Below are 184,911 nucleotides of genomic sequence, written 5' to 3'. Positions count from 1 at the left end.
GTCGCTTTTGGGTCCCTTACCCGCTCCCGACGCCTGCCCCGCGGGTTGGGCACTGGGCCGGCTGTAGGCGCGGGGGCGGCTCCCTCGCCCCCCACTACCGGTCTTATCGGATGGGTTTGAACTGAGATTGGTTAAGGTTCGAACCCATTTCTGCATCAAGTGACAATAAAGGTCAGCAACAATGAACATGAAAAAACACTGGCAGCGTAACGCATTGGCGCTAGCGGTGATGGCTGCGGCCGCACCAATGACATCGGCGCAAGTGGCAAACGATGCCCAGGAAATTAAAATTGCCAGCCCCCTTGAAGAAGTCGCCGTAGTTGCACGCCAACGCAGTAGCGCTGAGGACGTGATCGCAGAACGCCTGGAATACGATGTTGTTACCGACATCATCAGCAACGAGCAAATAGTGCGCGTGGGTGATCCAAACGTAGCCTCGGCCCTGCGCCGTGTGCCCGGTCTTACCTTGGTGGACGACAAGTTTATTTACGTGCGCGGCCTGGGTGAACGCTATTCCTCTGCACAGCTTAACGGTGCTCTGGTGCCATCGCCGGATCTCCAGCGCAACGTGATTCCGTTAGATATTTTCCCAGCCGAAGTAATTGAATCGCTGGCCGTTCAGAAGGTCTATTCGGCTGACATGCCAGCAAACTTTGGCGGCGGTAATGTCGACATTCGCACGCGAGCGTTGCCAGACGACCTGTTAGTTAATATTACTGTGGGCACGGGTTGGAGCTCTGAAAGCACTGGCAAAGACGGCCTTAGCTACAATGGCGGTGGCGATGACGCCTACGGTGTTGACGATGGCACCCGCGCGATACCTGCGGAAATTGGCCAGGCAATTCAGGATTACCGTGGCGATATCTCCGTGGCCAATATTTTTAAAACCCTGAACTACGACGGCGGTTTTCACACGATTAACGAAGCTCAGGCCGTAAATCGGCAAATTGCGGCCTCGCTGAATCGCGACATCGACACTCACTCGAAAGATAACGGCCCCGATAAAAAAATCAAGGCCGGTGTCGGCTACCGATGGGATCTGGCCGACGATTGGGATGTGGGCTTTTTGGCCATGGGTTCCTACGACAATAAAGTGCGCAATAAAGACCGGACCAATCGCAGTGCTAGCGACCCGGATCGCATTTATTCCGACACCCAGCGCACTGTTGACGAAGTGGCGATCAACGGCTATGCGAGTGTGGGCATAACCTACGGGTTTGACCACCAGGTGGATTTAAATCATCTGTTTATTCGCAATACGGAAGACGAAGCGAGCATTACCCGAGGCTTCAATGCCAACAATGCCGAAGTAGACAGCGGCAATCGCTATGTCACTTACGATTTGCGCTATGAAGAGCGGGAGCTAAAAACCAATCAGGCCAAGGGCGAGCACAAACTGGTATCCACCTTTAACGAGTTGATTTACGAGTTGCCATTCCGCTGGGCTGATGACCTGTCCTTTAATTGGTATTACAGCGACTCGCAAGCAACCACCGATAAGCCCAATGAAGTGTCGGTAGAGGGATTAGATACCATCGACCTGAACACAGGCGAATTGGTATCGACACGGGTAGAAGATCTGTCGACAGCGGCGGTGTTTCGCTTTACTAACCTGGAAGACAATGTCGAAAGTTATGGCTGGGATCTACTCCTGCCAATCTCGGGTAGCAATTACGATCTGGCACTCAGCGGCGGTTACGACGGTTCGCGCAAAGACCGCAGCTACCTGGGTACGACGGTCAATATCGATACCTCCAACGCCCGTTCCGAGGCGCTCAGAGGCACGCCGGGTGAAGTGTTTGGCGGCGATGCTCTGACCGACAGGGATAATGGCTTTATCGCTTCACTGGGCTCTGCGGAAGCCGAGTCGTACCTCGCGGCGCAAACACTGGATGCCTGGTACGGAAAAGCAGACGTGACGTTGAATCAAACCTGGCGTATCTCCGGCGGCTTGCGTCGCGAGGACTTTAAACAGGTTGCGCTGCCAATCGACACCTTGGATTTCAATAACCAAATGCGCGTCGATAACGATGAGCTGGAAGACATTGTGGTCAACGAAACAAAGAACTACCCGTCTTTGTCGATGACTTACATGCTGCAGGATTTCTGGGCCGAGCAGTTCCAGTTTCGCTTGGGTTACGGCGGTACAACGGTGCGACCGGATTTGCGGGAAGTGGCCGTGGTTCAGTACATCGACCCAGTGACCGACTACCGCGTGGTGGGTAATCCCTATCTGGAAACGTCGGACTTGCAAAACTACGACGCCCGGGCCGAGTGGTTTTTTGATAGCGGCAACAGTTTTACCCTGTCGGCCTTTTACAAGGATATCGATCAGCCCATTGAAACCGTGCGCGCGCCAGGTTCAGACGATAACGTGGTATTGACCTTTGTAAACGCCGAAAAAGCGTCGCTTATCGGTATGGAAATGGAGTGGTTGTGGGGGCTGGACGAAGCGCTTGACGGTTTGTTCCTGTCGGGCAATCTGACGCTCAGCGACTCGGAAATTACCATTACCAACCAAGATATTGGCCTGACCCACAACGAGCGGCGCATGACTGGCCACTCGAAGGAGGTGGCTAATATTCAACTGGGCTTCGACTCGCCCGACGGCATGCACAGCGCCACGCTTGCGTACAACTACTTCGGTTCGCGCATTGCCTTTGCCGCGCGCGACGGCGCCGATGATGCCTATGAAGATCCGTTTCATTCACTGGATTTGAATTACGCGTTTTATCCGCTGGAAAACTTGAGCGTGCGGCTGCGTCTGACCAACCTACTCAACGAAGAGCGCACACTCACCCAGGGTGGTTCCACCATTCTGGAAGAGGTGGCCGATCGGACGCTGAGTTTGGGTGTTAAGTGGGATCTGTAAGTAAGGCCAAGGCGCAGTGAGCAACTGCTGCTCACTGCGACCGCATTGTTTCGATGGAATCGCAGTATAGCGAGCTTGACAGGAGCAGTACGCCAGGAAGGCGCCGTTGATCAGCCTTGGGTGCTCCGTCGGTGTTATAGGCCACCGGCGGGGATACGCTCGCCCGGGGCAGTCGATCACACATTGTCCTTTTGCACACCTTTAGCGGGCCTCGGCCCGCTTTTTTCGCTGGCGCCGGCGCGACGCAGATAGATTGTTAGCGGCCTGTTAGAATGGCGGTCTTTGCGCTGAGATTCCCTGTGCTCATCGAATGTTTTCAACAGCTGGATAGGCTCCTTTGGCAACACCGCCACTGGTGGCAATTCAGACCCTTTCATCGGGCCGACTACCCCTGGGAGGACGCCAAGCTTCGCCAGTGGCTGAATGACCTCGACGATCAAGCGCTTTGGGCGCTCGACGGCGACGCTGAGGCCTTGGCTGCAGCACTTGCGCCCTGGTTGCCTGCGGGCCTGCAACTGCAGGCGTTGCTTAAAACTTTTGAGTCTCAATCGCACGCAGCCTGCGCGCCAAACCCGCGGCTGGGACAGGGCGTGCCCGGTCGCAAATGGTCGCAAATTACGCACTTTGTCGGTCAGCTGCTGGCCCGGTCGCAAATAGCGCGGGGCTCGGTACTGGAGTGGTGTGCGGGCAAAGGGCACTTGGGCCGGTTGCTGGCCAGCCAGGGGTTTGGCCCTGTGCACAGTTGTGAGTGGCAGGCGGCCTTATGCTCCCAAGGACGACAGCAGGCCAGACAATGGGGATTTGATCAGCAGTTTATGGAAGTGGATGTCATGGCCATGGCGCCCTCGGCATTTCCTCAATGCGACACCAGCGTGGCGCTGCACGCCTGCGGCGATTTACATCGCCAGTTGTTGCAGCTCTGGGCCGAGCGGGGCGGGCGGCAATTGGCGCTGGCCCCCTGTTGTTATCATTTGCAGCCTGGCAGCGACTATCGGCCCATGAGCGCTCTTGCTCAGGGATCGGCATTGACTCTTGATCGAGCCGATCTCAGCTTCGCGCTGCAGGCAACGGTGACCGGCGGCATGCGGGCAGTGCGGCTGCGCGATACCGAACTGCATTGGCGTATGGCCTTTGACGAGTGGCAGCGCGCCGCGCGCCAGTGCACTGATTACTTACCCTTGCCCACATTGCCAAAGTCGCTGCTAACGGGTGCCTTCGAGCAGTTCATGGCCTGGGCAGCGGCGCAAAAACAACTGCCACTAAAACCCAGTCTGGATTCTACTGCGTGGTTGCAGCGCGGGCGTCTGCGCGCTCAGCGAGTAAGGCGCATGGAATTGGTGGCCAAAGTTTTTCGCCGGCCGTTGGAGTTGTGGTTGGTGTTGGATCGCGCGCTATTTTTACAAGAGCGGGGGAAGGCAGTACAGATACTACCCTTTTGTGATTACGCCACGACACCGCGCAATTATTTAATTTTGGCACAGCGTAAGGAGTGACTATGCCGCCGGATAATTCACCCGCCGGTTTGGGCCATAGCGCTGCCAGGCTCACCGTATGCCTGGCAAATAGGCCGCCCGCGCCGCACTATCAGGCGTTGACGCAAATACAGCCGTTGGCCACCGGCGAGCTGGATCATATCGTTCGCAATAGCGGCAACCACTGGCGCAAAGTGTTTAATGTGTATGCCAAATTGGTGTGGTCCTTACATCAGCGCCAACCCCATTGGGTGCGCGGGCACTACCACCGTTGGCAAGAATTTCGCGACGCCGAATTACTGCAGGCGCACAGCCATCAATGCCTGCTATTTACACCGCCAATGTTGCGCAGCGGCTTGACAGTTATCGCCGGCAAAACCTGGGCGCTGCAGTTGGACATAAATTCACAATGGCAATGGCTGGACGCGCACTTTGCGGTGCACGCGCACAACCCCTGGGTGGTGAGCCCCTACTTCGATTACCGACAATTAACCAATGCGCGCATCGAGCAATTAGCGACGCTGTTGTTGCAACGCGCCTCAGCACCATTGCTATGAGCGACGAATACACCGTGCCGGCGCAGGCTGCGGAAGTGACCTTGGCCATCAAAAAAAGCCAATTTATTACTCGCGTTTTGCCCGTTGCCGACAAAGAGGCTGTCGTCGCGGCGCTGGATCAAGCCAGGCGAGATTACCCCGATGCGCGCCACCACTGCTGGGCCTATGTCATTGGCAACCCCTTTTCGCCAACGAGCGTGGCCTGTTCAGACGACGGCGAGCCAAGCGGAACCGCAGGCAAGCCCATGCTCAATGTGTTGCAGCACAAACAATTGGGCGACATCATGCTGATAACCATTCGCTATTTTGGCGGCGTGAAGTTGGGTGCGGGTGGTTTGGTGCGCGCTTACAGTCAGTCGGCGCAACTGGCTATTGAACAGTGCCCATGTCGCGCGGTTATCCCGCTGTTGCAAGGGGTGGTGGCGGCTGATTTTTCTGCGGAGCAACCTCTGCGCCATTGGCTGGCACTGCGTCAAGGGCAAATGCAGGCCGTGAAGTATGGCGATTTATGTCGATATACCATCGCCTTGCCGCAATCCCAGGCTGCCGATGCACGCGCGTTTTTTCGCGCGCAGGGTTGGCAGTTTACGGCCGCCGCGCCAGTTGCCTGAGCTGTGTGCTCTCAGGCACTTTCGTGGCGTCGTAGTTCACCGAGTCATTGCCGCCAGAGACCGATAAATGCCCGCGCACAGATCGCGCAGGTGGATAATGGGGCTGTACAGGGGCCAATGCGCTACACTCTGGCCCACACAACCCAGTGCTTCGCGAGGAGGTATCGTGATTACCTACACCTATTGGTTTTTGTTCTTTGCCGCAGCCGTGGGCGTGCTCTACCTATTTGGCGGACGCGGCATGTGGAAAGCGGCGGTCTTGGTGGCTGGCAGTATTTTGCTGGTGGGTTGGGGCGCCTATTATTTTCATTTTGAACAGGTCTTTGTGAAGCGTTTCGGCGGCGTTATGACGATTACCATTCCCAAGGGGCAGCGGCACATCGCCACCACCTGGAAGGACGACAATTTGTGGGTGGAAAACTATGATCCAGCCACAAATACTTGTTATTTCTACGAGTACGCCAAGGGTAATTTACTGGAGGGGAAGGTGGTGATTAAACAGTGCAATCCCCTCATGCCTCAAGCGGCGCATTAATCCTGCTGCGCCGATTAGTCTTAATGGTGGCCGCAGCAACGGTGGTGGTTGCGGCACTGTCGCACGTGCTATTTCCGCGCGCAACTCCACCGCCCTGCCAATGGCAGGGTGCACCTTTACCCTTGGCCGATGCCGGGTGCTTGACGATAGTGCGAGGGCGGGTGTTGGTGATCCGCGCCTGGGATGGCCGCATGGCGCTGCCCGGTGGCACTGCCATTGCCCGCGAAACTGCCCAGTGTACGGCCCATCGCGAAACCTGGGAGGAAACCGGTTATCCCGTTGCGGTGCAGGCGTTGTATCAGCGCTTCGACAACGGTTTTCATCTATTTCATTGCGCGCTGGTCGACAGTGCGCCGGCGGGGCAAAACGCTGGCGCTGAATGGCCTTTGGCTCCACGGCCGTTTTCCATAGAGGTGCGCTCTGTGCATTGGCTTAAGGCGGCACAGTTAAAGGATTACCCCTGGCGCTTTCCCGCCCAAATGACGCTGCTAGAAGCGGCACTGAATACCACCGAGTAACAGCTCACCCGCCGGTGCTGGGTTCGCAGGCTGCGCATTTTTTTCAGCCGTAGACCGACGTACCACTTGAACCCGAGCGCGCGTGCACAGCTTGCGCGCTCGGCCCGCAATCGATTGACTTGCGAAGGCTGTCGCACTTTTAAGCGCATTTAAAATGCGCAGCAAATTCAGCGAGTTATCGCCTCCTAATCCGGTTTTTCACAGTGAATACGTATGCATACCTATTGCCTGACGTATAACTGTCACATTAACTCGGCTGCGGTTACACACTGTTCTAACCCCAATAAGGAGAATAATAATGAAGTGCAATGAGTTCGTTCGCGCAGCCAAGCGGTGCGCCCAATCCGGTGCAGTGGTGGCTTTGTGCCTGCTGCCCATATTCGCCCAAGCCGACGTTATCCTGCATGCGTTTAACTGGTCGTATTCCGATGTAAAAAACAAAGCCACGGAAATCGCCAATATTGGCTATAAAGCGGTGTTAGTGGCGCCGCCGCTAAAGTCCTCGGGCTGCGCCTGGTACCAGCGCTATCAGCCTCAGGACTGGCGGGTTATAGATCACTGCCTGGGCAATAAGCAAACCTTCAAGGCCATGATCGACGCCCTGAATGCCAAAGGTGTAGTGGTGTATGCGGATATCGTACTCAATCACATGGCCAACGAGCGCAACGGCGCCACGGATTTTCCGGGCGATGCCGCGTTAAGCGACTACGCCAGCCGGCGCAGCTATTGGAACAATCAAAAGCTTTTTGGCAATTTGGATAATGGCCTGCTGAGTCCCTGGGATTTCCACGAGGCCAAATGTATAAACGACTACAACAACGTGTGGCAGGTACAGAATTGGCGCCTGTGCGGGCCCTCGCCGGATCGCGGCTTACCGGATTTAAACCCCAGCAGCTATGTGATCGATCAACAGCGCAGCTATTTACAGGCGTTGAAAAATTTAGGTGTGAAGGGGTTTCGCGTGGACGCTGCGAAACACATGACCAACTGGCACATCAATCAGATTTTCACCAGCAGTATTAAAAACGGCATGCACGTGTTTGGCGAAGTGATTACCGGGGGCGGAGCCAATACCAGCGAGTACCAGAACTTTTTGGGACCTTACCTCAACGGCACCGATCACGATGCCTATGATTTTCCTTTGTTAAACGCCATGCGCGATGCGCTGAGCCCCAGCGGTTGGATGTCGTCGCTGGAGAATCCCGAGGCCAGCGGCAATGCCCTGCCTGGATACCGCGCGGTGACCATGCCCATTACGCACGACATACCTACCAACGGCGGCTTTCGCTACCTGATTATGAACCCCACCGACGAGCACCTGGCCTATGCCTATGTGCTGGGTCGCAGAGACGGCGCACCTATGGTGTTCAGTGACAAGACTGGCACCGATAACAACCGCTGGGTAGATGACTACAAGCAATCGGATATAAAGTCGATGGTGTTTTTCCACAACCGGGTGCGGGGACAGGGCCAGGAAACCGTCTGGGCAGACCAATGCGTGCTGGCCTTTCAGCGCGGCAAGGAAGGCGTCGTGGGTATCAATAAATGTGGCGAGGAGCGCTGGATAAAACTCAACACCCACGGCAAATTTTATTGGTATCGCACTTACCGCGACACCTTTAGCGGCGAAACCTTTTCCATCGACAGCGGTGTGAAATGGGTTCGCATTCCCGCTAGGGCCGCACGCATGTGGTACGCCAACTAATCCGGAGGTAAATATGCCGCTGGCCGGGCAGGTTGCGCCACAGCCAGCGGCACCGCGCGCTAGCTGTGAGTGAGGCACAAGCTCACTGCGTGGTCACTATGCAGGCGTGCCTGCTAAGCGGCACGGCGTAACTGTTGCCGGCGCAACCTAGCCACCATCAACAGCGCGTGGGCCCCGCGAGGGCTGTGCCAGGGTGCTTGTGACTTTGGCGCCCTGGCTATTTCCGGTACACTGGCGCTCCCTTGTCAATCCCTTGCGCCCATGACTGCTTTGCCCATTCACGCGGTGTTACCCGAGCTACTGGCCCCCCTGGCCGACACGGATTGTTGTGTTCTTGAAGCGCCTCCAGGCGCCGGCAAAACTACTTGCGTCCCATTGGCATTACTATCTGAGCCCTGGCTTGCGGGACAAAAAATTCTACTGCTCGAACCCCGCCGCCTGGCGGCGCGGGCCGCCTGCGCCCGCATGGCCGATCTGTTGGGGGAGTCGCCCGGCGAGCAGGTTGGCTATCGGGTTCGGCTGGCGTCGAAAATCAGCGCGCGCACTCGGATAGAGGTGGTCACAGAGGGCATCCTGACCCGTATGCTGCAAGAGGACCCGGCGCTGACGGATTACGGGCTGGTTATTTTCGATGAATTCCACGAGCGCAGCCTGGATGGCGACTTGGGTCTGGCACTGGCGTTGCAGGGGCGCGAACTCTATGGCGATCTGCGCGAGCGACCGCTGAAATTGCTGGTGATGTCCGCCACCCTGGATGGACAGGCCATTGCGCAGTTGATGCACAATGCCCCCATCGTACAAAGCCAGGGCCGCAGTCACCCGGTGACGGTGCATTACGGCGAGCCCTGGCGCGCCGACCAAGATTTGTTGGCGCGAGTGCAGCAGTGTTTGCAACAGGTGTTGGCGGAACAGGCGGGCAGCCTGCTGGTGTTTTTACCCGGCGCCGGCGAAATTCGGCGCTTGGCCGAGCGGCTCGCGGGTGCCTTACCGGCGGATGTGATACTGGCGCCTTTGTATGGCGACCTGAGCTTGGAGCAGCAGCGCGCCGCCATCGACGCGCCGCCTGCCGGGCGCCGCAAGGTGGTATTGGCCACCAACATTGCGGAAACCAGTTTGACCCTGGAAGGCATTGCGGCGGTGGTCGACGCCGGCCTCTGCCGGGTGCCGAAATTCGATCCCACCTCGGGCATGACGCGCTTGCACACCCAGCGAATTTCGCGAGCTTCCAGCGAACAGCGCGCCGGTCGTGCCGGGCGATTGGGGCCAGGCAGTTGCTACCGTCTGTGGAGTGAGAGCCAGCAGCAGGGGCTGTCTGCCTACAGTCCGGCGGAGATTGAGCAGGCCGACTTGGCGCCTTTGGCGCTGCAGCTCCTGCAGTGGGGTATTGATGACCCCGGCGAATTGGCGTGGCTAACTCCGCCGCCACCGGGGGCTTGGGCACAGGCGCTCACATTGTTGCAGTTGCTGAAAGCGGCCGAATGCAAAGGTGGCCAGTGGTTGTTGACGTCCCACGGGGAGGCCATGGCGCAGTTGCCTATGCATCCGCGCCTGGCGCACATGCTAGTGCATGCCTGTGCCTGGCAGCGAGTAGCTGCCGCCGCCCAAGTGGCGGCGCTGTTAAGCGAGCGCGATCCCCTACAGCAGGCGCCGAGCGCCGATGTGGGCCTGCGCTTAGTGTCTCAGCGGCGCGACCGACGTGCGCAGTTGGCGCAGCAGTTTGCGCGCGCCTGCCAGCGTCTGACCATCGATGCCAAGGCCATCAGTCTGAGTAGCGACGATGAAACGGGACTTTTTTTGGCGCTCGCCTATCCCGACAGAATTGCGCAGCAGCGCAGCGCTAACGGCCTGCACTACCGGCTAGCCAATGGCCGCACGGCAGTGCTGCGCGATACCGACAACTTGCGTAAACACTCGTGGTTAGCTGTAGCCAGTGTGGGCGGCCTGCAACAGGGGCAAGATACTATCTATTTAGCTGCGCCGCTGAACGCCGAATTGTTGAGTTCTGAGTTGGCGCAATACACGCGCGAGGAAACCTGCGTCGGCTGGGACGATGCGCGCAACCGATGGCTGGCCGAGCGCCGACACTATCTGGGGAGCCTGGTGTTGAAAAGTGTCGCGCTGCCAATGCCCCAGGGCGATGAAAAAAAGCAGGCGCTGCTGGGATTGGTGCGCAGTCGGGGTTTGTCGCTCCTAGACTGGGCCCCCGCCGAGGCGTTGCGCCAGCGCCTACAGCTTGTGCGGCAATACCAAAGCGGCTGGCCTGATGTGTCGGATGCCGCGCTGTTGGCGAGTTTGGATACTTGGCTTGGCCCCTATTTACACGACATTCACAGTCTGCAGGATTTTAAACAACTGCCCACGCGCACGCTGATCGAGAATCTGCTGAGCTGGGAGCAGCAGACTGCCTTGGCTCAGCTGTTGCCGACTCACTTGGCAGTGCCCTCCGGTCAATCCATAGCCCTAGACTACAGCGCCAACCCGCCGGTTTTGGCTGTGAAGCTGCAAGAAATGTTTGGCTGCACGGACACGCCTCGCTTGCTTAACGGCCAATTGCCGGTAATGATTCATTTACTGTCGCCGGCGCGCCGGCCGCTGCAAATCACGCAGGATTTGGCCGGCTTCTGGGGCGGTGCCTACCAGGATGTAAAAAAAGAAATGAAAGGTCGCTACCCCAGGCACCCCTGGCCCGACGACCCGCTAGCCGCGCTGCCCACTGCGAAAACCAAGCGGGCGCTGGCTCAAAAATCCCAATGATTAGTCGTTAACAGATCTGGCGAGCGGGTGTAGTGAGTCACATAAGTAAATGGCTGCACCGCAAAAATAAGAAGCACGACATAAAGAGAGCAGAGCGATGAAAAAGCTGACGTTTGGTCCAGGTCTACTGGTGGCCGCGGCATTTATCGGGCCTGGCACGCTGGCCACAGCCAGTCAAGCGGGCGCAAATTTTGGTTTTGCGCTGCTGTGGGCGCTGCTATTTTCGGTGTTGGCCACGGCCGTATTGCAGGAAATGGCCGCGCGTATGGGCTTAGTGACCCGCGCTGGCCTGGCGGAAGCTCTGCGGCATCACCTGCGGCCACGCTGGCTTGTTTGGCCCTCGCTGGTGCTGGTGTTGGGTGCGATTGGGGTGGGCAACGCGGCCTATGAAGCGGGTAATATCACCGGCGCAGCCCTGGGATTGTCGGCCATGTTGGGCGGCAGCCAATTGGTTTGGTCACTGTTCATTGGCGGTCTGGCTGCCGCGCTGCTGGTAGTGAATCGCTATCGCCTATTGGAGAGGGTACTGGTGTGTTTGGTGCTTCTCATGAGCGGGGTTTTTTTGGCCACGCTGGTAATGGTGCAGCCAGATTGGCAGGCGATGCTTAGCAGCGTATTGAAACCCAGGCTCCCCGAGGGCAGTCTGCTAATTACACTGGCACTGATCGGCACAACTGTGGTGCCGTACAACTTATTCTTGCACGCGGCGAGCGTGAACCAAAAGTGGTCGGCTGATATCCCCCTCGCGCAGTCGTTGAGGCAGGCGCGCTGGGACACTGGATTATCGATCTCCCTGGGTGGTCTGATTACCCTGGCTATATTGGCAACCGCAGCGTCGGCGTTTTATCAGACCGGGGTCGCCTTTTCACCGGACAATATGGCGCAACAATTAACGCCGCTACTGGGTGATAGCGCGCGCTACTGTTATGGCGCCGGCCTGTTTGCAGCAGGCCTAACCAGCGCCATTGCCGCGCCAATGGCGGCGGGTTACGCGGTTACCGGTGCCTTTGCGCTGCCGCCTGAAGGGCGTCGCCTATGGCAAGTGCGCATCAGCTTGGCGGTGGTGCTGGTGGGCACATTCTTTTCGGCAGTGGGTACCAAGCCGCTGGCGGCGATATTATTTGCGCAGGCATTTAACGGCTTTTTACTGCCTATTGTGGCGATTTTTTTGTTGTATCTGATGAACCGGCGCTCGCTCTTGGGCGCACAGGTCAACGGTGTATTGGCCAATCTATTAGGCCTGGCGGTAGTGCTCTGTGTATCGGGCCTTGGCCTGTGGAAGTTGGTGAGTCTCGCGGGCTGATCATCGCTGCTACACTGAACACCTTAGAGGGTTTTCTATGCAAGGCACGGGCAAAGCAGAGAGTCGCACCAACGGTGAACAGGCGCTACAACAGTTGGAACAACACCGCAGAGTGCAATTGTTTCAGCTGCTGAGCTTTGTGGGCGTGGTTATGTTGTTAGGCTTTGGCTCCATCAGCATGATGCACGGTTTGTTGTGGTTGTCGGTGCTGCTGGTGGGGGTGGCGATGGTCGGCGTGCTGAACATGGTGTGGTTACATGTGCAGCAAAACTATCAGGCCAGTGCTGTGGTGTTGGCCGGCTGTGTGATTTTTTTAGATGCCATTCTGGTGGCTACCGGCGGTGTGGGCAATACCGGATTACTGTGGGTCTATCCCACCACTGCCATTATTATTTTTATCACGGGCTTTCGCGCCGGATTATTTCTCTCCATCCTATTACTGCTGGTGTGCAGTGTCATCTTTTGGGTACCCATTAGCGGTTTGCTGGCCACCGAATACAACAGCGATACCACTGTGCGGTTCATGGCCACTCTGGTTTGTTTGATGATTGCCTGTTTGGGCAGTGAATTGGTTCATGTGACTTCTCGCGGGCGGGTGCAGGCGCTTCATGCCAAGGTCCAAACGGCGGCTGTTACCGATGCCCTGACCGGTTTGCCAAATCGGCGCTTTATCAGTGAGCACTGCATTAAACGGGGTCAATTTGATGCAGCGTTTGAAGGGGGCTGCCTGGTACTTGCAGACATAGACCACTTTAAGCGCGTGAATGATGTGTATGGGCACGACACAGGTGATCAGGTGCTACAGGCCGTGACGCAGTACCTGGCGCAATCAACGCGCAATGAAGATGTCATTGTGCGCTGGGGCGGTGAAGAGTTTTTACTGCTGATGCCGGAGCTAAGCTTATCCCAGGGTATGCACCGTGTTGAAGACTTGCGCGAAGGCATGGTGCATTGGCCCATAGATGATTTGCATGAGCCATTGACGCTCAGTTTTGGGGTGGTGGAGATTGCACCGGGACAGAGTGCAGATCTGCTATTGTCGCTGGCGGATAAACACTTGTACGCGGCTAAGGCAGCCGGTCGAAACTGCGTGGTTTGTTAATTAAAACGCTATGCGAAAAATGGCAAAGCGTGCCGTTATGCGGTTCGTGCCGCCTGTTAATTGCGTTGGGGCGGAAGCTTAAGGCCGTTGGTAAAGCCTACTGAGATTCGGCCGAGCGCTTTAGGTACTGACCAAAGCGCTTGGTTACCGCTGCCATTTCGTCGTGCAGCGCTTGGTGCAGCTGTGTGCTGACGTGATTGTCTTTACAAGATTGCTCCAGCTTTTTTGCGCATTCATACAGCGAGCGGGCACTGATATTGCCCGCAACACCTTTAATTTCGTGGGCAATCTTGCCTACGCGATCAATGTCGTTTGCACTCACATACTGATCTATCTTTTCACAGCGAGCGGGCATATCCCGCAGAAAAAGTTCAACCAGTGTTCGCAGCCGGTCTTCGCGTTGACGAACGCGCTTTAATGCATCTTCAAAATCCCAGACGATAGATTCGTGGGCGACTGCGTTTTGAGGCTTGGCACCAACCTCGGCATCAGCGGGCGTGCTGGTTTCCCCATTAATCCATTGGCCAAGCACTTTTTCAACCAAGTCAAAATCGAGTGGTTTGGTCAGGTAATCATTCATGCCAGCCAACAAGCATTTTTCTTTGTCACCGCTCATGGCATTTGCGGTCATTGCAATTATGGGCAGGTTGCGATTACTTTTTCCGGCTTTCCCGGCCCGAATGAGCTTTGTGGCTGTGTAGCCATCCATCTCCGGCATTTGGCAGTCCATGAGTATCAGTTGATAGGCATCTTGTTTTGGCGTGTCGATCAGTTGATCGAGAGCCTCTGCACCGTTGCCGGCAATACCCACGTGGTAGCCCATGTCACTGAGTAATGATCGCGCCAATTCTTGATTGATATGATTATCTTCCACCAGCAATAAGCGGCCTATGGTTTGTGTTTTTTTAATGGGTACTGGATGTTGCGTACGCTCCCTGCCGCCATGCAGTTGCGCCAATAAGTGTAGATTGGCAGGTGTGATAGGGCTGGGCAGATGCATACAATTGATCCAGTGACCCTTCTTCATCAGGTTTGTTCGCTCTGAGTGAGTGCACAAGACCAATCGTTGGCAACTTTGTAACTGATCATGATCTGCTACAAAGGCTTGAAGTTCAGCCAGCATTTCGGCGCAGGTAAGTATCCATTTGGGTTTGCTCTGCACTAACTGCGAGTAATCGTCAATCCATTGAGCGTTGGCCTGGCATTTTGCAAGGTATTTAAGCGTCAATTCGCGTCTAAAGGTGTTGCGATCCATAACAACGATGGCCGTAGGCGTGAGTTTCGGCCAGGGCGCACTGGTTTGGGGTGTTGATGCGAGGGCTACAGGCAGCGTGGCGGTAAAGGTGCTGCCTTCGCCTGGTTGGCTGGCGACCGTAAGCTCCCCGTCCAGCAGCTCGCAAAGCTGTTTGGTGATCGCCAATCCCAGGCCGGTGCCGCCATATTTTCGAGTAGTGGATGCGTCTGCTTGGGTGAAGGCGTCAAATAGGTGCGGTAGCGAGGTGGGTTCAATACCAATACCAGTATCTTCTACGCTGAGTCTGAGCCACACGGTTTTTTGTTCATCCTGCCAGCTGCTGAGGCTCAGGTGAACTCGCCCTTGTTCGGTAAACTTTATGGCATTGCCAGTCAGATTGTTTAAAATTTGCAGTAATCGGCTTGGATCGCTGTTTAGGTTTGTCAGCGCGACTTGGGTGGCGTCCAGATAGAGCTCCACGCCCTTCTCCTGTGCGCGCAGGGCATGGGTTTCGGAAAATTCTGATATTAATTTCAGAAGGTCAAAATCAATTTTTTCTATGCTTAGTTGGCCGGCTTCGATCTTAGAGAAATCTAAAATCTCATTGATAATATTGAGTAGGGATTCAGCACTGTGTAGCGCTAAATTGGTGTAGTGAGTCTGTTGGTCATTTTGCTCGGTACGCGACAGTAGGCCCAGCATGCCGACTACGCCATTGAGCGGTGTGCGGATTTCGTGACTCATGCTGGCTAAAAACTCCGATTTAATGCGCGCCGCTTCCAATGCCGCCTTGCGCGCCCGGTCTAAATCGATATTGTTATTTTCCAGTCGAGTTGCGTATACCGTCAGTTCCTCTTTGACGCGTTTCTCCGTTGTAATGTCCGCGATTATTACGATGTACCCTTGGTGCCCATGTTCCTCCTCGGTGGTGCGAATCCACTCCAATTCAATCCATAGCTGCTTGTGGGTGTCGTTGGTTACACTCAATTGCAGGTGAAAGTTGCGTTCCTGGGCAATGGCTTCTTCCAGTGCTTGCGCTTGGCTGGGCTCCCGGCAGCGCAGCAGTGATGTAAAAGGGCGACCCCATACATGTTGAGTTGTTTGCACCAGTAGGTTGTGCAGGGCGGGGTTGCTCCAGACGATACAGCGGTCATTGTTTAAAATGGCGACGCCGTTATTGGTGGTGCTAGCCACCAGCGACAGGCGCTGAATGTCGCGGGTACGCGCTTCAACGCGCTGCTCCAAAGTGTCTTTGGCTTCGCGCAGCTCGTTCAGGGTGGTGTCCAGGCGCTGCGACATTTGTGCAAATGCATCTAACAGCGACTGGTATTCACGGACAGGGCTGGCGTGATAGTCATTGAGCGTTTGTTGCGCGTGGGTCGAGCCAATGGCCTGACTGAGCTTTTGCAAATCTGACAAAGGCTTGGCAACGGTGCGACTGATTAAGTGCGCAATGGCGATGGCCAAAATCAATAGAATATTCAGCAGGATAAAGTCATTGCGTTTTTCTAGTTGCAGCTTATTTACCAAGGGGGCGGCAGGCTGTCCGACGGTGATGGTCCACTGGTCGAGCTGGTGTTGGTAGAGGTAGATACCGTTGTTCCAGCGCTGGAGTGCCGAACTTGGGCGCGTGTCGATCCACAGAGAAAACTGTTCCGTGACCTGGTTGCGCAACTCAAATTGATTCAATGGTGGCATAGGGCCGTGCGTTATTTCGGTGCCGTTGCGATTGTCCAGCGCGATGAAACTGCCTTTGCGCAGGGGCAGTTGCCGCAAATACGCCCTGACGGCGGAATCGCTACTCGGGGGCGCCAGCCGTGGCAACAAGTGATTTGCGTGCGCCTGCAGTGTCTGCGCCACGTCTGCTTCGAGCACCTCGGCCAGGCGTGTACTGCCGAGAATAATTGGCGTAGCGCCGGCAATCAGGGTAATGGCTAGAATCAGGTTAAACATCAGATTTTTGATGCTTAACGGCAGAAAATCTCGACCCGCGAGGCTCTTGGGCCAGGAAACTCGCAGCAGCAGAATGATCAGGTTTGCACACAATATATTGGAGACGGCATTCATGGTTTGTTTAATGCCGATAAACAGCGCCTGACTCAGGTCAATACCTAAAAATACAGTGTAGAAAAATACCACCAGCGGGATGCCCACGCAGAGCCAATAGGCAATATCGGCATATACCACATTGATCGAAGGGCGCAGGTGATAAAACACACTGACGCACAGTACCTCGGCGGTGAATATGACAATGGCATAGGGGTGGTTCCACAGTAACCAAGTGTAGCTTGAGCCCACCAGGGCCACTAGCACCGCCGCGCGGGGACCCACCAGGGCTAGGGCCAAAAAGCTGGCAATGGAGCCAAAGATAAAATCCACACCGAACAGCAGTGGCAGAGAAGTGTAATTCCCGCCCCAGCATAGAGCGGCAAAAAACAGCGTTAAGCCCCAAGGCTTGACCCAGGCGTGGCGTGATGGGGTGCGGGAAACGGGCATAGCGAGTGAACGCGCCTCAAAAGCAGTGTGGACACTGACAGTTTAGCCAAGCACTCTGATTCTGCTGCTTTTTCAGCAGTTTTCTTTATATTCTAAATAATTATTACAATTGCGTTTCTCTGTGGCTCCACGGGGATTATGGGGCGGACAAAAGTACCTTGAGTACTTGCGCCAGCGCAGGGTCATCGAGCTTACCGTGGTGGAACACTAAGTCTGTGCGGCCGTCGCGATTCAAGTCCGCTGCGCGTACCTGGCTGCCGTCCTCGGGAAGGGCAGTCTTCAGCCGGACAGGGCGCTGGCCAAAGCGCGAGGGATTGGCCTGCCCGGGGTAGATATGTAGGGCTTTACTGCCTTTGGACAGCACCAGGTCTTGCTGCCCGTCGCCGTCAATATCGGCGAGCAGGCTGACGGCACTGCCAGAGCGGCCCGAGCTCAGGCTGAACTTTAGTTGCACTTCTTCTTTGGTGTGGGGCTTGCCGCTAAATTGATCCGCCTCATCCAGCGCAAACACGTACACCTGTTGATCCACACTGCCCGATAGCAGCGCGCCGATTATTTGTGTCAGGCCAATGTTAAATCCCGACAGCATCACCTCGGCGCGCTGATCGTTTTCTAGGTCCACGATTTGAAAGTCGGTCAGGGTGCCCTCGGCGCGAATGGTGGTGTCGGGCTTGGTGGGGAATTGCGTGTCGCTGCCCGCGTTTGGGGCGACGCCGTAGTAAATTTCGTAGTCATTCACTCGCTCGAGTACCCCCTGGCTTTTGGTGTGGCGCACGACTAAATCGGGGTGTCCATCTGCGTTGATGTCGTGAATGCGTTCCAATTTGCGGTACACCAGATTACTTTGGTCTAGCCCCTCGCCGGTGCTATCGCGCCGATACCACCAGTCCGTGCCGTTGATGTCGAGTGCCAGGGCTATGGTTTTCGGCGGTGCAAATGGCGCGTGGGTGTTCTGGGTGACGCGATGGAAAACGGCCAGTTCACCGTCGCGCGGCCAGATCAAGTCGCGCTGCTGATCCAGATTGACATCGGCCAGGTAAACAGTGGCCGGCGTATAGCGCGCGCCTCGGTTGTCCATAATGACATTGGGCGCAATGGCCACTCGCTGCGTCTGCTGGTGCGCAGTGCCCGGATGCAATATGACCTGCATGTCGTTGAATCCGGCAATAAGCGCTGCCACTGCACCGGTGTCATCTAGTGCTTGGAGAAAGTGATCGCGATAAATAAAGGCCGGTTGAGTTTCCTGGATTAGCGTGCGCACTTGTGCCACGGGTGTCACCGACAAGCTGCTATCCGCCGAAATGTGCAGCGCCGCCAGTTCTGAGGCCGCTAAGAAGAAAAGTCGTTGCTGCTGGTCGTCGCGCGCTGCGGTGATATCGTAACTGAAGTAGTGTTGCGGCAGCGGCAAATCGTGCAACAGCGTGAATTGCGCCTGTTCCCACTGGTAAACGAGCAATCGTCGCTGCGCGTTGTGCTCGCCAAAAATCACAATTTCCTGACCGCCGCCCGGAATAATATCGGCCGTAATGGGCGGCTGAATCAGAGGGTAAGGCGACGTAATGACGGATTCGGTAAAGGCCATTGCCTGCGCCTGTGCGGCGTATAGGCAATACAAGCTGAGCAAAAACGGCAACACGCGCATAGTCATTCCCTTGTGATTACTGACTCGTTTAACCCGGCGCCCATTGTGCATAGTGGGGTCGGGATCGGCAATGTGGCTGAGTCGCGATCGGGCCGAAGCGATCCAATGCGTGGGTGGTTTGCGGCAGCGGCAAATAGACGGGCATAAAAAAGCCGGGCTAACCCGGCTTCTTTAATGCAACAGCTCTGTGAGCTGCGCCAAGCTGTGCGTATCGGCCTTACAGGGCAACGATGTTCTCAGCTTGTGGGCCTTTCTGGCCTTGTGTCACGGTAAACTCAACCTGCTGACCTTCGGTCAGGGTGCGGAAACCGGTGCTTGAAATGGCGCTGAAATGAGCGAAAACGTCTGGGCCGTTTTGCTGCTCAATGAAACCAAAACCTTTAGATTCGTTGAACCACTTAACGGTGCCTTTAACTTTGTTTGACATGGAATTGTCCTGATCAAAAATAAAAAATGTGCCTTGCGGCGTTTTTAGCGGGAAATGAGCTAGTGCTAAAACTTCAGGACGTGGATTACAAAGAAACGACGAAAAGAGGTTTGAAACTTGAGACTATTTCGAGCTGACCGCGAGTCTACAGGTATTTAATCCTGTGTCAATCACTTGTTGCGCAAACCCCAAAAGAGAGGGTTGTTGTGGTGCGAATATACCCTTTTGCGCAATTATTCACCAGAAAGACCCTGAAAATCGGTCCCTTTACCCGTAAATTGGGGTGGTAGCCTGGTGCGAGCTGAGTCTGCGCAGGGCCTATTGTTCAGACAGAACAGTCTGAAATCGGTATTATGGGGCGGGCTTTAACCGGCGCCGCTCGGCGGCTGGCGCAGGTGACAAGGACTCAATCATTAAGGAGCGATAGATGTCTGTAGAACTGTTTTCAATACTGTTTAACTTTTGGACTGGCCTGGCCATTTTGGTGGTGGTGGTACTCAAGTCCTCGATCAAGTTTGTGCCCCAGAACCATGCCTATGTGGTAGAGCGATTTGGGCGCTATCAGAAAACCATGGTGGCCGGCCTGAACATACTGGTGCCCTTTATCGACAAGGTGTCGTACAACCAGTCCCTCAAAGAACACGCCTACGACGTGCCCAGCCAGGCGGCGATTACCAAAGACAATATTTCACTGGTGGTCGATGGCGTCTTGTATCTGAAAGTGCTTGATCCCTATAAGGCCTCTTACGGCGTAGATAACTATGTTTACGCGGTGACACAACTGGCGCAGACCACTATGCGTTCCGAGATCGGTAAAATTGACTTGGATAAGACCTTTGAGGAGCGCGAAAGCCTGAACATCAATATCGTTAACGCCATAAACCACGCCTCAGAGCCCTGGGGTGTACAGGTGTTGCGCTACGAAATTAAAGACATTGAACCTCCGCGCACGATTCTGGATGCGATGGAGCGCCAGATGAAAGCAGAGCGCGAAAAGCGCGCCACTATTTTGGAATCGGAAGGTCATCGCCAGTCGGCCATCAACGTGGCCGAGGGCGATAAACAGGCGCAGGTTCTGGCGGCAGAAGCGGACAAGGCCGAGCAGATTTTGCGCGCCGAAGGTGAGGCGCAAGCCATCATTGCCGTCGCCGACGCCAAGGCCAAAGCTCTGGACACCGTCGGACGTGTGGCCGCCACTGCCGAAGGGCAAAAGGCCATTCAGCTGGATTTGGCCGACAAGGCAATCGAAGCCAAGCGTGTCATAGCCAAAGATTCCACCGTGGTTCTGTTACCCGACGGCAGCACCAATGCCGCCAATGTGGTGGCAGAGGCCATGACCATCATCGGCACACTGAATACGCAAAAAGGTGGCGCTTAAGCCGCTGGCCCTGTAACCGACATAGGTATTTTGCATGATTGAATATATCAACCTTCACCAGGCGGAATTCTGGCTGGTTGCCGGTTTTGTTTTACTGGTGCTGGAGGTGCTGTTAGGTTTTGCCGCCGGCGTATTTTTATTCGCCGGGCTGGGTGCGCTGTTGACAGGTGCACTCATGGCCGCTGGCGTGCTGCCGGAAACCTGGATAGCCGGAATCGCAAGCTTGGGCGTTTGTGCGGGTCTTACCACGGCTGTCCTGTGGCAGCCCTTTAAAAAATTGCAGGGTGAAAAACCCGCGGGCAAAGACAATAGCAGTGATTTGGTGGGCTATGAATTTGTTACTGAAACGGACCTGGCGCCCGGGCAGCCAGGCGCTTTGCAATTTTCCGGTATTCAATGGCGAGTGGAGCTGGCGGCCGGCGTTGAACCTGTCAGCCGAGGCAGTCGCGTGAAGGTGGTGTCAGTCGAGGTTGGCGTATTTCAGGTTTGCCCTGTGTAAGCGCGCTGGACACTTTCTCATTTCCGATTAGGCGAGTCTATGATTCGCCTTTTTTATGCCCGCCCTAGGGGTTTCTTCGCGGTAGGGTATTAGTGAGTTGGTATTGAAACCTGTTAAGTGGGACTGGGGTGCACGAAAAGTTGGGGGCGAATTTCTGCTTTCTCGGCGGCTAATCTTGCTGAACATTGCAAGTACCGATGGCGTGATCTGATGGTGGGCGCGCACTATTTTTATAACACCTAGGTTTGCCGTTTTTAATGCACTGCAATAAAAATGCGCGCGGCATAATAAATACTCTTCACGACCATGTCAAAGCGTTGTGATGTGCAGTGAGTGTAGTTTTTAAAACCTTGGCAGCTATCTAACCGGTATTGATTTATGGGGCGATAAATAATTATTCGCGGCAGAAAAATGTTTTTTGTGTTGCGTAGCTGGCTGCCATCCGCAGGACACTGGCTCGGGAGTCAAAAGGTTGATGTGCCAGCATCTGGTACAGAAGTTCTTGGTTTGCAGTGGGGCGACCTGCGGCCTTCGCATAGTGGCTGCGTTGTTGCAGGCGTCAATTGAGCGGCATTCTGCGCCAAATTAGGCGGTCATGAAGTATTAAAAAAACACCTGCTTGACTTGTGGTTGTGTTTGGCTGCCCAGCTCGAACTGTGTGGGTGAATTGACAGCGTTTGGTCATTTGCATAAGTTTTTTCGCTGGGTTCACTCTGGAGCCCTGTGAGTTTAACGAGTAAAAATAAGGAATAGTTATGAAAGCTCAAAAAGATTCAAAGGTATTTGCCTTTAAATTAGCGACTAAGGCTCAGTCAGAAAAGCCAAACAAGCAGTGGGTTGCTCGCGATGGCGTTGCCACGGCCGGTTGTTCTGGTCCATGGGCCCGTGCCAATGACTACCGTTGGGGTCGCGATGCAGGTATGTACTGCTAATAGCGGCTTGGTAAAAGCCTCGCGTTGACGTGAGGCTTTTATTTGCGAAAATATTTTTCACGAATAAGAAGAATAGATGCAGATCATACTTGTGGTTACCAATAGCGGTGACCTGCACGCGGACATAGTAATCAATATTCTGAAAAGTCGTGGGCGAAAGGTTTTTAGAATAAATTTAGACGAGTTTCCCCGTGACTATGGTCTGACGCTCAGCTATGACGGATGTTCAAACGTTGGGGAAATTGTACACCTTTCGACAGGCGATCGAGTATCGGTTGGGGATATCGGTTCGGTGTGGATGCGAAAGCCCGCGCCGTTTGCCTACCGAGATGAAGATTTACCTACCCAGGAAAAAGCTTTCGCGCGAATGGAAACTGATCACACGTTATTCAGTATGCTTTATGCGTTAGATTGCTATTGGTTTAGTCATCCCTTGGCAATGCGCTCGGCCATGTGGAAGGGCGAGCAGCTAGTGCGCGCCGTGAAATTTGGATTTTCGATTCCTAATTCAATTATATCGAATGATCCCGATAGTGTGTTAGAACTGGCGGCCGCGTCGCCCGGGGGACTGGTCTATAAGGCAATGTCATCCCCGCAATTGGGAGCAGAAAATGTTGAGGATGACGCGGTTGTGGTATCGGGCCTGGAAACGACTTTGGTTACCCAGGAGATGCTGGCCGATACCGACTCGATAGAGCTCATACCCTGCCATTTTCAGGAATACATTGATAAAAACTACGAGCTGCGTGTGACTGTGGTTGGCAATCAGGTGTTTGCCGCAAAGTTACACAGCCAGGACGATGACAGAACCCGGATAGATTCCAGGAATATGGCGGCAGATATCCACTATGAAAAATTTTGTCTCGATCATGAGCTTGCCGAAAAGTGTGTGAACTTCGTGAAAAGCTATGGTCTGGAATATGGTGCTATGGATCTATTGGTGGATAAAAGTGGGCAAGTGATATTTCTGGAGAATAATCCTAACGGGCAGTTTCTATACGTGCAGCAATTGGTGCCCGAACTCGATATTTGTGGCGCCGTAGCTGCAAGTCTCGAGGCGGGATTGGACGTAAAAATCACTAGTAAATCGGGTTTGTCAAGATGTTGTTAAAGGGCTTGTCCGCGCTCATTTCCGAACTGGAATCCGAGCGAGAGGGGCGTGTGATCGTCTTGTGCTCGTCGCACCTGGATATGCATGTCCTACCTGAACTGTATGAGATGTTGCAGGAGCTAGGTCCACTAGACGCACTTCACGTCGTGATTCAATGCCGAGGTGGCGAGGTGAATGCAGCAAGGCGCGTCGCCTTGTTATTGAGAGACTTTGCTGCACACGTTGAATTCATTGTGCCCTTTTGGTGTGCTTCCGCCGCTACATTGCTGGTGCTTTCAGGTAATCGGATTGCGTATCTGCCAACTGCGATTTTTACGCCCATAGATCCTCATTTACAGGGCGAGGGGGCCGAGGGAGAAGCAACCTCGATATCTGCTCTTGATATCAAAGACTTTCATAAAATGGCAAGTGAGTGGTTTTCCGAGGCAGGCGGAGTCAGTGCTGCACAAACACTGTCTAAGTTATGCGATTCGCTGTTTCCGCCAACATTAACGGGCTTTTACCGCTCTACTAAAGAAGTGGAATCCATTGCTCAAGAGCTATTGTCGCTAAGCCATCACGATAGGGATCGACACAGGAGCATTGTCGCGCAGCTGTTGTACGGACATGCCTCGCACGACTATGCCTTAACGGGGGGCGATTTGGCTTGCCTAGGGTTACCTGCGTCGCCATTGGAACATACTGGGCAGCTAGTCTGGGAAATATCGCGAATTCTCCAGGGCTTCGTAGGCGGCCACCTGCGCGCCACGCCGGATGACAGCTGGCGGGATGCATTGGTTGCTACTACCGGGAGTATTCGCGTGCGTCATCGGAGCGATCGGGCACTGTCGGGGTATTGGGACTGCCACCGCGAAGGTGCAGCGTGATGGATACCGTGATCTTTCAGGTAAATCAGTGGTGCCTGGCTGCTGTATTGTTGACTGCAGGCGTATCAAAGGCCCGATATTTCGAACAATTTTATCGCAGTGTCAGCGAGCTGTTATCGCTGTCTGTGAAGCGGGCGACACAGTTCGCCGGCGTGATTGTGTTTGGCGAGCTGCTGCTCGCGGCGTGTTTGCTGTTTGAATGGGGCGCAGGGCACTATGTGGGATGGACCGTCACGACGCTGCTGTTTGGCTTTACGGCATTGTTACTTTTCAGGTTGCTGCGGGGCCAGGTTGTGCGCTGTAGCTGCTTTGGTAGCAGTGACCGACCCGTTTCGGCAATTGATATCGCCAGAAATACGTTGCTGATTGCCAGTGCTATTACGGTGTCGGTATCAGGTTGGCAGGTAGTTTCATGGGATAACCAAGAGGCTTGGCTGGCATTAGCAGTCTCTTGCTGGTTGACAGTGATATTGGTGTACCTACACGAGATCGTCAGCTTGCTTTTAGGCAGATTTAATCATGTCTAAGCGAATAAGGGGAATCCAATGAATGAGCAAACTGTTCAGGTAGTACTAATAGTTTTGGCAATAGGATTGGTTCTGAATTTGTTGCTAACGGTTCGCTTGTATCAGTTTTTTCAGTATCGAAAAACTGAGAAATCTCTCATTCCAGAAGTTGGTGCGCCCATTGAAAACATTGTTGGGCAAGACTTAACGGGAGCTAGTCGTAGCTTGCTTGTAACTGGCGTGCCTAGCGTGCTTCTATTTTTATCGAGCCAGTGTCCAAAATGTCGCGCAAAGTTGCCAGAGATTAGTGCGCTCCTGGCACCTGCCAAGCGCCAAGGTGTGGTCGTCAGCCTGGTGTCACTGGAATCAGATCGGATATTGAAGAATTTTTTTGGAGCTTCGGGTCTGTCTCATGTAGCGCTGAAAGTGAGCCGGAAGCAGTACGTTCAACTGAATCCAATGCGCTATAGCCCGCTTTATTTGTTCGTGAATCACTTAGGATTGCTTGAAGCAGGCGGAGAGTTGGGCGATGAAAATTGGCAGGCCTTTATTGCCCAGGTGACGGAGGATCTTGAGTTGTCGAATACTGCTCAGATAGTGGCGCCATGAGAGTCACAATGGCGCAGAGTTTACAGCGATTGCGCATGTTGAAGCCCGTTCGTAAACGGCTAGCCGTAGGCCTGTTGGCTATGTTGGTTACTGTGGCCATTCAGCTGGCTTATCCTAAGGCAGTTGCTCACTTTATCGACCATGTGGATCGGCAGCAAAACTACTCTTGGTATGCTATGTTCGCGGCGGCAATGTTGCTCTTGGTGGTGGTGCAGTCGATAGCCACGGCAATGCGTTATTATCTGTTTGAATCTGCAGGACATATTCTGGTGGCCAGTATACGCGAACGCCTGTTCTCCCGTTTGATTGACCAGCCCATTGCATTTTTCGATCAAAATAATATTGGCGAACTCACCAACCGGCTGTACGCCGATGTGGAGGTATTGCAAGATGCGCTGACAATGGGTTTGGCCATATCGTTGCGATCGGCCTTTGTGTGTGTGGGCGGTCTGGTATTACTTACACTGTTGTCGCCAGTGCTAAGCGTCATTCTGATCGTATTTTTACCTGTCAGTATGTTTTTAGGGCGCTGGGTTGGCAATCGAATTAAAGTGCTATCGGGCTTGATACAAGACCGGCTTGCGGCAGTGGGCACGGTGGCACAGGAGCAATTAGGCAATATTAGACTTGTGCATTCGTTTAGCCAGCAGCGGCATGGTAAGTGCAAATATAACGAAAAAATTAATGACAGTTTAACAACGACGCTGAACTGCACGCGGTATTTTGCGTTATTTCAGGGCGGGTCGTCGTTGCTCGTGTATTTGGCTCTGCTGTCTACCCTAGGGCTGGGCGCGGTGCTGATTTCTCAAAATAAGCTAACAGTGGGTGAGCTGACCAGCTTCGTTATCTATTCAGCCATGGTGGCGACCGCGGCAGTTGCGCTGACAGATTTTTGGAGCGAGTGGATGCGCAGTATTGGCGCCACCGAAAGGATTGTAACGATAATGCAAACGCCCCTGGCGCCAGTGACTGGCATTGCGCATGCCGTCGAAGGCCATATAGAGTTCAGAGACGTGTCTTTTTCCTATCCAGCGCGTACCGAGACACCTGCACTCGTAAGCTTTACCGCGTCAATTGCGCCGGGCGAAAAGATAGCATTGGTTGGTCCCTCGGGTGCGGGTAAGTCGACGGTGGTAAATTTGCTTATGGGTTTTTATCGGCCAGATTGTGGTGTGCTTTTATTTGACGGCGTCAACTCGAGCACTTGCAATTGGGCAGTATTGCGCCAGTATATTGCGGTGGTGGAGCAAGAACCCGCACTGTTCGACGGGACTATTTACGACAATATTGCGTATTCAAATCCGTCTGCTACCCAGGAAGAAGTTCTTGACTCAGTTGCCCAAGCAAATGCATTGGAATTCATCAACGGATTTCCCGCGGGCTTTGATACGCGAGTGGGTAGTCGCGGGGTTCAGCTTTCGGGGGGGCAGCGGCAACGCATTGCCATTGCGCGAGCGATTTTGCGCAAGCCAAAAATATTGATACTCGATGAAGCCACCAGCGCATTAGACGCTATAAGCGAACGCGAAGTGCAGTCGGCGCTGGATCACCTAATGGTGGGGCGAACCACCATTATGATTGCCCACCGCTTTGCTACCCTGGCCAAGGCTGATCGGGTGTTGGTACTTGAAGCGGGGCGGCTTGTCCAGGTGGGCTCACCGAGCGCACTCAGAGGTGATGGCGATGGCCTCTATGCCAGAATGCGGGGTTATCAGGGCGAACTAGTCAGCGAACTTGCTTGACGATGGCGTTTGCCAGCTCTTCTACATGCAGATGGCTTTGCCTGCCTCCCGTCACCGCTAGCGCGTGTCATTGAACGGCATCGTTGCTGCGCCTAGCGCAGCGCTCGTGCGCGATTGACTTTCTATTTAATTAAAGGGGCTCTGTGGCTCGAGGCCGCTCGGGGTATAATTGCGGTTTGCTGGTTTTAACATCGCCTGATCTCGCGGGCAATGATCAAAAAACCTAGGTATTAACACAGGGCATCACAGATGGTTCAGGTAAACAACCCACTGCATGGCGTAACATTGGCGGCTATGCTGGAGCGCTTAGAAGCCCATTATGGCTGGCAGGGATTGGCCGCACGTATTGATATCAATTGCTTTAAGGACAATCCGTCCCATAAGTCCAGTTTGAAATTTCTTCGCCGAACAGATTGGGCGCGGGCAAAGGTTGAAGCTTTGTACCTGGCTACCTTCACAGCGGCTAATCCCTGGCAGACACCCGCGAAATAGCCATCACAGCAAGTAGCGTGGTCAGCGCGATGGGACTACAGCAATGCGATCAATTTGGTGTATCCACTGCGGCTGATGGCATATTGCTTGGTGCTATTGTCTTCGGTTTTAAGCACTGCAAAGCGCGTTTCTTTTGCTTCGGTTTCAATACCCTGTAGATAATCCAGGTTGATGAGCGTGGAGCGGTGTATACGGCAGAATTGTTGTGTGTCCAATTGGGCCTCAAGCTTGCTAAGTCGCTCTTGTTTAATGTGGCTGGCCGTGGCCGTGTGGATAACCACATAGTCATCAGCCGCCTCAATAGCGCTAATGTCTTTAGTGGCGATTACGTGTACATCACCTTTATCGCGCACCAGAATCCGTTGTAGCGGGCCCTTGGGTTGCATCATCTGTTGTGCCGCCTGTTGCTGCTGCACTTGATAACTGGCCGAGTTTTCCTGCTGCAATCGTTCGGTAATGCGAGCGATGCTTTGGCTGAGACGCACCTTGCTGATGGGTTTCAGCAAATAGTCCAAGGCATTTTTTTCAAAGGCTTGAATGGCGTAGTCGTCGTGCGCTGTGGCAAATATCGTCAGTGGGGCGGCATCACCCAGGAGCTCTAGCACCTCAAAACCGTCCAGTTTTGGCATGTGAATATCCAAAAACATTATATCGGGCTTGAGGTCGTTGACGGCCTTGACGGCGGCTTTACCGTTTTCGCACTCGGCCACCACGGCGATCGTTGGATGTGCCTTTAATAGTGTCGTCAGCGCTTGTCGAGCGTGATTTTCGTCGTCGACAACAATGGCCGTAATGTTGGTTTGGTTCATGTTTCAACGCCTAATTTTAAGGGGGTTGGGGCGGCCAGAACAGGTAGGTTAAGCGTAACCGTAAATGCGTTGTCCGTGCGCTTAAGGGCAAGTGACGCAGTGTCACCGTAGTAGCCGGTTAAGCGCTTTTTAAGCGAAGCCAAGCCCAATTGGGTGCTTTGAGCTTTGGCACCGGTCGGGTCGAAGCTGTTCTCTACCTGAATGCGCATGCCCTCGCCTTGCTTGGCAATGTCCAGCTTGATATACCCGGGGGCCAGCTGCGACTGAATGCCGTGCTTAACACTGTTTTCCACAAGCGGAAATAATAGTAATGGCATGGCGGGTTGATATAAACAAGCGGGATCTATGTCCAGTTCGGTGTTTAGGTTGTCGCCAAAGCGTTCGCGCTCAATGGCTAAATAGTTTTCAATGTGCGTCACTTCTTCGTGAATTGTCACAGTGTCTTTTTTTGCATAATTGACGCTGTAGCGCAAAAATTCCGACATTTGTACGCAAATATCGTGAATTTTTTCGGGCGCAGAAACTGAAAGGTTGGCCAACATCGTCAGGCTGTTGTACATGAAATGTGGGTGCACGGTGGCCTTTACAGCTTGTAATTCGATGTCGCTGATCAGCAATTTTTGGGCAAGGGCCTGAGCGTTGGTGGTTTCATCGCCCTTGGCAATCAAGTAGGTATAGTGCACCAGCACCCAGGCGCAGTAGAGCACCAGCCCCAAGAGCCCGTTGATCCATAACGTGTCGTGATGAAGCTGAACGGCGGCTATGGCCCCCATATTTTCCAGCAGCTGACCCCAGGCTCGGGCCAGCAGCAGCCAAAGGCCAATGGTCAGCAGTGCGGCGCAGGCGTGAGCTGTAAATAACCAATTTAGCGCATATTGCTGTGCAGGTAAGCGAAGGCAAAGGTAGTAATTTGCCGAGCAGAAAAACAGCAGCAATAGATAAAGGGGAATGGCATATACGGCAATAAGTACACCGCGTAGTGGCAGAGCCATCTCGGCGGTTAGCTCCCAAAGCAGCAGTGCGATTAGGCAACACAAGACCACCCAAATAAAAATCAGGGTGAGCAGGCTGCGATTGGAATTGAAAAGGGGGTGCACGCCGACCCCCTAGTTGGTAATTTCCAGCCCGCCCAGTAGGGCCACGCCGGTAATGACAAGGTTTTTCTGCGGCACGCCGAGCTTTTCTGCCAGGCAGGTGGTTTTATTGGTGACGCCGCCAAGTAGCGGCAGTACTTTGACGGTGACGTTGAAGTGCGCAGGTACTTTCAACTCCGCGCCGCCCATAAAGGCCAACACATCCACCTCGATAGTGTTTTTTTGTGTGTCGGCATCGCGAATGTCTACATCCGCACCACCCAGTATCGCCACGATGCTCCCGCCACTCAATTTTTTTGAGCGAGTTGAAAAATTACCACCTCCGAGAATAGTGAATACATCGATGGTGGTATCGTCCGAGGGTGGCACCTCGTTGCCGGCGTCGTCGAAGTCGCCATCGGCCAGGGCTTCGCCATCAATAATGGTGCCCTCTTTCTCTGTGGTTCGTTCTGTGCGGCCGAAGCCGCAGCTGGTGTGCTTGTTGTCGCGATTGGGGCGCAGCAAATTAATACCCACCACCAGTAGAATCAGAGGAATTATTAGGGCGCCAATACTAAAGTTCAGAATGTGCATACGCGACAGCTGGAAGAGCACGCCAAAGCCTATCAACATGTGGGGCAAATAGGCTCGCAGATGGCTCTCTTGCGGGGCGTGCTTGCGGTTGTAAAGCATGATGGCGCCCGCAATGATCATGATTACCGGCCAATTTCGCAGGGCAATTCCCAAAAACGGGATGCCGATATTGTTTAAAAACAACAAGACGGCAAAGGCGACCAACCCCAATCCAAACAGGGTGCGTGGTGATAGGTTTCCGTTGTGTTTACTCATGATCGTATCCCGCTTAAAAAATCGTACGTGTGAGAGCCTGCCTTATTCCACTGGCTTGGTATTGCCCGCAGCCGGCGCGTCGCCATCCTGCGAAGCCTGGCGAGGGGGTTCGCTATTGCCCTCTGCGCTGTCGCTAGCGGTTGGCGTTTGAACCACCTCGGCGTCTATGGCGTCATCGCTATCGCCGCCCCTTGCGCTTGTTTGCGTGCCGCTGTTAAAGGGGAAAGGCTTGTGGTTACTGTTAAAGCTGACAAAGGCCAGGGCCTCGCCAATGTACTGGCTAATGTTTGCACACATTTCGCGTACATTTTGATTATCTTTGCCGAAAATGAGCGTAAATATAAATTGAACACTGCAAAGTATCCACATTAATGCACCGGCAATGTGCAATATTAAGCCATAGATGAGCATATAAATCAGGCGTATCCAAGTATCCTGATGGGTAAGGTTCTGCCATATTTGGTCTTGCGAAGGTTGCGACATGGTATTGCTCCTGGGTTTTTAATAGACAGGCTTATAGTAGGGTGCGAAATAGTCTGGCGGTGTCGCCTTTCGGTCAACGGTGGTGCGCCATCGGTAAGTGGCCGTGGGTTTAGGGTGGGGCGGGGCCCCAGTGAACGATGAGTGGAATGGGAGCTGCCCCATGAGATATGAAATGAAGAGCTTAGAAATTGAAGACGTTGTGGTCGGGGACGGGAAAGCCGTTGTCAAGGGCGCATTGATTACCGTGCACTATCGTGGCTGGTTGGCCGACGGCAAGGCGTTTGATGCATCTTACGACCGCGGCCAGCCTTTTCAGTGTGTGATCGGTTCGCGCCGCGTGATTCAAGGTTGGGACAAGGGCTTAATGGGGATGCGAGTGGGCGGGACGCGCAAGCTATCGGTGCCCGCCCATCTCGCCTATGGCGAGCGGGCAGTGGGCGAACGTATACCGGCGAATGCAGACTTAAAATTTGAGATCACTCTGCTAGAGGTGCTGACCCGCGACGATTAGCAAATCTCAGGGCAAGGGTATGCACTCTTTATCATCACCTGAAATAGTGGCAAACCTGCCGGCCTGCCAGTCGTCTTTGGCCTGCTCAATGCGTTCGCGTCGACTTGAAACGAAATTCCATTCCATGTAGCGGTTACCCAGGGGCGCGCCACCCACCAGGGCGATGTGGCAGTCACTGGTGGCCTCCAGCCGGGCCGCCATGCCGGTATTGATGACGGCCATCTGGTGTCTGGCAAGCTGAGTGTCGCCAATTTGGGCAGAGCCCGCCACCAGGTACACGGCGCGTTCGCTGGCCTCGGGCAGTGGCAGCGACTGGCCCGGCTGTAGCCTAGCCTCTAAATACAGTGTGTCCGAGAAGGTTTCGACCGGCGATGTGACGCCAAAGGCGCTGCCAATCATAACGCGTACGGGCACGCCATCGCAGTTGAGCGCGGGTATGTCCGCATCGGGGTAGTGGTAGAAGGCCGGCGCGATTTCTTCCTTTGCCTCCGGTAGGGCCAGCCACAACTGCAAACCGTGCAAGCTGTGTGGTCGATCGCGAACTTCGGCGCGCTCGCGTTCAGAGTGCACAATGCCGCGACCGGCCACCATCAAATTAATATCGCCGGGACGGATAGATTGCACTGTCCCAAGGGAGTCGCGATGCAGAATTTCGCCGTCAAAGAGATAGGTGACGGTAGCTAAATTAATGTGCGGGTGGGGGCGTACATCGATACCTTGGCCGGCATTAAAGTGGGCTGGCCCCATATGATCGAAAAAGACCCAGGGCCCCACAGCGCGTTGGTGCAGGGCGGGCAACAGCCTGCGCACGCTGAAGCCGCCCAGGTCCTGGCTGCGGGCCGACAGGGTCTGCTTGACGGTATCGCAACCGGCACTGACCTGGCATGGGTGATCGTCTGTGGTGCGGGTATTGCTCATAGTGCTTCCTCGGCAATGCGTGGGTGTTCATGCTGCCGTGATTTTTTACAGCGCTCGGCGTAAACGGCAGGTGTTAACTATAGTGGTAGCTCAGTCTAGGGGATAGGAAGTATCGAGGAATGTCGCAGGCCACGGTTCAGCAATTGCTCGCTGGCACCCCCGAACAGCTGCAGGCAGTGTTAAGCGCCGCCGCCGCGTCTGCCGGTACTTCACCGCTGGATTACCGCAAACAGCTGGCTTTGCAAATGGCAAAAGCGCTTTATCTTCCTGAGGGGGCTCACACGGTGATGGCGGGTCTATGGCAGCCGCTGGTGCCAGACCTAGCCCTGGATATAGTGCGCAGCGATGCCGTTTTTTTTAACGCCAGCGGCTGGCAAAGGAAGCTGGCGCAGTGGCTACACCATCAGGCTTGTCGGTGGCACCCGTCCGATGACAAGACCTACCGCGAGCTTTGGCAGGCTGCTGAACATTTACGGGATCAGGTGCTGCAGCTACTCCAAGGCGGGGAAGAGGCGACACTGTTGGCGGCCCTGGCGGCACAGGCAAAGGCGACGCACAGGCAGCGCCAGCGGGCTGCACTCTTACGTCAGCGTGTCTGCGAAGCCGAACTCAGCCAATTGCGGGTGCTGACGGCCACCAGCCGAGTGGTTGAAACCATCGATCAGCATCTGGCACACCGTCCCTTTCCGGTGGCACTACAGCAACCTCTACGCACCACCCTAGCCAGTGAGTTGCGCCACCTGGTGCTGAACCTGGAGGACTACTCGCAGGCGCCTCTCTGGCAATTGTGGCAACAACTCTTGCCCGTGTTGGGACGCTGCTTTTCCGGTGCCGGTATGGCCGTGGCCGATCAACAGCTGTATCACAGCATTCCGCCCCTGCTGGAAGCCCTCGAGCAAAGCCTTACCATAGACACAGTGAACCCGCTGGCCTACGAGCAATGGGTTGAACAGCTTAGCGAACATCTGATGGCCGCCGTCAAAAAAGAGGAGATAGTCTGCGAGTTGTTTCGCCCCATGGCCGACGATGATACTAGCCAGAGCGCGCGCATGCGGGTAACGCCGGCTTTGGTGTCTGAATTGGCTGCCTACCGCCCGGGCGATTGGTTTGTGTTTCTGGGCGAGCGCGAACAAGTATGGCACTGCGAGTTGGCGCTGCACGAACAGGCGCTGGATCAGTTGCTATTTGTGGACATTAATGGGCGTAAATTGCTCACGAAAACCAAAAAGGATTTTGCTGCTTGTTGTTCTACGGGCATTGTCAAGCGACTGCAGTTGACCGATCCGGTGGCGCTAGTACAGCAACAGCTGGCGCTTTGTGTCGAACAGGCTATGTTACACCGCGCCACTACGCATGCTCAGCAGAAGTCCGAACGGGCGCGCGAAGCGGCGGCAGAGGCCGAAGTGCGCGCGCAATCAAAAGCAGCGGCCCGCCAACAATTGCAAGCGCGACAAGCTGCAGCCCACAAGGCCTTAGCAGAGGCGCGCGCGCTAAATGAGGCAAAAGTACAGCAGGCACAACAGCGGGCGGCGGCCAAGGCCGAAGCGCAGGCCGAGGCGGAAGCGGTGCAACGTGCCAATGCAGTGGCGCAAGTCGATGCACTGCAGGTAGGGGCTTGGTTGCAAATGTCCAGCGAGGCGCAGCGCGCGGGGCAGCGTTGCAAACTCTCGGTCATTATTGCAAGTGTTGGCAAATACATTTTTGTGGACGAGCTGGGCAGGAAGTTTGCAGAGTATGATCGCGATGCAGTGATTGAGTTGCTGATATCGGGACAGGCCTGTGTAGTCAGAAATGGCGACAATTTTGACGACCAGTTGGCAAAGGTGATTCGGGGCTTGCGCAGAGCTGGCACCTAGCGGGTTGCTGTTGGCAGAAGGGGCGGCCGTTTCGAAATGTGCATAGGGTACCTTTGAGGTAGCTATGATCAACGCTCGCCGCTTGAGTACTCAGCGGATGACTTCAGTAAGAGATTTTACATTATGGTTCAACAGCGCGAAGACAGTGACCAGCGGCAGGAGTTTCGTCTGGCCAAAGCATTGACGGTTTTTATTGAGTTGCCATCGCAGATGGATAGGGAGCCGGAAATTGTTATTTCTCGCTGCTGTGATGTATCAGCCAATGGGCTGCGAGTAACGGCCGATCGGGAACTGCCGCTGTCGGGAATCGTGCGTACCTGCGTACAAGCAACAGAGGGTGGCAGCGCCCGCTTTGTGTTGATTTGCGAAGTCCAGTGGGTGAAGTATGAGACATCCTCTGGGGCTTACCTCACGGGCCTAAAACTGTTTGACTCCGACAATTCAGATATCATCGAGTGGAAAACCTACATTGCCAATACAATTACTGCGGCGGCTCAGGGCGATAACCACACGTAGAGGCGCATAAATCCCACACGCAAATAGCGCGCGTGAACAAGCGCGGCAACAGCCTTTAATCTCAAACTGTGTGCGAGCGGTAACATTTATCAGTACAGTGTGCCTAGATGGTCGCAACTTGGATGATGATATGCAGGGAATTGAGGGTGCAGATACCGCACCAAAATCGGAAACAGCGCTTACCTTGGAGCAGGAGTTTCTCGCGCTGACGCGAAAACACCTGAGCAGAACTCTCGTTGGCGTTTTGCTATCGCAATGCCTGATAGCCGGTTTTGCCTTTGATGATGTGTCGCCATATCTAGCGTTGGGTTGGCTATTTTTGGCAACGTCGGCTTTGCTTGGCCGAGCCCAGTACATCAAGCAGTTGTTGTCTCGACCGCAGCTGAATGAAAAGTTAGCGGTCAAAAAAATCTACTTATTAAACGCAATAAATGGCTTGCTGGCTGCCATTTCACTGTGTTTTTTTCCCTACCTATCTGACATAGAGCGCATCCTGCAAACGTCCATTATTCTCAGCTGGGGCGTGGGTGTAGTGGCGACCAATGCCGGCCTGAGGTACGCCTATCTGCCTTACCTGCTAATGACATATCTGGCGCTTTCGCTGGCGTGGATATTATCTCCCTTTGGCGGCGATGCGCTCTGGAAGTCTTACGCCATGGCGGCCTTGATGACATTTTTGATATTTGTATTGATGAATGTAGGGCGCGATACCTATGTCCTGTTTAAAACGGCTGTGGACATGCGGCAACGCTATGCTCAGATCAATCGCCAGTTGACCCAAGCATTGGCAGAAGCTAAATCGTCCAGTGCGGCTAAAACGCGCTTTTTAGCGGCGGCAAGTCACGACCTTAGACAGCCGGTGCACGCTTTGTCACTTTTGTCTGCAGCGCTGCAGGGGCGAGCGCTGGAAGGGCGCGCAAACGATATTAGCCGCTTGATCGCCGAGGCATTGACAACCCTGTCGCGACAGCTGAATGCATTATTGGATATTTCAAAGATTGACGCCGGGGTCACTCAGCCGAACCTCCAAACTGTCAATCTCACTGAATCGCTGCAGGCCATTATCGATCACCACCGGGCCATGGCGGAATCTAAGGGCCTGCAACTTACCTTCGTCAGTGAGCCCGATGTGATGGTGAGTAGCGACCTGTCGATGCTCGAAAGCATCTGCATGAACCTGGTGGGCAATGCGGTTAAGTACACTGAGATGGGGCAGGTCAGCGTTCAACTGGCCACAGAGGAAGATATGGTGACGCTGCTGATTCTGGATACTGGGCCGGGAATATCTGAAGAAAATGCAGAACTTGTCTATGAAGAGTTTTATCAAGTGGGCAACCGGCATCGGGCCTCCAATGAAGGGCTCGGTTTAGGGCTCTCTATTGTGAAGCGCCTAACGGCCTTATTGAACATTTCGATGTGTATGACCTCCGAGTTGGGCTGTGGTACGCAGTTTCAGCTACGGTTGCCAGTGGCGCAGCCAAACAGTGCGCAACCTGCGGTCGTCGAGGATAACAACCACAAGTTGCCAGCCGGTAAGCAATTGCTGATCATAGACGATGAGGTCAGCAACCTGGAGGCCGCCCGCTACTACTTTGAAAGTATCGGTTGGGGAGTGGATGTAGCCGACGGTGCAGAGCAGGCGCAGGTGCTGGCCAGCATTACCGAGCCAGACTTGGTAATTTCAGATTTTCGCCTCAAGGACGATGTGAGCGGGTTGCAGGTGATTCAGACGCTGCGAGAGCGATATCCGGGTAAGCCCGCCATATTGGTCACTGGCGACACGGCGCCGGATCGCTTGCGCGAAGCGGCGGCCGCAGATGCCGAATTACTGCACAAACCCTTAGACTTGGAGGCCTTGCGCCGAGTGCTGTTGAAGGTTAGCTAAACTTGCCGCCAAGTTTAGCTACTTTAAACACGGCTTCTGTTCTATTCTTCACACCAAGTATTTTATAGGCGGTAGATAAATGCACCTTGACGGTACCTTCAGCAATATCGAGCTCGCGCGCAATAATCTTATTGGGTTTGCCCCAAACGGCGCACATTAGCACTTCTTTTTGTCGGCTAGACAGGGAATCTAAGTGGCTCGGGTCACTCTTGGTGTTGTAGTGGATGTCCATGGCGCTGGATTGTGTTGCGCGAGTCATTTGTTCGGGAATATAGATGCCGCCGGCAAACACCAACTTCAGGGCGGCAATAAGTACTTCGGGCGTGGAAGATTTCGGGATAAAGCCGCTGGCGCCGCCCTCTATGGCAGACTGAATTATCGACTGTTTTTCTTCGCTAGACAGTACCACGATTTTAACGCCGGTAAAGGCTTCTCTGATGCATATCAGCGCCATCTCGTCGGAGTTTTCACCCTTTAAGTGGTAGTCCAGCAACACCAAGTCAATATCCGTTTCGTGCTGATAGGTCAGCGCCTCCTCGCAGCTTTCTGCTTCGATGAAGGTAACGCCTTGGGCCAGTTCCTCAAGAATAAACTGCATGCCGCTTCTGAATAGGGAGTGGTCGTCAACCAGCAGTATCTTCATGATGATGTTGCATCCTTTGTTGATCGCTGGGCCTGGTCTTTAAGTATGTCCAAAAGTCTTGGAAAAATATCTTTGTGGGCCCGTTTGCCGATAAAAAAATCCATATGGCCATAATTCTTAAAAACAGTTCTACCGTATAAGTGTTGCGCGTTTCTATTATAGGCCTTCAGCCATTCGAATGTGCGTCTAGAGGTTTCCGGTAAAAACTCCAAATTGAGTGCGCCGGCAACAAAATGAATGGGCAGATTCAGTTCTGGGTAGGTTAGGTCTGTCTGCGCCTTGTTTGGCTCGATATATTGGGTGCGCCCGTCTTTGTCGACGGCCAATCCGCGAGCAATTATTAGGCTAAGCTGGCGGAAGGGTGCAAGGTGGATGGATTTGAACCAGTCGCCCAAACGATCGTGGGTGGCGCTATTGAGGTTTTCGTGCAGGTAGGAGGGGCCGTAGATGGCGAAAATCCGCTTGCATGTTGGACTCTGGCAGCTTTCACCGGTGGGTACCGGTGATTGGTATGCAGCAATATCCATGACTTTATCATTCTGGGTATTGAAACTGTTCATGTCCACACAGTTGTTGCGCGCTTTGATTAGATCGAGGTCGGCCAAATACTCGACAATGCCCGCATCGGATTTGGCATTATTTAGCCAGTTGGTCACAGGGTGAAGTGTCAACTGCGAACAAATAATAGACTGAATATCATCCTTGTGAACCTCGCCTATCAGAAGTCCCATCAACAGCGATAAGGAGCCCATGCAGTGGGCGATTATCTGTGGCTTTTCTTTTGTGAACGGCGTTTGTTCTGTTGTGATTTTTTTGACAAAGGCAATGGCGTCTGGCCAATCTTCGCGAGCGATGTCATCGATAGAAAACTCAGATTCCGAATGACCTGAATCGTAGCTTGCGCGGTAATCAAGCAGCCAGACGTCGTAGCCCGTCAATAATTCTCCCTGCTGGATGTGGGTAAGGTACTCAACAATATTTGTATCGACGCTGGTCGTCGCAAACGAGCTGGCGTTAACGCCCATGCCAGGCGCTAAAATGACGGGGGCGCCACCGCCATTGTACCTGGTGAGTGCAACTTTTGAGGGGCGGGATAAGTTGAGCTTTTCCTGGATAGTTTTGCCGTTGAAGTGGGTGGGGGTTAGGGGTATATCTCGTGCTTCTTTGGTTGTGACTTTCGGATTTTTGGTAGCGTTCATTAAGTAGCCTGGTAGGCCACCGTAGCACGAAAAAATGGTTGAAAAGTAGCTGGCTGCCAAGCGGTTTAGGTATATTTTTCCCAGTGATCTTTCTATATTGTCGCGCCAGGCGCTTTTGGGTAGTAGTCGCGTGTAACTTAGCGGTGTCTCCACTGAGCTAAAATTATGCAGAACATCTTGTAGATTAAGGCTGGCGTAGCCAGATCCAAGTATTTCCTGATCCACTTCTGAGGCGATTTTGTGGTACAGTTTTATGTCGAGTTGCGTAAGGTCTTTCCACCAGTGCGAAGTTTCGGTTTTTCGCAAGGTCTTCTCGCCAATCAGCCGATATCGCTCATCATTAATACTAAAATTGAGTGTGTAAATCATTTTCCACACATTCACGGAGTTCTCGTCCTGTTCTAGTAGCAATACTTGGCTGCCGTCCGACTTTCGAATTTCAATAGGTGTTTTGGTTAGGGCGCTGAGCGTAATCTGGCCCGCAGTTATCAAGGCCGATTGTGATCGATTTTTTATCAGGTCAAATAGAGACTCTGCCGTTACCGATAACTCTAGCTTCGCATCATTCGCGCCATCATCGATGTATTCGCCAACTTGAAGGTGTTGTTCGTTTGCCCAGCGTTTAGTGCGCGTGTGGAGTGCGAACTTGCCGTACATGGTTTCGGTGAACTGAAAGGAAGGACTAAACTTTTTGCCCAAATGCGTAAAAAATTTGTCCTCTGCAAATTGCAGCGCCAACCAGAGATCTCTTTCGCGATCATTTTCAATCAGCGCACCTGACTTTCGCCGCGCTGCAGTGGCGCTTTTGGCCAATGCGTGGATCTGTAGCAAGCTACCTGCTTCGCTCAAGTCTTCCCATCCGTTGGTAGATGGAGGGTGCGCCGCCGTTGGGGTTGAGTTGTCGGCGTCTTGTTTTGCGCTCCGTGGCTCGCCAGGCGCGCGGCTAATGGGGTCGTTTTTGTCTGGATAGGGGTAGTAGTGTTCTGGCGGAACGTCTACCTCAAGCGCAAAATCCATTGCCCGCTCTGCGATCGCACAAATGGTAAGCAGCGGATTGGCGCCCAGAGATCTGGGGATGACAGACCCATCGCAGACCAACAAACCTTGATGGATGTCGCCCTGTTCATTGAATACCTGGCACTTGTCATTGACCACGCCCTGTTCAGCAGTATCGCCCATGGGGCAGCCGCCCAGCGGGTGTACGGTCATCAGCTTGTTGCCAAAGGCGTCGTCGATGAGCGGATTTTCCAGTAGCTGACCTTGGCTGGCATCGTTTAGCCGCGCCAGTATATGGCGCTGGTGGCTGACCGCGCGGGAGCTTCCTACGCCATCCCATTGGATAACTACATGCGTACCCGTGCGCGACAGCGATAGCTCGCCCTGCGCGCTGTCGTGGCCCATAACAAGAAAGCATTGGGTGCGGGCGATGGGCCCCTGGTAGCAAAGACTGCGATTTGTGATACTGGGATCGTTTAAACCGTTGCCAAGGTAACTAATATCATTGAGTCGCATGGCAGCTTGCTGCTGGCCGTAGCGAATAAATTCTGAAGACTGCGAGGCGGCCATGAAGATGCCCATCGGCAATACAGATGCCAGCATGCCGGGAATCACACCCTCCTCAATGATCATTGCCTGCTCTTCTTTAGCAGCTATGCGGAGGTCTATAACGCCAGTAATGCAGGGACCAGGTCGGTGGGCCTTGGCAATAGGTATCTCTCCCATGCCTATGGCATTGATATTGAGATAATCCTGGTCGGTTTTATCGCGATTGCTATGCCTGTCGCCATTGTTCTTTTGCCAGTAGCTGTTGTAGCCGAGGGCGATCATGTCGCCATTACCTGAAAAGTTTTTCCCCAATCGTTTTGACAGCGACAGGCGCCCTTTTTGTCGAGAGCGTAGAAGTATGGCCGGGCTGCCCAGGGCCCCGGCTGCGAGGATAACGCTGTGGGCAAAAATAACAGTAGATTTGGAAGTGCTATTACTGTCGGTCTCGCGCACATGAATTGCCCAGTGATTTTCGCGAGCGCCGTCGCGGGTAATGTAATCGACAGTGGCTAGCGTAAAAATCTTTGCTTGCTTTGCCCTTGCGAACGGCAAAAAATTCATGGCGGTGGTGGTTTTTGCGCCGGTGTTGCAGCCGGAGCAGCAGTCGCCACAGAGATTACACGCTGGTTGATGGACACCTGCCCAATTGCAATAGCCCTCTGCAAAATTCACATTGATGGGTACTTGTTCCGCATGGGCACCAATAGTAGCCGCTGCTTTTTTAAGGGCTTCATATTTATTGAGCGGTGGGAAGGTGGGGTTAACGGACGGCTTGTGTTGATCGCCGGCGTCAGGGTAGGCACTTGCGCCTAAGGCCTTTAGCGATCGCTGGTAGTAAGGAGCTAGTACATTGGGCGTTCGCAGGGCTTCGGGCCATGACGTGTCAAATATCGTCGGCTTAGCCTCCAGCGAAACATTGGCATTGATTAACGATGTGCCGCCCAATCCGCAGCCAACCAGTGCGCACATAGTCTCATTGATGCGCAGGTCATAGAGCGCCGAGGCTTTACCGATGGGCGTTTGTTGATGGCCATCGGTGTGGATCTGCAATTGGGGTGTCATTTGATCCATGGCCGCGGGAAATTCACCTGGCAACCATTCTGCACCGCGCTCCAGCACACAGACACTGTAACCGGCGTGCGCCATACGAGCTGCGGCAATGGCGCCACCGTAACCTGAGCCTATAACTACAACATTGTAAGTGCAGTCCGTGTGCGTAGATTTAAAATCTTCGGCAATGCGCCTATAGCTGTGCAAGGTGTCTTGGCTGTCGCTATTGTGGTCCGTCATGTTTGCCCTCCAGGTGCTTGGCGGTGTCAAAATCGACAATGTCGGCGCGCGCATATTGATCCAAGAACTGACAGCGCTTCAGAACAGCGACTTGAAACCTACCCCACTTTGAGTCACCTGACTGTAAATCTGCTTGAACACTGCGGTGCAGCCTTTCCGCTAGCGGATTACCTTGACCTCGATCCAGCGACTCAACACATACGGGCGGCATCGAATTATTCAGCGGCGATTGAAATAAGCGAAGATTGGCCATGTTCAATTCGCTGTCGATTAACACAGCGGCGCCGCCCTGGATGTCGGCAATGTCATAGCTATCCATCACCCAGCCGCCACAATTCATGATCGCTACAGGATTATCGAACTCAGCTATGAATTGATAGCGGCTGAATGGTTTGTGAGAATGGCCGAAAATAAATGCGGTGTCTAACTGTGCCGGGCAAGCTTGTGAGCTTGCTTCGTTTAGCTGCGCACGCACAATTACCGAGAGATACCACTCTAAGCTCTGGTGAAACTCTGGGCTTAAGACCTGGGTTAACTCTGAGCGCTCTGGCTGAAAACAGCGGCCGAGTGTGGCATCCAACAAGCTCACGATTAGGCCCTCTAGCGTAGTGTACTCTTGGATACGGGTGGCGCGGCTAATGCCGTATCGGCTGTCTAGCCAATCGCACAGGTGAGCAGCCATTTTTTTGGAAACATCGCGTATCGCACCGGGGTTTATCATGGTGTTATACAGTGATTCCACGACTCTGACACTGCGTTGACTAAGGCCTAAGCTAGACCATAAAAAATTGACCCAAGGCCCGTTTTCCAACTCTAATTTAGCGGCTGTTTCTGGCATTGAGCCGGAAAAAAGCCGGTAGAATTCGCTCATGCCTCGATAAATCGCCTCCAGGTAGTGGCCGTGATGGAGGATGACTTGTCGACCGGTGTGCTGTTGGCGAATCGCCCAGTTTGGATAGCGTAAGCTGACGGTTACTTTTACAGCTGATGTATTGTTACCTTGCCGTCTACTTTCGAGTGCTTGGTTGAGTAGCCGCGAAGGTATTCCGAGGGTATCGTACAGCGGCGTAGTTGCGGTGTAGGCCTGTGCCGTCTGCGTAGCCTGTGAAAACAGGAAATCTTCCATTTGCGACCAAAGCCGATGGTCGTGGTTGCCGGGGATGTAGATGATCTCGTCGTCAAACAGTGCCGACTCCTCCGACGGAAATAGTTGGTCAATAAAGCCGCAAAAGGCTGCTACGTTTTCCTGAAGCGTGGCGAAGTCAAAGTCTAGGCAATCGCCCAGTAATACTAGCGTCGGCGGCTTGTTGGTATTAAACGCCTGGGGTAGGGTGTTGCGCAGTGCGGCTATGAGGGGACTCATACAATCCGGCGGCGTTTCAGGAAAATCCAATTTCGGACAGCTCGCTAAACTGTAAGCGGCGCCTAAGTGTAAATCGGAAAGGCAAACGTAATTGCGCGTATTGTCATCCACAAGCGATTCCTATGATCGTTAAAGTGTGAATCGTGATGGAGCTGATGGCGTGGGCTCGCTGCTGCGAGTGGCAGGTTCATCATTAAAACTAAGACCTCTTGGTTATGCAATATACCATTGGTCGTATCTAGTACTTTTTCCCTAGGCTGCTCGATCTATTGCCCCTGTGCAATAGGCGAACATCGCCGTTTGCCCTAACGTGAACCCATTCGGAAACTGGCGCCAGCATGCGCTTATCCGATGGTTTTCGACTCATCAAATTCTCAAAGGGATAGGGCAATGAATAAGATAACTGAACGTAAACTAAAGCCACTGGTGTTCGCGATTGCGACCCTCTTGATGTGTCAGTTGACGGCCTGCGGCGGTGGCGGTGGCGGCTCGTCGCCCACGCCGACACCAACACCGACACCAACACCCACCCCCACACCAGATAGCGATAACGACGGCGTCGCCGATAGTGTGGATGTAGACGACGACGGCGATGGTCTCATCGAGATTTACACGCTGGCCGCGTTAAATGCCATGCGTGCCGATTTGTCGGGCACGAGTTTGGATGGAGATGATCAAGGGTGCCCTTCGGGCGCCGGCTGTGTTGGCTACGAATTAATGGCTGATTTGAATTTTGATACCAACGGCAATGGCCGGATTGATGGCGATGATGCCTTCACCGATTACGACGACGATGGTAGCGCCAATGGGTGGTTGCCCATTGGCACCTCGTCTGCTCCCTTCGCCACAATTTTTGAGGGCAATGGCCACACAATTTCAAACCTGTATATCGTCCGCGATGGGTCAGACTTCGAAACGATGGGCAGTGATATTGGGCTATTTGGTTACGTGGGCCAGGGCGGTGCGGAAACTGAAATTCGCAATCTCAGCTTTAGTGGCGATCTGACCAGTATTACGGGACATAGTAACGTCGGCGTGTTAATGGGGCGACTTGGCGGCACCACGGGTGATGTCGATGTTGCGGCGATCACGGTGGACGGCGGTGCGGCAGTGGCCGGCAATAACAGTGTGGGTGGCATTGCCGGTCGAGCGGTAGCGCCCTTGGGTAGCAATCTGCTCATGAGTAATGTCAGCGCAGATGTGCAACTCGATGTCGAATTACGTTACGGCGGTGGCTTGATAGGTTACTTGGCCAGCACTGGTGGCGTAATGGAGATTTCCGACAGCATGTCACTGGGCAATTTGACTCTCCAATCTGCAGACGCCGCAGCGGGCCATGCGGGTGGAGCCATTGGCCGCATTTTAGTAAACGATGCCAGTAGTGTTGTTAGGTTAAGGACGCTCGAAACGGATGTTGAGGTCAGTGCGCCCGGTGGCAATGCTGTCGGCGGGCTGCTGGGTTCGGTGGCCGGCGCGGTAGGGGAGGTTAACGCCATAGGGCTGGTGGCGCGCGGCGATGTAACAGGTCGGGCTCAAGTGGGCGGGCTGCTGGGCGATGGCGCCTTGCGCACGGCGATCGGTTTAGACTTAACTGCAGTGTTGGCCGCGGGCAATGTGACTGGCACGGGAGACTATGTTGGCGGCCTGGTGGGCTTAATGTACGACACAGTGGTGCGCGCAGGCATGGCCATTGGCGATGTGTCTGGAGCGCGATTTGTGGGCGGCTTGATCGGTGATGCGAATACCGGTTCAGATACACGCTACTCCTACGCCAGCGGTATGGCCACCGGCACTTCAAGTGTGGGCGCGCTGGTTGGTTGGAGGGATGGCGATGAACTCAGCCACAATTTCTACGTGATTGATGGCTCGGGTAATGCTGCGGTGGGCAACGACACAGTGACCGAGGGCGAGGTCATGGGCTTTGATCTAGCAACCTTGCAGTGTCCTACTGCGGCCAACAATTCAACTTGTACGGTGAAAACGCTGTATACCAACTGGCATCTCCCCAATAACAGCGATGGCGAAGCTGTGTGGGACTTTGGTAGCGACACCGACCTGCCGGGATTGCTCATTGGTGGGCAGGTGTATCGCGATGCCAACGGCGATGGAGTGCTGGATTGATTGCGATACCAACAGCGCGGTGGCCTGGCGAGCCAGGTGGCTGGCGCTCGCCGGTTAGTTTGCGCTCAATCAACTCTAAATAGTCTATTGATGGGGGCAAGGAGTCCCCTTTTTTTCGTCCTGGCCAGGATTGCCCTGTTAGCCGCCTGGTGGTATTCCCACCGGCCGCTGGCGACCTTCGATGCCTTCGGCACAGCGGCTTACTTTGTCGCTAGCTACCTCCAATAGTAATCCTCACCGCTTTAAAATTGGTCTGACCAATTGAGCTGCTGATTTAAGTATGAGGCGGAACCTGGCGCCTATGTTCGCACGGGCCTCGGTACTTCCTCCGACTTTCTGGGGAGAACACCCACGCCAATATTCCGAAAAATAAAGCGATCGGTCGTTTTTATTCGATTTTACGGTATTGTTGAGTTTTCTTTATCTGATCTATTGATCAGACCTACTGGTTGTGTGTTATCTTACCGATATCTCGTAATTGGTTTTTTTGGTGGCTTGTCACGCGCTATCGCCAGCTACGGGTCAACAATAAGTAGAGGTGTCGTTACAGGCACCGGTAGAGGTGGTGTATGACGTTTTGCAGGTCCCTTCTGGTAGCGGGTTGTTTATTAAGCTTAGTGACCGCTTTTTCTGTTGCGCAGGCGCAGGCGCTAATCAATACAGGCTTCGAAGCGGGCTTGGAAGGTTGGCAAAAAGGGGGGGCAGGGGTCGCCCTGTCTGACGTGGCGCACACCGGCAAGCAGGCCATAAAGCTCTCAGAAAAGGCCGCCTTTATCGCGCAGCCCGTGGCGTTGGAACCCAGCACAAAATACCGTCTGACCGCGCAATTGCGAGGCGCCGGTACCCTGGGTGTTAAAGCCGGGCCCGATATGTTTTTCGATCAACCCAAGCGGATTAGTAAAGACTGGGTGCCGCTCGAAGTGATCTTTGTCACCGACAGCAGTGGCAAAGCCACCGTGTTTGGCAGTTACGCGGGTGCCGAGGGCCGCTTTGACGACTTTCTATTAACGCGCTTTGACGGGCAGTCGGCCGAAGTGAGCAATCGCCTGCTGGCCAGCAGCGCAGGCGGCACCGGCCTGTCGCCAGACCTGCCGCCCGGTCGCAACTTTGACTTGCTGGGTTGGTACTTGAATACGCCAGGCGACGCAGATGGCGACGGTATCAGCGATCGCATAGACGAAGTGGATTTGGCCAAAGGTGCCACAGATCCGCGCTACTTTTATACCGCAGACGATGGCGGCATGGTATTCAAGGCCACCGTTGCGGGCGGCAAAACATCGCAAAACACGAAATTTACTCGCACCGAACTGCGCGAAATGTTGCGCCGTGGTAATCGCGCGATCAAAACCAAAGGCGAAAACGATCTTCCCAATAAAAATAACTGGGTGTTTTCCAGTGCCCCGGTGCGTGCGCAGAAAAAATCGGGCGGCGTTGATGGCCGCCTAGAGGCGACCCTGGCGGTGAATCATGTGACTACCACTGGCCACAAAGGGCAGGTGGGCCGGGTGATTGTTGGCCAAATTCACGCTGCCAAAGATGAGCCTGCGCGTTTGTACTATCGCAAATTGCCCGGCAACACGCGCGGGGCAATTTATTTGGCTCACGAACCCTCCAGGGGGCACGGCGCTGAGCAATTTATTGAACTTATTGGCAGCCGGTCTGATTCCGCACCGGACCCGGTCGATGGCATCGCACTGGACGAAAAGTTTTCCTACGTCATCGATGTGAAAGGCAACCTGCTAACGGTTGAAATTTGGCAGGCGGACACATTGCGCGCGAGCACGCAGGTCGACATGACTAACAGCGGTTACGACGTGTCTGATGACTATATGTATTTCAAAGCTGGCGTATACAACCAGAACAGTACAGGCAAGCCCGACGACTATGCCCAGGCCACTTTTTATCGATTGGTGAATACCCATAAGGGTTATCAGCCTTAGGGGCCGGAAGCAGATTGAAAAGTTAAACCCAAGCAGTCGTTTGTAGTCGCGGTAGGCATGCATCACGCCGATAGTGCCGCAGTAAGCGATTTTATACGCAACAATGAAACTCGAGGACTATAACATGTATAAAAAAGCCCTTTTATCACTGGCCATCAGTACGGTGTTAGTGGCATGTGGTAATGACAACGATGTACCCGACAATCAGCGGGGATCTGTATCGATCACCGGTGCAGACGGAGCGCCCAGTGTGGGTGAAACATTGACAGCGGTAGTAACAGATCCCGATGGCGTTATCGATAGCTCGGTGTTGTACGCCTGGTATGCCGACGGCGGTGTCATTGAGGGCGCGACCAGCAGCTCATTTAGAGTGACCGACGCACAGGTAGGTCAGCAGCTGCATGTTGTTGTGAACTATTTAGGCGGCAACAGTGTGCGCGAATCGCAAACATCGGCTGCTACCGACGCGGTACCCGTATCGGTCAACGTGGCTGCCACCTTTATGCATGGTTTGGTCGATGGCGCTAGCTGTAGCGTCTACGCCATCACCGAGGCGGGCGCCAAGGGCGCCGCTATTGCCACGGCCAGCACCATGGCAGGTAACGTAGATTTTGGACAGTTGGAATACCAAGGTGCTGCGCTGATCGAATGCGACGGCGGTACCTATGTGGATGAAGCCTCGGGCGATACCCTTACGGCGCCGCTGACGCGCGCCGTTATCAACGTGACAGATGTGGCGCAGTTTGTTGTGTCGCCGCTTACAGAATTGGCCGTGCAACTGGCAGAGGTGGATGACGCCGGCCTGAACGCGGCGCTCTCTACCTACAATGCGCTGGTGGCGGCAACCTTTGGTCTTGAAGTGTCAGACGGCGCCGGTGGCACGCAACAAATCGACATTACCACTCAAGTGCCGACCAATTTACAAGCCACGGCGGCCATGCATGACGCCGCGGGTGTTTACGCTACCGCCATTGCATTAATGTCGCAGCTGGATGAAAACACAAGCGGAGACGCTGCAGCGGTGGTGGCGGAACTGGGCGCAGATCTCGCCGATGGCGCCTTGTCTGTGGCGTCCATTCAGCGCTTGGCAGCGGCCAAAAGCGACCTGGCTACATCAGCTGTAGCCGCGAATTTAAATCAGGCGGCACTGGATGCCATCTCTGCCATTGTTGGCCTGACCAACACGCCGGGCAGCGTTGAAATTGCCGGTTCACCCAGCGTGGGCTCCACCATCACTGCGCAAGTAACCGACGCCAATGGTGTGGGTACGGTCAGCTATCAGTGGCACTTGGACGGCGTGCCTGTCGACGGCGCCACGGCAGCTACCTATACGCTTGAGGGCAATGCCTTGGGTGCACGCGTTACAGTGACGGCAAGCTATACCGATAATGCCGGCTTCAGTGAAATGCTCACCTCTGCTGAAACTGCCGCCGTTACCATAGATGCCGTGAACATTGCCGGCTCACTGGCGCCCATCAGCGGTACCTTGACCGTTGGCTCTGAGCTGTCTATCGCTGCGCCCACCGATGCCAATGGTGTGAGTGGCAGCGTTAGCTACCAGTGGCAGGCGGATGGCGTAGACATAGCTAATGCCAACGCCAGCGGCTACACATTGACCGACAGCGAAGTGGGTGCACAAATTTCCGTGCTGGTGAGCTATACCGATGATGACGGCTTTGACGAAAGCTTATCCGCCAGTGCTACCGATGTGGTGTATACCGCAATTGTTGCGGGTAAAGATGCCCTGGCGACGGCGGTGGCTGGCGCGGCGGACGGAGCCTTAATCGGGCTGGATGCCGGTGATTACACCGATATGCCCGAACTGGATCTTTCGGTTTCTGGTCTCACCCTGAAAAATATTAACGGTAGCACGGCCACTATTTCCGGTGACACCTGTATTCAGGTAGGCAGCAACGTCACACTGGACGGATTGATCTTTGACGACCTCGCCGTTCTGTCGGGCAGCAGCTGCGCCAGCAACGGTCCATCGTCCATCTACCTGACGGGCAACAATACCGTACTGCGCAATAACCAGTTCCTGGGCGAGCAGAGAGTGCCCGCCTTTAGCGAGCAGCACTATGTGTCTGTAAAAGGTTTTCAGTCATTGATTGAACGCAATCTGTTCCAAGGCAAAGATATCGATAAGGCTGGTGCCTATATCAGTATCTACGCCAATAGCAGCCCCGACAGCAATGAAGCTCATACCCTGCAATACAACTACTTCAAGGACGCAGTGGGTGCTTCGGGAGTTACCGATAGCCGTAGCTCGTCTGCCTATGCCATTCAAGTGGGTCGCTCCACCGGTAGTGATGGTAAAGAAGATGGATTGAATACCATTCAATACAACTTGTTCGAAAATGTGCAGACTGAGCGCCGTTTAATCAAAGTGCAGTCCAGTGGCAATACTATTCACGGCAACACCGTGATTAATTCTCTGGGCTTAATTGCGCTTGAAGACGGCTACGGTAGCACTGTGTCTAGCAATATCATTGTTTCGGCCGGTGACGATAGCGACGACGGCGGTATCAGCTTCGCGCCCTTGGGCCACACCATCATTGATAACTTTATTGGCAATATCCGCACGACCTCTAGCCAGCGCGGCGGCCTGTTGTTAACGCCCGATCCATTGAGTGGCAGCGGCAATGGTGCAATTCTAAGCAACGGCAGCCTAGATCTAACCGTAACAGTGGCACGTAACACTGTTGTCAATGCGAAAGAAGCTTTTATCTACGATTACAGGGACTGCACAATGCTAGACCCCATTGTGGATTTTGACAGCAACCTAATTGCCAACCAGTCTGCAGCCAACTCCATATATGGTAACGATAATGGCGAGGGCCGTGTGGCTGTCACCGACAGCGCGTTTGTCGGTGCGGGTTGTTCATTGGATGCCAGTTCAGACTTCGATAACAACCACTTCTACTCAAGTGCGTTGTCCGAGTCAGGCGGCTTTGACTTCAACGGGAAGTTGAATCTGGATGGGAACCTGGCCGGTGCAGAAGATGGCGCGACCTTGACCGCTCCAAATGCTAACGGTTTGGTCGAGGGTACGGGTAGCGATGCAAATATCGGTGCCGACATTGACGCACTGATATACATCAGCACTGACATGGTTGGCCCAGGCTCCACTTGGAGTGTGTCGGGCAACTAAGAGGGCGAAGGTGGCTAAGATGGGTGGTTGATCTGGTGCCAGCCTTCCGCTCACCACCTATGACAGTTAGAAAGCCTGAAAGGGTCGGCCGCGCGCCGGCCCTTTTTTTATCGTTTTGGGCAATAGTATTTCAAGAGCGTTTCAAACAGCAGTGTCCAGTGGGGAGCGTAGCGCTAGGTGCGCGATACCCGCACAACCGCCAATGATTCTCGGTAACGCACGTTAGTTCTTCTTTTACCCGCAATCCTTTTGCGCTGGTCCTATCAATGGCAGGGGCCCTAAAGCCCAGATTAATGGCGGCTGTACTTGAGTAATGATCGGCGATGTTTTTCAGGCCGATAATCACCAAGAGCAGCGATTTTCGCGCTGCATTGATATTCAATTCTCAAGCGCATCCACTCGGCATGTGCCGTAACATCAATTCAAACAAGTCTCTCAATAGGCAAAGCCGTAGATTGCGATTTTTGGCTCATGTATAGGACGCTTGCTCTGCCTCCCGTTGGCTGCATTTTTGTAGGGTGGGCGTGTAACAAGCTACTAGCGTTTATGGCAGGCTTGGTATGCGGATGAGTAATTGGCGAAAGCACTGGGCTAATTCACCGCTTGGCGTCTAAATCATCATGTAATATTTATGTAGGATGAGTGCTCGTAAATGGTTATTAGGTGCTGGTCTTTTACCCTTGCGTTTGTTAGGTTGGGCTTAAATTGCCGGCGACCCCTAATTGGGGATATGTGTCTGAGTGAGCATCACTCAATAATAGTGATGGAGTTTAGGTGTCGACAACTTTATTCAATTTTATTCTGGTTTAAAAAAATACTAAAGCTAAGGGATGTCAATGTCAGAGGTAATGGGGTTTGTTCTCGTTCATATTCAGGATGAAAAATTAAGATCTGAATACAGTAAAGTATTTGTGGAAGCAAAGAGCATTATTATTCAGGGTAATAGTTACTATATATCAAATGTTAAAAATCAGGGTGTGGTTGATTTCGACGTAACTACCAGTGAATACAATGATGAGGAAGTGATTGGGGCATATATTCGTGAAAAGTATGCTCCTGATATTTTTATTTCTTCGTTTAGTGATGACGCATATATAGGCATTAAGCGCGTCAATCGAGAGAAAGCGTTCAAAGCTGTTGCTAAGTTGTCGCCAAAAATAGAATTTTACCTCCATATGGAGAAAGAAAACTATAAAAAAGCACTAGCTATGTTATTGGCTGAAAAAGTTAGCTTGAATGACCAGGTCGCCGGTATTCCTATTCATGAGTATTGCTTTTACGGCGACTATGCGCCATTGATGGAGTATGCCGTTGATAACGGTTACCACGATCACTACTGCATCCATAGACAATACTGGCCTTGTGATAAATACAGTGATCATGGAACGCATGTATTGCATCGCGCTATCAAAACTTCGGATATGGGCTTGGTAAATAAAATACTAACGTTAGGAGGAGACCCTGATGGTTTGTGTGAATCGAATGAAGATTCTCTGCTTCATAAAATTGGATGGATTGAATACTGCAATGATTTTTCGATAGATTCACTCGAGTTGTTAAGAGTTTTGTGCGCTGCAGGCGCTGACGTAAACAAGCTTAACGGTGATAGTGAAACGCCATTGCAGGCTTTCGCGCAATGGGTAGAGCTGAAACAAACAACAGAAAAAGAAAAGAAGTACATTCTGGATGTAGTAACAACTTTGATTGACTGCGGAGCCAAAGTAGATGTTTTTAACGAGGATGGTGTTGGATTGCTTGGCAAAATTCGCCATGTTGATGATGTGCAGTCCCTGCTAAAAACTATGCATCCGAAACTTAAGCCTTATGTCGATGAGTTTGATGTACACCAGTATATACTCTCGCTCTACCGTAATCTTCGAGGTGCAACCCCGCCAGAGGACTATGAAGAATATTTCTATGCTTGCTTTATGCTTGGTTTTGTAGGCTTTGCATTTGAAGAAAAACAGCTAAAAATTCTAACTAATTTAAATGCCTACCAGTACTTCTACTTGATTGATGCAGTGATGACTTCGCCGGATGCCGTTAAGGTTTTGAACTTGATGCATAAAAATAATCTGCCAGTTTATATTGACTATGATTTGTATTCTCATGATTTTGACGGTGAATATAAATCTTTGGAGAATTGCACTTCAATTGATGTAGCAAAGCTCCACGGGCGCGACGACATCATCGAATTTTACGAATCGATTAAAGGGGAAAAGTATGCCAAGGTGGCGGTGGCTGAAGAGCGCATTGGCATGGCAGAGTACGACTATAAAATCGTAGCTTAGCGCAAGATTGAGTTTCCAGGTTAACATTTAATGGATTGGGCTCATGGGGTTGTTAGCTATTGGAGCCTAGTTCATTGTTCTGTCTAAATTACACCAAATTTAAAGAGATGGTTATGCCAAGTTCCAGCATTGTTGAGGTGACCCCTGAGCAGCAAGAAAGAATTTCTGCATTTGAAAGGTGGATGCATAAATATTTTGATGCTTACGAAGAAGCACAGAATAACTCACCTGGATGCCTGAGAAAGTTCTCAGAAATTGTTCGTAAGCAGAAGCCGGAAGGCCCTCTGGCTGCTGAGTTGGAAGGCTTCTTTAATAACCCATTTGGCGGCGAGTTTGAAAAATATGTCGCCGACTTCCATTTTAACCCCACGGCGGTGCAGAGTATCCCCAATGTGCGGCATAAACGTAGCGTTGATTGGAATCACAAATCAAGCGCAATAAGTAGATTGTGCAATATTGCATTGGCGAATATAGGCAAGGACTACGCATTTGAGCAAGCCTTGGCTAGATTGGAATTCCAGTTGAGCAATCCTGATAGTGAGGTGGAGTTGTCTGTTCCTAAGTGGAAACAGGCGGAGTTAGAACAAGAATTGGTAGGGTTGTCGTCGGAGCAAATACAACAAAAGGTAAGTCGAAGGGAATATCTTGGTGACGATTGCGACGACTGTGGTCAGACTTTTTTATACCCAGATCCTATCGATACCACGAGATTAGCTATTTCACTTGCACAAAATGCAGAACAAGCGGAAAAGGTGTTAGCGCTACTTTTCAATCCAGAAAAAATGCTTGACTCAAGTTTTGCGCTTCGGAACAGTAATGGAGACCTATCTCACTATCCAGTGATGTTGTCGCCGGCGCAGTATTTGGGGGTTGACGCGGCTGTATATGGTTTGTTTGATGGCCTGAAAGCGCATTCGTTAGATTCCGAGGAGAATGTAATTCGGCTATTGGATCTGGGATCTTTTGGTAAGGCTAACTTATGTCATAGCCTCATTACCGATGAAAATTTCGAATACAAAAAATTTAGGCACTTAGCCTTGGATTGGCTGTATGCGAAAACATTACTGCCTGCGGAGGAGGCACTACCTTCTCTTGCAGTTGTTGCGGAGCAAGTGCAACAAGAAGCCCATCTGAGTGGTGGTCGATTTTTGGTTGCTGCTGGACGATTAATGGAGGCCCATAAAGGGTCTGATACCATCAGCGAAGAGGACTTAAGTAGAATCTACCGGCTTTTGTGCCGTATTTCAGAGCTGGACCCAAACGAAACACGGGCTGACGTCATCGCGACTTTGCAGACTATCTGCCCAACGGTTCTCGGCAAGCTGTTAGCTTACACACGAAGATATAGTGACATAGTGTTAACTTCTCTCGGTCTGGACGATGCTACACCGCTGTTTAAGTGGATAAAAAAATGTGAGCGTGACCAAGTTAACGCCCTGTTCGATGTTCATGAGGCAAGACAAGTCATGGCTCAGGTTGGCGACTCCGGTCAGGATTTGCTCAAGGTGCTTGCGGCAAGTGGAAGTTACGAACGGTCATTGAGGCGCTTGGAGGCTGTGCAAGGCATAGTAGATAAAAATTTACCAGCATTGTTGCAGCGATATTCACAGGAGCATATTCGACTTTACAGCCTGCTTCCAATTGATGACGCTGAAGACCTCGCTGCACGCTATCGTTATTTCAAGATGGCCGGAAAGGAAGCATCTAAAAAATTCGGTAGAGAGCGATCTGCGAACGTCCGCGATGCTGCCAAGGCGGCATTGCAGAATCTTGTGGTCAATGCCGGTTTTCGTGATCTGGCGGAGATGGAGCTCGCAGTTGAGGTGCGTACTGGTGAACAGCTTCAAATGGCGCTTGCTATCGATGAATATGAGTTTTCAATAGCTATCGAACAGCATATGCCCGTAATGAACATTCATAAATCCGGCAGATCGTTAAAGTCTATTCCTCGGCCTCTAAAGAAAAATGAAGCGCTTGGCGCCTTACTTACAACGTTTGACCAATTAAAGGAGCAGTCTATACGTTATCGTGAGTCGATGGAGCGTCTGATGGTGCAGGGCGGCGAGCTCAGTCCTTCGCAATTACAGGATGTGCTTCAATTACCGGTTGCGAAAAGCATATTGGGTTCCCTGGTTTTTTGTACTGCTAGTGGGCTTGTTGGCACACTTAGCGAAGATTTCAAATCATTGCAGACCTTGGACGATCAGTTAGTTGCACTTACGGAGCCCGTTCAGATTGCCCATGCTATTCAACTCCTTGACGAAGGCACTCTTGTCGACTGGCAACATGCAGTTGAACGGCGAAAGATCTGCCAGCCTTTTGAACAGGTGTTTCGCGATTACTATTTGATTACGCCAGCAGAGCAGTCAGAGGTGCATCATTCTCAGCGTTATCTTGGTCGGCGTGTGCGTACGCGAGTATTTGGGGCAATATTAACGTCTCTAGGTTGGCGATTTGATGGTAGTCATGGAGAGTGTGTGGCTACTAAACCTGTTGCACCAAAAATAGTCGGTACGTTAGCGTTACCTGATGTTGAGAGCTATCTCACCGAAGATGAGTTCACCCACTTGGGCAGCATAAATTTTGAAAAAAATTCAACGGAATTAGACCTCTCTAAAGTTCCGCGCCTGGCGTTCTCGGAATTTATGCGAGATCTGAATGCGGCTGTAAGCGCTGGTTCGGACGAGAAGTAACCGGGCTCTGGGTAAAATAAGGGCAAGGGGTTGGAGTGAATTAATGAATTGAGTTCAAGGCTTCAGTCTGGGTACTACATCTTATCTGACCCCCAATTATTACCCTAATTATTCCCGAGCAGCGAATGGTAAGGTCAACATTGCTAGTGTATCTATGTCCGTTTAGGTGATTTATGCACCAGTTTCGCTACTCAGGGTTTTGATCTATGAGGATTAATTTGAGCGCGTCTGGGACTTGAGATATCGAGAGTCTGGGTTGCCTCAGTAAACAAACGAGTGCTCTCTTCTATGGCTTTCTGTAGTTCGTCGGACGGCGAAATTTCAATAGAGTCGACGATTTCATTGATCAGTGCATAATAGTTGCTATAGCTGATCTTGCTTTCTTGCTCCTCTTGAGAGCCATGAACATAGCGACTAAGATCGAAGCAGAAAACAAGGAACTTATCCTTTTGTAATCCTCTTATAAGATAATGGGTTTCGGTGCCACGATTGCCTGCCAATCTTGTTACAAATGTGGATCTGAGACCGTAGTCATCTACTGAAGTTTCCCAGTTGAGTGGTCCAACCCAAGACCACGGCTCTTCGTCTGAATTGTTTTTTGCGTGTTCTGCTTCCAATAGCTCTATAGTGCCGAACTTCAGTCCTTCCGGATGTAAGAGTGTGGCATCTGGTGGTAGATTAAGCGGACGAACCACCTTTACAGTAAACGTAATATTGCCTTCCTCTCCTGTGAACCAAGGACCGCAAAATGCCCATGAGCGGCGCAAATAGTGCCAATACTCAACCCTTGGATCTCCATATCGGGGTAGAGAGCTTGAGTAGCCCTCTTTTACAGCGTCAATTCTGGGTGAAATCTGCGTTGTCCCACCACTCACTGGCCAATGAATGGGTGACTTTAACGTCACTCGGTTGTTGTCGATATGCAACGCAGAGCGTGTTCTAATACTTTCCGAAGTGCAATGAGGTTTGACAGGATATCGCCTGTCCCTCAGTTTTATTCTTGGGTACTTAAAAATGGAAAGCATAGGTTAGCAAATAGTGAAGATGGTAAATAGCTTTACTGCTATTAAAAAAGCCGCTGATAATTGAACCAACTTCTTCAGAGACCCATTTTCATTAAGGTCTATGGCTAGCCGGCTAGCAAAGAGAAAGACTCCGAATTCACCGTAGAAAGCGGGTTGGCTTTCGCTTCCTCAATGAATTTTTGGTCTGAGAAACCAGCCTCTGTCTCTTTAGCGTCTTTGCGGTGTATTTCTACTGAAGACATGATGTCTTTAATCAGTTTTACCATTGGCGCGGCTGGAATCTGTTTTTCAACTTCCTCTTCGCCTACTGCCTTTCCTCCTCGATAGAGGTTGAATCCAAAACACAAAAGCCTTTCTCGGTCTAAAGGGAAAAAATTCAGTATCTCCCTTGTGTGACCGCCCTGACGCAGCATGGAAACGGAGATATACGGCGAATTTTTACTATGGTCAACGGCCCATTGCTCAGGGCCGCTATATAACTTCAGCCGCTCGTTATTAACATAAATATGGTGGTAGTTAGCTTCGATGTATTCAGCTACTGCGTACTTGAGTGCAGGGTAGGACAGGAGGTCGGCTGACTCTTTAAGCCTCTTGGGTTTTACTACTTCTACCGCCATTGAGATTTGAGCGACACTGCCTCCCCACCAGGGCGCATTGAATGACCATGTTCTGGCAAACGCATTCCAGGACTCAATAATGGGCTCGACGACCTCCTTTGGGATATTATCTGAGTACCCATATTCCAAAACGTCTCCCTTAGCTAGAATTTCTCTGCTCGCCGCTGGGACTTTTGGATAGTGGATAGGGGCCGTGAATAAAACGCTATTGCCGGCTGCTTTTATGGTGACTGATGACTTCAACAATGAAAGGGGAAAGACAGCATTGACCGGATATGTCGGCGTTCTCAGCTTTGTTCGGACAGCGCTTAGAATAGCAAGCATTACAGTTCCGCCTTTATTCGGTGATGTAGTTTGGGTGCAATTTGCTCTGTCACAGTTGAGGCAGCCGCAACGCCAGCGACGGTTCCGCTAGCCACCGCCGCAATAAAGCTAATAATAGCGGGGACCGCCGGTGCACTCACGGTTGCTCCCCCGGTCGCAAGAAGCGTGCCCACGGCGGCTATGCCACCTTGGATTGTAAGGCCCTGTTTAACAAAATCAACGCTAGCCATTTTACGTGTATAGCTTTTATCCTTAAGTCGGGCCGTAATTGCCCCAAGTTGACCGCTATTTCCAACGACATTCAAAAACCCAACCTTGGCTACATTTCTTTCAAGAGTCATTTCCAAATTGATTGCTGACTCAATTGCATCTTTCGTGGTTGTTGTGGGTTCAAGCATAAAAAGGTAATGATCTTTTAGTTTGACACCTTGAGTGGATAGGATTTTGAGGGCCTGGGAAAGTATGGCGGAGCCACCACGTTCAGATACCCAAACTATACCCTTTTGCTTACTTGCAGAGGCCATAGACTTGGCCAGCAATAACGCAGATCCATTCAGGTCTTCTATATCCAATGGACGGAGTGCTTTCCTCAAATTACGAAGCCCGCCGATTCGCTTGTCTCCAGGAGTGTAATGATAATCGAATCCAATACGCTCTACCTGTTTACCGCTAAAGAACGGCGTGGCCCCCGCACTTGCCGCCGCGACCTCAATGGCATCCTCTGATTGTCCGTGCCCGCTGTCGCTGACCACAACCACGTAATCGTCTCTTTTATTGACAGATCCATCCTTTACTGGACGGCTAAGCCAGCCTCTATTCTTATGCTCTGCTCGATAAAGGCCTGGTCTCGCATCCTCTGGCAGCAGTTCAAAATAATGCGCATCAGGGGCAAAATGCAACAATTTGTACCCATCGCCATCCAGCTTCTCAGCGGTCACCTTACAGCCTGGCAGTACCACCACAAACTCTTCCTTGCCGTCGCGGCGGGCGCAGCCGGGGTGGACGAAGATGTTGTTCATGTGCAGGCGGCCGGCGGCCAGTTCTTGAATGCCTTTTACGGTGGTCTGGGCCCAGTAGTTATTGCGCTTGGCCAGCTTGTAGAGTTCGTCGTAGATGGGTTTTGCTTGGGGGGTAATGTAGACAGGCTTGCCTGATCTTTCTCCGGCAATTAAATGGCAGCGGTCGACGGGGTTTGCGTCTAGCAGCATAGGAAAATCCTTTTAGTCTGACAACTCCAGCCCCGCGGGTGCTGCGGGACAATCTCGCGCGAGTATAAAGGGATTTTCAGGGGGCGGCAGGGTTCGGCGTTACGGGGGGAGAAATATGAGACATTGGTCTTAGTTGGCCTGGATTGATTGGCTGCAAATTGAACAATTAGCCAGAACGGGCGTATCAGTTTGGGTGCTGAGACCTCCAGAAGAGAGTTGACGGCGGCGGCCTTTGCGCTGATTATTGGACGACAATTGAAACAGAAGGCCCAAGTCACCAGCGGGCCCCGCAGCGCTTAAGGATTGAGTGATGGCCCCGTTTCACATGTTTGGCCGCTGTTGGTATGTCGCGCAGCTTGCGGCCAAACGTCGCACAGCCGCTGTTACCGGTACCCGCTGCCGCTCCAACCCTATTGCCCCCCTGGGCACCCCCGCCAACTCCATCGTATTCTTCGGCGCCGGCGCCATCCTGTTCTCCCTCTGGGAAAACTTCCTAGCCCTCGCCGCCGTCAGCACCCTCGCACGGTTTCTCGCCTACGTCGTCTCCATCACCGCGCTCCCCGTACTACGCCGCCGCGCAAAGCTCACTACACTCAACAAAACCCTGATGCTCGCCGCACCCATCGCGCTGGCACTCAGCCTCTGTGCCGCCACCCAAACCATAGCGATACAGTGGCAGATGTTGGGTGGTTTTGCGGGGGTGGGGACGGTGCTTCATTTTTTGGCGAGGAGGGGGAGGGGTCAAGGTGCAGCAGCAACGTGGCGGCAGGGAGTTGGGTTTTAGTGCTGCGACGATTGGATGTTGTGATCATGGAGTCTGACCCCTTGATTCCAGGTTTATGGGGTTTATCGAGGGGTGAGGGAGTAGTGGGTTGGCATGGAGGAGATAGTTGAGAATTACATAAGGGATAAGGTTGATCTAATTCACTCCGACCGCTTTATCTCTTTATCTCGACACTCAACAAAACCTTCGTGCTCGTCGCTGCTGTTGCACAGGCAGTTAGCGGCCGTCACCTAAAGCACCGCAATTCAGTGGTAGATGTTGGGTGGTTTTGGGGAGCGGTTCTTTATAATTGATCGGTGGGGGAGCGTGCGGGGCTGTTGCGGAATGCGAATAGGAAGGTAGGCGTACAACGTATATGAACGAAACGACGTTTAAGGGTAGGGAGTTTGAAGCGCCATTATTCTTATCTGATCCCAATTATTAAAAACGCTTATTCTCAGTGTAAAACCATGGCCACCAAAACGAACCCGCTAATATTTAAGCGAAAGGAAAGTAAATTAATGCTGGATATTGATCATGGCCAAGGAGTTATCCTATGGAATATCCCCGACCTCAATGATGGTACCTTTGATACTATAAAACGGAACATTTCTGCCATATGCCACGGCATTGGGCTGTTAGATTACGACCTGGAAATCCACAAAGAAAAGGCAACTCTAAAGCAGTTTATTGAGCGATACAAAGACAAATCTGAAAATCAGAAAAAGGGGATTATAGGAGAACTTCTTACGCATGTCCTCATACATGAATTCATCGAAGAGTATGAAGTTGTAAGCCCTTTTTTCAATCAGGAAGAGAAAAGCCAAAGGAAAGGTTTTGAAGTTCTTGTTGCAGGAAAGGATGACGGAAAACTTTGGATCACTGAAGTTAAATCAGGAGAAAACAAGAATAAATCTCCTGCTACAAAGAAAGCCATTAACTTTTCAAAAAAGGCAGAAAAAGACCTCATTGAAAGATTGTCCGAAAATAATAGCACATACTGGCTAAATGCGATTGTAAGCGCTAGAAATGCAGTCGCAGATACAAAAGACTATAAATTTAGTCTCATGCAAATACTAAATGGGCATGCCGTCAGATCACAGAATGGAAGTCCATCACCTGAAGAGAATAACGTCATACTTTCATCAGTTTTATTCTATGACCCCAGCAAAGGGGTATCGAAAGAAGCTATCTTTAAAGAGCGCACCAGAATACACGATGCCAATACTTTTAAGTCAATTGTAATCATATCAATACAGCAAGAGTCTTATAAGCTAATAGCAGATGGTATTGAGGAGGCAATTGAAGATGCCTAAAAAAGAACTAACCTACAGAAAAATCCGAAAGACTGGGTTTAATGAATTGTACAAAAAGATAATTCTTGAAGAAGAAATATCCGACCAAGAAAAAATACAGCTTCTATCCGCGGCTATTTTATTTATAAACCAAGAGGATAAGATTCTTAAAAATCTTGCATATAAGATTATTCTAAGATACTGCAACACAACACTTGATTACATGCCTCTTTATGATATTTCGCTTAATAGAGGTTTAATTCCAATCGCAAAAATACTCCACAATAAAATAGGGGCTTCAGAAAGTTCCATTACCTCTGAAGGCTTAAGTAGCTTAGCTGCGGAAAGCTACATAGAAACATTTAATAAAAGCAATATATATTTAACGGGCCAGCAAGAATTATTGTCAGAATTTATAGTAGGCAATAATGAGAATAATTTTGCTGTAGTGGCGCCAACCTCCTACGGAAAATCCGACCTCATAATCAATAGTCTCAAAGGAAGCAATCGACAAGAAAGTTCCTGCATTATCGTCCCTTCAAAAGCACTATTAAGCCAAACTAAAAAGAGAATTAAAGATGCGGGTATAGACTGGGTAGATAGAATTGTCACTCACCCAGAGATGCACAACGATAGTGACAAGGGATCAGTATACGTATTAACTCAGGAACGGCTTTCACGATTATTGAGTCAGGAACCCGACCTGTCATTTGACTACCTCTACATAGATGAAGCGCATAACTTACTGGATAAAGATGAGCGAAGCCAACTTCTAAGTATAGTGATAAGTATCGTATGTCATAGAAATCCATATGCGGCGGTAAAATATTTTACTCCAGCAATTGGCAATCCTCAAAATTTAAATTCTAGATTTTCTAATCACATTGAATCCGATTTCACAGTTGACGAATCTGTAAAGTCGGAGACTTACTACTTAATAGATTTTCGAATTGAGAATAAATCACAAATATATGATCAGCATATAAATGAATTTTTTCGAAAAGATATAAATTATATTGATCATTTCGATTATCTGATAAAGAACTCTCTAGATAAAAACATTATTTACTTCAACAAACCAAAGAACATTGAATTATTTTTAAAAAATCTTTCAGCTAAAATAGATGTAGTTGATTGTGAGTTAATTAATGAGGCCATTATGGAGCTTTCAAATACCATTGACACTAAATACAACTTGGTTGAGTGTTTAAAAAAAGGAATTGTATATCATCATGGCTCCATGACAGAAAATGTTCGACACTATGTTGAATACCTATTCAGAAAATCTAAAAAAATAAAATATCTAATATCAAGCTCAACTCTACTTGAGGGCGTCAACCTGCCAATCCAGAGGCTATTTCTTTTTGAAACAAAGAAGGGGTTAAGAAATCTATCGCCATCTCAATTCAAGAATTTAGCAGGAAGAGCCAATAGATTTAGTGATATTTTTTATGGCGATGGATTGGAAAATCTACTTCTCCTGGAGCCTCAAATTCACGTCATAGGAACAGAAGATTACACGCCAAGCAACGCAAATCTTCGTGGTTTTCTCAGCGATTCAGCCAGTCTTCAAAAGAAACAAAAGGATAAAGTTGAGAATGTTCTTCTTGAAGGTACCGAAATTACCGATGACAACAGGGCAGACTTTGAAAAATCTATATTTGAATTAGAAAATTTGGAAAGCGGAATTGTTGAGCAATTCGATGGCCCTAAAATTGAAACAGAGGCTGGTAAGTATCTACTCATAAACTCAGCATATGAGATTGACATTATTCAGCATGAAAATGAAATACAAGATTCAATTGATTTGCTTGGCGATAAATTCATAACCTATCCAGAAACACTAATGACCATTATTCAAACAATATTTATTGCTCGTGTTGAAAATGAAAGGTCTGATATATACCGACTCAATAATCAGGAAGCCCTATCCTTCTACACCAAACTGCTTGAATGGAGAGTGTCTAGAACACCACTCAAACTCCTGATAGGTAGATTCACTGGGTACTGGAACTCTTTAATTGAAGAAAATCCTGACGCTTTAGTTTTCGCTGGAAGCTGGGGAGAAACCAAGCGAGACAACGAGTACTTAGAGAGGTATATCCGAATAGGGAGCAAATCCGAAGCAGAAAAGATAAATCTTGCTATCGTTAGAATAAAAGAAGAGGAGGATTTCATTGACTACAAAATCTTTAAGTTTATAGAGACACTTAATGATTTAGGGTTGGTCGATGACAACTTCTATCTACAGCTAAAATATGGAACTGATGATAAGGATACCATAAAGTTGATAAAAAATGGCATCTCAAGAACAGTTGCCGAACTTCTCATCGAAAAATACAAGAACAGTTATACAATTGACAATGATGATGACGTTCTCTTTGACCCAGGTCTACCAGAATTATTGATTGACAACAAAGAAAGTATTTTCACTAAGTTTGAAATAGAAATGAATATGTAAATTATCAAGGTGTAATCCGCCCGAAAATTAATCGAGGTTTTGAGTAGAGACTTTTATAATACACGCTTAAGGAGCGTATGATGAAGAAGTCTCGATTTTCCGACAGCCAGATTCTGGCGATTCTCAAGCAGCATGAAGCCGGAGTTTCGGTTGCTGAGCTAGCTCGCGAACACAACGTTAGCGCGGCCCTGATATATCAATGGCGTGCCAAGTTCGGGGGCATGGATGCATCTTTGATGAAACGGCTCAAGGAGCTAGAGTCCGAGAATGCTCGACTCAAGAAGATGTATGCCGAAGAGCGCCTCAAGGCAGAATTGCGACAGGAAGCGCTTGAGGGAAAGCTGTAAGGCCGTCTCAGCGTCGAGAGATGGGCCGCAAAGGCGTCACTAAGCACGGTATCAGTATTAAACTGGCTTGCGAGGTCTACGGGATCAGCGAAACCTGCTATCGCTACCAAGCGAAACTCAATGGCGAGAACGCTGTGATTGCCGATTGGCTGCTAAAGCTTACGCAGGCCCATAAGCGCTGGGGTTTTGGTCTGTGCTTCCTGTATCTGCGCAACGTGAAGGGCTACACCTGGAATCACAAGCGGGTATATCGCCTGTATCGGGAGCTAGAGCTGAATCTCCGTATCCAGCCTCGTCGACGGATCAAACGAGATTATCCGGGCGAGTTGGACGTGCCTAAAGCTCCCAATCAGGTTTGGTCAATGGACTTTATGAGCGACCAGTTAGCCAGCGGCAAGTCGCTGCGGACGTTCAATGTTATCGACGACTATAACCGCGAGGGGCTCGGTATCGAGGTGGACCTATCGCTGCCATCGAGTTGTGTAATACGGGCGTTGGATCAGATCATCGAATGGCGGGGCAAGCCTGCTGCACTTCGCTGTAACAATTGGGGTCAGATAAGAATTTAGGCATCTAAATCCTCCTTGGGTCAGGAATCCGAGGGAAGTTTGTGGAATTCGCAAGATAGTTCAGGCTACCAGCGCTAGAGACGCTTGCTGTTGGTTCGAAGCGGTGGGTTACGTTGCGCTATCCCACTCTACGGGTTTGTTCTGTTTGCGACGTGGGAGCTTGACGGTGAAAGCGGGCGGCAGGGCCGAGCCCGTAGAGCTACAGGGGTGAAGCAAGCGTTTGCGAAGCCGATTTGTCGAGCCATTAGCTCCGCGCGTAGCTGAACGACGCCAAGCTATGCTTGGTGGCCGGCCTCGAAGGGTATTCGCGCGTCCCCGCCATTCCGGTCCTGCCGCCCGCCACGCAGCTCGAAAAGAACACCGGCCCTAAGAAAAAAGAGCGCTGAAGCGCTCTTTGCTTCAATCAGCTAAAACGCCAATCACCATTTCACAATTCTTCTGTTTTCTGGTCTTGGCCGAAACATTCTTATCCGCCCTAAATGAGAAAAATGATTGCGACCAAAATGTGGCGTCGAAATACGCTTCGGGTTGATATCAGAAAACAATTCACCGTGTCACCAAAATCATCTGGCCCAGTAAATATTCAACTTAAACCGCTGAAAATAGCCTAAAAGTCGGTGTTAACGTTTAGGGCACAGTAAAACGTTTGATGACAAAAAATACACTTAAAATTCAGTATTTTTAGATTAATTCTGTATTGAATTGATCCATTCATTTTAAAAGAACAGCGTTATACTGGGGCAGGAAGGAAAAGTTATCGCATTGTACCAATGCAAGGGATTTAATATGGATATTCTAAGGAAGCTACCTCGCCCGCTGTTCGTTATTATTCTACTGCTTGTAAATTTCAGCGCCACGGCAAAAGAAAAATCTGACTACTTGGATTTCGCCACTGCCGCGCACCATGGCGTGCTTAATACAAAAGGTGTAAGTGTTACACCCGAGCCTAAGCAAATTGCTGCCTGGGTTGAACGAAACTATGAGGCTGTTGCAGGTCGCGCTAACAAGCGCACGCTCGCAGAGGTAGAAGCGCTTCGCGACGAGCTCATGAGCCAAAAGGCGCTCGATGACACAGTGATTCACTCCATTCTTCTGGATGTTTTATTGCAAAAAAGTGACGGACAAAAGCCAGTCAAACTGATTGCCATCAATCGCGTGCTCAGAGAACATTGGTTTAAAGACCTCATTGAACGTGATCCCAATGCTTTTGACTGGGGGACGAGCCTTCCCCTCGACTTTGCCAAAAATCCCTCAGTCGCCAAATCGCTCTCAGTAGAGCCTGGCAGTTTAAGTACCCGTGAGTATATTAATGCCTGTGAAAAATTGGGCGTGCCCGCCCCAGAAACCTGGAAGCGGGGCGGTAGCGAATGGAAGTTTGAAGGGGGGTTGTTGCGCAATTTCCTGAACCTTGGTGAATTTACCGAGGTTTGGACATTCGAAGACGAGTCGCCCGACGGCATTTGTATCTCCCTGCCTCGCTACAGTAGCGACCCGAACAAGGTCAGTGATGCCAGCGCAAGCGCCGTGGGTATCATTTGCCTGGGCCGGGAAACCGGCAATGCCTGCTACTACGACACCGGTAACGTAAAGGCAAACAGCAGCCGTGATCTGAAAGATTTTCTCAACGGTTCCAACGTGACCAATGGCGTATGCAGTGATTGCCACGCGGGCGAGAATCCTTTTATTGCCCATATACAGGGGCCCTTAGACCTGGGCGCCCGGTCTCGCAGCCCCAAATGGCACGTGCCGTTTATTCGCAGTGATTACCCGCAGAACCCGGGCCCGCTGACGCTATTGGATAGTGTTACGCTACCTGCCGGTCAACAATCGTGCCTCGGTTGCCATAACACGGGTTATGCGGGCCGCTTCCCAGATATTCTTGCGTTGAACCTGCACAGCTTTAACCGGGGTGCTGGCCCCATCTCGGATTACTGCTCGCCCATTCTCGCGTCGGCAATGAATGGTTTTTTTGATAGTTTTCAAGGTGTGACGGTTGCACCCACAATGGCGCGCATTCCCGACCCAACGGACCCCGGAAACGTTCGCAAGGGCACTAAAGACCCTGACTATGAATTCCATCGCACTGCGCTTGCCACCCTGTGCGACAACGGTGCGGTGCCACCGCCAGAAGTGGTGCCCTTTGATCCAAAGGATGACCGGAGTGTTATTTCACCCCCTGTCATTGGCCCCCTCTATGCCTGTTCTGAATGGGTTGAGGTGAGAGGTGGCATTTACGACGCCATCGTCGACGTTGAAGTGAACGGGGCCGTGGTTGCCACTGAAACCGTCAAACAGCCCAATGGCTTCTCGGTGATGGTGCCCAGCCTGAATGTGGGCGACATCGTGCGCGCAAGCCAGACCTATGCCGGCGCCACCGCCACGTCAGATCCCGTTACGGTGATTAGTCATCTGGATGATTATCCCACTGGACTGCCCAACCCGGAAATCGACCCCACCATTGCGCACGCCTGCGGCGTGGTGATTGCGGTACGCCATGTACCAGGTGTGAAACTCTCGGTATTCAGCAACGGGGCGGATGAGCGCACCTTCTCACTGGGTGGAACCTGGACCAACGTCACGCCCTTTAAATCCCCCTTTGCCCAGGGCGATCAATTTACGGCGCAGCAACATCTTTGTGCGGATTCCTCTGGTCTGTCGAACGTCGTGACGGTTGGGCCTGAACCGAGCCCCTTGCCAATTCCACAGATTAAAGGTGGCGCCCCGATTGCAGGTCAACCGCTGCTGCACGTGGAAAACCTGCCGGAAGGTGCAAGAACTGAAGTGGCTGAGAACAGTGCAGGTGTACTGGCAAAATTCGCCACCGCGGTAACCTGGAACCCGGAAGTGGATGTGGCAACGGGGCTCGGGCGCAATATTTTGCCCGGCGATCAGTTTACTATCGCGTCGTCGCTGTGTGAGGACGTTAAGGTAGAAACAGATCCTACGCGCCCCTGTGAAACCTTGCCTGCGCCCACAATCGCCCAGCCCTTGGTGGGTGACACAACGGTCAAAGTCACAAGCTATGTGGCGGGTGCTCAGATTCAGATCTACGACAATGCCGGCATCGAAATCGCCGACGGATCGGGTGATGAAATCGGCTTAACCCGAGCCCTGGTAGCAGGCGATATTCTTACGGTAGTCCAACGGCTTGGCGACTGTGTCAGCCGCGAGGCCTATCGCATCCACGTTATTTGCCTGGACCCGGAACTCTGCAAATAGGGTTGCAACTGCCTCGACGGCCATTGTAAACCGTCGAGGCAGGTCAATGGACTCTGAGTCATTTCCTGCGCCGCGAATTTGTAACAATAGTTGGAATCTGCCCGACTTGTAACGATCAAAGGGTGAGGCTCTTTGAAGTTAGATGGACGTGGTATCAGGCTGCCTGCTTCATTGATCTCCGGACGTGTTTCATTTCTACTAGAGATTTTCAGTTCCAAAGCAAGTAATAATTAAGCGGTTAACAGGGGATTGATTATCGTCTAGTCCGTTAAGTGTTAACACTGCCATTTTGTGGCCGTCGCTTGCAGATGTGGCGGCAATTGATTGATTTTTCTTTCGGTCAACTAATTGTATGTCGTAGGTGCCTACGGTAATCCCTTCGTTGGTTCTTGTGTAGCCCGATGTGCTAACAAAAATGTCGATGTTTGTAGAGGAATATATTTTTCCATTTCCACTAGGCGTTCCAGGTGCGTCAGAGAGCATGACATTTTCAGTTTGGATCTCATTGTATCCAGGCTCTAAAAAATTGTCGGAATCTATTCGGCAGCTTACTTCAGTGCCGGCAAACGTAGTGGTGCTGATGGAAATTAATAGAAAAAATATGTAGCTAGCACTGTTTTTTATATGTGGCACGTTTATATTTTCCTTTATTGAATTTTTCGCAAGATTTGTAGTTGGCGTTTAGAAGTGAAGTTTCTATTTTGTGGGTCGCAATATACTTTCCTGCGATGATTGTTAGTGCGATTGCAGCTAAGATTGTATTGATTAGAGTAGTGCGTTTAGTGTTTTTTACGTGGCTTTGATGTAAGAGTGATGTCGCATGCAGTGCTGGGATAATAAGCGCAAAAAAATAATAGAAAATTGAACTTTCAAAGGTGATTTCTTCGATTTCCAAATTGATGCTCGACAAGGTGCTTTCAGCATGCTGGTAGGCAACGTAGGCGCCAAGAATTGCACCAATGTCGAGAATCAGTAATATAAAATGCGCCAGTTTCTTATTCATTATTATTTTAGTAGAATATTCCCCGCCCTACAGGCAGTCCATTTCTAATTTGGTACTCAATCACGGCTTCAACTTGTCGAATTCCTCTAACAAATTCGCCAATTGTTTTGTTATAAAGGCTGTTTAACTCATCATCGATAGCTTTGATAAGTTTGTCTGTAATTCCATATTTTTGGTCAAGACTTTCTAGGGCTACTGAGACTGCAATGCCGACAAATATAGCCGCGATTAATGGGCCTGCCGCTAGGGTTGTTACCGCGCCGACCGCCATGGCTGCTAGAGACCCTATACCAGCGGAAACTAGTACTTTTGCAATATCTGTTGAAATGGTGCCAATAACCTTGCCTACAGTAACGCTATCTTGGAGAATTATATCCACAATTGACAAGGGGATAGTGATCAATAAAGTGACAATTCCACCCTTGGCAATGGTTCTATTGGCGCCTTGTGTACCAATTGCAAATTTAAGAATCTTCGGATTTGATGCAAGGTACCTTGTGCCCCTAAGCTCCTGACGTAAGCCAGCATTTCCTTTTAGGATAATGTAGGTTTTGTTGTTGATTCGCTTTGTTACGGCTTGTCCATTTATCCCTAATTCCGACATTATTTTAGTGACTAAAAGTAGGTCCTGAGCGGGTGAGTAGAGGCCGCCTATCGTTTTTGCAGTGCCAGCGTCAAAATCTTCAAGTGATTTCCCCAGTTTCTCAGACGCTTCTTTTAAAAGGCTCTCTAGAGAGAAAATATAGGCTTCAGATTGATTTTCAGTCAGTGACAAAACTTCCTGTTGGTTCATGTCGATTCCTTTTGGTGTGTATCTAACTAATTGGTTAACTGGTCAACCGGCTTGGCTAGTAGGCTGAAGTTAGTTGTATCGATTCGAATGATAAGCATTTGCTGAAGCGCTACATAGCGAAATTTCTATTAATGGTACGAACGTTTTATGTAGGTTTGTAGATATCTGGGTGAAAGGGTTTTTCGTTAAGGGTCATGAAAAAGGGCGCCGAAGCGCCCCTAACATAAACCCAACCAATCAGCCAAAGCCAATCAATCTTCCCGATAGTTCTCAATACTTGGGCAGGTACAAATCAAGTTGCGGTCGCCATAGACGTTGTCGATGCGGTTAACCGTGGGCCAGTATTTGTGGCCTTTCAAGAACTCGGTGGGGCGCACGGCGACTTCGCGGGAGTAGGGGCGATCCCAGGTTTCCGCGAGTACGTCGTCTTGGGTGTGTGGGGCTTTTACCAGCGGGTTGTTATCGGCGCTGTATTCGCCGGATTCCACTTTGGCCACTTCGTTGCGAATGCTGATCATGGCTTCGATGAAGCGATCCAGCTCCACCTTAGCTTCGGATTCGGTGGGCTCGATCATCAGGGTACCGGCCACGGGGAAGCTCATGGTGGGGGCGTGGAAGCCGTAGTCCATCAGGCGCTTGGCGAAGTCTTCTTCGGTGACGCCGCTGGCCTCTTTCATGGGGCGCAGATCCAGTAAGCACTCGTGCGCCACAAAGCCGCTCTTGCCCTTGTACAGAATAGGAAAGTGCTCACCGAGTTTTTTGGCGATGTAGTTGGCGTTCAAAATGGCGTATTCCGTGGCCGCTTTCATGCCCTCGGCGCCCATCATTTTGATGTACATCCAGCTGATGGGCAGGATCGAGGCCGAGCCCCACGGCGCGGCGGAAATGGTGCCGTTGTTGGGGTCGGTGCCGGGCACGGGCTGTACCGGGTGGCCGGCCAAAAAGGGCTCTAAGTGCTTGCCCACGCCGATGGGGCCCATGCCGGGGCCGCCGCCGCCGTGGGGAATGCAGAAGGTTTTGTGCAGGTTCAGGTGCGATACGTCGCCGCCAAACTTGCCGGGCGCGGCCACGCCCACCAGGGCGTTCATGTTGGCGCCGTCGATGTACACCTGTGCGCCCACCGCGTGCACCATCTCGCAAATCTGGGTGATGCCTTCCTCAAATACACCGTGGGTGGAGGGATAGGTCACCATTAGCGCGGCGATCTGCTTGCCGTGGGTTTCAATCTTGGCTTGCAGGTCGGCCAGGTCCACGTTGCCGTGCTTGTCGCAGTTCACCACCACCACCTTCATGCTCACCATCATGGCGGTGGCGGGGTTGGTGCCGTGCGCCGACTGGGGAATCAGGCAGATATTGCGATCGAACTCGCCGTTGGCTTCGTGGTATTTCTTGATGGCCACCAGGCCCGCGTACTCGCCCTGGGAGCCGGCGTTGGGCTGCAGGGAGATGGCGTCGTAGCCAGTACAAGCCTTGAGCATGTCTTGCAGTTCTTCAAACAACTGGCTGTAGCCCTTGGCCTGATCCATGGGGGCGAAGGGGTGCATCTTGCCGAACTCGGGCCAGGTCACCGGAATCATCTCGGCGGTGGCGTTGAGCTTCATGGTGCACGAACCCAGGGGAATCATGGCCTGGTTGAGCGCCAGATCGCGTGACTCTAGGCGCTTTAAATAGCGCAGCATCTCGGTTTCTGAGTGGTAGCTGTTAAACACCGGGTGGGTCATGTAGGGCAGCTTGCGCTCCAGTTCGCCGGTGATTGGGCTCTGGGCGGCGGCGTCCAGCGCATCTATGTCGGCCTGCACGCCAAACACGGCCAGCAGCGCTGCCAAATCGTCGGTGGTGGTGGTTTCGTTCAGGCTGATGCCAAGTGCGTCTGTGCCGACTTTGCGCAGGTTAATTTCGGCGCTAACGGCCTTGTCGTATAGGGCCTGTTGGTTAGCGCCTACTTGCACAGTGAGGGTGTCGAACCAGGTGCCGTGGGCCAGGGTGAAGCCGCCGTCCTGCAGGCCCGTGGCCAGCATATTGGTCAGGTGGTGAATGCGCGTGGCGATGCGCTTTAAGCCCTCTGGGCCGTGGTAGATGGCGTAGAACACCGACATCAATGCCAGCAATACCTGCGAGGTACAAATGTTGGAGTTGGCCTTTTCGCGGCGGATGTGCTGCTCGCGGGTTTGCATGGCCATGCGCAGGGCGGTGCGGCCGTGGCTGTCTACGGACACGCCGATAATACGGCCGGGTGCCGAGCGCTTGTAGGCGTCGCGGAAGGCAAAGAAGCCCGCGTGCGGGCCGCCAAAGCCCATGGGTACGCCAAACCGTTGGTTAGTGCCTACTACCACGTCGGCGCCCATGGCGCCGGGTGATTTGTACAGCAACAGGCTCATCAGGTCGCAGGCGACGGTGGCCAGGGCATCGGCGGCGTGCACCTTGTCGATGATGGCAGTCAGGTCTTTTACTTCGCCGGTGGTGCCCGGGTATTGCAGCAGGGCGCCGAAGTATTCCAGGTTATCTAAATCCGTTTCGGGGTTACCGACTACCACCTCAAAGCCAAAGTGGTGCGCGCGGGTTTGAATCACGGCGATGGTCTGCGGATGGGTGTCGTCGGCCACAAAGAAGGTGTTGGATTTGTTTTTGCGCATTTGGCGCTTGCACATGGCCATGGCTTCGGCCGCGGCGGTGCCTTCATCCAGCATGGAGGCGTTGGCCAGTTCCATGCCGGTTAAATCGATGATCATCTGCTGGAAGTTCAGCAGGCCTTCCAGGCGGCCCTGGGCGATTTCTGGCTGGTAGGGCGTGTAGGCGGTGTACCAGCCCGGGTTTTCCAGCACGTTGCGCAGCACCACGTGGGGTACGTGGGTGTCGTGGTAGCCCATGCCTATGTAGCTTTTAAAGACTTTGTTCTGGCTGGCCACCTGCTTGAGGTAACTCAGTGCTTCTGCTTCGGTGACGGCCTCGCCCAGTGCGCTGGCCGTGTTGCCGCGGATATTGGCGGGCACTGTCTGATCGATCAGCTCGTCGATACTGGCTACACCCAGGGCCTCAAGCATGGCTTGGGTATCCTGGGCGTTGGGGCCGATGTGGCGGCCGATGAATTCCTGGTGGTGGGCGAGCTGATGGATACGGCTGGTCATGGGATCTACCTGTCGCGAAAGCTGGAGAAGGTGCCAAGTTTAGCAGCCGTAAGGGCTACTTAACGGGGCTTAAATTAAGGCGCGCATAGTAGCAGGGGGTTTCCTGATCAGCAATTTAAATTTCCTATAGGAAACTTTTGTGCGTATCCTTGTGGCCCGTGGCTTCCAGCGGGCTTCGCGTGTAGTATCGCAGCCAAATTTGGGGTCTCATTGGCTAGGTGGCCCTGGGGGATGAGTGTGACCGATCAAGACAATAGAACAGGCGAGCAACCCTCTGTACTAGAGGTGGCACGCAAGGACGACGGCAAGTTTGTGGAACCGCTGCAGCTGGGCAAGCGGCTGAAGGAAATCCGGCTCGCCAACAACTTGACCCTGGAGGAGGCCAGCCGACTCACCGGTTTGGCCCGCTCGACCCTGTCAAAGATTGAAAACGAGCAAATATCCCCCACATTCCAAGCTGTGCAAAAGCTGACGGCGGGCCTGGGGATCGATATTCCACAGTTGTTTGTGCCCCCGCAGGATGGCCCAACAGCCAACGGCCGGCGCGACATTACGCGCCGGGGCGAGGGCACGCCACACCCAACCACCACCTACGAGCACGAGCTCTTGTGCACGCAAATGCGCGACAAGAAGATGGTGCCCTTTAAATGTACCGTGCGGGCCCGAAGCTTTGATGACTTCGAAGATTGGGTGCGCCACGAGGGCGAAGAGTTCATGTTGGTGCTGTCGGGTGAGGTTGAGGTGTATACAGAATTTTACGAGCCCGTGAAACTTTGCGAAGGCGACAGCATCTATTACGACGCGCGCATGGGGCACTGTTTAGTGTCGGTATCTAAAGAAGACGCGGTGGTGCTGTGGGTGACCAGCCGCTAGGCAGGCGATCCCTGCGCTAGTTCCGGCGCGCGAGCCTCGCGGTTAAAGGTGGGCGTTTCAGCTTGGGTTCAGGCGACTAGCGCCAATATGACCAGAAGGTGCTCCGATTCGGGCCACCGTAAATTATTTGCGTTTGGTGGGTTACGAGCTTCGCTCGCGCAATGAACAGCATACAATGCAGCTCAGGGTGGAGCTGCCTAGAGGTGGGGTTAGGAGTGGCCCGAACTATATGACAAATTCTCCGGTATTTTGGGTGGCGCTGGCATTGATTGTCGGCATGGGTGCCCGCGGTTGCTGGCAGGGCTTCTCCCGCAGTTTGTTCAGGTTGCAACTGTTGGTGCTGGCGCTGGTGGCCACCGGTGCACTGCTGGGGCCGGTGTTATCAATCACCCGCACCTGGTTAGACTGGCCCTTGTATTTTCACCAGTTGGTATTTGGCGGCGCAATTTTTGGGCTGACCTACACGGCTGCCTGCGCCTTGATGACCCGCTATTTTGATCGGCGCCCGCCCGATGAAGCACCCGCGGGCCTGGGTTGGGGCTCGCGCATCATGGGGTTGGTGGTGGGGTTGCTGGCCGGTGCGGTAATGGCCGGGCTGGTGGCATTCCTGGCCGGTGTGAAACCCACCTTTGATCAAATTAACCCTACGTCCACATTGCTCGATAGCAACAGTGCGCTGTCGGATTACGGTTATGAAACCGATGCCTTTGATACGCCCTCCGAATCGCCCGTGAGCCAGCTGATCAACGCCATCGTGTTGTCGCCAGTTAAAGGGGTTCGCCTGTTACAGCAAACCTCCGTGCAGCCGGAATTCGATGCCCTCATGCAGTCGGAACGAGCCAGGGCATTGCTGATGAGTCGCGATATCTTTGGGCTCACGGAAGACCCCACGTTTGATCAGCTAATAGAAACCGCACCTGTACAAGACCTTTGGGCGCTGCAGCGCGAGCTGGAGGCCCTCACTGATCAACAGTTAGAGCGCGAAACAGCGGCGCAGTTGGTTGACGCCTATCACCGCGTGGTGCGGGTTAAAGACCACCCCCGAGTGGCCGAGCTGCTGGCGGATACGCCCTTCCGGCGACACCTGCAAACGGCCGATTTGGTGGCACTCACCAAAGATGCCCGAGTATTAGAGCTTGGTGACGTGATTATTGGTGCTCGCCAATAATCTGTGCTGTATACCCGGGGCTATCCTACGGTTTATTGCGCGTTTTCTGCTTGTTTGTGAAATTATTGTCATTTGACTAGCAGGTCTGTTCCCTACCGGTGAAATCTCGCTAATCTGCCGCCCAGCGGGTACCCCCTGGGTGCCCGAATCACTTCAGCGCATGGCGCGAATTGGTCAATTTCGCGCATATGGCCTATCACTGTAAGGTCTGTCAGGAGTACTTCCATGAAAGCATTGGTGAAACGAGAAGCAAAAGAAGGCCTGTGGCTGGAGGACGTGCCAGAGCCCCAGGTGGGCAATAACGACGTCCTGATCAAAGTCAAACGGACCGCCATTTGCGGCACCGATCTGCATATTTACAACTGGGACAAATGGGCCCAGAAGACCATCAAGACCCCCATGGTCATCGGCCATGAATTTGTGGGCGAAATCGTATCTGTGGGCAGCAATGTGGTGGACTTCGAGCCGGGGCATATTGTCTCGGGCGAAGGCCACGTGGTGTGTGGTCACTGCCGCAACTGCATGGCGGGTCGTCGCCACCTGTGCAACGACACCTCGGGTATTGGCGTTAATCGCCCCGGCGCTTTCGCCGAATATGTGGCCCTGCCCGCCGCCAATGTGTGGGAGCACCGGCCGGGTATTGACCTGGATGTGGCGTCCTTGTTCGACCCCTTTGGCAATGCGGTGCACACGGCGCTGCAGTGGCCGCTCTTGGGCGAAGATGTGTTGATTACCGGGGCCGGCCCTATAGGCGCAATGGCAGCGGCTGTGTGCCGGCACGCCGGCGCGCGCCATATCGTCATTACCGATCTGAACGACAAACGCCTGGCGCTGGCCAGCCAACTGGGCGCCACGCGCACGGTTAACGTCACCCGGGAAAAACTGGAAGACGTGGTTAAAGACTTGGGCATGAGCGAAGGTTTCGATGTGGGGCTCGAGATGTCGGGCAGCCCCGCAGCCTTTAACTCCATGTTGGATAACATGGCCCACGGCGGCAAAATTTCCATGCTGGGTATTCCCGGCGACGACATGGCCATCGACTGGAACAAGGTTATTTTTAACATGCTCACCATCAAGGGTATCTATGGGCGAGAAATGTACGAGACCTGGTACAAAATGAGCGTCATGGTGGAAACCGGTTTGGATATCACCCCGGTGATAACCCACCGCTTGCACTACACCGAATTTCAAAAGGGCTTTGACGCCATGAAATCGGGCGAGGCGGCCAAGGTTATCTTGAATTGGGAATAGCACCCTTGAAAGTTGCGCGCTGAGCGCGCGGCTCGGGTGTGAAACACTAGCAGCGAGCGACAGACTATGTACGGAAAATTTCAGCAACATTTGCAGTCACAACTGGCCGACATTAAAGATGCCGGGCTCTATAAAAGTGAGCGACAAATCGAAGGCCCGCAGGGCGCGATGATTTCAGTTAAGGGCAAGCAGGTGCTTAACTTGTGCGCCAACAACTATTTGGGCTTGGCCCAACATCCAGACATTAAACAGGCGTGTGCCGACGGTCTGGAAAAATGGGGCTACGGCATGGCCTCGGTGCGCTTTATCTGCGGCACCCAAGCGCTACATAAAACCTTGGAGCAGAAAATCACCGAATTTTTGGGCATGGAAGATACCATTCTCTACCCCAGTTGTTTTGATGCCAATGGCGGCTTGTTTGAAACACTGTTAACTGCAGAAGACGCGATTATTTCCGACGAGTTAAACCACGCCTCTATTATCGACGGTGTGCGTTTGTGCAAGGCCGCCCGCTATCGTTACAAAAACAGCGATATGGCAGATTTGGAAGCCAAGCTGAATGAGGCCGACAAAAACGGTGCGCGTTTTAAATTGATCAGCACCGACGGTGTGTTTTCCATGGATGGTTATATCGCCAATCTGCAACAGGTGTGTGCGCTGGCAGAAAAGTACAACGCACTGGTGCACGTGGACGACTCCCACGCCACGGGTTTTGTGGGCGCTAAAGGTAAGGGCAGTCACGAGCACTGCGGCGTGATGGGACGCGTGGATATTATTACCGGTACTTTGGGTAAGGCTTTAGGCGGGTCTTCCGGCGGTTTCACCAGCGCGCGCAAGGAGGTGGTAGAGATGTTGCGCCAGCGCTCGCGCCCCTACCTGTTTTCTAATACTGTGGCGCCACCGGTAGTTGCCGGCGCCATTAAAGCGATGGAACTGGTGCAGGACGATGGGCTGCGCGCGCAGCTAAAAGAAAACACAGCCTATTTCCGCGCGGGCCTCGAAGCCCACGGGTTTGAATTGCTGCCCGGCGAACACGCTATTGTACCGGTGATGCTGTACGACGCGAAAAAGGCGGCAGCTCTGGCCGACAAAATGTTGGAGCACGGGGTGTATGTGATTGCGTTTTCCTACCCGGTGGTGCCAAAGGATAAGGCGCGGATACGCACGCAAATGTCGGCCGCCATTACCCGGGCCGAGTTGGATATGGCCATCGATGCCTTTGGTAAAGCTAAGCGCGAATTGGCTTTGTAGACGTCGATTGCCCTTGCATGGGCACCACGCGGTTGCGGCCGTCGCGCTTGGCTTGGTAGAGCGCGCGGTCGGCCGTTTCTAGCATTTCTTGCAGGCGCAAACAGTGCGGTGGGCACAAATAACTGCCGATACTCACCGTGGTCGGTAATTCCGACTCGCTGAGTTGCGCCACTTCTGCCCGAATCCGCTCGAGTATGGCTTGCAGCTCCCGCTGACTCACGCCTGGCATAAGCGCCACGAACTCCTCGCCGCCGTAACGGCAAATGGTGTCCTCTTCGCGCAGGCAATTGCGCACCAACTGGCCAAAAATTCGTAAGGCTTGATCGCCTGCCAAGTGGCCGTATTGGTCGTTAACCTGTTTGAAGTGATCGAGATCGAACATGGCAACGCCCACCGCTACCTGGTGGCGCGTGGCGTGTGCGAGCTGACTTTGGGCAATGTCTAAAAACGCGCGCCGATTTAACAACCCAGTGAGCGGATCGCGGGTGGCTTGTTCGCGCAGTCGCACGTGCAGTCGCTCGTTCGTAAGTAATATCAGGCCGCAGGCATTGAGGATGGAAACCATAATGCTCATGAAAATTACCACCGAATCGAGCGCGCCGTGGTGATCGCGACTGGGTTCGAGGACCAGCGAAATCCCGCGCAGGCCCCAAAGCACAAACATATAGCCGAAGGTCATCAGCATGATGGTGCGCAAACTGGGGTGCATCTGGTTGCTGCGGTAAAAGGTGGTGAAAATAAGGCCGCAGAAAGCGGCAATGGCAATGCTGATAAACGTGGCCAGCCAACTGTTGGGCAGGTTAAACAGGGCGTGGGCAGACACGCTCAGGCTGCACAAAAGTAACGTCGTAAAGGCGTTTATACCCGCTATTTGTGGCTGCCCGAGAAAGCGCTGCACCCCCCGCCAGAGGAAATAAAAGGCCGTGGCATTGGCCGTGGTACCTAGGTACCACAACCATGTGCCCATACTTTTAGCAAAGGGATCGGTGAGGTCTGAAAGAATAAAGCCGACGTTTACGGTGCCGGTGCCCAGGGCGATGATGATCGCGTAATAGGCCCAATCGCGGGTGCCGTACTCGGCTTCATTGAGTCGCCAGGCAATATAGAAGGCCAGGGCTTCGACGAAAAACACCCCTGCGACAACAAAAAATAAGAGGTCGTAATGTGACATGGCTACACGTTCCCTGGCGCCTTTGAGTAAGTACGGCAGTACCCGTTAGGAGTGACGCTAAATATAACAGGCTGTCGTCTAAATATCCTATTGCTGCCGCTTAAAAAGTGACCTTCAAACAATTATGGCGGAAAAGTGACCGATTTGGCGGCTCAAGCGGCAATGTTGACCCTGAGGCCTATGGCTAATGGCCTGAAGCATGGGTGCAACACCAGGGCAAAATGCCCTGAGAGTCGACCCGAACACGCCGCTACCCAAGGCGATAGCACGCCGGCGATCTGCCAGCGCAGGCACGGGCGCCGGGGCTGCTGCACGCAGACGCCCCGGCATTTCCAGGCTCGAATCAGTATCATGGAGCTGGTTCAGACTTACCGATTGCGTGGTTAATGGGCCGTGTTTTCCCAAAGCGCGGTGGGGTAATCAGCGCGATAGACAGGGTTTAGGCGCGGCACAATCGAAAAGTAGTGCAGATTGAGGTTTTGGTCGTCCAGCTGTTGATATTCGTATACCAGGGTGAATGGGGCGGTATGAGACAGCACCTCCCAGGGGCGCGTGAGTAGCGTACTGGCCTGTGCGTGGGTCTGCGTCAGGACGCTATTGTTCAGTGCCCAGATATGGTTTATCGAGGCCGCGACGCTGATGCAGCGTTTGCTGGTGTCGAGGCAATCGGTTGCAACGTGGTTGGCCATGCCCCGTATAACCTGGCCATTTGACGCAAAGGTCCAGCCGAAGAGCCCGTCCAGGTTGACGCTTTGGTCGACGGTCAGGTAGCGGATATCGGCTAAGGGAATTCCCGATTGCCAATAGCTCGGCAGCTCACCGCTTGCCGTTTGGGTAAATAGGTCGTCGTGATCATTGTCGCGACTTGCCCAGGCAACGCCACTGAATGCCAATATACCTGCATGAGAGCCCTTCACCCTTACGGCAAGCAACGAGTCCGATGCCGATACAATCGAATAGACATAGCTGTTGAAACCATCGGTGAGTGTCAGGGATTGGTCACTAAGCTGCCAGTTTACCGTGCGATTCAAATGGCGAGCGCTGGCCGTTCCGTCTGCGTGAAAGTGAAGGTGTTCGTGAAAAATGACGCGCTCGGAGGAGCCGTCGGCGTTAACGGGGAGTTCGCCTTCGAAGGGCAATACCCAAGCACTATTGGCCAGAATAAAGGTTTGCATAGTCGCACTGTAGTCAGCGCTGGTATTGACCAACTTAAAATACTGCACGTCGACGAAGGCATCCGACACATCGGTCTCCGGCCAGTTGTACTCTGTAGCCTGTTTGGAATTTAGGCGGTAGGCCAAGGTCGATACCTGTTTTACAAAGGTACCCTGGTGGGTGCGCGCGGTGACCGAGAGGGTTGCCTCGATCAGGCGAACATCCACGGGGAAATAGGGTTGGTCGGCGTGCTGCTCAACTAGGTGTTGAGCAAAGTCCAAATGTAGTCCCGTGCGCTGTGCCAGTGCTGTAGCGCTTTGGCTATCGCGTTGAAGGTGGCGCGTTTCATAGCGGCTGCTTGTAGTGCCCTGCAAAATTACCGCGCCTTCCTCGAGTCGCCAGGTGATTGCCGATAGTGCGTTCGCAAAGGCGGCGAGCTGCTGGGCGCGATAGTCCATCAAACCGGTGCCGTTATCGGCCAGGCGCAGGTAGCGACCGCCGGTGGCCGGCAGGTCCGGATGACCAGGAATTTGCAGCCATAAATCCCCGGCTAGCTGGCTCGCGTTTAGGGCAAGATTTTGCTGGGCGTCTGCGTGTGTTTGTGCCAGCGCCGCAGCCAGGTCACTGGCTACCTGGGGTAGATAGGTACCGGCTGCGTCCAGTAGGCTGCGCTCGCTAAGCCATTGTTTGAACGCCGCGAGTGGCCCTTGCGCATGCCCCTGCAGCAGCGCAATAAGATCCATCTCGCCCAGGTGGTAGCTGGGATGGTCGACTAATAATTTTATGGCCGACTGCAGCTCTTCCCGCTCGGCAACATTCGTCTTGTTAATTAGAAATTCGTAGTGAGCTGTACTCTGTGGTGCCTGGCCGCCGTTCATTTGCAAAGCCAGTAAATAATGGGCGGTGGTGATATGGGTAACGCGCAACTCCGGTAGGCTGGCAGGCTCGAGTGTTTGGCCTGCCTGAATCAGCGAACTCAAAATTTTCGGATTGGGCAACAAGCTGATCAAGTGGGCGCCAGTCTGGCTGCCGCGGCCGTAGACCTCCAGTTGCAGGGGCTGCTCAAGTGTTGTTTCACTTTTTAACAGCAAAGCCTGCAGACGGAAAGCACCAGTGCTATCGGTGTCGGCTTCGTAAAGTCTTCCGCCAATGGCCAGTTGTACCCGAGCCTGTGCTAGCGGTGCATCGGTGGCAATTCCGTTGAGGTCGATGGGCTGTGTTGCCAACACCTGCAACTCAAACGGTGGCAGGGATGTGCGCAGTTTACCGTCGCTGACGTGCACTACAATCTGCGAATAGCGCGTGTCTTCGGCATTAACAGGGGTGCCAAAAAGCTTGCCTGTGTTGGTGTCTATGCGCATCCAGCTGGGTAGATTGTCGGCGCTGAAGGTCAGCGTGTCTTGTTCCGCGTCCTGCGCCACCGGTTGAAAAATATAAGGCGCATGGGCGAGCGCTGTAGTGCTGGGTGTGCCACCAATAATCGGCGCAGAATTGGTTGGCGTTGGCGTTGGCGTTGGCGTTGGCGTTGGCGTTGGTGTTGGCGTTGGTGTGGGGAGCGGAGTCGGTGTGGTATTACCGCCGCCACAGCTGGCCAGGGTGAGTAGGCAGAGTAATACCCACAGTAATTTGAATATAGGCATGTCCTTCATGTTTAGTGTACTCAAAGGGGGAACGCGGGTTGTCGTTCGGCGGCAGACTATGACCGATTTGCCTGGTTCAGGCACAGGTGCCTCTCGACCAGCAGAGGGCTTTTCAGGACGGCAATCGGCTTGTGAGTTGGCTAGCGAGATGTTTACAGCGGATTGTTATGAGCGCGTGCGATATAACTGCTAAGGCGTTATAACCTATGCCTGTGGGCGTGTTGTGGCGGCCATTGTGGTTGTAGCGCTGCGAGTGCAACGCCATTGGTTCAGAGCGCCAGCTGCCACGGGTTTTCATTGGCGGAATATCCAATGAGGGTGGGCAGCGAGGGTCCATGTCGATCACCGGGTGGCCAGCGATGCTGCAATTAGTGATTGGCTCCATCATCCACTGTGATTAGAATGCCCGCCAAAATCACAGGGTGGAATAATTGTGGCATTCATCATTGGGCTATTGGCTTTAGTTGCGTTCTTTTTAGTGGTCTTGGAGGATGTGATTCACCTGAATAAGGCCAAGTCCACGCTGTTTATTGGCACCCTGTGTTGGTTGTTGGCCTATCTGTTCCCATTGCATGGTGCCGATGCTGTGCAAGTGACAGCGGAGCTGAACGAAAATCTGCTGGAAATTGCCACGCTTTGGTTGTTTTTAATGTCTGCCATGACGTTTGTGGCCTACCTAAACAGCAAGGGTTTTGTGAGCGCGCTGGTGCAACGCTTGCTGCCAGGCGAACTTCACGAACGTACGCTATTGCTGTTGTTGGGTGGGTTTGCCTTTGTGTTTTCGTCCTTTGCCGATAATGTCACCGCTACTCTGGTATCGTTGGCGGTGATTACCAGCCTAAAAATACAGGCGCGCAAGCGACTAAAGTATGCCACGCTGGTTATTTTTGCCGTTAATAGTGGTGGTGTTTCGTTAATTACCGGCGACGTCACAACGTTGATGATTTTTATGGCGGGGAAGGTCAGTATTGGCAACCTCCTGCTGCTGATAGGCCCCGCCTTGTGTGGCGTGGTGGTGCTGGCTGCTATGTTGTCGGTGCGCATGCGCGGACGCATAACCTTCGAAAAAACAACGGTGGCCATTGAGTCATACGATGTGGCGATAGCCAGTGTCTTTTTGGCCACTATCCTCGCCACGCTATTGTTAAATGCATTCTATCAAGTGCCGCCAGTGCTAACGTTTTTATTTGGTCTGAGTTGCATGTTTCTCCTGGCGCACTACTTGATGCGCAAAAAAACCAACCGAAATATTTTGAATTATATTCGGGAAATCGAGTTTGATACGCTGCTATTTTTCCTGGGCGTGTTATTGATTGTGGGCATGCTGAAAGAAATTGGTGTTTTGCAATCGCTGACAGGGCTCTACACCACCATGGCGCCTGAATACGCCAACTATCTAATGGGCGTGGCTTCGGCACTGCTGGATAACGTGCCGCTGACGGCGGCGGTGTTAAAGGCGGATGTGCCCATGGACGCCGCGGGTTGGCTCTCCATGACCTATGCCACGGGGGTTGGTGGCTCGCTGCTTGTGATAGGGTCGGCTGCGGGTATCATTGCCATGAGCAAAGTTCGGGAGCTCAACTTTTTAAGCTACCTTTCTATGTTTGGCTATTTACTGGTGGCTTATTCGGTGGGTTACTGGTTGAGTTTTGGCGTGGGGCGTTGGTTGTTACAGGGTGCAAGTACCCTGTAACAACCACGAGCGTGCCTGTTAGCAGGTGGCCTTATTCCACGGGTATGCGCATGACTACGCCGCCCATAATGTCGCCCAGTTTAAAGTCGGTTTTTGGACTGTCGATGTGATCGTTGTGGCATTTCACGCAGGCTTCCGAAACGGCCATATCGGCATAAACCGCGGTAAAGTACTTCTTGCCGCCCAGCTCTTCAGTGCCGTAAAAGTTTTTGCCTAGGTTTTTTCGCACGAATGCCAATCCCTCTTTTTCCATTGGCGTTTTAGGCGCGTTTTGAGAGTTGATGGGCCATTCAGACAGTAATGCGTAGGTGAATCCCGCATTTCTTTTGGCGACACCCTCGGCGCCCATGCGAAGCATTTGCGCGGGCAATGGTAGGGCCTGTTCTTCCTTCCAATGCTCGTCCGCGGTGATGACTTCGTCTTCGTTTTGCAAGCGGTTGACCACTTGCTGTGTGTAGACGGCGCGGTCTGACTCGATCACGGCGTAGATTGCATCGGCCATGCGCTGTGGCGTAATTTCTGCGTTGGCCAATGGCGCTAAACTGCTGGCGAGTAGTGCTGTGGCGATGAGTGTTTGCTTCATGGTACTGCCTCCATTCGTGAGTATTGAGTGCGAGTTACTTCTTGTTCTTGCGTTGCTCTATGCGCTCGCGCACCAAATCCATGCTGGTGTGGTGGTTGGCGGGCTGCCCGGAAAAGTTATTCCGGATTAATAGCGGGTCTGCCAAGGCCGACAGGGTAAACTCGACGCCGTGACATTGGGTGCACACGCTGCGGATCATCTTGCTATTGGGTTGCAAGGTGGCGCTTTGATTGTGCTCCACGTGTACTTTGCGACCTTTTTTGATTCTGGGCAAGTGACAGCTGGCACAGCTGACAGCATCTTTCTGCGCCACTGTACCGTCAATGGCCTGCTGCCATAGTTGCCCGTGTGCAGATGCTTCAAAGCGGCGGCTGTGTTCATCTTGATGGCACCCCAGGCAGGCCTGGGTGGCAGCTCGCTTAAGGTCGGGCTGGTGTGGATCGTGGCAGCTGGCGCAGGTGAGCGACTGGTGGGCGGCATCGTCGTGCATGGGCAGTGTGGCGAGCGCGGGGCTCATGGGGCTCAAGGCGCCTGCCAGTGCAGGATTCAAGCGCATGCCGTGTTTGCCCTGGTAAAACCCGTCGGTTTGTTTTTCATGGCAGCTTTGGCAGCTAGTGACGCTGACCTCGAGACCGGTTGCATGCCAATTTTCTTTGCCGTGACAACTGCTGCAGTTCACGCCGGCGCTGGCGTGGTGACTAGCGGCCCAGGCGTCAATGTGTGGCGTGTCTGACAATGGCGAATCCTGATCTTGCGAGGCGAGCGGCGCCACCCCTTTATTGGCTTTTAACCACACCTGCATGCCCGTCAGCTCCGGTACTTTGAAGCGCTTTTTAAGGGCGGGATCTTTGACGTGCTTACGCAGAAAGTTTTCGTACAGCGCAGTATTGTCGTGGTAGTTGTGACAGCCGGAGTTGGTGCAGCTTTCAAAGCCAAACTCGGCGTGGCTGGCCCGCTCTTCGCCGATGTCCTGGTGGCAGTGTGCGCAAAAATCCTTGGCCAGGGTCACGCCGTAAGCCCGAGTAATTTCGGGTTTGTGCTCGCGGTGGCAGGTGACGCACTGGGTGGCATCTAAATGCTGCAACAATTCAGCGTTGCGCGGGTCGGTAAACTTGGATTGCGGGTGGGTGTCGCTGAATTTATTCAGCGTCTCCAGGTGGCAAGATTCGCAGGCATTTTGCATGACGCTGCGGTCGTCAAAGGGTTCGCCGTGGCAGCTGCTGCAGGCTAATTCAATTTGGTGGTGCCCGTGAGTCGGCGGACCAGAAATATAAAAGCGCTTGTCGCCAGACCAGAGGTTGTAGGCCAGCAGGGCAGAGATAATGGCGGTAATGATCAGGCCGTAGTGCCAAAATTTAAATTGATAGTTGTTCATGCTTAAAAGAAGTACACGGCCAGAATGTGATAGGTCAGCAGGGCAGGCAGCATCCACAGGAGTGTGTAGTGGACGCGCGACCACCAGGCGCGGTGTTTACGCAGCTTTAAATCAGTCCAATGGTGGTTGCGCGCCATAAATACGCCCACCAGCGAGCCCGTGAGCGTGGCGGCAAGAAACACCATCATCAAAACAAAATTGAGGTTGTGTCCAAGGCGCATGCCGGTGTGAATCATGAGCACCACCAGCGCCAGTACGCCAATAATGGAGTGCACATAGCGCCAGTCATCCAGGTGGCCAAAATTCAGTTTTTTCCAGCGTTTACGAATGCCGAGCCCGCCTGCCAGTAAGCTGAGAAACAGCAGCGTGTAGCCGCTGACCTGTTTCCAAAAATTATCAAACCACAGCTTTTCGAGCTGCCAACTGACCTGCGTGCTTTCGCCAATGCCGATGGGCTCCAAGAACACCGTGGCCAGCATGAGAACGATAGCTATCACTGAATACCAGTAGATGGATTTGTAGTGGCGCATGACCAAGTTCGGCGCCGGTGCGTCCAGCATTTCGGCCAGCAAAGGCTTGCAAGAACCGCAGGTAACACCGGCCTTGGTTGCCTGGCAGAGGCTGTCCATTGTGCGATTGCCACCTTCCATGGCCTTGGAGAGAGTACCTCGGGTGACGTTTTCGCACAGGCACACGATATATTCTTCGGGTTGGTCTTTGATGTGGACGGGCTTCTCTGCCTCCCACAAAAAACCGGTCTCGGCAAACTGTTGCAACTGTTTTGCCTTCAGGCGCGTGGCGCTGCCCTGGGCCTGTTGCAATAAGGGCAGCTCACTCCAACTACCAATGTAGATATAACCGACCAACTGCTGGTCTTTGATAAACAGTTTTCGGTAAATGCCCTTGAGCCGATTGGCATACACATATGTGTCGCAATTGGGGTCGCGTACCTGACCGATCAGTGCGCTCGACTGGCTGCCAAATTTCAATTGAATGTTTGCGGGGCTGCCGGTGTAGGGCATGTGCTGGCCGCTCACATGGGTAATCATGGAGCTGACCTGTTCAAAGCCTGGGGCTACTACACCGTAGGTTTGGCCCCGGTGCTCTGAGCACTCGCCCACGGCATAAATGTGTGGATCGCTGGTTTGCATCACGTCGTTCACCAGGATACCTTTGCTGACTTCTAGCCCACAGGTTTGTGCCAAGAAGGTATTGGCGGTGACCCCGGTGCAAAAGACCACTGTGTCACACTCGATGATGCGCCCGCTCTGCAATTCCACGCCGATCACGGTATCGTGTCCGAGAATGGCCTTGGTGTCGTCGTTTGCGATTACTTGAATGCCAGCTGTTTGCAAGCTGTCGCACAATATGTCTTGTGCTTTTTCGTCCAGGGCTGAATCCAGTAAATAGTTCCGCGCTTGCAGGTACACCCGGTTTTCGCGGGTTTTCATTCCCAGCGCTGCCTCAATGCCCAAGGGGCCTGAGCCGACAATGTAAACCGAGTGGCTTTTTTGTTTGCGCTCTAATAGCGACTCAGTGTCATCCAGAGTACGAAATGTGAAGGTGTTGCCCAGTGTATTACCGGGTAAATCGGGCAGGCGAGCCCGCGATCCGGTGGCTATAATTAATTTGTCGTAGCCAAACTGATTGCCTGCATCGTCGCTTACCGTGCGGTTTTTGCGGTCTATGTGCGTAATCTTGCGACCATAGTGGGTTTCGAACCCGTGATCCTGGGGCTCTGTACTTTGGGGCAGCATGTCGAGCGCATCGCGCTTTACTTCACCGGATAAATACAGGGAAAGCTGTACGCGGTTGTAAGGGCTGACGGGTTCTTCACCAAACAGGAGAATACGGTGGCTGGGATTTTGTCCCAATAGCATGCGGGCGGCTCGAATGCCTACCGGCCCCGTGCCGACTACGATGATGTTGAGCCCGGCGCTCGCCGAGCGCGGGGTGCTTGGTGCTGCAGAGACCACGTCATCCATTTGTGTAGTGCCAGCCGTGTTTTTCATTGTCCTCACTGGATCGTGGGTTAATCAATTTGTCTAGCGCATAGAAAATCCGCCCGCGGGTAACGCGGAGCAGCCAATTTTCAGATCCAGTGCGGCTTAACGGCCACAGAGTGCTCAAATGCGACGACACGTTAGCCTTCGCGGCGCCAGAACAAGCTGTGTGATTCCCTTCTTTTATTATTGTTCTCTATCAGAATTACGGGGCCCGACGTCATTGTCGGGCCGGTAATTACGCCTGATAAAGTGAATACAAATCACGCTCTTCAGACTGCACGCGGCGGGTTAGTGCCTCGCCAATGGCGGTGTAGTCTTTCTTAAACTGCAGTTCCATGGCGGGCGTAAACTGTGGCTTGCCATAGCGCTTGCAGAAGCCAATAACCGCATTGGCGATGTCGTTCATGTCGGATCTAAATTCTTTCACCACTGCCAGAGTGTGCTTATCGTTACCGAGTGACTGCTCCAGGTAGACATAAAATCGCACATTTTCTTTCAGTAGATGGCCTTGGAAAAGCGACTTAAACTCACCCAGGATGCGGGAAAGCTTTACATAGTTCTTCTTTTCGAAACCCTCGTCCCACATCTTGCCATAGAGTTCTACCAACTTGGAATGGTCGGCTTCAAGTGCGGCAATAAGGTTGGGGTCATAGGCAATAGAATTGGCACCCGCTTTTGGGGCTTCGGCCAGTTTTGGTGCTTCTTTCTGACTGTCGCGGCCAGAAAAAAAATCGGAAATGAATCCAAACATAAACAGCTACCTTGTGTGTCTTTTGTTATGAGCTACGTCGCACAAACCTTCCCGTCGCTACTTCCTGTAAGACCTCACACAGGTTGTCCATTAGATCTAGTGCTCTAGTACTAGTTGGCTGGCTTGGGGCCATTATCCGCCTAGCGGTGATCTGCGCAAGTGCGGAGTATAACCGTACTACTAAAAATGTGTGACTTAGCTCTTAAAAAAGCATTAATACGTTTAACTGCTAACAACTGATGCCCATCGACCTGACAAAAATAACCGTTATACAGGGATCTTCTCGATGAGTTTGGCGTCAAAATATTATATTTGGCGCCGTGCGTCCATTAATGCTCTTTAACTATAATCCGTAATAACGGTGTCGTTGGTTATTTTTTAGGCTGATTTGTTGAGATAAACAGTAATTGTATATCGACAGCTTATTAGTCAGTAGAAAGCGCGCAGAGTTTGCGAACTATAGTACCAATTGGTTATGAGAAACCAGTTTAATAGGTGCTTGTTTCAAATAAGTGAATGGAGATAGGTGCGCAATACGCACGTAAAACGCCCCACAAGGGGGCGTTAAGTCGAGGTGATGGGGAAAAAGATAGCGCGAGTGACTTAGAGCTGCATCGCCTTGGTTTCGATAAATTCATGCATGCCTTCGTCGCCAAATTCTCGCCCATTGCCAGATTGTTTGTAGCCACCAAAGGGCGCGAGGTAGTTAAAGCTGCCGGCGTTTACATAGCATTGGCCGGCGCGAATTTTTCGGGCTATGGCAATGCCGGCTTCTTTGTCTTTGGCATAGACGCCGCTCGATAATCCGTAGGGGGTATCGTTGGCAATGGTCACGGCCTGGTCAATGTCGTCGTAGGCGATCATGCACAGTACGGGGCCGAATATTTCCTCTTGCGCAATGGTCATAGTGTTGATGACGTCGGCAAAAATCGTTGGCTTTACGTAGTAGCCGCGCTCCAGGTGTGCCGGCATGCCCAGGCCACCGGTGACCAGACGCGCGCCTTCGTCGATACCTTTTTGAATGTAGCTTTGCACGACATCGCGCTGGCGAGCGGAGGACATGGGACCCACAAAGGCATCGGCCCCGGCGCCCACCACTAAAGATTCCGTGTGCGCTTTGGCGATAGCCACGGCCTCTTCATAGCGGCTGCGGGGCACCAACATGCGTGTCAGCGCAGTACAGGTTTGGCCAGAGTTAATCATGACGTCTTCAACGCCGTACTTCACCGCCGCGTCCAAATCGGCATCGGCCGTAATAATGTAGGGCGATTTACCCCCCAGTTCCTGGGTGACGCGCTTGACGGTTTCGGCTGCGGCTTGCGCGATTAACTTGCCCGCGCGCGTGCTGCCTGTAAACGACACCATATCTACCTGGGGGTGAGCACTTAACGCGGCGCCTACCACTGGGCCTGCGCCGATGACCAAATTGAACACGCCTGCGGGCAGACCGGCATCGTGCATAATTTGCGCCATGATCAAATCCTGCAGCGGGGTTTGCTCGGAGGGTTTGATCACAAGGGTGCAGCCGGCTGCCAGTGCGGGAGCGACCTTGCCAACAAATTGGTGCAATGGGTAATTCCAGGGGTTGATAAACGCGCAGACTCCCACAGGCTCTTTGACAATCAGCGAATTCCCCGCCTCGCGGGTTTGCTCCATCACAAAGGCGCGCTCGGCAAAGTTAGCCATGGCGAAGGTGGGGCCCTTGACCTGTAAGTCGGGTGTTAGATGGCGGGGGCAGCCCATGGCATCGCTGACCGCAGCAACTAATTCCGCCTCGCGGGCGCGCATCAAATCCGCAATTTTATTAATCAGGTCGCAGCGTGTTTGGGCACTGGTGGCCGACCAGGCAGGAAATGCGGCGCGCGCGGCGGCCACGGCGCTGTCGACGTCGGCCTGATTACCCATAGGTACTGTCGCAACGGGCAATTCAGTGGCTGGGTTAATCACCGTAAAAGTGTCCGCGCTCTGTGACTTCACCCAGGCGCCGTTGATATAAAAGTGTTGATACTGTTTCATGTGGATAACCCCGGTAAACCCGCCAAACTGCGCCTAGTCGCAGGGCATTGAAAGAGCTGGTTAGCCTAGCCGTTTGAACCCTCACTCGGCTATGCCCCAAAAGAGCCAGCATATACCTACTGGCCTGCACACTAAAAACAATTTAGTCTGAACAACCTATTCCAAATATTCATGAAGTGAGGCGCTATGCGGGGTCAATTGCCCTCGACGGGCAGTTTGCAGTGTTTTGCGACGGCGGTGGAGACTGGCAACGTCACTAAGGCCGCCGAACGGCTGTGTCTGACTCAAAGTGCGGTCAGCCGGCAGATTAAACAGTTGGAGGAGTTGGTGGGGCAGGCGCTGTTCGAGCGGGTGCGACAGCGCATGCAACTGACAGCAGCGGGGCAGCGCTACTACCAGCAGGTGGCGCCGGTGCTGCAGCTTTTAGCTCAGGCGACCGAAGAAATTCGTCAATACCGGCCTGGGCACCACATAGTGCTGGGTATTGAGCCGGCTCTCGCCAGTCACTGGCTTCTACCTGCCTTGGCAGGTTTCACAGATGCCCACCCAGATACCTCTATCCATTTAATGACGGATATTCATAAACTTTACCAGCGGCAGGTGGCGTGTGATCTGACCATTTTATTTGGCGCCGGCCATTGGCCCGGCATGCAGACAGATTTTTTAATGGCGGACGAGCTGGTGGCAGTGGCGACGCCCGCGCTGGTGCAAAAGCATGGGCCAATAGCGGCGCCGGCAGAGTTGCGGCACTACCCGCTGTTGCACCACACCAGTCCCGAGTCGTCCACCGGTTACTGGTGGCGCGCGGCCGGTTTGGCGGCCACAGCCGTAAACGCTTTGCCCGGCCAGCGCCTGGAAACTTTTCCCCTGTTACTGCAGGCCGCCCTGCAGGGGTTGGGGGCCACGGTCTTGCCCTGGTACTTTGTAGCCGATCGTTTGGCGCTCAACGAGTTGGTACAGTTGGGTGAGCGGCTGCCGTGCGAAGGCGGCTACTTTTTGGTATCCGATGCCGATAGCGCCAGGGTTGAACCGGTGGCGGCCTTTCGGCAGTGGCTGTTGACGCTGGCGTCTAGCAGGTGAATATTGGCGCAGAATCGTGCTATGGTACTTGCGTTCTAGCGGGCGCAGACCCGTCACTGGGCGCAAGCCCGACAAAAATAACAAAAGAGCAAATAACGAGAGAGTGTGCCTTTGCAGCAGCCTACCCTGAACCCAGGTGGCCACACTGACCGCGAGCAACATCGCAGTAACACTCACGATCAGCAACTCGCCGCCCTGTTTGAACAACACGCCGCACTGCTTAAGCGCTTTTTATGGCTGCGCGTGCGCGATCACGACGATGTGGCAGATCTGCTACAGGAAACCTTTGAACGCTTTCAGCGACACGGCGAACGGGTGGAGTTGGCCCGAGGTCGCAGTTTACTGTTCACCATTGCCCGTAACTTGGTTATCGATCGCGCGCGGCATCGCAAGGTTTCCGAGGTCGACCTGGCCGTTGACGTGGAGTCGCTGTTAGACCCTTTGCCGGATCTAGAGCAGCAAGCCATCGATCAGCAGGCCATTGTCCAGCTGAATCGCGTGATTGAAACGCTGCCACCGCAATGCCGTCGGGTATTTGTAATGCGGAAAATTCACCAATTGTCGCAGAAGGTCATTGCGGAAAAGTTGGGGATATCCGTAAGTACTGTAGAGAAGCACGTTGCCGCCGGCATGAAGCAATGTCGAGCCTTAATGCAGCGGGACTAGATGCCCGTACAAAATACAATCGATAGATAGTGTTAAATAAATGATTCAGCTAGTACACAATGCCGACGTTTCCCAGCAGGCTGCTGTATGGGCCGAGCGTCAGGCCGATGGTCTGAACGAAGCCGAGACAGATTTGCTGCGCCAGTGGTTGCAGGCCGATGCGCTGCACCGCGCGGCATTTGCCGACGCTCGCGAGCAGTGGGTGGAGGTAGGGCGGATGGCCAAGGCCCTGGCTGCCGCGCCCGAGCTGCAAAGCCTCCCGGTACGTGCAGCTGTTGCCCTGGATAGGCCAGAGCACACTGGCTGGCGTCGGCGGGCCATGCGGCGGGTTGCGCTGGTGGCGACGCTGGTACTGGGCTGCGCCCTGTGGTTGAGCCAACCCGATTTCAGTACGGGCATTGGCGAAATAGAAACCTTTGCACTGGCCGATGGTAGTCAGCTCACCCTTAATGCCGGTTCCTCCGTCAATATCCGCTTCACCGCGCAGGAGCGCCGCATCGAATTGCTGGAAGGGGAGTTGTTTGTGGCTGTGGCAAAAAATCCGGCTCGCCCCTTTGTCGTGGAAACCTCAAAAGGTGAAGCTCGGGCAGTGGGAACAGCCTTTGGTGTGCGGGTCACTGATGAAGCGACGGCAGTGCTGGTGACCGAGGGACTGGTGGACGTGGCGCGGCCAGCCGAAACGCCCACCCGGTTAAGCGCCCAGCAAAGTATTCGCGTGGGCTCGCAGCTGGGCTTGGTGACCGAACGCAGCGCCGACGATGTGCGCAAGGCGCTCGCCTGGCGCGAGCAGCGCTTGTTTTTCAACAATGTGGCGTTAGCGGAGTTCGTGGATGAAATGAACCGCTACAGCTATCGCAGGATGATCATTGTCGATACCGACCTCTCGGCGGTGCGAGTTGGTGGTGCCTTTGCCACCGGCGATACCCAGGCCGCAGTGACCATGTTGGAGGCGGGTTTTCCCATTAAAGCGGTGCGGGTAACTCCCCTGTTAACGCTCCTGTACCGAGACGCCGATCCTTTGAACTAGTCGCTCGGTGGTATTGGCCGTGTCGCGCGGCCAGTGGGTCTGGTATAACAATTAGAAACAGACAAAAGATGCACGCAGTGGTTGGTTCGAATATTCCGGCACCCTACAAACGACTCTGGCGCACATTGGTTGGTGTATTCCTGGCCGGCTTGACCGCGCTGGGGCAGGCGGCACCGCACGTATTTAACCTGCCAAGCCAACCATTGGATCAGGCGTTGCTGGCCTTTGCCGAACAGGCGCCGGCGATCCGCTTGGTATTTAGGCCCGCCGAGCTGGACGGGTTGCAAGCGCCCGCGCTGGCGGGACAGTTTGAGCCCGAGCAGGGCCTGCGGCGACTCATTGCGGGTCAGCCGCTGCTACTGCGGGAGCTGGAACCGGGCATTTTCCTGATTGAGCCCAGTGCGTCAGCTGTGTCTTCCCCGGAAAAGGTTGCGCCAACTAAGCGGTCTCCGGCTATAGCGCCAGATCCTACCTTGCCTCCACCACTGATGGAGGAATTGGTGACTATCGGTACGCGCGCCAAGAACCGCCGCTTGCTGCAGTCTACGGTGCCAGTGGATATCGTGCCCGGCTACTTGCTGGAGCGCTCTGCACCGGCGTCGCTGGGCGAGCAGTTGCAAAGCCAGGCGCCGTCTTTTAATTACTCGCGCACCATGGTCAGCGACGGCGCCGACCTGGTGCGGCCAGCTACCTTGCGGGGCATGAACCCCGATCAGCTGCTGGTCATGGTCAACGGCAAGCGGCGCCACCACCAAGCCCAAATTAACATTCAGCAGGTGGTGGGGCGAGGCTCATCGGGCACCGACATGAACGCCATTCCCACGGCGGCCTTGGAGCGTATCGAAGTGCTGCGCGATGGTGCCAGTGCGCAGTACGGCTCAGACGCCATTGCCGGTGTGTTGAACCTGTTGTTAAAAGAGGGCGAGCAGGCGCCGGAAATTGACGTGCAATACGGTGTGACCCGCGCCGGCGATGGGGCATCGCTCATTGCCAGTGTCACGGGTGGGCTGGCACTGGGCGATGACGCCAGTGTATTTATTACCCTCGAGGCGCAAGACCGAGGAGCCACCAATCGCGCGGCGCCCGATACCCGTTTTACCCCGCCGCGCGTCAGCATGCGTATTGGCGATACCGAGCAAGACAGCACCAGCTTGTTTATCAACGGTCGCTGGCAATGGAACGAAAACCTGGAAGCTTACGGATTTGGCGGGTTGGCCCGGCGCGAAGGCCAGTCCGCAGGCTTTTACCGTGGCGCCGGCGCTCAGGCGGGCTTTCCACCCGTCAGTGCGCGCTATCTGCCGGCACTGGACCCAGAGGGCTTCCTGCCCCTGCAGCGCACGCAAACGGAAGACGATGCGCTGGCACTGGGGCTATTGTGGGCGCTACCTGGCGATTGGCAGCTGGACGCGACCAGTAATTACGGCGAAAACCGGTTTCTGCAGGGCACGGATTATTCAGTGAATGTGTCGCTCGGGGCCGAGACTCCCACTCAGGCCAATAATGGCCAGCTGCGCTACAGCCAGTGGCAGAACTCGCTGGTGGGCTCGGGGCGTTTGCCCGCTGCCGGTGTTGAAGAGTTGTTGCTGACCATGGGGCTGGAGTGGCGGCGCGAACAATATGGAATTGCCATCGGTGACTTTGCCTCCTACGCCTACGGGCCCACCGACGACTTCACTATCTTTATTCCGAGCCCTATCGACCCCTGTCCAGAGGAAACTGGCAGCCTGTGCGCCGACGGCCAGCCGCGCAGCCGCGCGCAAGCGGGTATGCAAGCCTATCCGGGTTACCGTTTGGCGGTGGATGAAAGCCGGGAAAGTTTGGCCTGGTTTACCGAAGCTGAACTGCAAGTGAGCGACGCCCTGGCCATTGCATTGGCAAGCCGATGGGAAGACTACGGCGGCGTAGGACGCAACTTGAGCGGCAAGATGTCTATGCGGTTGGCCTTGACCCCGCTGTTGACCTTGCGCGGGACTCTTGCCAGTGGCTTTCGCGCGCCCGGTCTCAACCAGGCGCACTTTACTCACGTGATCACCAACATCGGTCCCGATGTACTCACCAATACCCTCCACGCGGCCCAGGGAAATCCGGCATTAGTCGCGCTGCAGGTCGATCACTTGTCTGCTGAACGCTCTCGGCAGGCCAGCCTGGGCGGCGTCTGGCAGCCTTTGCCGGAGGTGTCGGTCACTCTCGACGCCTTTCATATTGAGGTGGCAGACGCCATAGCGCTCAGCGATGTGATTGCCGCGGGCGGCGATTGTGGCGCGCCATGCCCGCTGGCTGAGGCACTCGCGCACCAGGCGCACAATGTGGGTGCTGTCCAGTTCATGTACAACGCCATGGATACCAGTACCAGCGGCTTGGATTTGGTGGCGCGCTATCGCTGGGCCCACGACCTGGGGGTGACCAACCTCGCACTGCTGGCCCATTACAACAACACCCGCGTGGCCCGGTTACATACCCCGGGTGGGCTGCCCGCCGAGCGCCTGTTTTCCGATGCTCAGGTCATGCTAGTGGAGCAGGGGCAGCCGCGGCGGCGCTTATTGCTCAACGCCGACTGGCACTACCAGGGCTGGTCCGTGGGGCTGCGGCTCAACCACTACGGCTCGGTGAGCACCAGCTATTTTACCGAGGCCGGTCTGGGCGTGGACTTGCCCGACGTGCAAGACTCGGTACATGTGTCTGGAAACGCCTGGTTGCTCGATGGCGATATCAGCTACCAGTTCCGCTCCGGTTTCTCGATTGCGCTAGGCGGAAACAACCTGCTGGATACTTATCCCCAGGCCGTGGCGAAAGACAGTTTATTGACGGCCATCTCCGGTGGCAGCTTTGTCTACCCCTGGGAGGCCTCTCCCTACGGCATTAATGGCGCTTTTTATTACGTGCGTGCCGAATATCAGCTTTAGTTTCGCCATCCTATTTTCTTCGTGTTGCTGGGGCTAAACATCTCGAAGTTTCACGAATTTCTAAAATACTTTCCTTTTTTGTCACTCGCTTTGACTTTTCACTAGCGGTTTTTTGACGCTTTTGCGTACTCATGGTGAAGGGTGAACTATCCTCAATTGTGGGGGGTTATACCTTCGCCCGATCTAACAACTAGACCAAACAATAAAAGTTCATTGGGAGATTCACCATGATTCATAGGCGCATAGTTACGTCCATTTCTGCCGCAGCCTTACTCGGTACCCTCGGTATGCCGAGCGCTGTGGCACAAACAGAAGATTTTGAATTACTTGAAGAAGTTGTCACGGTTGGCTCGCGTGTGGCGCCGCGTTCGGCGACTCAGTCACCGGTGCCTGTCGATGTCATCACGGCCGATGAAATTGCCAAATCCGGCTCTAGCGATATGTTGGAAATGCTCAAGGGCAGTATTCCGTCCTTCAACGTATTGCAGCAGCCCATCAGCGATGCGGCCTCAATTATTCGGCCCGTAAACCTGCGCGGCCTAGCTTCGGACAGCACCTTGATCTTAGTTAACGGCAAGCGCCGTCATCGCTCGTCAGTGATTGTGTTTCAAGGCGGCGGCTTGAATAAAGGTGCACAGGGCCCAGATATCTCTGTGATCCCAAGCATTGCGCTAAAACAAGTAGAAGTACTGCGCGATGGCGCAGCGGCGCAATACGGCTCCGACGCCATTGCCGGCGTGATGAACTTTGTCTTAAAAGACGACGCTGAGGGCGGCAACGTCGAAGTGAAGTACGGCCAGTACGCCGAGGGCGATGGCGACACCACTACCGTGTCGGCAAATGTAGGCATGCCGCTGAGCAGCAATGGTTTCATCAATGCCAGCATGCAGTGGAACCAGGCCGACGACACTGTGCGTTCCAGCCCCAGCAGCAACAATGCAACCTTGGAAGGTAATGGCGTGGAGAATGTGCCTAACCCAACAATGATCTGGGGTTCGCCCAAGGTTGAAGACGATATAAGCGTGTTTGTAAACGCCGGCTTGGAATTGGGTAACGACAGCGAAGCCTACTTGTTTGCCAACCATGCAACCCGCCACGTTGACGGCGGATTTTATTTTCGTAATCCCAATGGCCGCACCGGGGTGTTCACATGGGGTGATAATCGTTTAATCGCTAATGTGGACGGCAACTGTAATTTGACCACAGGCCCCGCAGGTACGGGTAACCCGGCAACCGATCCGTTGCTGGCGGCCATCATTGCCTCCGACAGTTGCTGGTCAGTGAATGAGATGTACTCAGGTGGCTACACGCCGCGTTTTGTGGGTGATATTACCGACAGCTCCATTACGGCGGGCACCAAAGGCACCTTTAACAGTGGCTTTATGCAAGACTGGTCCTACGATTTCAGCGCCGCCGTGGGCCGCAATCAAAGCCAATTTGGTCTGAACAATACTTTGAACCCCTCAATGGGTCCAGAGTCGCCCAATAGTTTCCGCACCGGCTCATACATTCAGCAGGAAAAAACCTTAAACGTGGATTTTTCTCGTCAAATTGGCGACACCAGTATTGCCGGTGGTTGGGAGTGGCGTGAAGACAGTTTCGAAATCATTGCCGGCGAAACAGCGTCTTGGAAAGCTGGCCGCTATTCCGATCTGGATAATGTGATTTCGGGCGATCCAGATCCAAACAACACCCTGGCGGTATTCACCGTGGGTTCGCATGGTTTCCCAGGTTTCCACCCGGATTCTGCGGGCGAGTATGAGCGCAACAATTTTGCTCTTTATACCGATGTGGAGCACCAAGTGAATGATGCATTGCTGGTGGGTGGTGCATTGCGCTATGAAAGCTTTTCAGATTTTGGTGATACCACTAACTACAAGTTGACCTTTAACTGGTCATTGATGGACGAGCTGGCACTGCGCGGTTCCGTGGGTACCGGTTTCCGTGCACCTACCATGGGGCAGAGCAATGTGGTGAATACGCAAACCACCAACATTGCCGGCTTTGGCCTGATGAATGTGGCAACCTTGGCGCCTAACCATCCAGTATCGGTGGCTTTGGGTGCACAAGACTTAACGCCTGAAGAGTCGGAAAGTTTTGCACTGGGTTTGGTCACCAACTTGGGCGGATTGGATATCACCCTGGACTTTTACCACATAGAAGTGACCGATCGCATTACCGTCACAGATTCCAAGTTCCTGGATGACACCACCCGCGCCAGCTTGCCAGCGGATATGCCTGCAGCAGATTTGGTGGGCACGCTGACACACTTCAACTTCTTTACCAATGACTTTGACACCACTACAGAAGGTGTCGATCTAGTTGCCACTTATAGCACTGAACTGTTTGGTGGGCCCTCCGATTTCACCATGGCCTATAACTACACCCAAACCGAAGTCGACAGCTACACCATCACCAGTGATTGGGATGTGCAGCGCCTTGAAGAAGAGTTGCCGAACCATCGCGGTACTTTGACCTGGGCACAGTACTGGGGCGATCTCTCCGGCTTCTTGCGCGCCAATTACTACGGCGAGTATCTAGCTATTCACGCCGATGATCCCTCCGATGCGATCAAAGGCGACGCCGCCATTACGTTGGATTTAGAAGTGGCCTATAGCTTCAATGAAAACTTTGCCGTAAAGGTGGGTGCCAGCAACCTGCTCGATCAAGAGCCCATGCGTTATACCGGTGCTAATGGTAATCCATCGCCCTCCTGGTCCGGTGCAAAGTACTATGAGACTTCGCCCTTTGGCATTAACGGCAGTTTCTGGTACGCCAAGGCGAATTACAGCTTTTAAATTGTAAATCCGAAAGACATGTGTTTTTCAGTCCGTCTAAATCGTTAGACTTTTGAGCGCCTTCGCAGGAGGGCGCTTTTTTTATAGAGTTTTACAACTGCGCTCAAAAAGGGCGCCATTATTTTCATAAAAATACAAAGTAACCCGGAGCAACTCAATGAACGCGAGAAAACTATTCAAACCGTCTCTCTTGGCGCTGGCCGTGACAAGTGCCATGGGGCAACCGGCTTTTGCACAGGGCGACGACAGCCTGGAGCTGCTTGAAGAGGTGGTGACCATTGGTACCCGCAAAGAAGGACAGTCGCCCACTGAAACCTTGTCGCCCATCGACGTTTTAAGTGGCACTGTTTTTAGCAAGCAGGGCGCCACGGATTTAACGGATTCGTTAACCAAAGTTGTGCCCTCGCTGAATACCCAGCGCTTCCCCATCGCCGACGGCACGGCCTTTGTGCGGCCGGTGACGCTGCGCAACCTATCGCCCGACCACACGCTGGTGCTGGTAAACGGAAGCCGTCGCCATCGCTCGGCGTTAGTAAACTTGCAATTGGCACCGCTCGGCACCGTAAACCAGGGCTCGCAGGGCGTGGATTTTTCCGCCTTTCCCTCGGCGGCCATTAAGCGCGTAGAAGTGCTGCGCGACGGCGCGTCGGCACAGTATGGTTCCGATGCCATTGCCGGCGTTGTGAACTTGGTGTTGAACGACGCCAGTGAAGGCTTCAGTTTAAGTGGCCAGTACGGTGAGTACACCGAGGGCGATGGCGCGCGCACCTCGGTGGCGGCAAATGCTGGCTTTGGTTTGGGCGACGACGGTTTCATTAACGTCACCGCGGAATATAACTCCTCTGAAATTACCAGTCGCGGCACGGCGCGCCCAGACGCTGCCGCCATTGCCGATATCGTGGGAGCCGATAAGGTCCCCTACAACGGCTTTGGCCAGCGTTGGGGCGACCCCGATATTGAGTCGGTGAAATTGTTTGTGAATGCCGGTTACGATTTGGACAATGATGTCACGCTCTACGGTCACGCCAGCTACATGGATACCGAAACCCTTTCTGGTTTTTTCTATCGCGGCCCAGTATTGCCCACCGCAGCGGATAATATCGCCAACCCTCCGCGCACCACGCTGATGATTGACGGCGATGCAAACGGCATTGCCGATCCCGCCAGCAATGCGCTGGTGGCCGACATAATTACCGCAGGCCTAGACCCGGCAGACTATTTGACCGCAGATTTGACCAGCCCCAGCGGTTACGCCTTGCTCAACCCCATTCACACCACCTTTCCCGGTGGCTACAGCCCGCTGTTTGGCGCCAACCTGAGCGATTACTCTTTTGTCTTTGGCGCTAAAGGCGAATTTAATAGCGATCTCACTTGGGATGTACGCGTCAGCACCGCTGAGAACGAAGTGGCCTACGTGCTGCAGGACAGTATCAACCCAAGCCTCGGGCGTTTGTCGCCCACAACCTTTAGCCCCGGTACCTTGACGCAACAGGAAAGCAGCTTGAATGCCGACTTTGTGAAAACCTGGGCAGACTCGCCACATAACTTGGGTTTTGGTTTTGAATGGCGCAATGAAACCTACAAAATTGGCGCGGGCGATGCGGCGTCTATTGCCGTAGGGCCCACCTACGCGCAATTTGGCGTTGGTTCCGATGGCTTCCAGGGTTTCCCTACTGAATCAGCGGGCTCTTTTGAGAACGACAGCTACGCGGCCTATGCTGATTTTGAAACGGATTTGACCGATCAGTGGTCCGGTGCCATCGCGTTGCGCTACGAGGACTCAGACGCCTACGATTCCACCTTGGATTACAAGCTGTCTACCCGCTACGACGTGAGTGAAACCTTTGCCGTGCGAGGTACCGTTAGCACCGGTTTCCGCGCGCCCACACCCGGGCAGGTGAACACCTTGAACGTCACCACCACCTCTGATTCCAGCGGCAACTTGGTACCCAGTGGTACCTATCCGGTCAATCACCCCATCGCGCGGGCGCTGGGTGCCGAGGACTTGGTGCCGGAGGAGTCGACCAGCTACACCCTGGGTTTTGTCTACACGCCACTGGATAACGTAAACGTCACCTTGGATTACTACAACATCGAGATTAACGATCGCTTGGCGTTGCGCAGTTTTACCATCGGTACCGAAGAGCTGCAGATGCTGAACGATGCCGGCATTCCCAATGCCAACCTGTTGGCGGGCAGTAACGGCAACTATTTCGTGAACGGCTTTACTTCCAAGGTTTCGGGTATCGATCTGAATATTCACTCGGGGCACGAGTTGGGTAGCGGCAATCTGGATATCGATTTCCGCCACAACTACAACACCCAAGAAGTCTCGGATGTGGCCGCCGATACCATCAATGCCGGGCGCGTCTACGATCTGGAAAATCAGATTCCAAACAACAGCACGGTGCTGAGCTTTGATTTCATTCACCCGGTGGCGGGTATGGAGCTGAGCAGTTTACTGCGCTTTAATCGCTACGACAGCTGGTCGAGCACCGGCGGTTTGTTTGGCCCGGGCGATGCATCCGATGCCACCAGCTACGGCGGCGCCATCTTGGTGGACGTGCAGTTTACGCTGGATATTAACGAGCACTACTCGGTCTCGATCGGCGGCGACAATATCACCGATGAATACCCGGACGATGAAGCAAACGGGGTGCTGCGCTTCCTTGGTCAGCAGTACGCGGTGACCTCGCCCTACGGTTTTAATGGGGCCTACTGGTACATGCGCGCTAACGCTACCTTCTGATGTGCGCTTTACGCTAGCCGACCACTGCGGCTAAACACAAGCCCCTGCACCCAGGCCTTCGTAAGGCTGGGTGCAGGGGCTTTTTTATGGGGGCTACACGGGGCGGGAATGTTGCGCTGCAGGCACCTGACAACTACCCCTGCTTAGGTCAGGCGGCTCTGGGCAGTGACCGTCGCATTCGCAAACCCTGTGCCGCACTGTTTGCCAGTACCAACGCCAGACCCAAGTCGGTCACAAAGGTTTGACTGACAAAGGTTTTACTACTGATCTGCCAGTGGTTGACGCAAAAGCCTTTGACGCGGCCCTTGGCTTGAAAGGCGCGGCTCACGTACAGGTAGTGGTCGCCTTCCATAATGGCTTTGTGCTGCCAATTGCTGCGCTTGAGCAGTGTATGGCAACGGCTGCGACACAGGCCCAAAAATGGGTGTTGCGGGCCAATGAAATGATCGGTGATCACATGTCGCTGGCTGTGGATTTGGCTAATGTTGTGCAATGTCATAACAGAATTCCGAGGTCAATCAATAACGTTTGAGGGGCCGGGCAAAGGCCCTGCATTATGTGAATCTGTGTGAGCTTCACATTCGGAATGGCAGTACTGTAGACATAAAAAAACCCTCGTTGGTGAGGGCTGACGGGGGCAGTGTACCGATGCGGTATCTGCAATCCTGTTAGTTATCGCGCAGTTTCCGAAGAAACCCGTGCGACCGCATCCCCAATCCTCTGGCCATTGGCACAGTTGCTGGATTGGGGGCCACCTTGCCAGGCTCGGCAGGTTGGCGTTGGCGTCAGCCACTCTCTTGATGTGGCGCGCACTTTACCGCTAGCCACCACCGTCGTCAACACTAGCTTATTGGCATCCCTTTGCCCAGCCTTTGCACTCAGCAAATGCGATTACCTGCGCGCACCTGTTGCCAGGCATCGGACACCAGAGATTCGAGCAGGGTCATGTCGACATCGGCTAGCTTGTTGATATACAAGCAAGACACAGCGGTTTTGTGCTTGCCAAGTTGTGCCAGCAGTGTCCCGTAACTGGCAAAACCATTCAGAATATACAGCGACAAATTTTGCTTGCGCGGCGAAAACCCTGCCTGCATCCAGCGCAGTAATTTGCCCTTTTGTCGGTATTGGTATTCGCCAAAGCCGACGATACTGTCGCCCCACATTACCGCTGTTTGACCGGTAACGCCCCGGTAGAGTGCGAGCAGTGCCTGTGCATCGGCACGCCGCGTGGGGTGTTCAACGGCCGCCAGAAAAGCGTCGACGGAGGCCCCATTGGGTTGTGTTTTCAACGACATAATGGGTAATTCCTGTGCAGGTGTAGTCAATAGACGTTGATTAGCTTAGTCCAAGAATGGCTTTTTCCGACTTCAGGGTGCGGGTTAGCCACCCCGCCAGCAGCCCTGCCAGCGCGATTGTGAGCAGCGCACCGGTACCCACCGCGAGCCAGTCAATGGGCTGCCCCTTGGCAATGTGCTCTATAAGCGCGCTCTGACTGGCCACCGGTACCCAATCCACCCAATCGGGTTTGTGCGGCATAAATTGCACGGCGAAAGGGATGGTGAGCGGAATCATAATGGTGAGTGAAATATAAGATTGCGCTTCTTTAAAGCTCTTTGCCTGGAAGGCGCAAAATAGCTGAAAGGCCGCCGCAAACACCGCCAGTGGTAGCATGGCCAGTGTAATCACCACAATTGTCGACAGGTTTAACTCAAAGCCAATACCCATTTTGGCGAGCGGCACAAAGCCCATGACCAACGAGGTCATGCACAGGGTCAATACCGCGCCCACACTACCGAGCAGGGCCACGGCGATCAGCTTGGCACCGACCAGCTGCGCTGTGGTAATCGGTTGAATCAGAATCAGCTCCAGCGCGTTGCGTTCGCGCTCGCCGGCGGAGGTGTCGATGGCGATACTGGTACTGGCCACAAACACGCTCATCAAGACAAACACGGCGAGCATGCCCATCACTACGCCACTTTTTTCCTGGGCGCTGGCGCGGTCGCGCACAGACACAGTGAAGGGCGACAGTAGGTGAGCGTCTATGCCCCGGAGAACCAAGCGGTAAGTGGCGACCTCGTTGCCGTATTGCTGGAGTGCAGCGCGCACGCGACGGTGTGCGCTGTTGCGGCCTTCGTCCGCGGAATTGATCCACAGGGTGAGCGACAATGCGTCGGCCTGTTCAATTTTTTGTGGGTAATCCGCCGGGATGTCTAGCGTAATAGGGGCGTCGCGCCAGCGCGCTTCGTCTTCGGCGCTGCCAGTGCCCAGCGCCCGTATATGCTGTTGCCGTAGTTTTTCTACCAGTACGGGTGCATATTCGGCCCCGTTGATGGCGATATAAATGGCGTTGTCTTCTTCGTTATTGGCAATGGCAAAGTGGAGCGCGGCGGCCAAGACCAATGGGCCAAACAGCGCGTACACCAAGGCTCCCATCAGGGCGCGTCGATCGCGCAGTGCGTCGATCATTTCCTTGTGCAACAGAGTGCGAAAAACCGAAGTCATGCGGCGATTCCCTCGTCGCTGCCAATCAACGCGACAAAGGCCTCTTCTAGCTGCGATTGTCCCGTTAGCGCACACAGCTGGGCCGGCGTGCCCGCGGCCACCACGCGGCCCTTGGCCACGACGATGACTTGATCGCACAGCGCGGCCACTTCCTGCATGACGTGACTGGAAAATAAAATGCAGTGGCCGGCGTCGCGCAGGTCGCGCAGTTGTTGGCGCAATATGCGGGTGCTCATCACATCCAGCCCACGTGTGGGCTCATCCAGCACCAGATTCTGCGGCGCGTGCACCAAGGCCTGTGCCAAGACCACTTTCATGCGCTGCCCTTGTGAAAAGCCCTGTGTACGGCGGTGGGCGATATCTTCCAGCGATAACTTGCGAATGATTGACTCGGTGGCCGCCTTGGCTCGGCCGGTATCAAAGCCGTGTAAACCGGCAAAGTAGGCAATTTGCTCAAAGGCGGTCAGGCGCTCGTAAAGCCCAAACTTGTCGGGAAAAACACCCAACTTGCGGCGTGCCGCCAGGGGCTGTTTCGCAACGTGAATACCGTCTACCCGGGCGCAGCCCTGTTCCGGTTTTAGCAGCCCATAAATTACCCGCAGGGCCGTGGTTTTGCCGGCACCGTTGGGGCCCAATATGCCGGTTATGCGGCCATCGTCGGCGCGGAAACTAAGCCCGTCCAGCGCGGTGACCTGGCCGAAATGTTTTGTCAGTTGTTGTACTTCCAACATCGCGATTGCCTTTTGAGACGAGTTTGGGTGGCTAGTGGGCGTTTTCTGTGCGCATAAAGACGGCCTCGGGCAGCGCCGCCAAGCAGTCACTGGCCGCCAACTGCCCGCCGGGAGTCTCGATAAATTGGCGCACCAGTTTTGGTCCACAACCGCGCATGGCAACAATGTGCGCGGCGTTTTCAGCAATCAAATGTATAGCATTGCTGAGCCCTTGAGCTGCCAGCTCGCCCCAGGCTGGGGGGGTCACCGGATCGCGTTTACCCGACAGCGCCAGCACCGGAATATCGCTTTGCACCGGTGCATAGTAGGTGTTGTCTAGCTGGTATTCGATGGGCCATTGCGCGCACAGCGATTGCATCAGCACCAGCGCAGTATCTTTGAAGGGCGATTGGCTATCGGCCGCAAGTACCTCGGGGCTGGCGCGCCGTACATCTTCGTTGCACAAGATGTTAGTGGTCAAGCCGGAGTAGAGGCCGGGGTCACTGCCGGCGGCAATGATGCCGGCGAAGGGGTGCCAGTTGCCTTGGGCAGCCTGGTCGATGGCGTAGGGCAATAGTTGGCGCTGTTCGGGCGCGTAGAGGTTGCTTAGCGTCAGTTGGAAAAATTTAATGCGATCGAGGCGCAGCGTGTGTTCGGTCAAAGATTTGGGGTGCCGAATGGCTACCTCGAGTGGCTGTGCGCTTTCGCTAATAGCCTGCCAAAGCTGCCAGTAGTGGTTACGCAAATTGGGAAATTGCGCGGCGCAGGTCGACGTTTGTTCACAATCCTCAAACAGTAAATTTAATGCACGGTGCCCATGTACGGCAAAGGGGCCCACAATACTTTGTACCGGTGCCAGGCCATCGAGCACGGCACTGGCAATCAGATCGGGGTGTCGACGCAAAAACACCAGGGCTGCGCGCGAGCCGTAGGAGGCGCCATAGAGATGCACTTGGCTGTAACCCAGCGCCTGCACCATGGCGGCAAAATCGTCCACGGCATTGGGCGTGTTGTAGTGGCGCAAATCGCCGGTAAATGTGGCCAGGCAGCGGGTGATCTGGTCGGCAATGTGCGCGCTATCAAACAGGTCGCGATAGGGATCGGCGTCGACGGGGGTGCAGTTTAGGCCGTTACTGCGCCCGGTACCGCGCTGTTCTAGCAGTAATATATCGCGCTCTGCCCGCAGGGCGTGAAATGCTTGCCCCACGCGCCCGCCTATCTCTATGGCCGACTGGCCGGGGCCACCCGCAAGAATTGCCAGGGGTGGCTGGGTGCTGGGGGTCAACGCCGGTAGACGGGCGGCGTGCAGTGTCAGTGAGGCGCCGTCCGGGTTGGCCGGATCTTCCGGCACTTGCAGTTGAAAGCACTCGGCGCGGTCGGGCAGGCCTTCGAGGTAGCAAGATGTCGCAACCAATGGCTCTGCCCCTATGCCCTGCCCAATAGCCAGGGCGCTCAGGCACACCGTCCATAGGATGACACTTTTTCTCACTGGACATCCTCCTATTTGATTGCCGGATCGGTTCAGTGGCTGGCGCGGCTGACGGCGGCGGTGTAAACCACGTCGGTGGATGAATTTAACGCGGTCTCAGCCGAATCTTGCAAGACGCTGATCACAAAACCAACGGCTACCACCTGCATGGCGATGTCGTCGGAAATGTTAAACAGGCTGCAGGCCATGGGAATTAACAACAGCGAGCCGCCGGCCACGCCGGAGGCGCCGCACGCCGATAACGAGGCGATGACACTCAATAGCAATGCCGTGGGCAGATCCACTTGAATACCCAGCGTATGGACGGCAGCCAGGGTGAGCGTGGTAATGGTAATTGCCGCGCCGGCCATGTTGATGGTTGCGCCCAAGGGAATAGATACCGCATAGGTATCTTCATCTAACGCCAGCTTTTCACAGAGTGCCATGTTAACCGGGATATTGGCGGCCGAGCTGCGGGTAAAAAAGGCGGTGACGCCACTTTCGCGCAGGCAGGTGAGTACCAATGGGTAGGGGTTGGTGCGCAGTTTGAACCAGACGATGGCGGGGTTGACGAGTAGCGCCATGATCAGCATGGCGCCAATTAATACGCCCAAAACCTGTGCATAGCCGGCGAGCACGCCCAGGCCACCCTCGGCCAAATTGCCGGCCACCAGCCCGAATATGCCCAAGGGTGCCGTGCGAATGACAAAGCGCACTACAAAGGTAATGGCGTGTGCGGTATCGGCAAAACTGCTTTTGGTGGCCGCCTGTGCATGGCGCAGGCCTAGTCCTAATGCGATGCCCCACACCAAAATACCGATGAAATTGCCGGTCAGGAGGGCGTTGATGGGGTTGTCCACCAGTTTAAAAATCAAGGTATGCAATACCTCGCCTATGCCCTGGGGTGCATTCAAGCTCTGTTCGGTCACTGTGAGCGCCAGGGTAGAGGGAAACAGCGTGCTGAGGAGTACGGCGATAATGGCGGCGCTCAGCGTTCCTACCAAATAGAGCCCAACGATGGGGCGCATCTGGCTGTTGGCGCCGCGCTGGTTGGCGATAGCACTGGCCACCAGCACAAACACCAGAATGGGCGCCACGGCCTTGAGCGCCTGTACAAAAAGGCTCCCCAGAATGGCCACGCTGGCCGCTGCGGAAGCGGATAGTTCGGCCAGAATGACGGCGGCGACAATGCCAATGGCAATCTGGCTGATCAGGCTGATGCTGGCGATTTTAGTTATCAGGTTCTTCATAACAGGGAAACACCCATTGTTGTTGTCGGATTGGGGCGAGGTGGGTAAAAGTACTGACTCGCAAGAGGACAGGCAACCGTTATTTCCTTATTCCAAGGGCTGGCTAACCTAGGAACGCGATTTGTCGCGCAAGCGACGGATTAAAGTGTGTCGCTGTGCGCAACATTCGCCTATTGTTGTTCCCGACTTAGGTCGATTAAGGCGACTTGTGGTTTTCTAGACGACACCGCAGTAGCCGCGGTGAGCAATACCTAGGACAGTGCGTCTGCATCGTTGCGGTGTCGTTGTGGCTAAGGTTAAATGCGCGCCTGATGTGACAGCCTAATGAGTGGAGGGGCTATGGACGAAATCGTTGAGCTGTTAAGAGAGGCCAATACGCAAGTGGCCTGGGGTTTGGAATTACCCACCCACGAAATGACCGTAGAGGCCGAGGAGCAAATTCTCATGCCGCTGCCCCGCGACTACCGGGAGTTTTTACTGACGGTCAGCGATGTGTTAGTTGGCAGCCTTGAGCCAGCGGTTGTGGCAGATCCTTCGGCGCACAATTACCTGCCCGAAGTGTGTGCTACCGCTTGGTCGCTGGGGGTGCCGCGCTCGCTGATTCCATTTTGTCAGGCGGGCGAAAACTACTATTGCCTGAGTTTAGAAGGCGAAGTGCTCTATTGGGCCGAGGGCGAACTGACCGACGACAGCTGGGAAAATATCTGGTATTGGGCCAGAGACGTGTGGCTGGAAAGCTAGGCCATTGGTGCGCTATTGGCCTGACTTGGGTAGCAGCGAGATCTGAATGTGGCCCCGCGCCTGCCAGTCTTCCAGTGCCTCACTGCTAACGCTTTGCTGTAAAGGGAAGTGGGCCTGAGCATTAAACGCTAAGTATGCGCACTGATTACGCCCCGCATTTTTTGCCGCGTAGAGCGCAAAATCCGCGGCCGCGACGCTGGCTTGCCAATTTTCCAGCGGTTGATCTTCGGGCACCAGCGGGTGGCGCACCACGCCCACCGATGCGCTGAGCGGGTCGGCAATGGCTAAATCTTTTGTGGCCTCCCGCGTTGCCCTGCGCACGCGCTCGGCAACGTCGGCTAATTTACTGCAGTGAATATCGGGCACGATTAAGAGAAATTCTTCGCCGCCCCAGCGCAGCAAGTAATCTTCCGTGCGAATGGTTTTGGCGAGGTGTTTGGCTGTGCATTGCAGCACTCTGTCGCCCATGTTGTGGCCGTACTTATCGTTTACTTTTTTAAAGTGATCCAGGTCTATGAGCAGAAAGCCGGTAATCCATTCGTCACCTTTGGTGCTGCGCAAGCGTCGCAAGCGCGCCATAAGGCCGGGAATATGCTGCTGAATAAATCGCCGGTTGCGCAACCCCGTTAGTTCGTCGGTGACGCTGGTCTCCTGCAAGTGCAGGTTTAATTGCGCCAGGCGCGCATTGGCGGCCTCAAGATCCTGTGTTCGCTCTGCCACTTCCCGTTGCAATTGGCGCTGTAACTCTCGCAATCGATGGGTGCGCCAGCGCAATGCCAGATAGACCATCATTAGCAAGAGCGCGCCTGCGACTATTTTAAACCACAGAGTCTCGTAATATTTTTTTGCTACATAAAGCGTCAATGTGTCGCTATCGCCCCAGGTGCCCAAGCGGTAACTCGCCTGCACTTCAAAGGTAAATTTGCCCGGTGGTACGTTGGTGTAAAAGGCCGTTAAACGGTCGTCGGCATCGACCCAAGGGGTTTGGTAAGGATGTAGCCGATAGCGGTAGCGCAGTGAATCTGAGAACCGAAAGTCAATGGCGCTATAGCCAATTTCCAAGTCGCGCTGAGTGGCGGGAATCAGGGCGGGCATGTTGGCGGAGAAGGTATTGTCGCCGTGCACCAAGCGATGGATGCGCGCCCGGGGCGGCGGGGGTAGGGGCGCTTGCACATTGACCCGCACAGCGCCCGATAATGTCGGCGCCCATAGCCAGTTGCCAACCAGCAGCCCCTTGCCATTGCCTGCGCCGTTGCAGCAGCGAATGCGCGAGCGGCCCTGTTGAACGCCGGTATCGTGCAATACCATTTGTGGTTGCAGGGGTGCTTGGCCGAGGGCGGCGGCCGTCAACGACGCCAGTTCAATGCGGTAGATGCCATCGCTGAACAGCAACCACAGGCCATTGCCGGCTTGGCCCACGTAATTCACGCCGGGCGAGGGGAGGCCTTGTTCGGGGGTTAGCTGGCGCCATTGGCCATTGTGCTGTACAAACAGGCCGTCCTGGTAGCTGGCCACCACGCGCCGGCCGTCGCTCAACTCCACCATGCTGGTGACGAAAGTTTCCGCTAATACGGGGTGGTCGGCGCGGATCAATCCCTGGGGAGTTTGACGCCAGAGGCCAGTTTCCGTTCCCACCCAAATGCGTTGTTCGCGATCCTCTAACAGATAGCGTACAGCGCTGGCGCCCACGTCTTTTTGAAAGCGGGGAATAATCACCCCTTGGTGCCAGGCAAATACGCCTTTGGCGGTACCGAAGTAGATATGTCCGTCGCTGGCCTGCAGGATACCGTTCACTTGCAACCCATGCAGTTGCGGGTAGCTCTCGGTGGTTTGGTGGTCGGGATTGACGCTGATCAGCCCCTGGCGCGTACCTATCCACAGTCGTCCCGATGAGTCCTCAAGCACACTGTAAGCAACCCCGCCGGGCAGCCAGGCGGCGGGTACCCGCTGGTCAAATTGCCCGTCCTTATAGCGAAATACACCGGCATTGGTACCGACCAGCAGTCCTTCTGCAGTCGGCCAAAAGGACCAAGTGTAGGCCTCGGTCAGGCCCTGCCGCTGGTCGAGCTGCTCAACTTGCGCGGGCCAATAGTGGCGTAAACCGGCCGTCAAGCTGCCGACCCATAGGCTGCGGTCACTATCCACAAAAATCCCGCGCAGCGCCGGTAGCGCGTCTGGTGTATCGCCCGGCAGTAGGCTGTGCAATTGGCGCCCAACCAACTGGATTATGCGGTTATGGTGAATGAGCCAGAGCGTGTTGTCGCCGTCGCTGGCCAGAGATTTCACCGGCGCTAATTCCAGATCGTTGTCGGACGCAGGCAGGGAGTAAGGTCGGAAAGTTCGGTTATTTGTCTGCCAGTAAAACAATCCGCGATCGGTGGCAACCCATAGGGTATTGTCGTGCCAGGCTAAATCGTTGACGAGAATTTGCCCCTCGGCGTAGGGGAGGCGCAGTTTGGTGTAGTCGCTGCCGTCAATTAGCGTAATTTGAGCGCTGCGATCAGCCAAATAAATTCTGTTCTCTTGGGCGAGTAGCGCGCGAATTTCTCCCTGCCAAGTGCTGAATTGATTAAGCGTTTGGCCCTGTAGGGTCCAGAGCGCATCGCCGCCTAGCCAGAGTGTACCGCGCGCGTCTTCCACAATACTGGAGGTGCCGGCCAGCGCGGCAATGTCCTTGAACTGCTGGCCGTCAAAGAGCACTAAATTTTTGAGCGTGCTGATCCACAGACGCCCTTGGCTATCGCGCAACAGTGTTTTGATCCAGTTAGATCGCAACGCCGGTGTGTTGGACGTGTTAAACACTTCCATGGTGCTGCCATCGAAGCGCGCCAATCCATTTTCTGTGGCGATCCATACGCGGCCATCGGCATCGCGATTGATAGCGTTGACGGTAATTTGCGGCAAGCCCTCTGCCAGGCTCCAGGTGTTATAGCTGTAGTGGGCAAGTGCGGTAATTTGCGCGTTGGCATGTTGCAGGCTGCCTATCAACAGGCCGACCACAATGCTGGCACTCAAGTACCAGGAATGAAAGGGAATTAATTCGGTGCGCATGCAGTGATTGTAGCGTCAGCTGAAATTTGCATCGACGGCCTCTGGTGTTTTTATGCTTATTCTGACCAAATCTATTGCCCTATCTACCTGCGGCAATGTACCACAATAAGCGGTGATTTTATTGTGAGATTACGGGCCAGCGTCGACCGTTACCGAGACTAACGATCTTGCAACCGCTGACGGAACTTGTCGAAAAATATTACAAGTCTCCTAATCGCGTGCTATCAGCCAGCTCGGGCAAAGGGCACTCATATGTGTCGATTTTATTTACATTTTGGTTATGCATTTATGGACTATAAAGCTTGGTAGCCCCCGTGTTTACTCACTATGCGAAAAATGGATCAGTTTTTGCAGTTGACTTTGGTGTGCACTGTGGCAGTCGTGAGCGCCCAGCCTGTACACACATCAATACGCAGTTTTGTATGACGAAATCGAAGAGGAAATCGATGAAAAATTTATTAAGGGTGATAGGAATCAGTGCCGCGCTGGTGGGTATGAGTGCGCAGGCAAGCGTGATTGGTATGTTTACCGATGGTAGCATCGGCAACGCGGCCACCAACATGAATACTGTCGTAACCAGCGGTGCATTGACACCCGGTGACGGCGCAGACAGCTGGGTTGCTCTGGACTCTGCCACAGTGAATGCCATGAGCACGGCAGATCTGTTAGCGGCTTACGACACCATCGTAATGCCTTGGTACGTGTCTACCTCCTTCAATGCTGACTGGAACACTGTGTTACTGCCTTACCTGAACGGCGGTGGCTCTATTTTGTGGGAAGATCCCAACAATATTGGCGAACTGGCCGCGAGCGGTATTGGCCTGAGCAACAGCAACATCTACGGCAGCGTAGGCGAGTCGGACATCTCTCTGGTGGCCCCCTTCGGCGATGCAGGTGCCAGCGGCTTCTACCATATCCACTACTCCATCACCAGCGCAGACCCAAGCTGGGGCGTGTGGAGTACCGATGTTAACGGTGGCATCCACGGTGTTTACAAAGAGTTTGCCAACGGCGGTCGCATGGTGCTGGGCGTGAGCGATAACCTGTATCACCCCAACTACACCAACCCAGGTGAGGCGGATCACATGCAGTTGACTGTTAATCAGTTGAACTGGCTGAACACCGGCTCTATCGACGGCATTGAATTACCAGAGTCTGGTTCTTTGGCGTTGATGCTGGCAGGTCTGGCGGGTCTGATGATGACCCGTCGTCGCAAAAAAGCCTAAGCGTTTTTGCGATTATAAAAACCCGGCATGGCCGGGTTTTTTTTGCATTGAATTTTGATAGTGCCTGCGACGCGTCGATGACTTAAGCGATGCGCCTCAGTGCGCCCTTTGTCAAGGCGCGACCGATTTAAGGCTCTGCCACCTCATCGCCTGCTCAGCCAGTTTTAGTGTGGTGGGCAAGCGGCGGCTACTGGGTGCTCGGGGCTTCTGCAAGTTTGCGGTCAAAGAACGCAGTAATTTGGTTAAATAGATGAATGCGGGTTTCCTTGCCGCGAATGCCATGCTTTTTGCCAGGATAATTCGATTGTTCAAAGGGTTTCATGTGATCTTGCAGGGCGGCGTAGACTTTGGTGGCATTTAAGAAGAGCACATTGTCGTCTGCCATGCCGTGCACGATGAAAAGACCGTCGCGGTAGTTATCCAGGTAGGGGAAAACGTTGCTGGCATCGTAGCCGTCGCTATTTTCTCTGGGGTGGCCCAGGTAGCGTTCGGTGTAGTGGGTGTCATACAGGCGCCAGTCGGTTACCGGTGCCACGGAAACGCCGGCGCGAAAGACTTCGGGTGCCTTAAACAGCGCCATGATGGTCATGTAGCCACCGTAGCTCCAGCCGAAGATACCGATGCGGTCGGCATCCACATAGGGCAGCGTTTTCAGAAACTCGACCCCCACTAATTGATCGCGCAATTCAATATCGCCCAGTTTTTTGTGGATGGGCGTTTCGAATTTCAAACCGCGATTGCCGCTGCCGCGGTTGTCCAGCTTGAACACCACATAACCTCGTTGCGCCATGTATTGATGCCAGTAACTGTTGCGTCCTAGCCAACTGTTTTTGACGCGTTGAGCCCGAGGGCCACCGTAGACATCGATAATAACCGGGTAGCGCTTGCCCGCTTGCAGGTTCGCAGGTTTGAGCAACTGGTAGTACATGGCCTGGCCATCGGCGGCTTTCAAACTGCCGAATTCCGGGGCAATGTGCGCCTTTAAAAAGGGCGCATAGGGGTGTTTGTCATCTAAGGCGTTGCGCTCTAACCATTCGATGTGGCTGCCGTCGATATTGTGGTAGCTAGTTTGCGTGGGCTGGCTGACCGAGGAAAAATTATCCAGGTAGGTATTGGCTTTTGGCGACAAGGTAATGTCGTGGCTGCCGGCCCGCTGACTGATGCGCTCTACCTGCGGCGAATCGCTGAATATTTTGGCGCGATACAGGTGAGTTTCTAGAGGGTTGTCGTAGTTGGCGGTAAAGTACACCCAGCCTTTTGCTTCGTCGACGCCGGCCACGTTCAATACAACGCCATCGCCCTGGGTAATGGCTCCGAGACGCTTACCGTCCACGGTATAGAGGTAGAGTTGCATGGTATCTGCGGACTCGCTGCCCCAGATGAAGTGCTTTTCGTCTTTTAGAAATTTCAGATGATCGTGCAGGTTCACCCAGTGGCTGCCCGTCTCTGATAATAACAGCGTGGATTTCCCGCTGCGGCTATCGGCCTTTAGTAAATCCAGTTGTGTTTGTGCGCGGTTTTGGCGTTGAACCAGTACCTGTTCGCTGTTGGCAAACCAATTGACGCGAGCGATGTAGATGTCGGTCTCCTTGCCGATGTCGAGCCAAGTGGGCTTGGGTTTGCGCTGTTTAAGTGATAGAACGCCCACTTTGTTGATCACATTAGCCGTGCCCGTGCGCGGGTAGCGCTGATCGAATACCTTGAAGGATTCGCCTTCAATTTCGTAGCGCTGCTCGATGCCCACGGGACTTTCGTCGATGCGCACAAAGGCGATTTTCTGGCTGTCTGGCGACCACCAGAACCCGGTGCTGCGGCCCATTTCCTCTTGGGCGACAAATTCCGCCATGCCATTTTTCACCGTGCCCCTGCCGTCAAAAGTGAGTTGGCGCTCTTTGCCCGAGGCGATATCGATCACATAGAGGTTTTGCTCGCGAATAAACGCCACCTGGTTGCCGTCGGGTGAGATTTGCGGGTCGGTTTCAAAGGCGTCTGTGGCGGTGAGCTGTTTGGGCGATTGCTGTTTTAGGTCATAGAAAAACAGATCGCCAGACAGTGGGAACAGCAGGCCCGCGCCCGTGGCGGCCCACTGGTAAGTGATGATGCCACTGTGAGTGATGCGGGCGCGCTCGCGCCGCGCCTTCTCTTCGTCGGATAGCTCGCGCGCTGGCACCAGCTTGGCCGAATCTACCAGCAGGGTGTGCTGGCCGCTGGCGCGCTCATAGGCCCACAAATCCAATTGCTCAAAATTGTCTGCTTTGGCGCGCAAGTAGGTGACCTGCTCGCCGTCGGGACTCAGGTCAAGGCCGCGCATTTCGGGGCCATTCAGGCTGGGATCGGCGTAAATACGCGCCACCGACAGGGCAGAATGATCGGCTTGAGTTTGAGCCGGCAGCGCCAGTGCCACCGCGAGGGCGGCAAAAAGTCTGAGTTTCATCGTGTCATCACCTGCTTTTTTAGATGCTCGAAAGGTAAAGCAATGGCCGCCCAAGAACAATTCGCACCGATAAGCCCGCAACAATTAAGCACAAAGTGCGAGACAAATACGAAATCGTGACGCTCTTGTGACACTTCTGTGAGGATTGCCCGGCCGCCGGTTGAGACACTGTGCTTCGCAGTACACCACTCAACCAATAACGACAGGGAAACCATTATGCCAACTTCAAAATTTATCGGCGCCTGTGCTTTGGGCCTACTGAGTTTGGGCACTCAGGCTGCAGACTACCAAATCGACATTCAGAATCTGACTCGCGGCAGTTACTTTACGCCCCTGCTAGTGGCGGCCCACCCGGATAGTGCGCCCTTATTCACCCTGGGCACTGCCGCCGACGGCGCGTTGCAGGTTATGGCAGAAGGGGGCGATATCAGCCAATTAGAGGCCGCGGTCACGGGTGTTGGTGGCGCCGTGGTAGCCAATCCGGCGGGTGGTCTTTTGGGGCCAGGTATGACGACCACGGCGATGATTAGCAACAGCGACAATAGCGCCAATGCCAAGCTGTCGATCGTGGGGATGATCTTGCCCAGTAACGACGGATTTGTGGGCCTAGACCGTTTGGCACTGCCCACTGAGTCCGGCACCTACGTGTTCCAGTTAAACGCCTACGATGCGGGCACCGAGGGCAACGATGAAGTGCGCGGCTCTGGCGCCGCTGGTATGCCGGGTATGCCTGTGCCGCCGCCTCTGGAGTCATTGATTGAAACCAATGGCACAGGTCTCAGTGCCAGTGCAGAAGGTTTTGTACATGTGCATCGCGGCGTCCTGGGCGACCTTGATCCGACGGCGGGCGCGAGTGATATCGACGCCAGCCAGAGCCGTTGGCTAAACCCCGTGGCGCGCATCACTGTCACCGTAAACTAAGGAGCACGCCATGAAACCCACAGCGGCAATACTGCCAGCGGGTGTGCTGATAAGCGCACTGCTATTAACCGGTTGTCCCAACCGCGATGACAATAATCAGCCTGATCCTGTCACCCAATCCTACGGCTTTACAGTGACCACCACCAATTTAACTGCCGCGCAGCCGGTATCGCCCTTGGCTGTCGTGCTGCACCAGCCATCGCTACAGTTGTTTGCGGTGGGTGCCGAGGCAAGCGAAGCGCTGGAGCAACTGGCGGAGGGCGGCGACAATGGCCCTCTGCTCTCGGAAATCCGCGCAGGTGACGCTGCCTTTAATGCGGTGTCTGGAGCGGGTGTGTTAATGCCGGGAGACAGTGAAACCCTAGCGCTGAGCGCCGAACTGACGGCCGAACAGGCACAGGCGCTCTCGCTGTCATTGGTGACCATGTTGGTTAATACCAACGATGCCATGAGTGCGGTGTCGGGCTTAGATGTAACAAATCTGGCCGTCGGGGACTCCATCAGTGTGTCCACTTTGGTCTACGACGCTGGCACCGAAGCAAACAGCGAGTCCGCCGACACAGTGCCAGGTCCGGCGGCTAACGGCGGCGCGCAGGAGGGATTTAACGCCGAGCGCGATGATGCCAACCAGGTGTTGATGCACAGCGGTGTGATCAGCGCCGAGGATGGCCTGGCTAATTCCACGTTAACGGCGCTACACAGATTTGATAACCCGGCCATGCAGGTGACGGTAACCCGCACCCAATAGCCAGTCTGTTCAGGCCGCCACACCTCCGCCTGTGAGCGCGCGGAGTGTGGCGGCACGTGCGACGTTATTCCAACTCTCAGAGGCTTTTATGAGTGCCCAACTGCTGGCTTACCCGCAAACCCCACGCAGGGTATTAATTATTGAGGATGAGCGCGATTTAGCCGAGCTGGTGCAATTGCAACTAGCTGATTTATCGGCTGACTGCACGCTGGCGCACACGGGGTCCGAGGGTTTGCGTTTAGCCATGGCCCAAAGCTGGGATGTCATCTTGCTGGATTTGCGCCTGCCGGGCTTGGACGGTTTGGATGTCTGTCGCGAGCTGCGCGCCCAGGGCAATCAAACGCCTGTGCTGATGCTCACTTCGCGAGCGACGGAGTTGGACCGGGTGCTGGGCTTAGAGCTGGGCGCCGACGATTACCTCACCAAACCCTTCAGCGCGCTCGAGTTGGTGGCGCGGGTAAAGGCATTGATTCGCCGGGCCGATATGCGTGGTTCGCCGCCTATCGCCGCTGCGGCCCCTGTCGCCGTCGGCGACCTCTGGTTGGACCCCGAGCGGCGCACGGTAAAGGTAGCGAACCAGTCGGTGGAATGCACCGCCCGCGAATTTGATCTGCTGCTGCACTTTGCCCGATATCCCGGTAAAGTTTTTCGGCGCATGGACTTGTTGCGCGATGTGTGGGGTTACGGTCACGAAGGTTACGAGCACACAGTAAATAGCCATATCAATCGCCTGCGCGCAAAAATAGAAACCGATCCAAGTAAACCTCAATATATTTTAACCGTCTGGGGTGTGGGGTATAAGTTTGGGGAGTGGGCATGATGTGGCAGCAGTGGAGTTTGCGCACCCGCCTGAGCTTGAGTTTTCTGCTGCTGTTTAGCGTGATTGGGCTGAGTTATGTGTCGTTGATATTGTGGAGCAGCGACCGACATTACCAGGAGATTACCCAGCGGATTAACCGCAGTTTGGCCATGTACATTGTCGATCGCGCGCCCTTGATTACACAGGGGCAAGTGAATTATGAAGCCATGACGGAGCTGTCCAATCTCGTTATGGTGGTCAATCCCATTGTGGAAGTCTATTTGTTGAATGCGCAGGGACAGATCGTTGCCCAAGGTATTCCCGCCGACGATGTGCTGCGCACCCAGGTTGACCTGGCACCTATACAACGCTGGCTGGCGCAACCAGAGCAAACACCGGTGTTGGGCACAGACCCGCGCGCCAATGCGGGCGCTAAGGTTTTTTCGGCATTTCCGGTGGGGACGGCAGACAATCCCGAAGGTTACTTGTACGTGATATTGGGCGGTGCCAATGTGAGCACGCTCAGCGATTCTTTGAAAGGCAGCTACAGTCTGCAATGGGCGGCGGGGGCTATATTGGCGCTGTTGATTTTTGGTTTGGTCGCCGGGGTTTTACTGTTCAGTTTGTTGACTCGGCCGCTGCGCAATCTGTCGGCTGCCATGCAGCAGTTTGCGCGCCAGCAGCAACTGCTTACCAGTGCAGATATACGTCAAAATCCCAATGAAATTGTGGCGATGACGGAAACCTTTTCGGCCATGCAGGCGCGCATTATCGCGCAAATGCAAAGCCTGGAGGAAACCGACCGGCTCAGGCGCGAATTAATTTCCAATGTCTCGCACGATTTGCGCACGCCCTTGGCTTCTATGCAGGGCTATCTAGAGGTGTTGACCGTGAAAGGCGAGCGACTCTCGCCCGGTGAACGCAATGGATACTTGGCCACCGCTTACAAGCACTGCCAGCGCTTGGGGCGACTCGTGAGCGAATTGTTCGAATTGTCCAAGTTGGATGCCGGGCGGATTGAACCAACGTTAGAACAATTCTCTCTGGCTGAGTTGCTGCAGGATGTGATGCAAAAGTTTGAACTCAAGGCCAAGGCACAGGCGGTTACTTTGTCGTTTGAAAGCCAAGGCCTGGCGCATCCAGTGCACGCAGACATAGCGTTGATTGAGCGAGTGCTGGAAAATTTACTCGACAATGCACTGCGCTATACACCCGAGGGTGGGCGGGTAAATCTACTTATCGCGAGCGCACCCGAAGGGGTAAACGTGAGCGTGCAAGACACCGGCATTGGCGTCTGTGCGGAAGAATTACCGCATCTTTTTGAGCGCTACTACCGCAGCCAATCGGCGGCCCGACACAGTGAGCAGGGCACCGGATTGGGATTGGCTATTGTGAAACGCATTTTGGATCTGCACGGTTGCAGCATTGCGGTGGAGTCGGAACCGGGCCGCGGTAGTTGCTTTCGCTTCTCGCTGGCAGCAGCCTAGCGCGGCCCTTGTCATTACCCGTAGCTAGCGCGATCGGGTGCAGCCGCTGCCACGCCCGATCGCCGCCAGGAACTAGGGGCAGTTTCCGATGATGTAATAACCGGCACTGGTTTGTGCCAGGGTGCTGCTGTAGTAGGTGTTGTACAGCCCCATGCGGCTGCCCGAGCCCAGCGCATAGGCATAGCCGCCGCTGGTGGTGGCCCGTCCGGCCTGCACATGGCTGTAGTTACTGGCTGTGGTCTGCGTGCACTGATAGTCGCCATTGGGCGTGCTATCGCAGACATTGCCAATGCCGTCGCCGTCGTTGTCGGCTTGATCCCCATTGGCGGTGTTGGGGCAATTGTCGAGTGCGTCTGCCACGCCGTCGCCATCGGCATCGGGCTGGGTATCGCCGTTGGGTGTGCTGTCGCAGGCGTTGCCAATGCCGTCGCCATCGTTATCGGCTTGATCGGTGTTGGCCGCCTGCGGGCAATTGTCAACACTGTCGGCCACGCCGTCGCCGTCGGCATCTTCTATTCCGCCGCCGGCACAGGCCTGCACGGGACCATTGCAACTGGGCTCACCGTCGGCAATCCATTCGCACTGATTATTGCCGGCGCTGAATTCGCGCATGGTAAAGGCGCTAGTGCCAAACGCCAGATAGCAGGCGGAGTATCCGTCGCCCCAGGTAATGTGGCCCAGATTGATATGGTGGTTGTAGTTGCCCGTGGAGCCGGCGTCGATGGTGAATTGCACGGTGCGTTGGCCGCTCAGGTTGGTGGTGTCGGTGGCGGTAACGGTGGCGCTGTTGTTACCACCCGGCAGGTTGCATTGGGTGACGGTGTACTGGGTGCCATCGACGCTGGCCGATTGCGCACCATTGTTAAAGCTCGCACTGACGCTCGCCAAATTGCCGTTGTCGTCGTATACGGTGCCGGAGAGAGTGACGCACTGGCCGTTGACACTGGCCGTGGCCGATTGCACAACCGGTGCCGTGGCGGGCGGCTCGGGACCAACCCGTTGGGTTAACACAGTGGCCGGAGACGTCACAGCGCCCTCGTTGTCCGCTGCAGTAACGGCAATCTCATAGAGATCGTCGGCGAGATTGTGAGCGCTGATGGCGAAATTGTCTGCGCTATCGGGTGTAGTGGAAAGTTCGAGCGGCGGCGTGCTGGTGTCAAAATCATCAATCACAACGTTCACAGACACCACACTGCCTTCCAAGTCGCTGGCGCGCCCGGTGATCAACAAGCTGCTGCCACTGACGCTGGCGGCGACCGAGCTGAGCGTGGGCGCCGTATTGCGGCTAACTCGCTTATTGTTGTTTTTGAAAAACTCGCCCAGATAGCTGGCGTAGTTAATGCTTGCGCTGCTGACGTAGCTGCCCGACGCACCGGCGCCACCGGACCAGCTGTGATCCAGATTGTTCAGCCATAACATTGAGACGCGACCGTTTTGCCACATGAATTGCTCGGCGGCTTTATTGCCCTCGCTGATGGTCTGGCTGCCGCTGAGAATCGACACGCCATAGACGCCGGCCATGCCGTTGGCATTTTGCTGGTTGTAACAGGTGTCCACGGTGGTGTCTTTGTCGCCGTGGGCGATGGAGGCAATTTGGGTGGCGAAGTGCGACTTGTAACTGCCCGCGTAGCTATTGCAACGGCTGGCGACATTGGCGCTTTCACAGGCGCCAATGGCACCGCTGGAGCTGGTGCCAATGCTTGGGCCGGCGCTAATGCCCATCCCGGCAAACACGTCTGGCGCCAGGCAGGCAGTGGTATTGGCAAAGGCGGCGCCCGAACTTAATCCGGCAATGTACACCTGATCGGGATCGATGGCGCGAGCGCTATCATTACTCAAGGCATTGGCCAGGTTAATCAGGTTTTTATAATCCTTGTGATTGCGCGATTTTGTGGCATCCCAGTAGTGCCAACAACTGAAGCCGGATTTATTCATGGCGTCTGGCACCGCGATGACCATGCCGTACTGCTCGGCCGCCAGTGCGAGATTCGCCGTTTTGAAGGCATCAATGCTTTGTGTGCACCCGTGTAAAACAATAAGCAGTGATTGCCCGTTGCCAATGGGCGATTGGCTGTCAGGGGTGTAGATATGTACCTTATTAAAACCACCCAATGCCACATTGTTTTGCCAACTGCCCGCCATTCCATGGGCGGAAAAAAATAGCCAGCTACAGGCAAGCAGCGCAGCCCAGGGCGCGCGTAGTAGGTTTTTCATTGTCATTGCTCCAAACACTTTTTGTTATTGAATTGTTTGAGCCAGCGCCTTGTTAGCGCAAAATCTGGAAGACCGATACCGCAGGTGTGACCAGGCCGATAGGCTCGGGCTCGGTGGGCGTCGGCAAGGGGGAAGGCCATCGGGCGCGGGCTATAGACAGGTAGGCCCGGCGCAATTTTGGCCTAGCCTTCGCCGGCGCAGTGCCTCCATGGCAGCCTGTCTACCCTAGCAGTCGGGGTGTGGCTGGCCACTAGACCTTGGTATTAGTCGCGCCTTTATTTGCGGTGAATTAATTGCTTGGGGTAGCGAAACTTAACGGCGTTACGCCAGAGCGGCGGCCACAGCGGCTTTGGCGTGCAGCTCAGTGGTGTCGAACAGCGGTAGCGCGCAGTGTTCTGCTTTGAGCAGCAGTCCCAATTCCGTGCAGCCGAGAATGACTGCCTGCGCGCCTTGACTGGCGAGTTTGTCGAGCGCGCGCTGTAGCTCAGCCCGCGACTCGTCCAAGAATTTTCCTTGGCACAACTCGTCAAAAATAATGCGATGTATGTTGTGTTGTTCTGCTTCGTCGGGGGTTAACACCTGCAGCTGGTAGCGATCGCGCAAGCGCCCCCGGTAAAAATCTTCAGCCATGGTGAATTGTGTTCCCAGCAGTGCCACCGAGTGAAATGACGCCGCCTGCAGCGCCTGCGCCGTGGGATCGGCAATATGCAGAAGCGGAATATCGATCGCCTGGCTGACCGTATCGGCTACCTTGTGCATGGTGTTGGTGCCAATCAGCAGAAGATCGGCGCCGGCGATTTCCAAATGTTTGGCGTGCTGCGCGAGGATATCGCCGGCCTGCTGCCAGTTGCCGTTGCGTTGCAAGGTGGCGATATCTGCGAAATCCAAGCTGGCCATTAGAATCTTGGCCGAGTGTAATCCGCCCAGCTGGCGCCGCACTTCGCGATTGAGCAGCGCGTAGTAGTGGGCACTGGATTCCCAGCTCATGCCGCCAATTAGGCCGATGGTTTTCATGGAGCGATTCCTTTGATAGACGGCCGCGGAGGCGCTATTTAAATTGAGGTTGCTGGTCGGTAATTGGGTGGTAGTGGGCGCGGCTGCGCGAGGCCGGCGTTTGACCTTTCATGTAAACAGACTCCATCACAAAACTGCCGTCGGGCTGAGGTGTCGCTGTAGCGGTTACTTGTGTAATGCCGTCTTTATTGCCTTTGACCTGCTCGACACTGACGAATTGATGACCGTCAAAGTGCGCCTGTCCCTGCGTGTAAAAACCGGCAGTGGTGAAATAGTAAAAGCGCAAGCTTTGCGTTTGTTGGTCGTAGAAAATAATGGATTCGCCGCCGTATTCACCCCGGTTAATTGAATGCAGTATGCGAATGGCTGTACCGTTGAGCGCGCGCTCCCAGCGCGCAATATCCACCACAGGCTTTCCCGCATCGGCAGACATGTCTGCGCGGTAGGTTTTATCGACAAATGGTTGAAAGCCTGCCAATTGCGATATGAGTGTGTGTTTTTGCGCCGGGTCTGGGACGCTGGCAGTATCTGCCCCTGCCAAAGGGGATAGCGCCAGGGCCAAAAGCAAGACGCCACCTACGCGCTGGCTTAGATTCCGAAAACGCAGTGCTAACATGCTACTCTCCTGTCAAATTTTTATCGCGCGGTCACAGCAGAATAGAGAAAGCCATGACAAAACCCAAGCCCCTACTGTATTTACTCGCGCCCCACTATGGGCCAGAGGCCAATCAATTTTGCCCAGACTGCGCCCTGGTGCTGGGTTACTTTCAATATGAACCCGCCATGGCGGCGGTGGTGGACATTCAAACCATCGCCTTTGAGCGGCCGCGCGCGGCGCTGCTGGAGGCTCTCGGCGAAGCTTTGCAGAATTGCCCAGCGCTAGTCTTTCCGCCAGGCGTGGAACCGGAAGGCGTCCCTGTGTCGCCCGTAACCGGGCGCGCTTATTTAAACGATGGACGGGCCATTTGCCGTTGGCTGGGCACCACCTTTGGCGCCATGGTGCCGTCCTGAAACGCTTATCAAACCCAGTAGATTGAACATGGAGAATGTATGCACATAGTCATTACTGGCGCAAACCGGGGCATCGGTCTGGCCTTAACACAACAGTATTGCCAGCAGGGGCACCGGGTTTCGGCCGTGTGCCGCGATGCCAGTGAAGCCCTGAGGGCCAGCGGTGCCACGGTCATTGACCGGGTGGACGTGACCGATGAAGCCGGCATTGCCCGGCTGCAAAGCGCCCTGGGCGACTCGACCATTGATCTATTGATCAACAATGCGGGTTTGTTGGTGGGGGATCAGTTGGGGGAGTTGCCCTGGCGCGACATCGAGCGCCAATTTGCCGTAAATACACTGGGCCCCCTACGGGTCACCCAGGCGCTGCTGGGCAATTTGCCGCGCGGTGCGAAAGTGGCGCTGATTACCAGCCGCATGGGCTCGGTGGCAGACAATACTTCCGGGGGCTACTACGGCTATCGGATGTCAAAGGCGGCGCTAAACGTGGCGGGCAAATCGCTGGCCGTGGATTTGGCGCCCAAGGGCGTGGCGGTGGCACTACTGCATCCGGGCTTTGTTCAGACAGCGATGGTTAATCACGCCGGCGACATTAGCGCGGAAGAGGCGGCGAGTCGGCTGCGCGCGCGCATAGAGGCGCTCAATCTGGACAATACTGGCGAATTTCGCCACGCCAATGGCGAGCTGCTGCCCTGGTAAGCTAGCGCGCGGGCAGGCGCAGGCTGTGTGCCAAAAACAGCGCGCAGCTGAGCAGTGCGATGGCCACACCCTGATGGGTGGCGGCCAGACCCACCGGCACTTGATGCAGCAGGGTAGCGATACCCAGGCTGACTTGAACAAGCAGGGTTGCATTCAGTAGGCATACGGCCACTTTGGTTTGTGTGGTTGGTCGCCGGCGCCAGATGCACAATGACAAGCTTGCGATCAAGACGACCAGCGTGTAGGCCAGCATGCGGTGATTAAATTGTATGGTGGTCAGGTCTTCAAAGGCCGCCAGCCAGAAAGGTTGTGTGTGGTAGAGCTGGCTGGGGAAGAAGCTGTCGCCCATAAGTGGCCAAGTGGGGTACACCAAGCCCGCACGCGTACCGGCTACCAATGCGCCGGTTAGAATCATTAAAAATAACAGGCCGCACAGGGCCTGTGCGCGTTTGGCAAAGCGCTGCCCACCCGCTCTGGGTTGCAGTAAATCGAGTGCCAGCCACAGCATGTACGCGTAAATGAGCACGGCTAAGCCCAAGTGTGCCGCCAGCCGGTACTGACTAACCCGGGGGTTGTCGACTAGCCCACTTTTCACCATGTACCAGCCCAGCAGCCCCTGCAATCCACCTAAAACGAATAACCCCCACAGTTTGGGTGAAAGGCCATTTTTTATCCGACCGGCAAATAAAAAGTAAAGAAACGGCAGTAGAAAAAATACGCCGATGAGTCGGCCCAGGAGCCGGTGGCCGTATTCGTAGTAGAAAATGGTTTTGAAATCGTCGAGACTCATGCCGCGATTGACTTTTTGGTATTCGGGAAATTGCTTATAGCGCTCAAATTCCGCGTGCCAAGCCGTGTCGCTTAGCGGCGGCAGAATTCCCGTTACCGGCTTCCAATCCACAATAGAAAGCCCGGACTCGGTAAGTCGTGTGACGCCGCCTAAAATAATCATACAAAAAATCGCACTGGCACAAAAAAGCAGCCACTGGGCAATGCGGCGATCGTTCAATCGGTCTTGTGAGTCAATCATCGGGCAATCTTTCTACATTATTTTTTTAAGGGACAAACATACTCAGGCCCGGCGGAAAATGCAATTGAAGAACATCACTGCTGCGCGTGCTTGTCCGAGTTTCTGACGGCAGCGGCGGCGGGCCAGCGCCGCTCGCCGGCTACCCAAGTTTGCGCCACCTTTAACTGCCACAATTGCTGGGGTGGACTCTGATAGGGATCGCTGTCTAAAAGTATAAAATCTGCCCACTGCCCAGGTTCCAGCGTACCCAAATGCGATTCCATGTGCGCAGCCCAGGCCGCGTCGCGGGTAAACAGGCTGATCGCCTCGCTAACGGAGACCGCATCGTCCATGCGCCAGCCCTGCGCGGGTTGATTGCGGTGATCCTGCCGAGTGACTGCCGCGTGAATACCGTAAAAGGGATTGGCGGGCTCTACCGGAAAATCTGAGCCAAAGGCCATGCGGGTGCCGGCGGCGAGGAGGGTGCGCCAGGCATAGGCGCCCTGGAGTCGCCCTTGCCCCAGACGATCCTCTGCCATGTGCATGTCGCTGGTGGCGTGAGTCGGTTGCATGGAGGCGACCAGGCCGAGTTGAGCCAGGCGCGATAAATCATTGGGCGCGACAACCTGGGCGTGCTCTACGCGATGGCGCAAGCCGCGATTGCCACCGCTCTTGAACAGCTGATCAAAGTTGTCTAATACCTGCCGGTTGCCCTGGTCGCCGATGGCGTGCACGCAAATCTGAAATTGGGCGGCGTCTATTTGGCTAAACAGCGACATCAATGCAGACTGTGAGGTGACCGCTAAACCGCGATTGCCCGGCGCATCGGCGTAGTCGTCCAACAGTGCTGCGCCGCGGCTGCCGAGCGCGCCGTCGGCGTACAATTTCACGCTGCGGATGGCGAGCATTTGTCGGTCGTCCTGAATAGGCCCGGCCTTGAGCCAGCGCGACAGATCCGGACTGCTGCCGTCGAGCATGGCATACACCCGCAAAGGCAGTGTGCCGGCCTGTGCACGACGACTCAGCTCGTCAATCATGAATTGACCCACGCCGGCATCGTGCACACCGGTGAGGCCCTGTTGCAATAGGTGCTTAAACGCCGTATCCAGCTGGTGCTGACGTTCCTGTTGTGTGGGTTGAGGTTGTTTGCTGGTAATCAGTTGCATGGCGTTGTCGATGAGTATACCGGTGGCCTCACCTGCTGCATTGCGCTCTATCTGGCCGCCCGCCGGGTCGGGTGTGTCTCGGGTAATCCCGGCCAGTTTTAGCGCCTGGCTGTTAACCCAAAGGGCGTGCCCGTCTACGCGCTCTAGTACCACGGGCTTATCGATCGCCAATGCATCGAGGTGTGCAGCCTTGGGGTAGCGTTTATCGGGCCAATTTTCCTGGTTCCAGCCGCGCCCGGTTACCCATGGGGCTTTAGTGTTTGGCGCGAAGGCTGCAACAGCGTCGACAGCTTGAGTCACCGACTGACTCGCGCGCAAATCGACACTTGCCAATGATTGCGCCAGACCGGCTAAATGGCCGTGGGCGTCGATCAATCCGGGCAGTAGCGTGCGCCCGGCACCATCGATCACCTGTGTATCTTCACGCGTCAACGCCGCGATGCGCTCGGCATTGGTGGTCAATACTTTTCCATCGCGAATCAGCAGAGCGTTAAAGGTAAAGGGCGCGGCACCTGCAGGTGCCGCATGACTGTGGCTGTAGCCCTGAATATTGGAAATTAATAGGTCTGCGGCCAAACTAGGATCGGGGCTCAGCAGTGTGCAAATGAGCGCGCCCAATGCAATTGGGCGCAACTTGCGCGTAGGCGTGGCGAAATGGTGTAACAGATTCATGGGAGCCTCTGGGTTGCGAATTATTACTGTTATTGTGCGCGTTGCTCAGTGTACCAGTGGCGTCTGGGGGGCTGGCAAGTGATAGGCCGCAATGGCGGCCGGGCATTGGTAAATAGATGAGGGGCAGGTTTAGAGGGCAGGACGCAGCGGCCGGCGTAATGACCGCTGCCCTGCGTGCAGCAGGATCGTGTGAGCCCGGGTTCTCTCAGTGAAAAAATACGCGGCGTTCGCGGGTTTTACGGCGGTCGGGCACTATGGCCCAACCGCGGTGTAAAAGCCGACGGTCTACCGTTAAACGGCGATTGTCAGCGCGTCTATCCACAAAGCCTTCAGGGCTACTGTCTTGCATCCAGCAGTCGCCCCCCAGATCGTTGATATAGGCCACCAGCTTCTGAGCGCTTTTAGCGTCGGTATTGTGTTTGATAACCACGGGATAACCGCTGGCTAATTGCTGTCGGGTGTGGTCGCTAAAGGAAAATTTTTCCTGCAACTTTTTCAGTAGCTCGTAGGATTTTGTGGGATCTATGTATTTATCGATAAAGACCACGTCCAACCCGGAGACTTGATCGGCCGACAAGGAGCGATTTGCAGATTCCCCCAGATATTGCCCGCTGTGTGCGTGTGAAGGGTTTTGTTTTGCTGATTGGCTCACAATTATTCTCCTTGTGTTGTACGGGGTACTACTTTCCCTGTTGCGATCTAGCGGGTGTGTTGAGGGTTTGGGTTCGGTTGCTAAATACCTTGGCTGTGTTGCGATATCTAGGCTGCCGTGACTATGTATTGCCTGGGTATCGCCTGGGTATCGCCTGGGTATTGCCTGAAAGTGTCTGTTTCATTTCTCAATTTGCTTTTTAGTGCAGAGCAATGCGCCTGTCGAGAAAGTGGGCAAAACCTAAATAGCGACGCATTTCGCCGCTGAGTGGCTCTGCGCATCTTGATTGCTCACGACTCTGAGTCCGTCAGTGCACCGAGATAGCCTGAACATTTAAGCTGCCAAGGTTCACTTTGTTCAGATGCAGCGCGGTCAGCAGTAATGCAAAAATAATATGCCGCAATCACCCCAAGTCTAGCAAAGTTCTTTCCCGGTTAAAAAAGGCTAATTGGCAATAAGTGCCGATAGAGATATATCCACCAGTGGCACATAAAACATCATTGACGAAAAACTTTACACAGGCAGCCTGGGCTGCCTGTGAGTGTTGTTAACTCAGTGTTGTGCCGACGTATCCAGACCCTTGGGCTGTGGACCGCCGTGCTCGGCAAACCACCAGAGAATATAGGCGACCTTGTTCATTAAATTTGAAGGGCGTGCGGTAATGCTGTGGCCGGCTTCGGGAATGCGCACCATGGCGGTTTTGACGCCCGCCAGTTTCAACGCCTGATAATATTGCTCGGTTTCAGACATGGGGGTGCGGTAGTCGGCCTCACCGGTGAGTAACATGGTGGGCGTGGTGACATTGCCCACGTAACTGATGGGCGAGCGGGCCATGTAATGGGCACTGTCTTCCCAGGGCTTTTTGTCAAACCAATAGCGCGAAAAATACGGGTAATAGTCGGCAGTGAGGCTGAAGCTAATCCAATTGATGACGGGCTTGGCGACTACCGCCGCTTTAAAACGTTGGGTGTGGCCCACAATCCAGGCGGTGAGCACGCCGCCACCACTACCACCGGTAACGAACAAACGGTCGGGATCGACAAAGCCCTTGTCGATTACCTGATCGACAGCATCCATCAAATCGTTGTAGTCGCGCGATGGGTAGTTGTGATGAATTTCGTTGACGAAGGCGGGACCGTAAGAATCGCTGCCGCGTGGGTTGGCGTAGACTACCACATAGCCAGCAGCCGCATAGAGTTGCACCTCCGCAGAAAAACGTGGGCCGTAATTGGCAACGGGGCCGCCGTGAATTTCCAGCATCAATGGGTATTTTTTGGCGGGATCAAAGCCCGGTGGGTAGGCAATCCAGGCTTGCAAGGGCAACTGGTCGACGCTCGATGCATAGTTGAGTGTTTCAATCTTGGCCAACTGTGTGTGTTGAATCAACGGCTTGCTGAGTTCCGTTAGTAGCTTAACCTTGCCTTTGCGTGGGTACATGACGGCAATTTCTGCAGGCCGTTGCGTGCTGTTATGGGTAAAGGTCAACAGGTCGTCGTGTATATTGAAATCGCCACTGGCATAGGGGCGCCCCAACACAGTGCCGCCCAGATCGCGCGTTAATATCTTGGCTTTGCCGGTGCGTGGCTGCCAGGCAATAATGGATTCACCGTGGTCGTCGTAGCTCAAGTACACGCCTTTACTGTCTGCGCGCCAGTGAAAATCTTTGACATCGCGCTCCAGCGACTCGGTTACTGTGTGTACCTTGCCGGAGGCAAGGTCAAGCATATAGAGGCGCGTTACCTCGTACAGTTTTAACTTATCCTCAAAGCCCGTAAACGCCAGAACTTTACCGTCGGGTGATAGCCGAGCGTGTGCGTCAGGCCCGGGTCTAGTCACAACGTTTTCTACAGTTTGCGTGGCAATGTCTAAGCGATAAATATCGCTGTTAAGTATGTCCTTTTCTGGGTTTTTAACCGCGGAAAAATAGAGGCTACGGCCATCGGGACTGATACTCAGCGGTCCGTTGTGATCCATTGGCGCGCGGGTGAGCTGACGGGCCTGACCACCGTTGGCGTCTAAGGTGAAAACTTGCTTGTAGCCCTTGGTGAGATAGCCCGCGCCGTCGGCGCGGTAGTAAGTGGCGTCGATAAAGACTGGCGGCTTGGCCCATTTAGCGCCTTCGGGTTTCCCGGGAAGTGTTACTGGGGGCGCGCTTTTATCCGCGACAAACTGCGTAAAAAATAGCGCACTGCCGTCGGGGGCCCAGGTCAATTGACTGGCACCTTTAGTCAATTGCGATAGCACGGTTGTTTTACCACTGGCTAGCCACAGCAGGTGAATTTGTTGGCTACCGCTGCGATCGGAAATGTATGCAAGACGTTTACCATCGGGTGACAGACGCGGCATGCGGTCGCTGAAATGGCCCGATGTAAGAGGCAGCGCTTCGCCGCTTTTCACGTCGAGCTGCCAGATATTGCTGCGCTGTCGATCGCTTTGTCGATCCATGTAATTGCGCACAAATATCACGCGGTTGGTGCGGCTGTCTGGTTGCGGATCACTGGCGTAGGCCAGTTGAAAAACGTCTTCCAATTGAAGTGCAGCACTCCACGAGGGGAGTGCGATCAGCAGAAAAAGTGCGCTTAGCAGTAGCGCTTTCAGCCGGTAAATACAGTGCATGGGGCGTTCCTGTGTTGGTTGAACATTTGGCAGTAGTGCCGTTTTAGTCTTCTATGGCCGAGCGCTGGCGCACCAGTACGCGGGTATTGGGCAGCGGGCAAGGGCAGTCGCGTGCAGGTGCGGTAAAGCCCAAGGAAGTCAATAGCGCAACCGATCGCGCATTGTCCGGATGCACCATTGCCCAGAGTGTAGGCCGTCCGTCGGCGTCGGCCTGCTGAACGACAGCTCGAGCCGCCTCGCGCGCAATGCCTTGCCCGCGGGCGGCGGGCAGAAAGGCATAGCCGATATCTGGTCCCGGCAGATAGGGCCGCTGGAGCAGGCCACAAGTGCCGAGCCAAGCGGTAGTGCCCAGCATTCGCACCGCGTAGTTGGTAATGCCCGAGCGACGCCGCTCAGCCATGGGCCCCGCGCGCAGGTACTCGCGGGCCTCGGTCTCGGTGCGCAAGCCCTTGTCGCCGACGTACTGTAGAAAGTCGGGATCGTTAAAGAGCGCCAGCAGGAGCGCGGCATGAGTCTCGTCGAGGGGCAAGAATTCGAGTCTTTGGGTATGCATAGCGTACAGTGGTCGGGCTTTGTCTAGGTAGTTAGTGTTAAGACGTAGTAGACCACCGAGTCATCAGTCGTTTCTACCACAAAAAATGGGCGCAATTGCCACTGAAACCTGGCGCCTGACTGCTACACTCAAGCGATTCAAAGTCTGAGCAAGGTTTAGAGCAGGATTATTATGGACGAGCATATTGTGATTCACCGCGAGCAGCGCGTGCTGACGCTGCAGTTCAATCGCCCTGAGCGAAAAAACGCCATTACGCGGGCCATGTATAGTCAGTTGGCCGACGCCCTGAATGCAGCGGCGCAGGACAGCGACATACGCGTCGCGCTGATTACCGGCACTGACGATTGCTTTACCTCCGGCAATGATTTACAGGATTTTATGGCGGGTGGTGAACTCAATGCCGACAATCCGGTGGTGCAGTTTTTAATGGCGTTATTGCATTTCCCAAAGCCCGTTGTGGCAGCCGTCTCGGGCGCCGCGGTGGGTGTGGGTACTACGCTCTTGCTACAGTGCGATCTGTCCTACGCCGATACGAGCGCTAAATTTCAAATGCCTTTTGTTAATCTGGGATTGGTACCGGAATATGCCTCTTCCTTTTTTGTGCCGCGCTTAATTGGCCAGGCGCGCGCCGCCGAATTGCTGTTGTTGGGTGAGGCTTTTAATGCCGAGCAGGCGGCTGCCATGGGCATTATCAATGGTGTTGAAGCAAACCCTAATGCAAAAGCGCGCGCGCAAGCCCTGCGCTTGGCAGATCAACCGCCGGCCGCCGTGCGCGCGACCAAAGCGTTGTTGCGCAAGCCGCTGCTGGATAAGGCCGAGGCGGTAATGCAAACGGAATTTGCCGCCTTCGCCACGGGGCTTGCGGGGCCAGAATTTAAAGAGGCGGCGACAGCGTTTTTCGAAAAACGCAAACCTGATTTTTCGAGCTTTAGCTAACTTGTGCGCTGAGTTCAGTGCATTAATACGATGTAAAAATTTAAGGGAAAATTAACATGAGTATCACGTTAGATTTTACCGGTAAAAATGTTTTGGTAGTGGGTGGAACCAGCGGCATTAACCGCGGTGTGGCTGAGTTATTCGCCAAACACGGTGCCCGGGTGGCAGTGGCCAGTCGCTCGCAGGAAAAGGTGGACGATACCGTCGCCGCACTGAAAGCCCTGGGTAGCGATGCCATGGGATTTGCTGCGGACGTGCGCCAGCCTGATGCCATCAAGGCGGGCGTGGCCAGTGTGCACGCGGCCTTCGATGATTTGGATGTGGTGGTGTCTGGTGCGGCCGGCAATTTCCCGGCCACGGCCATGGGTATGTCTGCCAATGCTTTTAAAGCCGTCATCGACATTGACTTAATGGGTACCTTTCACGTGATGCAGGCAGTTTATCCCTGCTTGAAAAAGCCCGGCGCGAGCGTCATCAATATTTCTGCGCCGCAGGCATTTATACCCATGGAGGCACAGAGCCATGTATGTTCCGCCAAGGCCGGTGTGGACATGATTACTCGCACACTGTCGCTGGAGTGGGGTCCCAAGGGGGTGCGCATTAATTCCATTGTGCCGGGCCCCATAGATAAAACGGAAGGCATGGCACGCCTGGCGCCCACCGAAGAAATGCGCGCGGCCTGCGTTGAATCTGTACCATTAAAGCGCATGGGCTCAACCGAAGACATTGGCAACGCCTGTTTGTTTTTGGCCTCCGATCTAGGCGCCTATGTGAGTGGTGTGGTGCTGCCCGTCGACGGTGGTTGGGCACAAAGTGGCGCCGGTAGCATGAGTGCATCGCTGGCGGCTTTTGCGCGGATGAGCGAAGCCAAAAGCCAATAGGCTTCGCCATTAGCGAATACCCCTAACGGCGGCGTCTTCGGGCGCCGCCGTTTGTGTTTGTGGCACATGGACGCGGCCATCGTGTATCTTGCACACACCGGCATTGCACGATATCAATCAACAATAACGAGGTGGCCATGAAGTTTTCTGAATACTGCCAGTACGACGCGCTAGGTCTGGCTGAACTGGTGCGCAAGGGCGAAGTGACGCCGGCGGAATTGCTGGCGGTGGCGGCACAGCGGCTGGAAGAATTAAATCCGCAACTCAATGCCGTTATTCACAACTTTGTGCCTGCCGCGCAGGCGCGTTTGCGCAAGCAGCTGCCCACGGGCCCCTTTACCGGTGTGCCGTTTATTCTGAAAGATTTATTGGATGATCTGGCCGGCGAGCCCACCAGCTTTGGCACGGCAGAGGTGCGATGGTGGCCGGAGCAAAATGCCGAAATGGTCAATCGCTATCTTGCCGCCGGCCTCGTGCCCTTTGCCAAATCCAACTTGCCCGAATTTGGCTTGATGATCAGTACTGAATCGAAAGTCTTCGGGCCCGCCCACAATCCCTGGCAGCTTGGCTACAGCACCGGCGGTTCCAGCGGCGGTTCCGCCGCAGTGGTGGCAGCGCGCATTGTGCCCATGGCATCGGCCAATGACGGCGGCGGTTCCATCCGTTTTCCTGCCGCTTGTTGCGGTGTTTTTGGACTTAAGCCCAGCCGTGGCCGCAACCCCACCGGGCCCCTGGAGGCCGAAAGTTGGGACGGCGCAATTGCCGGACATCCTATCACCCTGTCGGTGCGCGATAGCGCTGCCATGCTCGATTGCTTGTCGGGGCCCGAGCCGGGCGCGCCTTTCGCGATCCCCAAAGCACCTGAGTCTTTTTTGGCGGGGTTGGAACGGCCCTTAAAACCCCTGCGTATCGGCTATTCAGACCGCCCCATGGTGCCCGCTACGGTATCGCCACAGGCCAAGGCGGCCCTGGCTCACACGGTCAAGCTTTTGAAGGATTTGGGGCACCAAGTAGAGCCTGCGCACCCGGCCATAGACGCAGACCAGATGTGGCGCGATTTTATGATGGTGATCAGTGGTCACACGGCTGCCAAGGTAGAGCAGATCAAGCAGATTTGGGGCAGCAAGGTTGCCGCCAGCCTGGAGCCTGGCACCCTGAGTGCCGCCATGCTGGGCCGCTCCTTTAGCAGTGCCGACGTGGCACTGGCCAAGGAGGGTTGGCACAAGGTGCGCATGGCCATGGCTAATTACTTGTCGGAGTTTGACCTGTTGCTCACGCCCACATTAATCGGCGAGCCCGCCGCCCACGGCGTGATTCCGCCCACGGCCTTTGAGTCCCTGCAAATGCGTCTGGGGCACCGATTGCCGCTGGGTAAACTGTTAATGCGTTCGGGTTTGCTGTTTGCGTTGTCGGAGCGGGTGATGAGCCGCATGGCCTTTACCATGCTGGGCAATGTGACGGGCCTGCCGGCCATGTCTGTGCCGCTGTACTGGACCGATAAGGGATTGCCGCTGGGCACCCAGTTTGTGGGCCGGATGCTCGATGAGGGGCGCATGTTGCAGTTGGCACGGCAGTTAGAATTGGCCCAGCCTTGGTTTGAGCGACGCCCCATCCTGTAGTGAGGCGTCTGATAACCCTTTCACATTCAGGCGCTAACGGCCGGCGTCGCGGCTTGTTCGAGCATTCGATCGTTCGCCGGTTTTCACAGTATTTTGGCGAAATTGGCGTCAAATATAGCGACTTTGCATGTATTTCCAGTTGATATAGTAACGTCCGATCAGGTGTACTGACGCTTGACAACGTTGTATCTAAGGGGCTATCTTGGACAACGTTGTCAGTAAGTCATTGCGCGTAAGACGCATTGCTGGCGGCCATTTATAACAATAACTGAACACCACACCGAGGTAATCGGTGCTTCAGTGGCGCTGGCCTTAGATCGGCGGTAACTGCGATTTCTGCGTTGGCCAACCTTAGAGAACAAGAAGTACTGCGGGCGATAGCCGCAGGCGTCGCGTTTTGAGGTACTGCGATTCCTGACAAGGGGCAATTCCCAGCCCCTGGCTGTCTTCGAACAATAACAGTCTCAATGGACTCAGCCATGAAAATGAAAATATCTGCGCTCCTGCTGCTCGGTGCCTTCGCGGCCCAAAGCCAGGCTTACGATTGCGCGACTCTCAATGCCTACAGCGATGGCGCAAGCTACGCAAATGGCGATCTGGTGCAAAATCTCGACGCTGCCTATAGCTGCAAAGTGGGCGGTTGGTGCTCAACGGGCGGCCCCTACGCGCCGGGCCAGGGTTGGGCCTGGACCGAAGCCTGGAACAGCTTAGGTAGCTGTGACGACGGCACCTCTTCCAGCTCTAGCAGCTCATCGGGTGGTTCTACCTCTTCTGGCAGCTCTTCATCGGGCGGCTCCACCTCTTCAGGTGGCTCCACCTCTTCAGGTGGTTCGACGTCTTCAGGCGGTTCGACATCGTCGGGCGGTTCCACCAGCTCCGGTTCGTCCTCGGGCGGCTCCTCATCCGGCGGCAGCTGTGACGCCAGTCTGCCGCTGTGGAATGCCACGGCAATTTACAACGGCGGCGACAAAGTGCAATACCTGGGCACTGGTTATTCGGCCAAGTGGTGGACCCAGGGCGACAATCCCGCCGAAGGTGGCGAATACGGTCCCTGGAAAAATGACGGTGACTGCAGCGGCTCGTCCTCCAGCTCCAGCTCCGGTGGCAGCACGTCTTCGGGCTCTTCGTCGGGCACCAGTTCCTCTTCGGGCTCTTCTTCCGGTACCAGCTCTTCGTCAGGTTCTTCTTCCGGTACCAGCTCGTCCTCGGGTTCTTCTTCAGGCACTAGCTCATCTTCCAGCTCGGGTGGCAGCAGCTCTTCTGGTGGTGACAAGGTCATTGGCTACTTTGCACAGTGGGGCGTTTACGGTCGCAACTACCATGTGAAAAATATTCACACCAGCGGCTCGGCAGAAAAGCTCACTCACATCCTGTACGCCTTTGGCAATGTGCAAAACGGCAAGTGTGTGATTGGCGATGCCTACGCTGACTACGACCGCTTCTACAGCGCCGCAGAAAGTGTGGATGGCGTAGCAGATACCTGGGACAGTGGCGCATTGCGCGGTTCCTTTGGCCAGTTGCGTCGCTTGAAAGAAATGTACCCACACTTGAAAGTGATCTGGTCATTTGGCGGCTGGACCTGGTCGGGTGGTTTTGGCGAGGCGGCAGCCAATGCCGACGCCTTCGCGAATTCCTGTTACGACCTGGTATTTGATCCGCGCTGGAACGGCGTTTTTGATGGCATCGACATCGACTGGGAATACCCCAACGAGTGTGGCCTGAGCTGCGACAGCAGTGGCTTCTACGGTTACTCGGATCTGATGGGTGCGTTGCGCAATCGCTTTGGCGCCGACAAGTTGGTGACTTCGGCCATTGGTGCGGGTGAAGCTAAGTTGAACGCGGCCGACTATGGCGGTGCGGCGCAGTATGTGGATTTCTACATGCTGATGACCTACGACTTCTTTGGCGCATGGGAAAAAACTGGTCCCACAGCACCACACTCAGCACTTTACGATTACGCCGGTATGCCGATCCAAGGCTTTAGCTCTGATCACGGCATTCAGGTACTGAAGAGCAAGGGCGTACCCAGCGACAAGATCCTGTTGGGCATTGGTTTCTACGGCCGCGGCTGGACCGGTGTGACGCAGTCGGCTCCCGGTGGATCGGCCACGGGCGCTGCGCAGGGCACCTACGAAGCGGGTATCGAAGACTACAAAGTGCTGAAAAATACCTGTCCGTCCAATGGCACCATTGCCGGCACCGCTTACGCACATTGTGGCAACAACTGGTGGAGCTACGATACACCGAGCACCATCGCCGGCAAGATGCAATACATCCGAGGCCAAGGCCTGGGTGGCGCATTCTTCTGGGAACTCAGTGGCGATACCAACAACGGTGAGCTGATCAACGCGATCAAGTCTAACCAGTAAGACCTGTGCCCACGTTTAGGTGGGCCAGTTTTCTTGTTTTAAGCCGGGCGCTCGCGCCCGGTGTCTGGAGGTTCTATGTCTACCTCGTCTCGCCAGCCATTAACGTCACCCACCAGTCTGTTAATTAATTTTGCCGGTTTGGGCGCAGCACTGCTAATGGCCATCTGGGTTATTCATCAGCCTTGGGAGCAGAACTTACGTACTTACGGCGTGGTCCTTGTGGCCCTGGCGTTTGCGTTGCCCATTGCGGTGTGTGAAGTCATTTTTTTGAAATCCCATTGCAATCCAAGTACGGGTATCGATTGGCGTCGGCGCGAAGGTCACTGGGGCCGCTGTGCTACAAAGCTGGTTGGGTTTTACGGTTGCCTGGCGTGCGTTGCGGCGATTTATTGGGTGCTTCCCGAATACCATGGCACCTTTTACGACGGTTATTTTCAATTAGTCTTTGTGCTGTTGCCCTATTGGCTGTTATTGGCCATTCCCTATTTTTACTGGGTCGACAGCAAGATGTTAATGCCCAAGGATGGATACTGGCAGCTCGGTCGCGTGCTGTTAGGGCGTAAAACCGACACCGATAAAATCGTCCAGCTACTGCTGGGCTGGTTGGTCAAGCTCTTCTTTTTACCACTGATGTTCGTGTACCTGGGCAATAACTTAAATGCCATGTACCACACGGAGTGGACGACAGTTTTATCCAGCTTTCAGCGCTTTTTCGATGTGGCGTTTAATTTTTTGTACTTTGTGGATTTGCTGGTAGTGGCGGTGGGCTATGTGTGCACGCTGCGCGTATTGGATACCCACATTCGCTCTACCGAACCCAGTTTTTTAGGTTGGGCAGTGGCGTTGATGTGCTACCAACCTTTTTGGAGTTTATTTTCCGGTACCTATATTCACTACGATCAGGGGCCCGCTTGGGGCCATTGGTTTTGGCAGTCCGAGATTTTCTACCTGTTGTGGGGCGCTGCTATTTTGTGCCTATTGGCCATTTACGTCTGGGCCAGCATGGCCTTTGGGCTGCGTTTTTCAAATCTTACCCACCGCGGCATTCTTACCAACGGCCCGTTCCGGTGGACCAAACACCCGGCCTACATTAGCAAGAATTTGTCGTGGTGGATGATTTCCATGCCGTTCATGGTGTCCACCAGCGCGGCGCTCAGTGTGCGCCAGTGCGCCATGCTATTGCTACTGAATGCCATTTACTTTTTGCGCGCGCGCACGGAAGAGCGGCACCTGTCGCAAGATCCCGACTATGTGGCCTACGCGGCGTTCATTGAACAACACGGAATTTTTGCACGCCTGGGGCGGGTATTGCCCTGGCTAAGGTTTGCGCCTGGTCAGCTACTGGGACGCTGGCGCGGCGCTGCCGACAATGCCTGACGCACCTGGCGTTGCGATGACTGCTCTCTAAGGCTTGGCCCCACTTAGGTGGGGCTTTTTTTAGTCATCGGCGAGGCGTTGGTAGTGCAGCACCTGGCCCTTGAATGGAACATTGAGGTAGCCGCTGGTATCGGGTGCGTACTGTCGATGGCTAAAGCCTTCGGCCACCATGCGCTTGCTAAAGCGCGCGTGATGACCGCGACCCGGATCAATTAAGATGACCTCGCAGGCGGGTTTGGCGTGCTGACGAATAAACATCGACAACAACGCAATATGCTCCTGTTCGTAGAGCAAGTCACTGCCAATAATTAAGTCGAACAAGCCAAGTCCCGTGATGGGATCGGCCCAGCCAGTGCGGGTAAACGGGATGCAGTTACCCGCATTTATGCGGGTATTTTCCAGCAGAAAATTTTCAACCTCTGGGTGGTAATCCGTGGCGGAAATGTCTGCATGCCGGGCGTTCAGTACGTGGCTCGACAGCGCAATGCCGCAGCCCACCTCCAATATGCGCTTGCCCTGTACCTGGTGGGTGAGCATTAAATTCGCCAACACCTGGCCGGACGGCCAGAGCACACCAAAGATTGGCCAGTTGGCCGACGAAATACCCAGGGCCGCCGCCAGCCCCTGGTCGTCGGAAAACTGTTGATTGTCTAATAGGGTGCGTAAATGCACCTGTGTGGGACCCACGTTCAGAGTCTGATAGCGGTAGCGGGGAGTGGTCATGGCACGCATCGGATTGGATGCGCAAGGCACCGGGGTGGCACCTGATTGCGGTGCCTTATTCTGGCAGCATACAGGCTGGCCACAAAGATGGCGATCAACTTTATGGCCACGGCTTAGAATAAATTTCTTAGTGTTAGCTGTTATTGAGCAGCAATAGTGACACCGCCACCAGGCTCGCCAGCACCATGCTGGCGTTGGCTAGGAAACCCATCACCATACCTGCTGCCCGCTTTTCGGGTGCGCGTTCGTAGCTGCGGGCAAACCAGAGGCGCCCCAATAAAAAGACCACGCCCGGCACCCACACCCAAAAGCTGTGCACATACACGCTGAAGGCAAGGGTGGCGGGGATGAAAATAATCAGTTGCTCAAGGGTGTTGATTTGTACCCGATAGATGCGCTCAAAGGTTTCGTCGCCCGTGGTTTTGGGGGCAGAGATGCCGTATTTTCCGCGCGCCCATCCAACGCGTGCTGAAAAAATCATGTATTGAATCAAAGCCAGCAGAATAATGGCGATTGCGATTTCCATAGGTTGTCCCTTGTTATATAAGCGTTAACGTGCGGTGTTTAGAGATGTTTTTCGAGGTTGGCAAGGCAGCCTTGCCAGCCTTGGTAGTGTTTGTCGCAGCTTTCTTGATCGGTAAATTCGGAATGGGTAAGCGTGAGGGCCGAGCGATCTGCTGTTACGCTCTCGAAGGCAACGGCCACCTGTGTGGTGTGTTCGCTGCCCTCCCAGCGCCAGGTAAATTGCAGACGCGCGTTTTCAATCACCGCCAGGTATTCGCCGCCCACAATAAATTGTTCACCCTGTTCATTTTGCATCACTATGCGGTAGCGGCCGCCGGGTTTGACGTCGGCATCGGCAGTGGGTACGGTCATGGCGCCCGGCGCAAACCAGCGCGCCAACTGAGTGGGATTGGTCCAGGCTTGAAAGAGCTGAGTAACAGGTACGTCGAACGCCTGCGATATCGTCAGTGTTAACATCGCTAATCCTCGGGTTTGTGTAAGTCATCGGCCAGTGCATCGAGCCGGCGTTGCCAAAAATTTCGGTAGATACTGATCCAGTCCAATGCGCCGGCCAGCTGCTCTGGTGCCAGGCGCAGCCAGTGAGAGCGACCGTCTCTGCGGCGCACAATTAAGCCCGCCTGTTCCAATATTTTCACGTGCTTGGAGATTGCCGCCAGCGATTGGGGGAAGCCCGCCGCCAGCTCGCCCATGGTGAGTTCGCCCTGAGTGAGCCGGTGCACCAGCGCTCGACGGGTCGGGTCAGCCAGTGCCATGAATACCCGGTCGAGGGGATCTTTTTGGCGCGTCGGGGTGGGCGTCTGGGGCAACGGTTGCTCCAATAGTTTACCAATAGGTTGAATATGTCACAGCACACACCAATATTCAACCACTTGGTTGAATATTGGTGTGTGCGACTATGGTCGCATAGCTAACGGGTACAGATTTACATAGCGTGGCAGGGGTTGATGTATCAGTTATATAAGCCGGCGTGCCGGCAGCCAATAATGAACACTGAGAGGCAACCGATGAAACTAGGTAAACGCGTCCGTTATACCCTTGCAGCCAGCTGTCTGCTGCTGACCGGCTACAGTGGTGCCCTATGGGCTGCCTGTGTCGACAATGTGGTGCTGGTGCACGGCAATACCGGTGAGCCCGCCGACTGGTCTGCCACTTACGATGAGCTGCGCAGCCGTGGCTATAGCAGTCAGCAGATTTTCAGGCCTAGCTGGGGCTCCAAATCGTGCGCCGGTTGCAATAATCACAGCGGAGCCGAGGAGACGCCCGTGCGCAACGCCATTAACGATGCACTGGCCCAAAGCTGCACGGGGAAAATCGATGTCATTGGCCACTCCATGGGTGTGACTTTGGCGGCGCAGCAAATCATCAAGCTCAACAAAAGCCATAAAGTCGATGCTTTTGTGGGCATTGCCGGCGCCTATCGCGGTCTGTGGAGCTGTGGCGTCTATCCCTACAATGTGTATAACAGCACCTGCGGCAGCCAGGGCCTGTCCGTGTCCAGCCCGTTTTTGGATTGGCTGTATGGCAAAGCCATTGCCGGGCGGGTTTACTCCATTAAGAGCTGGGTCGATCAGATAGTGTGCGGCACCGGCACCTGCCGGGTGGGAGGCGTACATTCAAGCCAGATCGCCGGCGAGCGAACCAGCTACTCCTACAACTACGGCCATTTCGGCCTGCAGCAATACACTGCATCTAAACAGGTCGACCTGCTTTAACCCTGTCAATCCTCCCTCTGTAGGGCGGCTATGCTGCCCTTTTTTTCCTTCTAATATTAATCGACAGAGATTGTGGAGCACTTGTGCGGCTTGCGGGTCGATTGAGTCTGGGCGCTTACAGGGGGCGGCGCTTGCGCTTGAGGTCAACCGCCAATTGTTGCAAGGCCAAATGGGCAAACAGCCGGCTTATGCCTCCCCATACCAGTACCAGGGGCACCAACCCGGCAATGACCACCAGTGCCCCATCGCCAACCTGCAGTAAATCGCTGAGGTAAGGCGCCAGCCAGGGCAAACTGTTGCCGCGGGCCAAATCCCACAGCATGAGTAAATACCAGATCGATAAGGTCAGGCTGGCGGTCAGTAGCCATTGGCGTTGGTGTTTGGGCGACAGTTTAAACATCATGGGAACAAGCGCTGTGGTTTTTGGGTGAGCGAGCTGGCGCCGGCTGGGTCGCTTGAAAGTTTATCCAACAAGCCAGCAAGATGCACAGGCCGCCTAAAATCATTGCCGTATTCAACGGGTCATTAAACAGGAAGACACCCAACGTGGCCAAGACCGGCAGGCGAAAATAGTCGTAGGTGATCACCTGTGCCGCCGCCGCGCGGGCCAGTGCCTGGGTTAAGCACAGGTGCGCGCACAGGGCACAGCCGCCGATCAGAATCAGCAATAGCCACTGAATGCCGTTGGGCCATTGCCAAGTGGGTAGCGCCAGCAGCCCAGTCACGGGCGTTTGTAGCAGGTACATCCACAGCAAAACAGACAGGGTGGACTGGTCGCTCTGGGTCAGGGATCGCGTCAACAGGTGTGCTGCCGCATACCCCAGCGCAGATAGCAGTACCCAGCCCACCACGGGTTGCAGAGCCAGTACTGAGGGCGTGGCGATGCAAGCTATGCCGGCAAGCCCGAGTACCAGCGCAATCAGCCGGCGCAGGGTGAGTGTTTCGCCCAGAATTAGCGCGCCCAGCAGCCCCACAAAAAGCGGTGTGGTAAATTCGATGGCGGTGACATCCGCCAGCGGCAACCACACCAGACCGAGAAACCAACCGTATTGGCCCAGCAGATGAAAGCCATTGCGCCAACAGTTTAGGCGCAGCACCGAGGTGGATAACCGCAGTTTACCCAGGGCGCTCGGCAATAGAGGTAACAGGATTAGCAGACCTATCACTGCGCGTAAAAACAACAGCTGGAGTGTGGCCAGCTCGCTGCCAATTAGCCGGGTGGCTAGTGCCACAAGAGAGAATGCCAGAGTGGCGCCGAGCATCCACAGGGCTGCGGTCCGCTGTGCAGAAGAGGGCGATTCAACCGCCGGTGGCATTCATAAACCGGACAATTTGCGGTGCGTCGTCGTGGTTGAAGTGGTGTTTTTCGGGCTTGAGCTGCATGGCCGCCACGATGGCAGTCTTTAACCTTTCGCGATCGCCTGGGTGTGCGCGCAACAGGTGTCGCAGGTCGGCGGCGTGATCGTTGCCCAGACACAAAAGCAATTTACCTTCGGCGCTGACCCGCACGCGATTGCAACTGGCGCAAAAGTTTTCCGAGTGGGGCGAGATAAAACCAATGCGGCTGCGCGTGGCTGTGCCGTTGGGTAGCTCGGCCGTCCAATAGCGCGACGGGCCCGCACTTTCGTCGTCCAGTGGCTGTAAGTTGAAGCGGTTTTGCAACAGCGCGCGTAATTCGGCACTCGAGCAAAATTCTAGTGCGCGACTGTGTTCAGTAATGTGGCCGAGGGGCATTTCTTCAATAAAGCTGATGTCCAATCCCTGTTCCAGCGCAAATTGCGTTAACGCGGGCACCTCGTCGGCGTTGCGGTTTTTCATGATCACCGCATTGAGCTTGATGCGCTCAAATCCCGCCGCCTGCGCGGCTCGAATGCCAGCCAGTACCTGGGCCAGGTCGCCGGTGCGGGTAAGGGCTTTAAATTTGCCGGGTTCCAAGGTGTCCAGGCTGATGTTAATGCGTTTGACGCCGGCGTCTTTGAGCGGCTGCGCGTAGTGGCTTAACTGCGAGCCATTGGTGGTGAGGGTTAATTCTTCCAGTGGCAATTGACCCAGCCGGTTAAACAGGGTCATCACGTCGCGTCGGATCAGGGGTTCGCCACCGGTTATGCGGATTTTCTTTACGCCCAGCTCCGCAAATGCAGTGCCCACTTCGGCCAATTCTTCGAGGGTAAGCACCTGCGCGCGCGGCATAAACGTCATGTCTTCGCTCATGCAGTAGACGCAGCGGAAGTCACACCGGTCGGTGACCGACAGGCGGATATAATCGATGGTGCGATTGAAGCGGTCGATCAGCATCTGCAGAGAAACTCCATGAATAACGGCAGCTTACCGCAACCAGGCCCTTGGTGCCCAGCCTTGGTGGCGGTAGCCTAGTTGCCCACCTGTGGCGCCTGGGTATTGGGTACCCACTCCCACCACTCGTGTTGGCCTTCGCTGCGCTCTTGCTGGGTGCGGTGAATATCCCAGGTCACCAGATAATCGGGATTCTCGATATCGACGCCCCCTTCGGGGTTGCGGTAGCGGCCGGCGGGCGCCTTAAACCAGGCGGCCAGGTTGGGCGGTAGAATAAAGTCCGCCGAGCTGGCCGTGGCACTGGTGTGCTGCAATTGGACGGTAATGCCCATGTCGGTATCGGTCTTGACGACGCGCCCACAGCACTGGGTTTGTTTGAGCAGGGTGCCGTCCAGATCAAAATAGGACAGGCCAATGACGCAGGTTTTATCGAGTAGTGTGTCCAGTTTCATAGCGCGCTCCGGCCCTGCCGTGCGGCAGGGCGGGTGAGTGAGTGTCGAAGGTATCGGAAGTCTTAGTGGGTTAAGGGTACCACGCCCACTTGTGGCATATGGGCCAGGCCGATATCGCGAGCGTGCTCTTCAAAACCTTTGTTTTTCCAGAAAAATGCGCCCGGCATAGTGGTAGGTACCACAAGTACATAAAAAAGCGCACGGCCAATTACCGAGGTGGCCACCAGCAGCGCGCCGCCAAGTGCCCAGGCCAGCAATGCGTACAGGCCGGTCATATCCCAGGCCAGCAGGCCAAGGAGCAAGCCTAGGACCCACAGGGTATTCAACGCCAGCAGGGCGTTGCGGGCCCAAAAGCTTTTGCCAAAGGTGGTGGTTTGAATGTAGTAGGAGGCGCCGCCCTCGTGCGCTGCACGACCCATGGTGCGGCTGTGGGCAATGTGCCCTATACCTTCCACTAGCAATCCCAGCACCATGGCGCTGCCGCATAGTAATAGCGCCGTGTCGTAGCTTTGGCCTGTGGCGACCAGGGTGGGCACCATCACCGCCCCCGCCACTAAGCCACCCAGCGAGAGCATATTGCCGAAAAAGGCCGTGGCTACCTGCCAGTGGTTCCAGAAGGGACGCGCCTCTATGCGGTAGCACTTGTTCATGTAGTAGAGGCCCACCAGGCTCGCGGGAATGGCAAAGTAGGCAAATCCTTGTGCCCAAATCGCCGCCGTGTTGGCGCTGATCAATGCGTGAATTTCTGTGCCCAGTGCCCACTGGTAAAGCGATTGGAATAGGCTGTTGTTTGGCAGGCTAAAAAGAATGTGCATGCCCAGTCCCGCCATAAATAAAGCGATACCCAGGCCTTCTCGACACACTGGCGAGTGGCGCAAGTTGTTAAAGCCCCGATAAAAGCGGTGCGGTTTGCCGAGGTGCATGGTGGACATGAACAGGCCAAAACCCACCAGTAACAAACAGAGGATGGCCAGCGGCGCGTAGAGCGCAGACTGGCGAAAGGCCTGCAGTTGTTCCAGCCTGAATTCGGCGCCCAAAAAGCTGAGCCCAAAGGCGCCGATGGCGGCCTGGGAGCAGAGCGTGAACAACACCAGTGGATTTTCTCGAGACGACAGACGCGCTAAGTTCCAGTGTTTTTCCCTGCCTTTTTTCTGGTCCACCGCAGGCCGGTAGCGACCGTTTTCATCCTTGTGGTATTTCAGTGGCATGGAGTCTGTGCGCTTCATTTCGTCGGGCAGCTGGTTAATCTGCTGAAAGCGGATGTTGGGGTGCGTGATGTCGGGCGTGGGGAAACCGGGCAGTTCGGTAAGCGCCTGTTCGCGGTTTTCCGGCACGTTTTCAATTACGCCAAAGTCCAGCGCGTTGCCGACACAGGCCGATACGCAGGCGGGCTTTAAACCCACTTCCAGGCGGTCGACACACATGTTGCACTTGGACACCTGACCCTTGATAGGGTCCAGCTGTGGCGCGTTGTAGGGGCACACCCAGGTGCAGTAACCGCAACCAAAACAAGTTTCCGGATCTTGTAACACCGCGCCGTATTCCACGTGTTTGGTGTAAGCGCGGGTGGGGCAGCCCTTCAGGCACACGGGGTTGTCGCAGTGATTACAGGCCATGGAAATATTCATGCGCTTGTAATCTGGGTAGCTGCCGCCCTCCACATAGCCCACAGAGCGAAAGGCCAAATGCGCGGGATTTTCATTTTTCTCGCTGCAGGCCGCCTCGCAGGCGTGGCAGCCAATGCAGTTGTCTGCAGTAAAAAAGAAACCGTGTTGTTTGTTGCGATTGGGGTTGGTGCCCACCGCTGGATTTTCGTTGATGTACAGCGATCGACCCACCGGTAAGGTGTGCTCGGTGAGGTCGATGAGATCGATCTTCTGACCGTAGCGGTTAGTGTCTTTGATGTCTTTGTCGGACAAAAACGCGTAGGGCTGCTCTTCCGTGCGAATTTCCCAAATCATGGCGCCGTGCTCACCGGAGCGCTCCTCACCCGCTGGCGTCGCATTTGTGCCTGGCAAATCCCGGCCTGGAATCTGTTCGAACTGGTTATGTAATTCGTGCTTCGCTGTCATTAGCCTGTCTCGCGTCATCAATCTATAACTATTTAAAACGAATTTTTTCCGTGGCCAAGTGGCTCACTCCTGCCGGGACACGCGTAGACCCATCCCTGGGGCTCGACAGCGACCTCCTGTCGCTGACGGTCCCGGCAGCAGTGAGCCACTTGGCCTCGAGTCTGGTGCCCGGCTAAAGCCGTTTGCCCTTATAGAGCCTCATAGAAACCACAGCTTTGTCGTTGGCACTTAGGTAGATACGGCCCTGATACTTGCGGCCTTAATCGCCATGGAAGGCGATGCAGAACTACAGGGATGTATTCATGCGTGCCGCCAGTAACAGGGTTGTATCTACTGATCCAAATATTCTGCGCCCAAGATCTGTACAGTGCGCTTTAATCCACGGTTGCCGAAATCACCTAAAACTTTCGGCGTTCCAAATTCAGTTGTGCCGCTTCTTTCTGGTCCACTTTTTCCACTCGCACGGCGTTTTGCTTAAACGCGGGCTGGCGCGAGTAGGGGTCGAGCAAGCCCAGCGTTAAACGGTTTACACAATCGTGAAAGTGAAACGGAATAAAGACCATGTCGCGACCCACACGGTGGGTGGTTTGCACCATTACCACGGCGTCGCCTCGGCGACTGACCAAGCGCACGTAGCTGCCGTGCTCTACGCCCAGCTCCGCAGCGGCATCGGGATTCATTTCCATGTAGGGCGTGGGGCTGAATTTGTTGCAGTTGCCGATTTTCCCCGTGCGCGTGCGCGTGTGGAAGTGCTCAACAACCCGGCCCGAATTCAACCAGAAGGGGTAGTCATCGTCGGGGCATTCGTTGTTGTTGACGAAATCCACGCAAATTAGATTGGCGCGGCCGCTCTCGGTTTGAAACACGCCATCTGTGTACAGGCGTTGATTGCCCTTGTAATCAACGCGGTTTTTGGTGTCGATGGCAATAACTTTACCCAGGCGCTCTTCATCGGCCTGCGCATCGGCTTCACTATAGGGCCACTGAATGCCGCGCGCCGCTTCAATGCGATCCCAAGTCATACCCGAGATATCCAGCGTGCGGCCGTCGCCTTTGGAGAGCTCGCGCATTTCATTGAAGGCCGCTTCAGCCGACTGGGGGAATTCTATGGGGTTGCGATCCTGGAACCGTTTGGACATTTCTTTGAAAATCCAGAAGTCGGGCTTGGAGTCAGCATAGGCGGGCAATACGTTGCGCGTGAGATTGACACGACGCTCGGTATTGGTGTGGCAGCCTTCTTTTTCTGCCCAGACGGCAGCGGGAAAATATACGTGCGCGTACTTGTTGGTTTCCACGTCTTCGTACACATCCTGCACCACCAAAAATTCCAGTTTCTCCATGGCCTTGCGAATACGCGGTTGATTGGGCATGGAGGTCATGGGGTTGGTGGCGACTAGCCACAGACCTTTAATTTGCCCCGATTCAATGGCGGGGAAAATGTCGGTTTGTGCCAGGCCGCGCGCCGGCGGAAAGAAGTTGGCGTCGATGCCCCAAAAATCGGCAATGTGTTGGCGGTCCTTGGGCTTTTCCAGGTAGCGGTAGCCGGGTAAGCCCGAGCAGGAGGACCATTCGCGCGTACCCATGGCGTTGCACTGGCCGGTGATCGACAGGCTGGTGCCGCCGGGCTTGCCGATGTTGCCGGTTATCAGGTTCAGGTTGTTGATATTGCACACGCCGTCGGAGCCGTGGGTGGACTGGTTAATACCCATGGTCCAGATGCTCATGGCACTGCTGGCTTTGGCGTAGACGCGGGCCACGTGACGGATGCGGTCCTCGTCGATACCACAAATGTGCTGTGCGTGTTTGGGGTCGTATTTTTCCAGCACCAGTTGCTTCAGGTCGTCGATTCCCTGGGTGTGCCTAGCAATATAGTCGTCGTCGGCCAGGCCTTCTTTAAAGATCACATGCATCATGGCGTTGATGAGCACGGTATCGGTGCCGGGTGTAATCGGCAGGTGTATGTCGGCAAATTGGGCCAGCATGGTGACGCGAGGATCGACCACAATCATGGGGAAATGGCGTTTCTCGCGCGCTTCCTTCAAGCGCCAGTAAATAATGGGATGCTGTTCGGGTAGGTTGGAGCCAAAAGCCATCAGGCAGCCGGTGTGTTCAAAGTCTTCGTAGCAGCCAGGCGGGCCGTCGGAGCCAAAGGAGCGCTTGTAGCCAGAGACGGCCGAGGCCATGCACTGGGTGGTGTTGCCGTCGTAATTATTGGTGCCAATCTGACCGCGCACTAACTTACCCAGAGCGTAAAACTCTTCGGTGAGTAACTGGCCGGTAGACACGATAGCAAAGCTATCGCGGCCGTACTTGTCTTGAATCTCTTTAATTTTACTGGCCGTTGTGTCCAGCGCTGTGTCCCAGTGCGTGGCTTCAAAGGGCTGGTGTGCACGCGTGCGCATCAGCGGCTGCGTGCCCCGGCCGGGCGAATGAAACAGGTCGTGTTCCAGCAGCCCTTTAATGCACAACTTGCCGCGATTGACATCGGCACCGGCGTGCCCGCGGCTGGTGATGACCTTGCCCTCAGCGCTCAGGCCAAGTTCGATGGAGCAACCAGTCGAGCAGTAGTTACAGGTGGTGTACTTCCACTCCTTGACGGGTTTTGCCGGGATACTAATGGGTTTGCGTTTTTTACGACCAAAAATCATGAGGCTTCCTAGTAATCCATAGTCGGTACAGGCGTATTGTTGCTGCGGCCGGCACCTGAAATGACATTGCTAACTAGAGATAGCAATTTGTGAACCAACTTGAATATACCCCTGAATTTTTTCGTTTTAGTGGCAATTGCGGGCCCCAAGGGGGGAATTGCTGGGTGTTTTAGGGGTTAAAAGTGTGCGCAGACCGCAGTAATGCCCATCGATTGCGCAAATACCCGCGTGAGAGGGCGCCAAATAAGGGCGTGCGGTATCAATCTGGTGCGAGCGAAGAATGGCACTTGGGCCGAGCTGGTGCAAGGTGCACTTCTATAGGGCGCTTGCTGGGCGTGTCGAGTGTCTAAGTTGGTGCGCGAGCACTCTTTTGGTGTGCCATTGCCCTATGCGTTGCTCTTGCTTCTATATAGCGTGCCGTTTTTCACCGGTACGATTTCAGCGTTTTAAAAAATCCCATTCAATTTTCACTATTGGCATTGTCCTTGCTCTTACAGATTTCAGAAATGCAACGCGCTGAAGTGAGCGCAGAGGAATAGCCAGATGTCTTCGACGACCAGCCACACCGAACGCACGGCACCCGTGCATATTATTGCCGGCATGAAACCCCGTCAGCCTGAGTCGCCAGGTCAGGTGGCGTTAGTGGGTGCCGGGCCGGGCGATGTCGATCTGCTCACCTTAAAAGCGTTGCGATGCATAGAAAATGCCGATGTTATTTTTTACGACCGCCTGGTAAGTGACGATATTCGCGCGCTGTTTCCAAAACAGATACCTGCGGTGTATGTAGGTAAAGCGAAGCATCGTCACGCTATTGCCCAGGAAGATTTGAATGCCTTGTTAGTGTGTGCCGCACAACGCGGCTTGCGGGTTTGCCGATTAAAGGGCGGAGACCCCTTTGTTTTTGGACGCGGCGGTGAAGAAATGCTTGAGCTAAAAGCAGCCGCCGTGGACGTAATGGTGGTGCCGGGTATCACCAGTGGTGCTGGCGCAACGGCCTACGCAGGTATTCCCTTAACGCACCGGGGGCTCACACAGGGCGTGAGCTTTGTGACGGCGCATGGCGAACAAGAGGTGAAAGCCAACTGGGCATCACTGGCAGAGAGCGGTCATACCCTGGTGTTTTACATGGGGTTGGGCAGCGCAGAATTGATAGCGAGCAAGCTGCGTGCGGCGGGAATGGCCAACAGCACCCCGGCGGCAATCATAGAAAAAGGTTGCACGGCAGATCAGCGGGTTTTCACTGGGAGTCTGCGTGACTTACCTGGACTGGTCGGACGACATGCCATCGAATCGCCCGCGCTGATTGTGGTGGGTGAAGTTGTTAATTTGCGCGAACAACTGCAGTGGTGGCCAGCGGCGCCTACGCATCAACAGTCTGAAGCAGTCACGGCGCCAGACACTCTTACATCTCAACTTTCCCCTTGGAAAAAATTGTCAGCCTGATTTGAGGAAGCGGTATGAGCAAGCAACGCATAGTGGTCGTCGGCAACGGTATGGTTGGCCACAAATTTATTGACAATCTAGTCACGTCTGATCAGGCAGACCAGTTCGAGGTGCTGACCTTTTCCGAAGAGCCTAGGCTGGCCTACGACCGAGTGCAACTCTCTAAATATTTTTCCGGATCGACAGCGCAAGACCTGGCGTTGACCACCGAGGGTTATTATCAAGACAAGGGCGTGAATTACGTGTTGTCGGATAAAGTTGTCGATCTGGATTTTGACAACAAAGAGGTGGTGACCGCCAGTGGTCGCCGCGAGGGCTACGACAAGTTGGTGCTGGCCACCGGTTCCTATCCCTTTGTACCGCCCATTCCCGGGAACGACCAACCCCACTGTCTGGTATACCGGACCATTGAAGATCTGGAAGCCATCACGCACTCGGCGCAGCAATCCAAGGTGGGCGTGGTGGTGGGCGGCGGCCTACTGGGGCTAGAAGCTGCCAATGCGTTAAAGCAGGCCGGCTTGAATACCCATGTAGTGGAATTCGCGCCTCGATTGATGGCGGTGCAGCTCGACGAAGGTGGCGGTCAGCTGCTACGCCGTAAAATTGAAGCGCTGGGTGTGACGGTGCACACTCAAAAGGCCACCACCGAAATCGTGGCCGGCGAAAGCTGTCGCTATCGAATGAACTTTGCCGATGGCAGCCACCTAGAAACGGACATGATTCTTTTTTCTGCAGGTATTCGCCCGCAGGATGAGCTGGCCCGCCAGTGTGGCATTGCCTTGGGCGAGCGCGGCGGCATTGTCATCGACGATCACTGCCAAACATCGAAGCCCGATGTGTACGCCATTGGTGAGTGTGCACTGTGGAGCGGGCGGATCTACGGCCTGGTTGCCCCCGGCTATCAAATGGCCAAAGTGGCTTTGTCTCACATAGTGGGTGGCGCCGAGTCATTTACCGGTGCGGACATGAGCACCAAACTCAAGCTGTTGGGTGTCGACGTGGCCTCGGTGGGGGATGCCCACGGCAGTACTGCGGGCAGTAAAAGTTTTGTGTACAGCAATGATGTGGACGACATTTACAAGCGCATTATTGTGTCTGGCGATGGCAAGCGTTTGTTGGGTGCCGTATTGGTGGGGGATGCGGATGCTTACGGTACCCTCCAACAATTGTGCGTTAACGAAATGGATCTGCCCGCTGATCCCAATGCGTTGATTCTACCGTCGGTGGACGGTGCCGCCAGTGTGATGGGCGTTGATTCGCTACCGGAAACGGCCCAGATTTGCTCCTGTTTTGATGTGAGTAAAGGCGCTATTTGCTGCGCGGTGCAAGAGGGCGCGCAAACCATGGGCGATGTGAAGGCCAGCACGTTAGCCTCCACCGGCTGCGGTGGCTGTGCCGCTCTGGTGAAACAGGTTATGGATGCCGAGCTGACTAAGTTAGGCGTGGAAGTAAACAATGACATTTGCGAGCATTTTGCCTACTCGCGCCAACAGTTGGCCGATATTGTGCGGGTGAAAAAAATTCGCACCTTTGCAGAGCTGTTAGACAGCCACGGCACAGGTCATGGTTGCGATATCTGCAAGCCCGCCGTGGGTTCGATTCTGGCCTCATTCTGGAACGACTACATTCTTGAAGACGAACATATCGGCCTGCAAGACACCAACGATGTTTTCCTGGGCAATCTGCAAAAAGACGGTACCTATTCCGTCGTGCCGCGAGTGGCGGGCGGCGAAATTACCCCCGACAAACTCATAGTGTTGGGCGAGGTGGCCAAGCAATTTAATTTGTACACCAAAATCACCGGCGGCCAGCGGGTGGATTTATTTGGCGCGCAACTCAATGACCTGCCCATAATCTGGCGCAAATTGGTGGACGCCGGTTTCGAAACCGGTCACGCCTATGGCAAGTCGGTGCGCACCGTAAAATCCTGTGTGGGCTCTACCTGGTGCCGCTACGGCGTGGACGATTCGGTTGGCCTGGCCATTGAGATCGAAGACCGCTACAAGGGTCTGCGTTCGCCCCATAAACTGAAATTTGCCGTGTCTGGCTGTACGCGCGAATGCGCCGAGGCTCAGTCAAAGGATGTGGGTATTATCGCCACTGAAAAGGGCTGGAATTTATATGTTTGCGGCAATGGCGGCATGCGCCCACGTCACGCCGACTTATTTGCCACAGATTTAGACAAAGCTACCTTAATCAAGTACGTGGATCGCTTCCTGATGTTCTATGTGCGCACGGCGGATCGATTGCAGCGTACTTCCGTGTGGCTTGAAAACCTGGAAGGTGGGCTCGAATACCTGAAAAAAGTCGTGATTGACGACAGCCTGGGGCTGGGCGACGAGCTGGAAAGTGAAATGGCCAATAACATCGCCCACTACCAGTGCGAGTGGAAAACAACCATCGAAAGCCCCGAAAAACTCAAGCGATTCAGCCATTACATTAACAGCGAAGCGCGCGACGATAATTTGGCTTATGTGTTGGAGCGCGCACAAATTCGTCCGGCATCGGAGCGCGAGCGCATTCCCGCCGTAGAGGTGGTGGAACCCGCGCTGGCATAAATGGGTGGTTTCCAACTTATCTAATTGATAGAGAGTGACAGTATGAGCAAGGCATGGCAAACAGTGTGTCAATCCGAAGATATTGTACCCGGCACCGGCGTGTGTGCGTTGGTGGGGGGCAAGCAGGTGGCTATCTTTCGCACGCTGAAAGAGCGGGCGCTCTACGCCCTGGACAATTACGATCCCATTGGTAAAGCCAATGTCCTATCGCGCGGCATTCAAGGGTCTGTGGGCGAGCAGTTAGTGGTGGCCTCGCCCCTGTACAAGCAGCACTTTGTGCTCGGGACCGGCGAGTGTCTCGAGGAGGATGTCAGTGTGCCCGTGTATCAGGTGCGCGAAACTGACGGCCAGGTAGAAGTGGCGCTGCCTTAACGATTTGCACCTTTGGGCAGGCAAGGGATAACCGCGCCTGCTCTTTTTCTTTTTTATCCCATCCCCAGCTCCATCCAAATTTGCTTCCTCACTGCTATCTCAGCTGCCACTTCGGGTGCTGCATTCAGCGACGACTAAATTCGCTGCACGAGTGTACACATTGCGTTGTCCAGTGCGAGTTTTCGCGTAGCCTATCCCGGGACGCAAGTCGCCAGAACTTGTAGCGGGGCGCGCTTAACGCAGCCTGCCTATGTGCCATAGCGATGTTGGCACCTGTGTACGCGTGTGGCTATTGCCGGTGCGAATGATCCCGTCATGCAACCGTCAAGGGCCCGTGTCTTACTGGACGCTGGTGCGGATCATTGCCCTGCATGAGTGCAATTTGCCCCAAGCTAGTGCGACTAGTGAAGATATATGGCAATTTGATGGTGCTTATTTGCGTAACAATCGTGCAGCGATGCGTGCAAAGCAACCGGTTTTCAGGGCTTGGCAGGATTTATTGCACAACTAGCCACTTTAGGCACGGCCTTTGCTCTATGTCCGCTATCCACTTTTTACTATTTATCTATAGGCATCGGATATGAGCAGCGCAAGATCGTTCAACCTGTTCTCTTTTACAGGCAAGATGAAAATATTGCACCTGAGTTGGATGGCATTTTTTATCACATTTGTGGTGTGGTTTAACTTTGCGCCATTGTTACAGGCTGTGGCTACTTCCCTGGGATTGAGTAAGTCTGAAATAAAGACGTTACTCATTTTAAACGTGGCACTGACGATACCTGCGCGCGTACTCATAGGTATGCTGACGGACCGCTATGGGCCGCGCATCGTGTATTCTGGCTTGTTGGCATTGTGCGCATTGCCTTGCTTTGCTTTCGCTCTGGCCGACTCCTTTCTGCAGGCAGCTATCGCTCGTTTCGCCCTGGGTTTCATTGGTGCCGGGTTTGTGATTGGTATCCGCTTGGTGAGCGAGTGGTTTCCCGCTAACGAGTTGGGCACTGCCGAAGGTATTTACGGTGGCTGGGGCAACTTTGGTTCGGCAGCAGCTGCCTTTACCTTGCCTACGCTTGCCGTATTGATGGGAGGTGAGGATGGTTGGCGCTACGCTATCGGTATTACCGGTTTGATGAGCCTGGTATTTGCCTTTGTGTTTTATGCCAGTGTCAGTGATACCCCTAAGGGCTCGACTTATTTTCGGCCGAAAAACCTGGGTGCCATCGAAGTCACTAGCAAGGGCGACTTTTTCCTGCTGGTAATTATGAAAGTGCCCATGTACGCCGCTCTCGCGCTGCTGACCTGGAAGCTCTCGCCGGAGGGCGTGAGCATGCTGTCTGAAACCGTTGCCGTGGCTTGCTATGTGGGCCTGGTTTTGCTGTTTGCTTACGAGCTCTCGCATGTATGGAAGGTTAATAAAAATATCTTTCGCGAGCCGGTTCCCGAAATGCACCGTTACAAGTTTAAGCAGGTGGCTGTGTTAAACGTTTTGTACTTTGCGACATTTGGTTCTGAGCTGGCAGTCATTTCCATGTTACCGCTGTTTTTTGCCGACACTTTTGCTTTAACGCCCGTCATGGCTGGCATGGTGGCATCGGCCTACGCATTTATGAATTTAATGTCGCGCCCCGGCGGTGGTTGGTTGTCCGATCGCTTTGGACGCAAGTCTACCCTCTTGATTTTGACCGCAGGTCTGGCTTTGGGCTATGCCCTGATGGGCATGGTCGATTCTGGCTGGCCGCTGGTGTTGGCGGTGATTGCCGCCATGGCGTGTTCATTTTTCGTGCAGGCCGGTGAGGGTGCGGTGTTTGCGGTTGTGCCATTAATCAAGCGTCGACTTACTGGCCAGATTGCCGGGATGACCGGTGCCTATGGCAACGTTGGCGCGGTGGTTTACCTTACGGTGCTGAGCTTTGTGGATTATTCCAGCTTCTTCTTTGTGATTGCCGGCACCGCAGTATTGGGCTTTATTACCTTGTTGTTCATGGAGGAGCCAGCGGGTCACATTGCCGAAGTGCGCGAAGATGGCTCTGTGGAATTGATTACCGTATCCTGATAGTCGCGGACGCCGGCGCGCGACTCGCTGCGCCGGCCCCATTATCCAGCAGCAGGAAGATTGAATGACCGCAGCCGAATCGTTACACGATCCCAGTTTAGCGGGCCAAAAAACGCTGAAGCTAAGCTTTGGGGGATACTCTACCGCGGGTTCAAAAAGCGAAAATCAAGATGCCTTTGCTGCGCATTTACCCCAGGGTAGCGCGGCTCAACTCAAGGGCGGTGTGGCCTGTATCGCCGATGGCGTCAGCTGTAGCGACAATGCCCAGCAAGCCAGCTCCACCAGTGTCACCCTGTTTATTGAAGACTATTTTTCCACGCCCGATACCTGGCCTGTAAAAACCGCGGCCACGCGGGTATTGTCATCGCTAAACTCCTGGCTATATCACCACGGCCAGCAGGCAAGCGCTCGGCACAACGGACTGGTCACCACGTTTAGTAGTCTGTTAATTAAATCCAATACTGCCCACCTATTTCACGCCGGTGACAGTCGTATTTACGCGTTTCGACGCGGCTCTCTACAACAGCTTACCCGCGATCATTGCCACCGCCAGCAGGGGAGCAAAACCTTTCTAACCCGCGCACTGGGTATGGATTCGCACCTGGAAGTGGACTACCAGCAAGAGGAGGTGAGCGAGGGCGATTGCTATCTCTTAACTACCGACGGTGTGCACGAGTGGCTATCTGATCGCGTCTTGTTCGAGATGCTGTCAAAGGAAAGCGAATGCCTGGAAACCCTGGCGCGGGAAATTTGTGACGCAGCGAAGGACAAGGGCAGTGATGACAATATTACCTGTCTGTTAGTGCGAGTGGATGAACTTCCTTTAGCTGCACTCGAGGAAGTGCACCGCAGTTTAACCCAGTTGGTGATTCCGCCCGTCTTGAAGGAAGGGCAAAAGCTAGATCATTATGAAGTGATCTCGGTATTGCACAGTGGCACTCGATCGCATGTATACAAAGTACAGAACTTGCACACCGGTAGCTACGCGGTAATTAAGGCGCCCTCGGAAAATTTTAAGGACGATGTGCAGTACTTGGAAGGCTTTATCCGCGAGCAATGGGTTGGTCGGCGATTGAGTCATCCGGGCGTCATGAAAATTATGCCGAGACCCGAGCAAAGCCCGTTTCTATATCATGTGTGCGAGTGGATAGAGGGCATCACACTGCGCCAGTGGATCTACGACAATCCGCAGCCCGACTTTAAGCAGGTGCGGGATTTGGTGGAAAAGATTATCGCGAGTCTGCGCGCCTTCCAACGTTTAAGTATGATTCATCGCGATTTAAAGCCGGAAAATATCATCGTTACACGCAACGGTAGACCCGTGATAATCGATTTTGGCACCGTTTTTGTGGCGGGCCTAGGGGAGATAGCATCGCCTTTGGTGGAGGTCGTGCCTGTGGGGTCTGTGGATTACATTGCACCCGAGTATCTACTGGGGCAGCCCGGTAGCGATCGCTCAGACTTGTTTTCACTGGCGGTAATTACCTATGAAATGCTGAGTGGAAAGTTGCCCTTTCATCTGCCCAATATGCAGCGCAACCCTCCTGCCAGCTTTGATGCCTGGCAATACCAGCCGTTGCGGAATGTGCGCAAGGATGTGCCGCTTTGGCTAGACTTAGCGTTGCAAAAAGCGCTCTCGGCGAAGCCCTCCGGCCGACATCAGGCCTATTCGGAATTTATGCACGACCTCACGAGACCTAATAGCCAGCTTTTGGCACAATTTCAGGCTGAACCGCTCATCGAGCGCGATCCCGTACTTTTCTGGCGCAGCCTATCGCTCGTACTGCTGATGCTATTAATTGCGCAGTGGGTGTATTTTCTAGGTGTGTTGTAAGCGTTAGCGTGTAATCGCTCGATAATTATGTGTCCATGCGCCGTTCCACCCGTGGCTAAACAGCCCAAGCGGCGCAGGAGCCTGCGTTAGCTGGCAGCCTGCCGCGCCAGATCATTCCAAACCCGTTGATTTGCCTCTATAGCGAGTGTGCCCAGGTGAAACAGCTTTTCGGGCGAGCGATTATCGGGTGCAGTGCGGTGTTGGATGATTTGATCCTGAATGCCTTGTAAAAATTGGCCGCTCAGGCGCACGCGCGCTTGCAGCGCCGGTAGCAGGGCCTGACTGCTTTTTTCTGTGGCCAGGCGAATCAATTTACGCTGAGTTTCAATTAGACTTAGGTGTGCCTGTTTACTCAATTGCACAACGCGGGCACGGCAGCCCTCGACAATGGCTGGGTCGGCCTTTTGCGCCAGGGCATAGCTTGCCAAACCGCGCAGCTGGCCAAGGCCTTCGATGTGAGTGGGAATGTCTCTAAATAAGAACGCTTCGGTATCGGTGCAAGGGCCGGGCCTAAGCGCTTCTACCTGTCGCCAAAGCAATCGGTGACATTGTTCAATCAAAAAATTGTGGATTTCAAAATTGCTAAGCGGCGTATCTTGGCGCCAGTGCTTGCGCGTGTTCTGCCATTCGCTGTTAATTAATTGCCATTGTGCGGGGTCAGCTTGCATGGCCGAATAGGCGATTTTTGCCAGCAGTGTGTCGATCTGTGGGTGCAGCCCGGCCGCTTGTTGATGAAAACTCTCTACGCCCCCGAGCGCCGCTAAACTCGCGCCGCGATGCATTTGTAGCAAACCAATGAGTTCGGCGAGCAATGCGAGGTTGGGGTCGAGTTGCGAGGTTTGCAGCGGCAGTGTGCGCTCTGTGCGGGCATTGGCATTCATGATAATTCCTTTGAACGGCCTGGGTGTGATTAGGTACTTCAGGCAATGCAAAGGCTGTACCAGCTGGTTATATCCGGCAGCTAATAAGCGCGCCGGCTAATCCACTAGTCTAACCACGATTAAACGGATCTTGCTCAAGGTGTGTACTAACTGCGCGGGTGGCGATTGCGCAGCCTTGGTGCACTAAAGAAATTTGTGCATCACAGCAAGGCGCGCGCGAGCAGCAGTAAGCCGGTGACCATTAATGTCGCGTAAACCAGTTGTTTGAATTGACGCTCTGAGACGCGGTGGTGCAGGCGCTCCCCCAGGGTGAGTCCTAAGACTAACAAGGGGAGGTAAAGCGCGATTTTCGGCAGGCTGTGGCGCAGGCTGCCGTCGACTATAAACAGTGTCGTCAATAACGTATTTAACGTTAGCCACACAGTTAATAAAGTAGCGCGCAATTGCGCCTTGTTGAGCGTGTTCCCAGCCAGCGCGAAAACCAGCAGTGGGCCGCCGGAGGCAAATAGGCCATGGGTGACGCCGGCCCCCCCAATCAGCAGTTGATGGCGCCAGCGCGGGTGTGCCTGTTCGGGGCGGTTGCGCGCCATTTTGTAAAGTTCGCGCGCGCCAAATAGCGCAATAAACAGCGCAAATATGCCAGCTAACTGCTGATTACCTAGGGCTGGTCGCAACCAGGTGCCCAGGAGTGTGCCGGCGACCATTAACGGGGCGATGGTGATCCAAAAGAGGCGCCACTGAATATGACGGCGATACTTGACTACCAGATACCCCGAAAGCCCGATATTCAGCGGTACCAGTATGGGTAGCAATTCTGGGATCGGCAGAAATAATGCTCCGAGCGACAGCGCAATAACAATGGAGCCAAAGCCGGTAATGGCCTCTATGGTGTAACTCAGCAGAATAAAGACGCCCAGCAATATACTGGTCATCGCTGCGAGCTGCCCTGTGTGTCAGTGGGGATATGTGCCAGCTCCGTGGCAAATTTTTTCACCATTCGGCGCTCAAAAAAACTGGGCGCCAGGGCGTAGAGCCAGCTGGCCAGACGCGTGAACACGTCCGGAAACAACCGTTCATCGCCGCGCGCAATGGCGGTGGCAATCTTGTCAGCCATCCAGGCGGGGGTGCGTACTTTACCCAGTGTTGAGCGAACGTGGGCGGCTTTATTGCCGTCGTGTCCCAGCGCATTGGTGTCTATGGGAGTATCCAAAAAACTCGGATACACCATCAGCAGGCTAACGCCCGATGCGCGTATTTCGCAGCGCATAGTTTCAAAAAATTGGTGCAACGCACTTTTGGCCGCGCAGTAACCCGCGCGTCCCAGCACCGGCATCCAGCCCGCCATCGAGCTTATGTTGACGATTTTTCCGGCGCTGGCCTCGAGCAGCGGTAGGCAGGCCAAGGTGAGTTCAACAGGCGCTTGATAATTTACTGCCATAACTTGCCGAAATACCTGCGGTTGCGTGTGCGCGGCCAGGGATCGGTGCGTAATGCCCGCACAATTGACAAGCAGTTGCAGGGTCCCGCCGTGCTTTTGCAACGCCTCGACCAATGCTTGTTGACCGGCGGCTTCGGTAATATCGACCGCTAAATAAGGCTGTCCCAATTGGGTTGCTTTGGCGTGCAAGGCTTTGGCATTAATGTCAGTCATCCACACTTGATAGTGCGCAGCCAGCCGCTGGCTCAGGGCCCAGCCTAAGCCACTAGCAGCGCCGGTAATCAGCGCAACAGGTGCTTGTGTCATTGCGTGCCCTTTGTGGTGGCGTGTTGATGCAAGTTGCCCGATGGGCGAGGCGCTGCAATACCCAGTGCCTTTTCGGCGTAAAAATCGAAGGTTTGGCGCGATGTTTTTTGGGGTTGGTAGCCAAAGTCGCGTTTGAGCGCAGTGTTGTCCAGCACCGGCCGGTAGCGCAAAAAATTAATTTGCGATGGGCCGTAGCGGGTAAAACCCAGGGTGTGACCAATGGCCAGGGCGCTGCGTACCAACCAGGCCGGCAGTGTTATCACCGGTTTGCCAAGGCGTTGGGCGATATCGCGAAGGGTCATGGCGCCGTCGCCGGCCAAGTTAAACTCGCCGGTCTTATCCGTTCGAATACCCAATTCCATGGCGGCCAATAAATCTTGATCCCAAATAAAAACAAAGGGCGAGGTTGCACCGCTGAGGGCGAGTAATCGGCGGCCGGTGAATAAGCGGGTAATCATATTGTCCGTGCTTTGCCCCAGCACTGTGCCCGGGCGCATTACCAGTTGTTTCAGCAGCGGTTGAGTGGCGCGATAGCCCGCCAGAATTTCTTCAACCTGGCGCTTGTGTGCTGCGTAGGAGAATTCTGCGTTGCCGCGCAGCGGGTGTGATTCCTTGAGCCAGGCGGGATTGTCAGCATGATAGCCATAGGCCGCACCCGAGCTTGCGATGGTTAGGTGTTGGATATTTTGTTCTATGCAGGCGTCTAAAATATTGCGCGTACCATTGACGTCGATATCGTAGTCGCGGTCGGCATTGCCCGACGGTTCGACGACACAGGCCAGGTGCACTACGTGAGTGATACGGTGCTCCGCCATGAGGCTGGATACTGTTGAGCTGCGAATATCGAGTGGTCGTATGGGAAATTGAGCTTCGGGCCTGCTGCGAATGTCCATGCCAAGCACATAGTGATCCCGGCACAGTCGCTGCCCTAATTGAAAGCCAATATAGCCGGACGCGCCGGTAATAAGAATGCGTTTATCGGACAAAACATACCTCGTGTAATGTGTTGCGGTTCCAGTAGAGTGCCAGCAGGCCACCGCTAACCAAATGCCACACTCCCCAGAGCGCTGCCACTACCAGCATGCTGGTTTGCGTAGGAAAAAACGTAAATAAGATTGCCAGTGCCAGGCCGGAATTTTGTATGCCCACTTCGAGGGTAATGGCGCGGGTATCGGCGCTGTTCATACGAAGTAGCCGCGCGGTAACGTAGCCCAGGGAAAGGGCCAGCGCATTGTGCGCCACCACCAATGCCACGAGTAGGCCCAGGTACAGCAGGAGTGTGTCGATATTTTGCGATACTGCAATCACCACAAAACCAAACAGGGTGACGATGGAAAACAACCGAAAGGGGTGTTCGGCTCGGCTGGCAAGTTGTGGAAATTTATAACCAAATAACATGCCTAGTAACAGCGGAATAAATAGCACGAAAAAGAACAGACTGGCCAGCTGTGTGGGGTCCATGGCGATGGACTGCAGCAGCGGCAGGGTGTTTGGATTTAAACTGCCGTAAAGTGCAAAATTTAGCGGCGTAACAAATGCGGCGGTGGCACTGGAGACGCCTGTCATACTTACCGACAAGGCCACATTGCCGCGCGCCAAGTAGGTCATGATGTTTGAAAAGGTGCCGCCCGGACAGGAGGCCACCAGCATCATGCCTAGCGCCATAGAGGCCTCGACATTGAAGAACCAGGTGGTGGCACAGGTAAATGCTGGCAATAAAATAAATTGTGCGGCTAAGCCTGTGAGGGGCGCTTTGGGGCGCTGTAGTACGCGGCGAAAATCCGACGGTTTCAGCCCCATGGAGACCCCAAAGATCATGACGGCCAAGATGATGTTTAACACCAGCACCTGATCTGGGCCAAAGTGAATGACGGGTTGCATTTATAAGCTTCCTGCTAATGTATGGGTGGGTTGCTGCTTGGGCAAATTGGCGTCCGGCCAATCGGCTTTCAGGGCTTGCGAGTGTTGTTTAATGGCGTTGCGGTAGGTGGTTTTATCTACGTAATAGGCCATGCGATCCAAGTCCAAATACTGGTAGCCGCCGTCGGCGCGCTGCTGGGCGCGCTCTGCAATAGTAGCGCGTAGTTGCGCCGCGCTGGCGCTCTTGTGTTCGCGTTGGCGAATATACAACGCCACCAATTCAGCTTGCTCATCGCGCCCTTGCCAACCCAGCCCCGTGGCCTCCACCATACCCATCATGAACAGGTTGTCGCGCTCGGGATGGAAAACGTTTAAATAGAGTGCTGGTGCTTTATCGCGCCAGTTCAATAGGGCTTTGTCGATAAACGGGTAGTGCAGTTGGTATCCGGTGGCCTGCAAAATCAGGTCGAATTGGCCGGTGCTGCCATCGGAAAAGGTCACTTGCTTGCCGGTTACCTGGGCGATATCGGGCTTTGGTTGAATGTCGCCGTGACCCAAGTGGTGCAGAATCAGGGAGTTCACTACCGGGTGCGATTCATACATGCGGTAGTCTGGATCGGGCAAGCCGTATTGGCTGGGGCGCCCCATGATTAAGCGTATGAGCGTGGCGTCCAGCCATTGTTTGAGCCTCCGGGGCAGCCGAATGGCACCGCCCAAGGTGTCTGACGGCTTACCCATGATGAACTTGGGTAAAAAGTAATAGCCGCGGCGCACGCTCATGGCGACCTGTTGCGCATAGTGCACGGCATCGACAGCAATGTCGCAGGCGCTGTTGCCACAGCCTTGGATGAGCACGCGCTTGCCTTCAAATTGTTTTGGCGATTTATAGTCTGCCCCATGAAGCAACTCGCCCTGAAAAACCCCGGGCAGGGCGGGTTGATGCGGTTTGTGCAGCGTGCCATTGGCAATCAACAGGCCTTTAAATTGCCGCACTTGACGCAGTCCCTGGTGCTCGGTAGTGATTTGCCAGCCGTCCGCGTTGGCCTCACACTGCACTACGCGGGTGTTAAATTCAAATTGGCGATAGAGGTCAAAGGCCCGAGCGTAGGCTTGAAAATACTCACACAGGGCATCGTGACGTGGGTAAGTGGCCACTGAGTCCGCCATGGGGAAATCGGTAAACTCTGTCATTTGTTTGGAGCTGATCAGGTGCGCCGTTTCGTACATGGTGGAGTGAGGATTGGCGATGTCCCACAGGCCGCCCACGTCTGAGTGCAGCTCAAAGCCGACAAAGGGAATGTCGTATTGCTTTAATTGGCGGGCGGTACACAGGCCCATGGGGCCTGCACCAATAATGGCGTAGTGCTGCTCGGTCACGACTGGGCTCCGGTTTTGGCGGATTATTCCGTTATAGTAAGCACAGTCTATCGAAGGCGGCCCGACACTGTCTGGCGCCATAGAGGACCAAAAATCACCAAGCGGGACAATGTTGCCTGCATGGCACTTAGGTGCCGATTGTGAGCGCTTGCGGGCAAGTGCAAACCGCGCCGGCGCCCCCGTTGTCTTTAACCATTAAGTGATTGCCGTATGGAATTGAGCGTTACCATTCATTTTACACGCGCTATTTTAAAAACGTTGCAGGCCCAGGCCGCCGAGCTGCCGAGCAGCGTACAAGATTGGTTGGACTCCCACGGCGAGCACGATCGCGTGCCGCTGGCCTCTCTCGATCAGCTCTGGCAGGCCTGTGTGGCCGCCAGCCGAGACCCGCTGTTTGGCTTGCGCGCGGGTTTGAATGTCCAGCCCGGCCACTTGGATGTGGTCGGATTCTTGCTGATGAGCTGCGATACCCTCGAAGAAGCCTTAGACGCCTTGATTGATTATCACCGCATTGTGGGGGAGGGCGGTGAATTCAGCCTAACTCGGCAAGGGCGGGAGTGTCGCTTAATTTACGCCCCCCATTACGACATCTGCCGCGACCAGCGAGTGTCGGCGGTCATGGGGGCGACGCTCGCCGTGTCGCGTTGGTTGACCGACGGCGCCTTCCAGCCCACCCGCATAGCCTTTGCCCACGAAGCACCCCTAAACGCGACGGTAGCACAGCAGCTAGTGGGCTGCCCTGTGGCCTATGATCAGGTTGCCGATGTCTTTGTGTTTGATGCAGAACAACTGCAACTGCCAATGGTACAGGCGAATGCGCAGGTGTTTGAGCGCATGCGCGTGCTGGCCGACGAAGCGCTTCAGCGCCTCAATAGCAGCAGTTTCTCCCGGGCGGTGGCGGATCTTATCGTGAAAAATCCCACCGCTAATAAAGAAGACATTGCCGAACAGCTCCACATGAGCGGTCGGCACCTAAACCGCAAGCTGAGCTTGGAGGGGGGCAGCTTCAAACTCTTGCAAGATGATGTGCGCGCTCGATTGGCGGAACAACAACTGGATGCCGGTGCTCACGTGGCGGATATTGCAGAAGGTCTGGGGTTTTCCGACGAACGCAGCTTCACCAAGGCTTTCAAGCGCTGGCGCGGGGTAACCCCAGCGCAATTTAAAGCGCGCTAATTTGTGCGGTGGCGTGCATATGCGCTATTTGGAATGATGCAGCATCCTATATGCCATCAATTATTAGCAAGGGAAGCGCCCGCAATGAAGCGGAGCTTCAAAAAACGGGGTATCATTTGTTTTTTTCGCCGTCGCCAAGTGCACTCAAGGCTGGCTGGCAGTCTGTTATGCATAGTGGCAAAGTCTTGGCCTCCAGTAATGAGTCAAAGAATGCGAGTATCCTTGCCGAATACATGTATGAAGCACACACGAAAGAAATCGCCATAGATTGGACTGCACATCGAGGCGGTTCATACGTGCTTACCGAGGCTATGAAGCTGCTAGCCAAAAAAGGCATAGATTTAGAAAAATGACAGTCTAATATTAGTTGTATTATTCCTATAGATGATAATCGCTATCTAAAGATTTGCGGGACTGTTTGGAGGAGTGTGGATAATGGTGGAAACTACTATCGCATCGCTCAGCGTGTGCCCATATCACCTTTGAGAGAAATAATTGATAAAATTGTGAGTAGTTTTAAGATAGAGCCTTCCTCTAGCCTTTCGGCTAATTTTAAGAAGCTTACGCTGGCGTTGGAGCAAGAAGCGCCTAGATTGGCCCCCTCGCCTGAATACATTTACACTGCAAAATCCGCAATTAAGCGATCTAGCTCAATTGGCTTCCGCCCTCCCAAAAATCTTCCTGATGAAGTCTCTCCAATCGAGGCATCCAACTTTATCGACGAATTTCTTAAGCCTCGCCCCATTCCTGGCAGCTACGGATTTGATGGGCCTGTGATCTATGTGCATCATCCGGGTGATCTTAGCCCTGTACCGATTTCCTTCCGCAAAGAAGTACCGCCACCCTGGGAGCTATAGCTATTAGGCGAGTAAATGGCGACCCCTAAGAAGCAGCGCAATCTCAATTGAGTTTGCGCTGTTTTCGTGTTTGATTAGCTAAACGATGGCTATTGGGCATGCGTCATTGCACAGTTGGTTCCCGCATGTGTTCCCTGTTGTTACTATTGCGAGCAATGCGATTAAGTGCGCCGTATATAACTCAATCTTCAGGAGATTGGTATGTTTACCAAACGACAATTGCTAAAGGGATCTGCTTTCTTGGCTGCCGCAACTTTAGCCGCGCCAGGGCGAGGTGGCGAAAGCCGGCCTGCCAAGGCGCAAGATGGACTTTCCCCCATCACTGGCGAAGTGCAAAAAATCTCAGTGGCCGAGCGGCAAGCGCGTATTGCCAAAGCGCAGCAATTAATGGCTGATCAGAAACTGGATGCCATGGTATTGGAGCCTGGGGCGGCCATGCTCTATTTCACCGGTATTAAATGGTGGCGCAGTGAACGGCTGACGGTGGTGGTGATTCCGCGCAAGGGCGAGATTGCGGTTGTAACGCCGTTTTTTGAAGAGCCGTCTGTGCGCGAGTCTATGACCTTTGGCGACGATGTACGCACCTGGCACGAACACCAAGACCCATTCACGCGCGTTGCCGGGATTTTAAAGGATCGCGGGTTGCGCAGTGGGCGCATTGGGGTTGAGGCCTCGGTGCGCTTTTTCGTGGTGGAAGGTTTACAGCGTGCGCTTCCCACCTTTGAAATTACGGGCGCTGAGGCCGTCACCCGCGGTTGCCGCATGATCAAAAGCCCCGCCGAGCTGGCGCTGATGAAAAAGGCCAATGAAATTACCTTGCTAGCCTATGCCCACGTTTACCAACAACTGGAGAAGGGGATGACGCCCGGCGACGTCAACAGCCTGATGCGCAGCGCACAGGCCAGTCTTGGGGGCGAGGGCGTCTGGACAATGGCGTTGGTCGGCGAGGCCAGTGCCTATCCCCACGGCACCGATCAGCCACAAGAAATACGAGAGGGTCAAATTGTACTGATGGATTGCGGTTGTGCGGTAGAAGGTTACCAGTCCGATATTTCTCGCACCTTTGTATATGGCGAACCCAGCGCTAAGCAGCAGAAAATTTGGCAGTTGGTGCGCGAGGGGCAAAATGTTGCGCTGGCTGCAGCCAAGCTGGGTGAACCCGCTGGCAAGGTCGACGACGCGGTGCGATCCTTCTATGAAAAGCAAGGTTTTGGCCCCGAATATCGCCTGCCGGGCCTCAGTCACCGCACTGGCCACGGTATCGGTATGGAGGGCCACGAGCCGGTCAATTTTGTCAAAGGGGAAACCACGCCCTTGGTGCCGGGGATGTGTTTTTCCAACGAGCCGGGAATCTATTTGCCTGGTGAATTTGGCGTGCGGCTGGAAGATTGTTTGTACATGACGGCGTCTGGGCCAGAGTGGTTTACTTGGCCGCCGGAGAGTCTAGCTAAGCCTCTGGGTAAATTGGCATAGAGCCTAGCCGTGTGTCGTTGCCGCAGCAGCCAATTATGCGTGGCGCTCCGCAGTGTTTGTGTGCGTTTCTAGGCCTTTTTCCGCTGCGCCTGGGGCGGGAGAGGTTGTTTAGGCGCAATACAGGGAATTGGTTAAGTGTGTAACCCGGCTTGTTAAACGGCTCCAGGCTTTTTCAGTTGGCCCTGGGAATTTAATTTTCGCCAGCGATTGTCGCGTACGCAATAAAGCTCGCGGCAATGAGTTGTGCGCGTAGTCGGGCACTCGGTGCCCGACGATCTAGACCTCTCCTTAAGCTATTTTTATAGCTTCTCTACAATTCACGCTTAAACCCGCTAACTACATGTTAAACATAATCTCAATGTTATCTTAAATATCTTTGGCTGGGTGTATTGCTATAAGTCGTAAATTTTTTCGACTCGTTAGAATGGGCGATAGGGTATTAAGGTGGAGTACAAAGGTATGATATTTGTCGTTAGAAATTATCAATTTCCAAAAATGGATTTGTATAATGCTGCGAATAACTACTTGTTTAGTGTGTTCATTATTATTGGTTTTAAAATGTACGGTGATGATAGATGCGTTAATTAATTCGTCAGTATTTTGTCGTCTAAATTCTTAGTTTTTGCGCTTCTAAGTTGTTGTGATTTTGATGGCACATTAAACTAATAGGCATCGCTTTTGTCGTTGTTGTGCGTAGCTCACTTCGCTATATTTAACTCTCCTCACTTAAGTGCAAATGGCTTGCACGCAGCCGATAAATGGAATTTAGGGCATATAAATATTTTGCATCACGTGCTGGATATTGTGTTTTGTCAGTTCGCAATTAATTCCATCTGCCGGTTGATATTTTGAGGTTAACTCAATAAAGGAAGATGGCTATGAAAAGGAAGAGTTTACTCACATTGGTAATTACATCTGTTGTGGCGTTGTGCGGGACAGGTGCAACTGCAGTTGTCAATGCAGCGCCAGCCGATGCGCAAGATGCACGCCACGCCGTGCGCGCAGGCGAACAGCCAAAGTTGCAAACCGAGGCGGAAAGTCTGCTGGAGGATCTGCGCTTGGTAGCCAAGGCAAGGGGGTGGACATTGGCAGAGGCCCGGGCAGATTACGTGGCAGCTGAAGCTATTGGCGCCGTAGCGGCCAAGCTGGCAGAAAAACGGCCGGATATTTTTATCGGTTCTGTGTTATCGGCAAAGCCTGGCGGTCGACCAATGCTTTACGTGAAAGGCGAGGCCGATCAAGACGTGTATGATCTTTTGGCCGAGGCCCCCTTAAAAATTCAGTTGGTAGATCGCCAACCCTACTCTTTCGCTGAGCTGGAGCAGCGCAATATTCAAGTGCACAACTTGTTGGCGGAGCAGGGCTACGATGAAATTGCTACCTCTTTTGATTTTCAAAAGGGCGGTGCTATTCAAGCCATGGTCGCCCGCAAAGAGGGCGCGCCGGCCTTTGCCGCTCAGGCATTGGCGGAGTTGCCGTCGAGTTTGCGCGATACCGTGGAACTGATCGTCAGCGATAAGCCCGTGGCGCAAGACTTTTACGCCTATGGCGGTATGGCAGTACACGACGATGGCGTATTTGAGTGCACAGCGGGCTGGTCAGTGAGAAACAATGCGGGAACCACGGGAGTAACTACCGCCGGCCATTGCACCGGTATCAACCAGATAATGCACCCGGGGATTGGCTTACACAGCATGACCCACCAAGCGGAACACCGGGGCGCCTGGGGTGATATCGAGTGGAAAACCACGGTGGCGTTAGAAACGGCACAGTTCTATGCCTCTGCTGGTAGCGTACGCAATGTCACATCCATTGAGCCTCGAGCCAGCATCAGCGTAGGTGAGTCCATCTGCTTTTACGGGCGTTCATCTAATAGCCGCGACTGCAGTTTTGATGTAGCAGCCACCTCTGTGTCTTGTACTGTCAACGGTGTGTTTAATAATCGTTTGGTGCGCATGAATGGCAACAGCGCGATTCCGGGCGACAGCGGCGGTGGCTGGTCGTTTAACTACCGAGCCTACGGATCAGTAAAAGGTATTTGCGGCGGTGGCTCGGTGTTCAGTGTTGCAGATCTTTACGACGAGGCGCTGGGTGTTACGGTACTCACGCAATAGAAATTCTCTGATTGGTTGATGCTTTTATAATGCCGCGCTCTGCGCGGCATTTTTTAATGGCGCGATTTTCGTCACGCTGTCGTAATTTACTTTAGATTTAGCAGTTGTGTGCAGGACTAAGTCTGCGTCGCTTCTAGCTCAGCAGTACCGTGCATTGCACTTATTTGTACGGCTGTGCTGTGCTAATGAGTACTTGTGTGCAGGCTAGAGCCCCTTGTGTTTCAGGCTATTTTGAACGCCAGTACTTAGTATGCGGATACGAGGCTGGCTTAGCTGTCCGTTTTATCATATTACTACCGCTATTTTTGTAAGACGGCTGAAATTAAACAAGTGTAAATTCAGGGGTTTATCTTCAGTTGTGCAATATTCGGTGTGGAATCGCGCGCCAATTGCGCAGTAATTGCGCAAGATATCTAAATAATAAATCTCGCCCTTTCGGGCATTTCCAATTTTTCCTTCGATAATTCTGAGATGTGTGCAGTTCAGAAATAGCTGTTTGTACATCGAAAGAAAATTCTTCAAAAAAGAGGGCCGCGCGTGTGGCTCACAATAATTACGAGGAACGAACGTGAAAAAAACAATCACAGCAGTAAAACCTTTAGCGATGGCCGTAGGCCTGCTGGTGGGCGCAAGCAGTCATGCAGGTCAATTTATCGCGGCGAGTGCAGATACCGCCATTGAAGACCAGTACATCGTGGTCTTTAAGCAAAACAGCCTGGCACCCCAGGGCCAGTCTATCGCGCCGATGGAAATGCGTGCTCTAGTGGAAAACAAAGCCAGTGAACTGGCTAAGGCGCACGGTGCAGTTGCGGATCAGCATTTTAGTGCCGCGCTACAAGGAGCTGTAATGCGCATGAGCGCCAAGGCTGCGCAGCGCTTGGCGAACCATCCGCTGGTAGAAATTGTTGAACAAGACCAAATCGTGTCGATCAATGCCACCCAGAACAATGCTACCTGGGGTTTAGACCGGATTGATCAGCGTTCGGGCTCGCTGGATACCAAGTACAACTACAACACCACGGCGTCGAATGTGCGCGCATACATTATCGACACCGGAGTGAACAGCCATTCTGACTTTGGCGGCCGGGTTCAAAACGGTTGGGACTTTGTGGATAACGACGGTAACAGTTCCGACTGTCAGGGGCACGGTACTCATGTGGCAGGTACCGTGGCCAGCAGCACCTGGGGCGTGGCCAAGGGCGCCACCGTGGTAGGCGTTCGGGTGCTAGGTTGTAACGGCAGCGGCACCAATTCCGGTGTTATCGGCGGGATCGACTGGGTGGCCGCCAACCACATTAAACCCGCGGTGGCTAACATGAGTTTGGGTGGTGGCGCATCTTCGGCACTGGATTCTGCCGTGGCCAACCTGGTGAACGCCGGTGTGGTGACGGTAGTGGCCGCCGGTAACGACAATTCCAATGCCTGTAATTACTCGCCGGCCCGTGCACCCAGCGCGATTACTGTCGGGTCTACAGCGCAGGGCGATGCGCGCTCCTACTTTTCTAACTATGGCTCTTGTGTAGATATTTTTGCGCCGGGCTCAAGCATTACGTCGACTTCGCAGTCTGGTGGCAGTACCACCATGAGCGGTACCTCCATGGCTAGCCCACATGTGGCGGGTGTGGTTGCGCTCTACTTGGCAAATAACCCCAATGCCACGCCTGCGCAGGTCGAAGCAGCCGTGGAAGGTGCTGCCACCACGGGTGCCATTAGTGATACTAAAGGCTCGCCGAATTTGATGCTCTACTCCTTGTTAGATGGTACACCGCCACCGCCCCCACCACCTGGTGGCGACGAGCTGGAAAATGGCGTACCTGTGACGAATTTGAGCGCCACCACCGGTAATGACATCACCTACACCATGGAAGTGCCCAGCGGTGCCAGTGATATCAAGTTCCAAATCAGCGGCGGTTCCGGCGATGCTGATTTGTATGTGCGCTACGGCGCAGCACCCACCGATAGTACTTACAACTGCCGTCCCTACCTGAACGGCAATAACGAAACCTGCAATATGAACCAAGGCGCGGGCACCTACTATGTGCGCGTGAAGGCCTACACCAGTTTCAGCGGTGTGTCGCTCACCGGCAGCTACAGTACGTCTAACGGCCCTAGCCCTGTGGATACTGAAATTGCCACGGTAAATGTGAGCCAGGGTGCCTGGGCACGCTACTACTACGACTTGCCCGCAGGCTACAGCAACCTGGAGGTGTCTATTGCCGGTGGCAGTGGCGATGCCGATTTGTACGTGCGCTTTGGCGCGGCATCGACCACCAGTAGCTATGACTGCCGGCCTTACAAATGGGGCAATGCGGAAACCTGTACCTTTAACAACCCGGCTGCTGGTCGCTGGCATTTAGATGTACGGGGCTACTCTGCGTCCTCTAACGTGAAGCTACGTTTAAAGGCCAATTAATCGCAGATAACCAGGGTGCGACACAGGGGCAGCTTAGCTGCCCCTTTTTTGTGGCAACAGTATCGGCTTTGATCGTGATTGGGCGGCCACTGTTATCGGTGTTACGGCATGGTTTAAGTCGGGTATTGACCGAATGCGACAAGTGTCGCATTATGGCGATCGTTGTCGCGTCGCGCGCGTATAGACCCTATACGCCGAGCAACGCAGATCCGGCCTGGCCAAATCACATTGCCAACAAAAGGAACGCCATGGACACCCACAAGCCCTCGCCAACGGAGCTGTCTCTGCTCAAGGCTCTCTGGCGCAAAGAGCCTCAAAGTGCGCGCGAGCTGCACGACCAAGTGGTAGAAGAGTTAAATTGGTCTTATTCATCGACTCGAAAAACACTGGATCGCATGCTGGAAAAGCAGCTGGTATCCGCCAGTGATGTACATGGCGTTAAGGTCTTTCGCGCCCAGGTTAGCAAAGTTAGTACGCTTGCCCATTTTGTTAAAGATTTCTCCCGCCGGGTACTGGAGGTGGATGGTCCCTTGCCGGTGTCCATGTTTGTCGATAGCAAGCTATTGGATAAATCAGAAATACAGGACCTGGAGCGTTTGTTGGCGGAGCAGGGAGGCAAGGATGATTGAGTGGCTGAACCTATCGGTAAATTTTGCAGTCTTTTCAGTGTATTTTGTTGCATTTAGCGGTTGTGTATTTGCCCTGACGCTGCTGGCCGAGCGGCAGTGGGTAAGTACCTTGCGCTGGCGTGGCTTTTGGATAGTGGCGGCCATTTGTTGTTTATTGCCGCTGCTGGTGACACTGGTGCCCGAACAGCGTTTACCACCGCCGCTGGTGGAATTGCCCGACCTAGCTGGTGGCGTCGAGCAGGGCGCAACCTTCGTTGCGGCGTCTGCCAGCGTGCAGGCCTGGCCAGATCTGGGGCGGTGGCTAAGCTTTACTTGGTTGATTTCCGTCGTAAGTGTGTGCCTGTGGCGAGCCGCAACAATGGTGCGCGGCAGCGTGCAGCTGCGCAGATTAGTGGCTCAGGCGCAACCTATCCAGGACGCGCCTATGCTGCCCGTCCCCGAGCCAGCTGCCCGACTTTTGCGCAGATTAAAGCGCCGCACCAGACTGGACATTCGTATTACCGACCAGCGTTGCTCGCCCTTCGTGGTAGGCGTTTTTCAGCCCCGGTTGGTTATTTCGCGAGTAGCCCTGCAGGCATTAACTGCCACGCAGTTCAGTTTGATGCTGCGTCACGAGCTCACACACGTCAGCCGTGCCGATCTTTGGTTGGCCAACGTGAGCCAGCTGCTGCGGTGCCTATGCTGGTTCAATCCATTTCTATTGCGCCTGCTCGACCAAATGCATTGGGCTGCTGAGGCCAGTTGCGACAGCGCCGTGCTTGCGCATAAGCCCCGTTCTGCCACCACCTATGCGCACGCGATGCTCAACGTGCTGCGCGCCACTTGCCAACCTTCACATAACAGGACGCAGCCTTTGGCTGTGGCGTTTATTCATCACACACGGAGAACCACCACTATGCGTATGCAATGGATACTCAACGCAGCCCACGCCGTACAACACAGCTGGACCCAACGGCTAGCCACTCTGTGCGGTGTTGGCGCACTGGCCGCGGGCGCGTTTTTGTTGCAACCCGGATTTGCCGTGGCTGGCAATGGCGAGCACTGCAAATACATGAACCCCGTGGCCAAGGCCCGAGTCAGCTCCAGCTATGGCCAGAAAGAAGATCGTTTTCACAATGGTTACGACCTTGCCATCAACAAAGGTGCGCCGGTTGTGGCCGCCGGCGACGGTCGAGTGATTATCTCTACCGATGTGCTGGGTAAAAAAGTCAACTACGGAAAAATTATTGTCATCGAGCATAAAGACGGGCTAAAAAGCCTTTACTCGCACCTGGACAGCCGCGCAGTAGAAAAAGGCCAATGGGTGAATGCCGGCCAGAAAATCGGCGAAGTGGGCGAAACCGGCAAGGCCACCGGCCCGCACCTGCATTTTGAAATGCTCAAAGGCAAAGAGCGCGTCAACCCCGCCGACTATGTCACCTTCCCCGATGAACGCAAGCACGCCAGTTTGCGTTTGCCGCCAGTGATGTAAAGGGTTTACTGTTGGTACGCTGGTGTCGCGAATTGTCGCCAGCGTCCATTGTTTCAACCAATCTCTGCCAGTAACATGCCATTGCCGGCTAGCTTGCGGCTAGCCAATTTCTGTACACAATGCAAAGGACTGTATTATGGCAAACCCCATCCCCTATACTCGCGTTCCCCAAAACCCCGCTAAAAAACAACTGCAAACACAAACCTTGGCCATGTCATTGCGAAAAAACGACACCACCCTCGTCGCAATGACCTCGGGCGAATTTTTGGAATATGCCATTGCGGTTAAAATCAGCGAGGGTATGAGCAGGCGCGAAGCAGTCGATTGGCTTGAAGTATCTATGGCGAGGTCTTAAAGCTGGGCTGCTACCAAGAAAAGCTGGGCGCACTATAAGGAAAAAATAAAAACAGGTGGCTCCTTTTTGCCAGTATTGCTGGATCTTGGCACCTTGAGAGCACTGGCGGTAGATCTTCATAAGGGCGGAAGCGCATTTTCCAAATACCGGGTAAATTACCACGGTGGCAAAGCCTATGTGGTTATTGCGGGCTACGCAGGGCTACGAGAGCACCTGACATCCTCGCGCTACTTGGCTAACAGCCCAAAAGTGGTCACTATGGGGGTTGGCAAGCTGGGTGTTGCCGATGCTATTAAGACTGGCTTCAAAGTATCAGTTATCTTTACCGTGGCTTTTCATGCGTTGGATCAACTTATGAATGATGAAGCAACTTGGCACACGTTTGTGGCAGGTGTAACAGTTGATGTTATTACTGCGCTTACAGGTGGGGCAATTGCTTGGAGTGTTGTTTCCATGTTGATTGGTAGTGCGGCAATGGTGGCTATTGGGCCTATCGCTTTTGTCGTAGTAGGAGGGATCCTTACAACCATGGCATTAAATGAACTTTCCAGTAACTATAGTTTAACTAATAAGTTGGCGGGCTATTTGAAGCAGGCAGAGGCTCGTTTAATTGAAGATATCGCGAGTATTGATGCAGGCGTAACGCGAAGCCTTAATAAAGCAGATGAAGATGTTGTGGGATTTATGCGTAAGTTGTTTGGTGTGCCGCACTTTGGAAGATATCAATGAGTAGTGATGTTTCAATGCCTAATGATGATAAAGATATTTTTTTTCGTATAAAGTGTGTTTTACTAATTCTTATTTTGATAGGCGCTGTCTATGTGATTTTTTTTATGAGCTTTGCTGGGTTTCTCAGAAATTGGCAATTGCTTGAAATAGGGGCGAGTGTCGTTGCTTTGTCTCCTTGGGTGATTCCAGCGCTTGTAGGTTCGCTCGCTGTCCTGGTTTTAGCTTGGGCGCTATTCCTTAGGCTCGTTGATAAAGATAAAGGTAAGCTCTATGAGCGCACGATCCATGTGGCAATTGTAATCTGCTGTATTGCTATTGTTGTACGCATACCAATGGGTTTCATAATCGATAATTACCTTCGTTCTAAAAATTACTCCTACTGCCATTGGTACACACCGCCAGCCAACTTCAGCCCGCCTGTTTGGGTGCGCGAATCGCAACTGTGCATTGAGCAAACGGGTCATATTCGCAAAATGCTGTTTAGCTGGATGCAGGCTCAACCCTATAGCGGGCGCGACTTAACGCTGTTAGATGTTCAGCAAAAAGTGGCTGAATTAAATGCGGCCCATGCCGCGGGGGAGTTTGTTTATTGATTGTCTAGCCGCAAGCGCAATGGCTACTGAAGTCTAAGGCCCAATAAAAAGGGTGGCATTGCCACCCTTTTTACGTGGCGCGTGCTCACTTGGCGGGGTTGACCAAAAACTTCGTGCCGGTTTTTTTGGCGGTATAGCGTTTAATGACCTCGGGCTTTAGCATGTCTTGCAGGCTGATTTCCTCGGTAAATTGGCTGGCAAAGGTGGTTTTAATGGATTTGGCCACACGTTCTTGTAATTGCGCCGCACGCTCCATACCCACCTTGGCAATAAACCGTGGCAATAGCCAGCCGCCTACGCCCCAGCTCATTCCATAGGCCCGGCGTAAAATGGTGGGGCTAACATCGAGTGCGCCGTACAAGTACACCTGCTTGTAGGTATCTGAGCCGTAGGTGTTTAAGCCCTTGGCATCGCGACTTTGATAGGCCTCCATGGTGGCCAAAATATCGCTGGCCAGCTCGCCACCGCCGGTGGCGTCGAAGGCCAGAGTGGCATCGGTGGCGGCAATGGCCGCGTATAGGTCTTTGCGGTAGCTGTCTTTGCTGCTGTCTACCACAAACTGTGCACCCTGAGATTTCAGCAGTTCTGCCTGCTCCGGTTTGCGCACGACGTTGACCAGTGGCACCTTGTCTTCAATGCAAATGCGGTTGAGCATCTGCCCCAGGTTAGAGGCCGCCGCCGTGTGCACCAGCGCTGTGTGGCCTTCCATGCGCATGGTTTCCACCATCCCCAGTGCCGTGAGAGGGTTGACAAAAGACGCCGCCGCCTCGCGCGGTGTAATGCCGTCTTGGTGAGGCAGGCAGCTGTGCATGGGCACACAACAGTATTGGGCATAGCAAGTACCACCCATCACCGCCACGGTTTTACCCAGCAGGTGCTCTGCGCCGGCGCCGGCCTTTTCCACAACGCCGGCACCTTCATTACCTACTGGCAACGCTTGGTCCCAGCGTGATTTCATGGCGCCTACCCAGGATTGCAGTACCGGCGCCTTCAGTGTGCGGCCATCAGTACTCAATTTGGCCTCGCGCATTTCCGCCGGCCCAAACAGCGGCCACATATCGGAGGGGTTGATGGGGGCTGCCTGCATGCGCACCAGCACCTGGCCTGCAGCCGGTTCCGGCACCGCCACCTCTCGCAGGCTAACCTCCAGCTCACCGGTTTGTTTGATTTCAGAAAACAGCTGTAATGCGTTAGTCATAATCCTTCCTTATCGACAGTCGAGTGGGGTATGCGAGAAGCGCGATACAATCCCACTTGGAAATTCTGCGCGCGGCAGTCTACATAGAGCATAGTGGGAAGAGCAGCTAGATAAAAGGGTGGGGCTGATACAGGCGTTCGACAGCTTTAGATGGTACGAAAGTATGGCGGTCCGTGTAAAGCCGTGCGGTCAACACTGATGCGGGCTAAGTGTGCGGTCCTTTACGTACATTCACTCACTGTTTGGTTTATCGGAATAAAGGCTGAAATAGTGCGCTCAGGCTGAGTTAAGTTTCTGCTGAGCTTGTTACGTATTACTCATTTTTACCTATAGCAGTCAGCGGGTCGCTGTAATAAAGTGGTCACGTACTTGAGCGTTGCGTCTCCCATGCAACTTGAGTTTTGTACTTCGCCAAAAGTGATTTCGCAATAGCGACATTGCTGCTGATAGAAAAGGAATTCACAATGAAAGCCCTCATTGCCTTCACTTTTGTACTTAGCTGTCTGGCCGGCAGCTCGCTTGCACATGCCGGCCTTATTCACTATGCCTATAATAGCCCTATTCACAACGCCGGCGGCGCGCACGATGCCATGGCATTGATTACGGTAGACGATGACTTACGTCGCTTGGTGGGCGTCAGTTTCGCTAGCGAACCTTTTACCTTTGAATGGCTTGGCAGTGTGGAACTTATGTACCCGCAGCCTGTTGAGGGTGTCGGTGGTCTCTACGTAAACGGATTTAAATCCTTTGTTCACGAAGATATAGAATTGAGCCTCTATTTCGATTATTTCTATCTCGAAGCCGGGGAGGATATCTTTCACAACCTGCACAAAACCCACCCGTATGAAGGCGCCTTTATTCGCAACGTCACCAACAATGAGACGCTGTGGTTTTCTGGCATGTTAACAAAAGTAAGTCCAGCCGTGCTTCACGAATCCTCAACCTTGATGCTGTTGTGCCTTGGTTTGGTGGCGCTGGCAGTAGCGAGATCCCGTGGATCGATAGAAGGGTGAAGCTCTGTTATTCGAGTACTTTGTTGAGGCACCATTAACGGTAATGAATACTATAGAAACAATACATACTGCCTGGTTCTGTATGAAAGCGAGTGTTGCACTGCTGTAGAATTCTGTTCATTTATAATGCTTTTAGGTTCTGCTGGTGCTTTAGGCTATTTTAATGTTGGAGAGGAACTTATTGGCGGAATGTAGGGAAATGGTGGAAGTATTTACCGGAACAAACTAAGTAATTCTGATGATGAACACAGTTGTTTTTCAGTGGATTCCGTGATGCCGTCTTTTCGATATTAATGCAATAATAGGTATATTGGTATTCACCTTCTTGATAGTAAACATCTAATTTAACAGTGGAGTGTTTAATGCCGGCATATTTTTACAGAGTGAATAGGAATGATCCAAAAAGACTGGGAGTTGAAATAGATGTGCCTGGCGGGAAGGCCGTTGCGACGTTGTTTAAGCTTCCCGGTTCTGTGGCAAAATTCGAGTCTTTTTCAACCCCAAAGGCGGTAAGAGGTGGTGGTGGGCTGAGTTATGCTTTAATGAAAATTTTATTGGAAGAGAGTTTTGACGACCCGAATATCAAGTCTGTAAAAGTAGAGGGTGTTCACGGGTTTTTACATTACACGTTAAAAAATCTCAAAATGGCCCATGGTGCCTGGCGGCAAGATCCGTCCTATAAAGGGGAAAAAGGGCCCGATAATCTAGTGTTGGAGGCTAGTTTCCCCAAGCAAGCTAGGGACTATTCTACGTACGACATAAAAACAACGCTCTGGCTAGCTCAAACAAAGATCGTTGAAAAGGGTATATCGCTACGACCCGCCTAATGAGCGGTATTGGTTGCTGGTCAGTTATTGGGCCGCTAAATGGGCCCAATCGTGTTTGCCTGAGTTTCGCGATTAGGGCTTTTGCTTTTTCATTCAGACCCATTACGTTAAAAGACAATTCACCATAAGCGCACTAAGGTTTCTGCGCTTGCAGTCTACAGCTCTGCACTCGACAGCTTTAGCGCCCCTTCGGGCGTGGGTATTTAAACCCATGTTACGGCTTCTTAGTGGCTAACAGATTGCTGTTAACACAGCTGTTTCATACCCGCGAGGTTATTGGCCATTCTAGGCTTGCCACCGACAATTTCCTCGTCCGGTGGTAAACTCCGCGGTACGCTCCTATACCCACCGGTAAAGCGAGCGCGTACACCTATCTCAAACCGCGAGGTCCCATGTCTACCAGTAGCGTTACCTGCCCCAAGTGCCATGTCACTAACCGAATCCCCGCAGACCGGCTGAAAGACGGCCCTAAATGTGGCAAGTGCAAGGTGGCACTGTTTACTGGCAGGCCGATCAATCTAAGCGCGGCCAATGTGGCAGCGGTACTGAATCACAATGATATTCCGGTATTGGTGGATTGTTGGGCGGATTGGTGCGGGCCCTGTAAACAGTTTGCGCCTACCTTTGAGCAGGCGGCGCGCGAGCTGGAGCCTGGTGTTCGGCTGGCTAAATTGGACACAGAGCGCAATCAACAGATTGCCGGGCGCTGGCATATTCGGTCTATCCCCACGTTAATTTTGTTTAGAAAAGGCAAAGAGGTGGGGCGTCTTGCGGGCGCCGTCCCGCTTCAGCAGTTGAAGAAATGGTTAGCTGAGCAAGGCGTGTAATCGCCGTGCGATGCACGGCAGTGTGACGCCAGATTGGTGCGGTTCGATATAAAATGCAATTTACGTGGGCGCTTACCGAGGTGGGTTTTACTCGATTGGACTTAGTGTTAATAGGTGCGGGCTTTGAGGCCTTCATCACGCCTATCTAAACATATGGCAATTGCTTTACTGTAGCGGCTGACTATGTCTTTAGCATTTCGAGCTTTGTGGCTGACATAAACTACCAGAGCGGTTTTGGTCAGCACTTGCTTTTTCATTTTTCGAAGCAGCTTGGTGTCTAGGCTGGGGGCAGCGAGGCCAGAGACCAGCGCGGCGTCTACTCGACCGTACTCCAGCATACTGAGTGCTTGTGCATAGCTGTTGGCATTGACATACATTGCACCCATTTTAATGATTTCATTAATCCCATAGGAATCTCGTACGGTAGCCACCGAGCGGATGTGTGTGCCTTCCTTGTCGGGTCGAGTCAAGATCCACGCTTCTATTTCTAAAAAAGGCAATGAAGCGTAGGCAAATTGGTCGCGCTCCGGCGTTTGGGTGTGCACATAGGAGACGTCTAGCCCTCCAGACTTTAGCATTTGTAGTTGTCTGGCTGATGGCGTATCAATAACGGGGTCTTTGTTACTCGCGACCTGGCTGTGGAAGCAGTTTACCAATGGCGCATGGCTGCCGGTGAAACGTCCGTCTTCGAAGTGTAAGGTTTTTGGCACATAGCCCGAGTAGGCAATGGTCATAGAGTTTACCGATGACGATAGCGCAATCAACAAAATAGGAGTAATTGATGAGCTTTTCATAACACCGGGTCCATTCGTTAGCCCTTTGAATTGTGGCGGGGCTGTCATTAAGGTAGTGTAGACAAATAATGGCGCGCACTATCGCAAGCTGCAATACAGGTGAGGGTACACGGGCGTGGCGGGGTTATTTTAACCGCTGAGCTGGGTTATTTCGATGGGGTATCTAAGATCCCATTGTACGCCTATGGCAGGTATAATGGGCGTATCTACTAGCCGCTTTAGAACTGCACCAGCCCATGGCCAATCTTCAGTATCCCGTAACGCCCCAACTCAACAGGCTATCTGAGGTGCTAACCGAGGCTCATGCGCAGATTCAGCGCGATATTGCCGACCTTAATCCAGTGGTTGGTATTAACCGCCAAATGCGGGCCGGCGGCATTGCTGCGGACGTGGTGACCATTGATTGTTTGGTGTCGAATAGGCGTATTCTAATTATTCTGCAAGACGCCAAACCGCAAGTGGCAAGCTACCAGTTTGGCTTGCGCGATAAAGACCCGGCGGGTGGTTATAACACCATTGCCCTCTCTGCGTTAACAGCTGATAAAGTTTATGAATGGGTGCGCGATTACTTTGCGTGTTAAGTGATCGATTGATGTGGTAGAGGATGATCGGATTGCGGGTTTAGCGACATATTTAATTGTATGTGGGACGCTGGCAAGCCGTGAAGTTGAAATCAGATGCTTTTACCCGTTGCCTGCTGTAAGTTGCGGCAATAGAAAGTTTCGTATGTCGTCTTCAGTAAAGGGTTTTGACATAACGGCAATCATGCCCGCTTCTAGACAAGGCATGGTGTTTTTTTCCTTGTCAGCGGTGTAACCAAATACCTTGGTTTTCGGGTTTATTTTGAGTAACGCTCGGCATAATTCCATGCCGTCTATATCGGGCATTTCGCAATCGGTGACAACTAAAGTGAATTTATCACGCTTAAATTTATGCATTGCCTCCTCTGCAGATTGAGCAGTTTCCACACGAAATCCCAAATCACTTAGCTCATAGCTGGCCACCATTACATTAAATTCATTGTCATCTACTAGTAGCAGTGAGCAGGTCGATTGGCTTCCATTTATCTGATGGTCTGTTTTTTTGGGGACGATAGATTCGTTTTTACGGGTCTCTCTTTGCGTTTGGTCAAACTGAATATTTAGTAGCTGCTTTAGCGCTTCGATTACTTCACTTTCTTTATAGGGCTTATAGAGAATGATGTCGGCGTCAGTGTTGCTGGGCTGATCGGTATCCCCATGAAGAATGCTGGCCGTAAGCATGACAACTTTCACATTTGGTTGCATTTCCTTAATCTTCTCGGCGGTTTGATGACCGTCAAGATCTGGCATCTTATAGTCCATAAAAATTAAGTGTGGTTTGAAGTCGGATGACGCTTCTATGGCCTGCGAGCCGCTGTTAACCGTGGTCACCGTAAATCCAATCTCAGACAAAAATTTACCGAGGACGCGACTATTTAATTCGTAGTCATCAACGATCAGTATTCTGTAAACCTTAGAGTTGGAGATCGGTTTCCAGTAGGCGGTTTCTTCAGGTGCGCTATAATTTTTGACTTTTTCGGCTTGAATTGTCAGTGTAAATATGCTCCCTTGTCCCTGTGTGCTTTGCGCCGTTAAATTGCCACCGAGGAGCTGTGAAAATTTTCGGCTGATTGACAGCCCAAGCCCGGTTCCTTGGCTGGCATGTATGCCTGCGTTACTTTGTGAGAAAGGCTCAAAGATTAGCTCCAGATGCTCATTTTTTATGCCTTTCCCCGTGTCCTTAACCTGAACTTTGAGGGTTGTCCCTGCGTAGGAAAAGTGCAGTGCCACAGTGCCACTGTCTGTAAACTTTAGTGCGTTAGATGTAAGGTTGATGAGTATTTGCTTGAGCTTTCTAGGGTCTGTCGTAAGAAACCTCGGAACTGAATCTACGCCGGTAATCGATAGGTTGACGGCACTGTTCTCTATTTCCGGAATGAACATCTGATAAATATCTTTGCTCATCTGTCGAATATCGACGACGCCTTGAACAATCGCAACTTTTCCAGACTCAATCTTTGAAATATCTAGTACATCGTTGATTAATCCCAGCAAATGCTCACCGCTTTGGTAGATGTTATTGATCATCTCCAGCTCGTCAGGGTTTAAATTTTTTCGACGTTTCAAGATCTGTGCGAAGCCAATAACGGCATTGAGCGGGGTACGCAATTCGTGCGACATATTGGAGAGAAAGTCACTTTTTGCTTGATTGGCCGCTTCGGCTTCCTGTTTTGCTCGTTGTAGATGGCGTTGAGTGTCGATAATCTTTGAAATATCGCGCCCAATCGCAAGTATTAGTTTTCGATGTTCGAGTGGAATCGCACTGAGCGACACCAGGCAAGGGAAGGTGGAGCCGTCAAGCCGAGCGTGTGTCCATTCAAATACTTGGGGGCCTTCGGTAAAGGTTTTGGTAATTCGATCCATGGCCAAGTCTTTGGATGCCCCACCGCAGGGTTGAAACTCCGGTGAAAGCTGATCGGGCGTGAGTTCTAAGAAGTTCGCGGCAGTTTCCACTCCATGCATGTCGATGGCCGCTTCGTTGCACTCAATGAATTTGCCTGTTTCCAAATCCAAGATTGACAGCGCATCACCCGAGAGTTCAAACAGGCTCTGATACTTCTGTTTGTCCTGTAAAAGGGCATTAACTTCGCCTTTTAGGCGGGCAATTTCGTTATTTAGACGTAATGTATCTGCCGGTATAGTTGTCATTGAGTACCTAGAAAGCATTTTTAGGTATTTAGTATAGCTAACCGGTTTGGAGGCTGTGGTTGGGCGAGTGCGGGTTGAATATTGATCAGCTCGGTGAGGTCGGGCCCATGAGGCCCGGTGGCCTGATAAATACCGTTACGGCGAACTATGGCGGTGCCTTTCACAGAGGCGTTTTCAAGCGATGTGGGGCCCCCGCGCCGGCAGTTTGGCTTTGAGCACTTCCTGAAATACACGCATCATGCTCTGTTCATCCAGCTCGATATTGTTGTAGAGCGCTTGCAGTGTGTGTTTCAGCTGATCGTCGCCATTGTGATCGAAGGCCATTTTAAACAGTTCGGTCATAAAAACTTCCAGTTCCTCGCCGCGGTTGTAGGGCATTTTGCCGTCCGGGTAGAGGGTTGCTGCCAGCAGAGATCGAATGCCCAGGGCTATGTCTTTGGGCTGTGTGGCGTGCGCGGCGGCAGTTGAGGCGAGAGATGCCGTGGCTTTACCCGTAATGCCGGCCAGTACCTCGTCGCCGATGAAGGGAGCCATAGTAATACCGCACCTATGGGTGCCCGTAGCAAAGTGCAATCCAGGTGCCAGACTAGGGCCGAGGTGCGGCAGGCCGGTGGCCGTGACCGGGCGCAGGCCCCACTGTACCTGCTTAACAGTGACATTGCGCAGGCCGGTGTTGAGTTGCTCGCACAGGGTGGCGAGCAGCGCGTGCAGTTCACCCACAGTGGGTCCTGTGGGCAGGCTGGGGTCCATGCCAAATAAATTGGAGGCTCCTAAATACAGCTGGCCATTGCGCCGGGGCACCAGGTGTATGCCGCAGGCCAAGGCTCGGTTTGTGGTGCGCAGCGTGTGTGGCAGCGAAGGTCCGCCGTCTACTAGTAAGCTGACACCGCGGCCGTAATAGGTTTCGGGTAGGGAGAACTCCTGCATAAGCGGCTCGGATAGCAGCCGCGACGAATGAGCGCCCGCCGCTATTACGAGATGCGGGGCTGCCACCTGTTGATCGTTTTCACACAGCACCTGCCAGCCGCTATCTGCGCTTTCTACGCGCAGGGCTTTGACCGGCATGCGCTGGTAATTGGCGTAGCTATTAAGGGCTGTATCGACGGCGCTGGTGAGGCTGAGCACATCCACAGAAAAGGCGCGTTCTAGAAATAGCGCACTGTGCGCGCCCATGCTGACGTGGGGCTGCAGGCCAGGTACTTGGACGGGGTCGTGATCAGCAAAGGGTTCATTGTGTTTACGCATTAAATCCCGAATCAACGCCAGTCGGGCAATATCGTGATCGCCCCCAGCATTGCCAATTAGATAGATACCCGGGTGTTGCAGCACGGGCTCAGCGCCCCGGCTGTACAAAAATTCCAACCAATTGGGGTAGGCATTCAATCCTTTTAAGCGCAGGGCCAACAGAGTTTGTTCTTTTTCGGTGTTGGCCAGCTCGCACTCGCCGAAGGCGTCGATCATGGCGCCGGCTGCCTGCGTGGCGCCGCCCTGTGCCGCCAGCGGCGCAATACAGGCCACCCGCAAACCTTCTTCCAGCAGGCGCAATGCAGTGGCGCTACCCACAATGCCTGCACCAATGATAATGACATCAATGTCTTTCATTATTTTTTCCTCGTTGCTGGCGCAGTTCGCGCTTTGTGTTTAATGGCCGGTATACCGCTAGGCAGAACCTTTATATCGGTAGATTTTGGGGTGCGCGGCGGCGCCAGAACTCTGCTGTGGGCCAACGCTGCTCTTGTTGGTAGATTTTTTGGCGATTTTCCAGATAGTCAGAAAAATTGCGCTGAATGTCCGCGGCATAGGTTTGCAGTGGTTGTTCGTTGTGGTTGTACTGACTTGCGGTAATGGCCGTGGCCGCTTGGCAACCGGAGGCCAACGCAAATCCAATGCCCATTGACGAGATAGGATCAAAACTACAGGCGGCATCGCCCACCGCCAAATAACCGGTGGGAAGCGTTGTCCCCTGCAATTGGGAGTGGGCGCGCTTTACCCAGGGTTTGCGCGATTGTATGCGGGAATGTGACAGCTGCTTCTTCATGTGTTGGCTGGCATTCAACAGGGCTAGCCAGGGCTCGGGTTTGTGTAACTGTTGCTTGGCCACTAGATCGGCGTCGGTAAAAAATACCACCGCGCGCTGTTGGTGGGGCAGGGGCGCGCTGTACCACCAACCTTGCTCTACCGCTTCGATTAACTGATCGCTACCGCAATTGGTTGGATCGGCCTCCACAAAGCAGCCAACGCCGGCAAGATGGTCCCATTGCTTGGATTCAACGTTTAGTTTGCGTGCAATACTCGAGCAGCGGCCCGCAGCGTCGACCAAGTAATGGGTTCGCAAGCTGAGTGACTTGCCGTCGGCGTGCTTGGCTTGCAGGGTCCAACCGCCGTCTGCAAGTTGTTGAATATCGCCGATAGCGGTGCGGGGAAATACTCGGCCACCCAGGTCGGCAACCTGCTTGATTAAAGCCAATTCCAAGCGCTCGCGATCTATCTGATACATTGCGTGCTCGGTAGTGAACACGGCGTTGCGCGCGGACGCGCGATGGCTACCCCAGTAAGACTCGGCGTGATAGCAGGGGCAGTAATCGGTTTCTCCAAAGGCCTCCTGCGGGATGTCGAGGTAGCGTAGAAATGCCAAAAAGGCGGGAGATACCTGCTCGCCAATACGCCTGTGTTGCAGGTCGCCGCGCTCAATCAAGATGACACCTTGTACTCCCTGTTTGAGTAAACTGATGGCGCAGGCCGCACCTGCCGGACCTGCACCAATGACTACAGCGTCTGCTTCACAATGCACCCGGTTATTGTTCATCGGCGCCAGCGAACCCCTGAACGCGGAGAGCCGAGCCCGCCGGTGGCCACCTCAATGGGCTTAAAGGCGCGTCGCTCCAGTTCGGCAACCAGCAATTTTGCCTTATCGCTTTTGGCTTTTATAACGTGTTTCTGACTTTCTACGTAAAACACGGGAATGGTGGTTTCGTTGTCGCTGTCATTGCCGGTAATGGTGCCAATGCCAACCTCTTGAAAACTAAACAGCTCGTTAGTGCGCTCGGTTTCCGTGAAGTAGGGATAACCACTATTGCCCGCATTCAAGTTTCTGATAAAGGCCAGCGAAGACCAATGTTCCACCATTTGTACAAATGAATTGATGCCGCGCGCGTAATTCATTTGCTGTCCAGCCGGTAGGTGGCTGGCGGCCTGGCCTTGTGCGCTTAGTTCGCCGGTCAATACATCCCAAGGGCTCTGTGGTGGCCACCAGTAGGAGTAGTAGGTGGGTGGCAGCGGTGCGGTATTGCCCTGGCTGTCAGTGGTTTTATTGACTGCTGGGTTGGTGAAGTTTACGGGCTGAATGGTGCACTGGAAGAAATCGGCTTGCCACGGACACGCCATGCGTTTCGTGAGATCGCCCGGTTCACAGCCGCCGCCTTCACACTCGTCGCGCGAAGGCGTGAGGCCCCTAGTGTTGTAGCCACCTATGCCTTTTTGATCGGATATGACATAGGGTTGTGCGTAAACTTTGGGATTTTGCATGCTCCAGGTCACTTCAATGCCTGGGCACATGGGTAGGCCAACGCAATTGCCTACGCTGGCTTGATCGAGCGTTGAAACAGGATAGGGTGCGCCTTGGCTACCGCTTTCAAATTTACCGCACGCCCATTGGCTTAGCAGAAAATATTGAGTTTCGTTTAACGCCAGGAACTTCACAATATTTTCATTGCTGACGGAGTTGCTGCCAGAATTTAGCGGCATCATCGGAAACAGGTTGCCCGTTTGTTCGGCAAATAACTGTTGCTGAGGCTGATCAGGCGAGGGATTACTTTTGTCGTCAGGTTGTCGAAAGTAGGCGAAGTAGGCTTCGCGATTCGCTTGATTTTTTGCGCTGTTGTCCTTGAAGTCAAAATCGTTGGCGGTAAAGGCCATCATTGATTGCACATTTGAAACCCACTGGTAGGCGCCAAAGCGTTTGATTATCGGCTCAATATCGCGCTCGTAATTGGCGATAAAGCTGCTTTGATAGGCGCCATTGGCATACAGCTCGGGTACCAGGTTGAAATAGCGCACGCCCACATCGAACATGGTATCGCTCAAGGTAGAGATATTGACAATTTCGGGTGCAAAATCGGGAGAGCCGATAACAACCCACGCCTGTAGCGTAGCTTTGGGCGTGCCGTCTTTAAAAGTAATCTCGCAATACACCGGGCCGTCGGCAATATCGTCGTGCCAGGTATCTGAGCCGCCGTAGCTGGTGAGCGGTTCATTGCCACCGGCATGACCGTAGGCGCCCACCACAACTAGGCGGCCGTCGTCGTCGGTATTTAGCTGCCCTAACGTAGTAATGGGCGTGCCGTGCTTGACCTCTTTAGGTGGAAATTGCGCAGGGTAGCCTTCGGGGACAGAGGCTTGATCGAAGTCAATGCTTTGCCGCGCGCCTGTGAGCGTGCGTGGACCCGGATCGATGATTAACGTTTGGCGTTCTTTTTCATCGGTTTTCTTGGCATTGCGAAAGGGAACGTTTCGGTTTTTATAGCTGTTTTTCTCCCCGTAAAGCAAATTACCATAGAGTTCGCTGTATTGGTACCAAGCGGCTTTTTTGTTTGCGATGTGAACTGTCCACGTCATTGATGCAATGTTAGGTGACTTGAGGGTAATTTCTGCGCCACTATCATCATAAACTTTAAAGACTTGCCCTTGTCTGCGGACTTGGCTCGCCGAATCTTTAAAGGTTTTTATTGGGCCGAGTTTATTGCCGTATTGATCTGCCTCGTAAGGCAAGCCGCCGACGAGGTCGGGTGCCAGGCAGAATTGTTGTACGCTATTACCTAAACGGCCTACGCCTACAGATGGATGAATATGTAGTGTCATGCTGATCTCCCTATGCCTGAACGGATTGTGGTCAGGTGCAGCAACGAGTGGTCATGCGATTTAGTGAGCCTGTCCCATCAACTACACCTGCGACTTTAATACTATAAATTGACGACATTGCGCCCTAGGGTGTCATGCTTGAGTGTGGCTAATTGCGAGCGCGGTCAACTAAGGGCGCCGATACGGCGCAGTGCAAAAAACGCAATGATAAAATTAATGCGCGAAATATTTTGATTGGAGCCGACACAGCATAGAAGATGAATAGTGAGCGTGCGAATTTTGTTCGGCGTTATTTTTTATTGAAACCGTAAAGTTTTGCCGATGCTTAATTCAAAAGTCCCGTAAAATTGCAGGGTTATTATCTGTAGTGGCGCCTCGTTTGTTGCTGGGAGTTTCGCGACTTTTTTGAGGTGGTTTTGGTGTTCTTCCTTGGCTGGCGTGATTGGTGAGACGGATTAGTTTGGCTGATTATTTTGCCAAATAGGTTGGGTGATTATAGTGTTCAGACGATGAGTTGAAGCTGACGGAATTTCTCACCCGCGCACACCGATTGGGTGTTGTGATTGATTTGGCTGAAAGATTAAAAATTGGAGTACTTATAGGGGGGGTGGTCGGTGTGAGAGGATTTGAACCTCCGACCCCTTCGTCCCGAACGAAGTGCGCTACCAGGCTGCGCTACACACCGAATTTTTTGTCGCTAGTAAGTGAAACAAACACCGGGGTCTCCGACCCGTTAACGCTCGGCCGTCCTGGCCTCGCCCCCTTCGGGGCGCCTATCGGCGGT

General features: G+C 53.9%; 140 protein-coding genes, 1 tRNA gene and 1 pseudogene. 78 read left to right on the top strand and 64 right to left on the bottom strand.

Annotation, left to right across the window (positions count from 1 at the left end; translation table 11 throughout):
* Positions 1 to 181: 181 nt before the first annotated feature.
* From ACW8F6_RS01360 to ACW8F6_RS01315, 10 genes are all read left to right on the top strand, one after another.
* Positions 182 to 2,872: a TonB-dependent receptor domain-containing protein gene (locus ACW8F6_RS01360; protein WP_491574036.1), complete on the top strand. Its 2,691-nt coding sequence runs from the start codon at positions 182 to 184 to the stop codon at positions 2,870 to 2,872.
* 299 nt (positions 2,873 to 3,171) lie between these two features.
* Positions 3,172 to 4,365, top strand: coding sequence for a methyltransferase (locus ACW8F6_RS01355; RefSeq protein ID WP_491574035.1), 1,194 nt, complete (start codon positions 3,172 to 3,174; stop codon positions 4,363 to 4,365).
* Positions 4,366 to 4,367: 2 nt separating this feature from the next.
* Entirely contained in the window at positions 4,368 to 4,901 is a 534-nt protein-coding gene (locus ACW8F6_RS01350; protein ID WP_491574034.1) for a DUF6942 family protein, read from the top strand.
* Complete coding sequence (locus ACW8F6_RS01345) at positions 4,898 to 5,512, top strand: IMPACT family protein (RefSeq protein WP_491574033.1); 615 nt, start codon at positions 4,898 to 4,900, stop codon at positions 5,510 to 5,512. The genes ACW8F6_RS01350 and ACW8F6_RS01345 overlap by 4 nt, the downstream gene beginning before the upstream one ends.
* Before the next feature lie 166 nt (positions 5,513 to 5,678).
* Positions 5,679 to 6,047: a hypothetical protein gene (locus tag ACW8F6_RS01340; RefSeq protein WP_491574032.1), complete on the top strand. Its 369-nt coding sequence runs from the start codon at positions 5,679 to 5,681 to the stop codon at positions 6,045 to 6,047.
* Positions 6,014 to 6,565, top strand: coding sequence for an NUDIX hydrolase (locus ACW8F6_RS01335; RefSeq protein ID WP_491574031.1), 552 nt, complete (start codon positions 6,014 to 6,016; stop codon positions 6,563 to 6,565). The genes ACW8F6_RS01340 and ACW8F6_RS01335 overlap by 34 nt, the downstream gene beginning before the upstream one ends.
* Before the next feature lie 298 nt (positions 6,566 to 6,863).
* Entirely contained in the window at positions 6,864 to 8,270 is a 1,407-nt protein-coding gene (locus tag ACW8F6_RS01330) for an alpha-amylase family protein (protein ID WP_491574030.1), read from the top strand.
* A gap of 261 nt (positions 8,271 to 8,531) precedes the next feature.
* The gene (gene hrpB / locus ACW8F6_RS01325) at positions 8,532 to 11,024 is read left to right on the top strand and encodes an ATP-dependent helicase HrpB (RefSeq protein WP_491574029.1); all 2,493 of its coding nucleotides are present in this window, start codon (positions 8,532 to 8,534) and stop codon (positions 11,022 to 11,024) included.
* Between the two features lie 97 nt (positions 11,025 to 11,121).
* Positions 11,122 to 12,327, top strand: coding sequence for an Nramp family divalent metal transporter (locus ACW8F6_RS01320; RefSeq protein ID WP_491574028.1), 1,206 nt, complete (start codon positions 11,122 to 11,124; stop codon positions 12,325 to 12,327).
* A gap of 37 nt (positions 12,328 to 12,364) precedes the next feature.
* The gene (locus tag ACW8F6_RS01315; RefSeq protein ID WP_491574027.1) at positions 12,365 to 13,429 is read left to right on the top strand and encodes a GGDEF domain-containing protein; all 1,065 of its coding nucleotides are present in this window, start codon (positions 12,365 to 12,367) and stop codon (positions 13,427 to 13,429) included.
* 97 nt (positions 13,430 to 13,526) lie between these two features.
* Here the strand turns inward: ACW8F6_RS01315 and ACW8F6_RS01310 are convergent, their stop codons facing one another.
* The 3 genes from ACW8F6_RS01310 to ACW8F6_RS01300 form a co-directional block, all read right to left on the bottom strand.
* Positions 13,527 to 17,159, bottom strand: coding sequence for an ATP-binding protein (locus ACW8F6_RS01310; RefSeq protein ID WP_491574026.1), 3,633 nt, complete (start codon positions 17,157 to 17,159; stop codon positions 13,527 to 13,529).
* A gap of 136 nt (positions 17,160 to 17,295) precedes the next feature.
* Positions 17,296 to 18,801, bottom strand: a complete 1,506-nt coding sequence (locus ACW8F6_RS01305; RefSeq protein ID WP_491574025.1) for an FG-GAP repeat domain-containing protein — start codon at positions 18,799 to 18,801, stop codon at positions 17,296 to 17,298.
* A gap of 217 nt (positions 18,802 to 19,018) precedes the next feature.
* Positions 19,019 to 19,228 (bottom strand): cold-shock protein, encoded by a 210-nt coding sequence (locus ACW8F6_RS01300; RefSeq protein ID WP_491574024.1) that lies wholly within the window; start codon positions 19,226 to 19,228, stop codon positions 19,019 to 19,021.
* A 427-nt stretch (positions 19,229 to 19,655) separates the two neighbouring features.
* On the opposite strand from ACW8F6_RS01300, the gene ACW8F6_RS01295 reads away from it, so the two are divergent.
* From ACW8F6_RS01295 to ACW8F6_RS01255, 9 genes are all read left to right on the top strand, one after another.
* Complete coding sequence (locus ACW8F6_RS01295) at positions 19,656 to 20,606, top strand: SPFH domain-containing protein (protein ID WP_491574023.1); 951 nt, start codon at positions 19,656 to 19,658, stop codon at positions 20,604 to 20,606.
* 34 nt (positions 20,607 to 20,640) lie between these two features.
* Positions 20,641 to 21,105 (top strand): NfeD family protein, encoded by a 465-nt coding sequence (locus ACW8F6_RS01290; RefSeq protein ID WP_491574022.1) that lies wholly within the window; start codon positions 20,641 to 20,643, stop codon positions 21,103 to 21,105.
* A 755-nt stretch (positions 21,106 to 21,860) separates the two neighbouring features.
* Entirely contained in the window at positions 21,861 to 22,037 is a 177-nt protein-coding gene (locus ACW8F6_RS01285; protein WP_491574021.1) for a hypothetical protein, read from the top strand.
* A 76-nt stretch (positions 22,038 to 22,113) separates the two neighbouring features.
* Positions 22,114 to 23,148, top strand: coding sequence for an MvdC/MvdD family ATP grasp protein (locus tag ACW8F6_RS01280; RefSeq protein WP_491574020.1), 1,035 nt, complete (start codon positions 22,114 to 22,116; stop codon positions 23,146 to 23,148).
* A complete protein-coding gene (locus ACW8F6_RS01275) occupies positions 23,139 to 24,014 on the top strand; it encodes an SDH family Clp fold serine proteinase (RefSeq protein WP_491574019.1) in 876 nt (291 codons plus the stop codon). The genes ACW8F6_RS01280 and ACW8F6_RS01275 overlap by 10 nt, the downstream gene beginning before the upstream one ends.
* On the top strand, positions 24,014 to 24,541 hold the full coding sequence (locus ACW8F6_RS01270; RefSeq protein ID WP_491574018.1) for a MauE/DoxX family redox-associated membrane protein: 528 nt from the start codon (positions 24,014 to 24,016) through the stop codon (positions 24,539 to 24,541). The genes ACW8F6_RS01275 and ACW8F6_RS01270 overlap by 1 nt, the downstream gene beginning before the upstream one ends.
* Positions 24,542 to 24,559: 18 nt before the next feature.
* Complete coding sequence (locus ACW8F6_RS01265) at positions 24,560 to 25,129, top strand: TlpA family protein disulfide reductase (RefSeq protein ID WP_491574017.1); 570 nt, start codon at positions 24,560 to 24,562, stop codon at positions 25,127 to 25,129.
* Between the two features lie 8 nt (positions 25,130 to 25,137).
* Positions 25,138 to 26,871: an ABC transporter ATP-binding protein gene (locus ACW8F6_RS01260; RefSeq protein WP_491574016.1), complete on the top strand. Its 1,734-nt coding sequence runs from the start codon at positions 25,138 to 25,140 to the stop codon at positions 26,869 to 26,871.
* A 249-nt stretch (positions 26,872 to 27,120) separates the two neighbouring features.
* Positions 27,121 to 27,363 (top strand): VF530 family protein, encoded by a 243-nt coding sequence (locus tag ACW8F6_RS01255; protein WP_491574015.1) that lies wholly within the window; start codon positions 27,121 to 27,123, stop codon positions 27,361 to 27,363.
* A gap of 35 nt (positions 27,364 to 27,398) precedes the next feature.
* Here the strand turns inward: ACW8F6_RS01255 and ACW8F6_RS01250 are convergent, their stop codons facing one another.
* Genes ACW8F6_RS01250 through ACW8F6_RS01235 form a run of 4 tightly spaced genes read right to left on the bottom strand, consistent with a single transcriptional unit; the run spans position 27,399 to position 30,577 of the window.
* Positions 27,399 to 28,172 carry a LytR/AlgR family response regulator transcription factor gene (locus ACW8F6_RS01250; RefSeq protein ID WP_491574014.1) on the bottom strand — a complete coding sequence of 258 codons (774 nt, stop codon included), beginning with the start codon at positions 28,170 to 28,172 and terminating at the stop codon, positions 27,399 to 27,401.
* Positions 28,169 to 29,269 (bottom strand): sensor histidine kinase, encoded by a 1,101-nt coding sequence (locus ACW8F6_RS01245; RefSeq protein ID WP_491574013.1) that lies wholly within the window; start codon positions 29,267 to 29,269, stop codon positions 28,169 to 28,171. The genes ACW8F6_RS01250 and ACW8F6_RS01245 overlap by 4 nt, the downstream gene beginning before the upstream one ends.
* Positions 29,270 to 29,278: 9 nt before the next feature.
* Positions 29,279 to 30,094: a LiaF transmembrane domain-containing protein gene (locus ACW8F6_RS01240; RefSeq protein ID WP_491574012.1), complete on the bottom strand. Its 816-nt coding sequence runs from the start codon at positions 30,092 to 30,094 to the stop codon at positions 29,279 to 29,281.
* Positions 30,095 to 30,136: 42 nt separating this feature from the next.
* Positions 30,137 to 30,577 (bottom strand): DUF4389 domain-containing protein, encoded by a 441-nt coding sequence (locus tag ACW8F6_RS01235; protein ID WP_491574011.1) that lies wholly within the window; start codon positions 30,575 to 30,577, stop codon positions 30,137 to 30,139.
* Between the two features lie 160 nt (positions 30,578 to 30,737).
* Between ACW8F6_RS01235 and ACW8F6_RS01230 the strand changes: the two genes are divergently transcribed.
* Positions 30,738 to 31,088 (top strand): FKBP-type peptidyl-prolyl cis-trans isomerase, encoded by a 351-nt coding sequence (locus ACW8F6_RS01230; RefSeq protein ID WP_491574010.1) that lies wholly within the window; start codon positions 30,738 to 30,740, stop codon positions 31,086 to 31,088.
* A gap of 6 nt (positions 31,089 to 31,094) precedes the next feature.
* On the opposite strand, the gene ACW8F6_RS01225 is transcribed toward ACW8F6_RS01230, so the two are convergent.
* Positions 31,095 to 32,006, bottom strand: coding sequence for a pirin family protein (locus ACW8F6_RS01225; RefSeq protein ID WP_491574009.1), 912 nt, complete (start codon positions 32,004 to 32,006; stop codon positions 31,095 to 31,097).
* A 119-nt stretch (positions 32,007 to 32,125) separates the two neighbouring features.
* On the opposite strand from ACW8F6_RS01225, the gene ACW8F6_RS01220 reads away from it, so the two are divergent.
* The 3 genes from ACW8F6_RS01220 (at position 32,126) to ACW8F6_RS01210 (ending at position 36,263) form a co-directional block, all read left to right on the top strand.
* On the top strand, positions 32,126 to 33,862 hold the full coding sequence (locus tag ACW8F6_RS01220; protein ID WP_491574008.1) for a hypothetical protein: 1,737 nt from the start codon (positions 32,126 to 32,128) through the stop codon (positions 33,860 to 33,862).
* Positions 33,863 to 33,985: 123 nt separating this feature from the next.
* The gene (locus tag ACW8F6_RS01215) at positions 33,986 to 34,378 is read left to right on the top strand and encodes a PilZ domain-containing protein (RefSeq protein WP_491574007.1); all 393 of its coding nucleotides are present in this window, start codon (positions 33,986 to 33,988) and stop codon (positions 34,376 to 34,378) included.
* Positions 34,379 to 34,508: 130 nt separating this feature from the next.
* Positions 34,509 to 36,263, top strand: a complete 1,755-nt coding sequence (locus ACW8F6_RS01210; protein WP_491574006.1) for a hybrid sensor histidine kinase/response regulator — start codon at positions 34,509 to 34,511, stop codon at positions 36,261 to 36,263.
* Here ACW8F6_RS01210 and ACW8F6_RS01205 read toward each other — a convergent pair.
* From ACW8F6_RS01205 to ACW8F6_RS01195, 3 genes are read right to left on the bottom strand one after another with little or no spacing between them, the layout of a single operon-like run.
* Positions 36,256 to 36,906: a LuxR C-terminal-related transcriptional regulator gene (locus ACW8F6_RS01205; protein WP_491574005.1), complete on the bottom strand. Its 651-nt coding sequence runs from the start codon at positions 36,904 to 36,906 to the stop codon at positions 36,256 to 36,258. The genes ACW8F6_RS01210 and ACW8F6_RS01205 overlap by 8 nt on opposite strands.
* Entirely contained in the window at positions 36,903 to 40,940 is a 4,038-nt protein-coding gene (locus ACW8F6_RS01200; protein WP_491574004.1) for a GMC family oxidoreductase N-terminal domain-containing protein, read from the bottom strand. Before ACW8F6_RS01200 ends, ACW8F6_RS01205 begins: the two co-directional genes overlap by 4 nt.
* Positions 40,924 to 42,303 (bottom strand): hypothetical protein, encoded by a 1,380-nt coding sequence (locus ACW8F6_RS01195; protein ID WP_491574003.1) that lies wholly within the window; start codon positions 42,301 to 42,303, stop codon positions 40,924 to 40,926. The genes ACW8F6_RS01200 and ACW8F6_RS01195 overlap by 17 nt, the downstream gene beginning before the upstream one ends.
* Before the next feature lie 390 nt (positions 42,304 to 42,693).
* On the opposite strand from ACW8F6_RS01195, the gene ACW8F6_RS01190 reads away from it, so the two are divergent.
* From ACW8F6_RS01190 to ACW8F6_RS01170, 5 genes are all read left to right on the top strand, one after another.
* A complete protein-coding gene (locus ACW8F6_RS01190; RefSeq protein WP_491574002.1) occupies positions 42,694 to 44,424 on the top strand; it encodes an autotransporter outer membrane beta-barrel domain-containing protein in 1,731 nt (576 codons plus the stop codon).
* A gap of 569 nt (positions 44,425 to 44,993) precedes the next feature.
* The gene (locus tag ACW8F6_RS01185) at positions 44,994 to 46,364 is read left to right on the top strand and encodes a polysaccharide lyase family 7 protein (RefSeq protein WP_491574001.1); all 1,371 of its coding nucleotides are present in this window, start codon (positions 44,994 to 44,996) and stop codon (positions 46,362 to 46,364) included.
* 124 nt (positions 46,365 to 46,488) lie between these two features.
* Positions 46,489 to 49,515, top strand: coding sequence for a chondroitinase-B domain-containing protein (locus ACW8F6_RS01180; RefSeq protein ID WP_491574000.1), 3,027 nt, complete (start codon positions 46,489 to 46,491; stop codon positions 49,513 to 49,515).
* An 836-nt stretch (positions 49,516 to 50,351) separates the two neighbouring features.
* Positions 50,352 to 51,806 (top strand): ankyrin repeat domain-containing protein, encoded by a 1,455-nt coding sequence (locus tag ACW8F6_RS01175; RefSeq protein ID WP_491573999.1) that lies wholly within the window; start codon positions 50,352 to 50,354, stop codon positions 51,804 to 51,806.
* Positions 51,807 to 51,919: 113 nt separating this feature from the next.
* A complete protein-coding gene (locus ACW8F6_RS01170) occupies positions 51,920 to 54,499 on the top strand; it encodes a DUF4132 domain-containing protein (protein WP_491573998.1) in 2,580 nt (859 codons plus the stop codon).
* Between the two features lie 191 nt (positions 54,500 to 54,690).
* Here the strand turns inward: ACW8F6_RS01170 and ACW8F6_RS01165 are convergent, their stop codons facing one another.
* From ACW8F6_RS01165 to ACW8F6_RS01155, 3 genes are all read right to left on the bottom strand, one after another.
* Entirely contained in the window at positions 54,691 to 55,425 is a 735-nt protein-coding gene (locus ACW8F6_RS01165) for a hypothetical protein (protein ID WP_491573997.1), read from the bottom strand.
* 203 nt (positions 55,426 to 55,628) lie between these two features.
* Complete coding sequence (locus ACW8F6_RS01160; RefSeq protein WP_491573996.1) at positions 55,629 to 56,465, bottom strand: hypothetical protein; 837 nt, start codon at positions 56,463 to 56,465, stop codon at positions 55,629 to 55,631.
* A complete protein-coding gene (locus ACW8F6_RS01155; RefSeq protein WP_491573995.1) occupies positions 56,465 to 57,673 on the bottom strand; it encodes a hypothetical protein in 1,209 nt (402 codons plus the stop codon). Before ACW8F6_RS01155 ends, ACW8F6_RS01160 begins: the two co-directional genes overlap by 1 nt.
* Before the next feature lie 310 nt (positions 57,674 to 57,983).
* On the opposite strand from ACW8F6_RS01155, the gene ACW8F6_RS01150 reads away from it, so the two are divergent.
* The 5 genes and pseudogenes from ACW8F6_RS01150 to ACW8F6_RS01130 all read left to right on the top strand — a co-directional run bounded on the left by ACW8F6_RS01150 (position 57,984) and on the right by ACW8F6_RS01130 (position 66,327).
* Positions 57,984 to 58,457, top strand: coding sequence for a hypothetical protein (locus tag ACW8F6_RS01150; RefSeq protein WP_491573994.1), 474 nt, complete (start codon positions 57,984 to 57,986; stop codon positions 58,455 to 58,457).
* 500 nt (positions 58,458 to 58,957) lie between these two features.
* Positions 58,958 to 59,752, top strand: coding sequence for a Hachiman antiphage defense system protein HamA (locus ACW8F6_RS01145; RefSeq protein ID WP_491573993.1), 795 nt, complete (start codon positions 58,958 to 58,960; stop codon positions 59,750 to 59,752).
* Entirely contained in the window at positions 59,745 to 62,192 is a 2,448-nt protein-coding gene (locus tag ACW8F6_RS01140; protein WP_491573992.1) for a DEAD/DEAH box helicase, read from the top strand. Before ACW8F6_RS01145 ends, ACW8F6_RS01140 begins: the two co-directional genes overlap by 8 nt.
* A gap of 80 nt (positions 62,193 to 62,272) precedes the next feature.
* Positions 62,273 to 63,087: pseudogene (locus ACW8F6_RS01135) on the top strand (IS3 family transposase); the annotation flags it as partial.
* 807 nt (positions 63,088 to 63,894) lie between these two features.
* Positions 63,895 to 66,327 carry a hypothetical protein gene (locus tag ACW8F6_RS01130; RefSeq protein WP_491573991.1) on the top strand — a complete coding sequence of 811 codons (2,433 nt, stop codon included), beginning with the start codon at positions 63,895 to 63,897 and terminating at the stop codon, positions 66,325 to 66,327.
* A 198-nt stretch (positions 66,328 to 66,525) separates the two neighbouring features.
* Here ACW8F6_RS01130 and ACW8F6_RS01125 read toward each other — a convergent pair whose 3' ends face one another.
* From ACW8F6_RS01125 to gcvP, 4 genes are all read right to left on the bottom strand, one after another.
* Entirely contained in the window at positions 66,526 to 66,960 is a 435-nt protein-coding gene (locus tag ACW8F6_RS01125) for a hypothetical protein (protein ID WP_491573990.1), read from the bottom strand.
* A complete protein-coding gene (locus tag ACW8F6_RS01120; RefSeq protein ID WP_491573989.1) occupies positions 66,935 to 67,330 on the bottom strand; it encodes a hypothetical protein in 396 nt (131 codons plus the stop codon). The genes ACW8F6_RS01125 and ACW8F6_RS01120 overlap by 26 nt, the downstream gene beginning before the upstream one ends.
* A gap of 7 nt (positions 67,331 to 67,337) precedes the next feature.
* Positions 67,338 to 68,123, bottom strand: a complete 786-nt coding sequence (locus ACW8F6_RS01115) for a hypothetical protein (RefSeq protein WP_491573988.1) — start codon at positions 68,121 to 68,123, stop codon at positions 67,338 to 67,340.
* A 251-nt stretch (positions 68,124 to 68,374) separates the two neighbouring features.
* Positions 68,375 to 71,248: an aminomethyl-transferring glycine dehydrogenase gene (gene gcvP / locus ACW8F6_RS01110; protein ID WP_491573987.1), complete on the bottom strand. Its 2,874-nt coding sequence runs from the start codon at positions 71,246 to 71,248 to the stop codon at positions 68,375 to 68,377.
* Positions 71,249 to 71,485: 237 nt separating this feature from the next.
* On the opposite strand from gcvP, the gene ACW8F6_RS01105 reads away from it, so the two are divergent.
* The 4 genes from ACW8F6_RS01105 (at position 71,486) to ACW8F6_RS01090 (ending at position 75,791) form a co-directional block, all read left to right on the top strand.
* On the top strand, positions 71,486 to 72,121 hold the full coding sequence (locus tag ACW8F6_RS01105) for a helix-turn-helix domain-containing protein (protein WP_491573986.1): 636 nt from the start codon (positions 71,486 to 71,488) through the stop codon (positions 72,119 to 72,121).
* 229 nt (positions 72,122 to 72,350) lie between these two features.
* A complete protein-coding gene (locus tag ACW8F6_RS01100; protein WP_491573985.1) occupies positions 72,351 to 73,289 on the top strand; it encodes a CvpA family protein in 939 nt (312 codons plus the stop codon).
* Positions 73,290 to 73,514: 225 nt separating this feature from the next.
* A complete protein-coding gene (gene tdh / locus ACW8F6_RS01095) occupies positions 73,515 to 74,540 on the top strand; it encodes an L-threonine 3-dehydrogenase (RefSeq protein ID WP_491573984.1) in 1,026 nt (341 codons plus the stop codon).
* Positions 74,541 to 74,606: 66 nt separating this feature from the next.
* A complete protein-coding gene (locus ACW8F6_RS01090; protein WP_491573983.1) occupies positions 74,607 to 75,791 on the top strand; it encodes a glycine C-acetyltransferase in 1,185 nt (394 codons plus the stop codon).
* On the opposite strand, the gene ACW8F6_RS01085 is transcribed toward ACW8F6_RS01090, so the two are convergent.
* Both ACW8F6_RS01085 and ACW8F6_RS01080 read right to left on the bottom strand, forming a co-directional pair.
* On the bottom strand, positions 75,769 to 76,962 hold the full coding sequence (locus ACW8F6_RS01085; RefSeq protein WP_491573982.1) for a GGDEF domain-containing protein: 1,194 nt from the start codon (positions 76,960 to 76,962) through the stop codon (positions 75,769 to 75,771). The genes ACW8F6_RS01090 and ACW8F6_RS01085 overlap by 23 nt on opposite strands.
* 383 nt (positions 76,963 to 77,345) lie before the next feature.
* A complete protein-coding gene (locus ACW8F6_RS01080) occupies positions 77,346 to 79,766 on the bottom strand; it encodes a putative Ig domain-containing protein (protein WP_491573981.1) in 2,421 nt (806 codons plus the stop codon).
* A 421-nt stretch (positions 79,767 to 80,187) separates the two neighbouring features.
* Here ACW8F6_RS01080 and nhaD point away from each other — a divergent pair, with 421 nt between their 5' ends.
* Entirely contained in the window at positions 80,188 to 81,450 is a 1,263-nt protein-coding gene (nhaD, locus tag ACW8F6_RS01075) for a sodium:proton antiporter NhaD (protein ID WP_491574039.1), read from the top strand.
* A gap of 31 nt (positions 81,451 to 81,481) precedes the next feature.
* Here nhaD and ACW8F6_RS01070 read toward each other — a convergent pair whose 3' ends face one another.
* The 5 genes from ACW8F6_RS01070 to ACW8F6_RS01050 all read right to left on the bottom strand — a co-directional run bounded on the left by ACW8F6_RS01070 (position 81,482) and on the right by ACW8F6_RS01050 (position 88,181).
* The gene (locus tag ACW8F6_RS01070) at positions 81,482 to 82,033 is read right to left on the bottom strand and encodes a Tll0287-like domain-containing protein (protein ID WP_491573980.1); all 552 of its coding nucleotides are present in this window, start codon (positions 82,031 to 82,033) and stop codon (positions 81,482 to 81,484) included.
* A gap of 34 nt (positions 82,034 to 82,067) precedes the next feature.
* Positions 82,068 to 83,408 carry a cytochrome c3 family protein gene (locus ACW8F6_RS01065; RefSeq protein ID WP_491573979.1) on the bottom strand — a complete coding sequence of 447 codons (1,341 nt, stop codon included), beginning with the start codon at positions 83,406 to 83,408 and terminating at the stop codon, positions 82,068 to 82,070.
* Positions 83,409 to 83,410: 2 nt separating this feature from the next.
* Positions 83,411 to 85,420, bottom strand: coding sequence for an FAD-dependent oxidoreductase (locus tag ACW8F6_RS01060; RefSeq protein WP_491573978.1), 2,010 nt, complete (start codon positions 85,418 to 85,420; stop codon positions 83,411 to 83,413).
* 229 nt (positions 85,421 to 85,649) lie between these two features.
* Positions 85,650 to 86,165: a hemerythrin domain-containing protein gene (locus ACW8F6_RS01055; protein WP_491573977.1), complete on the bottom strand. Its 516-nt coding sequence runs from the start codon at positions 86,163 to 86,165 to the stop codon at positions 85,650 to 85,652.
* A 603-nt stretch (positions 86,166 to 86,768) separates the two neighbouring features.
* On the bottom strand, positions 86,769 to 88,181 hold the full coding sequence (locus ACW8F6_RS01050; protein ID WP_491573976.1) for an aldehyde dehydrogenase family protein: 1,413 nt from the start codon (positions 88,179 to 88,181) through the stop codon (positions 86,769 to 86,771).
* Between the two features lie 186 nt (positions 88,182 to 88,367).
* Here ACW8F6_RS01050 and ACW8F6_RS01045 point away from each other — a divergent pair, with 186 nt between their 5' ends.
* From ACW8F6_RS01045 to ACW8F6_RS01020, 6 genes are all read left to right on the top strand, one after another.
* Positions 88,368 to 89,261: a LysR substrate-binding domain-containing protein gene (locus tag ACW8F6_RS01045; protein WP_491573975.1), complete on the top strand. Its 894-nt coding sequence runs from the start codon at positions 88,368 to 88,370 to the stop codon at positions 89,259 to 89,261.
* A gap of 111 nt (positions 89,262 to 89,372) precedes the next feature.
* On the top strand, positions 89,373 to 89,927 hold the full coding sequence (locus ACW8F6_RS01040; RefSeq protein WP_491573974.1) for an RNA polymerase sigma factor: 555 nt from the start codon (positions 89,373 to 89,375) through the stop codon (positions 89,925 to 89,927).
* Between the two features lie 40 nt (positions 89,928 to 89,967).
* Entirely contained in the window at positions 89,968 to 90,954 is a 987-nt protein-coding gene (locus ACW8F6_RS01035; protein ID WP_491573973.1) for a FecR family protein, read from the top strand.
* A 68-nt stretch (positions 90,955 to 91,022) separates the two neighbouring features.
* Positions 91,023 to 93,857 (top strand): TonB-dependent receptor domain-containing protein, encoded by a 2,835-nt coding sequence (locus tag ACW8F6_RS01030; protein ID WP_491573972.1) that lies wholly within the window; start codon positions 91,023 to 91,025, stop codon positions 93,855 to 93,857.
* A gap of 227 nt (positions 93,858 to 94,084) precedes the next feature.
* The gene (locus ACW8F6_RS01025) at positions 94,085 to 96,655 is read left to right on the top strand and encodes a TonB-dependent receptor plug domain-containing protein (protein WP_491573971.1); all 2,571 of its coding nucleotides are present in this window, start codon (positions 94,085 to 94,087) and stop codon (positions 96,653 to 96,655) included.
* 157 nt (positions 96,656 to 96,812) lie between these two features.
* Positions 96,813 to 99,404, top strand: coding sequence for a TonB-dependent receptor plug domain-containing protein (locus ACW8F6_RS01020; RefSeq protein WP_491573970.1), 2,592 nt, complete (start codon positions 96,813 to 96,815; stop codon positions 99,402 to 99,404).
* Positions 99,405 to 99,552: 148 nt separating this feature from the next.
* Here ACW8F6_RS01020 and ACW8F6_RS01015 read toward each other — a convergent pair whose 3' ends face one another.
* From ACW8F6_RS01015 to sstT, 6 genes are all read right to left on the bottom strand, one after another.
* Positions 99,553 to 99,903 (bottom strand): hypothetical protein, encoded by a 351-nt coding sequence (locus ACW8F6_RS01015; protein ID WP_491573969.1) that lies wholly within the window; start codon positions 99,901 to 99,903, stop codon positions 99,553 to 99,555.
* Positions 99,904 to 100,282: 379 nt separating this feature from the next.
* Positions 100,283 to 100,699 carry a DUF1801 domain-containing protein gene (locus ACW8F6_RS01010; protein WP_491573968.1) on the bottom strand — a complete coding sequence of 139 codons (417 nt, stop codon included), beginning with the start codon at positions 100,697 to 100,699 and terminating at the stop codon, positions 100,283 to 100,285.
* A gap of 40 nt (positions 100,700 to 100,739) precedes the next feature.
* The gene (locus ACW8F6_RS01005) at positions 100,740 to 101,906 is read right to left on the bottom strand and encodes an ABC transporter permease (RefSeq protein ID WP_491573967.1); all 1,167 of its coding nucleotides are present in this window, start codon (positions 101,904 to 101,906) and stop codon (positions 100,740 to 100,742) included.
* A complete protein-coding gene (locus tag ACW8F6_RS01000) occupies positions 101,903 to 102,637 on the bottom strand; it encodes an ABC transporter ATP-binding protein (protein WP_491573966.1) in 735 nt (244 codons plus the stop codon). Before ACW8F6_RS01000 ends, ACW8F6_RS01005 begins: the two co-directional genes overlap by 4 nt.
* A gap of 31 nt (positions 102,638 to 102,668) precedes the next feature.
* Complete coding sequence (locus tag ACW8F6_RS00995) at positions 102,669 to 104,105, bottom strand: alpha/beta hydrolase (RefSeq protein WP_491573965.1); 1,437 nt, start codon at positions 104,103 to 104,105, stop codon at positions 102,669 to 102,671.
* A gap of 32 nt (positions 104,106 to 104,137) precedes the next feature.
* Entirely contained in the window at positions 104,138 to 105,334 is a 1,197-nt protein-coding gene (gene sstT, locus ACW8F6_RS00990) for a serine/threonine transporter SstT (protein WP_491573964.1), read from the bottom strand.
* Between the two features lie 339 nt (positions 105,335 to 105,673).
* Here sstT and ACW8F6_RS00985 point away from each other — a divergent pair, with 339 nt between their 5' ends.
* A complete protein-coding gene (locus tag ACW8F6_RS00985) occupies positions 105,674 to 106,075 on the top strand; it encodes an SMI1/KNR4 family protein (protein ID WP_491573963.1) in 402 nt (133 codons plus the stop codon).
* 12 nt (positions 106,076 to 106,087) lie between these two features.
* Here the strand turns inward: ACW8F6_RS00985 and ACW8F6_RS00980 are convergent, their stop codons facing one another.
* Positions 106,088 to 109,126, bottom strand: coding sequence for a diguanylate cyclase (locus ACW8F6_RS00980; protein WP_491573962.1), 3,039 nt, complete (start codon positions 109,124 to 109,126; stop codon positions 106,088 to 106,090).
* Positions 109,127 to 109,572: 446 nt separating this feature from the next.
* Here ACW8F6_RS00980 and ACW8F6_RS00975 point away from each other — a divergent pair, with 446 nt between their 5' ends.
* Positions 109,573 to 110,352, top strand: coding sequence for a PEP-CTERM sorting domain-containing protein (locus tag ACW8F6_RS00975; protein ID WP_491573961.1), 780 nt, complete (start codon positions 109,573 to 109,575; stop codon positions 110,350 to 110,352).
* A 187-nt stretch (positions 110,353 to 110,539) separates the two neighbouring features.
* Here the strand turns inward: ACW8F6_RS00975 and ACW8F6_RS00970 are convergent, their stop codons facing one another.
* Positions 110,540 to 112,786: a S9 family peptidase gene (locus ACW8F6_RS00970; protein WP_491573960.1), complete on the bottom strand. Its 2,247-nt coding sequence runs from the start codon at positions 112,784 to 112,786 to the stop codon at positions 110,540 to 110,542.
* 216 nt (positions 112,787 to 113,002) lie between these two features.
* On the opposite strand from ACW8F6_RS00970, the gene ACW8F6_RS00965 reads away from it, so the two are divergent.
* From ACW8F6_RS00965 to ACW8F6_RS00950, 4 genes are all read left to right on the top strand, one after another.
* A complete protein-coding gene (locus ACW8F6_RS00965) occupies positions 113,003 to 113,707 on the top strand; it encodes a spondin domain-containing protein (protein ID WP_491573959.1) in 705 nt (234 codons plus the stop codon).
* A gap of 10 nt (positions 113,708 to 113,717) precedes the next feature.
* Positions 113,718 to 114,455: a spondin domain-containing protein gene (locus tag ACW8F6_RS00960; protein WP_491573958.1), complete on the top strand. Its 738-nt coding sequence runs from the start codon at positions 113,718 to 113,720 to the stop codon at positions 114,453 to 114,455.
* 88 nt (positions 114,456 to 114,543) lie between these two features.
* On the top strand, positions 114,544 to 115,275 hold the full coding sequence (locus ACW8F6_RS00955) for a response regulator transcription factor (RefSeq protein WP_491573957.1): 732 nt from the start codon (positions 114,544 to 114,546) through the stop codon (positions 115,273 to 115,275).
* Positions 115,272 to 116,741, top strand: coding sequence for a sensor histidine kinase (locus ACW8F6_RS00950; protein WP_491573956.1), 1,470 nt, complete (start codon positions 115,272 to 115,274; stop codon positions 116,739 to 116,741). Before ACW8F6_RS00955 ends, ACW8F6_RS00950 begins: the two co-directional genes overlap by 4 nt.
* 72 nt (positions 116,742 to 116,813) lie before the next feature.
* Here ACW8F6_RS00950 and ACW8F6_RS00945 read toward each other — a convergent pair whose 3' ends face one another.
* The 3 genes from ACW8F6_RS00945 to ACW8F6_RS00935 form a co-directional block, all read right to left on the bottom strand.
* Positions 116,814 to 118,961: an extracellular catalytic domain type 1 short-chain-length polyhydroxyalkanoate depolymerase gene (locus ACW8F6_RS00945; RefSeq protein WP_491573955.1), complete on the bottom strand. Its 2,148-nt coding sequence runs from the start codon at positions 118,959 to 118,961 to the stop codon at positions 116,814 to 116,816.
* Between the two features lie 315 nt (positions 118,962 to 119,276).
* Positions 119,277 to 119,969 (bottom strand): aspartate/glutamate racemase family protein, encoded by a 693-nt coding sequence (locus ACW8F6_RS00940; RefSeq protein WP_491573954.1) that lies wholly within the window; start codon positions 119,967 to 119,969, stop codon positions 119,277 to 119,279.
* 34 nt (positions 119,970 to 120,003) lie between these two features.
* A complete protein-coding gene (locus ACW8F6_RS00935) occupies positions 120,004 to 120,585 on the bottom strand; it encodes a hypothetical protein (RefSeq protein ID WP_491573953.1) in 582 nt (193 codons plus the stop codon).
* 53 nt (positions 120,586 to 120,638) lie between these two features.
* Between ACW8F6_RS00935 and ACW8F6_RS00930 the strand changes: the two genes are divergently transcribed.
* Together ACW8F6_RS00930 and ACW8F6_RS00925 are read left to right on the top strand one after the other, a co-directional pair.
* Positions 120,639 to 120,980 carry a DUF3088 family protein gene (locus tag ACW8F6_RS00930; protein WP_491573952.1) on the top strand — a complete coding sequence of 114 codons (342 nt, stop codon included), beginning with the start codon at positions 120,639 to 120,641 and terminating at the stop codon, positions 120,978 to 120,980.
* Positions 120,981 to 121,019: 39 nt separating this feature from the next.
* Positions 121,020 to 121,679, top strand: coding sequence for an SDR family oxidoreductase (locus ACW8F6_RS00925; RefSeq protein ID WP_491573951.1), 660 nt, complete (start codon positions 121,020 to 121,022; stop codon positions 121,677 to 121,679).
* 1 nt (position 121,680) lies between these two features.
* Here ACW8F6_RS00925 and ACW8F6_RS00920 read toward each other — a convergent pair whose 3' ends face one another.
* From ACW8F6_RS00920 to ACW8F6_RS00900, 5 genes are all read right to left on the bottom strand, one after another.
* Positions 121,681 to 122,709, bottom strand: coding sequence for a COX15/CtaA family protein (locus ACW8F6_RS00920; RefSeq protein WP_491573950.1), 1,029 nt, complete (start codon positions 122,707 to 122,709; stop codon positions 121,681 to 121,683).
* Between the two features lie 74 nt (positions 122,710 to 122,783).
* A complete protein-coding gene (locus ACW8F6_RS00915) occupies positions 122,784 to 124,526 on the bottom strand; it encodes an amidohydrolase (protein ID WP_491573949.1) in 1,743 nt (580 codons plus the stop codon).
* A gap of 205 nt (positions 124,527 to 124,731) precedes the next feature.
* Positions 124,732 to 125,178: a hypothetical protein gene (locus ACW8F6_RS00910; protein ID WP_491573948.1), complete on the bottom strand. Its 447-nt coding sequence runs from the start codon at positions 125,176 to 125,178 to the stop codon at positions 124,732 to 124,734.
* Positions 125,179 to 125,730: 552 nt separating this feature from the next.
* Complete coding sequence (locus ACW8F6_RS00905) at positions 125,731 to 127,794, bottom strand: S9 family peptidase (protein WP_491573947.1); 2,064 nt, start codon at positions 127,792 to 127,794, stop codon at positions 125,731 to 125,733.
* A 43-nt stretch (positions 127,795 to 127,837) separates the two neighbouring features.
* The gene (locus tag ACW8F6_RS00900; protein ID WP_491573946.1) at positions 127,838 to 128,347 is read right to left on the bottom strand and encodes a GNAT family N-acetyltransferase; all 510 of its coding nucleotides are present in this window, start codon (positions 128,345 to 128,347) and stop codon (positions 127,838 to 127,840) included.
* A 171-nt stretch (positions 128,348 to 128,518) separates the two neighbouring features.
* Between ACW8F6_RS00900 and ACW8F6_RS00895 the strand changes: the two genes are divergently transcribed.
* From ACW8F6_RS00895 to ACW8F6_RS00875, 5 genes are all read left to right on the top strand, one after another.
* Positions 128,519 to 129,283 carry an enoyl-CoA hydratase gene (locus tag ACW8F6_RS00895; RefSeq protein WP_491573945.1) on the top strand — a complete coding sequence of 255 codons (765 nt, stop codon included), beginning with the start codon at positions 128,519 to 128,521 and terminating at the stop codon, positions 129,281 to 129,283.
* Between the two features lie 56 nt (positions 129,284 to 129,339).
* Positions 129,340 to 130,164, top strand: coding sequence for an SDR family oxidoreductase (locus ACW8F6_RS00890; protein WP_491573944.1), 825 nt, complete (start codon positions 129,340 to 129,342; stop codon positions 130,162 to 130,164).
* A 137-nt stretch (positions 130,165 to 130,301) separates the two neighbouring features.
* The gene (locus ACW8F6_RS00885) at positions 130,302 to 131,783 is read left to right on the top strand and encodes an amidase (RefSeq protein WP_491573943.1); all 1,482 of its coding nucleotides are present in this window, start codon (positions 130,302 to 130,304) and stop codon (positions 131,781 to 131,783) included.
* 485 nt (positions 131,784 to 132,268) lie between these two features.
* Entirely contained in the window at positions 132,269 to 134,152 is a 1,884-nt protein-coding gene (locus tag ACW8F6_RS00880; protein ID WP_491574038.1) for a glycosyl hydrolase family 18 protein, read from the top strand.
* A gap of 75 nt (positions 134,153 to 134,227) precedes the next feature.
* A complete protein-coding gene (locus ACW8F6_RS00875) occupies positions 134,228 to 135,529 on the top strand; it encodes a methyltransferase family protein (RefSeq protein WP_491573942.1) in 1,302 nt (433 codons plus the stop codon).
* 60 nt (positions 135,530 to 135,589) lie between these two features.
* Here ACW8F6_RS00875 and ACW8F6_RS00870 read toward each other — a convergent pair whose 3' ends face one another.
* From ACW8F6_RS00870 to ACW8F6_RS00855, 4 genes are all read right to left on the bottom strand, one after another.
* Entirely contained in the window at positions 135,590 to 136,252 is a 663-nt protein-coding gene (locus tag ACW8F6_RS00870) for a class I SAM-dependent methyltransferase (RefSeq protein WP_491573941.1), read from the bottom strand.
* A 133-nt stretch (positions 136,253 to 136,385) separates the two neighbouring features.
* Positions 136,386 to 136,778, bottom strand: coding sequence for an MAPEG family protein (locus tag ACW8F6_RS00865; RefSeq protein ID WP_491573940.1), 393 nt, complete (start codon positions 136,776 to 136,778; stop codon positions 136,386 to 136,388).
* Positions 136,779 to 136,816: 38 nt separating this feature from the next.
* Positions 136,817 to 137,233, bottom strand: coding sequence for an SRPBCC family protein (locus ACW8F6_RS00860; protein ID WP_491573939.1), 417 nt, complete (start codon positions 137,231 to 137,233; stop codon positions 136,817 to 136,819).
* Positions 137,234 to 137,235: 2 nt separating this feature from the next.
* Positions 137,236 to 137,583: an ArsR/SmtB family transcription factor gene (locus ACW8F6_RS00855; protein WP_491573938.1), complete on the bottom strand. Its 348-nt coding sequence runs from the start codon at positions 137,581 to 137,583 to the stop codon at positions 137,236 to 137,238.
* A gap of 198 nt (positions 137,584 to 137,781) precedes the next feature.
* Here ACW8F6_RS00855 and ACW8F6_RS00850 point away from each other — a divergent pair, with 198 nt between their 5' ends.
* Positions 137,782 to 138,489 (top strand): alpha/beta fold hydrolase, encoded by a 708-nt coding sequence (locus ACW8F6_RS00850; protein WP_491573937.1) that lies wholly within the window; start codon positions 137,782 to 137,784, stop codon positions 138,487 to 138,489.
* Between the two features lie 115 nt (positions 138,490 to 138,604).
* Here the strand turns inward: ACW8F6_RS00850 and ACW8F6_RS00845 are convergent, their stop codons facing one another.
* The 6 genes from ACW8F6_RS00845 to ACW8F6_RS00820 form a co-directional block, all read right to left on the bottom strand.
* Positions 138,605 to 138,892, bottom strand: coding sequence for a hypothetical protein (locus tag ACW8F6_RS00845; protein ID WP_491573936.1), 288 nt, complete (start codon positions 138,890 to 138,892; stop codon positions 138,605 to 138,607).
* Positions 138,882 to 139,805, bottom strand: coding sequence for a DMT family transporter (locus ACW8F6_RS00840; RefSeq protein WP_491573935.1), 924 nt, complete (start codon positions 139,803 to 139,805; stop codon positions 138,882 to 138,884). Before ACW8F6_RS00840 ends, ACW8F6_RS00845 begins: the two co-directional genes overlap by 11 nt.
* Complete coding sequence (moaA, locus tag ACW8F6_RS00835) at positions 139,789 to 140,784, bottom strand: GTP 3',8-cyclase MoaA (protein WP_491573934.1); 996 nt, start codon at positions 140,782 to 140,784, stop codon at positions 139,789 to 139,791. Before moaA ends, ACW8F6_RS00840 begins: the two co-directional genes overlap by 17 nt.
* A gap of 74 nt (positions 140,785 to 140,858) precedes the next feature.
* Positions 140,859 to 141,233: a hypothetical protein gene (locus ACW8F6_RS00830; RefSeq protein ID WP_491573933.1), complete on the bottom strand. Its 375-nt coding sequence runs from the start codon at positions 141,231 to 141,233 to the stop codon at positions 140,859 to 140,861.
* A 62-nt stretch (positions 141,234 to 141,295) separates the two neighbouring features.
* Entirely contained in the window at positions 141,296 to 143,305 is a 2,010-nt protein-coding gene (locus ACW8F6_RS00825; RefSeq protein ID WP_491573932.1) for a DmsC/YnfH family molybdoenzyme membrane anchor subunit, read from the bottom strand.
* A 398-nt stretch (positions 143,306 to 143,703) separates the two neighbouring features.
* On the bottom strand, positions 143,704 to 145,953 hold the full coding sequence (locus ACW8F6_RS00820) for a molybdopterin oxidoreductase family protein (protein ID WP_491573931.1): 2,250 nt from the start codon (positions 145,951 to 145,953) through the stop codon (positions 143,704 to 143,706).
* Between the two features lie 600 nt (positions 145,954 to 146,553).
* On the opposite strand from ACW8F6_RS00820, the gene cobA reads away from it, so the two are divergent.
* From cobA to ACW8F6_RS00795, 5 genes are all read left to right on the top strand, one after another.
* Positions 146,554 to 147,396, top strand: coding sequence for a uroporphyrinogen-III C-methyltransferase (gene cobA, locus ACW8F6_RS00815; RefSeq protein WP_491574037.1), 843 nt, complete (start codon positions 146,554 to 146,556; stop codon positions 147,394 to 147,396).
* Positions 147,397 to 147,410: 14 nt separating this feature from the next.
* On the top strand, positions 147,411 to 149,954 hold the full coding sequence (nirB, locus tag ACW8F6_RS00810) for a nitrite reductase large subunit NirB (protein WP_491573930.1): 2,544 nt from the start codon (positions 147,411 to 147,413) through the stop codon (positions 149,952 to 149,954).
* 42 nt (positions 149,955 to 149,996) lie between these two features.
* Entirely contained in the window at positions 149,997 to 150,326 is a 330-nt protein-coding gene (nirD, locus tag ACW8F6_RS00805; protein ID WP_491573929.1) for a nitrite reductase small subunit NirD, read from the top strand.
* Between the two features lie 580 nt (positions 150,327 to 150,906).
* A complete protein-coding gene (locus ACW8F6_RS00800) occupies positions 150,907 to 152,376 on the top strand; it encodes a NarK family nitrate/nitrite MFS transporter (RefSeq protein ID WP_491573928.1) in 1,470 nt (489 codons plus the stop codon).
* Positions 152,377 to 152,440: 64 nt separating this feature from the next.
* Positions 152,441 to 154,210 carry a bifunctional protein-serine/threonine kinase/phosphatase gene (locus ACW8F6_RS00795; protein WP_491573927.1) on the top strand — a complete coding sequence of 590 codons (1,770 nt, stop codon included), beginning with the start codon at positions 152,441 to 152,443 and terminating at the stop codon, positions 154,208 to 154,210.
* Positions 154,211 to 154,296: 86 nt separating this feature from the next.
* Here ACW8F6_RS00795 and ACW8F6_RS00790 read toward each other — a convergent pair whose 3' ends face one another.
* From ACW8F6_RS00790 to ACW8F6_RS00765, 6 genes are all read right to left on the bottom strand, one after another.
* Positions 154,297 to 155,091, bottom strand: a complete 795-nt coding sequence (locus tag ACW8F6_RS00790) for a hypothetical protein (RefSeq protein ID WP_491573926.1) — start codon at positions 155,089 to 155,091, stop codon at positions 154,297 to 154,299.
* Between the two features lie 200 nt (positions 155,092 to 155,291).
* Positions 155,292 to 156,023: a sulfite exporter TauE/SafE family protein gene (locus tag ACW8F6_RS00785; RefSeq protein WP_491573925.1), complete on the bottom strand. Its 732-nt coding sequence runs from the start codon at positions 156,021 to 156,023 to the stop codon at positions 155,292 to 155,294.
* The gene (locus ACW8F6_RS00780; RefSeq protein WP_491573924.1) at positions 156,020 to 156,835 is read right to left on the bottom strand and encodes an SDR family NAD(P)-dependent oxidoreductase; all 816 of its coding nucleotides are present in this window, start codon (positions 156,833 to 156,835) and stop codon (positions 156,020 to 156,022) included. Before ACW8F6_RS00780 ends, ACW8F6_RS00785 begins: the two co-directional genes overlap by 4 nt.
* Positions 156,832 to 157,821: an SDR family oxidoreductase gene (locus ACW8F6_RS00775; protein WP_491573923.1), complete on the bottom strand. Its 990-nt coding sequence runs from the start codon at positions 157,819 to 157,821 to the stop codon at positions 156,832 to 156,834. Before ACW8F6_RS00775 ends, ACW8F6_RS00780 begins: the two co-directional genes overlap by 4 nt.
* Entirely contained in the window at positions 157,811 to 158,716 is a 906-nt protein-coding gene (locus ACW8F6_RS00770; RefSeq protein WP_491573922.1) for a bile acid:sodium symporter family protein, read from the bottom strand. Before ACW8F6_RS00770 ends, ACW8F6_RS00775 begins: the two co-directional genes overlap by 11 nt.
* A complete protein-coding gene (locus tag ACW8F6_RS00765) occupies positions 158,717 to 160,072 on the bottom strand; it encodes a flavin-containing monooxygenase (RefSeq protein ID WP_491573921.1) in 1,356 nt (451 codons plus the stop codon).
* A gap of 210 nt (positions 160,073 to 160,282) precedes the next feature.
* Between ACW8F6_RS00765 and ACW8F6_RS00760 the strand changes: the two genes are divergently transcribed.
* The 11 genes from ACW8F6_RS00760 (at position 160,283) to ACW8F6_RS00710 (ending at position 171,882) form a co-directional block, all read left to right on the top strand.
* Positions 160,283 to 161,248, top strand: a complete 966-nt coding sequence (locus tag ACW8F6_RS00760) for an AraC family transcriptional regulator (protein ID WP_491573920.1) — start codon at positions 160,283 to 160,285, stop codon at positions 161,246 to 161,248.
* 50 nt (positions 161,249 to 161,298) lie between these two features.
* On the top strand, positions 161,299 to 161,601 hold the full coding sequence (locus tag ACW8F6_RS00755; RefSeq protein WP_491573919.1) for a hypothetical protein: 303 nt from the start codon (positions 161,299 to 161,301) through the stop codon (positions 161,599 to 161,601).
* A gap of 75 nt (positions 161,602 to 161,676) precedes the next feature.
* Entirely contained in the window at positions 161,677 to 162,105 is a 429-nt protein-coding gene (locus ACW8F6_RS00750; protein ID WP_491573918.1) for a hypothetical protein, read from the top strand.
* Positions 162,106 to 162,306: 201 nt separating this feature from the next.
* Positions 162,307 to 163,578, top strand: a complete 1,272-nt coding sequence (locus ACW8F6_RS00745; protein ID WP_491573917.1) for a M24 family metallopeptidase — start codon at positions 162,307 to 162,309, stop codon at positions 163,576 to 163,578.
* A gap of 878 nt (positions 163,579 to 164,456) precedes the next feature.
* A complete protein-coding gene (locus tag ACW8F6_RS00740; RefSeq protein ID WP_491573916.1) occupies positions 164,457 to 165,692 on the top strand; it encodes a chymotrypsin family serine protease in 1,236 nt (411 codons plus the stop codon).
* A 568-nt stretch (positions 165,693 to 166,260) separates the two neighbouring features.
* The gene (locus tag ACW8F6_RS00735) at positions 166,261 to 168,105 is read left to right on the top strand and encodes a S8 family peptidase (protein WP_491573915.1); all 1,845 of its coding nucleotides are present in this window, start codon (positions 166,261 to 166,263) and stop codon (positions 168,103 to 168,105) included.
* 248 nt (positions 168,106 to 168,353) lie between these two features.
* Positions 168,354 to 168,734, top strand: coding sequence for a BlaI/MecI/CopY family transcriptional regulator (locus tag ACW8F6_RS00730; protein ID WP_491573914.1), 381 nt, complete (start codon positions 168,354 to 168,356; stop codon positions 168,732 to 168,734).
* Positions 168,727 to 170,205, top strand: a complete 1,479-nt coding sequence (locus ACW8F6_RS00725; protein ID WP_491573913.1) for a M56 family metallopeptidase — start codon at positions 168,727 to 168,729, stop codon at positions 170,203 to 170,205. The genes ACW8F6_RS00730 and ACW8F6_RS00725 overlap by 8 nt, the downstream gene beginning before the upstream one ends.
* A 136-nt stretch (positions 170,206 to 170,341) precedes the next feature.
* A complete protein-coding gene (locus ACW8F6_RS00720) occupies positions 170,342 to 170,560 on the top strand; it encodes a hypothetical protein (protein ID WP_491573912.1) in 219 nt (72 codons plus the stop codon).
* Positions 170,561 to 170,626: 66 nt separating this feature from the next.
* Entirely contained in the window at positions 170,627 to 171,289 is a 663-nt protein-coding gene (locus ACW8F6_RS00715; RefSeq protein WP_491573911.1) for a hypothetical protein, read from the top strand.
* On the top strand, positions 171,286 to 171,882 hold the full coding sequence (locus tag ACW8F6_RS00710) for a DUF1240 domain-containing protein (RefSeq protein ID WP_491573910.1): 597 nt from the start codon (positions 171,286 to 171,288) through the stop codon (positions 171,880 to 171,882). The genes ACW8F6_RS00715 and ACW8F6_RS00710 overlap by 4 nt, the downstream gene beginning before the upstream one ends.
* An 85-nt stretch (positions 171,883 to 171,967) precedes the next feature.
* Here ACW8F6_RS00710 and ACW8F6_RS00705 read toward each other — a convergent pair whose 3' ends face one another.
* Complete coding sequence (locus ACW8F6_RS00705; RefSeq protein ID WP_491573909.1) at positions 171,968 to 173,080, bottom strand: zinc-binding dehydrogenase; 1,113 nt, start codon at positions 173,078 to 173,080, stop codon at positions 171,968 to 171,970.
* A 464-nt stretch (positions 173,081 to 173,544) separates the two neighbouring features.
* On the opposite strand from ACW8F6_RS00705, the gene ACW8F6_RS00700 reads away from it, so the two are divergent.
* The 3 genes from ACW8F6_RS00700 to trxC all read left to right on the top strand — a co-directional run bounded on the left by ACW8F6_RS00700 (position 173,545) and on the right by trxC (position 175,747).
* A complete protein-coding gene (locus tag ACW8F6_RS00700; protein ID WP_491573908.1) occupies positions 173,545 to 174,093 on the top strand; it encodes a hypothetical protein in 549 nt (182 codons plus the stop codon).
* Between the two features lie 362 nt (positions 174,094 to 174,455).
* The gene (locus ACW8F6_RS00695; RefSeq protein WP_491573907.1) at positions 174,456 to 174,920 is read left to right on the top strand and encodes a hypothetical protein; all 465 of its coding nucleotides are present in this window, start codon (positions 174,456 to 174,458) and stop codon (positions 174,918 to 174,920) included.
* A gap of 392 nt (positions 174,921 to 175,312) precedes the next feature.
* Positions 175,313 to 175,747 carry a thioredoxin TrxC gene (gene trxC / locus ACW8F6_RS00690; protein ID WP_491573906.1) on the top strand — a complete coding sequence of 145 codons (435 nt, stop codon included), beginning with the start codon at positions 175,313 to 175,315 and terminating at the stop codon, positions 175,745 to 175,747.
* Between the two features lie 107 nt (positions 175,748 to 175,854).
* Here trxC and ACW8F6_RS00685 read toward each other — a convergent pair whose 3' ends face one another.
* Entirely contained in the window at positions 175,855 to 176,541 is a 687-nt protein-coding gene (locus ACW8F6_RS00685) for a substrate-binding periplasmic protein (RefSeq protein WP_491573905.1), read from the bottom strand.
* Positions 176,542 to 176,777: 236 nt separating this feature from the next.
* Here ACW8F6_RS00685 and ACW8F6_RS00680 point away from each other — a divergent pair, with 236 nt between their 5' ends.
* A complete protein-coding gene (locus tag ACW8F6_RS00680) occupies positions 176,778 to 177,122 on the top strand; it encodes a hypothetical protein (RefSeq protein WP_491573904.1) in 345 nt (114 codons plus the stop codon).
* Between the two features lie 102 nt (positions 177,123 to 177,224).
* On the opposite strand, the gene ACW8F6_RS00675 is transcribed toward ACW8F6_RS00680, so the two are convergent.
* The 5 genes from ACW8F6_RS00675 to ACW8F6_RS00655 form a co-directional block, all read right to left on the bottom strand.
* Positions 177,225 to 179,270: a response regulator gene (locus tag ACW8F6_RS00675; RefSeq protein ID WP_491573903.1), complete on the bottom strand. Its 2,046-nt coding sequence runs from the start codon at positions 179,268 to 179,270 to the stop codon at positions 177,225 to 177,227.
* 174 nt (positions 179,271 to 179,444) lie between these two features.
* Complete coding sequence (locus ACW8F6_RS00670) at positions 179,445 to 180,872, bottom strand: NAD(P)/FAD-dependent oxidoreductase (protein WP_491573902.1); 1,428 nt, start codon at positions 180,870 to 180,872, stop codon at positions 179,445 to 179,447.
* Positions 180,873 to 180,942: 70 nt separating this feature from the next.
* Positions 180,943 to 182,076: a lysine-epsilon-oxidase maturase LodB gene (gene lodB / locus ACW8F6_RS00665; RefSeq protein WP_491573901.1), complete on the bottom strand. Its 1,134-nt coding sequence runs from the start codon at positions 182,074 to 182,076 to the stop codon at positions 180,943 to 180,945.
* On the bottom strand, positions 182,073 to 184,127 hold the full coding sequence (gene lodA, locus ACW8F6_RS00660; RefSeq protein WP_491573900.1) for a CTQ-dependent lysine 6-oxidase LodA: 2,055 nt from the start codon (positions 184,125 to 184,127) through the stop codon (positions 182,073 to 182,075). Before lodA ends, lodB begins: the two co-directional genes overlap by 4 nt.
* A gap of 608 nt (positions 184,128 to 184,735) precedes the next feature.
* A tRNA-Pro gene (locus tag ACW8F6_RS00655) sits at positions 184,736 to 184,812 on the bottom strand.
* Positions 184,813 to 184,911: the final 99 nt, after the last annotated feature.

Source organism: Simiduia sp. (assembly GCF_058345725.1).
Note: the sequence above shows the minus strand (reverse complement) of the source record. Positions and strands in the feature narration are given on the sequence as shown.

What these genes read in the sequence shown, in the direction of transcription:
- ACW8F6_RS01220 (WP_491574008.1), top strand. Translation starts at nt 32,126, where the DNA reads ATGTCGCAGGCCACGGTTCAGCAATTGCTCGCTGGCACCCCCGAACAG.
- ACW8F6_RS01225 (WP_491574009.1), bottom strand. Translation starts at nt 32,006, where the DNA reads ATGAGCAATACCCGCACCACAGACGATCACCCATGCCAGGTCAGTGCC.
- ACW8F6_RS00705 (WP_491573909.1), bottom strand. Translation starts at nt 173,080, where the DNA reads ATGACTAACGCATTACAGCTGTTTTCTGAAATCAAACAAACCGGTGAG.
- ACW8F6_RS01005 (WP_491573967.1), bottom strand. Translation starts at nt 101,906, where the DNA reads ATGACTTCGGTTTTTCGCACTCTGTTGCACAAGGAAATGATCGACGCA.
- ACW8F6_RS01315 (WP_491574027.1), top strand. Translation starts at nt 12,365, where the DNA reads ATGCAAGGCACGGGCAAAGCAGAGAGTCGCACCAACGGTGAACAGGCG.
- ACW8F6_RS01275 (WP_491574019.1), top strand. Translation starts at nt 23,139, where the DNA reads ATGTTGTTAAAGGGCTTGTCCGCGCTCATTTCCGAACTGGAATCCGAG.
- ACW8F6_RS00695 (WP_491573907.1), top strand. Translation starts at nt 174,456, where the DNA reads ATGCCGGCATATTTTTACAGAGTGAATAGGAATGATCCAAAAAGACTG.
- ACW8F6_RS01045 (WP_491573975.1), top strand. Translation starts at nt 88,368, where the DNA reads ATGCGGGGTCAATTGCCCTCGACGGGCAGTTTGCAGTGTTTTGCGACG.
- ACW8F6_RS00685 (WP_491573905.1), bottom strand. Translation starts at nt 176,541, where the DNA reads ATGAAAAGCTCATCAATTACTCCTATTTTGTTGATTGCGCTATCGTCA.
- ACW8F6_RS01240 (WP_491574012.1), bottom strand. Translation starts at nt 30,094, where the DNA reads ATGAGTAAACACAACGGAAACCTATCACCACGCACCCTGTTTGGATTG.
- ACW8F6_RS01060 (WP_491573978.1), bottom strand. Translation starts at nt 85,420, where the DNA reads ATGAAAAACACGGCTGGCACTACACAAATGGATGACGTGGTCTCTGCA.
- ACW8F6_RS00825 (WP_491573932.1), bottom strand. Translation starts at nt 143,305, where the DNA reads ATGACAGCGAAGCACGAATTACATAACCAGTTCGAACAGATTCCAGGC.
- ACW8F6_RS01130 (WP_491573991.1), top strand. Translation starts at nt 63,895, where the DNA reads ATGGATATTCTAAGGAAGCTACCTCGCCCGCTGTTCGTTATTATTCTA.
- ACW8F6_RS00950 (WP_491573956.1), top strand. Translation starts at nt 115,272, where the DNA reads ATGATGTGGCAGCAGTGGAGTTTGCGCACCCGCCTGAGCTTGAGTTTT.
- ACW8F6_RS01265 (WP_491574017.1), top strand. Translation starts at nt 24,560, where the DNA reads ATGAATGAGCAAACTGTTCAGGTAGTACTAATAGTTTTGGCAATAGGA.
- ACW8F6_RS01025 (WP_491573971.1), top strand. Translation starts at nt 94,085, where the DNA reads ATGATTCATAGGCGCATAGTTACGTCCATTTCTGCCGCAGCCTTACTC.
- ACW8F6_RS00975 (WP_491573961.1), top strand. Translation starts at nt 109,573, where the DNA reads ATGAAAAATTTATTAAGGGTGATAGGAATCAGTGCCGCGCTGGTGGGT.
- ACW8F6_RS01190 (WP_491574002.1), top strand. Translation starts at nt 42,694, where the DNA reads ATGAATAAGATAACTGAACGTAAACTAAAGCCACTGGTGTTCGCGATT.
- ACW8F6_RS01330 (WP_491574030.1), top strand. Translation starts at nt 6,864, where the DNA reads ATGAAGTGCAATGAGTTCGTTCGCGCAGCCAAGCGGTGCGCCCAATCC.
- ACW8F6_RS00780 (WP_491573924.1), bottom strand. Translation starts at nt 156,835, where the DNA reads ATGACACAAGCACCTGTTGCGCTGATTACCGGCGCTGCTAGTGGCTTA.
- tdh (WP_491573984.1), top strand. Translation starts at nt 73,515, where the DNA reads ATGAAAGCATTGGTGAAACGAGAAGCAAAAGAAGGCCTGTGGCTGGAG.
- ACW8F6_RS00725 (WP_491573913.1), top strand. Translation starts at nt 168,727, where the DNA reads ATGATTGAGTGGCTGAACCTATCGGTAAATTTTGCAGTCTTTTCAGTG.
- ACW8F6_RS01085 (WP_491573982.1), bottom strand. Translation starts at nt 76,962, where the DNA reads ATGTCACATTACGACCTCTTATTTTTTGTTGTCGCAGGGGTGTTTTTC.
- sstT (WP_491573964.1), bottom strand. Translation starts at nt 105,334, where the DNA reads ATGAAGAACCTGATAACTAAAATCGCCAGCATCAGCCTGATCAGCCAG.
- ACW8F6_RS01305 (WP_491574025.1), bottom strand. Translation starts at nt 18,801, where the DNA reads ATGCGCGTGTTGCCGTTTTTGCTCAGCTTGTATTGCCTATACGCCGCA.
- ACW8F6_RS00915 (WP_491573949.1), bottom strand. Translation starts at nt 124,526, where the DNA reads ATGAATCTGTTACACCATTTCGCCACGCCTACGCGCAAGTTGCGCCCA.
- ACW8F6_RS01175 (WP_491573999.1), top strand. Translation starts at nt 50,352, where the DNA reads ATGTCAGAGGTAATGGGGTTTGTTCTCGTTCATATTCAGGATGAAAAA.
- ACW8F6_RS01180 (WP_491574000.1), top strand. Translation starts at nt 46,489, where the DNA reads ATGTATAAAAAAGCCCTTTTATCACTGGCCATCAGTACGGTGTTAGTG.
- ACW8F6_RS01215 (WP_491574007.1), top strand. Translation starts at nt 33,986, where the DNA reads ATGGTTCAACAGCGCGAAGACAGTGACCAGCGGCAGGAGTTTCGTCTG.
- ACW8F6_RS01020 (WP_491573970.1), top strand. Translation starts at nt 96,813, where the DNA reads ATGAACGCGAGAAAACTATTCAAACCGTCTCTCTTGGCGCTGGCCGTG.
- ACW8F6_RS01195 (WP_491574003.1), bottom strand. Translation starts at nt 42,303, where the DNA reads ATGAGTCCCCTCATAGCCGCACTGCGCAACACCCTACCCCAGGCGTTT.
- ACW8F6_RS01070 (WP_491573980.1), bottom strand. Translation starts at nt 82,033, where the DNA reads ATGAAGCAAACACTCATCGCCACAGCACTACTCGCCAGCAGTTTAGCG.
- hrpB (WP_491574029.1), top strand. Translation starts at nt 8,532, where the DNA reads ATGACTGCTTTGCCCATTCACGCGGTGTTACCCGAGCTACTGGCCCCC.
- ACW8F6_RS00890 (WP_491573944.1), top strand. Translation starts at nt 129,340, where the DNA reads ATGAGTATCACGTTAGATTTTACCGGTAAAAATGTTTTGGTAGTGGGT.
- gcvP (WP_491573987.1), bottom strand. Translation starts at nt 71,248, where the DNA reads ATGACCAGCCGTATCCATCAGCTCGCCCACCACCAGGAATTCATCGGC.
- ACW8F6_RS00900 (WP_491573946.1), bottom strand. Translation starts at nt 128,347, where the DNA reads ATGCATACCCAAAGACTCGAATTCTTGCCCCTCGACGAGACTCATGCC.
- ACW8F6_RS00740 (WP_491573916.1), top strand. Translation starts at nt 164,457, where the DNA reads ATGAAAAGGAAGAGTTTACTCACATTGGTAATTACATCTGTTGTGGCG.
- ACW8F6_RS00820 (WP_491573931.1), bottom strand. Translation starts at nt 145,953, where the DNA reads ATGATTTTTGGTCGTAAAAAACGCAAACCCATTAGTATCCCGGCAAAA.
- ACW8F6_RS01145 (WP_491573993.1), top strand. Translation starts at nt 58,958, where the DNA reads ATGCTGGATATTGATCATGGCCAAGGAGTTATCCTATGGAATATCCCC.
- ACW8F6_RS01080 (WP_491573981.1), bottom strand. Translation starts at nt 79,766, where the DNA reads ATGAAGGACATGCCTATATTCAAATTACTGTGGGTATTACTCTGCCTA.
- ACW8F6_RS00955 (WP_491573957.1), top strand. Translation starts at nt 114,544, where the DNA reads ATGAGTGCCCAACTGCTGGCTTACCCGCAAACCCCACGCAGGGTATTA.
- ACW8F6_RS01120 (WP_491573989.1), bottom strand. Translation starts at nt 67,330, where the DNA reads ATGAATAAGAAACTGGCGCATTTTATATTACTGATTCTCGACATTGGT.
- ACW8F6_RS01140 (WP_491573992.1), top strand. Translation starts at nt 59,745, where the DNA reads ATGCCTAAAAAAGAACTAACCTACAGAAAAATCCGAAAGACTGGGTTT.
- ACW8F6_RS00850 (WP_491573937.1), top strand. Translation starts at nt 137,782, where the DNA reads ATGAAACTAGGTAAACGCGTCCGTTATACCCTTGCAGCCAGCTGTCTG.
- ACW8F6_RS01285 (WP_491574021.1), top strand. Translation starts at nt 21,861, where the DNA reads ATGAAAGCTCAAAAAGATTCAAAGGTATTTGCCTTTAAATTAGCGACT.
- ACW8F6_RS01260 (WP_491574016.1), top strand. Translation starts at nt 25,138, where the DNA reads ATGGCGCAGAGTTTACAGCGATTGCGCATGTTGAAGCCCGTTCGTAAA.
- nirD (WP_491573929.1), top strand. Translation starts at nt 149,997, where the DNA reads ATGAGCAAGGCATGGCAAACAGTGTGTCAATCCGAAGATATTGTACCC.
- ACW8F6_RS01030 (WP_491573972.1), top strand. Translation starts at nt 91,023, where the DNA reads ATGCACGCAGTGGTTGGTTCGAATATTCCGGCACCCTACAAACGACTC.
- ACW8F6_RS00920 (WP_491573950.1), bottom strand. Translation starts at nt 122,709, where the DNA reads ATGATTGACTCACAAGACCGATTGAACGATCGCCGCATTGCCCAGTGG.
- ACW8F6_RS00790 (WP_491573926.1), bottom strand. Translation starts at nt 155,091, where the DNA reads ATGAATGCCAATGCCCGCACAGAGCGCACACTGCCGCTGCAAACCTCG.
- ACW8F6_RS00730 (WP_491573914.1), top strand. Translation starts at nt 168,354, where the DNA reads ATGGACACCCACAAGCCCTCGCCAACGGAGCTGTCTCTGCTCAAGGCT.
- ACW8F6_RS00720 (WP_491573912.1), top strand. Translation starts at nt 170,342, where the DNA reads ATGGCAAACCCCATCCCCTATACTCGCGTTCCCCAAAACCCCGCTAAA.
- ACW8F6_RS01300 (WP_491574024.1), bottom strand. Translation starts at nt 19,228, where the DNA reads ATGTCAAACAAAGTTAAAGGCACCGTTAAGTGGTTCAACGAATCTAAA.
- ACW8F6_RS01255 (WP_491574015.1), top strand. Translation starts at nt 27,121, where the DNA reads ATGGTTCAGGTAAACAACCCACTGCATGGCGTAACATTGGCGGCTATG.
- ACW8F6_RS01280 (WP_491574020.1), top strand. Translation starts at nt 22,114, where the DNA reads ATGCAGATCATACTTGTGGTTACCAATAGCGGTGACCTGCACGCGGAC.
- nirB (WP_491573930.1), top strand. Translation starts at nt 147,411, where the DNA reads ATGAGCAAGCAACGCATAGTGGTCGTCGGCAACGGTATGGTTGGCCAC.
- ACW8F6_RS01290 (WP_491574022.1), top strand. Translation starts at nt 20,641, where the DNA reads ATGATTGAATATATCAACCTTCACCAGGCGGAATTCTGGCTGGTTGCC.
- ACW8F6_RS01250 (WP_491574014.1), bottom strand. Translation starts at nt 28,172, where the DNA reads ATGAACCAAACCAACATTACGGCCATTGTTGTCGACGACGAAAATCAC.
- ACW8F6_RS01230 (WP_491574010.1), top strand. Translation starts at nt 30,738, where the DNA reads ATGAGATATGAAATGAAGAGCTTAGAAATTGAAGACGTTGTGGTCGGG.
- ACW8F6_RS00865 (WP_491573940.1), bottom strand. Translation starts at nt 136,778, where the DNA reads ATGGAAATCGCAATCGCCATTATTCTGCTGGCTTTGATTCAATACATG.
- ACW8F6_RS00680 (WP_491573904.1), top strand. Translation starts at nt 176,778, where the DNA reads ATGGCCAATCTTCAGTATCCCGTAACGCCCCAACTCAACAGGCTATCT.
- ACW8F6_RS01115 (WP_491573988.1), bottom strand. Translation starts at nt 68,123, where the DNA reads ATGAACCAACAGGAAGTTTTGTCACTGACTGAAAATCAATCTGAAGCC.
- ACW8F6_RS00980 (WP_491573962.1), bottom strand. Translation starts at nt 109,126, where the DNA reads ATGCGCACCGAATTAATTCCCTTTCATTCCTGGTACTTGAGTGCCAGC.
- ACW8F6_RS01210 (WP_491574006.1), top strand. Translation starts at nt 34,509, where the DNA reads ATGCAGGGAATTGAGGGTGCAGATACCGCACCAAAATCGGAAACAGCG.
- ACW8F6_RS01150 (WP_491573994.1), top strand. Translation starts at nt 57,984, where the DNA reads ATGGCCCCGTTTCACATGTTTGGCCGCTGTTGGTATGTCGCGCAGCTT.
- ACW8F6_RS00970 (WP_491573960.1), bottom strand. Translation starts at nt 112,786, where the DNA reads ATGAAACTCAGACTTTTTGCCGCCCTCGCGGTGGCACTGGCGCTGCCG.
- ACW8F6_RS00770 (WP_491573922.1), bottom strand. Translation starts at nt 158,716, where the DNA reads ATGCAACCCGTCATTCACTTTGGCCCAGATCAGGTGCTGGTGTTAAAC.
- ACW8F6_RS01170 (WP_491573998.1), top strand. Translation starts at nt 51,920, where the DNA reads ATGCCAAGTTCCAGCATTGTTGAGGTGACCCCTGAGCAGCAAGAAAGA.
- ACW8F6_RS01320 (WP_491574028.1), top strand. Translation starts at nt 11,122, where the DNA reads ATGAAAAAGCTGACGTTTGGTCCAGGTCTACTGGTGGCCGCGGCATTT.
- ACW8F6_RS00985 (WP_491573963.1), top strand. Translation starts at nt 105,674, where the DNA reads ATGGACGAAATCGTTGAGCTGTTAAGAGAGGCCAATACGCAAGTGGCC.
- ACW8F6_RS01160 (WP_491573996.1), bottom strand. Translation starts at nt 56,465, where the DNA reads ATGCTTGCTATTCTAAGCGCTGTCCGAACAAAGCTGAGAACGCCGACA.
- ACW8F6_RS00945 (WP_491573955.1), bottom strand. Translation starts at nt 118,961, where the DNA reads ATGACAATGAAAAACCTACTACGCGCGCCCTGGGCTGCGCTGCTTGCC.
- ACW8F6_RS01200 (WP_491574004.1), bottom strand. Translation starts at nt 40,940, where the DNA reads ATGACGGACCACAATAGCGACAGCCAAGACACCTTGCACAGCTATAGG.
- ACW8F6_RS00905 (WP_491573947.1), bottom strand. Translation starts at nt 127,794, where the DNA reads ATGCACTGTATTTACCGGCTGAAAGCGCTACTGCTAAGCGCACTTTTT.
- ACW8F6_RS01360 (WP_491574036.1), top strand. Translation starts at nt 182, where the DNA reads ATGAACATGAAAAAACACTGGCAGCGTAACGCATTGGCGCTAGCGGTG.
- ACW8F6_RS01205 (WP_491574005.1), bottom strand. Translation starts at nt 36,906, where the DNA reads ATGAAGATACTGCTGGTTGACGACCACTCCCTATTCAGAAGCGGCATG.
- ACW8F6_RS00960 (WP_491573958.1), top strand. Translation starts at nt 113,718, where the DNA reads ATGAAACCCACAGCGGCAATACTGCCAGCGGGTGTGCTGATAAGCGCA.
- ACW8F6_RS01345 (WP_491574033.1), top strand. Translation starts at nt 4,898, where the DNA reads ATGAGCGACGAATACACCGTGCCGGCGCAGGCTGCGGAAGTGACCTTG.
- ACW8F6_RS00840 (WP_491573935.1), bottom strand. Translation starts at nt 139,805, where the DNA reads ATGCCACCGGCGGTTGAATCGCCCTCTTCTGCACAGCGGACCGCAGCC.
- ACW8F6_RS01270 (WP_491574018.1), top strand. Translation starts at nt 24,014, where the DNA reads ATGGATACCGTGATCTTTCAGGTAAATCAGTGGTGCCTGGCTGCTGTA.
- ACW8F6_RS01100 (WP_491573985.1), top strand. Translation starts at nt 72,351, where the DNA reads ATGACAAATTCTCCGGTATTTTGGGTGGCGCTGGCATTGATTGTCGGC.
- ACW8F6_RS00935 (WP_491573953.1), bottom strand. Translation starts at nt 120,585, where the DNA reads ATGTTAGCACTGCGTTTTCGGAATCTAAGCCAGCGCGTAGGTGGCGTC.
- ACW8F6_RS00870 (WP_491573941.1), bottom strand. Translation starts at nt 136,252, where the DNA reads ATGACCACTCCCCGCTACCGCTATCAGACTCTGAACGTGGGTCCCACA.
- ACW8F6_RS01235 (WP_491574011.1), bottom strand. Translation starts at nt 30,577, where the DNA reads ATGTCGCAACCTTCGCAAGACCAAATATGGCAGAACCTTACCCATCAG.
- cobA (WP_491574037.1), top strand. Translation starts at nt 146,554, where the DNA reads ATGAAACCCCGTCAGCCTGAGTCGCCAGGTCAGGTGGCGTTAGTGGGT.
- ACW8F6_RS00830 (WP_491573933.1), bottom strand. Translation starts at nt 141,233, where the DNA reads ATGAAACTGGACACACTACTCGATAAAACCTGCGTCATTGGCCTGTCC.
- ACW8F6_RS01050 (WP_491573976.1), bottom strand. Translation starts at nt 88,181, where the DNA reads ATGAAACAGTATCAACACTTTTATATCAACGGCGCCTGGGTGAAGTCA.
- ACW8F6_RS00925 (WP_491573951.1), top strand. Translation starts at nt 121,020, where the DNA reads ATGCACATAGTCATTACTGGCGCAAACCGGGGCATCGGTCTGGCCTTA.
- ACW8F6_RS00755 (WP_491573919.1), top strand. Translation starts at nt 161,299, where the DNA reads ATGCCATCAATTATTAGCAAGGGAAGCGCCCGCAATGAAGCGGAGCTT.
- ACW8F6_RS00860 (WP_491573939.1), bottom strand. Translation starts at nt 137,233, where the DNA reads ATGTTAACACTGACGATATCGCAGGCGTTCGACGTACCTGTTACTCAG.
- lodA (WP_491573900.1), bottom strand. Translation starts at nt 184,127, where the DNA reads ATGACACTACATATTCATCCATCTGTAGGCGTAGGCCGTTTAGGTAAT.
- ACW8F6_RS01000 (WP_491573966.1), bottom strand. Translation starts at nt 102,637, where the DNA reads ATGTTGGAAGTACAACAACTGACAAAACATTTCGGCCAGGTCACCGCG.
- ACW8F6_RS01310 (WP_491574026.1), bottom strand. Translation starts at nt 17,159, where the DNA reads ATGCCCGTTTCCCGCACCCCATCACGCCACGCCTGGGTCAAGCCTTGG.
- ACW8F6_RS00845 (WP_491573936.1), bottom strand. Translation starts at nt 138,892, where the DNA reads ATGATGTTTAAACTGTCGCCCAAACACCAACGCCAATGGCTACTGACC.
- ACW8F6_RS00795 (WP_491573927.1), top strand. Translation starts at nt 152,441, where the DNA reads ATGACCGCAGCCGAATCGTTACACGATCCCAGTTTAGCGGGCCAAAAA.
- ACW8F6_RS00785 (WP_491573925.1), bottom strand. Translation starts at nt 156,023, where the DNA reads ATGACCAGTATATTGCTGGGCGTCTTTATTCTGCTGAGTTACACCATA.
- ACW8F6_RS00760 (WP_491573920.1), top strand. Translation starts at nt 160,283, where the DNA reads ATGGAATTGAGCGTTACCATTCATTTTACACGCGCTATTTTAAAAACG.
- ACW8F6_RS01065 (WP_491573979.1), bottom strand. Translation starts at nt 83,408, where the DNA reads ATGAACAACTATCAATTTAAATTTTGGCACTACGGCCTGATCATTACC.
- ACW8F6_RS00930 (WP_491573952.1), top strand. Translation starts at nt 120,639, where the DNA reads ATGACAAAACCCAAGCCCCTACTGTATTTACTCGCGCCCCACTATGGG.
- ACW8F6_RS01155 (WP_491573995.1), bottom strand. Translation starts at nt 57,673, where the DNA reads ATGCTGCTAGACGCAAACCCCGTCGACCGCTGCCATTTAATTGCCGGA.
- lodB (WP_491573901.1), bottom strand. Translation starts at nt 182,076, where the DNA reads ATGAACAATAACCGGGTGCATTGTGAAGCAGACGCTGTAGTCATTGGT.
- ACW8F6_RS00940 (WP_491573954.1), bottom strand. Translation starts at nt 119,969, where the DNA reads ATGAAAACCATCGGCCTAATTGGCGGCATGAGCTGGGAATCCAGTGCC.
- ACW8F6_RS00700 (WP_491573908.1), top strand. Translation starts at nt 173,545, where the DNA reads ATGAAAGCCCTCATTGCCTTCACTTTTGTACTTAGCTGTCTGGCCGGC.
- ACW8F6_RS01185 (WP_491574001.1), top strand. Translation starts at nt 44,994, where the DNA reads ATGACGTTTTGCAGGTCCCTTCTGGTAGCGGGTTGTTTATTAAGCTTA.
- ACW8F6_RS01090 (WP_491573983.1), top strand. Translation starts at nt 74,607, where the DNA reads ATGTACGGAAAATTTCAGCAACATTTGCAGTCACAACTGGCCGACATT.
- ACW8F6_RS01055 (WP_491573977.1), bottom strand. Translation starts at nt 86,165, where the DNA reads ATGTTTGGATTCATTTCCGATTTTTTTTCTGGCCGCGACAGTCAGAAA.
- trxC (WP_491573906.1), top strand. Translation starts at nt 175,313, where the DNA reads ATGTCTACCAGTAGCGTTACCTGCCCCAAGTGCCATGTCACTAACCGA.
- ACW8F6_RS00745 (WP_491573917.1), top strand. Translation starts at nt 162,307, where the DNA reads ATGTTTACCAAACGACAATTGCTAAAGGGATCTGCTTTCTTGGCTGCC.
- ACW8F6_RS01010 (WP_491573968.1), bottom strand. Translation starts at nt 100,699, where the DNA reads ATGTCGTTGAAAACACAACCCAATGGGGCCTCCGTCGACGCTTTTCTG.
- ACW8F6_RS00710 (WP_491573910.1), top strand. Translation starts at nt 171,286, where the DNA reads ATGAGTAGTGATGTTTCAATGCCTAATGATGATAAAGATATTTTTTTT.
- ACW8F6_RS00670 (WP_491573902.1), bottom strand. Translation starts at nt 180,872, where the DNA reads ATGAAAGACATTGATGTCATTATCATTGGTGCAGGCATTGTGGGTAGC.
- ACW8F6_RS01295 (WP_491574023.1), top strand. Translation starts at nt 19,656, where the DNA reads ATGTCTGTAGAACTGTTTTCAATACTGTTTAACTTTTGGACTGGCCTG.
- ACW8F6_RS00965 (WP_491573959.1), top strand. Translation starts at nt 113,003, where the DNA reads ATGCCAACTTCAAAATTTATCGGCGCCTGTGCTTTGGGCCTACTGAGT.
- ACW8F6_RS00875 (WP_491573942.1), top strand. Translation starts at nt 134,228, where the DNA reads ATGTCTACCTCGTCTCGCCAGCCATTAACGTCACCCACCAGTCTGTTA.
- ACW8F6_RS01350 (WP_491574034.1), top strand. Translation starts at nt 4,368, where the DNA reads ATGCCGCCGGATAATTCACCCGCCGGTTTGGGCCATAGCGCTGCCAGG.
- ACW8F6_RS01035 (WP_491573973.1), top strand. Translation starts at nt 89,968, where the DNA reads ATGATTCAGCTAGTACACAATGCCGACGTTTCCCAGCAGGCTGCTGTA.
- ACW8F6_RS00895 (WP_491573945.1), top strand. Translation starts at nt 128,519, where the DNA reads ATGGACGAGCATATTGTGATTCACCGCGAGCAGCGCGTGCTGACGCTG.
- ACW8F6_RS01015 (WP_491573969.1), bottom strand. Translation starts at nt 99,903, where the DNA reads ATGACATTGCACAACATTAGCCAAATCCACAGCCAGCGACATGTGATC.
- ACW8F6_RS00880 (WP_491574038.1), top strand. Translation starts at nt 132,269, where the DNA reads ATGAAAATATCTGCGCTCCTGCTGCTCGGTGCCTTCGCGGCCCAAAGC.
- ACW8F6_RS00675 (WP_491573903.1), bottom strand. Translation starts at nt 179,270, where the DNA reads ATGACAACTATACCGGCAGATACATTACGTCTAAATAACGAAATTGCC.
- ACW8F6_RS00885 (WP_491573943.1), top strand. Translation starts at nt 130,302, where the DNA reads ATGAAGTTTTCTGAATACTGCCAGTACGACGCGCTAGGTCTGGCTGAA.
- moaA (WP_491573934.1), bottom strand. Translation starts at nt 140,784, where the DNA reads ATGCTGATCGACCGCTTCAATCGCACCATCGATTATATCCGCCTGTCG.
- ACW8F6_RS00800 (WP_491573928.1), top strand. Translation starts at nt 150,907, where the DNA reads ATGAGCAGCGCAAGATCGTTCAACCTGTTCTCTTTTACAGGCAAGATG.